We start from the raw sequence: 202899 nt of genomic DNA, 5'->3' as shown, positions 1-202899 counted from the left end.
CCAGCGTCGCGACCAGCGCGAGCAGTACCACCGCCGCCAACGCGAGCCACCAGGACGTGTCCATAGCGTAGAAGGTACCGGCGCGCATGTGCCCCCGCCCGCCCTGCGCGGACCCCAGGCGCCCCAAGGTCCATCCGAACCGGTGACACCACAGGTGAGTTCGCCCACAACAGCCCCTGGCGGAGGAGCGACCGGCCCTTTTGCGCCTTACGCTCGATGGACCGCACGACCCCCGTTCCCGTATCTGCAACCGAGTACCTGCACCCCGCATCTACTCTCTCTGCACGTCCTGCCAGCGCGGAGGTTCCAGCTCTTATGAAGCTCACCGTCGTCGGCTGCTCGGGGTCGTTCCCGTCCGCGGAATCGGCCTGCTCGAGCTACCTCGTAGAGGCCGACGACTTCCGGCTGCTTCTCGACATGGGCAACGGTGCCCTGGGCGAGCTGCAGCGCCACTGCGGTCTCTACGACCTCGACGCGATCTTCCTCAGTCATCTGCACGCCGACCACTGCATCGACATGTGCGCGTACTTCGTGGCGCGCTACTACCGCCACGACGGCGGCCGCTGCGACCCGATCCCCGTCTACGGACCCGAGGGAACGGAGCACCGCCTGACCACGGCCTACGCCGACACGCCGTCCGCGTCCTCGATGAGCGAGGTCTTCGACTTCCACACCGTCAAGCCGGGCACGTTCGAGGTCGGCCCGTTCACCGTGCACACGGAGCGGGTGAGCCACCCCGTCGAGGCGTACGGCATCCGGGTGGAGCACGGCGGAAGTTCACTGACGTACTCCGGGGACAGCGGGGTGACCGGGACGCTGGACGAACTCGCCCGCGACACGGACCTGTTCCTGTGCGAGGCCGCGTTCACCCACGGCAAGGAGAGCATCCCCGGCCTCCACCTCAACGGCCTCGAGGCCGGCCAGACCGCCGCCCGCGCCGGCGCCCGCCGCCTCGTCCTCACCCACATCCCCCCGTGGACGGACGCCCAGACCAACCTGACGGACGCCAGCTCGGCGTACACCGGTCCGGTGGAGCTGGCGGCGCCGGGGGCTGTGTACGAGATCTGACGCCGTCCGCGCACACGAAGGCCCCCGGAACCAGGCGGTTCCGGGGGCCTTCGTTCGTATGGATGGACGGCTCACGCCTTCGTGAGGTCCTCGATCTCCTCCTCGGGCTCACGGCCCGGGGTGGCGAGGTTGAACTTGACGATCGCGAAGCGGAAGACGAAGTAGTAGACCGCCGCGAAGACCAGGCCGATGGGGATGATCAGCCATGGCTTGGTCGCCAGGTTCCAGTTGAGCGCGTAGTCGATGGCTCCCGCGGAGAAGGTGAAGCCCGCGTGGACCCCGAGCGCCCAGGTGATCGCCATGGACAGCGCGGTCAGGATCGCGTGGATCGCGTAGAGCACCGGCGCGATGAACATGAACGAGAACTCGATCGGCTCGGTCACACCGGTCACGAAGGAGGTCAGCGCGAGCGAGACCATCATGCCCAGCACGGCCTTGCGGCGCTCGGGACGGGCGCAGTGCGCGATGGCGAGCGCGGCGGCCGGGAGGCCGAACATCATGATCGGGAAGAAGCCCGACATGAACTGGCCGGCGGTCGGGTCACCGGCGAAGAACCGGTTGAGATCGCCGTGGACGACCTGGCCGGCCGAGTTCTTGAAGTCGCCGATCTGGAACCAGGAGACGGTGTTCACGAACTGGTGCATACCGACCGGGATCAGTGCACGGTTGATGAGACCGAACAGGCCCGCTCCGACGGCGCCCAGACCCGTGATCCACTCGCCGAAGTTCGAGATTCCCTCGCCGATCGGCTTCCAGACCAGACCGAAGAAGACACCCATCGCGGTACCGACGAAGGCCATGACGATCGGCACCAGGCGGCGGCCGTTGAAGAAGCCGAGCCAGTCCACCAGTTGCTTGCGGTGGTAGCGCTTCCACAGCACGGCGGCCAGCAGGCCCATCACGATGCCGCCGAGGACGCCGGGGTTGTTGTAGGTCGCGGCTATGTCCGCGCCCTTCTGGATCTTCGCCTCGGTGACCGGGAACGCCTTCAGCACGTTGCTGTAGACCAGGAAGCCGACCAGCGCGGCGAGGGCCGTGGAGCCGTCCGCCTTCTTGGCGAAGCCGATCGCGACACCGATGCAGAACAGCATCGGGAGGTTGTCGAAGATCGCGCCACCGGCCGTGGCGAACACTGCCGTGACCTTGTCGGGCAGGTTCAGCTTGTCGTGCACGTCCTGCTGGCCGAGCCGGAGCAGGATGCCCGCCGCCGGCAGCACGGCGATCGGCAGCTGCAGGCTGCGGCCGACTTTCTGCAGGCCCTGGAACAGGCCGGATCCCCGCTTCTTTGCGGGTGCCGCCGATGCGGTGGCGGTGCTCATAGTTCCTCCATGTGCTGGCACTGCCGAGGGACGGGAAGGGCGAAACAGGGGTGGGCAGCACCGCGTGGTCTACACCACTCAGTGGTGTAGACCTGTTTCTAGCACGGTGAAGGCTGGATAAGGAACCCTCGAATTTTGTGGCCTCGGCCATAACGGGAACAACTGGTTCCGGTCATGACGAAGGGCCCCCGGACCGGCTGGTCCGGGGGCCCTTCGTGGAGCGGTCCAGGCCGAGGAGGCCTGCGACTTCATGCGGAGCTTGCAGAGGTCTACGCCTTGGTCGTGTCCTCCACGTCCTCCTCGGGCTCCCGCCCCGGGGTCTTCAGGTCGAACTTCGTGATCGCGAACCGGAAGATCGCGTAGTACACCGCGGCGAAGCCCAGCCCGATCGGCACGATCGCCCACGGTCTGGTCGCCAGGTTCCAGTTGATGATGTAGTCGATCAGACCGGCGGAGAAACTGAAGCCGTCGTGCACCCCGAGCCCCCATGTCACCGCCATCGAAACGCCGGTGAGCACCGCGTGCACAGCGAAGAGCAGCGGCGCGATGAACAGGAACGAGTACTCGATCGGCTCGGTGATGCCCGTGACGAACGACGTCAGGGCGACCGAGAGCATGAGGCCGCCGATCTCCTTGCGGCGATGCGGCTTCGCGCAGTGCGTCATCGCCAGCGCTGCCGCCGGCAGCGCGAACATCATGATCGGGAAGAAGCCCGTGAGGAACTGCCCCGCGTTCGGGTCGCCCGCCAGGAACATGTTGATGTCACCGTGCACGACCTGCCCGTCCGGCTTGGTGTAACTGCCGAACTGGAACCAGATGGGCACGTTCAGGAACTGGTGCAGACCGATCACCAGCAGCGCCCGGTTGGCCAGGCCGAACACACCCGCACCCCACGCCCCCAGCCCCACCAGCCAGTCACTGAAGTTCTCCAGTGCCGTACCGATCGGCGGCCAGACCCACACGCACAGCGAGGCGAACGCGGCGGCCACGAACGCCATGATGATCGGCACCAGGCGCCGCCCGTTGAAGAAGCCGAGCCAGTCCACCAGCTTCGTCCGGTGGTAGCGCTTCCAGAAGTACGCCGACAGCAGTCCGATGACGATCCCGCCGAAAACCCCTGGGTTCTGGTAGGTGAACTCCACGACGGAGTTGTCCTCCAGCTGGCAGCCCAGCTTGATCTTGAGGCTCCCGCCCGGACAGGTCTCCGGGAACGCGCGCAGCACGTTGTAGTAGACGAGAAAGCCCACGACCGCCGCGAGCGCCGTGGAGCCGTCCGCCTTCTTCGCCATGCCGATGGCCACGCCGACACAGAACAGCATCGGCAGCCCGAGCTGACCGTCCAGCAGCGCGCCGCCCGCCGCCCCCATCACCTTGGACAGGTTGTCCCAGCCCAGCCCGTCGGCGCCGAACACATCCGGCTGACCCAGCCGGTTGAGGATGCCGGCGGCGGGCAGCACGGCGATCGGCAGCTGCAGGCTGCGGCCCATCTTCTGCAGCCCCTGGAAAACCTTGTTCCAGCGGGCGCGCGCTGGTGAGACGGCGCTGACGGCACTCATGGGCGTCCTCCGGGCCAGGCCGGTTTGGCGACTGCCCGCTGACTGGTGTAGACCAGTTGACGACGCGTCGCTCTGTCGTGAACGCCATCCTTCGGCACCTACGACATGACCGCTCGCGAAGATGGGCCAACTGTGGGTTACTGCGACAAAGCGGTTCTGATCAGGGAGTAGGACATGGCCACCAAGGCTGAGAAGATCGTCGCCGGGCTCGGCGGCATCGACAACATCGAAGAGGTCGAAGGCTGCATCACCCGGCTCCGCACCGAGGTCGCCAACCCGGACCTGGTGGACGAAGCCGCCCTGAAGGCCGCCGGCGCGCACGGAGTCGTCCGGATGGGAACCGCCATCCAGGTCGTCATCGGCACGGACGCCGACCCCATCGCGGGCGAGATCGAAGACATGATGTGAGCGACGGGACCCACTGAAGCCGGCCCGGCCCCCCGCGAGCCGCACACCGCTTCAGAACTCCGGCTCACCCGTGAGGGGCTGTTTCCGCCACCGGCGGGCAGCCCCTCACGCCTGTGCGGATAGGCTCGACGCCATGTCTCGAATCGACGGCCGCACCCCCGAACAGCTGCGCCCCATCACCATCCAGCGTGGCTGGAGCAAGCATGCCGAGGGCTCCGTCCTCGTCTCCTTCGGCGACACCAAGGTCTTCTGCACGGCCTCCGTCACCGAAGGCGTCCCGCGCTGGCGCAAGGGCAGCGGCGAGGGCTGGGTCACCGCCGAATACTCCATGCTGCCCCGCGCCACCAACACCCGCGGCGACCGCGAATCGGTCCGCGGCAAGATCGGCGGCCGCACCCACGAGATCAGCCGCCTCATCGGCCGCTCGCTGCGCGCCGTCATCGACTACAAGGCGCTCGGCGAGAACACCATCGTCCTCGACTGCGACGTCCTCCAGGCCGACGGCGGCACCCGTACCGCGGCCATCACCGGCGCGTACGTCGCCCTGGCCGACGCCGTCACCTGGGCCCAGGGCAAGAAGCTGATCAGGGCCGGCCGCAAGCCGCTCATCGGCACCGTCTCGGCGGTCTCCGTCGGCATCGTCGGCGGCGTCCCCCTTCTCGACCTCTGCTACGAGGAGGACGTCAGGGCCGACACCGACATGAACGTCGTGTGCACCGGTGACGGCCGCTTCGTCGAGGTCCAGGGCACCGCCGAGGCCGAGCCCTTCGACCGCAAGGAACTCAACGCGCTGCTGGACCTGGCCGTCGCGGGCTGCGACGAACTCGCCGCCATCCAGCGCGCGGTACTTGAGTCGACCGGTGAGGCAACCGCGGGTTAAGCCTTCGCGTTCTTATGGGTACGGGCGTACGGTCCAGCCGTGCGCCCGCCGGCCCCTTCGGGCGGATCGGGCCGACCGCGCAGCGGGCCGGTGCGGTCCGCCGACGCGGCCGCACCACATCATGCCCACGGGGAGGGACCGTTCCATGGCCGCGCGCCACCGCAATCGCCGCCGTACCGCCGCACTCGCCGTCGTCGCCGCACTCGTCGCCCTGCCGGCGGCCGTCGGCTGCGACGCGGTCAGCAAGGCGCTCGACTGCGTGCAGACCGCCGACTCGATCGCCGACAGCGTCACCGCGCTCCAGCAGGCCGTCGAGAACGCGGCGGACGACCCGACGCAGACCGACGCGTCCCTCAATTCCATAGAGAACAACCTCGCCAAGATAGGCGACAAGACCGACAACGCCGACGTCAACAAGGCGGTCGACGACCTCAACAAGGCCGTCGACAACGTTCGTACGGCCGTGAAGAACGGCGACAGCACCCCCGACATCAGCCCCGTCACGGCCGCGGCGGGCGAACTGACGAAGGTGTGCACGCCGTAACGGGTGCGGGGTGGACCGGGCGGGGCCCGGCTCGGGACCGGACGGAGGGGCCGACCTGGGACCGGGCGGGGCCGGACTCGGGACCTGGCAGGGAGCCCGACTCGGGACCGGACCGGACTGAGGGCCTTGGCCGGAGGCCCGACGCGGGACGGGACAGGGGCCGGACGGAAGGACCTTGGCCAGGGCCGGACTCGGGACGGGACAGGGGCCGGACCCGGGCCCGGACTCGGAGATACTGGCGACCATGACCCGCCTGATCCTCGCCACCCGCAACGCCGGAAAGCTCACCGAGTTGACGGCGATCCTCGCCGACGCAGGGCTCGCCCATGAACTCGTCGGCGCGGACGCCTACCCCGACATCCCCGACGTCAAGGAAACCGGCGTCACCTTCGCCGAGAACGCCCTGCTGAAGGCCCACGCGCTGGCGCAGGCCACCGGCCTGCCCGCCGTCGCCGACGACTCGGGCCTGTGCGTCGACGTCCTGAACGGCGCGCCCGGCATCTTCTCCGCCCGCTGGGCCGGCCGCCACGGCGACGACCGGGCCAACCTGGACCTGCTCCTCGCCCAGCTCTCCGACATCGACGCCCCGCACCGGGGCGCCCACTTCGCCTGCGCGGCGGCCCTCGCCCTGCCGGACGGTACGGAACGCGTCGTCGAGGGCCAACTGCGCGGCACCCTCCGCCACACCCCCACCGGGACGAACGGCTTCGGCTACGACCCGATCCTCCAGCCCGACGGCGACACGCGTACCTGCGCGGAACTCACCCCCACGGAAAAGAACGCGATCAGCCACCGGGGGAAGGCGTTCCGGGCGCTGGCACCGGTGGTGCGGGAGTTGTTGGGCTGAGGGGTGCGCACCACTTACCGACAAGGTCCGGCTTGCGGAAGTCGCAAGCCGGACCTTGCAAGTGAAGGTGAGTGCGGCCTGAGGGATTCGAACCCTCACGGGATTTCTCCCATCGCGCCCTAAACGCGAGGCGTCTGCCGTTCCGCCAAGGCCGCTGGCCTGCCCGTCGTCGAGCGTGGCGGGCGGGTGCAAGTGTACGGCGATCCGTGGCTGTCCGGCGAGCGGCAGTCTTTCCTTCTGTCGGCACCACGTATCTGCCGGCGGGTGGCAGTTCGGGCACAGGTACCGCAAGTTTCCCGGCGGTTGCCGTGCCGGTCTCCGTTGATGTGGTCGAGTCGATCTGCAGGGTGATGCGGCGCCCCCGCCATTCACCAGTGTTGCCGCAACTCGCGCATGCGTACAGCACTCCGACTTCCGCCAGGGCTCTGTGCAGTTGGGTCCTGCTGGTTCGACCGGCGTGCTCGGGCAGGGCGACGAGCACGCGGTGAGCGGTCGGCGCGGGGGCCGATCTCTCCGGCTCTGCTGTGTTCCGCATGCCCATGTCCCCTGTCTCGACTGCACGTTCGCAGCCCCGTACGGAGTGGCGAAGGGGTTATCGGATGGTCACGTCCGCCTCTTGGTAACCTGTTGATCAGCAGTCAGGCCTTCCGGGCTCGGACCTCTGTCCGCGCGGGAGGCTTTTTTCATGTCTGCGACCAAGTTCGAGAGAGAAATTCTGCCCGGCGACGTCACCGTCCGTCGGGTGACCGATGGCGACCGGCCGGCAGTGGAGCGGCTCTGGCTGCTGTTCCGGCACGATCTGTCCGAGTTCGGTGGTCAACTGCCCCGACCGGACGGGACGTTCCGCGACGAGCGGCTCCATGCGGCCTTCACCGACCCCGACGACTGGTCCCCGTATCTCTTCACGGCCGGTCGGCATCCGGTCGGGTTCGCGTTCGTGCGGGCCCTGGCCGGTCCCACGCGGGTACTGAACAGCTTCTTCGTCGTGCGTGGGGTCCGGCGGACCGGTATCGGACTGCGGGCCGCCTGCGAGGTCGTCGCCCGGCATCCGGGGCCCTGGACGGTCGCCTTTCAGGACAGCAACCCGGGCGCCGTGCGTTTCTGGCGTCGGGTCGCCTCCGAGATCGCCGGTGACGCGTGGACGGAGGAGCGCAGGCCCGTCCACGGGCGGCCGGACCTGGCTCCTGACGTGTGGATCTCGTTCTGACGCGGGTGCTGCGGCCACGGCTGCGGCGGGCGGGTCAGTGGCCCGACGTCGCCTTCAAGCCCACCACCGACACCAGGAGCAGGCAGACGAAGAAGATGCGGGCGGCTGTTGCCGGTTCGCCGAGGATGGTCATGCCGAGGATCGCCGCGCCGGCCGCGCCGATGCCGACCCAGACGCCGTAGGCGGTGCCGATGGGGAGTGACTTGGCGGCGTACGACAGCAGGATCATGCTCGTGACGATGCCCGCGCCCGTGAGCACGCTCGGGACCAGGCGTGTGAAGCCCTCGGTGTACTTCATTCCGATCGACCAGCCCACTTCGAGCAGACCGGCGAGGATCAGTAGAACCCAGGCCATGGGGGCACCTCCGGGAGACAACGGCTTGACGGGGGTGCGTCGTCTTTGCGGTGCCCGGTACGGCGCGTCTCGTCGGGGGTCCTTCCACCGTAGCAAAAGAATGGCAAAGGGGCCGGTGACCATGGTCACCGGCCCCTTCGGGTGGCGTATGCCCTACAAATACAGGCCGGTGGAGTCCTCGGACCCCTCGAAGCGATCCGCGGCCACGGCGTGCAGATCCCGCTCGCGCATCAGCACGTAGGCGATCCCGCGCACCTCGACCTCGGCACGGTCCTCGGGGTCGTACAGGACCCGGTCTCCCGGCTCCACCGTACGGACGTTCTGCCCGACCGCGACGACGTCGGCCCAGGCGAGGCGACGGCCGACGGCCGCCGTCGCGGGGATCAGGATGCCGCCGCCGGAGCGCCGCTCGCCCTCGGCGGCGTCCTGCCGTACCAGCACACGGTCGTGCAGCATCCGGATGGGCAGCTTGTCGTCATGGGTGCTGTGCGTTTCACGATTGGCGCTCACGCCCCGAACCTACCTGTCCCGGCCTGTTTCGTACGCGGGCGGGTCAGCGCTTGCGGCGCCGCGTGCCCACCACGAGCAGTCCGACGAGTCCGACCGCGACCAGAGCCACCGGCACGATGCGCTCCAGCCGGGGCGCGCCCTCCTCGGTGACGAACTGCCCCTTCACATCGCCGACGACGCGGTTGACGCCGACGTAGGCACGTCCGAGTGTGTGATCGATGTTGGAGGCGACCTTCGCCTTGGCGTCTCCGACGATGGTCTTCGGGTGCACCCGTACGCCGATCTCGTCGAGCGTGTCGGCGAGTGTTGTGCGGCGGTGCTTGATGTCCGCCTCGATCTGCGCCGGAGTCCTGGTATCCGGCGTTCTCGACGTATCCGACACCGCGCTGCCTCCGTGGTCGTGTAGTGACTCCCTGATTCGGACAGTCTGTCAGTTCGGACCGGACCGCACCCCTCGGGACCCCCCATTACGCTCGTTCCGTATCCATTCCATCCACCCCGGCCACGTGAGGTTCAGATGAGCGAGCGACTCCAGCCCGGCGACACCGCCCCCGCCTTCACCCTGCCCGACGCCGACGGCAACGAGGTCTCCCTCGCCGACCACAAGGGCCGCAAGGTCATCGTCTACTTCTACCCGGCCGCCCTCACTCCCGGCTGCACGAAGCAGGCCTGCGACTTCACGGACAACCTCGACCTGCTGGCGGGCGCCGGTTACGACGTCATCGGCGTCTCCCCGGACAAGCCCGAGAAGCTCGCCAAGTTCCGTGAGAAGGAGTCCCTGAAGGTCACCCTGGTCGGCGACCCCGACAAGACGGTCCTGGAGGCGTACGGGGCGTTCGGCGAGAAGAAGCTGTACGGCAAGACGGTCGTCGGTGTCATCCGCTCCACGGTGGTCGTGGACGAGGAGGGCAAGGTCGAGCGGGCGCTGTACAACGTGAAGGCGACCGGGCACGTGGCGAAGATCATCAAGGACCTGGGGATCTGACCGCCGGAACGGCCTCCGGTCCGGCTGTCGGTACGGCGGTCGGATCGGCCTCTGGTCCGGCCGTCGGTCCGGCGGCCGGACCGACAGCCGCCCTTGCGGTCCTGAGCCCGGTCAGTGTTTCTGTTTCCTGGGTGCGAGGCCGCTCAGTGGTCCCTGGCCGGCTGTCGTGCCCATGATGCTGCCGTCAGTGGTGCCGCCATCGGTCGTGGTGCCGCCGGACGTCGTGGATCCGGTGGTACCGCCGTCCGTGGTGGTGCCACCGGTGGTGCCGGTCGTGGTTCCGCCGGAGGCGTTGGTGCCGCCGGTGGTCTGCCCCTGGGTCTGGCCCTGGGTCCGGCCGCTGGTCTGGCCCTGGGTGTGGCCCTGGCCCTGCGTCTGACCGTTCGTCGACGCCGGTGTGCTGCCGTTGGCCCCGCCCTGGGTGCCGTTCTCGTCCTGGCCGCCGTCCGTGGTGCCGCCGGCGTCCTGGCCGTCGGTGACGGCCGGATCACCGGGGTCGTACTCGGTGCCGTCCGGTTCCTCCGAGCCCGGCTGGAGCTGGAGGTCGAAGTCCGAGGCCTCGGTTCCGTCCAGGGCGTCCTGGGTGAACTGGGCCCAGATCTGCGCGGGGTAGCCGCCGCCGTTGATGCGGGACTGTCCGAGGGCGCCGTACAGGGACTTGTGGGCCCCGGTGTCGGGGTCCTGGCCCATCACGGAGACGACCGTGGCGAGGTCGGGGGTGTAGCCGGCGAACCAGGCGGCCGTGTCCTCCTCCGCCGTGCCGGTCTTGCCCGCGGCGGGCCGGCCGGCGTCCTGCGCCGCCTGCCCGGTGCCGCCGTCGACGACGCTCTGGAGCATGGAGGTCGTCGTGTCGGCGGCCTCGCGGCTCACCACCTGCCGGGCGCTCGGCCGGACGTCCCGGGCCGGCAGCTTCACGTCCTCCGAGCCGTCCTTGGTGATCTTCCCGACGAGCGTGTACGTGCCGTGTCTGCCGTGGTTGGCGAGCGTGGCGTACGCCTCCGCCATGTCGAGGACACTGGCGGTGGCCGGACCGAGCGCGATGGACGGGGAGGCAGTCAGGTCGGGGGTGCCGGCGGGGAGGCCGAGGGCCACGGCGGTCTTCTCCACCTCGGCGGGGCCGACGTCGACGGCCATCTGCGCGTACACCGAGTTGACGGACTTGTCGGTGGCGGTGCGGACGGAGATGCCACCGTACGAGACGCCGTCCTCGTTCTCCGGTGCGTAGGAGCCGCCGTTCCAGCCCTGCACGGGGCGCTGGTCGGTGCCGTCGTAGACGGTGTTCGGGGTGATGGCGCGGCCGTCCTGGGTCCCCGAGCCGTTCTGGACGGCCGAGGTGAAGACGAACGGCTTGAAGGTGGAGCCGACCTGGTAGTCGCGGCGGGTCGCGTTGTTGACGTACTGCTTGGTGTAGTCGATTCCGCCGTACATGGCGAGGACCTTGCCGCTGGAGGGGTCGATGGCGACGCCGCCGGCGCGGACGTAGGTGTCGGCCTTGCGGTTCTTCTTGTCGAGCTGGTCCATCACCTGGTCGTCGACGGCCCTCACGAAGGCGTCCTGCTTGGACTTCTGGAGTGTGGTCGTGATGCGGTAGCCGCCGCTGGTGAGAGTGTCCTCGTCGACGATCTTGTTCGAGGTCAGATAGTCGTTGACGGCCTGCACGAGGTAGCCGCGCTGGCCCGACAGGCCCGCCGAGCCCTTGGCCTGTCTGGGCGCCGGGAAGGCGACGCGGTCGCGCGCGGCCCGGGTCAGCCACTTCTGCTTGACCATGCCGTCGAGGACGTAGTTCCAGCGGGCGAGGGCCGCGGCCTTGTTCTCGGGGTGCGCGATCACGTCGTACTCGCTGGGCGCGTTGAGCAGGGCGGCGAGGTAGGCGCCCTGGCCGACGGTCAGGTCCCTGGCGTTCACGCCGTAGTAGGCCTGGGCCGCGGCCTGGATGCCGTAGGCGTTGCGGCCGTAGTAGCTGGTGTTGAGGTAGCCCTCGAGGATGTCGTCCTTGCTCTTCTCCCGGTCGAGCTTGATGGAGATGAAGAACTCCTTCACCTTCCGGGTGACGGTCTGTTCCTGGCCCAGGTAGTAGTTCTTGACGTACTGCTGGGTGATCGTCGAGCCGGACTGCCTGCCCTTGCCGGTGGCCGTGTTCCAGCCGGCGCGGAGCATCGCCTTGGGGTCGATCGCGGACTCGCTGTAGAAGTCGCGGTCCTCGGCGGCGAGCGTGGCGTGCTGGGCGTCCTTGGAGATCTGCGCGAGCGAGACGTTCTCGCGGTTGACGTCTCCGTCGCGGGCGAGCTGGCTGCCGTCGGCGTAGAGATAGACGTTGCTCTGCTTGATCGCGGCGGCGTTCGCGGACGGGATCCTGACGAGGAAGTAGCCGAGCGCGAAGAGGCCGGCCAGGAGCAGCACCGTGCCGAGGACCGTGCCGAGCAGCATGCGCCAGGTCGGGACGAGCCTGCGCAGACCGGTCCGCTTCGGCCTCTGTTTCCGCTTCGGATTCTTGCCGGGCTTGCCTGTCCGCGGTCCTGTCTGCGGTCCCGCCGCGGTGGCCGGGGCCGGGCGGGGGCCCGTTTCCGGTTCCCTGGGTGCCCAGCCCTGGCTGCGCTGCTGCGGCTCGTCGCTCATCTGTTCGCCGGACTCCTGTTTCGCGTCGTACGTTCCCATACGCCCTCGTACGCCTTGTACGTCCCCTCCTGAAGACTCTCGCACCATGCGTTCCGTTCCCCGATCCCGGCACGCGTCGCGCCGGAAAATGCCTGGCGGGCCTCGCCGGGCCGGGGCTAGGCTCCTGCGTTTTGGCTCAACGCTCAGGAAAGGGACGGGTTGTGGGCACAGCGCGGCTGTACGCGGCTGTCGTGGGAAGCGGGTTCCGGCGTTACGCCACCTATCGGACGGCCACCGCGGCGGGTGTCTTCACCAACACGGTCTTCGGGCTGATCCTGGCGTACCTGTTCATCGCTCTGTGGGACACCAAACCGCACCTCGGCGGCTACGACCAGGCGCAGGCACTGAGCTATGTGTGGGTCAGTCAGGCGCTGCTGATGGTGGTCGCGGTGTTGGGCGGCGGCTTCGAGGACGAGCTGATCGAGCGCATCCGTACGGGTGACATCGCGATCGACCTGTACCGGCCGGCCGACCTCCAGATGTGGTGGCTCGCGCAGGACGTCGGCCGGGCGCTGTTCCACCTGCTGGGCCGTGGAGTGGTTCCGCTCGTCTTCGGTGCGCTCGTCTTCGACCTGGCGCTGCCCTCGAATCCGCTGGCCTGGCTCGCCTTCCTGGTCGCGGTCGTGCTCGGGGTGGTCGTCGGGTTCGCGATCCGTTTTCTGGTGGCGCTGTCCGCGTTCTGGCTGCTCGACGGCGCGGGGGTGGCGCAGTTGACCTCCATCGCCGGGATCTTCTGCTCGGGGATGCTGCTGCCGCTGAACGTCTTCCCGGGCGCCCTCGGCGAGGTCGTACGGGCACTGCCCTGGTCGTCGCTGATCCAGGCGCCCGTGGACGTCCTGCTCGGCACGGCCGACCCGCTGGGCACGTACGCGGTTCAGGCCTCCTGGGCGGTGGGACTGCTCGCGGCCGGGCGGCTGGTCCAGTCGGTGGCCACACGGAGGGTGGTGGTGCAGGGTGGCTGACTCGGTGGAGCACGGGACGCGGGTCGTGGCCGGCCCCCTGGGCGAGACGGGCCGCGCGGCGGATTCTCACCCCTTCGAGCGGCAGGGGGCGTACGAGCGGCTGCGGGACGGGCTGCGTGCCTACCGGCTGATCACCGCGATGTGGATCCGTTCCACGATGGCCTACCGGGCCTCCTTCGCGATGACCGCCTTCGGGAACTTCGCGGCGACCGCCCTCGACTTCGTGGCGATCCTGCTGATGTTCTCGCAGGTCGACCGGATCGGCGGCTACAGCCTGCCCGAGGTCGCCCTGCTCTACGGGCTGTCCGGTACCGCCTTCGGGCTCGCGGACCTGGGGCTCGGCTCGATGGACCGGCTCGGGCGCCGGGTGCGCGACGGCACCCTCGACACGCTCCTGGTGCGTCCTGTGCCCGTGCTCGCGCAGGTCGCGGCGGACCGCTTCGCGCTGCGCCGCCTCGGCCGGATCACCCAGGGGCTGCTCGTCCTCGGATACGCCCTCGCCGTCCTCGACATCCACTGGACGCCGCTCAAGGTGCTGATGATCCCGATGACGCTGCTCAGCGGCGGAGCGATCTTCGCGGCGGTGTTCGTGGCGGGCGGGGCGTTCCAGTTCGTCGCACAGGACGCCTCCGAGGTGCAGAACTCCTTCACGTACGGGGGCAATACGCTCCTGCAGTACCCGCCGAGCGTCTTCTCCAAGGACCTGCTGCGCGGGGTGACCTTCGTCCTTCCGCTCGCCTTCGTCAACTGGCTGCCCGCGCTGTATGTGCTGGGGCGGCCCTATCCGCTCGACCTGCCGACGTGGGTCGCGTTCGCACCACCACTCGTGGCGGCGGGCTGCTGCGCGCTGGCCGGGGTCGCCTGGCGCGCGGGGCTGCGCGCGTACCGGAGTACGGGAAGTTAGGGGAATGGGCGTGGCCATCGCCGGAAACAGCGAATTCACCACTCCGGGCGGGGAAGCCGGCCCGGAGACAGGCGGGGAAACGGGCCCGGAGACAGGCGGTGCAGTGGGCCCGGGGACGGGCGGGGCAGCGGGCCCGGAGGCCGGTTTCATCGAGCTCGACGGCGTCGAGAAGGTCTTCGACGTGCGCAAGAAGACGGGCTTCCTGCGCAGTGAGCGCCGTCAGGTGCGGGCCGTCGACTCGATCTCCTTCACCGTGGCGCGCGGCGAGATGGTCGGCTACATCGGGCCGAACGGCGCCGGGAAGTCGACCACCATCAAGATGCTCACCGGCATCCTCACCCCGTCCGGCGGCCGGCTGCGGGTCGCCGGTCTCGACCCGTCCCGCGAGCGCACCCGTGTCGCCCGCCGGATCGGGGTCGTGTTCGGGCAGCGTACGACGCTGTGGTGGGACCTCCCGCTGATCGACTCCTACCGGCTGATGCATCGCATGTACCGCGTCCCGGACGCGCGTTTCCGGGAGAACCTCGACCGCTGTGTCGAACTCCTCGATCTGGGCGCCCTGTTGGACGTTCCCGTGCGGCAACTGTCGCTGGGGCAGCGGATGCGCGGCGACATCGCGGCGGCCCTGCTGCACGATCCCGAGGTGCTCTACCTCGACGAGCCGACGATCGGGCTCGACGTGGTCAGCAAGGTGCGGGTCCGGGAGTTCCTGCGGGACCTGAACGCCGAGCGCGGCACGACCGTCCTGCTCACCACGCACGATCTCACCGACATCGAGCAGCTGTGCCGGCGGGTGATGGTCATCGACCACGGGCGGCTGATGTACGACGGTGCGCTGAGCGGGCTGCACGAGGTGGGGGAGAGCGAGCGGACCCTGGTCGTGGACCTGGAGCGGGAACTGCCGCCGATCGAGGTGGAGTCGGCGCGGGTGGTGAAGGTGGAGGGGCCGCGGCAGTGGCTGGCCTTCCCCGCCGCCCGGTCGGCGGCTCCGCTGGTGGCGCGGATCGCGGCGGAGTACCCGCTGGTGGACCTCTCGGTGCGGGAGCCGGACATCGAGGCGGTCATCAGCCGTATGTACGCCGGGAAGACGGGCTCGTAGCCGGGAAGAGGGTCTCGTGGCGGAGGCTGCCGGAAGGGTGGGCCGGATGGCCCGCGGGCGGGGGAACTCGTAGGCTGCTGTCCATGACCGACGACGAACTCCCGGAGCTGCGCGCCTCCGACGCCGATCGTGAACGAGTCTCCGAACAGCTGAGGGACGCCCTCGCGGAGGGCCGTCTCGACATGGAGGAGTTCGAGGAGCGGCTGGAGGCGACGTACGCGGCCCGTACCTACGGGGAGTTGGCGCCGATCACCCGCGATCTCCCGGGCGCGGCCCCGACCGCTCGTGTCTCCATGGTCAAGCAGCCGGTGGACGATGGGAGTTGGGGCTCTCGTATCGTCGGTGGCGAGGGCTCGTCCTCGTGGGGCGTGGCGATCCTGTCCGGCTTCGAGCGCAAGGGCCGCTGGACGGTGCCGAAGCGCTTCAACACCTTCGCGTTCATGGGCGGAGGCGAGATCGACCTGCGCGAGGCGAACTTCGCGGACCGCGAGGTCGTCATCAACTGCGTCGCGGTCATGGGCGGGATGAACGTGATCGTGCCGCCCGGCGTCGAGGTCGTCGTCCGCGGCATCGGCATCATGGGCGGTTTCGACCACCGCGAGTCGGATCAGGCCGGCGACCCCGGGGCGCCCCGGGTGATCGTCACGGGCTTCGCGTTCTGGGGCGGTGTCGGCGTCGAGCGCAAACTCACCCGTGCCGAGCGCCAGCGCCTCAAGGAGGAGCGCCGCCAGGAGAAGCTGGAGCGCAGGGAGGCCCGCAAGGAGCTGCAGGGTTCGCAGGGCGGGGGCCTCGGCGACGCGTACGACGCGCTCGACGACGTCCGCGACCTGATCCGCGATCGCCACGAGGACCGCCGCCAACGCCATGAGGAGCGCAGGGAGCGGCACCGGGAACGCCGGGAGGACCGCCACCGGCGGCGCGACGGCAACTACTGAACTCCGGTACCGGGACGGCGACCGCTGAACTCCGTTGGCGCACAGGGCCGTTGGCTGCAGGCGGCATCCGGGTTCGCTGACGTCCGGGTATCTCCGGGGTCTCAGCCGTCCGGAGCCGGTACGGGGCCGCTGATCTTCCGTTGGTCGTGGGCCGTCGGCCTCCGGCGATCACAGCTCCGCCGGGGCCGACCGATCACAGCTCCGCCGGGGCCGACCCCTTCAGGTCCGACAGGTCGAACACGTCGGCCATCCGCCGGAACCCCTTGTCGCTGGGGTGCAGGTGATCGCCCGAGTCGTAGTCGGTCCGCAGCCGGCGCGGGTTGTACGGGTCCCGCAGCGCGAGGTCGAAGTCGACGACGGCGTCGTACACCTTCCCGGCCCGGATCTCCGCGTTCACGGCCTGGCGTACGGCCTCCCGCGCGTCCGTGTACCCGCGGTGCCCCTGGAAGGGCATCAAAGTGGCGCCGACCACCCGCAGTCCGTGGGCGTGCGCCCGGCGCACCAGGGTCCGGAGGCCGTCGGTGACGGTGCGTGGGTCGACCTGGTTCGGGTTGCGCAGGATGTCGTTGACACCGAGGTCGATGACGACGGCCCTGACGTTCGTCCGGTCGAGCACGTCGCGTCCGAACCGGCTCAGCCCGCTGGGGCTGTCGGCCCGCTGGCCGGAGCCCGCGGCGAGGACCCGGTTCCCGCTGATGCCCTGGTTGACGACGCTGTAGCGGGGCGTGGCGCCGGATCCGGCCGACGCGTGCAGCCGCTCCGAAAGGACGTCCGTCCAGCGGCGGTTGGCCCCCACGGTGGAGGTGACGCCGTCGGTGAGCGAGTCGCCGAGGACGACGACGGTGCCCGTGGCCTCGTCGCTGAGCACGTCGAGCGCGGTCAAGTAACGCCAGTACGGGCTCTGTTCGGTGTACGGGGCGGCGCTCACGTCCTCGGTGCGGTCGCCGGCGGCCACGTACGAGATCTGCCGTGCGCGCGGGTGGTAGGTGACCGGACCGGACGGGGTCGGCGAGTACGTCGTCACGAGGACGTCCACCCCGTGCGGGATACGGACGGGCACGGCGTCGCTCTTCACCTGTCCGCCGGACGGGACCACGACCGCCGTGGCTCCGCCGAAGGTGAGGCGGCGCATGGTGTCGGCCGTGGCGGCGGCGTTGTTCGCGGTCGCGGCGACGGCGATCGTGGCGTGCGTGATGACCAGCGGCTGCCGCCCGTAGAGATTGGACAGCGTGATGCGGGCACTCGTACCCCCGACGGCCGCGTGGACCACGTTGCGTACGGAGCGGCCCGCCAGTCCGCTCGACTCCGTGCCGGGCTCGGCTCCGACCGGGGAGGCCGCCCAGGCACCGACCCAGGTGCCGGTGGAGGCGGGGGCGGCGGCGTTGTGTGACGTGCGGCCACCGGCGACGTCTGTCCTCGCGGCACTGCCGTCGCCGGCCGCGACACCGAAGTAGATGGCCGCGGAAAGGACCACGACCACGGCGAGGACCGCGGCGAGCAGGCCATAGCCGTGACGCTTGGTCATGCGGTGCGTTTCTCCTCGAACGAGGGAGCCCCGGGCTCCGATGCGATCACCCCATGATGGGTCATGGGGTGGCAGAACTCCGACACGCCCCCTAGGGGACCCCCTGGTCGATTCCCCATCCGAACAGACGCCGGGAACTCCTGTGTCGTTCCAGGAGTCGGTCAGGAAGAGAGGGAGAAAGGGACAATGTGTACGGGGCGCGACGGGGCCTGCGAAACGGGTGGAGTGAATGGAACGCACGAATTCGGGTGAAGCGGACGACATGGAGCAGCATGCCCGTCCCGGCACCGCCACGAACGCCGTGAACGCGGGGCCGGCCGCCGGACCGCCGGGCAGGGCGATGAACACCTTCAGCCCCGCCGACGAGGAGAAGCGCCGCGGAGTGCGCCGGATGAAGGCGACCGCCACCGGCCTGCTGCTCTTCGTCGCCCTCGTCTACGTGCTGGCCAAATGGGCCTCGCACGAAGGCGCGGGCGCCTGGGCCGGCTATGTCGCGGCGGCCGCCGAGGCGGGCATGGTCGGCGCGCTGGCCGACTGGTTCGCGGTCACGGCCCTCTTCCGGCACCCGCTCGGCCTGCCCATTCCGCACACCGCGATCATCCCCAAGAAGAAGGATCAGCTGGGCGTCTCGCTGGGCGAGTTCGTCGGCGAGAACTTCCTCTCCGAGGAGGTCGTCCGGCAGCGGCTGCGCGCGGTGGGCATCGGCAGCAGGCTGGGAGCCTGGCTCGCCGATCCGGACCACGCGGACCGGGTCACGGCCGAACTGGCCGCCGCGCTCAGAGGCGCGCTGACCGTCCTCAGGGACTCCGACGTCCAGGCCGTGGTCGGGGAGGCGATCACCCGTCGCGCCGACGCCCAGGAGATCGCCCCCGGCATAGGGAAGATGCTGGAGAAGATCGTCGCGGACGGCGGGCACAGACGGTTCGTCGACCTGGTGGTCACCCGCGCCCACGACTGGCTGGTGTTCCACGACGAGCAGGTGATGGACGCGGTCCAGGGCGGCGCACCCGGCTGGACCCCCCGCTTCGTCGACAAGAAGGTCGGCGAGCGCGTCTACAAGGAACTGCTCCGCTTCGTCACCGAGATGCGCGACTCCCCGTCCCATCCGGCCCGCGGCGCACTCGACCGGTTCCTCACCGACTTCGCCTCCGATCTCCAGTCCGACACCGACACCCGCGCGCGCGTCGAGCGACTCAAGGGCGAGGTGCTGGGCCGCGGCGAGGTCCAGGACCTGATCGCCTCCGCGTGGACGGCCGTACGGTCGATGATCGTGTCCGCGGCCGAGGACGAGCGCAGTGAACTGCGGCTGCGCGTGCGCGCCTCCCTGCTGTCCCTCGGCGCCCGGATGGCCACCGAGCCCAAGCTCCAGGCCAAGGTCGACAGCTGGGTGGAGGGCGCCGCGGTGTACGTCGTGACGACGTACCGCAAGGAGATCACCTCGCTCATCACGGACACGGTCGCGGGCTGGGACGCCGAGCACACGACCCGGAAGATCGAGGCGAACATCGGCCGCGACCTGCAGTTCATCCGGATCAACGGCACGGTGGTCGGCTCACTGGCCGGACTGCTGATCTACGTGGTGTCGCGCGCGCTGGGGGCGTGACCGGCCGGTGGGCGGGAACCCGGGGCGGGTTCACCCGAAGGAACCTTTCCGTCCGGAGCCGGACGGTCTCCGTCCGGACCGGACGCGTTCCGTCGGGCGCGGGGCGTCTCCATCCGGAGCCGTACGCGATCTGTCGGGCGCCGGGCCCTTCCGGGTTCCAAGTGGTCCGTTCCGGGCGGGCCGTTCTGAGTACGCGTACTCTGTCGCGCCCCCGCCGGGCGCGGAATTCTCGTACGCATGACCGAGAAGCTGCTCCGCCCTCTGCGAACGCGCCCCTGGCCGGAACGCTGGCTGACGCGTGTGCTCGGCGCCGCCCTGTCCTGCGCGGCGTACCTCGTCTGCCTCCCCTGGGACCTGCGCAACCGCCCCGAGACGCCGGGATCGACTGTGGAGACCACCCCGGTGAACGGAACGGGCGTCCTCGCCCTCGCCGCGGTCCTGGTGCTCCTGGCCGTCCACTTCGGCCTCCGGGACGCGCTGGCCTGGCCGTTGCTCCTGGTCGCGGCGCCTCCGGCGGCCCTGCTCCACGTGTCGCTGCGGACCCATCCCGCCGCTCCGGACGGCTTCGCCGACGTGTGGCCGCTGACGTGGGCGGCCGTCACCCTGCTGGGGGCCGCCGCCGTGCTGGTCGTGGCCTCGGTGGCACGGCAGTTCAGGGCAGACTTGGCGGACGCCGTGGAAGAGGAATGGGCCCTGGCCGCCGACCGGGGCTGAGACGCCGGCTCACCGGTCGCGGCGGGTGCGGGCCCACTGTCGATGACGAGAACCGCCCCGTTCCGAAGCGAGAACCGGCTCACCGTCCGTGGGCCGCGAGGAGGCAGGCCCATGACCATCCGCAGGATCGTCCCCGACATCCGGATCGAGTCCGAGAAGGACATGGCGACGAACCGGGACTTCTACGGCCTCCTCGGCTTCGAGGAGGTCATGAACCAGGGCTGGGTCATGACCCTCGCGTCCCCGTCCAACCCCACCGCGCAGATCAGCTTCCTCACCGAGGAACGCACCGCCCCCGTCGTCCCCGACCTGAGCGTGGAGGTCGAGGACGTCGACGCCGTGTACGCGCGGGTGACCGCGTCGGGTGCGGAGGTCCTGCGGGAGCTGCGGGACGAGGAGTGGGGCGTACGACGGTTCTTCGTACGGGATCCGAACGGGCGGGTGGTGAATGTGCTGGGGCACCGGAGGTGAGGTGCGCCGGAAGCGAGGGCGCACCGGAGATGGCCGTGCGCCGGAGATGGCCGTGCGCCGGAGGTGGGGGCGCACTGGAGTTGAGGTGCGCCGGAGTTGAGGTGCGCCGGAAGTGAGGTGCGCCGGAAGTGAGGGCGCACCGCTCCCGCACTGGAGGTGAGGGTGCGCTGCCCCCCGCATCGGAGGTGACGGCGCACCGCCCGTGCCCTCACTGGCCGTAGAAGTACCGAGAGCCTTTCTCGTTGAAGTACGAGGCGTAGACGCGCCCGAGAACCGGCTTGCCGCGGTACATGCCCACGTACTGGCGCGAGCTGTCGACCACGACGGGCCGTGTCATGCAGGCGAACTTGACCCGCTGCTGCGCCTCCGCCCACTGCACGGCCGCCGGATCGACCCGGTCGCTGACCAGGAGCGGGAAGGCACCGATGCCGTTCTGCAGGCCGACCGGCAGACCGCCCTTGGTGTCCTTGGCGTAGCGCATCACCTGGTCGGTGAAGCCGGAGACGACCGGCACGGTTATCTCCGGGACGGCCGCGGCCACGGTGAACAGATGCAGCTTCGTCGCCATCCAGCGCATCCGGAACTCGGCCCGGCGCCCCACGAGTACGGGCACCCCGGCCCAGTCCTCCCACCGCACGGCACATCCGTCGGCGGTCAACTGCCGCTCCAGGAGGGTGAGATAGGCGCCCGGCGCCGACTGGTCCTGCTGTGAGTCCATGGGCGGGATTTTAGGTGGTCGACTCCTGCGTGTCGTCAGGCGACGCGGAGGACGCTCTTGCCCAGGGTCGTGCCCTCGGCGAGGCGCTGCACGGCCAGGGCCAGGTCCCCGAGGGCGTACTCGGCGGTGATGTCCACGCGGACCTTGCCGTCGGCGACGAGGCCGAGTGCGCGGCGGGCACTGTCGGCGAGCCGCTCGGGGTGGGTCCGGCTGAGCAGGTTGCTGTTGTAGGTCAGCAGAGACTTGCCGTGCATGAGGAGGTCGTTGGTGTCGGCGCGGACGGGTTCGTACGTGGCGAGGTTGCCGTATGCCACCAACCGGCCGTGCGCTGCGAGCTGTTCGAGCCCGGCGGTGCATGTCGGACCGCCGACCGGGTCGAGGATGACGTCGGGCTTCTCGTCGCCGAGCTTCGCCGGGAACTCCTCGCGAAGCAGGAGCCGGTCGTACCCGAACCGCGCGGCGTAGCCGGCCCTGTCGGCGGTGCCGACCACACCGACGATCCGGCCCGCACCGGCCAGTCGGGCGAACTGGGCCGCGAGCGTGCCCACCGAGCCGGCGGCAGCGTGGATCAGCACGGTCTCGCCGGGTCGCACACGCGCGGCGGTGTTGATCAGGTCGTAGGCGGTCGGTGCGCCCCACCCGAGACCTGCGGCCGTCCTCAGCGGCATGCCGCCGATGTCGAACGTGAGCGGGGCGGGTGCCAGGACCACCTCGGCGCAGGCGCCCGAGGCGGTCAGCGCGGTGACGGGCGCACCGACACGGCCCGCGTCGACACCCGCGCCGACCGCGACAACGTGTCCGGATGCCTCGAACCCGGGGACGAAGGGGCGCGGTACGGCGAAGTGACCGTCCCTGACCATCGTGTCGCCCCACTGGATCCCGGCGTAGGCCACACGGATCGCCACCTGGCCGGGGCCGGGGACGGGCTCGTCGAGTTCGGTGACCCGGTAGCGGTCATCGGTGTCGAGAACGACAGCCTTCATGGTTACAGCCTCCTGCGTTGACTCAGTATCCTTATAGTCGAGAACCTATGTATGTAAGGTTCCTGAGTCAACCCATGAAGCTGTCAATGAGATGAGGGTGCGCGGTGGAGATCCCGATCGAGAACGACCTCTGCGTCCGGATCAGGCGGTCGGAGCAGGCGTTGATGGCGCACCATGAGGCGGTACTGCGCGCCTATGGGCTGACCATGACGCAGTACACCGTGCTGTTGATCATCTCGCGCGAAGGCGGCATGTCCGGCGCCCAACTGGCCCGCTCCTGCGGGGTGACGCAGCAGAGCATGGGCAGCGTGCTGACCAATATGGAGAACAAGGAACTCATCCGTCGCGAGACGTCCCCCGTGCACGCCAAGGTGCAGATCGCCACCCTCACGGCCGAGGGTCAGACGCTGCTGGACCGTGCCTACCAGGAGGTGATCATCCTTGAACGCGCGCTCACCGACGCGTTCACGCCCTCCGAGCACACCGCACTCTGCGAACTCCTGGAACGCGCGACCACCGTCCTGATCCAGCAGACGCGCCACGCAACGGCCCCGCCCCCCGCCTGAGCCCGCCGCCACGTTGTTCCGTTGTTCCGTTGTTCCGAGTGCTGCGGGTGTTCCGGGTATTCCGGGTGTTCCGGGCGGGCGTACGGAACGCTCGCGGGCGGTCGTGCTAGGCCCCCGTGGTGGACCCCGGCCGGATGATCATCAGGACGGTGACGGTGGCCCACAGCAGGTTGAAGATCCCGGTGAACATCGCGAGCCGTACGGTCGCCGTACGGTCCACCGCCCTCTCCGGGGCCGCGCCTTCCTGGGCCGCGCCCATCTGGACGGCCCCCGCCTGGAGCGCACCTTCCAGGATCGCGCTCTGCCGGGGCAGTACCAGAGCGGCGAGGACCACGGCCGCGAGCGCGGTCAGCGCGATGGACGCGATCAGCCAGGTGTCGCCGAGCACGCCCATGTCGCTCGCCGTGGCGAACCCGAAGACGGGGACGACGACACCCGCCACGGCGTACACCTGACAGATGCGGTGCAGCAGCCGCGTGGTGGCGAGCGCGCCCGCGTCGTCCGGCGCTTCGAGCATCTTGCGCGCGGCCGGCGGGAACATGCTCGCGGCGACGGTGACGGGCCCGATGGCGACGATCGCGGCGATGACATGGACGGCGAGGAGGAACTTGGTCACGGGGTGACGCTAGAGGCCGGGGCGGATCTTGGAGAAGTGGCACTTCTGCCAGGGGCCAACGGATTCCGGCCAGCAGCCATCACCTCACTGCTGGTAACGCCAGGGGTCCGGATCCTGCCGACCACTGCCGGATGCCGGATCCTGTCGGCCACTGCGGAGCACTGTCGGCCGCATGACGGGAATCCTGTCGGCCACCGCGGAGCACCGCCGGCCGCATGACGGGAATCCGGCGTATGCCTAGGCTCTGGCCATGCACACCGTGGCCGTACTGGCACTCGACCAGGTCATCCCGTTCGATCTCGCCGCCCCGATCGACACCTTCGGCTGGGCCCGGCTGCCCGACGGCCGGCCGGCGTACCGGACCCGGGTGTGCTCGGTCGCGGCGGACACGGAGGTGAGCGCGGGCGCCTTCACACTGCGTGCCCCGTACGGCCTGGAGGCGCTGGCCGACGCGGACACGATCGTCCTGCCCGGCGTCGCCGACCCGTCCGCACCTCTCCCTCCGGGCGTCGCGGAGGCGCTGCGCGCGGCGGCCGGGAACGGCACCCGGATCGCCTCGATCTGCGTCGGCGCTTTCGTCCTCGCCGCCACCGGCCTGCTGGACGGACTGCGCGCGACCACGCACTGGGTCGCGGCCCGGGAACTGGCGGCCAGGTACCCGGCGGTGACCGTCGACCCGAACGTGCTCTACGTCGACAACGGCCAGTTCCTCACCTCGGCGGGCGCGGCGGCGGCCCTGGACATGTGCCTGCACATGATCCGCAAGGACCACGGTTCGGCGGTCGCCGCGCACGCCGCCCGGCTGTCCGTCATGCCGCTCGAACGGGAAGGAGGCCAGGCCCAGTTCATCGTCCACACCCAGCCGCCGGTACCGGCGGGCACGACCATGGAGCCGCTCCTCGACTGGCTGGAGGAGAACGCGGACCGGGAGCTGACCCTGGAGGACATCGCCGGCCATGCCGGTATGAGTACCCGCACCCTCAACCGCCGCTTCCGCGAACAGACCGGCACGTCACCCCTCCAGTGGCTGCACCGGGCCCGGGTGCGACGCGCCCAGTACCTCCTGGAGACGACCACGTACCCGGTCGAACGCATCGCCACCCAGGCGGGGTTCGGCTCACCGACGGCATTCCGGGAGCGCTTCAAGCGGGTGGTGGGGACGAGCCCGTACGCATACCGGCGGGCGTTTCGGGGAGTGGGGGAGGGGGTCCTCTGAGGGCCGGTTCTCCGAGGGCCGGTTCTCCGAGGGCTGCCGAGGTCTTGCGGACGCGCGAGGTCAGGGCGCGGCCGGGAGGGAGAGCCTCATGCGCAGACCCTGGTCCAGGGGTTCGGTGGCCACGGTGCCGCCGTGGGTCTCGGCGACCTGTTTGACGATCGCGAGCCCGAGGCCGGATCCGGGAAGGGCGCGGGCGGTCGGCGAACGGTAGAAGCGGTCGAAGACGAAGGGCAGGTCGGCCGCCGGGATGCCCGGGCCCTCGTCGGTGACCGTGACCGTGCCGTCGGGGAGCACCGCGACCAGGACCTGACCGCCCGCCGGGCTCCACTTGACGGCGTTGTCGACGAGGTTGCCCACGGCGCGCTCCAGGGCGTCGGGGTCGGCATGCACCATGCACGCGGAGAGATCGGTGCGCAGCGCCACCTGCGGGCTGCGGCGGGCGGTCCGGGCAACCACCCGCTCCGCGAGCAGATCGAGGCGGGTGTCCTCGGTGTGGGCGTCCTGCTGCCCGAACCGGGCCAGTTCCACCAGGTTGTTGACCAGGGACCGGAGCTCCTCGGCCTGGGTGCGGGCCTGTTCGACCAGCGCGGGGGCCTGCGGATCGGCCACACCGGGGCCTTCGCTCAGCAGCTCCAGATTGGTGGTGATGCTGGTCAGCGGGGTGCGCAGCTCGTGCGAGGCATCGGCGACCAGCTGCCGCTGCGCTCGTACCGACTCCTCCACGGCCGTCATCATCGCGGCGAAGGAGCCTGCCAGCCGGGCGATCTCGTCGCGTCCCCGTACGTCGATCCGGGCGGTGAGGTCCTGGGTGGCCGTGATGTGCTCGACCGTCTCGGTGAGCCGCCGTACGGGGCGGAGCACCCGGCCTGCCACGAGCCGCGCGCCGAGGACGGCCAGCAGGGTGCCGCAGGCGGTGATCACGATCAGCATGACGGCGAGCGGGCCGAGGGTGGAGTCGACCACGGACTGCGGTATCGACGCGCGGACGAGCGCGCCCTTCCAGCCGGACAACGGCGCTGTGTAGACCCGGTAGTTCACCCCCTTGAACGTGGCGTCCTGGAAGTAGGCAGGCGCCGCGCCCCGGGCGACCTGGACATCCTTCGCGGTGACGGGGATGAAGTCGCCTTCGGTACCGGAGACGACCGGCGGGACGATGAACTGGAGCTGTGTGGAGCCGACGGTGACCGGCGAGGTCGGCGCCGCCAGAGGCGTGCCTTCCCGCTCCAACGCCTGCATCTTGGTCTTGAACCCCGCCAGCAGCTTGGAGGCGTCCTTGTCCGCGGCGGTGATCAGCACGGAATCGTGTTGCTGGTGCAGGCCGGCGCTGAGCGACGGGTAGATGATCAGCGAGGCCAGCAGCAGCGCCGCGAAGACCACGGCGCCGCCGGCCAGCGCCACCCGGTTGCCCAGGGTCACGGCTCCTCCCGCAGTACGTATCCGAGCCCGCGCACGGTCTGGAGCAGCCGGGGCTCGCCGCCCGCCTCCAGCTTCGCGCGCAGGTAACTGACGTAGACCCAGAGCGCGTTGGAGGAGGGCCCGAAGTCGTAGCCCCACACCGCCTCGAAGATGAGCGAACGGCTGAGCACGCGCTGCGGGTTGCGCAGGAACAGTTCCAGGAGGGCGTACTCGGTGCGGGTGAGTTCCAGCGTCCGCCCGCCGCGCCGCGCCCGGCAGGCCGCCACGTCCAGTTCCAGGTCGGCGAAGCGGACGACTTCCTCCTGGGTGGCGCCGCTGCGCCGCAGCAGGGCGCGGATCCGAGCCCGCAACTCGTCCAGCGCGAACGGTTTGACCAGGTAGTCGTCGGCGCCCGCGTCCAGCCCGGCGACCCGGTCCTCGACCAGGTCCCGGGCGGTCAGCATGAGGATCGGCACGCGGTCGCCCCGGGCCCGGATCCGGCGGCACACCTCCAGGCCGTTGGGCTCGGGCATGAGCACGTCGAGGATGACGGCGTCGGGCCGACTGCCTCCGAGCGCCGTCAGAGCCGCTGTTCCGTCGCTCGCCTCCGCCACCTCGTGGCCGTCCCGGACCAGAGCCCGGGAGAGCGCGAGGCGCACCGCGTCGTCGTCGTCCACCACCAGCACACGCATGGGGGTAATCGTCCTGTTCGGGGGTCGGATCGGATAGGGGGAGAGGGGCAGGGGGTGAGGGCTGTCCGGGAGGCGGGGACGGACAGGGCGGGACGAATGGGTGAGAGAGGGTGACGTGGGCGGCAAGGGTGGTCGGCCCGGGGGCGCCGGACCGACCGTCACGCTGCTGGATGAGCTGGATCAGCCGTCACGCTGCTGGATCAGCCCTTCAGGGACTGCTCCTCGGCGATCGTGGCCTGCTTGGTCGCGGACAGTGCCTTCTCGAACTGTCCCGGGGTGACGCCGAGGCGCTTCGCGATGGCCGCGAACTCCGTGCTTCCCGCGTCGACACCGCCCGGCCGGTCGGAGAGCGCGAACAGCTCCTTGACCGCTCGCTCGGCGGCGGACGTGCTCACTCCCAGCCGATGGGCGACGCCCAGGGCGACACTCCGCATGTCGGCGGGGTCGTCGGGCCCTTGGTGCTTGATGACGGGTTTGTCGCGCCCGGGCTTGCCCTTGTCCCTGCCCTTCCCCTCCCCGGGCTTTCCGGGGCCCTGCTGCTTCCCGATGGCCTGCTTGGTCGCGGACAGCGCCTTCTCGAACTGTCCGGGGGTGACGCCGAGCCGCTTGGCGATGGCCGCGAACTCGGGGCTCCTCGGGTCGACGCCGTCGTGCCGGTCCGCCAGCGCGAACAGCTCCTTGACCGCCTGCCGTGCAGACGCCGGGCTCACCCCGAGCCGAGCGGCGATCCCTTTGGCGAAAGCCTCCACGAGCCGCGCCTGATCCTCCACCGGCTTGCCCTTGCCGTTGGCCTTGCCTGCCGCCTTGGCGGCCGCGACTGCCCTGGCCTTGGCGGACTTCGCCCCGTCGACCGACGCGGACGTGGTCGGCTTTCCACCGGGCGACGGGTTCGAGGACGCGGCTGCCGACCCGGTCAGACAGATCGCCGCGGTGGCCGCGGCCGCCACGGCGGTCCACCGTGCCCTGCTCTTCATACGTGACGTGCGTGGCATACGTGGCATACATGCTCTCCTTCGAGCTCGCGGGCGGTCGGCGGCTGCCGTCACCCACGGCCGAGAAGACCACGCGGAACTCAAGGAAACTCTCACGAAAGCTTAGGCGGACCTTAGAGCCCGCCTGCTCCGGCCGACGGGCCGCTGCCGGGTGCTCCCCGTGCGGCCCGTACTCCTCGTACCCGCCAGGCTGCCGTGCCGGCCGGCTGCTCCCCGGGCCGGCCGATCGTCGCTCAGGCGTGCCGGTCGGCGACGGCCCAGGAGGCGAGGGCGACGGCACCGGCGACGCCGAAGACGGCGGGCCAGGCGCCCACCTTCTTGGCCAGCGGATGCGACCCGGCGAAGGCGGCGATGTACGTGGCGGTCAGCGCCCCCGCGGCCTTCCCGCCGGCCTGCTGCTTCCACTGCCGCGCGGCGACAGCCCCGGCGCCGACCAGTACGACCCCGCCGAGCTGCCGCTTCCTCGTCCAACGGGCGACGCCGTACCCACCGACGAGCCCGCCGGCGGCGACCACTGCGCTGGGAACCTTCGCCATCACTGCCTCCTGCTCACGGGGTCGTTCCGAATGGATCGAGGCTAACGCGAGTACAGGATTGAGTGGACCAATGTCAACTTTTCCGGCCTGTGAGTGGCATCCGCTTGGACGCGCGGTGTGACCGTTCACGATGTCGCCCGGGCACTGCCCGACATCGAGTCCGTGAGGGACCTCTGCCGCTCGATCGCCGTGACGGAGACCGTGCTACATCGACGAGCCCGCCTTCACGGACAAGAACGACTGCCCGTGGTGACGGTGTGCCTGTGGCGCGACAAAAGAGCCCCGTCCTGGGAGACCGGCCCTTCGGGGAGGCGGCGTATGAAGGCCCGCCAAGTCGAGGGGCGCACTGTGAGGGTAGGGCTGTTGGGGGTCTTGGAGTCGCGAATCAGCGTGCCCTCGTCCGTGTGGGCGCACTCGACGCATTCGGTGCCGCTACCGCCGCTGTAGGAGGACTTGAACCAGAGGGGCGCCAGCGGTTCAGGCATTACGACTCCTTGCTTATGCGGCCGATGAGCGCTGCCGAGGACTCCAGATCGAGTGCCTGTGCGCTGAGGTACTGGAACGCCAACCTATAGCGCTCCAGTTCTTGCGGCTTCTCCATGAATAGGCCACCGCTCAGGACGTCCACGTACACCACGTCCAGCTCAAGGGTCGGGCCGCGCAGGATTGCGAAGCTGCCAACCGCGGCTGCATGAGCACCGGTTGAGAACGTCAGCACCTGGATGGTGATGTGGGGTTGTTCCGACATGGTCAGGAGGTGCTGAAGCTGCTCGTGCATGACCTTGCGTCCGCCGACGCTACGACGGATCGCCGCTTCGTCGATCACGCACCAGATGTGCGGGGGCTCGTCCCGGTGGAGGAGATCCTGACGCTTCATACGGATGTCGACCATGTGCTGCACCTCCTTCTCCGGACACTGCATCTCCGAGGCGCGGTGGACGGCTTCTGCGTAACCGCGCGTCTGGAGCAGACCGGGGATGTACATGCAGGCGTAGTGGTCCTCGCGCACCACCTCGTCCTCAAGCGTGAGCATTAGGTTCATGGACTCGGGAATGGGATCAGCGAGGGATCGCCACCAGCCTTGAATCTTGGCTCCCTTGGCGAGCTCCACGAGGGCGAGACGCTCCTCGTCGGTGGTGCCGTATTCCCGGCAAAGAGCATCTACGGCAGGCCACTTGACTGTGCCCTCTTTGGTTTCGTAGCGGCTGAGCGTTGCCTTGGAGATCCCGACGCGTGCACCTGCCTCCTCCAAGGTCAGTTTTTTACGTTCCCGTAGGCGCCGTAGATCGGCGCCGAGTTGGCGCCTGCGAGTGGTAGGTCCAACTGCCATGAGTGCGGCCCTCCGTATGGATCTCTCAGATCGTGATGGCTGCCCGACGGTGGTGGCAAGGTCGCGTACGCCGGGGCGTGCGACTGCAACCGTGCTCCCGTTTGCTGCCTGAATTCACAAGATGAGAGTTCCATTTTGAGAGTTCCACTGCAACTCTCAGTGATGAGCCAATCGCGGAAGGCGATACATCTAGCGAGCAGGGGCGAGGCATGGAGTGCACGAGGTGTGTGCCGAGGAAGCCATGGGACATCCCTTTCGTAGCGGAACCGAGAGAGGTGCCAGCTCTCCGCCGCATCATGCGGCTTCATCTGGGCCTGTGGGGTCTGTGCGAGGTCAGCGAGGCGGCCCAGCTGTGCGTCACCGAACTCGTATCCAACGTCATCACTCATGTGGGTTCGGGTACCCCGGCCACGCTTGCCGTTTCGATGAATGGCACGCACCTGCGCATCGAGGTCCATGACCCAGACGCTCGCGCCTTGCCAACTCTCGTGCAGGCGGCAGCCGATTCTGAAGGTGGGCGAGGTATGGCGCTCGTGGACGCCGTCGCGGACCGCTGGGGTGTACTGCTCCACCCGGATCGAAAAGTCACGTGGTGCGAGCTGTCTACTCAGTTGAGCTCATCCGACGGTCATAGCGGTGGCACTCGTGTGGCAAGAGCGGGAGCCATGCTCGGTTTCTACGGTATGGCGCAATCGTCCCGAGCGACGGCTCCGAGCATGTTAAGCGTCGCCGTAGCGGAAGAGGTGGCCATCGACGTCATCGCCGACCTCCTCCACTGGCTTCAAGCGCATGGTCGTGACGTGGACGAGGCGCTGGATCGCGCACAGATGCACTTCGAAACGGAGTTGGGTACGGGTGGGGAGTAAATCTCACCCTGAAGCAATGGCCGAGTACGTCCACACGTCGGCGGGGAGCTCATGCTGAAGACGCCATGTGATGGCCATCGGCTTACTGCCGGTGTGCTCCACGTACGTAGCTGGTCCTAGCAACATCCATGGCTGAGATTTTCCGATGTCGGTGTACTTGTAGCGGCGCATAAATAGGAGCATGTGGCTGCCCTGCTGTTCATGCTGCTGATAGCGAAGGCCAGTGGGGGAGGTCGCAGCAATCGCACTCTGTGACTCCCAGTGGAAGAGCGTGGGGCTCAGAGCGTAGTCCTTGTATCGAACGGTGGGAGAGAAGTCTTTCTCGTTCTTCTCCAAGGTGATCAACAAGGCGTCCGTCTTGACGTCCTCCACCCATTGGACGCCCTGCGCGAATGACCGGGGCATCTGGCCGCCGAACCGCGCAATACCCAGAGCAGCAAGGATCTCTGACCGGTTGTAGGAGCTGTGAACCTTGAGCGGGATGCCGCTGTGTGAGCCCGATAGTGGGACCGGAAAGTGGTCGTACTGCTCCATGGCATACGACAGCACCTGTCGGAGTTCGTCGCGGAGCACTCGCTGATCCTGCAGGGATTCGAGTCCCTCTCGGAAGCTGGTGAAGCCGCCGGCGTTATCCCAGAGGTTGAAGAAGAGCATGTGGGCATACGTTTGCTCGGTCTGGGTGAGTGATGCGTACGAGGGCGCATCGTCTGTGAGAAGGCGAAGGTACGTGCGGGCGCGGTCAGGGTCATCGACGTGCAGGAATGCGTGGACGCGCTTGAGTAGCTCCGCCTCTCCTGACGGAACTGCTTCGTCCAGCAATCCTGACCTACGGAGAATTGTCGTCCAGGAGTTGCCGCTCTTGTAGATCTCCTTGATCTCACGTCGGCTCTCGCGAAGGTAGTCAGCGAGGCGCGGCGTGTCGTAAGCCTTCGCTTCCTTCGCCAACGTCTTGACGGTGGCACCCAGCTGAGTGCGGATGTTGTCGAGGACGAGGTCCTTGGACTTGCCCTCCAAGAGGATCTGGCAACCGGAGGGCAGCTGCGGAAAGTCGTGCTCGATGTGTTCGACGAGTCGGTTGCGGGAGAGGTTCGTCATCGCCCGGAACTGTTCCTCGAAGCGGAACTCAGCGCGGTGCTGTCCGATGAAGTCCAAGACGGTGAGGACTGGCTTCGTCTCCGTGCGACGGAGACCTCTCCCCAACTGCTGGAGGAAGACCGTGGCGCTGTTCGTGGGGCGTAGGAGCAGCAGCGTGTCGACGTCTGGGATGTCTAGACCCTCGTTGAAAAGATCGACAGAGAAGATCACTTGGAGCTTCCCGCTCCGCAAGTCGGAGAGGGTTTGTGCGCGCACGCCAGCAGGTGAATCACTGTCGAGTGCTGCGGCCTGGAAGCCAGCCTCCTGGAAGAAGTCCGCCATGAAGTGTGCATGAGCCTTGCTTACGCAGAAGCCAAGCGCGCGCATCGCCCCGGGCTGGGAGACCTTGTCCTGAATCTGTTTGACCACGATGCGTGCGCGGGCATGGTTGCCGGTGTACAGGTTTCCAAGGTCTCGATCCGCGTATGCGCCTTGCTTCCATCCGATGCTCGTGAGGTCTGTGCCATCGGGAATGCCGAAGTAGTGGAAGGGGCAGAGTAGATCGTTCTCAAGAGCTTCCCACAGCCGCATTTCGGCTGCGATGCGCCCCTCGAAGAACTCGTCCTGGACATTGAGCCCGTCCATCCGCTCTGGTGTAGCGGTGAGGCCGAGTAGTTGCTTCGGCTTGAAGTGATCAATGACCCGCCGGTAGGTGGCCGCCGTCGCGTGGTGGAACTCGTCGATGACGATGATGTCAAAGTGATCGGGGTCAAGTCGCTCCAGCCGCTGGACGTTCAACGACTGGACGCTGGCAAACACATGCTGCCAGTTCTGAGGATCCTGACCGCTGTGAAGCAGCTCGCCAAAAGACGCGTCATCGAGGACTTCTTGGTACGTACGCAGGGACTGGTTGAGGATCTCCTTGCGGTGCGCCACGAACAGTAGCCGGGGGGTTTCAGTATCGTGCTTTTTGCGCAGTGCTCGATAATCCAGGGCTGCCATTACTGTCTTGCCCGTTCCGGTGGCGGCGACCAGCAGGTTGCGGTTGCGGCCATGGATTTCGCGCTCAACACGGAGACGCTCGAGCATGTCGCGTTGATGAGGGAAGGGGCGTACCTCAAGTCCTGACAGGTTGATCTTCAGATCACCTGGCCCGCTGGTGCCACCTGCTTGTGACAGGGCGCGATCGAGCCGGTCCCTGTCGTTGTCCGGGTCGTACGACTCGAAGGCGATGTCATTCCAGTACGCGTCGAAGGTTGCCTCGAACTTGTTGAGTACGGCGGGAGTTGCGACTGACGACAGTCGTACGTTCCACTCCAGACCATCGAGCAATGCGGCCTTGGATAGGTTCGAGCTGCCGACGTACGCTGTATCGAAGCCGCTATTACGCCGGAAAAGCCATGCCTTCGCATGCAGTCGGGTCGAGCGAATCTCGTAGTTGACCTTCACCTCGGCCCCGAAGTCGCGCACGAGGCGATCAAGGGCGTGCCGATCGGTTGCACCGATGTACGTGGTCGTTATCACCCGAATGGGAATGTTTCGCGCTCTTGCGGCGCGGAGTGCATCCTCCAGTACGCGCAGGCCGTACCACTTGACGAAGGCGCAGAGCAGGTCTACACGGTCTGCCGTGGCCAGTTCGGCGCGCAGCTCGCTCCCGAGACTGGGATCCTCCGACGAGTTGGTGATCAGCGCAGTCTCGGAGAGTGGGGTAAGCGGCCGCACGGCGTAGACGCCTGGGGCTTCCTGCTCTGCGAGAGCCAAGAGTTGACGAGGTCCGTCAGCGATGAGCTCGACGGTGTCGCCGGCGCTGAGCCCGCCGGGAGCGGTGGTGTCGAAAGCGAGCGATTGGATGACCTGGTTCGCGACAGCCACGCGTTGGTCGTGGGGTACTTGGGCGAGTCTGCGCCCTATGGCCTGACTGAGATGCCGAGCGATCACATGAGGGGAGGACTCCTCGCTGACATCGGCATCGATGGCTTTCCAGCCAGCCGAATCCAACTCATCCATCTGCGCCTGCATGCGCTGGGTGATGAGTTCCTCGTACACACCCGCGACAGGCTGCGACAGATCCCCTGGTTGAGTCACGCTGGTCCCCCTGATCACTGATGCGGCTATGACCAGTTGTAACAGGGGCCACTGACAGGCGGATGCTGATTCTCGTATGGCCGTGAGCAACGGCTAGGGGGTCTGACCCCAGCCGCGAGTAGGGCTGGGGTCGCTGCCGTCACAGATGGTGGGGCCTGGTTGGTTACTCCGTCCCGTGACACTCGCCGTAGGGGGCTTCTGACCCGCACCAGCACCCTGCCCCCCGCTGCGGCGGCCAAGCAACCGCCAACCCCCGCGCCGCCAGCGTCGTCGCGTACTGGGGGAGCAGGATCGTGTCCGACGGGGATGCGGCCTCCGAGGCGGCGAAGGCCTCGTAGGACGGGACCGTGGCGGTGACGATGCCGAGGTTCGGGGTGCCGGAGGCGGCCAGTTCGCGCAGGGACGCCTCTATCGTCGCGAGGTGCTCGTCGTGGGAGGGGTACTCGGTGGTGAGGTCCGGGTACGCGGCGGTCAGTTCCGCGAGTTCGGGGGCCGACCAGTGCAGGACCGCCACCGGGAACGGGCGGGAGAGCGCCTCGCGGTAGGCGCTCAGTTCGGCCTGGAGGCGGCTGATCTCGGCCTGGAGTTCCGCCGGGTTGTCCGAGCCCAGGGACCAGACCCGCTTCGGGTCGTGGAGCTCGTCCAGGGAGATCGGGGACGAGTGCAGGGTGTCGGCCAGGGCGTCCCACTCGTCGTGGGCCGCGCCCAGCATGCGGCGTACGCGGTGGCGGCCGACGAGGAGCGGGAGCGTGGAGTACGGGGGCTCCGGTACGTCCGTCAGGAGCAGCACCGTTCCCTCGGTGAACGTGTCCTGCGCCGCTTCCAGTTCGTCGTGCGACTCCAGGGCCTCCGCCACGATCACCCAGGGGGCCGGGTCACGGGGGGCCGCGGCCCTGACCCCGTCGATGATCGCGCGGGCCTCGGCCTCGTGGTCGTACTCCCACAGGTTCGACGCCTTGAGGGCGCGTACCAGATACGGCTTCTCCAGGGGAGCGTCCGAGGCGAGCAGGCGGTCGTAGAGAGTGGTGGCGCCGGGGCGGTCGCCGGACAGTTCGAGGTGGGCCGCGGCCTGCAGGAGCAGGTGCTCGGCGTCCTCCGGATACAGGCCGGCGGTCCGCTCCAGGCGAGCCGCTTCGGCGGTGTGGTCGACGTTCTCGGCAGGCGTGTCGGGGCGCATGGGGGACACCGTACTGCCGTCGGGCCGCCAAGGAGAGAGACCTGCAGGCCAGAGACGCGGGAGTCCCCGACGGCATATTCAGGGACGCGCGGTCGCGTCCGCCGAGCGCCCGGTCGGCCGACGGGCGCGGCGGCACGAGCCACCGCGCCCCCTCAGGGCCGTCTCACGCCACCACTCCGTCCACCTGCACCGTCTGCACCGCACCCGCCGCGAACGGCACCGCGAGGGACTTGCCGCTGAGGTGGGTGTCCGAGTGGGATGTGTAGAGGTCGCCGCCGCCGGAGGTCAGGGTGTTCCAGCGGGGGACCAGGCCGCCCGTGCCGCCGGTGACCGTGGTGAAGCGGGAGAGGTCGAAGGTCAGGGTCTGGGCGGACGTCGCCTTGTTCGCCGCGACGATCACCAGGCGCTTGGCCGTCGCGTCGTAGGCCGCCACCGCGTAGTCCACGCCCGTGTCCACGATCGTCATGCCCGGACGGATGTGGCGGCTGAACTGCGCCATCACATAGAGCTTCGTCTCGACCGCGCCGGCCGTCAGGGTGCTCGCGTCGTACTTGATCATGCCCCAGCCCGCCGTCGGGTCCATCACCTGCCAGTAGACCCATGCGGTCGGGTGCAGCCAGCGGAAGTCGAGGAGGAGGTTGCTCGCCAGGGTGAGGCCGGTGCCGTCGCCGTCGCCGTACTCGGAGTTCCAGAGCGCCTTGCCGGAGGACGTCACGGCGTCCGTGTAGAGGAGGTCCCGGCGGCCGCCCGAACCCTGGTAGCCGTGCACGTTGACCCGGTTGACCAGGCCCTTGGTCGTCGAGCTGAAGGAGCTCCACGTCGTACGGGCCAGGTCGTAGCTCGTCTCGTCCGACGCGGAGATCTTGGTGCCCGTCAGGCCCCGCTTGTCCAACTCGCTGCGCAGATAGGGGAGTACGGCGGACTGGACGGACGCGTCCACGTGGCAGCCCTCCTGGGAGCCGGTGGACGTCCACCAGCTGGAGGAGGGTTCGTTGAACGCGTCCACGGTGGCGAAGTTCACGCCCCAGTTCGCCTTCGCGTAGAGGGCGACCGCCGCGAGGTGGGAGGCGTGCTGGCGGTAGTTCCAGGACTGGAGGTTGTTGCCGCCGCCGGACGCACCCGAGGGGTTGTGGTTCGAGCACATCCACCACATCGGGGAGTTGGCGAACAGCTCGCTCGTCGCGCCGCGCGCCGTCGCCTTGGTGAGGGCGGCGCGCTGGGTGGCGTCCGCCGTCCACTTCCAGGCCGAGGACGTCGGGTCCTCGTTGTTCCAGTCCTGCCAGTAGCCCTCGATCTGCTTGAAGGAGGGGATGTTGGCGGACGCGGTCATGCTCTCGCCGCCCACGGTGTTCCAGCTGCACGCGCCGAGGTTGTAGCGGGCGATGGTCATACCCAGACCGGGGCGCGAAGCGCCGTTGTACGTCGTCGACCTGGTGGTGAAGAAGAGGTCGGCGAAGTCGTCGCGGGCGCCGAAGACGTTGGCCCACCACGCCAGGGAGGTTCCCCACCCCTCCCATTTCCCGTACGTCGTGGCCGGGTTGACGGCGATCGTCGCGTCCGCGCGGGCGGTGCCCGTCGCCAGGGCGCCGCCGAGGACCGTACCGCCCGCGGCGGTCAGAAGTGTTCTGCGTCGGATCATGGCTGGCTTCTCCGTCCGTCTCGGCGCAACTCCCGGTCTTACAAACGGAGTTGGCCGTCAATGTCGACTCGACTTCGAACTCGGTCGCCGGCTCGTCCCCACCGGCGCTTGCCCGTCCCGCTGATGCCATCAGGAAGCATCGGGTGTGGCGTGTGGGGTTGTCGAGAGTTGTGACAGCCCTTTCTAAAACCAGTGGAGGAAGCCCTCGGCCGGCGCGATGGGCGGTGACCCGGTGGGTGCGCTGTCGGTGAACTGTCGATGCGATGAGGGACCTTGGTGCGTACGGAAGCCGCGCGGGGCTGGCGAGTTGGCGGGGCGGCGCTTATCGTGCGCCCGGCGAAGGGGGCGTACGGATGCGGGCTCCGGGGGTCGTGCACCACGGCACGCGGCGACGGCGGGCCGCGTACCGGCGCGTGGTCTGGAGTGGTGCCGAGGTGCTCGTCACCGTCGGAGTGGTGCTGCTCCTCCTGGTCGTGCACCAGCTGTGGTGGACCAACCGGCAGGCGCAGCACGGCGCGGAACGCAAGGTGCAGGCGCTGGAGCGGGAGTGGGGGACCCCGGCCCCGGGGAGCGCCGCACCCGACGCGAGCACCGCCGACGGCGCGAGCGCCGGTACCGGCACCGGGAAGACCGGTGGCGGCAGGACCGGCGACGGCAAGACCGATGCCGGGGCCGCCGGACAGTCCTCCTCGTCCGGCGGCAACAGTGGTCAAGTGCGGCCCCGTTGGTCCCAGGCCTACGCCGTCCTCAGCATTCCCCGGCTCTCCCTCCGGGTGCCCGTCGCCGAGGGCGTCAGCAAAGCGGACGTCCTCAACAAGGGGTATGTCGGCCACTACAAGGGCACCCAACAGCCGGGACAGGCAGGCAACTTCGCGCTCGCCGGGCACCGGAACACGCACGGCGAGCCCTTCCGGTACCTTCCGAGGCTCCGGCGCGGCGACACGATCACCGTCGAGACGAGGACCGCCGTCTACACGTACACCGTCGACCGGACGCTTCCGCAGACGTCCCCGCGGGACGGCGGGGTGATCCGACCGGTGCCGCGCAGCACCGTCCGGCCGGCGTACGGGTACAGCCGACCCGGGTACTACATCACGCTCACCACGTGCACCCCCGATTACACCTCCCGGTACCGCATGGCGGTGTGGGGGAAGCTCACCGCCATGCGGCCCCGCTGACGATCAGGGTTCACGCCCGGTCCCGCAGGACCAGAACGCTCGCCGCGGCCAGTGCGGCGAGGCCCGCCGAGACGGCGATCGCGATGTCCGAGCCGTGTGCCGGTCCGCCGGTGGAGGTGACCAGGGCGATCGTTAGGGCGACCCCGGCGCACGAACCGATTTGACATGCTCCTCGCCCTGAAGGGCGAGGATTCCGGCCTTCCTTGACTGGTTGCAGTGCCGCTACACGGCACGGTTTCCGGTCGGGATTCCGTGGCTTCCTGTTTCTTCGCGCTGTGCCGGGATTGCTCCTGGTCTTACCGGCGCTCCGCAGGCCGATGCCGCCAGTCCGGCGGCCGTCTTCACGTTGATCGCGGCGTTGGTGTCCCGGTCGTGGTGGGTGCCGCAGGCGGTGCAGGTCCATTCCCGCACGTTCAGGGGTTTGGGTCCGTCCTTGACCCCGCACGTGGAGCAGACCTGGCTCGTCGGTTCGAACCGGCCGATCCTGACCAGGGTGCGCCCGTATCGGGCCGCCTTGTACTCCAGCATGCCGATGAACTGTGCCCAGCCCGCGTCATGCACGCTCTTGGCCAGCCTGGTGCGCGCCAGTCCCTTGACTGCCAGGTCCTCCACGCCGATCGCTTGGTTCTCGCGGATCAGCTTGGTGGAGAGCTGGTGGTGGAACTCGCGGCGCGCGTCGGCGACCTTGGCGTGGGCGCGGGCGATCTTCAGGCGGGCCTTGGCGCGGTTCTTGCTTCCCTTCTGTTTGCGGGACAGCTCCTTTTGGGTCTTCTTCAGTTTCTTCTCCGCCCGGCGCAGGAACCGCGGAGAGTCGATCTTCGTGCCGTCGGAGAGGACCGCGAAGTGGGTCAGGCCGAGGTCGATGCCGACCGTCTGATCGGTGTCGGACATCCGGGTGGCGTCGACAGCCGGGTCGGTGTCGATGACGAAGGAGGCGAAGTACCGTCCGGCCGCGTCTTTGACCACGGTGACCGAGGACGGCCGTGCGGGCAGGGTGCGGGACCACTTCACCTTTACCGCGCCGATCTTCGGCAGGTTCAGCCTCCCGGAACCGGTGATCGACCAGCGGGCATTGGCGGTGAACCGGATCGACTGACGGCGGTCCTTGCAGGACCTGAACCGCGGCGCCCCCATCTTCGAGCCTTTACGGGTGCCCTTGAGGGAGGCGAAAAAGTTGCGGTAGGCAGCCTCGGCATCCCGCAGGGACTGCTGGAGCACCACCGCGGAGACCTCGCCCAGCCAGGACCGCTCGGGTGTCCGCTTGGCCTGGGTGATCAGGCGCGTGGACAGCTGGCCGGCCGTCGGGAACGGCTGCTGGGCCTTGCGGGCGTCCTCACGGGCACGCACCGCGTCGTTGAACACAACACGTGCGCACCCGAACGCCTTCGCCAGCGCGGTGCGCTGACCGGCGTCCGGGTACAGCCTGAAGGCGTACCGGAGCTGCATGACGATCACCCTAGGCAAGTCGAACCCGCATCGTCACCGGGAACATGTGAGCGACCCGTCACCGTCGCGAAGCGGGGTCCGGCTCCGCCGGAACGCCACTGCGACGCGCCGCGTCGCGACCACAGGATTCGCTTCACCCCCGGTTTGAAGGCCGGAGCACTGCGAATGATTACCGGTAGCGGAAGGTCTGCTGGGCGCCCGAGTCCATCGCCGCACGGGTCGGTGGCACGGATTCGACGGCCAGCAGCGGCAGCGCGGCGTTGAGCAGGCCACTGCTCGCCCCACACCCCCGTCGTGCGTAGCCGCCCGCGCAGGGTCGAGAAGGTGTGCACGATCAGTCCCAGGCTGCTCGCGAGGATCGCCGCGTTCGCTGCTCCCTGCGCGACGCGGGTCAGACGGGCCCGCAGAAGCCGGTGGCCGCCGAATCCGGCGGGCTGGCCGGGGCGGACTTCCGAAGGTCCGCCGGGACGGACCGCGGTCCGCACGGTGTGGCGGACGCCGCGTCCGATCCCGGGCGATCCGCCGAGAATCATCCTGTATAACGAACGGAGGGACACGCGCACCGCGTACGAGACGCGCGCACCACGTACGAGAGGAGGAGCGGTCGATGACCCGGACCTGGGCCGACGCCCGCCCCGCCGCCGTACTGCTGCTCCTGCTCCTTCAGGTCGCCCTGCTCGACACGGGCACCCTCACCGCCACCGTCGCGGTCGCCGCGACGGCCGCGGCCGGGTCCGCCTTCGCGGCCTGCTCCCTCATCGTGGCGCGCTGCGCGCCCGTCGTGCCGCCCACCCGGGTCCGTACGGCCATCCGCGACCGCGACCGCCGCACGGCCTTCCTGCCGCAACGCGATCCCGACGCCAGCGGACGGCCGCGCCCCAGGGCGCCCGGACACGCCCTCCCGGCGACCGCGTAGGACACACCCCTCCACTCCACCCGGACGGCTTCCGTCCGGGTGGCCCCCGCTCCTGGTGACCCACCCCGAGACTTCCGGTGGTTCGCCCCGAGTGGTACTCCGTCACGGGTGACCCGCGCGGGTCGTCATGCCGCATTCCGTACTCCCGGCACGACGAGACCCCCGGAGGGCTCACCCATGTCCACGTTCATGTCCGCGTTCGCACACCTGGTCGAGCACATCGCCGACCTGCTCCAGCCGCTGTTCCACGGCTCGGCGGCCGCCGCGGCGATCGTCCTGTTCACCGCGCTCGTACGACTGCTCGTGCATCCCCTGTCGCGGGCGGCGGCGCGCGGACAGCGGGCGCAGGCGGCGCTCCGGCCGCGGATCGCCGAGCTGAAGAAGGAGCACGGGAAGGACCGCGAGAAGTTCCAGAAGGCGCTGATGGAGCTGCACGCCGAGGAGAAGGTGTCGCCGCTCTCCGGATGCCTGCCCAGCCTGTTGCAGATGCCGGCCTTCTTCCTGCTCTACCACCTGTTCTCCAGCTCGACGATCGGCGGTGGGGCCAACACCCTGCTCGGGCACAAGCTGTTCGCCGCGCCGCTCGGAGGCCGGTGGGCGGACGCGCTCGGCGACGGCGGGCTCTTCGGGCCGGCCGGCCTCGTCTACCTGGCCCTCTTCGCCGTCGTCGCGGTCGTGGCGAGTTTCAACTACGTGCGTACGAAGAAGATGACCGCCGCCGCGCCTCCGGTGGGCGAAGGCGAGCAGGCGGCCGCCCTCGCGTCGGTCGCCAAGCTCATGCCGTTCATGTCCTTCTTCACGCTGTTCACCGTGGCCGTGGTGCCGCTGGCGGCCGCGCTGTACGTGGTGACCAGTACGACCTGGAGCGCCGTGGAGCGGGCGGCGCTCTACCGGGACATGCCGGGGGCGGCGCCCGCGGCCGTGGCTCTCGCCTGACAGGCTTACGGCCACAGCTTGCGGTCGGTCCAGTCCGTGAACGGGGTCTTGCGGACTGGACGGCGAGCTTGGAGGATCGGCCGGTCCTCCGACGGCCGCACCCGTCGGTCGACGGCCCGCGATCGAGGGAGATGGTGACCATGAAGCTGCTGCGAGTCGGTACGGCGGGGTCGGAGCGGCCCGCGCTGCTCGACGCCGGGGGAACTCTGCGGGATCTGTCGGACGTCGTCGCGGACATCGACGGGGCACTGCTCGCCGACGACGCGGCGCTCGGCCGGATCCGGTCCGCGGCGGCGGCCGGTGAGCTGCCCGCGCTGGACGCGGCCGGACTGCGTGTCGGTCCGCCGCTGGCCCGGATCGGCAAGGTCGTGTGCATCGGGCTGAACTACCACGACCACGCCCGGGAGACCGGGGCCGAGCCGCCCGCCGAGCCGGTGATCTTCTTCAAGGCGGCTGACACCGTGGTCGGCCCGGACGACACGGTGCTCGTGCCGCGCGGGTCGGTGAAGACCGACTGGGAGGTCGAGCTGGCGGTCGTCATCGGCCGTACCGCCCGCTACCTGGAGTCCGAGGAGGAGGCGCTCGCGCATGTAGCCGGGTACGCGGTGGCGCACGACGTCTCCGAGCGCGCGTTCCAGATCGAGCGCGGCGGCACCTGGGACAAGGGCAAGAACTGCGAGACGTTCAACCCGCTGGGTCCGTGGCTGGTGACCGCGGACGAGGTCCCGGACCCGCAGGCGCTGTCGCTGAGGCTCTGGGTGAACGGGGAGCTCAAGCAGGACGGTACGACGGCCGAGCAGATCTTCCCGGTCGCCGAGGTCGTCCGGTACGTCAGCCAGTTCATGACGCTGTACCCCGGCGATGTCATCAACACCGGTACGCCGGCCGGGGTGGCACTCGGCCGGCCCGAGCCGAAGCCGTATCTGCGGGCGGGGGATGTCGTGGAGCTGGAGATCGAGGGGCTGGGGCGGCAGCGCCAGGAACTCAAGAACGCGTAGGCGCTCCGCTTCGTTTGCGGTTGGGGTCCGCTGGGGGCTGGGGTGACTTTTTTGCCGCGGGTGCGTCGTTGTTGCCCGCGCCGTTCCTCACGCCGTTCCTCGCGCCCCTGGCGGGGCTGTGCTGTCGTTGTTGGCCGCGGGTGCGTTGTGGTTGTTCGCGCGGTTCCCCGCGCCCCTGACGGGGCTCTCCTGTCCGTCGTTCACCGCGGGTGCGTCGTGGTTGCCCGCGCAGTTCCTCGCGCCCCTGATGGGGCTGTGCTGTGCGTCGTTGGCCGCGGGTGCGTCGTGGTTGTTCGCGCGGTTCCCCGCGCCCTTGACGGGGCGCGGGGAACCGATTCGCTAGGCGGCCAGGAACTTTTCCAGGGCCTCGACCACCATCTTGTGGTCCTCGACCTGGGGCAGGCCCGACACCACTACCGTGCCGATGACGCCCGCGTCCGTCACGGCGATCGGGAACGCGCCCCCGTGGGCCGCGTACGCGTCGGGGTCCAGGCGCGAGGACTCCTCGAAGGTCGTGCCCTTGGCGCGGAAGCGCGAGCCGACCAGCAGCGAGGAGCAGCCGTACCGCTCGACGACGCGGCGCTTGCGCTCGATCCAGGCGTCGTTGTCCGGGGTGGAACCCGGCAGCGCCGCGTGGAAGAGCTGCTGGCCACCGCGGCGGATGTCGACGGCGACCGGCGCGCCCCGCTCGCGGGCGAGCTCGACGAGGAGCGTGCCGAGGGCCCAGGCGTCGTCGTGGGTGAAGCGGGGGAGCGTCAGACGGCGCTCCTGTTCCTCCAGCTCGGCGATCTCCGGTGCGACGGGCGCGCTCACAGGGACACCACGACACCCTCGTGGGCGGAGCGGCGGGCCGCCTCCAGGACGTCGAGGGCGGCGGCGGCCTCGTGGGCGCTGACCGGGTTGGGGCCGCCGTCACGGATGGCGGCGGCGACGGCCGCGTAGTACGCGGGGTACGCGCCCGGGACCGTGGGCTCGGGGCGGCCCCCGCCGGTCAGCGGGGACTCGCCGGAACCGACGCGGCCCCACAGGGCCTCGGGCTCGATGCCCCACTCGGCCGTGGCGCCGGGCCGCTTGCCGTCGCGCAGCTCGGCCTCCTGCGGGTCGAGGCCGTACTTGACGTAACCCGCCTGCGAGCCGAGGACGCGGAAGCGCGGGCCGAGCTGGGCGGTCGTCGCGGAGACGAAGAGGTGGGAGCGGACCCCGCTCTCGTGCGTGATCGCGATGAACGTGTCGTCGTCCGTCAGCGCACCCGGACGGCGGATGTCCGACTCGGCGTACACCGAGGCCGCGGGGCCGAAGAGGACGAGCGCCTGGTCGACGAGGTGGCTGCCGAGGTCGTAGAGGAGACCCCCGATCTCCGCCGGGTCACCGGACTCGCGCCAGCCGCCCTTCGGCTGCGGGCGCCAGCGCTCGAAACGGGACTCGAAGCGGTAGACGTCGCCCAGCTCGCCCTCGGCGAACAGCTTGCGCAGGGTCAGGAAGTCGTTGTCCCAGCGGCGGTTCTGGAAGACGGAGAGCAGCAGGCCGTGCTCGTCGGCCAGGGCGGCCAGCTCGCGGGCGTCAGCCGCCGTACCGGCGATGGGCTTGTCCACGACCACGGGGAGGCCCGCCTTCAGGGCGGCGGTCGCGATCGGGACGTGGGTCTTGTTCGGGGACGCGATGACGATCAGGTCGAGTTCGTCGGCGCGTGCCAGCAGTTCGTCGGGCGTGGCGGCGAACCGGAGTCCGTCGCCGAACTCGGCGCGGGCCTGCGCCTGGCGCTCCGGATGGGTGGTGACGACCGTGTCGAGGGCTAGCCCCTCGGTCGTGGCGATCAGCGGGGCGTGGAAAACGGAACCCGCGAGGCCGTAGCCGACGAGACCCACGCGAAGGGGCGTACCTGTACCAGTCATGCCTGTCATGGGTCCTACTTTGGCAACGCTGTTGCCAAAGTGCAAGCGCGGGAGACAATGGGTGATGTGAACAGGACCGATGTGGGTGGGGGCGGGATGCCGGAGACCCCTGGGAATCCAGGTGTACCCGGGACCTCCGGCGTTTTCGCGAATCAGGGTGTACCCGGGGCTTCCGGCGTTTTCGCGAACCAGGGTGCGGCCGGGGCCGGGGCCTCCGGCGTCTTCGGGAACCACGGTGTGCCCGGGAGTACGGGAACCGGCGCGGGTGCCGGGGCGGCCGGGGTGAACCTGCCCGCCCTGCGCAGTCACAACGCCGCGCTGGTGCTCGATCTGCTGCGCACGGCGGGGGCCGCCGGCATCAGCCGCCTGGAGCTCGCCGAGCGGACCGGACTGACCCCGCAGGCCGTCAGCAAGATCACCGCGCGGCTGCGGGCGGACGGTCTCGCGACGGAGGCGGGGCGCCGCGCGTCCACCGGCGGCAAACCCCGTACGGTCCTGCGGCTCGTACCCGAGGCGGGGCACGCGGTCGGGCTGCACCTCGACCGGGACGAGCTGACCGTGGTGCTCTGCGATCTCACCGGGGCCGTGGTGGCCGAGCGGCGCGCGCCGCTGGACCTGGGGGCCGGGGCCGACGCGGTGGTCGAGGGGGCGGCAGGCGAGGTGTCGGCCCTGCTCGGCGGGGTGTCACCGCTGGGCGTGGGGGTCGCCCTGCCGGGGCCCCTCGATCACACCCTGGGGGTGCTGCACCGGGTCACGGGCTTCCCCGAGTGGGACGGGTTCGCTCTGCGGGAGGCGCTGGCCGCGAGGCTCGGGCTGCCGGTGGTCGTGGACAAGGACACCAACGCGGCGGCGCTCGGGGTCGCGGTGGGGACCGGCGCCGCGTCCGGCTCCGGCTCCGGCTTCGCGGGCGGCGGGTCTTTCGCATATCTGCATCTCGGTACGGGACTGGGAGCCGGGCTCGTGATCGGCGGGGTCGTGCACCGGGGGGCCCGCACCGGGGCCGGGGAGTTCGGACATCAGGTCATCCAGCTGGACGGGCCGTTGTGCGAGTGCGGGAACCGGGGCTGCATCGAGGTGCTGTGTCTGGACGCGGTGGGGCGGGGGGCCTTGGCCGAGGCGGCCCGGGTGCTCGGGGCCGGGGCGGGGAATCTGGTGGGGCTGCTCGACATCGACCTCGTGCTGCTGGGCGGTCGTACGGTCGCCGCTCACGAGGAGGTTTTCGTACGCGGCGTCGGGGCCGTCATGGAGGAACGGGCCCGACGCGAAGGGGGCGGCGCCCCGGTGCCGGTCCTGGTGGCCCCCGGCGGAGCACGAGGAGTGGCCGAGGGCGCGGCCCAACTGCTGCTGGCCCCGCTGTTCGGGCGGGGAGAGGGCTGAACGAAGGGGATGCGGGGCGGGGCAAGGGAACGCACCCTTGGCGACATGAGCGCCCGCCGGGCTTCGGGAGCCCGTGCCGGGCCAGGGAACTGCGGGCCCGGCGAGGGCATGCGGGCTTGGGGAAGGGGGCTCGCGCCGGGCCGAGGAACTGCGGGCCTGGCGGAGGGAGTGCCGGCCCGGTGAGGGAACTGCGGGCCGGATGAGGGAATTTCGCGGCCGAACGGGGGGCGCTTCACGGATGGCGGTCCGTCGGCGGGGGTGGTGCGTGGCAGGGTCACGAGGCCATTGCCCGGCACCGACTGACGCTTTCGATCCTCCCGATCCCCGCCCCCTCCCGATCGGCCAAAGGCTCCTCATGCGACTGCGTACGTCCCATCCGCTCGCTCCGACCGCCCTCGCCCCGACCGCTCTCGCCCTGTGCGTGACGCTCACGCCGACCCCGGCGCACGCGCAGGACCCCCGCCCCGCCTGCGTCTCGTCCGACACCCGTGACTTCCCGATCAAGACCCGTATCCACGGCGGCCCCGACGTCTACCGGGCCGGTGGCGACTCCGGGACCTGGTACATCGACCTCACCAACACCACGGCGCACATCTGCGGCGCGATCCACCCGGTCGTCGTCCTCGTGGACGAGAAGCGGACGCTGCGGCCGGAGCAGGCCCGGCTGGAGTTCTACGAGGGGGAGCGGGCCCACCCGGTGAAGTTCGAGAGGAGCGACGAGGCCGAGAACGCGGGGCCGTTCGACGACGGCTTTCCCGGGTTCACCGTGGCCCCCGGCCGCACCCTCACCGTGAAGGTGCGGCTGTCCCTGACCTCCGACGCGACCGCCCCGAACGCCGTCGTCGCGAACGCGGCCGTCGTGCAGAAGCACGACGGCGACGGCGACTGGGTGGGGGAGTCGAACGCCTACCGGTTCGGCGTCGAGGGCGACGGCAAGGGCACGTCCGCGGAGACGGGCAGGGAGGCGGGCCAGGGCGAGGAGCAGGGCGCCACCGTGGACAGCGGGACCGACGCCGGCGCGAGTCCCGGTGCGAGCGCAGGCCCCGGCGCCCGTACGGGCACGGCGAGCGGGACCACGGTCGGCGGCACCGCCGGGACCGGGACGACCGCGCCGTACGCGGACCAGCTGGCCAGTACAGGACCCGGCAGGCCGAACCGGCTGGGACTGGCCGCGCTCGCGCTCGCCCTGGGCACCGCCGGAGCCGGACTGCTCGTCCTGTCACGGCGGGTGCGCCCGCGCCGGCGCTGAGGCCTGGAGGGTTGCCGGGAACGCGGGTTGCGACGGTCGTTTCCGTGGGCTGCCCGAACGGCCGGGCGCCAGCTGCAGCTCGACAGGAAGACGCGGTGGCAGGGCCGTGGCAGCACGGAGTCCGCAACCGTTCCGGCCGGTCCGGGATCGTGCGGTCCTGACTAGGCTGGGGGCGTCGGCACAATGTCGTTCCGGCGTCCCCGGATCGAGTGCGTACGTACGCCAGGACGGCAGGAGACCCAGCACATGTCAGAGCGCAAGCCGATCGAGTCGTGGCTCACCGACATGGACGGTGTCCTCATTCACGAGGGGGTGCCGATCCCCGGCGCCGACGCCTTCATCAAGAAGCTGCGGGAGTCCGGCAAGCCGTTCCTGGTCCTGACGAACAACTCCATCTACACGGCCCGCGACCTGCACGCCCGGCTCAAGCGCATGGGCCTGGACGTGCCGGTCGAGAACATCTGGACCTCCGCCCTCGCCACCGCCAAGTTCCTCGACGACCAGCGGCCCGGCGGCACGGCGTACGTCATCGGCGAGGCGGGTCTGACCACCGCGCTGCACGACATCGGATACGTCCTGACCGACCACGAACCGGACTACGTGGTCCTCGGGGAGACCCGTACGTACTCCTTCGAGGCCATGACCAAGGCGGTCCGGCTGATCAAGGGCGGCGCCCGGTTCATCGCCACCAACCCGGACGAGACCGGCCCGTCCACCGAGGGTCCGCTGCCGGCCACCGGCGCGGTCGCCGCGCTGATCACCAAGGCCACCGGCAAGCAGCCGTACTTCGCGGGCAAGCCGAACCCGCTGATGATGCGGACCGGCCTGAACGCCATCGGCGCGCACTCCGAGTCCAGCGCGATGATCGGCGACCGCATGGACACCGACGTGCTGGCCGGTCTGGAGGCGGGGATGCAGACCTTCCTCGTTCTGACCGGGCTGACCACGCCGGAGGAGATCGAGCGCTACCCGTACCGGCCGTCGAAGATCGTCGACTCGATCGCGGATCTCGTCGACCGCGTCTGAAGCCCGGATCTCGTCGACCGCAGCGGAAGGCGCGGATCCCGCCGACCGCATTGACGGCGCGGATCTCGTCGACCGCAGCGGAGGGCTCTGGGGCGTGTCGACCGGATCGGAGGGCTCTGGGGCGCTTCGACCGCGTCCGAATCCCCGGCGCCGGCCGCGTTTCGGTCTGCGGGCGCGCCGAGAGCGTCGGAGCTCCGGGGCGTGCCGAGTGGACCCCAAACCCGAGGCGCCGCGCACAGACCCGTACGGAGCAGTGGCGGCCTCCTGAAGATGCGGGCCGCCGCCCCGAGGGGGAGTCTCCAGATATCTGGAGGTTTCACGATGCGCTCAATGCGACTCACTCTCTGCGCCGGGGCGGTGGTCGCTGCCGCGTTCACGCCCGCCGCGTACGCGGCCGACGCGGGACCGGCCGGTATCTCCGTGACCCCCGCGTTCCCCGCCGCCGGCAGCGACGTCCAGTTGCGGGCCATGGGCTGCGCGGGCCGGACGGGCACCGCGGCCTCGGACGCGTTCGTCTCGGACGCGCGGCTGACCGGCGGGGGCGGCGGCGGACTGGTCGGCGAGACCCGCGTCCGTACCGCACTGCGCCCCGGCAGCTACGACATCCGGGTGGACTGCGACGGCCACCGCGACCGGGTCAAGGGCACGGTCACCGTCCCGGTGCCGGACTCCGCTCAGAGTGTCTCCGCGCCCGCCTCGCCGATCGCGCCCGTGCGCGCGGGCGGCGGCGGAACCGCCCGCCTCGCCACGGTGGATGACGCCCGTGTGGCCGGACCCGGCACCAGACAGGCCGTGGTCGGCCTGGTCCTCGCGAGCGTCGCCGTGGTCGCCGTGGCGGTCCGCAGCGCGCGCCGGGGCCACGACGGCCGCGACTGACATGGCCGAACGGGAGCGTTCCCCGGGCACCGGCCGGCTGCTGACCGGTGTGGCCTGGATGGTGCTGCTGCTCGGGCTGTGGCTGTGGGGCCGTGAGGTGACGGATCTGCGGCTGGGCACATCGGCGCCGACCACGGGGGACATCGCGGCCGTCGGACGGCCGCCGGAGGTACGGCTGCCGCCCGCGCTCAAGCCCCTCGGGAACGCCAGGCCGCAGCGGGTCGACATTCCCTCGATGGGCGTGCAGGCCCCCGTCGTGGCCCGCGGGCTCGACGGCCGGGGCGCGATCGATCCGCCGCCGTTCGATCAGCCGGGTGTCGTCGGCTGGTACGCGGCCGGGGCGCAGCCGGGGGCGGTCGGGACCGCGCTGATGGTCGGCCACGTCGACACCCGGACCCGGCCCGCCGTCTTCTACAGACTCAGCTCCGTCAAGCCCGGCGACACGGTCCGGGTCATGCGCGACGACGGGACGGTCGCCGAGTTCACCGTGGACGATGTCCAGGTGCTGCCGCGCGACCATTTCGATGCCCAACAGGCCTACGGAGTACGGAAGTCGGGGCGGGCCGAGTTGCGGCTGATCACCTGCGGCGGGACCTTCGACCGGACGAGCGACAGCTACACGGCGAACGTGGTCGTCTCGGCGTATCTGACGGGAAGCGGTCTGTGAGGCGGGAAGCGGTCTGTGAGACGGGGCGCCGGTGTCGCGCCGGTGGCGGTGTGGGCGCCGGCGCGGTTACCGGGCCCGGTCGACGACCCGCTCCCCCCGGAGCCGCCGACCGGGCTGGTCCTCGACCGCGGGCGCACGGGTTGCGGGAGTAACCCGGCGCCGACGCGGGAGGCTTGGGGACCCGCTCGCCGGGGTGGGGCGATCGGGCCGGGACAATTGGCCTGGTACCGGGGCCACTTGAGGCCACCTTAGAACAGATGAGCGGTACGGTTCATAGACCCTTTGGCGCCAAGTCCACGACGGCCGCAGGTCCCCTCGCGGCGCGTGCGCCCGCGATGCCGGGGCTGCGACAGCTCTGCGGCAGGGGTCGCGCGGTGAAATGAGGGCACCTTGGCCCACTGGCCTTGCTCGGGGTGCCCTGGTCGTCCGTGGTGCGGGCATCGGTGAGCGGTTTCCCGGGCATGACGAAGGGCCTCCCCGTTCGTCACGAGGAGGCCCTCCGGTCGGTGCGCCGCCAGGGACTCGAACCCCGGACCCGCTGATTAAGAGTCAGCTGCTCTAACCAACTGAGCTAGCGGCGCCTGCTGACGCGAAAACTCTACCCGACCCGCGGGGGTGCTCCTGACCGGGCGGGAGGCTCCATGGCAGGTGGGGGCGGTCCCGTACATCATTCGGACCGTCAACGTGCGGCACCGGATGACAGTTGAGAAACTGACGAATGTGCAGAATTGCGGACATTTCCATCTGGAGTGTGAGGGGCATCGCATGAAGACTCCGGTATTCGAGGAACTCGATCCCGCGAGTGACTGTGATTGCCCCGGATGCGTTCACTCGCGGCGCGTCCTGCCCTTTTCCTCACGGCTCGGGCCGTCCGGCCTCCTGGGCCGTCCGGCTTCGTCCCTCTCCCACGTCCTCGGTCTCGCGGGGGTGGCGCGAACCCCCATGGCCCTCGCACTGGCCGCCACGGCGGGCACCGTCCTCGGCGCGGTGCCGGCGGTCGCCGCCGTGCACGGACCCGCCCGGCCCGGCCTTCCCCCGGCCGACGGGCACGACACCACTCCCCAGGGCCGCCGGGCACCGCTGCACGGCCCGGCGGGGAAACCGGCGCTGCCGGTCAGGCCGGGGGAGGCGGTCAGGGCACCCGCCACCACCCGGGCCGAGATCTACAAGCGGGTCATGACATGGATCAATGCGCAGGTGCCGTACAGCGTGGACGACTACTGGCGGGACGGGTACCGGCAGGACTGCTCGGGCTTCGTCTCGATGGCCTGGAACCTGCCGGGCAACGAATGGACGGGCAGCCTCGACAGCTTCGGGGTGAAGGTCACCCGGGACCGGCTCCAGCCGGGCGACATCCTGCTCTTCCACAATCCGGACAATCCCGAGAAGGGCTCGCACGTCGTCATCTTCGGAGGCTGGACGGACTACACGCACACCCAGTACATCGCCTACGAGCAGACTCCGCCGCACGCCAGAAAGCAGTCCACCCCGTACGCGTACTGGACGAACTCCGACCACTACGTGCCCTATCGCTACAAGGGGATCACGGAGGGCGCGGGCGGTCCGCTGCCGTCCACGTCGACCCGCTATCCGGGGGCCGCTTACTTCGGGACCGGCGCGAACAACGCGTACGTCACCCAGCTCGGCCGGCTCCTGGTGGACCGGGGCGCGCGCCGCTTCTACCCCAAGGGGCCGGGGCCGCGCTGGTCGGCCGCGGACCGGCGGGCGACCCAGGCGTTCCAGCGGGCGCAGGGCTGGAAGGGGGCGGACGCGGACGGGATGCCGGGGCCGAAGACCTGGTCGTACCTGGTCGGGAAGAAGGGCAGGAACATCCCCGCCGCGACGGCGGGCCCGGGTTCCTCGCACACCGTGCCCGGCTATCCGGGGCGCGCGGTGTTCCGGCCCGGGGCGAACGACGCCCATGTCACCCAGCTGGGCAGGCAGCTGGTCAAGAAGGGGTTCGGCACCTACTACAAAACCGGCCCGGGGCCGCGCTGGGGCGAGGCGGACCGGCGCAATGTCGAGGCGTTCCAGCGGTCCCAGGGCTGGCGCGGCGGGGCGGCGGACGGCTATCCGGGACCGGAGACCTGGCGGCGGCTCTTCTCCTGAGCGGGCCGGGTCCGGTACGGCGGGGCAGATCGGGTCCGGTACGGCTGGGCAGATCGGGTGCGGTACGGCTGGGCAGGCCGGGTCCGGTACGGCTGGGCAGATCGGGTGCGGTACGGCTGGGCAGGCCGGGTCCGGTACGGCTGGGCAGATCGGGTGCGGTACGGCTGGGCAGATCGGGTTCGGTACGGCTCGTGAACACACTTCCAGGCGCGGAGGCATGGAGGCAGCTATGAGTGCGACGACGTCAGACACCCCGGAGTCCGAGGGGGCGCCCTCGGCGGAACCCCGGTCCGACACGGCGGCCGAGTGCGGCGGTGGTCACCGGCCCGCCCGGCTCATCCGCAACGAGGTGACCACCGAGATCCCCGTCCACCTGCTCTTCCGCGACGACCCCGACCCGGTGTCCGTGCCGCTCGCGCCCGCCGTCGTGGGCCGCAGGCGCGGCACCGGCGAGCAGCCGAGGATCCGGCGGCCCACGCCCGGCAGACCTCCGCGCCCGGTGCCGGAGGTCGACCCCGATCTGGTGGAACGGCCCGCACGGGTGCTACCCGGAGCGGCCGGCGTGCTGGCCGGGGCCTGTGGTGTGGCCGGATGTGCTCTCACCACCTGGTGGGCGGGTTTGCTGCCGCCCGCCGTGGCGGCGGCGCTGGAGCTGCACGGGTCCGCGGGCGCCGGGCTCGGGCCCGCGCAATGGGCGGCGTACGCCGGGGCGGGCGCCCTCGGTCTGTTCGGCTTCGGCGGTCTCGCCCGCGGCCGGACCGGCCGGGCCTGGGTGCTCGGTCTGTTCGGGCGCTATCGCGGCACGGTCCGGCGCACCGGGCTGATGTGGATCAACCCGCTCGTGCTGCGCCGCCGGGTCGACGTACGGCTGCGGCACTGGCGCAGCGAGCCGATGTCCGTGGTCGACGCGAACGGGGTCGAGCTGCGCGTGGTCGTGCTCGTCGTGTGGCGGGTCAAGGACAGCGCGCGGGCCACGCTCGCGGTCGACGACCACCGGACGTACCTGGGCGAGTGCGTGGAGGCGGCGCTCTCGCGGGTGCTCTCCCAGCTGCCGGCCGAACTTCCGCCCGCCGTGATCAGGGACCTGACCCTGCGCAACACGGACGCGGTCGGCGAGGCGCTGACCCGGATGGTGGCCGCGGACACGGCCCCGGTCGGCCTGGAGGTGTTCTCCGCGCAGCCGACCCGGATCGAGTACGCGCCGGAGATCGCCGCCGTGATGCAGCGCCGCCGGATCGCGGCCCTGGACGCACAGCACCGCGACAGCGTGCTCGGCTCGGTCGTCGACTCGGTGGAGGACACGGTGACCCGGCTGACCCTGCGGGGGCTGGTCGAACTGGACGACTACGAGCGCAAGGCGTTGGTGAAGGACCTGACGGTGGCGTTCTGCACGGGGCGCGGGGAGGTGTCCTCGTAGGCCCCCGCCCGGGGCCCTGTATGCCCCCGGGCGGGGCGGACAGGTCCGCTATTGGTATGGACATGTTCAACTACCCGCAATAATCTGGGACTTGGTCTAGACCTGAACCTTGCGCGCACGGCTCACGGGAACATCCCCCACGTCCTCCAGGAGCGGCAGCATGCGCACACGGACGAACCAGTCCCGCACCAGCAGGAAAGCAAAGATGTACGCGGCGGCACTCGGCCTCGCCACGGCGGGCACCTTCGTGCTCTCCACCGGCGGAGCCAGCGCCCACGGCTACACCGACCAGCCTCTCAGCCGGCAGAAGATGTGCGCCGCGAACGGCGGCATCGTCGCCAACTGCGGTGACATCCAATGGGAGCCGCAGAGCGTCGAGGGCCTCAAGGGCTTCCCGGCGGCAGGCCCGGCCGACGGTCGGATCTGCTCCGCGAACCACACCAACTTCGGCCAGCTCGACCAGCCCAGGACCCCCGCGGGTACGGCCTGGCCGACGACCAAGGTGACCGCGGGACAGACCTACACCTTCCGCTGGCAGTTCACCGCGATGCACGCGACGACCGACTTCAAGTACTTCATCACCAAGACCGGCTGGAACCAGAACCACGCGCTGACCCGCGCGGATCTGGAGACCACACCGTTCCTGACGGTCCCCTACAACGGGCAGCGCCCCCCGTCCACGCTCTCGCACACCGGCATCCTGCCGAGCGGCAGGACCGGACACCACGTCATCCTCGGGGTGTGGACGGTCGCGGACACGACGAACGCGTTCTATTCCTGCGCGGACGTCACCTTCTGAGGGCCCTCGGTCCGGACCCGGGATTCCTGGGCCGGGAACTCTTGGGCCGGGAACTCCGAAGTCACGGGTTCTGAGCCTCACTTGAGGCGCTGACGCCACCGGCACGGGTATGTTCCCCGCACGTCGACATGACCACGTCGGCGTGCGGGGAGCAGTATCCGACCACCGGGGGACCGTCGTGAGTGTGTTCTTCTATGCCCTGCCCAGCCTGATCATCATCGTGGTGCTGCTCGCGGCGGCCAGGGTGGTGCGCCGCTCGCTGGAGCTGCGAAGCGCCTGGAACAGCGGACTGACCGCGGAGGCGCACTGTCTGCGCTCGTACACGACGGTCGGCGGGGGCGGCAACGACAGTCCCGTCACCACGACACTGCACCACGTCTACGAGTTCACGACGCGCGACGACCGCGCGATCCGCTTCGAGGAGGCGAACGGCCGCCCGACGACCGTCGAGGGCGACATCGTCACCGTGCACTACACCGCCCGACACCCCGAGAAGGCCACGGCACACGCGCCGAGCCCGGCCAGGGCGGCCGCGAGCACCATCGGCATGCTGGTGTTCTGCGGTGTGATCGTCACCTTCTGCGTCGGCTTCATGATCACCTACCACCAGGCCTTCGCGGGCGACGGGTTCTTCGACAGGCCCTAGAGGGCTGGTCCAGCCGGCGGGAGCGCGGGAGTCGGCGGCGGCCAGGGGAGCCTGCTGCGGGCCACGAACCGGTGGCCCGGCAGGAGCGCGGTGGCCAGGGAGGCGACGGCCGCCGTCGGGGGCCGACAGGAGCCGGGGCGCCGGGGGAGTCGGTGGGGTCGGCTGGAGTCCGAGCGCGCAGGGCCCTCCCTATCTGACGATCCGTCAATTAACGTACGCCCCCATGGGGTCCAGTAGGCACACCGTCGGGGAGCTCGTGCGGGAGCGGTGGGGTGACCACCGGCCGGGACTGTGGTTCGAGGGCCGGGTCGTCAGCCACCACCAGGTGGCGGCGGGCGCGGCGGCACGGGCGGCACTGCTCGCCGAACTGCTGCCGCCCGGCGCGGAGCCGCATGTGGGGGTGCTGCTCGACAACACCCCTGAATATCCACTGTGGTTGAGCGCGGCCGCCCTCGCCGGTGCCGCCGTCGCCGGCATCAACCCGACCCGGCGCGGTCCCGAACTGGCCCGCGACATCCTGCACACCGAGTGCCGTGTCCTGGTCACCGAGCGGACCCACCTGCCCCTCCTCGACGGACTCGAACTCCCCGGCGTACGCGTCCTGGTGACCGACACGGACGCCTACGCCGAGCTCCTGAAAACCTACGAGGGCGCTGAGCCGGACACCGGCGGGGTGAGCCCGGACAGCCGCTTCCTGCTGCTCTTCACGTCCGGTTCGACCGGCGCGCCCAAGGCCGCGATCTGCACCCAGGGCAGGATCTCCGCCGCCGGGCGCTCGCTCGTCGACCACTTCGGGGTGCGCGCGGACGACACCCACTACATCTGCATGCCGATGTTCCACGGCAACGCGCTGATCGCCGACTGGGCCCCCGCGTTGGCGGCGGGTGCGGGGATCGCGCTGCGGCGCCGCTTCTCGGCGTCCGGATTCCTTCCCGACGTACGGGCCTGCGGGGCAACGTACTTCACCTACGTCGGCCGTGCCGTGCAGTATCTGCTGGCCACGCCCGCCCGTCCCGACGACCGCGACAACCCCCTGCGCAGGGGATTCGGCACGGAGGCCGGCGCGGTGGACGCGGCCGCCTTCGAGAAGCGCTTCGGGGCGCGGCTGATCGAGGGGTACGGGTCCTCGGAGGGCGGCGCCGCCATCCAGCGCACACCGGGCACCCCGGCAGGGGCGATCGGACGGGCGGCTCCCGCCGACGACCTCGCGGTGATCGACCCGAGGACCCGGCGAGAGTGTCCGCCCGCCGTCTTCGCCGAGGACGGGCGACTGCTCAACGGCGCGGAGGCGATAGGGGAGTTGGTGAACCGCGGTGCCAGTCCTTTCGAGGGGTACTGGCGCAATCCCGACGCCGAGGCCGCCCGGCGCCGGGGCGCGTCCCCTCGGCCCGGAGAGGGCGGAGCGGGGGACGGTGAGGCAGGGGGTGCTGAGGCAGGGGGTGTTGAGGCGGGGAAACCCAAGGCGGGGAAACCCAAGGCGGGGAAAGGCGAGATGGGGAACGGTACGGCGGGGAGCAGTCCTGCCGGGAAGGGGAGGGCGGGGACAGGTCGGGCGGGAGAAGGTGAGGCGGGGCAGGGCTGGTACTGGACCGGGGATCTCTTCTACCGCGACGCCGACGGCTTCCTCTACTTCGCCGGACGCACCGACGACCGGCTCCGCGTCGACAGCGAGAACCTCGCGGCCGCGGTGATCGAGAACATCCTCGCCCGGTACGAGGACGCCGTCGCCGTCGCCGTGTACGCCGTGCCGGATCCGGTGGCGGGCGACCAGGTGATGGCGACGCTGGCCCTGAAGGAGGGGACCCGCTTCGGCCCGCAGTCCTTCGCGGAGTTCCTGCTCGCCCAGCCGGACCTGGGCACGAAGATGGCACCCCGGTTCCTGCGGATCGTGGAGCGGATGCCGGTCACCGCCACCAACAAGATCCACCGGGTGGGCCTCAGGCGCGAGGGCTTTCGTTGCCCGGACCCGGTGTGGTGGCGGCCGCCGGGCGAGTCGGCGTACCGGACGCTGACCGCGGCGGACGTGGACGGGCTGGTGGCGCAGTACCGGGCGCACGGCCGCGTGGAGTTGCTGACGCGATAGACGTCCGGACGGGCCGCGCACAGCACCCCCGCGCCCACCCGACGGGGTCCCCCCGCTCCACGCCGTGCCGCTTCTCGTCCCCCTGCGAGCTCGCCCCCTGCGGCCGCTCGACTCCGCGCGGGTCGCCGCGCCGCCGGCCCGGCGTCGGTCGTACCGGACTGTCCGTGTCGCTGGGCGACTCCCGTCGGCGTCTTTCGAACGACGGCGGAGGAGTGAGGCATCCCGGCCGCTTTCCGCGGGGAGGATATCCGGGCACGTGTGCCGAGAGGCCTGTGCGCCAGAGGCCCGAGCCGAGGGAAGAAGGGCGTTGCGTTGCCTGATCCGGGTCGCGGACACGGAAGCCGCGGGGCGGTGTCGCCCCGGCTCACGTTCGCGTCGGTGGCGTCGGGGTTTGGGCCCAGCTGGGAACTTGTCATGCCCCTGCGGTCCAGGTCGCCTCCCGGGCGGACCGTCCGGCCGCACCGTGCGCCCGGCCGGGCAGTCCGACGCCCCCCACCCCGACTCTCGACAGCACCCGAAAGGCACTCATGTCCCCCACGCATGACACGCTCGACCGCGGACACAATGACGACCTGCTCGGCTTCGTCAGAGCCAGCCCCTCGCCGTACCACGTGGTGGCGAGCGCGGCGCAGCGTCTGGAGAAGGCGGGTTTCGCGGAGTTGCGGGAGCGGGACGACTGGACGGCCGGAGCCGAGGGAGGCCGCTACGTCGTCCGCGGGGGAGCGCTGCTCGCCTGGTACGTTCCGCCGGGTGCCCCCGCCCGCACCCCGTTCCGGATCGTCGGCGCCCACACCGACTCACCGAACCTGCGGGTCAAGCCCAAGCCGGACACCGGCTCGGCCGGGTGGCGGCAGATCGCCGTGGAGGTCTACGGCGGTGTGCCGCTCAACACCTGGCTCGACCGCGATCTCGGCGTCTCGGGACGGCTGGCCCTGCGCGACGGTTCGACCCGGCTGGTCTGCGTCGACAAGCCGCTGCTGAGGGTGCCGCAGCTCGCCATCCACCTCGACCGCACCGTCAACGAGGGGCTCGCCCTGGACCGGCAGCGGCACATGGCCCCGCTGTGGGGGCTGGGCGGCACCCGGCCCGGCGCCCTGCTCGGCCGGATCGCGGACGAGGCGGGCGCCGACGCCGCCGAGATCCTCGGCTGGGACCTGATGCTGCACGACATCCAGCCGCCCGGTTACCTGGGCGCGGACGAGGAGTTCATCGTCGCGCCACGCCTCGACAACCAGATCTCGGTGCACGCGGGCGTCACCGCCCTGGTCGCCGCGGCCGGCGCCGCACGGCCGCCCGCGTCCATACCGGTGCTCGCCGCCTTCGACCACGAGGAGGTCGGCAGCGGGTCGGAGTCCGGCGCCCAGGGCCCCATCCTGGAACGGGTGCTGGGCCGCACCGTGACCGCCCGGGCCGGCGGGGCCGAGGACTTCAACCGTGCTCTCGCCGGCGCCCTGTGCGTCTCCTCCGACATGTCCCACGCCGTCCATCCCAACTACGCCGAACGTCACGATCCGGACCACCGGCCGCTGCCCAACGGCGGCCCCGTGATCAAGGTCAACGTCAATCAGCGGTACGCCACCGACGGCACCGGTGTCGCGGCCTTCGCCGCCGCGTGTGAACGGGCCGAGGTGCCGTGGCAGCCGTTCGTCTCCCACAACGCGATGCCGTGCGGGACGTCGATCGGCCCGATCACCGCGGCCCGCCTCGGCGTGACGACGGTCGATGTGGGCGTGGCCGGGCTGTCGATGCACTCGGCGCGCGAGTTGTGCGGGGCGCGGGATCCGGGGCTGCTGGCGAGGGTGCTCACCGAGTTCGTCACGTCGGAGTAGGTCTGGTTCCGGCGTCCCGGGTGGGCAGGAATCGCGCGCGACTCCCGGGACATGCGTGAAGGCCCCCCACATGCGTGGAGGGCCTTCACCAAGGTGCGCCGCCAGGGACTCGAACCCCGGACCCGCTGATTAAGAGTCAGCTGCTCTAACCAACTGAGCTAGCGGCGCATGACTCTCGCCTCCCGCTTCCGCGGGCGGCGACAAAAGAAATACTACCTGGTCCGCTGGGGTGCTTCCGACCACCCGCCCGACCACCTGCGCGGCCGTCCGTCCGACCGCGCGACCGGATCCCGTCCCGGCCGGCGGGCGGATCGGCCCGCCGGCCCCGTGCGGGCCCGGTATGCGCCCTGTGCGGGCCCGGTATGCGCCCTGTGCGGGCCCGGTGCGGCGGCTGTCAGATCGTGAGGGAGAGCAGTACCGGGGTCGCTCCGCGGTTCAGCGTGTCCGCGGCGCGGCGGAGCCGGTGGGCGTGCTCGACCGGGAGGGAGAGGGCGAGGCAGCCGACGGAGGAGCCGGCGGTGATCGGGACGGCCGCGCAGACCGTGCCGATCGCGTACTCCTGGAGGTCGAGCACGGGCACGGTGGCCGGCTGGGAGTCGAGGCGGGAGAGCAGAAGCCGCTCGCTGGTGATGGTCCGCGAGGTGAGGCGGGCCATCTTGTGGCGGGCGAGGTGGTCCCGGCGGCCGTTGTGGTCGAGCTGGCCGAGCAGGCTCTTGCCGACGGCGCTGGCGTGCGCCGAGGAGCGGAAGTCGACCCATTCGTTGACCGCGGGGGTCGACGGGCTCTCCGCGTACTGGGTGACGTGCACCTCGCCGTCGATGTAGCGGCTGATGTAGATCGCGGCGCCGACCGAGTCGCGGAGCCGGTCGATCGTCTGCTGGAGTTTGTCGCGCAGGGCCTGCTCACGGCCCTGCGCGGAACCGAGACGGCTGAGGGCGGCGCCGGTGACGTACGCGCCGTCCGTGACCTGCTCGACGTAACCCTCCCGGCGCAGCATGCGCAGCAGTGCGGTCAGCCGGTCGGCGCCGAGGCCGGCCTGGCGGGCGAGTTCGGCCTCGGTGACGCCGGTGGTGTGTTGCGACACCGTCTCCAGGACGCGCAGCGCGTCCTGGACCGAGTGGTACGGCGCGGTCGGCTCGTTCATCAGCGCCACGGTTTCCCCCTGCGCTTCATGGCCCGGCTCAAAAATGACGTCGGTCCGGACAGCTGGGCTCACTCCACGATAACCGTCAAGCAGCCATCTGTGGGCGTCTGTTGACGAGATTGGTGGCGCGCTCCATGCCTCTCAGCAGGAACGCACCACCCTGGCATATGCCAAGGGCATGGACCCTCGGGCATGCCCCAATGGCCGGACCTCACGCCTTCCCGTATGTGCTCCCCCTCCGCCCCTCGTTCACTCCCGGACTTCAGAGGACCGCGCCGAGGAATTCCCTGGTCCGTTCGTGCTCCGGATCGCTGAAGATCCTCTCCGGTGGGCCGGATTCGATGACATGGCCGGAATCGAACATCAGGACCTGGTCCGAGATGTCCCGGGCGAAATTCATCTCGTGGGTCACGCAGAGCATCGTGATGTCCGTGGTGTGGGCGATGTCACGCAGGACGTCGAGGACCCCCGCCACCAGTTCGGGGTCGAGCGCGGACGTCACCTCGTCCAGCAGCAGAATCTGCGGTCGCATCGCCAGGGCGCGGGCGATGGCCACGCGCTGCTGCTGACCGCCGGACAGCCGGCCGGGCCGCTCGTCGCACTTGTCCGCGAGCCCGACCAGGTCGAGCAGTTCCCGGGCCCGCTCCTCGGCCTCGTCCCTGGACAGGCCGAGGACGGTGACGGGCGCCTCGGTGACGTTCCTCAGCACGCTCATGTTCGGGAAGAGGTTGAACTGCTGGAAGACCATCCCGATCTTCTTGCGGACCTCACGGACCCGCTTCTCGTCGGCGGGGAAGAGCCGGTCCCCGGCGACCGTGATCGTGCCCTCGTCCGGCCGGGCCAGGGTCATCAGCAGCCGCAGGATCGTCGTCTTGCCGGAACCGGACGGACCGATGAGCGTGACGTGCTTTCCGGAGTCGACGCGGAAGTCGAGCCCGTCGAGGACGGTGTTGTCCCCGAAGCGCTTGGTGACCTTGTCGAAGCGGATCAGCTCGCTGCCGTCCACCGGGGGATTGGCGAGATCCTTCAGGGGGTCGGTCGCGGTATTCGGTTCAGTGTTCGGTTCAGTGTTCGGGGCAATGTTCGTGCCGGCGTTCGTGCCGTCGTTCGTGTCAGCGGACAAGGCGTCGCTCCAGGGCTCGCAGCAGCAGGGAAGCCGGGTAGGAAATGAGGATGAAGGCCACACCGATGACCGTGAGCGGCTCCGTGAACTGGAAGTGCTGCTGCGAGTACAGCCGCGCCTCGCCGAGCATCTCCAGCACGGTGATCGTCATCAGCATCGGCGTGTCCTTGAGCATCGCGATGACGTAGTTGCCGAGCGCCGGCACCACACGGCGGACCGCCTGCGGAAGGATCACCGCCGTCCAGGTGCGCCGCACGGGCAGGCCGAGCGCCGTGGCCGCTTCCCACTGGCCGGCGGGTACGCCCTCGATACCGGCCCGGTAGACCTGCATCGTGTACGTCGAGTAGTGCAGCCCGATCGCGATCACACCGGTGGTCAGCGCGGAGAACGTGATGTTCCACTCGGGCAGCACGTAGAAGAGGAAGAACAGCTGCACCAGCAGCGGGGTGTTGCGCACGAACTCGGTGGCCGCTCCGACCGGCCAGCGCACCCAGCGCGCCGGCGCCCGCATCGACAGCGCCCACACCAGACCGAGGGTGAACGAGATCACCGAGCCGAGGGCCAGCGCCTGCAGGGTGACCAGCAGGCCGTCCCAGAAGTGCGGCATGAAGTCGCCGACGGCGTTCCAGTCCCACGTCATGAGGCACCTCCGATCGTCGTCTCCATGGGATCCATGGCGTCCACGGCGCTCATGAGGCACCTCCGCCCGCGGCGGCGCCGGCACCGGCGCCCACACCCGTCGTTTCGGCCTGCTCCGGCTCACGCGCCGCCTTGCCGCGCGCCGGCTCCTTGCCGATCCCGGCCTTGAGCCGCCTCTCCAGGCCGCGCATCAGCCGCGTGAGGAGGAAGGCGATCACGAAGTAGATGAGCAGGACGTACGTGTAGACCTCCGCGCTCTGCTGGAGCGCGAGCCGCACCAGATTGGCGCTGAACGTCAGATCGCCCATGCCCATCACGGAGACCAGCGCCGTGCCCTTGAGGAGCTCGACCAGCAGGTTGGAGAAGGGCGGGATCATCTCCGGCACCGCCTGCGGCAGCAGGATCAGCCGCATCCGCTGCCAGGGTGTGAAGCTGAGCGCGATCCCGCCCTCGCGCTGCGCCGGATCGACCGCGTTCAGCGCGCCGCGCACGATCTCGGAGCCGTACGCCCCGTACGTCAGTCCCAGCGCCAGCGTGCCCGCCCACAACGGGACGAGCTGCCAGCCGAAGGCGAGCGGCAGCACGAAGTACACCCAGAAGATCATGATGAGCGCGGAGGTACCGCGGAACACCTCGGTGTAGAAGCCCGCGAGGAAGCGGACGGTCCACCGCCGCGAGGTGCGCGCGATTCCGGCAAGGAAGGACATGGCACCGGCCAACAGGGCGCTGAAGAACAGCAGTTGAACGGTGACCCAGATTCCTTCGAGTACGAGTTTCCAGAGTCCCGATGTCATCCGCGGCACAGCTCCTTCGCGGTCATGTCGGTCATCTCGGCCTTGGTGAAGCCGAACGGCCGCACGATGCGGAAGAGTTCGCCGCTCTCCTTCATCTTCCGCAGCTCGACGTTGAAGGCGTCCCGCAGCCTCGTCTCCGGCGAACGGAACGCGAAACCGCCGCCGTCGACGTGCGGCTTGCCCTTGACCAGCGGCGCGAAGGGCTTCGTGCTCTCCGCCTTGCTGGACTTCCTCACCACCTCGCGGGTGGTCAGAGCGGTCCCCGCGAAGACGTCGGCGCGCCCCGCCTCGACCGCGTTCAGCCCGGCCACCTGGTCGGGCACGATCAGGATGTCGCTCTCCTTGTAACCGGCCCCGACCGCGTACTCGATCTCCGCATAGCCGGTCCCCGTAGCGAACTTGGCCTTCTTCGCCACGACGTCCTTGTAGTCGTGCAGCCCCATCGGATTGCCCTTGCGCACGATGAACGCGTCGAGCATCCGATAGTCGGGGTCGGCGAAGATGACCTGCTCGCAGCGTTCCGCGTTGATGTACATCCCGGCGGACACGACATCGAACTGCTGGGAGTTGAGCCCGGGTATGAGCGAGCCGAACTCGGTCGGCACCGGCTGCACGCGGTCGACGCCCAGCCGTTTGAAGACGGCCTTCGCCAGTTCCGGTGCCTCGCCGGTGAGTTGGCCGTCCCGGTCGATGTAGCCGAAGGGGATCTCGCCCGCGATGCCGAGCCGTACGACGCCCTGCGCCTTCAGCCGGTCGAGGAGATCACCGCCGTCCGTCCCGGACGCCGTGGCCACGCGGCTGCAGCCGGCGGCGCCCAGCGCACCGAGCGCCGCGACCCCCGCGAGCAGCGACCGGCGGGTGGTCCCGGACGACTGTCTGCCCTTCCCGTGTTCGTTTCCCTGTTCGTTTCCACGTGCGTTCCCAAGAGGTGGAGCCATGGCCGCGCGGCTACCCGGGACCATGCGATGTATTCGGACCGGTTCCGGCCCCGTACGCGGCCGGTGCGCTCTTGACCGCCGCGGGACCATGGAGTGCATGGCTGATCGATTCATCGAAGTCTCGCTGGTCAAGCGTGGTGTGCACGGCACCGCGAAGCTCCTCGACGACCGCGCGCCGATCACCTGCGCGACGGTGTGGGACGCGCTCCCGCTGAGCGGCGACGTCTACCACGCGAAGTACGCGCGCAACGAGATCTACGCGCTCTTCCCTCCATTCGCGACATCAGAACCACCACTCGAGAACCCGACGGTCACCCCCATACCCGGAGATCTCTGCTATTTCGCCTTCGCGGGCACGGAGTTGGGCACCAAGGCCTACGGGTACGACGCCGACGTCCGCCCCGGCACCACCGTCGTCGACCTCGCGCTCTTCTACGAGCGCAACAACCTGCTCCTCAACGGAGACGTGGGCTGGGTACCGGGCATCGTCTGGGGCCGACTGGTCGACGGCCTCGACGCGATGGCCGAGGCCTGCAACGACCTGTGGCGTTCCGGCGCCGCGGGGGAGACGCTCAGCTTCCGGCGGCTCTAGGGCTCAGGACGAAGGCAAGGGCGAGGGCAAGGGCGAGGGCAAGGGCGAGGGCAAGGGCAGCGGCGATGGAGGTGCCACCCCCGCCACCCCCGCCTCGTACAGCGCGTGCGCCGTCCGCAGGACGAGGTCGTCCCGGTGCCGGGCGGCGACGATCTGCAGGCCGACCGGCAGTCCGTCGCCGTCCACACCGACCGGGACCGTCGCCGCGGGCTGCTGCGTCAGATTGAAGGGGTACGTGAACGGGGTCCAGCCCGTCCAGCGGCGCAGGCCCGACCGGTCCGGGACCTCGGCGCCCGCCCCGAAGGCCGTCAGCGGCAGGGTGGGCGTGACCAGCACGTCGTACGAGGTGTGGAACAGGCCCATCCGGCGGCCGAGCGCCATCCGGACATCCGTCGCGGCGAGATAGTCCAGCGCGCTGAAGCGGGCGCCCGTGCCGCAGATCTCCCGCAGTCCCGGATCGAGCAGGGCCCGCTGCTCCGGGCCGAGCCGCTGGGTCACCCGGGCCGCCCCGCTGAACCACAGGGTGTGGAAGGCGTCCACCGGATCGGCGAAGTCGGGGTCGGCCTCGGTGACATGGGCGCCGAGGTCCGCGAGGCGCTCCACCGCCCGCCGTATCGCCGCCGCGACGGCCGGGGCGATCGCGACCTGCCCGCCCAGGGAGGGCGAACAGGCGACCCGCAGACCGCGCACCCCACCGTCGAGGGCGTCCACGAAGGAGCCGCCGGCCGGCCCCAGAGCCGACCAGTCGCGGGCGTCCGGTGCGCCGATCACGTCCAGCATCAGTGCCGCGTCGGCGGCGTCCCGGGCCATCGGGCCCACGTGCGCGAGCGTCCCGAAGGCACTCGCCGGATACAGCGGGACCCTGCCGTACGTCGGCTTCAGCCCGAAGATCCCGCAGAAGGCGGCCGGAATACGGACGCTGCCGCCGCCGTCCGTGCCGAGCGACAACGGGCCCGCGCCCAGCGCCACGGCCGCCGCGCTGCCACCGCTGGAGCCGCCCGCGGTGCGCGTGACGTCGTACGGATTGCACGTCACCCCCGACAGCGGCGAGTCCGTGACGCCCTTCCAGCCGAACTCGGGCGTCGTCGTCTTGCCCAGGAACACCGCGCCGTGCTCGCGCAGCCGGGCCACGGAGGGCGCGTCCTCCTCCCAACGGCCCGCCGCGCTCGTGGTCCTGGAGCCGCGCAGCGTCGGATGGCCGCGCAGCAGCAGGATGTCCTTCACCGTGACGGGCACGCCGTCCAGCAGGCCCGCGGGTTCGCCCCGCCGCCAGCGGTCCGCCGACTCACGCGCCCGGGCCAGGGCTTCGTCCGCGAAGAGACCGACGAACGCGTTCACGGCCGGCTGCACGCGGCAGGCTCTCTCCAGGGCCGCGCGCGTCGCCTCCGCGGGGCTGAATTCGCCCTTGCGGTATCCGTCGACGAGTTGTACCGCCGTCAGCTCGGTGAGTTCCGGCATCGGTCCCTCCCAAGGCAGTTCAGTGTCCTGGTACGTACCCGCGCTTCTTGTCGACCACGTTCGGCAACGGCTTGCCCGCCGCCCAGCGCTCGTACAACTCCACGAACTGCGAGCCCAGTTCGTCCCGCCAGCCGACCGTGTCCCCGCTCATGTGCGGTGACACGATCAGCCCCGGGATCTCCCACAACGGGCTGTCACGAGCCAGCGGTTCGTGCTGGAAGACATCGAGGGCCGCACCCGCGATCCACCGCTTCGACAGTGCCTCGGCGAGCGCCTCCTCGACGACGAGCTGCCCGCGCCCGACGTTGATGAAGCGGGCCGAGGGCTGCATCATCCCGAAGCGCCGTGCGTCGAACATGCCGTGTGTCTCGGCGGTGAGCGGCGCCGCGGACACCACCCAGTCGGCGCGCGCCATCAGCCGGTCCAGCTCCTTCGGACCGTGGATCCCGGTGCGTGGGACGCGCCCCACCAGGGCCGTGATGACACCGAGCGCCTTGAGGGTGCGGACGATCGCCCGCCCGATCGGTCCGGAGCCCACCACGCAGGCGCGGGTCCCGGCCACCCGCTGCGACTCGCGGTGCCGCCACTCGTGGCGCCGCTGCAGGTCCCAGGTCCGCGGCAGGTCCTTCGCCATGGTGAGGACCAGGGCGGCGACGTACTCGGCGATCGGCCGGTCGAAGATGCCGCGCGCGTTGGTCACCACCGTGTCGGAGGCGGCGAGCTCGGGACACATCAGATGCTCCACGCCCGCGCTGGCGGTGTGCACCCAGCGCGGCCGCGGCCCCTCGCCCGGCCAGGCACGGCGCACCGCGTCCGAGGTGAAGTCCCACACGAGCAGCGCGTCCGCGTGCGGCAGCCGCTCCGCGAGCGTGGACTCGTCGGCGTGCTCGATCCGTACGCGACCGGTGAGCCGGCCGAGCCGGGGGAGCGGGTCGGCGTCCAGGACGAGGAGGGTGGCCGGGGCCGACGGGTGGGGCGCGCCGGTGGACATACGGGCGTTCATCGGTGGAAACCGTTTCGCAATGCGGGTCCGCTTCTCTGGGGAGATCCTGGGGCGACATGACCGGGGAGACGTGCGGGCGAACGGGGCCGAGCCGTCTGAGATGCGCGGATTGACCACGCTCGCACCCGAACCTACCTTCGTCAACACGGGCTCGCATACGGTCCGTTGCCCGCCTGTTTCCCTCTCCGAGGCCGGTGCCTGCCATGGACGTTTCCTTTCTCGGCGGTCCGCATCCACAGCGCGGGGTCGGCGTCGTGGCCCCCTTCGACTTCGCCCTCGACCGTGAACTGTGGCGGTGGGTCCCGGACGACGTCTCCCTGCATCTGACCCGCACCCCGTTCGTGCCGGTCGAAGTGAGCCTGGACCTGGCCCGCCTGGTCTCCGAGCACGAGACCCTCGGCGACGCGGTCCGCGCCCTGAACGCGGTCGCGCCCGAGGTCGTCGCGTACGCGTGCACGTCCGGCAGTTTTGTCGGCGGGGTCGCCGGGGAACGGGCGATGTGCGAGGCGATGACCCGGGCGGGCGGGCTGCCCTCGCTCACCACCTCCGGCGCCCTCCTCGCCGCACTGGAGGACCTCGGTGCCCGCCGGATCGCCCTGGTCACCCCGTATACGGTCTCGGTGACCCAGTCCCTGGAGGAGTACCTCGCGGAGGCCGGCATCACCGTCACCGAGCGCGCCTTCATGGGGCTGACCAGGCACATCTGGAAGGTCCCGTACCGCGATGTGGCCGACATGGCCCGCCGGGCGGCGCGGGGCGCGGCGGACGCCCTCTTCATCAGCTGCACGAATCTTCCGACGTACGACGTCATCCCCCAGCTGGAGGCGGAACTGCGGATCCCGGTGATCTCGGCCAACCAGGTGACGATGTGGGCGGCACTGCGCCAACTGGGTACCCGAGCGGTGGGCCCCTATCAGCGGCTGATCGACCGAGCCGCCCGCCGGGGACCCGTACTGCCCGAAGAACAGGAAGGTTGGGCATGACCGCACTCGGATTCCTCTACCCCGGCCACTCGGCCGAGGACGACTACCCGCGCATCGAGCAGCTGCTCGGCAGCGACATCCGCCTGACCGTCGTCCACACGGACATCGGGGAGGACGCACACCGCGTGGACGCGCTCATCGAAATGGGCTCGGCGCAGCGCCTCGCGGCGGGCGTCGAGGAGCTGCGCCTGTCCGGCGCGGAGGCCGTGGTCTGGGCGTGCACCAGCGGCAGCTTCGTGTACGGACTGCAGGGCGCCCACGAGCAGGTCCGCGGCCTCGCCAGGGCGGCAGGCCTGCCCGCGTCCTCGACGTCCTTCGCCTTCGCGCATGCCGCGCGGGAGATCGAGGCGCAGCGGGTCGCGATCGGGGCGACCTACCCGGACGACGTGGCCGCGCTCTTCGCCGCGTTCCTGAAGGAGGCCGGCACGGAGGTGGTGGCGGTGCGCGGCTCCGGTGTCGTCACCGCCGCCGAGGCCGCCGGCTGGGACTACGACCAGGTCCTCGCGCTCGCCCGCGAGGCGGACCGCCCGGACGCCGAGGCGATCCTCCTCCCCGACACGGCCCTCCACACCGCCTCCCACCTCGCGGCGCTGGAGAAGGACCTCGCCAAGCCGGTCCTCACCGCGAACCAGGTCACGGTCTGGGAAGCCCTGCGCCTGGCCGACCGCCGAGTGAACGCCCCGGAACTAGGCACCCTTTTCACGAGGGAACCGATCGTCCAGGCGTAGATCCAGAAGGGTTCAGCCCCTCCGGCAAATTCCAGCCCCTCCGGCAAATTCCGGCTCCTCGGCAAATTCCAGCTCCTCCGGGAAAGTCCAGCCCCTCCGGCGTTTGAGGAGCGGGGGTTCGGGGGCGGAGCCCCTGAGGACGGGAAGGGGCGGAGGGGGCGAAACAAGTCGCCCCCAGCCCCGGCCGGGGAAGCCTCGGCCGGAGAAGCCCCTGACGGGGAGAGTCCTGGCGGGGCGGGGCGCCGGCCCGGGTGAAGCCTTTTCACTCGGGCCGGCGCCCCGCCCCGGGGAATAACCGGAGCCACCCTCCTGTTCGTACTCGGCGGACACCAACGCGTACGCAACAGGAGGCACCCGGTGGACGAGACGGCCGAGACGGGCGAGATCCGAGGCACGGCACAGGGCACCGCCCCCGTACCCCTCTCCGTACTGGACCTGGTCACCGTGGGCGCGGGCCGCACCGCGACCGACGCGCTCCGCACCAGCGTCCAGATCGCCCGCCTCGCGGAATCCCGCGGCTTCCACCGCTACTGGGTGGCCGAACACCACTCGATGCCCGGCGTGGCCAGCTCCTCGCCCGCGGTGATCCTCGCCCACCTGGCCGCCCACACGGACCGTGTCCGGCTGGGCTCCGGCGGAGTGATGCTCCCCAACCACGCCCCGCTGGTCATCGCGGAGCAGTTCGGCACCCTTGAGGCGATGGCTCCGGGCCGTATCGACCTGGGCCTCGGCCGGGCCCCGGGCACGGACGGTGCGACGGCCGCAGCGCTGCGCCGTACCCAGCGCCTCAACGAGGGCGCCGACGACTTCCCCGAGCAGCTCGCGGAACTCACCCGCTTCCTGGACGACGACTTCCCCGACGGTCACCCCTACGCCCGTATCCACGCCGTTCCCGGGCCCGTCCAGTCGACCTCGCCGGGCGGGGTCCAGTCCCCGCACCGGCCCCCGGTCTGGCTGCTCGGCTCCTCCGGCTTCAGCGCCCGTCTCGCCGGAGCCCTCGGTCTCCCCTTCGCCTTCGCTCATCACTTCTCGGCGCAGAACACGATCCCGGCGCTCGACCTCTACCGCGAGTCCTTCCGGCCGAGCGTGGTCCTCGACGCCCCGTACGCCCTCATCGGTGTGTCCGCCCTCGCCGCGGACGAGGAGAAGGAGGCCCGCCGCCAGGTGCTGGCAGCCGCGCTGAGCATGGTCCGCCTGCGCACCGGGCGCCCCGGTCTCGTGCCGACGCCGGAGGAGGCGGAGGCCTACGAATTCAGCGCCATGGAGCGGGAGTTCGTCGGATCCTGGAACGCCAACGTCATTCACGGCACCGCCGACGAGGTGCGCGCAGGCCTCGACGACCTCCAGAAGCGCACCGGCGCCGACGAGTTGATGATCACCGGCAACGCGCACAGCGGTGACGTAAGGCTGCGCTCGTACGAACTGATCGCGGACGCCTACGGGTTGCCGAAGGAACAGATCGCTCAGGTCTGAGGACCAGGGCGATCGGGCCTGTGGACCGGAACGCTCAGGTCTGAGAGCCAGGGGACTCGGACCCGAGAACCAGGGCGCTCGGACCGAGAACCGGGTACTCGCCTCCGAGGGCCGGGCCCTCAGGTCCGAGGAAGTGAGAGGTGCTCAGGCCTGAGGACAGGTGGCCGACATGAGCAGCGCGGAGATGCGCTCCGGCGCCACCGGCCGGGAGTACAGCCAGCCCTGGCCGGTGTCGCAGCCGATACCGCGGAGCCGGGACGCCTGTGAGGCGGTCTCCACGCATTCGGCCGTGACGGTCAGGCCGAGCCGGTGGGCGAGTTGGATGAGTGCCTCGACGATGACCTCGTCGGCGGGGTTGGGGTGGGCGGACGAGCCGTCGGCGTTCTCGTACTGGAAGCCGCGGACGAAGGAGCCGTCCAGCTTCAGCACGGACACCGGGAGCCGGCTCAGGTAGGCGAGGTTCGAGTAGCCGGTGCCGAAGTCGTCGATGGCGATGCGGACCCCCATGTCGCTGAGGGCCTGCAGTGCCTGGAGCGGCCGGCCCGCCGAGCCCATCACCGCCGACTCCGTCAGCTCCAACTGGAGGAGATGCGGGGCCAGTCCGGTCTCCGCCAGGATCTCCGCCACGTCCGCCACCAGGTCCGAGTCCCAGACCTGACGCACGGCGACGTTGACGCTGACGAAGATCGGCGGGGCGTCCGGTCGGTCCGCCTGCCAACGGCGGGCCTGGCGGCAGGCGGTGGCCAGCACCCAGCGGCCGAGCTGGACGATGGAGCCGTTCTCCTCGGCCAGTCCGATGAACCGGTTCGGCGTGAGCATCCCGAACCGCGGGTGGTTCCACCGGACGAGCGCCTCCACCCCGTGCACACCGCCGTCCTCCATGCCCACCAACGGCTGGTACTCCAGGGCGAATTCACCCCGCTCGACGGCCGCGCGAAGGGTGGACGACAGGGCCTGGCGCGTCATGCGGTGCGCGTTGCGCTCCGGGTCGAAGAGCGTCCAGCGGCCCTTGCCGTCCGCCTTCGCCCAGTACAGCGTGGTGTCCGCGGCCTGCATCAGACCGGTCGCGGTCGTGCCGGTGGCGCGCCGCTCGACCACCCCGATGGACGCCGACAGGGACAGCCGCTGCCCCGACAGGTCGAACGGTGCCTGGAGCGCCTTCAGTACGGACTCGGCGAGGTCCGCCAACTGGTCGGTGCCCGTGGAGTCCTCGACGAGCAGCGCGAACTCGTCCCCTCCCAGCCGTGCCACCAGGGGAGTGGCAGCCCTGGTGAGACCGGCCTCCTCCGCGCAGCGCGTCAGGCGCTCCGCGACGGCCGCGAGCAGTCGGTCCCCCACCCGGTGGCCGAGTGTGTCGTTGACCGCCTTGAACCCGTCCAGGTCCAGATAGCAGAGGCCGATCCGGCCGGTGCCGACCTCGTCGTACGCCTCCGCCTCCAGAGCGGCCGACAGGCGCTCGAAGAACAGTGTGCGGTTGGGCAGCCGGGTCACCGGGTCGTGCATCTGCAAGTGGCGCAGCCGCGCCTGGAGTTCACGCCTCGCTCCGATGTCGGTGACCGAGATCAGGACCGCCCGCTCCTGCGGCGGCAGAGGCGTGACCGTGACCTGCGCCCAGATCGCATGGCCGTCGGGGTGCTTGAGCCGTCGGGTGCAGCGCAGCCGGCCCCGGCTGCCGGCCAGCACCTCGCGGTACGCGTGCCAGGTGCGGGCGTCGGAAGCCAGGTCCACCAGGTCGGCGGCGGCCCGCCCGACGAACGTCCGCGCCCCGGCGCCGAGCAGCGTGCCCAGCGACTCGTTGGCGGTGATGACGAGACCGTCGTGGTCGACGACGGCCATCGCGAGCGGAGCGGTGGCGAAGGCCGCGTGGAACGTCCGGGGTGACGTTCCGTCGGGAACCGCCATGGACGCGGGCGCCCCGGAAGACGAGCCCGGCGTTACGGGCGACACGGAGGGGACGGGTGGGCCGGGAGAGGTCCCGGCGGACATACGAGAAGACGTGTCGACGTGACGTTCTGTGACGGTCGGCCGGACGAGGTCTCCCGCGGGCGCCGGCCCTTCGGACGTTCCGCTCACCGCTCGCTCCCGCAGTGCACTCGTTCTTCGTATGGGTCTCTCGGGGCGGTCGGCCGGTGATGGACCGCCGCACAAGCCGTGTCCGTGCAGGAAAGTGTGCCGATCATAGTGGCTGGCCTCGAAACGGTGCGGCCACTGTCCAGTGTCCAGGAACAACCACCCGTTCTGACAGATCGTTTCTGCCTGTATCTGGACGGGTTCTCTTCCCCGTCGACCGCATGTGACGTTCCGTGAAGGTCCGGGGGTGTCGGCCCGTAGGCCCCCTCACTCTTCTGGTGCAGACAAACAGGGCGAAGTGTTACAAATTGAATCAGGCTGGGTGCGGTGTCCCGAAATCCGCATCCGGAGGTCGACGTGCCGCGTCCGCTCCCCCTGAGGGTTCTCGCTCGCGAGGCCCCGCGCGGCCTCGCCCGTGACGGTGTACCGCGCTGGCGCAGCACCGCGGCCGTGTTCACCTCGATGACCGCGCTCGCCGCGACCTCCCTGGTGCCGGGCCACGCGCTCGCCGAACCCCTCGCGTCCCCCTGCGCCCTGACGCGGACCACGGCGCACCACTCGGAGGGCGTCGACACCTGGAACTCCTCCTACGAGCGCCCCACCCGTCCCCTCGACGCCGTGATGGTCTTCCTGTCCTTCCCGGACTCCACCCCGACCACCACGCCCGCCGAGCTGACGGGCGACTACTTCCCCGCCACCAGCCGTTTCTTCGAGCGTGCCTCGTACGGCAGGTTCACGGTCCGCCCCCATCCGCAGCGCACCTGGATCCAGATGCCGCACGCCTCCACGTCGTACGCCATACAGCGGGACTGGAACGCCGCCGACCGCGCCGCCTATCTGCGCGACGCCCTCGCCGTGGCCGACCCGCGGGTCGACTTCTCGCGCTACGACGTCGTCTACTTCATCGCGGACCCGGACGCGCCGGGTGTCGACTCGGACGCCACGAAGGTCGTCAACCTGGACACCTCTCTGCGCGCGGACGGCAAGGCCATCCGACGCGTCGTCACGGTCTTCGAGAAGCATCCGCCGGACCGCCTCGTCCTCGCGCACGAGACCGGCCACGTCTTCGACCTGCCCGACCTCTACCACCGCCCTTCCGACGGCAAGGGCGACTGGGACACCTATGTCGGCGACTGGGACCTCATGGGCAGCCAGTTCGGTCTCGCCCCCGACCTCTTCGGCTGGCACAAATGGCGGCTGGGGTGGCTGGAACCGCACCAGGTGGCGTGCGTCCTGGGCACCGGCACCACCCGTCTGACGCTGGAGCCGCTGGAAGCCGGACCCGTCAACTCCGCGGTCGGTTCGGCCGGCGCGAGCGCCCGGGGGGCGGCCGGCTCCGGGGTGCTGGCGACCCGTTCGGCCGCGCCGAGCGGGCCGGGGGCGGCCCTGCAGGGGCCACGGGTGTCCGCGCGCCGCGCGGATGCCTCCGTCCTCGGGCCACGGGCCTCCTCCCGCGGGCCGCAGCCGTCCGCGCGCGGCTCGGGCAGGTCGGGCACATCCTCGGGTGCGGTGGGCGTGGCGGCACCCCCCGGCTCGCAGACCTTCGGGGTCGGCCGGGGTACCAAGCTGGTGGTGGTCCCCACGGGTCCGGACAGCGCGGTCGCCCTCGAGGCGCGCGGCTCGGCGGGCAACGACGGCTCGACGTGCGAGCAGGGCGTCCTCGTCTACCGGGTCCGCAGTGAGACCGAGTCGGGCAGCGGCCCCATCCAGGTGCTCGACGCCCACCCGCACACGGAGTCCTGCTGGGAGGACTCGGTGTACCCGCCGCTCGCGGACGCGCCGGTGAGTCTCGGCGAGAGCTTCAAGGCGCCGGGCGTGAAGGTTCGGGTCCAGGTGGAGGACCGGACGGCTTCGGGGGCCTGGACGGTGAAGATCACGACTGGCTGAGCCGCCTTGGGTGACACCGGGCGCTGCCGTACGGATTCCCGGGTGGGCGGGTGGCCGGTGACAGGGCAGGCGACGGGTGGTGGGCGACGGCCGACAGCCAGCGGGCGGCGGTCGATGGGGCGTCCGTGGTGCCGGAAACGACGAGAGCGGGATGCTCGCGTTTCCGCGAATCATCCCGCTCTCGTTGGCGTGCGCCGCCAGGGACTCGAACCCCGGACCCGCTGATTAAGAGTCAGCTGCTCTAACCAACTGAGCTAGCGGCGCCTGCTGACGTCGTAGACCTTAGCATCCTGATCGGCGCGAGGAAAAATCGATATCCGTACCGACGCCGACGCCGCGGCACGGGCCGCTCGTACGGCCGCCCAGAGCAGGATTTCGGGGCCGGGGAGCCAGGGCTGCCGCGTGTCGGGGGCGACCAGCCAGCGGGAATCGGACCGGACGGCCTCCGGCCCGCCACCGCCGCCGCTCAGCGCGGGCACGGTGACCGCGTCCCCCGTACCGTGGCAGAGGAGCGGCGGCACCTCCCGGCACCGGCCCACATGCCCGCCGTGCCCCACGGCCTCACGCCCGTCGTGCCCGCCGTGCCCGCCGTGCTTCGCGGCGGCCTCGGGTTCCACGACCTCCCGCCCCGCGCGGGCGCCCGAGCCCCACTCCTCCCACTCCATCAGCGAGGGGAGCCGCTGGGCGGTGCCGGGCGCAGCGAACAGCAGCATCCGCCCGCGGTGCGCCGCCACCGGGCCCGAGCCCGGTCCGTCGTCCCAGAGCCGGTCGAGCATCCGCCGTCCGAAGAGCGCCGGCGCGCTGACGACGTCGAAGGTGCTGCCGCAGGGCAGGACGACCGGTGCGTTCGGCCGTTCGCGCCAGAGGGCGAGCGTGCTTCGCGGATACGCTCCCGCCGAGGCGAGCCAGGCGGCTCCCTCGGACGTGACACCCGAGACGTCCAGCCGCTCGGCAGACGGCGCTCCGGGGCTGCGAGGGGTGCTGCTCGGCGGGTTCCGTGTGCTGCTCATGCCGGATACATCTACCGGTGGTGAGCGCTCCGTCCCGGAGGGTTGCCGGAAATCGGGACAGGAGCGGGTGAGGTGGAGTATCTTGCCCGGCTGGCATATGCCAGATGGGTCTGGGGCGGTGGCGGAACTTTCCCGGTGCAGGGTTCTCCACCGGTGCCTGTGTCGGTTCGTTCCGCCGGTCCGTCCGCCGGTCGCAGTACCGCCGCCGGTTCTGGTCTCCGGCCTCCGGTCCGGGTCTCCGGTCCTGGTTCTCCGGTTCGGCTCCGGTCCCGTCCCGGTTCCGGTCCGGCCCCGTCCCTCGGTTCGGCCCCGGTTCAGGCCCCCGGTTCCGGTCCGGCCCCGCCCCCGGTTCCGGTCCGTGGCGCGTGCGGCCGGGTGCGTGCGGCCGGGTGCGCGCGGCGGGTGCGGCGGAGCCGGTCAGAGTGGGTCGGTCACCCCGTGACCCTGTCCGTTGCCCTCCGTGCCCCGCAGCAGGTCCTGGCCGAACTCGACCATCTTCTTCGCGTAGTCCTCGGTCCACTCGGCCCGCTCGGCGATCGAGGCGGCGGTCAGCCGGTCGAAGCGGCGCGGATCGGCGAGCTGCGCGGCGGCGATGGCCTGGAACTCGACGGCCCGGTCGGCGGCGGCCCGAAACGCGTGCGCCAGCTCCGTGGACCGGTCAAGCAGCGCGCGCGGATCGTCGATCGACTCCAGGTCGAAGAAGTGCTCCGGATCCCCGGCGGCTTCCGCGGGCTCGAAGAGCAGGGGCGCGGGGCGTAGCCGCGGTTCGTTCCGACGCGGCGTGGGCTCCGCCATGTCTTCTCCTCCTCGTACGGTTCAGGGGCCCCTGTCGGTAAAGGGCCACCGTCCATTGTCTCGCGCCCGCGCAAGTGGGCCCGAAGGGTCGAGCGCGCCCAGCCCCGGGACGTCGCCGGGCCGGGTGCGCCCGGAGCGGGGCTCAGGGCCGCCACGTCACCCGATGTTCCGCCAGATGGGACAACACCGAATGATTGGCCTCCCAACCATCCGGAAACTTCACGGTCACTCCCAGCTGTACGGGCTCGGTCGACGGGTGGTCGTCCAGCAACTCCGTGATTCCTTCCCGGCAGATCACGATGCACGCGTGCCGGTGCCGGGAAGCGAGCACGCACAAGCGTCCGGTCTCCAGATGGAACGCCGTGGCGTCGGGCCGCCCCGACAGCGGATGCAGGACGACCGTGACGTCGAACTCCCGTCCCTGGAGCCGGTTCGCCGTGTCGACGGTGACGTCCGCGACGCCTAGGCCGGTCAGCGCCGCCCGCACGGCAGCGGCCTGGTCCCGGTGCGCCGTGCCGACGGCGATCCGGTCGGCCGTCAGCGGCACCGGATCCTCGGCCCGCTCCGACGTGGCCGCACCACCCCGGTCGAGCAGCCGCCGTACGACCCCGGCCACCGCGTGCACCGCCTCCGGGTCCGTGCGCGGTGTGTGCCGGGCGGGCAGCTCCAGCAGGCCCCAACCGGACTCGGCCGCCTCGTCGATGACCCGGTCGGTGCCCGAACCGTCCGACGGGACACCGAAGTTCAGCCGCCGGTCGTCGTGACCGGTGCCGCTGCGGAACGGCGTGTACGGATAGAAGGCGTGCGAGACCAGTGGCGCGGCCGACGCGGGCAGCCGCCAGGACACCGGCAGCCGGTGCTGCGGCAGATGCGGATTGTGCGCGAGCAGCGTGGTCACCGCGGACGCGGACGGGTCGTAGGACAGACCCGCCCACTGCTCCGAACCGACGATCGAGAACGGGTCCAACTGCCCGGGGTCGCCCACGAACAGCGCCCGCTCGAAGAGCCCGGCGACGGCGAGCAGCGCGTCCGAGCGCATCTGGTAGGCCTCGTCGACGATCGCGTGCCGCCAGGGCTCGACGCCCTTGACGTGCGCCCACTTCGCGGCGGTGGAGATGACGACGTCCAGGCCCGCGAGGTCGGCCGCCTTCGTCGACTTGCGCACTTGGCCGAGACCGTCGAGCGCCTTGTCGTACGGGTCGGAGTCGCTGCTGTGCAGCCGCCCCACGGGCAGCTCCGGGGCCTTCTCGGCGAGCCGCAGCACCAGGTCGTCGACCTGGGCGTTGGTCTGCGCGATGACCATCAACGGGCGTCCCGCGGCGGCCAGTTCGAGTGCGGCCCGGACGACGAGGGTCGACTTGCCGGCGCCCGGCGGGGAGTCGACCACGACACCGTGGTCGGTGCCGTGCAGGGTGTCGCGCAGGATCGCGTCGGTGGCGCGGGCGGCCTCGGCGCCCGGGTCGAAGACGGCGGTCACAGGGTTCCTCCGAGGTGGACTGCATGCCGTGCGGTGCGAGAACCAAGCGCGCACACCGTGCTGATCGAGAGCCAGGACAGCACATGCACCTCCAAGCTTTGCCGTATCAAACCGGGCTGGTTTCAACCCGGCTGGTGTTGATCGCAGAAGACCTGCCGGGTTGCTGACCCGCAGGCGGCGTGAGCCAGGAATCCCCCTTTGGCCGGGGGAGGATTCAAAGGACGTCCTCCTCGGTCACCGGGTCCGGCAGCGGCAGGGCGCCTGGCTCACCCGGCGGCCCTCCGTGCGTCCACGGTGTCTCCTCCGGCTCGGGCAGCTTGGCGCCGCCGCGCTGCTCGTGCTCGAAGAGGGTGAAGCAGACGAGGTCCCCCTTCTCCGGCAGGGACCCGGCCTCGGGTTCCCTGCCGCGCCCCATCTTGTCGACGATCCGCAGCACCACGGCGGCGCCCTCGTCGTCGAGCCCCACGAACTCCGCGGCCTGCGGCTTCCCGCCGAGCGAGCGGTACACCCTGGCCCGTTCCCCCAGGTGCGGGCGGTCGTCCGTGCGGACGGTCACCAGCGGGCGGGGGCTCGGCCGCTTGCCCTCGCTGTACGCCATCACGACATCGGTGACCTCTCCGGCGAACGCCTCCCCGGCCAGCCGCCGGCCGGCCATGACCAGCGGGTCGTCGAGGGCCTCCTGTGCTTCCAGGCGGGCCTGTTCGCGCTCGCGGGTGGCCAGCTTGTTCGCGGCGGTGACCGCGTCGTCGCGGCGCGGCTGCGGCGGCTCGCCCGCCACGACCCGGTCGCGGTGTCCGGTGAACGACCAGCGGTCGCGGGTCCACCGGTCGGTGGCGTGCGCCCCTTCCGGCAGCGTGCGCAGCAGGTCGAGTCCGCGCCAGACCGCGTCCCAGGTGGGCCGGGTGACGCGCTCGACGAGTCTCCGGATGTCCCGCTCCGCGGCGGTGAGTTCACCGAGCCGGTCGTCCGCCTCGATGCCGTCCTCGGCGGCGGCCAGCGCGGTGCGCGCGCGGTCGTAGCGCTCGATGGCGGGGGCCAGCAGCTGGTTGTCGAAGGCGGGGTCCGTGGCCGGTCCGGCGGGCGGGCAGACGAGCTGGCCCCGGGCGTCCCGCTGGAGCTCGGCCCGCACCGCGGCCTCGGCGCCCGGCTCGCCCTCGGGCGGATCGAGCCAGGCGAGCAGCGCGCCGAGATGCTGGTCCTCCAGGCTGCTCTGGCCGGTGGCCCAGTGCCGGGACAGCACGTCGGTGAGGGCCAGGAGCAGTGCGGAGCCGGGCACGCGGGCGCGCTCCCCGAAGTGGGTCAGCCAGCGCCCGAACAACGGCACCCGGGGCGGTGCCGGATGCGGTGTCTCGGGATCCTGTTCCGCGGTGCGGCGAAAACGGGTGGAGCGCCCGAGGAGGCGGACGAACTCGATGCCCGCGCGGCCCGGCACGATCAGCTGCGGCGCGTCCGCGCACAGCTCTACCTCGACCTTGACGCGCTTGCCGGTCTCCGGGTCGGTCTCGCTGCGCTCGGCGGCCTCGACCACGTCCGCGTACGAGTCGAGGTAGGGCAGGACGATGTCCGCCAGCTCCGCGAGGAAGGCGAAGCGCAGGTCGCGGTCGCGGGGCTGCGGTACGACCAGCAGCCGGGGCGCGTCCCGGTCCGTGCCGACGAGCGCGCCCAGCGGGGCACCGGCCTCGCCCGCGGTGGTGAGCGGCACGAACACCAGCGGCCGTTCGACGAGATGGCGGTGGAGCACGGTGGCGGCGGGCTGCGCCCGCCCGCTCTCCACGGCCTCCAGCCGCGCGAGGGTGGCGATCAGAGACATACGCCCGCCTCCCGGCCGTCCGAGGCGCCGGGCGCGGGCACAGGGTCTTCCGGAGCGGAGGCTCCGGGCACTGGGGTTCCGGGTGCGGATACTCCGGGTCCGGGAACCCCGGACGAGGGAATTCCGGGTTCGGAGGCTCCGGGCACCGGTGCTCCGGGTGCGTCGGTTTCCAGCACCGCGGCTCCGGGCAGCGGGGTTCCGGGCGCGTCGGCCTTCAATACCGCGGCTCCGGGTGCGGGCAGTCCGGGTGAGGGAACTTCGGGCCGGGCGGCTCCGGGCAGGGGCGTTTCGGGTGCGGCGCCTTCCGGAACCGGGGCTCCGGGCGTGGGCAGTCCGGGCGCCAGGTCTTCCGGCCCACGGGTCCGCGCCGCCGGAGCGACCGGCACTCGGGGCTGGTCGGCTCGGGCGCCGGCGGCCGTGCCGCGCAGGGCCTCCGCCCGCAGCAGGGTGGCTCTCCGGAGGGCCGCGACAGCCGGGTCCGCCGGATCGCCGGCCTCGCCATGCGCCGCCGCCAGGACGTCGGTGACCGTCGCCAGACCGCCCAGCTCGGCGCGCAGGGAGCGGCCCATGGACGTCACCGCGCCCCGCGCGCGTGAGCGGGCCCGGCAGTGGAAGGCCAGTTCGCAGGCGGACAGGCACTCGGGGGCGTAGGTCGCGGGGACCGCCTCGACGGCCGTGATCAGTTCCTCCGCCGGGAGAGCGGGGGAGAAGCAGCTGCCCTCGGGGAGGGCGGCCGCGATGTCCTCGACGCGGGTGAGCCGGGCGAGCTGGCGGCGGGTGACCGCGCGCTGCTTGCGGACGTCGACGGCCGAGGCGGTCGGGAGGTTGGAGAAGTCCTTCGGGCAGACCAGCAGGACACGGTGGCGGACCTCGGGGGCGGGATCGAGGCGGGCGGCGACCTCCTCCAGGGCCAGGACGTACACCGCGGACTGCCGGGCGGCGGCGCCCACCTTGGCCGGATCGGCCGAACCGTCCAGCATCGGGAAGGACTTGATCTCGACGACCGTCCAGCCGCCGTCGGGGTGCACGACCACGGCGTCCGGCTCCAGGAAGGCGGCCGAGCCCGCGACGTCGAGGGCGAGCATGGGGTGGTCGAGCAGGGTCCAGACGCCGGCCTCGGTGGCCTCGCGCAGCGCCAGCGCCGTACGCGCGGCGCGTCCCTCGGGGCCGATCGCGCTCAGGTCGGGCACGGCACCGGCGCCGGGCGGCTCGGCGCCGGGGTCCAGCTTCTCGTGCACCAGCCGCAGCAGCTCGGCACCGCCGTCGGCCTTGACCCGAGCCTCGAACGCGTTGCCCCGCATGAAGGCGAACTGCGACATCCCGAACGCGGAGGGCGCGCCGAGCGCGCTCGCCAGCTTCGCCTTGTCGACGCCCGCTCCGTCCAGCAGGGCGCGGCGGTCGCACCCGGGGTTGGCCGCGAGCGCCGCGAGGGCGCGCGCGTCGAGCGCCTTCGGCGCCACGTCCGGACCGCGCAGCTCAGCGAGCTGCTGTCGCAGCGCTGTCCCCCGCGTCCGTGGGAGAGGCACCCTGCTCGGCTCCCGGCCCGGTTCGGGACTCGCGCTGTCGGGGAATTCGTTCACCCGTGGAAGTCTGGCACCCCGCACTGACAATCGTGGAACCCTCGCCCCGCGAGGCACCCGGGACCCAGGGGACGCGGCCCTTGAGAAGGGTCCGCAGACGGTTCGCAGCCCGGATCACGAACGGGGTCAGCAGCAGGCCGGCCCCCATCACCGCGGCGCCCGCGACGGCGTCCAGGAAGTAGTGGTTGGCCGTGCCCATCACGACGATCGTGGTGAACAGCGGATAGACGACGGCGGCGACCTTGGCGGCCGGTGTACGGCCGTGGCGCCACAGCATCACTCCGCACCACAACGCCCAGCCCACGTGCAGGCTCGGCATCGCCGCGTACTGGTTGGTCATCCCGCCCATACCGCGCGGCGCACTCGCCTCGCCGCCCCACCAGCCGTAGGAGCTGTACTGGGCCATCGTGTCGACGAAGCCGTGACCGGGCGACAGCAGCCGGGGCGGGCAGGTCGGCAGCAGGGTGAAGCCGATCAGGCCTATGAAGGTGGAGGTCATCAGCCAGGTGCGGGCCGCGCGGTAGCGCACGGTCCGGGAGCGGAAGAGCCAGATCAGGATCGCGGGCGTCACCAGGTAGTGCAGCGACGCGTACCAGAAGTCGGCGGGCACGCCGAGCCAGGCCTCACGCGTGAACAGCCGGTTCAGCGGATGTTCGGCGTTGAGGTGGAGCGACTTCTCGATCCGCAGGATCGACAGGCCGTGGCCGACGGCGCCGTCGGTGTCGCCCCGGGCGAGCAGCCGGCCCGCCGTGTACGACGCGTAGACGAGCAGGATCAGCGGAACCTCGGTCCACCAGCGGAGCCGTGCCCGCTCCGCCGCGGACGTGTGCGGCTCGGTCCACCGGCGCGACCGGGCGCGCGGTGCCGCTTCGGTACGCGGTGCATCGGTCTGCGGCATCCGATCGCCCTCCCCCATCTGCTCGTGCCCATCTGCTCGTGATGACCCGACGGTCCGCTGTCCGTTGACGACGGTCCGTGGCCACCCCGGGATTTTACGGTGTGCGCGAATGCCCCGAAGGGGCGCCCCGGATCTCAAAGACGCGGAGATCGCCCCCCGGGTTGCCCGGAGTAGTGGTGAGCGATGATGGAATGACCCCCTCCTCAAGTCGTCATCGAGTGAGCCATCTCTCACTCGTGCCGCCCCGTTCCGGAAAGGCTCTTCTCCATGGCACCGCGCATCCTGCTGGCCCGGCACGGACAGACCGAATGGTCGCTGTCCGGAAAGCACACCGGCAGGACCGACATCCCACTCCTGGAAGAGGGGCGGCGCGGAGCCAAGCTGCTCGGCGAGCGGCTCCACCGGGCGCCCTTCGAGGGGCTCCCCGGTGTCGAGGTGCGCACCAGCCCGCTCGCGCGCGCGCACGAGACGTGCGACCTGGCCGGTTTCGGGGAGCGCGCGAGCACCTGGGACGCGCTCTTGGAGTGGGACTACGGCGCCTACGAGGGCATGACCCCGGCGGAGATCCAGGGCATCCGGCCCGGCTGGTTCATCTGGCGCGACGGCGTCCCCGAGGGGGAGACCCTGGAGCAGGTCACCGCGCGCGCGGACGAGGTCGTGTCATGGGCCCGCTCCGAGGACCGGGATCTGCTGATCTTCGCCCACGGCCACATCCTGCGTTCCATAGGCGCCCGCTGGCTGGGCCTTCCGCTGGACTTCGCGGCCCGCATCCGCCTCAACCCGACCTCGTTGTCGGTGCTCGGCTGGGCCTACGGGGAGCCCGCCGTCGAGGTGTGGAACGACTGCGGACACCTGAGCGCCTGACCGGCGGCACCTGAGCGGCCGACCGGGCCCGCGGTGACCCTCACGCCGTGCGCGGCAGGCTCGCGTGGCGGTCGAGGAACGCGGAGACGCCCGAGGCCCTGCGGTGCGGGAGCAGCACGCGGGCCGTTCCCGCCAGCATGGTCTGGATGCGGGAGGACTGCACCTCGTTCAGCAGGTCCAGGACGCGCAGACCGGCGAGGGCGGCCTCGTCGGGGCGACCGCCGCGGGCCAGGTCGTCGGCGAGTTCGGCGGTGTAGAGCGCGATGTTGCGGGTGAAGTGCGGGTCCTGGAGGTGGGCGGCGCGGCGTGCGTGGCGGGCCGCCCGGGGCCAGTCGCCCAGCGTCGACCAGCACTGCGCTTCGAGACCCTCCAGTTCGGCCTCTCCGTAGAAGGTCATCCACTCGGGGTCGGTCTCCGAAGGGCCCCGCTCGTAGAGGGCCTGTGCGCGCGCCATCGCCTGCTCGCATCCCCTGCGGTCGGCGAGCCCGGCCCAGCCGCCCGCCTCGCGCAGCGCGAGCAGGGAGAGCAGGCGGGGGGAGCCCAGGGGGCGTGCGGCGCGCTGGGCCGCCTGGGCCGCGCGCACGGCCTCGCGGGGGCGTCCGGCGTCGCGCGCGAGGAACGCCGTGTTGCAGAAGGCGTGTGCCTCAAGACCCGGGTCGCCCGCCATCCGGGCGGTCGCGATGGCCTCCGCGTAGTGCGAGCGCGCGTCGTCGAAGCGCCCGGAGTCGTGTGCCAGCCACCCCACCGAGATGGCCAGTTCGCCCGCGCCGGAGTACAGCCGGTCGGCGGTGGCCTGCCGGGTGGTGCCCGCGTCCAGCAGGGCGTACGCCGTGCGCAGGGGTGCCGCGGCGCGTCGGTAGAGGCCGTCGGCCCCGTGCCGGTCGTCGAGCAGCCGGATCTTGCGGACGGCCTCTTCGAGGGCGCCCGCCTCGGACGTACCCGCCCGGTGGACGTGTCGTCCGGCCGCTGCGGCGCTGCCGCCGAAGGCGCCCGCGAAGGGTCCCAGCGAGGCCGCCGCCATGGTGGCGGTGCCTCCGGTCATGAATGCGCGACGCTGCACGTCGCTCTCCTCGTGGTTCTGATCGTGTTTCTCGTACGGGTCGTACGGGTCGCACGAGTGGTGCGGGTCGTACGGATCATGGGGGCCGTACGGATCATGGGGGTCGTGCGGGTCGTGCGGGTCGTGCGGGTGGTGCGCAGTGTGCGGGGCCCGGGGGTGGTGTGGCCCCGGCGTCTCATACGTCTCGCGCGCCCCGTCCGTCTCATATGGGGCGTGCGAAGGGGTCGTGGGGTGCGCGAGGGGTGCTTCGTCCATGTCGCGCGCCCCACGTCCGCGTACCCATGAGCGGGGAGTGAAACCGAGGTCGGTCAGCGTGCGGCCGGGGAACATGTGCAGGAACACCCGCTCGTACGCGTAGTTGGGGCAGCGGATCTCGCCCGCCTCGACGCGCCCGATGTAGCGCGCGTCGCAGCTGACCCGCTCGCCGATCTCGCGCGCGGCCCTCCGCACCGCCGCGGCGAACTCGCCCGGGGAGCGCTGGCCGCGCAACCGCCGGAAGGCGAGATTCGGCCGGGGTGGCCGGGGGGACGGGGACGAGGTCACCGTTGACGACGCCATGGCCGGGCCCTCTCTTGCGAACCGTCGAACCATGCCGGAATTCGGGCCGAGTTGACCGGGTTGTGCCCAGTAGGTGCCCTGCTTCCGGCGGGGCAAGAACGTACCTGCTGTGACAACGCCGCCACGCTGGGTTTGGCTACAAACCGGATATCTCATCCACGATCTGCCATGAACTGCCATCCTTTGTGGCGGAGTTTCGCCGTAGCCGTTGACGTTCTGGCGCGTTGAACCGGGTGGACCGGGAGCCGCCCGAACTCCCGACCCACTCGTCATGAGGAGGGGTTCCGTTGGAGGCCGGGATGCAGATCACGCAGAGCACCGATTTCCGTACGCCGCCGTCGACCGCGCAGCACAGGCCGTCCCAGGAGTGCGGTGTTCCGCTGCGGCCGGCCACCGAGTGCGACCTGGTGACCGTCCCGGCACGCCAGGGGCTGGAGGCGGTCGACATCCTGCGCCGGGTCGCGGCCGACTTCGTGGGGTCCGTCCTGCACGACGGCGGCTGCGACACCCTCGGCTTCCTGGTGCCGCCCGGCACCGCCGCAGCCTGGGACGTGCCCGGCAGCACCTGTACGCAGACCGACGGCCGGGGTCTGCGGCCGGTGCCCGAGCCCCCGGTCGAGGGCTCGGACTGGCTGCTCCCGCCCGGCGATGCGGATCTCGCGACCGATCCGGCGGTGCTGCGGGCCGCGCTGGGCGAGGCCGCGCGGCTGATCGAGGCGGCGGACGGCTGCCGCTGACCCGGCCGGGCCGCGACCGGTGACCGCCGTTTCCCGAGGCGGGTGCGCGGCGGGGGAGCGGACCGGGACCGGCATCCGTGAGCCCTGCTGACGCCGGTCCGGGTACTCCGCGGGCCGCACTGGTGAGGCCTGCCGACCCTCGTCCGTGCACGACGGTGACGGCATCCGTGAGCGGTTCCCGGTGCCCGGCCGGGCACCCCGATGACCGGCCGCTGAGCCGACCCGTCGCCGCGCCCCGATAATGGCGGGATGGCAAGGGCGAGGAATCAGCGGGCGGACGAGGGCCGCGACACCGGGCGGGGCGGGCGGCGCGGGCAGACGGCGGCCGAGGCGGTCGTGGAGGCCGTCGACGGCGGGCTCGCCGAGCTGCTGCCCGACCGCGACCGGGCGCGCGCCTGGACCCTGCTCATCGACGGCGCCCCGCAGTCCCACGTCGACCTCGACGACCCCGCCTATCTGAGCTTCGAGTACCAGCGCCGCCTCGGCCATGTCATCGACCTCGTCGCCCCGCCCGGCAAGCCCGTGCAGGTCGTGCACCTCGGCGGGGGCGCCCTCAGCCTGGCCCGATACACCGCCGCGACCCGCCCCCGGTCCACCCAGCAGGTCGTCGAACGTGACGCGGCCCTCGTCCAACTGATACGCCGAGAGCTCCCGTTGGATCCGAACGCCCGGATCAGGGTGCGTTCCACGGACGCCCGGGAAGGCCTCGCCAAGGTGCCCGACGGCTGGGCGGACCTGGTCATCGCGGACGTGTTCAGCGGCGCGCGCACCCCGGCACACCTGACGTCCGTCGAATTCGTCTCGGAGGTCCGCCGGACGGTGAAGGACTCCGGGGTCTACGCCGCGAACCTCGCCGACGGGCCCCCGCTCGCCCACCTCCGCGGCCAGATCGCCACCGTGGCCTCCGTCTTCCCCGAACTCGCCCTGGTCGCCGACCCGACGGTGCTGCGCGGCAAACGCTTCGGGAACGCCGTCCTCGTCGCCTCGGGACGGCCGCTGCCGGTCACCGAACTGACCCGCCGCGCCGCCTCCGACCCGCATCCCGCCCGGGTCGAACACGGCAGGGAGCTCATGGACTTCACGGGTGGCGCTTCCCCGGTCACGGACGCGGTGGCGGTCGCCTCACCCGCGCCGCCGCCGTCCGTGTTCCGCTGACCCGGCCTCGCCGCACCCCGGTCCGCGGCTCCGGCACGCACACCCGCTCGTCCGCTCCGGCCGCGTGTGTACGCCCGCTCGCCGCGTCCGCCCGGTCAGTACGTCCCGATGTCCACATGCGGCGGCCCGTCGTGCCAGTCGCAGAACACCGACACCCGGTCGGCGCCCGAGGTGAACTCCACGCGGATATAGGTGTCCGTCTTCCACACCTGCATGGACCAGCCGGTGTTCGGTGTCGCGGACACCAGCGTCCCGTACGTGGCGGCGATGTCGAAGACGACCCGGCCGCCGTCGGAGTCGTAGCTCTTGACCTGCCCGGAGGGCGTCGGCGCGGAGGACGGGGCCGGGGAGGACGGCGTCGGACTGCTGCTCGCGGGCGCGGACTTCGAAGGTGCCGTGCTCGGCTTCGCGCTCGGGGAGGGCCTGTTCGGCGCGCTCCGGGACGGCTCGGGGCGCTGTGTGGAGGACGCCAACGGCCGCGTCTCCTGCGCCGTCGCACCGGCAACCGTGATGGGCAGGGCCCGCGGCGGGTCGTACGCCGTCCCCGTCATGACGGTGTGGACACCCCACCACGACAGCGTGACCGCCGCGCCCGTGGCGAGCAACCACGCGAGTACGTGTACGAGTCCTCTGCGCATCGCGGCCATACTGCACCACGAGCACCACGGGTGTCTCACGGCCCTGGCAAGATCCGGAATGTCCGCGGAGATCGGGCCGGGATTGTCCACAGGTGCCCAATCAGGGTTGTCCACAGGCACCGGACGGCCTCGCCCGGATGGCGTACGGTGCCGCCCATGGCAAGTGTGCTCGTTGTCGAGGACGATCAGTTCGTACGCTCGGCCCTCATCCGGCATCTGACCGAGGCCGCGCACATCGTGCGCAGCGTCGGCACCGCCCTGGAGGCGCTGCGCGAGGTCGCCCATTTCTCCTTCGACGTCGTGATTCTCGATCTCGGACTGCCCGATTTGGACGGGTCCGAGGCGCTGAAGATGCTGCGCGGAATCACCGACGTCCCGGTGATCATCGCCACCGCGCGGGACGACGAGACGGAGATCGTCCGACTGCTGAACGCCGGCGCGGACGACTATCTGACAAAGCCGTTCTCGGTCGAGCACCTTTCGGCGCGGATGGCGGCGGTGCTGCGCCGTTCGCGCACCACCGTGGGCGACGCGCCCGTGTCGACGGTCATCCGCGTCGGTGGGCTCGCCATCGACCCGCTGCGCCGCCAGGCGGAACTGGACGGCGTACGACTCGACCTCACCCGGCGCGAGTTCGACCTGCTCGCCTTCCTGGCCGGGCGCCCCGGCGTCGTCGTGCCGCGCAAGGAACTGCTCGCCGAGGTGTGGCAGCAGGCCTACGGCGACGACCAGACCATCGACGTCCATCTGTCTTGGCTGCGAAGGAAGTTGGGCGAGACGGCGGCGCGTCCGCGCTATCTGCACACCCTGCGGGGCGTCGGCGTGAAGCTGGAGCCGCCGAGAGTGGAGCGGCCGCTATGAGGTGGGCACTGGTCAAGGTGTGCGTGGCGGTGACGACGATGGTCGTGGTCGCCTTCGCGGTCCCGCTCGGCCTGGTGATCAAGGAGATGGCGCGCGACCGGGCGTTCTCGAACGCCGAGCGGCAGGCCGCCGCCATCGCGCCCGCGCTCTCCATCACCACCGAACGGGACGAGCTGGAGCGCGTCGTGGCCTCGGCCGGTTCGGACGCGGGGATAGGCGTGCACATCCCCGCCGCCGACGGCAAACCGGCGGTCGAGATCGGCAAGCAGCGCGCCGACGGCAGGGACATCGCCATGACCCGGCGGCTGGGCCGGGCCTCCACCGCGGAAGTGCCCGGCGGCTCCACGCTGCTCCAGCCCATCGCGCTCAGCTCCGGCGAGATCGCGGTCATCGAGGTGTACGTCCCCGAGGCCGAGGTCAGCAACGGTGTCGGTACGGCCTGGGCGGTCCTCGCCGCGGTCGGCGTCGCCCTCGTCATCGGCTCCGTCGCGGTCGCCGACCGGCTGGGCGTGCGGATGGTGCAGCCCGCGCAGCGCCTCGCCGAGAGCGCGCACGAGCTGGGCGAGGGGAAGCTGGGCTCCCGCGTGCCCGAGGAAGGGCCGACCGAACTGCGGCTGGCCGCCATCGCCTTCAACTCCATGGCCGACCAGGTCGTCCAACTGCTCGCCAACGAACGGGAGCTCGCCGCCGACCTTTCGCACCGGCTGCGTACACCGCTGACCGTGCTCCGCCTCAACACCGCCTCGCTCGGCGACGGTCCGGCCGCCGAGCAGACCCGGACCGCCGTCGCGCAGCTGGAGCGCGAGGTCGACACGATCATCCGGACAGCCCGGGAGGCCAAACCGCAGACCGCGGCGATCGGCGTCGGTGCCGGGTGCGACGCGTCCGAAGTCGTCCGGGAGCGCATGGACTTCTGGTCGGCGCTCGCCGAGGACGAGGGCCGCAAGGTGCGGGTGGCCGGCGTGGACCGGCCGGTCCGCATACCCGTGGCCCGCGCCGACCTCGCGGCCGCGCTCGACGCTCTCCTCGGCAATGTCTTCCGCCACACCCCCGAGGGCACGGCCTTCGCGGTCGACGTGCACAACGCCGAGGACGCTGTGATCGTGCTGGTGTCGGACGCGGGCGCGGGGATAGCGGATCCGGTCGCGGCGATGGCGCGCGGACGGGGTTCGGGCAACGACGGGTCGACGGGTCTCGGCCTCGACATCGTGCGGCGGCTCGCGGAGTCGACGGGCGGGGACGTGCGGGTCGGTTCCTCCGTGCTGGGTGGAACCGAGGTGCGCATCTGGATCCAGCTGGACGGAAGAGCACCGGTCCGGAGCGGGCACCGGGGCAGCGTACGGCGCCGCAGGCGTGGCGCGGGCGTGCGCTGAGCAACGGCTGTGCGACGCGCCAAACCGCCCACATTGGTCTCGACCTTTAACGGCTCCCGATGCCTTCCTTAAGCGCACCCTAAGATCCTCAACCTGCGCCCGGATCAAGCGGTTTGACCGATTCCGGATCGCTAGCGTGATGCCCGCACCCCCTGGGACGTCCCCAGCGAACCCCCCGTGAATCCGCGAAGGCAGGCACACGCGATGAGCAGTACGCACCGGCGCAAAGTCAGTGGCAGGAACAAGGCGATAGGCGGGATCGTCGCGGCGGCCGTGGCCGGCGGTGGCGCCCTCCTGTTCACCGGCATCGCGAACGCGTCGAGCGTCGGCGCCGCGTACACCAGGACCAGCGAGTGGTCCACGGGGTACACCGCGCAGTACGTCGTCTCCAACGACACGGGCCAGGCGAAGCCGGACTGGACGCTGGAGTTCGACCTGCCCTCGGGCTCCAAGCTCAGCTCGCTGTGGGACGCGACGTCGACGGTGAGCGGGCAGCACGTCACCGTGAAGCCGCCGTCCTGGGACAAGGACGGTCTGGCGGCCGGCGAGTCCGTCACCGTCGGCTTCGTCGTGAACGGCACCGCGAACCCCACCGGCTGTGTCATCGACGGCACCAAGTGCTCGGTGGACGACGGCGCGACGCCCGAGCCGAGCGGCCGTCCGACGCAGACCGCGACCCCGACGCCCACGCCCACCCCGACCGCGACGCAGAGCGCGACCCCGAAGCCGACGGCGACCGCCACTGCCACCGCCACCCCGTCCCCCACGCAGACCTCGGGCGGCGGCACCACGACCTCGGCGGGTTTCGCGCCCTACGTCGACACCTCCCTCTTCCCGGCCTTCGACCTGGTCAAGGCGGCCGACGCCACCGGCGTGAAGAACTACAACCTCGCCTTCATCACCGACGGCGGCGGCTGCACGCCGAAGTGGGGCGGCGTGAGCGACCTCGCCAGTGACGCGGTGGCGGCGCAGATCGGCGCGCTGCGCGCCAAGGGCGGCGACGTCCGGGTCTCCTTCGGCGGAGCCTCCGGTTCGGAGCTGGCCACCACCTGCTCCTCGGCCGACACGCTGGCGGCGGCGTACGGCAAGGCCGTGGACGCCTACAAGCTCACGAAGGTCGACTTCGACGTCGAGGGCGGCGCGCTTCCCAACACGACCGCGAACTCCAACCGCGCGAAGGCCATCGCCAAGCTCCAGCAGCAGCACCCGGGCCTGGACGTCTCCCTCACCCTGCCGGTCATGCCGCAGGGCCTCACCCAGGACGGCGTGAACCTGCTCTCCGACGCCAAGTCCAACGGCGTGAAGATCAGCGCCGTGAACATCATGGCGATGGACTACGGCCCCGCGTTCAGCGGCGACATGGGCGACCTCGCCCAGCAGGCCGCCACGGCCACGCAGGCGCAGATCAAGAGCGTCCTCGGCCTCTCCGACAGTGCCGCGTGGAAGACGGTCGCCATCACCCCGATGATCGGCGTCAACGACGTGTCCTCGGAGATCTTCAAGGTCGACGACGCCTCGCAGTTGGTGGCCTTCGCGCAGTCCAAGGGCATCGGCTGGCTCTCGATGTGGTCCGCCGCCCGTGACAAGCAGTGCGCCGGCGGTGCCAAGAACACCGCGGACGCGGTCTGCAGCTCCATCGTCCAGAGCGACGGCGCCTTCTCGAAGGCGTTCGCGGCTCTCAAGTAGCCGTATCGCCAAGTAGCCATTGTGAAACGGGGGTTGCGCGCCCCGGCCGGACTTCTCCACCCCCCACCCGGCCGGGGCGTCGTAGTCGGTTCGCGCAAAGGACCTGGGCCGCGTCCGGTGATCTTCCGGACGCGGCCCAGGCCCTTTCTCTTCCTCACTGTCTCCGGGGCGGCGCCCATGAGTCGTCCTTGAGCGCGCGGAGCAGACCGGCCAGCGCGTGGGGTGTGGAGGTGGCGACGTCGTAGGGCTGGTCGCTCTCACGGAGGTGGATGTGACCGGACACCGCCGCCGCCAGTTCCACGCAGTTGCCTTCGCCGCCCGTGCTGAACGATGACTTCTGCCAGACGAGTCGGGGCATGGGGGGTTCCTTTCACAGGGCGTACATGACGTGCTGGATCAGGCTCAGTGAGTCACGTGACGCGTGCGACTCCGGTGCCGACTCGGGGTCGACCGGCGCCAGCGCCAGCTCCGACAGCCGCTCGAACATTTTTGTGTACTCATCGAGATGGTTCGCATCCCGGAGAAAGAGGGAGTTCGTCGGGTGCTCCAGGTAGACCGTCTCCAGTTCGGGCGCGGCGCTTGCGTAGAGGACGAACGACTGGGTGTGGGCCGCGTAGATCCCCGCCTCGAACGGGTACACCTGGACGGCCACGTTGGGCAGCCTCGACATCTCCATGAGGCGCAGCAGTTGCCGCCGCATGACCGCCGCGCCCCCCACTCGGGTGTGCAGCGCGGCTTCGTGAACGACGGCCCGGTACGTCACGGGTGACGCGCCGGTGAGTACGCGTTGGCGGGCCAGGCGGAACTCCGCGTAGCGGTGGGCGCGTCGGCGGTCTCTCTCGGTGGCTTCCAGCACCGCGCGGGCGTATTCCTCGGTCTGGAGCATTCCGGGGATCACGAGCGGCTCGTGCGTCCGCAGCACCGTCGACCGGGATTCCAGTTCCGCCAGGTCCCGGGCCCCCGGTCCGATGGTGTCGTTGAACTCGTCCCACCAGCCCTTGCCGCTCTCCTGGGCCATCGCCATCAGCGCGTCGAAGTAGGGCCCGGCCGGGCAGCCGTACTCCTGGAGAACCTTGTGCAGGCGGTTGCGCGAGACATCGATGCGTCCGGTCTCGATGTTGCTGATGCGGGCACGGTCGGCGTCGAGGATGGCCGCCGCGCGCTCACCGGAGAGCCCGGCGCGGACGCGCAGTTTGCGCAACTCCGCACCGAGCCTGCGCTGGCGCTCGCTCGGGTTGCTTCTGGGTGCCATGGCCGACCTCCTCGCGGAGCAGTCTGCCGATCTCGGCGCCCGCGAGTCGGCGACCCGTCGGCACGTCACCCGCGTGGGTGACATAAGGGGGAGACGCTTGCGCCGGAGGAAAACATTTCCCTACCGTCGAGGCGATCCACCTCGCCTCCGCGCCCCGAGGAAGTACCCCCGATCTCAACGGAGTTGAGGACCCGGGACCTGGTCACCGCGGCCGCGCGCAACCCGAAGGAGCCCCCTCCGATGGAGGATCACCGACGCCCCACCGACGTCTCCCTCGTCTTTCCGCCCCACCCCGTCTGGGTGCGCACCGCACGGGAGACCGTCCGCACCCTCCTCGCCGCGTCCCACCGGCCCGAACTCACCGACATCGCGGTGCTCCTGACCTCCGAGGCGGTCACCAACGCCGTCAACGCCTGCACCGGCCGCGGCTGTTCGGCTCCGGTCACGCTGCGCGCCGGCTGGGCCGGCCCCCGTCGCCTCCGTGTCCTCGTCCACGACGAGGCTCCGGGCCTTCCCGACTGCCGCACCCCTGGCCCCGATGAAGAGGGAGGCCGGGGGATCCAGCTCATCTCCAAGGGGGCCGACGCCTGGGGCGTGTGCGGGCACGGGCCGGGGCGGGGCAAGGCGACCTGGTTCGAGCTGGGGCGGTCAGACCTGCGCGGGTGACCGTCCCGGGGAGGCGGCGTCCGTGTCCTCGGGAGACGAGACCTCGCTGAGGCCGAACCGGCCGTGCACCGCGCGCAGGGGTTTCGGCGCCCACCAGGCGGCGCGGCCCAGCAGCCGCATGGCGGCCGGGACGAGCACTCCCCGTACGGCCACCGCGTCGATCAGGATCGCCAGACCGCTGCCGAGGCCGAACATCTGGATGAAGCTGACGTGCGCCGTGCCGAAGGCGAAGAAGCTGACCGCGAGCAGCCCGGCCGCCATGGTCACGATCCGGCCGGTGTGCGAGAGCCCGCTGGTGACCGCGGTCTCGGTGTCGGCGCCCGCGTCGTGGAGCTCCTTGATACGGCTGGTCACGAACACCTCGTAGTCCATGGACAGACCGAAGGCGATGCAGAACATCAGCACGGTCATCGAGGTGTCCATCGGCTGCGGCGTGAAGCCGAACAGGGAGGACAGATGACCGTCCTGGAAGATCCACACCATGACGCCGATGGCCGCGGTGAGGCTGACGGCGTTCAGGACCAGGGCCCGCAGGGGCTGGACCACGCTGCCGGTGAAGAGGAACAGGATCAGGAAGGTGCTGCCCGCCACCAGGCCGATGGCCGCCGGGAGCCGGTCCGCGATCGAGGACTTGGAGTCGACCAGCCGGGCGTCCGTGCCGCCGACCAGCGCCTCGGTCCCGCCGGGCGCGTCGACGGCCCGTACGGCCTTGACCAGGTCCTGGGCCTGGTCCGACTTGGGGATGAGGCCCGTGACGACGGTGACCCGCTGGGCGTCGGGGCGGCCGAGCGCGGCGGCGGCCGGTCCGGGCGGACCTGACCGGCCGGCGGTGTAGGTGCCGGCGGAGGTCTCGACGCGGGTCGCGCCGTCGAGCCGCGAGAGAGTGGTCGCGTACGTACTCAGCTCGCCGGGTGACACCGGCCCCGTCGTCACGATCTGCACCGCCGACTCGTCGCTGCCGGTGAAGTCGTGCTGCACCGCGGTGGCGACCTGCCGGCTCTGCGCGCTCTCGGGCAGGACCCGTTCGTCGGGTGTGCCGAAGACGACGCCGAGCAGCGGGGAGGCCGCGAGCAGCAGAACGGCCAGGACCGGGAGCGCGGTCAGGGCGGGCCTGCGCATCACCGTGCGGGACAGCCTGGCCCAGAGCGGGGCCTCGGCGCTGCGCACGGTCTTCGCCCAGGGCAGCCGGCCCTTGTTGACGCGGTGGCCGAGCAGGGCGAGCAGGGCCGGCATGACCAGCAGCGCGCTCAGGGCGGCGATGATCACCACGCCGATGCCCGCGTAGGCGAAGGAGCGCAGGAAGAACTGCGGGAAGACCAGCAGCGCGGCGAGCGCGGCGGCGACGGTCGCGGCGGAGAAGGCGATGGTGCGTCCGGCGGTGCGGACCGTGTGCCGCAGGGCGTCCGGGACGTCGGCCCCCTCCGCGAGGTGTTCGCGGAACCGGCTGATCATGAGCAGTGCGTAGTCGATGCCGAGGCCCAGGCCCAGCGCGGTGGTGAGGTTGATCGAGAACACCGACACGCTGGTGAGGCTGCCCAGTACGTAGAGCTCGGCGAAGGTGCCGACGATCGCGATCAGCCCGATGGCCAGCGGCAGCAGCGCCGCGACGACACTGCCGAAGGCGATCACCAGCAGGACGAGGATCAGCGGTACGGCGATGGCTTCGGCCACCGCCAGGTCCTTGGCGACCTGGGTGGGCACCTCGTCGCCGACCGCGGCCTCGCCGCCGGCCCGCACGGTCAGCCCGTTCCGGTCGCCGGTGTAGCGGCCGATGACCGCCGAGGCGTTGTCGCCCCGCTCGGTGTCGTCGCCCTTGACGTGGGCCAGTACGAGCGCCTGTTCGCCGTCCCGGGAGGTCAGCGCGGAGGCACCGGTGTCCCAGTACGAGATCACGTTCGACAGGGCGGGCTCGGCCTTGAGCCGGGAGGTCAGGTCGCGCCCGGCGCGGTCGGCGGCCGGGGAGCCGATGGCCCCGCCGTCGTCGGACCGGGCGAGCAGGACGAGGTTGCTCTCGCCGCCGAACTTCTGGTCGATGAGGGTCTGAGCGCGGGCCGAGGGGGCGCTCGGATCCTCGAAGCCGCCGCTCTGGAGCTTGCCGAACGCCCCGAGCCCGACGGCCGCCATGGCGACCACGGCCACCGCGGCGAGGATGAGCAGAAGTCGGCTCCGATGGAGGGCCAGCTGTGCGATGCGGTCGAACACGGGGATCGCCTCCGAATGTTTACGCCGTTAACATCGACGATGGCATAGGATGTTAACGGCGTCAACTTCGAAGGGGTGGCACAGGGAGACAGGGTCGGACGGGGGTGCGGGTGGAACCACCGGTTCGGGCAGGATGGGGTCATGGAATCGATCACGGGCGGCAGAGCGGGCACCGGCGGTGACGCGAGGGCCGAGGGTGACCCCGGCTCCGGCGCGGGAGCCGGCGCCGGCTTCCGCGCGGGTGGGACGGGCGCCCCGGGCGCGGATGCCGGCTCGGGGGTGGAGCTCGGCTCTGGCGTGGGTGCCGGTGGTGGCGGTGTGGGCGCAGGCTTCCGCGCGGGTGGAGACGACGCCTCCGGTGCGGATGCGGATGCCGGTTCCGGACTGGATGCCGGTTCCGGCGGCGACAGTGGCTCCGGTGCCGACGACGGCTCGGACGACGGCTCCGGAGCGGACGGCCGGGGGAGAGCGGGTGCCCGTACACGGACCGGTGGCGGCAGATCGCGGTACCACCACGGCGATCTCCGCAACGCCCTGATCGAGGCCGCGGTCGAACTCGCGAAGGAGGGCGGCCCCGAGCGGGTCGTGCTGCGGGAGGCCGCCCGCAGTGTCGGCGTGTCGCCCACCGCCGCCTACCGCCACTTCGAGGGCCAGGGGGAACTGCTGGAAGAGGTGAAGAGCTACGGCCAGCAGGCGCTCGCCGCCTCGATGAAAGCGGCCGTACGCGCCCTGCCCGCGTCCGACGACCCTGGCGAGGCGGCGGTGCGCAGGACCAAGGCCGTCGGGCGCGGCTACGTCCGCTTCGCGATCGAGCACCCCGGCCTCTACCGCGCCGCCTTCTGCCGCACCGCGGCGGCGGCGGAGCACGACTTCACCGGACTCGAAGTGCCGGACACCGGGGCCGAGTTCGCCGCGTTCAGGGAACTCTGCGACACCCTCGACGTGCTGGTCGCGACGGGCCGGATGCGGCCGGAGAACCGTCCCGGCGCCGAGGCGGCCGCCTGGGCGACCGTGCACGGCCTGTCCCTGCTCATCCTCGACGGCCCACTGGCCCTCCTGCCCCCGGGCGAGCGCGACGCGGTGGTGGAGCGGACCCTGACCACGATCGTCGCGGGACTCGTCCGCTAGAACCTGTCCCCGGGAGTGACCGACAGCCGGGCGCCGCCATCGGCCGGGTGCGATGCGTGCTCGTAAGGACAGCGAGGCCGGGTGGTGCGACAGGCGATGCGGCAGGTCTGTGACTCAGCTCACCAGGAAAAGGTGACAGGACGTTGTCGCGGACGGCTGCGACTGTCGACAGCATGACGATCACAGACGAGGACTGCCTCGCCGAGACCCTGAAGTTCAACGAGTGCTTCGCCGCCGCCGCTGCGAGCCGCCCGGCGCGCGAAGGGGTGCCGGACGCAACCCTGCTGGCCGCCCTGCGGCGCAACCGGCTCGCCGGCGACACGCCACCGGTGAGACTGCCGCAGGGCCAGGACCGCGTCGTTGCGGGCGGGGTGAAAGTCCGCGTGTTCGTACCCGACCACGTCGACGGCGTGTACCTGCACATACACGGAGGCGGCTGGGCGTTCGGCTCCGCGGACGGGCAGGACGAGAGGCTGTGGCGGCTCGCCGAGCAGGCACGGCTGGCCGTGGTCGGCGTGGAGTACCGCCTCGCGCCGGAACACCCGTTCCCGGCCGGGCCCGACGACTGTGAAGCGGCCGCCCGATGGCTGGTGGACCACGCCGCAGCCGAGTTCGGCACTCGACGGCTCCTGATCGGTGGTGAGTCGGCCGGTGCCCACCTGAGTGTCGTGACGCTGCTGCGCCTTCGCGACCGGCACGGCATCACCGGCGCGTTCCGGGCGGCCCACCTGCTTTTCGGCCCCTACGACCTGTCGATGACGCCGAGCCAGCGATTGTTCGGATCGAAGCGGCTGCTGAGCAACACCGAAACACTGCGCGGCAGTTATGAGCTGTTCACACCGGAAATGGGGACGGAACAGCGCCGCGATCCCGAAGTCTCACCGTTGTTCGCCGATCTGGCAGGCTTGCCGCCCGCCCGAATCGTCGTCGGCACCGAGGATCCGCTCCTCGACGACTCGCTGTTCCTGGCCCAACGCTGGCAGGCGGCAGGTGCGCCTGTGCAGCTCGGTGTCGTCGCCGGCGCGATGCACGGCTTCACCCTGTTCCCACTGACCATCACCGAGCGGGAACTGCGGCGCGAGCGGGACTTCCTGTCCACCGCCGGAAGGTAGCGTCGGCCACGTGAACCGCACTACTCGGCTCTACGCGCTGGTGGAAGAGTTGCGCGCGGCTGCGCCGCGGCCGCTGACGGTCGCCGCGCTCGCCGCGCGATTCGAGGTGAACACCCGCACGGTGCAGCGTGACCTCCAGGCGCTGATGGAGGCCGGTGTCCCGGTGCGCGCCACACCCGGGCGGGGCGGTGGCTGGTCGATCGACCCGGAGATGACCCTGCCCCCGATCCGTTTCACCGCCGCCGAAGCCTCGGCACTGGCCGTCGCGCTCGCCGCGGCGGACGCCTCCGCCCCGTACGCCGGTGCGGCCCGCACTGCGGCCCAGAAGATCGCGGCTTCGATGACCGGTCCCGCCTCGATGGCGGCACAGCGACTCGCCGAACGGATCGTCACACTGCCCTCCCCGACCGACTCCACGGTCCGCGCCGCAGTGGAGCAGGCCCTCACCGCGAACTCGGTCCTGCGGCTGTCCTACATCGACGCGGCGGGACGCGAAAGCGACCGCGTGGTGGAGCCGGCCGGACTGCTGACCGCCGACGGCCGGTGGTACCTCATCGCCTGGTGTCGCACGCGACAGGCCGGCCGGGGCTTCCGGCTCGACCGCATCACAGCGGCGGCTCCAGCCGATGAGCGGGCGCAGCCCCATGATCTGACCCGGCTGCTGCTCGGCTCGGCCGCAGCCGGCGCGGTGCGGCCCACCGCGCTGGCCTCGCTCACGTACCCGCCCGGGAAACGGAAGGCACCGCCTCGGTGAACCTTCCCGTCACCGCACCAGGGGTGTCGTTCGGATCGCCCGGGGCCGTGAGAGGGACCGCGCGTGGGCGAGGTCCGTGCGGTGGGGGAACGCGGTCGAGCGCGGCGGGGCGCGGCACCCCCCTCGGGTGTCGCGCCCCGTCCCCCGTGTTCCCCCGGCCGGTGGCCTACTCGGCGGGCGTCACCGGCGCCAGTGTTCCGGTGCGGGCCGCCTGGCTGTACCAGTGGGCGCTCGACTTCGGGGTGCGGATCTGGGTCGCGTAGTCGACGTAGACCGCGCCGAAGCGCTTGCCGTAGCCGTAGGCCCACTCGAAGTTGTCCATGAGGGACCAGAGGTAGTAGCCGCGGACGTCCGCGCCGTCGGTGATCGCGCGGTGCACGGCGGACAGGTGGCCGTTGAGGTAGGCGATGCGCTCGGGGTCGTGGACGCGGCCGTCCGGGTCCGGCTTGTCGTCGTAGGCCGCGCCGTTCTCCGTCACGTACAGGGGCAGGCCCGGCGCCTCACGGGTGTACCGCATGATCAGGTCGTGCAGACCCGTCGGGTCGATCGTCCAGCCCATCTCCGTGCGCTCGCCCGGGGTCTGGTGGAACGCGACGTCGTCGGCGCCCGGCCAGGGGGAGTGCGAGCTGGCGCCGTGGCCGTCCGCGCGCGGACCGTCCGCGGGCGCGGCGGCGGCCGAAACCAGCGTCGGCGTGTAGTAGTTGAGGCCGAGGGCGTCCAACGGCTGGTGGATCGCCGCGAGATCGCCGTCCTGGACGTACGACCAGTCGGTGATCGACCGCGTCGCCGTGAACAGGGTCTGAGGGTAGGCGCCGTGCAGCATCGGGCCGTGGAAGACGCCGTTGGCCAGGTCGTCGATGCGCTGGGCCGCGTCCAGGTCCGCAGGGCCCTGCGAAACCGGCCTGACCACGGAGGAGTTGAGGCTCACCGCGACCGAGTTGCGGGACGGCATCACGGAACGGAGCGCCGAAGTGCCGAGCCCGTGCGCGAGGTTCAGATGGTGGGCCGCGCGCAGCGCGGCCGCCGGATCCGTCCGGCCGGGGGCGTGCACCCCGGAGCCGTACCCCAGGAAGGCGCTGCACCAGGGCTCGTTCAGCGTGATCCACTGCTCGACGCGGTCGCCCAGCGCCTCGCCGACGATCTGCGCGTACTCGGCGAAGCGCAGCGCCGTCTCGCGCTCGGGCCAGCCGCCCGCGTCCTCCAGCTCCTGCGGCAGGTCCCAGTGGTAGAGGGTGACGGCCGGCTTGATGCCGTGCGCCAGCAGCTCGTCGACCAGGCGCCGGTAGAAGTCGAGGCCGCGCTGGACCGCGGGGCCCCGGCCGGTCGGCTGCACCCGCGACCAGGAGACCGAGAAGCGGTACGCGCCCAGCCCGAGCCCGGCCATCAGGGCCACGTCGTCGCGGTAGCGGTGGTAGTGGTCGACAGCGATGTCACCGTGCTCGCCGCCGGCCGTCTTGCCGGGTGTATGGCTGAAGGTGTCCCAGATCGAGGGCGTGCGGCCGTCCTCCCGTACCGCCCCCTCGATCTGGTACGCGGAGGTCGCCGCGCCCCAGAGGAAGGCCGGAGGGAAAGTCACGGGCGTTACGGACTCAGGCATGGAAGCGCTCCCAAGGGGGTCGTGAAGACCGACGGGTTGGAGGAGGGGAGGAGAGGCGGGACAAGGGGGGCCGGGGCGGCGGTGACCCGGCCCCCTGGAGGGGAGGTCAGCCCTTGATCGCGCCCTGCATGATCCCGCCGACGATCTGCTTGCCGAACAGGAGGAAGGCGATGAGCAGCGGCAGGGTGCCGAGCAGCGCGCCCGCCATGATCACGGCCTGGTCGGGCACATAGCCGGTACCCAGCGCGTTGAGGGCGACCTGCACCGTCGGGTTCTGCTGGTTCAGGGCGATGATCGGCCACAGGAAGTCGTTCCAGGCCATCACGAACGTCAGCAGGCCGAGTACCGCCATCGCGGGGCGCGCCGCCGGGAAGACGACGTGCCACACCACCCGCAGACTGTTCGCGCCGTCCACCCGCGCCGCCTCGATCAGCTCCGAGGGCAGCGCCTGGACCAGGTACTGCCGCATGAAGAACGTGCCGAAGGCACTCACCAGGGTGGGCAGGATGACTGTCTGCAGCTGGTTCGACCAGCCCAGGTCGCTCATCCACAGATACAGCGGTACGACGGCCAGCTGCGGCGGGATCATCATCGTGCCGATGGTCAGCAGCAGAAGAAGACCGGAGAACTTGAACCGCAGTTTGGCGAAGGCGAATCCGGCGAGCGTGGAGAAGACGACCGTACCGACGGTGATGGTCCCGGCGACGATCGTGGAGTTGACCATCGCGGTGCCGAGCCCGGCCTGTTCCCACGCGGCCTGGAGGTTCTTGAACAGGTTCCCGCCGAACCACAGCGGCGGCGGTGTCTGCGCGAGCCGCACGTTGTTGCGTGAGGCCGCGATGGCCGTCCAGACCAGCGGAGCCAGGGAGACCAGCGCGAAGACGATCAGGACGACATAGGTGACCGGACCCGCGTGCAGCTGCTTGCCCGCGCCGAGCACCCGGCGGCGTCCGGGGCCCCGGCCGTCCGGGGTTCCCTTCGCCTCCGCCTGAGAGACAGTCAGTTCAGTGGTGGTCATTGGGATTTCCTCAGCCGTCGGGTGATCAGCAGGTTGATCGCGGCGACGATCAGCAGGATCAGGAACATCGTCCATGCGATCGCTGACGCCTTGCCGAGGTTGCCGATGCCCCAGCCCTGGTCGTACATGTACAGGCCGAGCGTCTGATACTGGTGCGCGGAACCGCCCTTCGAGCCGCTGACCCCGCCGAACAGGAGCGGCTCACCGAACAGCTGCGTCGCGCCGATCGTGGACACGACCACCGTGAACAGGATCGTCGGCCGCAGCATGGGGACCGTCACATGGCGGAACTGCTGCCAGCGGCCCGCGCCGTCGAGAGCCGCCGACTCGTACAGGTCGGTGGGGATCGCCTGCATCGCCGCGAGGTAGATCAGCGCGTTGTAGCCGGTCCACCGCCAGATCACGATCGAGGAGACGGCGAACTGACCGCCCCAGTCGGACTCGCGCCAGTTGATCGGGTGGACCCCGACGAAGTGCAGCAGCCAGTTGACCATGCCGCCGTCCCACGAGTACAGCAGCGTGAAGACCAGCGTCGCCGCCGCCACCGAGGTGGCGTACGGGGTGAGCATCACGACCCGCCACACGGTCGAGCCGCGCAGCCGGTAGTTGAGCAGGTGGGCGATGCCGAGCGCCATGAGCAACTGCGGCACCGTGGAGATCACGCCGATGGTGAAGGTGTTCCCCAGGGCGTTCCAGAAGAACTCCGAGGACAGCAGGTTCTTGTAGTTGTCCAGGCCGGCCCAGGTCTGGTGGTCCAGGCCGGACAACTGCACGTTGTGCAGCGAGTACCAGGCCGTGTAGAGCAGCGGCACCAGCCCGAAGGCCCCGAAGATGATGAAGAAGGGGGAGATGAACGCGTACGGCGACGCCTTCATGTCCCAGCGGTACAGCCGGCTGCGCCAGGAACCAGGGCCCGACGGCGGCGTACCGCGACCCTGAGCGCCCCGGGCCGCGCCCGGCTGTGAGCCGGGCGCGGCGTCGGCGCTCGTCGCGAGGTGCGCGAGAGCCTGCTTGGAGCTGGTCACTGGCCGAGCACGTCCTTGATCTCAGCCTTTGCCGCGTTCCAGCCCTGGTCGGGGGACTTGCCCTTCTGCTCGACCTGGAGGATGCCCACGTCGGAGATCGCGGTGTTGATCGGCTGGTCCTTGACGCCGAAGTACTGGACCGGGATGGTCTTCGCCGAGTCGCCGAAGATCTGCGTGATCGGCGCGTCGGAGAAGTACGCGGTGGTGTCGGCGGCCGGCTTCAGGTCCGCGTACGCCGCCGGGGTCGACGGGAAGCTGGCCTGCTTGGCGAAGACCTTCGCCTGCTGCTCGGGCGCGGTCAGCCACTTGGCCAGCGCGATGGCCTCCTTCTGGTGCTTGCCCGCCGTCGGGACACCGATGAACGAGCCGCCCCAGTTGGCCGCGGTCGGCGCCGCCGCCACGTCCCACTTGCCCTTGCCCGAGGCACCGGACTTCTCCTGGATGTAGCCCATCATCCAGGCGGGGCAGGCCACCGTCGCGAACGAACCCTTGGCGAAGCCCTGGTCCCACGTCGGGTCGAACTGCTTCAGCTTCGCCGACATGTTGCTGGTCGCCACCGTCATCGCGGCGTTCCAGGACTTCTTCACGCCCGAGGACTTGTCCCAGATGACGTTGCCGTCCTTGTCGTAGTACCGCTCGCTCTCGCCACCGAGCGCCGCGTTGTAGACCGAGGAGGCGGAGTCCACGAACTTGGTGCCGCTCGGCGCCTTCTTCATGTACTGCTTGCCGAGGTCGACGTACTTGGCCCAGTCGCCCTTCCACTGCGCGGCGAGCTTGGTGCGGTCCGTCTCCAGGCCGGCCTTCGCGAACAGGTCCTTGCGGTAGCAGATCGCCATCGGACCGATGTCGGTGCCGAGCCCGATCGTCTTGCCGTCCTTGGTGGTGGCCTGGGAGGTCTTCCACTCCAGCCACTGCGACTTGTCGACCTCCTTGCCGAGGTCGACGAACTTGTCGGCCTGGGTCTGGACGGCCTCGGCGATGTTGCCGATCTCGATCGCCTGGATGTCGTCGGTGCCGGCCCCGGCCTGCAGACGGGTGAGCGTCTTGGGCCAGTAGACGTCGGTACGGGTGGTGACGTTCTCCTTGATGGAGATCTCGGGGTGGAGCTTCGTGTACTCGTCGTAGAGGCCGGCCTGCTTGTAGCCGAAGACGCCGAAGGTGCCTATGGTCAGGGTCGTCTTGCCCTTGCCACTTCCACCGTTGTTCGTGTCCGACGAGCCGTTGTCCGGGTCGCTGGAACAGCCGGCCAGCAGTCCCGTAGCCAGCGCGGCGACGACCGCGATGGCCCCCAGCCTGCGGGACCGGCGGGTACTCGTGCGCATTGCGTCCTCCTGTTTCCTGACGTGCCGACCCCCCGGCCAACTGCATTGGTGGCGCCCGTTGTTTCTCGCTGCGGCTCGGGCGGGGAACGTGCGGGATGTGTATGTGTCAGGTACTGTGGGAGCGCTCCCACAGGTGATGTGTTGAAGGGTCGTCGGTTCGAGCGGGGGTGTCAAGGGTGGGAGAGCGGAGAGATGTGTTCAGTTATCGGCCTGTTAGCTGAAGATGTCATTCCGCCACATGGCCAGAAGAGTCTTATAGCCCGTGCGGCGCTCGAGGACGAGCGCCCCGTGCGACAAGGGCTCCCGGGGGTGGCGGCCCAGTGTCGCTCGGTTCCCCGGACGAGGCTGTTAGATTCCAGGCCAACTTGGTGTCGACGGGAGGCGGAGCCCATGGCAGTCCACGGAGCGCGGGGCCGCAGCGGTGGGCGGCCGACCCTCGAAGAGGTGGCAGCGCGCGCAGGAGTGGGCCGCGGCACGGTCTCCCGGGTGATCAACGGATCCCCGCGGGTCAGCGACGCGACCCGCGCCGCGGTCGAGGCGGCGGTCGCGGAGCTCGGATACGTTCCGAACACGGCGGCCCGCGCCCTCGCGGCCAACCGCACGGACGCGATCGCCCTGGTCGTACCCGAACCCGAGACCCGGTTCTTCGCGGAACCGTACTTCTCGGACATGCTGCGCGGTGTCGGTGCCGAACTCTCCGAGACCGAAATGCAGTTGCTGCTGATATTCGCGGGCAGCGACCGGGAGCGGCAGCGCCTGGCCCAGTACCTGGCGGCGCACCGGGTGGACGGTGTCCTGCTGGTCTCGGTGCACGCCGACGACCCGCTCCCCGACCTGCTCTCCCAGCTGGAGATCCCGGCGGTGATCAGCGGCCGGCGCTCGGCGGCGGAGACGCTTCCTTCGGTGGACTCCGACAACTACGGCGGCGGGCGCGCGGCCGTGGAGCACCTGATCGCCCGGGGGCGCAGCAGAATCGTCCACCTCGCCGGCCGTATGGACGTCTACGGCGCCCAGCGACGCGTCGACGGCTACCGCCAGGGCCTGCTCGACGGGGGTCACCCAGTGGTCGACGATCTGATCGTCCCCGGCGACTTCACCGAGGAAGGGGGCCGGCGCGCCATGTCCCTGCTGCTGGAGCGCTGCCCCGACCTCGACGCGGTCTTCGCCGGCTCCGACGTCATGGCGGCGGGCGCCCGGCAGGTGCTGCGCGAGAGCGGCCGCCGCATCCCGGACGACGTGGCGCTCATCGGCTACGACGACTCCGCCATCGCCCGGCACATGGATCCGCCCCTCACCAGCGTGCGCCAGCCCATCGAGGAGATGGGCCGCGCGATGATCGACCTCCTCCTCGGCGAGATCGCGGACCGCCGTCCTGCGGTCTCCCGGGGGCTGGAGAAGCGGCAGCTGGTGCTGCCGGCGGAGCTGGTGGTGCGGGCTTCCTCGTAGAGCCCGTCCGCCCGTCCGTCAGTCGGTTCGCGTCGGATCGGACCGCGGCGTCCGGTGCCGTGCGTCGCAAGGCGGACGGTCGCCCTCGTGCTGGGCGTACTCGGGTGTGCCCGACGACGCGGCGGGTGTGCCAGGCGTCGCGGCGGGGGTGCCAGGCGTCGCGGGCCCGGCGGGAACGGCCGGACGGGCCCTGTGCCGTCCGGCTTCGCCACGAACGTCCGGCCTGCGGCTTCTGTCTTCCGGAGGCGCCCGGGTAGGGCAGGCTGGCGTCCATGGTCCTGCATCCCTTGCTGGGAGTCGATGAAGTGCCCGCCGTGGAGTCCTATCTGGGCCGGGTGGGCGAGGTGTTCAAGGTGTTCGGGGAGCAGGACTCGGGGTGTGTGTCGTACGGAGTGCGGCTGCTCGACGGCGCCCGGTGGTTCGTCAAGGAGGCGGTCAACGAGCGCGGTCGCTGCTCACTCGAACGAGGGTGGGCATTTCACCGGGCCGTCCGGCACACGGCGATCGTCCCGCAGGTCCACCGGATCGCCGTGGGGGACGACTGGGCGGTGGTCATGCCCTGGCGCTCCGGCGAGGTGCTCTACCACCCCACCGCGGGCGGGTCCCGTGACCGTATGGGTCCGGGCAGTCCGATGTCCCGCTTCCGGTCCCTTCCCGCCGCCGATGTGCTGCGCGCCTTCGACCGGGTCCTCGACGCGCACCTCACCGTGGAGTCCGCCGGCCATGTCGCCGTCGACCTCTACGACGGCGCGCTGCTCTACGACTTCAGCGCCGGCGCCGTCCACCTGATCGACCTCGACGAGTACCGGCCGGGCCCCTTCGTCCTCGACGACGAACGGCTGCCGGGCTCACGCCGGTTCATGGCCCCCGAGGAGTTCGTCCGCGGCGCGGTCATCGACACCCGTACGACCGTGTTCACCCTCGGCCGCACCGCCCGCCTCCTGCTCGACGCGGGTGACGCCGAACGCGCCTGGCGCGGCACCGCGCAGCAGTTGGCGGTCGTCGAACGCGCCACCTTCCCCGACCCGGACGACCGCTACGCCGACGTGCACCGCTTCGCGGCCGCGTGGCACGCGGCCGGGGCGTCCCCGGAGCGGTGAGGTCACCGTCGTACCGTCAGCTCCCAGCGGACCTCGCCGTCCTGGAGGGTGCCGGTCGCGGTGAGCCCCGCCGCCGCGGCGACGGCGGCGGACGCGTGGTGAGCGGGGTGCACATGGGCCACGACCGTGCCGACGGGGAACGCGTGGACCACGTGCCGGACCAGCGACCGCGCCGCCTCGACCGCGTATCCCCGCCCCTGCCAGGGCGTGCCCACCACCCAGGCGACCTCCGCGGCCTCTCCCGAGACGGTCGCCTGGACCGTCCCCACCAGGCATCCCTGCGTACGCTCCCGCAGCACCCAGTTGCACCAGAGCACGGCGGGATCGGGTGAGCCCGCGACGAGCCGCTCGTACCGTGCCCGCAGCGCCCGCGGAGTGTGGGGCGCCCCGCCGATGAACTCGTGCAGCGCCGGATCCGACAACACCTCGGCCATCTCCTCGGCATGCTCGACACGCAGCGGGAGGAGATCGAGCCGGGCGGTGGCGACCGTGGGCCCGGTGGCCAGGCCGGCCACCGGCGCGGCGGGCTCCGGCGCGGCCGGGTGGCCCCGGCGGAGGGCTTCGGGGGCGGAGGGTTCTTCGGGATGGCGCACGAGGGGAGCGTACGGGTCCCGGGCTCGCGCCTGCTTCCGCGGAGTCCCGGCGGATCGGCGACGTAACGGCGGATCGGCTGCCGGGGTGCCCGGGAACGCAATCAGCCGGTGACCTGTTCAACAGGTCACCGGCTGATTACTCAGGGTGAGTGACGGGACTTGAACCCGCGGCCACCTGGACCACAACCAGGTGCTCTACCAACTGAGCTACACCCACCATGTCCGGTCTTCGTGCTTCTCCGACCGGCCGAGAAAAAGTGTACAGGGTCCGAAGGGGTGCTCGCGCACGGCTTTTTCCGGGGCCCATCAGGGCCCCGTCAAAGGCCTATTCGGCGGGCAGGACGTGCTTGGCCGCGATGGTGCGGGCGGTGTCCGAGTCGGGGCCGGGCTGCGGGACGAAGACCGCCTCGCGGTAGTAGCGGAGCTCGGCGATGGACTCGCGGATGTCGGCCAGGGCGCGGTGGTTGCCGTTCTTCTCCGGGCTGTTGAAGTACGCCCGGGGATACCAGCGGCGGGCCAGCTCCTTGACGGAGGACACGTCCACGATCCGGTAGTGGAGATAGCCCTCCAGCGTCCCCATGTCGCGCAGCAGGAAACCGCGGTCCGTGCCGACGGAGTTCCCGCAGAGCGGGGCCTTGCCCGGCTCCTTGACGTGCTCACGTACGTACGCCAGGACCTGCGCCTCGGCGTCCGCCAGGGTCGTGCCCCCGGCGAGCTCATCGAGCAGGCCGGAGGCCGTGTGCATCTGGCGCACCACGTCCGGCATCGTCTCCAGGGCCGCGTCCGGCGGGCGGATCACGATGTCCACACCTTCGCCGAGCACGTTCAGCTCAGAATCGGTGACCAGCGCGGCCACTTCGATGAGCGCGTCATCCGACAGCGAGAGTCCGGTCATCTCGCAGTCGATCCACACCATGCGATCGTTCATGTGTCTCACCCTACGGCCCGCCCCGGTCCGGTGGACCCGCCCCTGCGCCCCGCCGGAGCGGCGGATCGCGTCGGGGCCCGGCCCACGTGCGAAGAGGCCCGCACCCGAAGGTGCGGGCCCCGCGCGTCATCCTGCCACCGGACTACGGCGCGCTGCGCTGTCCGGGCAGGCTCGGCCTGCTCGCCGCGTACAGCTCCGCCCGCTCCCGCATCGCCTCCGCGGAGAGCGACGCGGTCGCGCCCAGGGAGCCGGCCGCCGCGGTGCGGCGCGTCTGCATCGGGACCGGGCCCGAGTGCTCCTGGTGGAGCGACGGTGGCGGTCCGACCGGACCTGCCGGGCCGTCCGGATCCGTGGACCGGTCGGCCTGCGGCCTGCGAGCGCGGTACGCCGCCCGGTACGCGGCCGGGGACGAACCCAGCTGACGCCGGAAGTGACCCCGCAGCGCGACCGGCGAACGGAAGCCGCAGCGGCCCGCCACCTCGTCGACCGAGTAGTCGGACGTCTCCAGGAGGCGCTGCGCCTGCAGCACGCGCTGAGTGATCAGCCACTGCAGGGGAGCACTTCCGGTGAGCGAGCGGAACCGGCGGTCGAAGGTGCGGCGGCTCATATAGGCGCGAGCCGCCAGGGTCTCGACGTCGAACTGCTCATGGAGATGCTCCAGCGCCCAGGCGACGACCTCCGCGAGGGGGTCGGCGCCGATCTCCTCCGGCAGCGACCGGTCGAGGTAGCGCTCCTGGCCGCCGCTGCGCCGTGGTGGGACCACCAGGCGCCGGGCGAGCGCGCCGGCCGCCTCGTTGCCGTGGTCCGTCCGCACGATGTGGAGACAGAGGTCGATTCCGGCCGCCGTACCCGCCGATGTCAGCACGTCGCCGTCGTCCACGAAGAGCTCGCGGGGATCGACGTGCACCGACGGATAGCGCTTGGCCAGGGTCGGTGCGTACATCCAGTGGGTGGTCGCCGGACGGCCGTCCAGTAAACCGGCCGCCGCGAGCACGAAGGCGCCGGTGCACAGCCCGACTATGCGGGCGCCTTCCTCATGAGCGCGGCGCAGTGCGTCGAGCGCCTCCTCCGGTGGTGGCGAGGTGATCGACCGCCAGGCGGGCACGACCACCGTGCCGGCCCTGGAGATCGCTTCCAGGCCATGTGGTGCGGTGAGTTCCAGGCCCCCTGTGGTCCGCAGCGGGCCTTCCTCGCCGGCACACACCAAAAGGCGGTAGCGCGGCACGCCGGCGTCCTGGCGGTCAATCCCGAACACCGACAGCGGTATGGAACTCTCGAAAATGGGGCCGCCGCTGAACAGCAGCACCGCGACGATCTCCTTGCGGCGTCGCCCGGACAGCTTCCGGGCCGCGGCTTCCGGCGCGGCAGTGGAGTCGTGGCTCATCCTGCTAAGCCCCCCTCGGTGGTCGCGGCTCCTCGGTTGTGTCGCTCCTGCACGTTTCCCCTCGGTCCTGCACGAGTCCCCCGCCGTAAGACAAGATCGAATCTACTGTGTCCGCTGACGCCAAGGTGACCAGTTCGGTACTCCGCAGAATGTCGACATGGCAACTTGGCGTGAAGCATTCGATCACGAAGCGTTGCACTCGTGGGCGCCACAGGGAAGTGCGCCTTGCGGCAGTGGCCAATCCACGTAGGGTGCGCGCGCCCTCCGTACCCCTTTAGGTGCAGGTCGAACGGGGGTTGGGGGGTCGTTCGAGCAAGGGATGGGCCACAGCCAGAAGTTGGCTGAAAAGAAGCGTAGCTGTACGCGCAAACCGGTCAGTCGACCGGCTTGTTTCCCCCACTGTGACGACCGCCTCGGTGAACTCCCGTGCCGCTTCCGCCACGCGGGTCGGCCCCCGGTCCCGCTCCTCTCCCGCGCCCCGCACCTCCCGTGCTCCCCGGGCCGGTCCTCCCGTGCCGTCCGCGCTGCCGCGGGGTTCGCCGACGCGCGCGAGAGCGTGACGCGCCCTGTTGCTCCTCGGCCAGGAGCGCCGCCCCCCGCTCGGACTGGCGCAGCAGGACCAGACAGGCCCCGGTCACGGCCGCGAGACCCAGGGCCGTGCCGGACGCGCCGGCGAGCGAGGTGCCGTACCAGAGGAGAACCACCGGGACCAGGACGCAGCTGAAGGCCGCCCAGCGGACCACATCGCTCACCGTGTCCGCCGCGGGGGGCGCCGAGGGGCGTGACCCGGAGCGCGATCCGGATCGTGTTCCCGATCGCGATCCGGACGGGGGTGCCGCGTGCGACGGGGAGGGGTCGGAGGGGGCGGACGGGTTGGAGGGGGCGGAGGAATGGGGGGCGGTGTCGGGTCCGGGCACGTGCTGCTCCCTGGTGCTCCGTTGTTCTCCGTGTTCTCCATGGGGTGTGGTTCTCCATGGCGGTGGCTGCGACCGGTTCAACGCGTGTTCGACCGGCCGGTCACTGCCCGGTCGGTGGTGTCCGTGTCCGGATGGGGGCCGCCCGGTCTCGTACGGCGACGGGAGTGCCCGGTACCGGGTGGCCTGAGCAAATTCCCGGGGGGCCTTGCGCAAACCGCCTGTACAGGGCAGCAACCATTGCGTTACGGGCGCCCTCTCGTGCATGCTCCCTGGAATGCCGCGTAAGGCGCGCGGGATCTGGGCAGAGGAGGCGTGCCGCCGTACCCTTGGGGGTATGGGGTTGGGAAGATGTTTCCCAGACACAGCTCTGCCGTTCGTTGTCGTCCCCACCACGAGGATCCAAACGCCGAGACACCCATGGCCGGTCACGAATTCTTCGATCCCGCGGACCGCAAGCGCCCGCTCGCCGATCCCACGGCGGCCGAGCCCCTGGCGGCGGAAGAACCCCGCCAGTCCTGCGATCCCGCTTTCAAGCACGGCGTCGTCGTCGGTTTCGACGGTTCGACGTCCAGCGAGCGTGCCCTCGCCTACGCGATCGGGATGGCGCACCGCTCGGGCTCCGGCCTGATCATCGTCCATGTGGCCAACCGGCTGCCCACCACGGTGTGGGCGGGCTGTGAGCCACCGGTCTTCGTCGACGTTCCCGACCACCGCACCGAGGTGCTGGGGCTGGAGCTCGCCTGCGCCGAATACCTCTCCGAGGTGCCCTGGATCCTGGTCGAGCGCGGCGGTGACATCTGCCACGAACTCGAAGAGGTGGGACGGGAGTACGAGGCGGACGCGATAGTCGTCGGCTCCACCCACGGCATCGTCGGGCGCATCTTCGGCTCGGTCGCGGGACGGCTCGCCAAACGCGCCAAGCGCCCTGTCATCGTCATTCCGTGACGCACCGTCATCCCAGGTGGGACGGCCCCGGGGGAAGTGTTCGGCGTTCTGTGTGCGGTGCGTAAACCTACTGGCGCGTAGAGGTGTTTGTGCCTTTGTGAAGGGCATATACCGGACGCCGGTCCTACGCGGCGACCGGTAAGGCGCAGCACAACCGCACTGGCATGAAGGGAGCCCGCCGTGGACAACGACGTCTCTGCGGGAAGCACCACCACGGTCGTAGGAAGACTCGCGCTCGGCGTCACCCTGCTGGCCTTCGGCCTCGGGTACACCGACTTGATCGACGGAGTGACGGCGGCTGACGCCGTGTCACTGGCCCACTACGTAGGCGGCGTTGCGCTCTTCGTCGCCGGCCTGCTCGCGTTCCGCGACCGTGACACGGCCAACGGCACGGCCTTCACGGGACTCGGTGCCCTCTGGTTCACCTGGGCCGTCTCGGCCGGTGGCCAGGTCTCCGACAACGCGGCGGGACTCTTCCTGCTGCTCTTCGCACTCGTCGTGCTGTCGCTCGCCCTCGCGGGCGGGGACGTGCTCGGCCAGGGCACCTACGGACTGTTCTTCGTCTCCCTGCTGCTTCTCGCCGTCGGCCGCTTCGCGGACAACGGCGACCTGGCCAAGGCCGGCGGCTGGTTCGCCGCCGCGGCCGGCGCTGTCGCCTGGTACGCGGCGACCGCGGCGCTCGCCCACTGGCCCACGGCACTTCCGCGACGCGCCGCCGGCCGGGGAGTGACGGCCACCGGCTGACCTCGGCGCGGGCCGGGGTATTGGGCGGCTCCGGCCCTTGAAGAACGATCCCCGTGCGCGGGTGGTTCGCACGGGGATCGTTCATGTCCGGCCGTCGGCAGGGGACATGCGCGACGGCGGATCATTCGGTGGTGGATCTTCAGTGGTGGATCTTCGGCGACGTACCGCCCGGCGGTCGGCTACTCGACGGTGACCGACTTGGCCAGGTTGCGCGGCTTGTCGATGTCCCGGCCGAGCGCCAACGCCGTGTGGTAGGCGAGGAGCTGGAGCGGGATGCCCATCAGGATCGGGTCCAGCTCGTCCTCGTTCTTCGGGACGAGGATCGTCTGGTCGGCCTTCTCCTGGTGCCGGTGCGCGACGGCGAGGATCTTGCCGCTGCGGGCCTTGATCTCCTCCAGGGCGGCGCGGTTCTTCTCGAGCAGGTCGTCGTCGGGGACGATCGCGACGGTGGGCAGCGCCGGCTCGATGAGGGCCAGCGGGCCGTGCTTGAGCTCGGAGGCCGGGTAGGCCTCGGCGTGGATGTACGAGACCTCCTTGAGCTTCAGCGAGGCCTCACGGGCCACGGGGTAGCCCCGGACGCGGCCGATGAAGAGCATCGAGTGGGCCTCTGCGTACTCCGCGGCCAGCTTCTTGATCTCGTCCTCCTGCTCCAGGATCTCCGAGATCTGCGCGGGCAGCTTGCGCAGGCCCTCGATGATCCGCTTGCCGTCGCGGACCGACAGGTCACGGGTGCGGCCGAGGTGCAGGGCGAGCAGCGCGAAGGCGACGGTGGTGTTGGTGAAGCACTTCGTCGAGACGACGCAGACCTCGGGGCCGGCGTGGACGTACATGCCGCCGTCCGCCTCGCGGGCGATCGCCGAGCCGACGACGTTGACCACGCCGAGGACCCGTGCGCCCTTGCGCTTCAGCTCCTGGACGGCGGCCAGTACGTCGTAGGTCTCACCGGACTGGGAGACCGCGATGTACAGGGTGTCGGGGTCGACGACCGCGTTGCGGTAGCGGAACTCGGAGGCCGGCTCGGCGTCCGCGGGGATACGGGCCAGCTCCTCGATCATCTGGGCGCCGATCATGCCCGCGTGGTACGAGGTGCCGCAGCCGAGGATCTTCACGCGGCGCACGGCGCGCGCGTCGCGGGCGTCCAGGTTCAGGCCGCCGAGGTGGACCGTCGAGAACCGGTCGTCGATGCGGCCGCGCAGCACGCGGTCCACGGCCTCGACCTGCTCGTGGATCTCCTTGTGCATGTACGTGTCGTGGCCGCCCATGTCGTACGAGGCGGCCTCCCACTCGACGGTGGTCGGCTCGGAGGTCGTCCGAGTGCCCTCGGTGGTGTACGTCCGGAAGTCGTCGGCCTTGAGCGTGGCCATCTCGCCGTCGTCCAGCGTGACGATCTGGCGGGTGTGGGTGACCAGGGCGGCGATGTCCGAGGCGACGAACATCTCCTTCTCGCCGATGCCGAGCACGACGGGGGAGCCGTTTCGCGCCACCACGATGCGGTCGGGGAAGTCGGCGTGCATCACCGCGATGCCGTAGGTGCCCTCGATGACCCGCAGCGCCTCGCGGACCTTGTCCTCCAGCTTCTCCTGCTGGGAGCGGGCGACGAGGTGCGTGAGGACCTCGGTGTCGGTCTCGGAGAGGAACTCGACGCCGTCGGCCTCGAGCTTCTTGCGCAGGTCGGAGGCGTTGTCGATGATGCCGTTGTGCACGACCGCGACCTTGCTGTCGCCGGACATGTGCGGGTGCGCGTTCACGTCGGAGGGGGCACCGTGCGTGGCCCAGCGGGTGTGGGCGATGCCGGTGGTGCCGGCGAAGCGCTTGGGGACCTTGGCCTCCAGATCGCGGACCCGGCCCTTGGCCTTGACCATCTTCAGGCCGGCCGACTTGGGGGAGGTCACGACTATGCCCGCCGAGTCGTAGCCGCGGTACTCCAGGCGCTGAAGGCCTTCGAGGAGCAGCGGGGTCACATCACGCCTGCCGATGTATCCGACGATTCCGCACATATACGTAGAGTCCCTCAGCCGTAAACGATGCGGCGCAGCTGCCTGAGCGTGAGCTCCGGCGGCGCGACCGCGCGATATTTCAGGTCCGCCTCGATCCGCTCGAAGATCGACGTGTTCACCAGGCCCTGGGCCTGGAGTTCGCGGTGGCGGCGACGGACGAAGTCCTGGGTCGTCTCGTCGAAGTAGGCGAGCACGTCCTGGATCACTCGCAGCGCCTCGCCCCGGTTCAGGGGGGTCGACCGCGTCAAATGATCAACGAGTTCGTCGTGCACCCGTTGATCCTGAGGTACCGGAAGACGATTCGCAAGAATCCTGCCCGATATCGGGCAAGCGGGTGTTGAATCTCTTATGGGCCGCTGTTTACAGGCTGTCCATCCAGCGTCTTGCGCCGCGTCGATTGCCAGGAGCAACTTCTGGTGCCATGGACACTCCACGCATGGGCGTACCCGAGCAGCTCGCCGAGAAGATGACCATGGCCGAGCAGCACGAGTACCTTCGCGCCAAGTTCTCGCGGCGCAACATGATCAGAGGCGGCGCCGTGACCCTCGGCGCCGTCGCCGGCGGAGCCTTCGTGCCCGGCGCCGCACAGGCCGCGGTCCCGACGCAGCGGACGGCCGCCCCGACCTCGACGCAGAAGGTGGACGGCGCGCTCGTCGCCCCCTTCGGCCGCCACCTCGCCTTCGGCAACGACCCGCGCACCGAGATGACCGTCTCCTGGCAGGTGCCGGCCGCGGTCAGCAAGCCCTACATCCGTATCGGCGCCCACCCCTGCGACCTCTCCCGCAAGATCGAGGCCGAGGTGCGCACCCTCTACACCCCGGCCGGCGTGGGCGCGAGCGGCGACCACACCCAGTACTACCTGCACGCCAAGCTCACCCACCTGCGCCCCGGCAGGACCTACTACTACGGCGTCGGCCACGCGGGCTTCGACCCGGCCGAGCCCCACCTCCTCGGCACGCTCGGCACCTTCACCACCGCGCCCTCGCACGCCGAGCCCTTCACCTTCACCGCCTTCGGCGACGAGGGCGTCGGCTACCACGGCCTCGCCAACGACGCCCTGCTGCTCGCCCAGAACCCCGCCTTCCACCTGCACGCCGGCGACATCGCCTACGCGGACCCGTCCGGCGCGGGCAAGAAGGAGGACACCGGCTTCGACTCGCGCATCTGGGACCAGTTCCTCGCCCAGACCGAGACGGTCGCCAAGCAGGTGCCGTGGATGCCGGCGTACGGCAACCACGACATGGAGGCCTGGTACTCGCCCAACGGCTACGGCGGCGAGGAGGCCCGCTGGACGCTGCCCGACAACGGCCCCGACAAGGCCAACCTGCCCGGCGTCTACTCCTTCGTCCACGGCAACACGGCGATCATCTCGCTGGACGCCAACGACATCTCCTTCGAGATCCCGGCCAACCTCGGCATCTCCGGCGGTACCCAGACCAAGTGGCTGGAGGCCCAGCTCAAGAAGTACCGCGCCTCGCGGGACATCGACTTCGTCGTGGTCTTCTTCCACCACTGCGCGTACTGCACCTCCACGGCGCACGCCTCGGAGGGGGGCGTGCGACAGGAGTGGGTGCCGCTGTTCGAGAAGTACACCGTCGACCTGGTGATCAACGGCCACAACCACCAGTACGAGCGCACGGACGTCATCAAGGCGAACACGGTCACCAAGAAGCTGCCGATCGGCGGCACGGCGTACCCGGAGACCGACGGTGTCGTGTACGTGACGGCGGGCGCGGCCGGCCGCAGCCTGTACGCCTTCACCGCCCCGGAGTCCTACGAGGGCAAGGAGAACGAGGTCGAGTCCGTCGCCTCCTTCATCAACCTCAAGGACGGCAAGCAGGCCGAGACGGTCGCCTGGTCGCGCGTGCGCTACCTCAACTACTCGTTCCTGCGCGTCGACGTGACCCCGGCCCCGAAGGGTCGCCTGGCCACCCTGACGGTCCGCGGCATCGCCGAGACCGGTGCGGAGGTCGACCACTTCACGGTCGCGCGCCGGGCCAAGTAGGCCCTGGGCGGACAGGCGGACAGGCGCGCAGGTGTCCAGGTACGCGGAAGGCGGGGTGTACCGCTTCCCTGGCCGGCGGCCGGTTCCCGCGAGCGGCGGTCCTCGAATGCCCGTTCCTACAGGCGCTTGAGGACCGCCTGCTTGGCCAGGGTGAACTCCTCGTCCGTCAGGACGCCTTCCCGGTGCAGCTCGCCGAGTTCGCGCAGCCTGCGCAGGAGGGCGTCGTGGTCGGCCTCGGGTCCGGGCTCGGGGGCAGCCTCCAGGACCGGCTGCTCCGCGAGCCGGTCCTCCACGGGCGCCGCCGGATGCGGCAGCCTCGCCTGCACCGCCGCCGCGACCAGCGCCATCAGCGGGTCCTTCTTGAAGCCCCACAGCTCCACGGAGTTGGGGTCGTACTTCGGCGGCGCCTTGGTGTCGGCGCCGCGCACGGTGAAGCGCAGACAGCCGTTCTCCAGCCCGGCCGCCGGACGCCACTCGACGGCCGTGATGTTGCCGAGGGCGAGGGTCCGGGCGCCCGACGCGGACTTCGCGTCCTCCGTCTTCCAGTTCCACTCCAGGCGTACGCGTTCGCCGTCGAAGCTCGCCGTGCCGTCACCGGCGGAGGCGGACAGCGGCACCGGCGGACCGGGCAGCAGATAGCCGTCGACCGGATCGGACGGAACCCGGTCGAGGAGCAGCGCGCCCCGGACCTCGTCCACGAAGTACTCGGCGACGCCGAAACGGTCGGCCTCCACCGTGAGCTGGTACGGGTCGTTCGGCTCCGCGAGCTTGCCGCCGGTCGCCTGGAGCAGCGGGTCCGCGCCGTCGCGCAGCCGGAGCCTGAGCCGCCCGGCCTTCCTGCCCTGCTCCAGCGAGACACCCGCCAACGCGTCGAGCGGCACGGTGAGTTCACCCAGCGTCCTGCGCAGCAGGCTGACGTTCTTGTCCCGCCCGGGGGTCAGCCGCAGAGCGTCCCCGTCGAAGATCCACGTGCCGTCCCGCTGGATGATTTCCGCCATGACGGGGATTGTTCCACCGCGTCTGCGGGAGAGTGGTCTCGACCAATTCGAAGGGCACGGTGAAGGGCGCGGCCGAGGACGGGCCGAGGGCCTTCGCCGGGCACCGAAGGGAGCGCATGTGAGACAGCACCACAGAACGCCCCGCCTTCTCGGTACGCTGCTGCTCGTGGCGGCGGCCGGTATCTCCCTCGTCGGCGCGGCACCGCACACCGAGGCCGCCGCTCCGCCGGTCCGCGTCGTCCCGGCCCCCGCCTCCGTCGAGCCGGGCGGATCCCCGTACCGCATCACCGGCGACACCCGCATCCGTGTCGACGACTCGCGCGAGGCCCGCACGGTCGGCGACTACCTCGCGGACATCCTGCGGCCCTCCACCGGCTACCGGCTGCCGGTCACCTCGCACGGCGCGGGAGCGATCCGGCTCCGGCTCGGCGGCAAGGGACTGGGCGCCGAGGGTTACCGCCTCGACAGCGGCAGGTCGGGCGTCACGATCACGGCCGGACGGCCCGCGGGCCTCTTCCACGGCGTGCAGACCCTGCGTCAGCTGCTCCCCGCAGCCGTCGAGAAGGACTCCGTCCAGCGCGGACCCTGGCTGATCGCCGGTGGCACCATCGAGGACACCCCGCGCTACGCCTACCGCGGCGCGATGCTCGACGTCTCCCGGCACTTCTTCACCGTCGCCCAGGTCAAGCACTACATCGACGAACTGGCGCTCTACAAGGTCAACAAGCTGCATCTGCACCTGAGCGACGACCAGGGCTGGCGCATCGCCGTCGACTCCTGGCCGCGGCTGGCGGCCCACGGCGGCTCCACCCAGGTCGGTGGCGGACAAGGCGGCTTCTACACCAAGGCCGACTACCGCGAGATCGTCCGGTACGCCTCCTCGCGCTATCTGGAGGTCGTCCCGGAGATCGACATGCCCGGACACACCAACGCCGCCCTCGCCTCGTACGCCGAACTGAACTGCGACGGCGTCGCGCCGCCGCTCTACACCGGCACGGACGTCGGTTTCTCCTCGTTGTGCGTGAACAAGCCGCTGACATACGACTTCGTGGACGACGTGATCCGCGAACTGGCCGCGATCACCCCCGGCGGGTACCTCCACATCGGCGGTGACGAGGCGCACTCCACCAGCCACGCCGACTACGTGACCTTCATGGACAAGGTGCAGCCCCTGGTCGCCAAGTACGGCAAGAAGGTGATCGGCTGGCACCAGCTCACCGGGGCCACCCCGGCGAAGGGCGCCATCGCGCAGTACTGGGGGCTCGACGACACCGGCGCCGAGGAGAAGGCGCAGGTCGCCCGGGCCGCCCAGAACGGGACCGGGCTCGTGCTGTCGCCCGCGGACCGGCTCTACCTCGACATGAAGTACACCGCCGACACCCCGCTCGGCCAGGACTGGGCCGGTCTGGTGGAGGTCCGGCGGGCGTACGACTGGGACCCGGGCGGCTACCTTCCCGGCGTGCCCGCCTCGGCCGTCAAGGGCGTCGAGGCGCCGCTGTGGACCGAGACGATCGTGACCTCCGCCGACATCGACGTCATGGCCTTCCCGAGGCTGCCGGGGGCCGCCGAACTCGGCTGGTCGCCCGCGTCGACGCACGACTGGGACACCTACAAGGTGCGGCTGGCCGCCCAGGGGCCGCGCTGGGACGCCCTCGGCATCGGCTACTACCGCTCGCCGCAGGTCCCCTGGCCTGCCCGCTAGCGGGCAGGCCGACGGGCGCCCCGGAGGACCGTCTCCGGGGCGCCCGCCCGTACGCAGGGGCTCCTGGAACGCGCCAGGAGCCCGGTGCTCAGAACCCGGCGATGGGGTTCTTCAGGGTGCCGACCAGTTGCAGCGCGCCCGACGGGTCCGCCAGGTCGACCATCTGCCGGTTGTCGCGCAGCTGGAGCCGGTTGAGGCAGGACAGCGCGAACTCGGGCGCGAACAGGTCGAACTGCCGGAACTTGTCGTCGAGTTCGGGCGTCGACTCCTGGTACGCGCGCACCGACTCGGCGACCGTACGCCAGAAGTCCTCCTCGCCGAGGACGCCCTCGTCCGCCAACTGGGCTGCCAGGAAGCGGAAGAAGCAGTCGAAGACGTCCGTGAAGATGGACAACAGCTTCGTGTCCTCGGGGACTTCGACCCGGATCCGCTCCACCGGCGGCGGCAGCACCGCCTGCGGGTCCATGACCGCGATCTCCTCGGCGATGTCCTTGTAGACCGCCCGCCGCACGACCCCGTCCTTCAGGACCAGGATGACGTTCTCGCCGTGCGGCATGTAGACCAGGTCGTACGCGTAGAAGCTGTGCAGGAGCGGGGTGAGGTAGGCGCGGAGATAGCGGCGCAACCACTCCACCGGCGTCAGGCCCGACCGCTCGATCAGCGCACCCGCGAACGAGGCGCCCTCGTGGTCGACATGGACGAGGGACGCCATCGTCGCCAGGCTCTCGCCCTCCTGGAGCGAGGGGACCGGGCTCTCGCGCCACAGCGCGGCGAGCATCTTGCGGTACGGGGAGTACCGGTCGGTGGCCGCCTCGTACTCCAGGTGCCGGTAGCCGACGGCCGCCCGCTCACGGATGATCGACAGACCCGTCGACTTCAGCACCGGGTCGTTCTCGACGAGCTGGGCCAGCCAGTCGTTGATGGCCGGGGTCGCCTCCATGTAGGCGGCGGACAGGCCCCGCATGAAGCCCATGTTCAGCACGCTCAGCGCCGTCTTCACATAGTGCTTCTCGGGGCTGGTCGTGTTGAAGAACGTCCGGATGGACTGCTGGGCCAGGTACTCGTCGTCGCCCTCGCCGAGACAGACCAGGCGCCGCTCGGCGACCTCGGCGGCGAACGTCACCGACAGTTTGTTCCACCACTGCCAGGGGTGCACGGGTATGAGCAGGTAGTCCTCCGGGTCGAGTCCCTGGCCGGTCAGCGTCCGGGCGAACCGCTCGACGGTCTCCGCGCCCAGTTCCTCGCGCACGAAGGACTCGTACTCGATGCCGACTCCCGCCGTGAACGCGGCCCGCGAGCGGTGCGCGGCCAGCCACACCAGCCGGACCGGGCTCGCGGTCTCGGGCGCGTAGGCCAGGTACTCGTGCACCCCGAAGCCCAGCCGCCCGTTGTTGGCGACGAAGCAGGGGTGCCCTTCGGTCATGCCGGTCTCGATGGCCTGGAAACCGGCGCCGGCCAGTTCACGGACCGGGATCCGCGGCTTGGTGAGTTTGAAGCAGGTGCCCGAGAGGGTGGAGGAGATCTCCTCCAGGTAGACGGGCAGAACCTCGTCGCTCAGCCCCAGCGCCTCCTTCAGCTCGATGAAGAAGTCCAGTGCGGACAGCGGGAGTTCGCTGCCGTCGCGGTGCCGGGTGATCGACTCGGCGTCCACCTGCCAGTGGTCGAGGGAGCGCAGCACGGCGGTGAAGCGGTAGCTCGTCAGCCCGTCGTCGCCGCGGACCTCGTACCGGCCGTCCGGCAGGCTCTGCGGGGTGATCAGCCGCTCGTGGGCGAACTCGGCGAGCGCCTTGCGCACGAGGAGGCGGTTGGCGAGGGCCCAGCGCTCGGGGGAGAGGTGGGCGACGCTCTCGGCGTGGCTCATGCCGCCACCGCCTTCGTGAACTGCTCCCGGGTGCAGAAGCTCAACAGCGCCTTCTTCTCCGGCTTCTGGATCTCCCGCTCGGGCACGAAGCCGACGGCCTCGTTGAGGGCGTGCACGGCCGTGTTGCCCACGTCGGGCTCGACGACGACCCGGCGGGTCGCCGGGTCGGCGAACAGGGTCTCCATCACCGCGGTGATCACGGCCCGGGTGAAGCCGTGCACGGGCGTGTCGCTCGGCGCGACCAGGAAGTGCATGCCGACATCGCCCGGCTCCGGCTCGTACAGCCCGACGAGTTCGACGTACCCGGGGTCGTAGCGCTCCATCAGGAAGACGGGCTCGCCGTCCAGCAGTCCGATGAACGCGTCGTGGTGCTCGCTCGCCGCGATGGCCATGTACTCGCGCTCCACGTCGTGCAGTCTCGCCTCCTGCATCATCCAGAAGGCGGACTTGGGGTGGGTCACCCACCCGTGCAGCAGTGGGGCGTCCTCGACGGGGTCGAGGGGGCGGACCGTGAAGGTGCCGATGGCGGTGGCGGTGGTCATATGGCGAACTCCTGGAACGCGATGGTCTTCTCGACCGGGTAGTACTCGGTGCCGAGCAGCTCACGGATGATGGACGCGTTGCGGTACGGGCCCATGCCGAGGTCCGGTGAGGTGATCGAGTGGGTGTGGACGCCCGCGTTCTGCAGGAAGATCCCGCTCCCCGTGGTGTCGATGGCGTAGTTGCGGGCCACGTCGAAGTTGCCCCGGCTGTCGTAGCGGAGCCGGTCGCGGACCGGTGCGAGGAACGCGGGCTCGGCGTAGCGGTAGCCCGTGGCCAGGATCAGGCCCGCCGAGCTCAGCTCGTAGTCCTTGCCCTGTTCCTGCTGGCGGAGGCCGAGCGTGTACGTGCCCTCGTCGTAACGCGCGCTTTCGAGCGAGGAGTTGGTGAGGAGCCGGGCGGGAACCGGGCCGCCGAGGTTCTTCTGGTAGAGCAGGTCGAAGATCTCGTTGATCAGTTCCCCGTCGATGCCCTTGAACAGGCCCTTCTGTTCCGACCGGAGGCGGTAGCGGGTCGCTTCGGGAAGCGCGTGGAAGTAGTCGATGTACTCCGGGGAGGTCATCTCCAGGGTCAGCTTGGTGTATTCGAGGGGGAAGAAGCGCGGCGAGCGGGTCACCCAGTTCAGCCGGTAGCCGTGGACGTCGATCTCGCTCAGCAGGTCGTAGAAGATCTCGGCGGCGGACTGGCCGCTGCCGACCAGGGTGATCGAGTCCTTGGCCTGGAGCTCCCGCTTGTGCTGCGTGTAGCGGGAGTTGTGGATGAAGTCGCCGCCGAGTTCCGAGCAGGCGTCCGGGACGTGGGGCGAGGTGCCGGTGCCGAGGACCAGGTGCCGGGCGCGGAACACCTCGCCGGCCTCGGTCCGTACGGAGTACACCTCGTCCTCGTAGGTCACCTCCGCGACCGTCGTGGAGAAGCGGACGCTGCTCAGCTTGTCCGCTGCCCAGCGGCAGTAGTCGTCGTACTCGACCCGCAGCGGGTAGAAGTTCTCACGGATGTAGAACGAGTAGAGACGGCCCGATTCCTTCAGGTAGTTGAGGAAGGAGTAGGGGGAGGTCGGGTCGGCGAGGGTGACCAGGTCCGACATGAAGGGAGTCTGGAGGTGCGCGCCCTCCAGGAACATGCCGGAGTGCCACTCGAAGTGGGGTTTCGACTCCAGGAACACGCCGTTCAGTTCGGCGATCGGCTCGGTCAGGCAGGCGAGGCCGAGATTGAAGGGCCCGAGCCCGATGCCCACGAAGTCGTAGGTCGTGTTCGTGGATTCAGCAAGCGCGGTCAAGGGACTCTCCCAGGTACTGCTCGGCGTGGCCGGCGATCAGATCGAGGACGGCGGCGATGTCGTCCGTCGTGGTCTCGGGGTTGAGCAACGTGAACTTCAGGTAGTGGCGTCCGCCGACCTTGGTGCCCGCGACGACGGCGTCGCCGGAGGCGAACAGGGCTTTGCGGGCGTACAGGTTGGCGCGGTCGATCTCGGCGGGGTCGGTGACGGCGGCCGGGATGTACCGGTAGACGAGGGTGGAGAGCGAGGGCTGCACGACGACGTCGAAGCGCGGGTCGGCGGCGAGCAGTTCCCAGCCCTCCGCGGCCAGGGCGCAGACCTCGTCGAAGAGTTCGCCGATGCCGTCGGCGCCCATCACGCGAAGCGTCATCCACAGCTTCAGCGCGTCGAAGCGGCGGGTGGTCTGGAGGGACTTGTCGACCTGGTTGGGGATGCGCTCCTGGACCATGCGGCGCGGGTTGAGGTACTCCGCGTGGTAGGTGGCATGGCGCAGTGTCGAGGCGTCCCGGACCAGCACGGCCGAGGAACTCACGGGCTGGAAGAAGGACTTGTGGTAGTCGACGGTGACGGAGTCGGCCCGCTCGATGCCGTCGATACGGTTCCGGTTCTTCAGCGAGGCGAGCAGCCCGCAGCCGTAGGCGGCGTCCACGTGCATCCAGGCGCCGAACTGGGAGCAGAGCTCCGCGATCTCGGGCAGCGGGTCGATGGAGCCGAAGTCGGTGGTGCCCGCGGTGGCGACGACGGCCATCGGGACGAGGCCGTCCTGCCTGCAGCGTTCCAGCTCGCGGGCGAGGGCGACGGTCTGCATGCGCTTGTCGTGGTCGACGGGGATCAAGACGACGGCGTCGGCGCCGAGTCCGAGGAGTTTGGCCGACTTCTTGACGCTGAAGTGGCTGACCTCGGAGGCGAAGATCCGCAGTTTGCCGAGGTCGGCCCCCGTTCCCTCACCCTCCCAGCCTTCGCCGCCGGGCTTGGCCTCCTCGCGGGCCAGCAGCAGGGCCTGGAGGTTGGACTGGCTGCCGCCGCTGGTGAACACACCGTCGGCGGCCGGGCCGAGGCCGATCCGCTCGTTGGTCCAGTCGATGAGCTTGCGCTCGATGAGGGTGCCGCCGGCCGACTGGTCCCAGGTGTCCAGTGAGGAGTTGACGGCGGAGAGGACAGCCTCGCCGAGCACGGCCGGGATGACGACCGGGCAGTTGAGGTGGGCGAGGTAGCGGGGGTGGTGGAAGTAGATCGCGTCCTGGAGGTAGACCTCTTCCAGCTCGTCGAGGACGGCCGTGGTGTCGTGCAGGGGCTTGTCGAGGTCGATCCGCTCGATGCGGGGAGCGAGGTCGTCGACCGTGACACCCGTGAACGGGCGGTCGGTGGTGGCGAGTCTGGCCGCCACCCGCTCGACGCCTTCGGTCACGGAGCGGCGGTACCGGTCCGCGGTGGTGTCATTGAGCAGGTGCGAGCGCATGTGGGGGTCCTCCGTGCGGGGGAGAGTCCGAGCGGGACAGGAGAAGGGGCGAAGTCGCGACGTTCAACTTAGGTTAGCCTAACCTAAGTCGATCGTGCGACCCCGCCCCACCTGGGTCTTCTTGACGCACGCCCCGGGACCGGCGCCGGACCGTTCCGGACTTCCGGCAGACCCTGCGGGGCCCGCGAACTACTCGCCGCGCTCCCGCAGTTGCTCCTCGTTCAGGCCCTGCCGCCAGTAGCCCACGAAGGTGACCCGCCCGCGGTCGATGCCGCGCTCGCGCACGAGATGGCGGCGCAGCTCCTTCACGCGGCCGGACTCGCCCGCGATCCAGGCGTACGGGGCCTGCGAGGGCGGGAGTTGGGCGGTCCGCAGGGCGTCGAGAGCCATGGAGGGACCCGGGGAGTCCGCATCGGAGCGCTCGTCCCGTACGAGCCAGGTGATCTCGGCGTCCGCCGAGGTCGCCAGATCCTGGATGTCGGCGGCGTGGTGAACCTCCAGCCAGGCGCGGACGCGCTGTCCCGCCGGGAGTGATTCGAGGATCGCGGAGACGGCGGGGACGGCCGTCTCGTCGCCCCACAGGACGACGAGGTCGGTGTCCGCGGGCGGCCGGAAGCGGATGGCCCGGTTGTCCTCGACGGCGGGACCGAGCAGGACGACGCGGTCACCGGCCCGTGCGCCGGACGCCCAGCGTGAGGCGGGCCCCGCCGGGGCGACCGCGCCCGGCTCCAGGCCGTGCAGCGCGAAGTCGATGTCGATCTCGTCGGGGCCGCGGCGCAGTTCGCGCAGGGTGTACGAGCGCATCACCGCCCGTACGCCGTCGGGCAGTTCACGCCAGCCCTGCCACCATCCGTCGCCGAGTTCGATAGGAACGGCCGGCTCGCTCTGGCCGGGGTGCGGCAGGAACAGGGACAGGGACTGGTCGCGCCCATGGGAGTGGAACGCCTGCAGATCGGGCCCCGTGAAGGTCACCCGGAGCAGCGACGGACCGAGCCGCCTCGTCCGTACGACCTGGAGGGAGAAGAAACGGAACGGGGCGGCTACGGCCGTCGTCATGAGTGCTCCTGAGTCAGCGTCAGGGGGTCGCGGACGGGGTCGCGAAGGGGGTCTCAGGCGACCTTCTTCGCGTTCTCGATGGCCTCGGCGAGCTTGTCGAGGATCGGGGTGCACTTGTCGTACGACAGGATCGGCTCGGGCGTCCGGGCGATGACCTGGCCGGCCTTGACGGCGGGCAGCTTCTTCCAGGTGGCCTCGGTGATGTCGGCCGGCTGGATGGTCGAGGTGCGGTCGTCCATGATGACGATGTCGGCCGGGTACTTGTCGACGTTCTCCCAGCTCAGGTTCTCGAACCAGCCGCCGCTGGCCTTCAGGGCCTTGGCGGAGGGCTCGACGATGTTCACGCCGAGCGCCTTGAAGTACTCCAGGTCGATGGAGAGGTTGGAGCCGGAGACGTAGAAGATGTCCTGGCTCGCGCTGCCGGCGAGCACCTTGATCTCGGGGCGGGCCTTGGCGGCCTTGCGCAGCCGTTCGGCGGCCGTCTCGAACTTCTTCTTCGCCTCGACGATCTTCGCGGACTTCACGTCGGCGCCGAGGGACTCTGCCAGCGCGAGCATGTGCTCCAGCGGCTGGGGCATCTGGACGTCGTAGACGGAGATTCCGACGCTCGGGGCGAGCTTGAGGATCTTGTCCTTGGACTCCTCGGGGACGTACCAGAGGGTGCCCGCGGTGTCGAACATCGTCGAGACCAGGACGTCGGGGGCGAGGCCCGCGTACTTCTCGATGTTGAACTGGCCCCACTCGTTGCCGAGGATCGTCAGCTTGCTGATGTCCATGTCGCCGGCCTGGACATCGGCCTTGCCGTCCTTGGTCTTCGTCGGGCCGAACACGCCCTTGACCTCGATGCCGTAGTCGAACAGGGCGGCGGCGACACCGGTGAAGGCGACGATGTTCGCCGGAGCCCTGTCCAGCTTCACCGTCGTGCCGCGGTCGTCCTTGAACGTCCACGGGCCGGACTTCTCGGCGGCCTTCGTCGAGTCCGAGCCACCGTTTTTCGAGGCGTTGTCGTCCCCGCAGGCGGCGAGGACGGCGCCGAGGCCGAGGGCGCCGCCCGCGGCGAGGATGCCGCGGCGGGTGAGGTGGGTGGCGCGGGCGTTGGGCATGAGTGTGGCTGCTTTCGGCACGGGGCGGGAGCGCCCGCCGGACGAGTTCGAAGATAGGTTAGCCTAACCTCAGTACTTGTCCAGGGGGTGGGTGTCGCGGCCGGGTCCGCGATCCGCCCGTGGGGTACGGCCGCTGACGCGACGACATCGCCGCTCCCGGTCCGGGGCCGGGTGTCGTGAGGGCTCAACTCGCTTGTGTCTCGGCCCGGTTGGCTGCCGCGCGGGCGTGCCGACCACGGTGCGGTCCCGCAGAGGTGGTGAACGCGGTGCGGGCGTCGGGGGCTCCCGGACCAGCCGCAGTCCCGCAGGTGGTGCCGAACGCGTCGCGGCCACCGGCGGGTGGGTGCCCGGCGGTGGCCGCGGTGTACTGGTGGTGCGCGAAGGGTCAGCCCGTGAGCCCCAGCTCACGGGCGATCAGCATCCGCTGGACCTCGCTCGTGCCCTCGCCGATCTCCAGGATCTTGGAGTCGCGCCACATACGGGCGACCGGGTACTCGTTCATGAAGCCGTAGCCGCCGTGGACCTGGGTGGCGTCACGGGCGTTGTCGACGGCGATCGTGGAGGAGTACAGCTTGGCGACCGCCGCCTCCTTCTTGAAGGGCTCCCCCGCCACGAGACGGGACGCGGCGTCGCGCCAGCCGACGCGGGCCATGTGTGCCTTCATCTCCATGTCGGCGATCTTGAACTGGATCGCCTGGTTGGCGCCGATCGGGCGCCCGAACGCGTGCCGCTCCTTGGCGTACTTGACCGACTCGTCGACACAGCCCTGCGCGAGGCCCGTGGCCAGCGCCGCGATGGCGATGCGGCCCTCGTCCAGGATGCGCAGGAACTGCGCGTAGCCGCGGCCCTGTTCGCCGAGCAGGTTGGCCGCCGGGACGCGCACGTCCGCGAAGGACAGCTCACGGGTGTCGGAGGCGTTCCAGCCGACCTTCGAGTACGGGGCCGCGACCGTGAAGCCCCGGGTGCCGGAGGGGACGATGATGGCCGAGATCAGCGGCTTGCCGTCGGGCTTGCGGCCGGTGACGGCGGTGACCGTGACCAGGCCCGTGATGTCCGTACCGGAGTTGGTGATGAAGCACTTGCTGCCGTTGATGACCCACTCGTTCGTCTCGGGGTCGAGGCGGGCCGTCGTACGGGTCGCGCCCGCGTCCGAGCCGCCGTCCGGCTCGGTCAGGCCGAAGGCGCCCAGGACCTCGCCGGAGCACAGACGGGGGAGCCACTCCCGCTTCTGCTCCTCCGTACCGAAGAGATGGATCGGCATGGCGCCCAGCGAGACGCCCGCCTCCAGGGTGATGGCCACGGACGAGTCGACCCGGGCCAGCTCCTCCAGGGCGATGCCGAGGGCGAGGTAGTCGCCGCCCATGCCGCCGTACTCCTCCGGGAACGGCAGCCCGAACAGGCCCATGCGGCCCATCTCCCGGACGATCTCGTACGGGAATTCGTGCCGCTCGTAGAAGTCGCCGATCTTCGGCGCCACGACGTCATGGGCGAACTCCTCCACCGTACGGCGGAGTTCTTCGAGTTCGGGGGAGAGGCGGTGGTCCAGGGACATGCGGATCACTCCTGGTGGGACTGAGTCGTTGTACCGAGTGCTTTGACGGTGCGGGAAGGGCTGGGTCGGCCCAGTTGTCCGGCCATCCACACGCTCGTGGCGGTGAGGCGGCCGAGGTCGACCCCGGTGTCGATACCGAGGCCCTGGAGCATCCATACGAGGTCTTCGGTGGCGAGGTTGCCGGTCGCGGACTTCGCGTACGGGCAGCCGCCGAGGCCGCCCGCGGAGGCGTCGACGGTGGTGATGCCGTGCTGGAGGGCGGCCAGGGTGTTGGAGAGCGCCTGGCCGTAGGTGTCGTGGAAGTGCACGCCGAGCGCGCTGGTGGGCACGCCCTCCTCGTTCAGTTCGGCGAGCAGGGCCTGCACATGGCCCGGCGTCGCCACGCCGATGGTGTCGCCGAGGCTCAGCTCGTCACAGCCCATGTCCATCAGCGCCTTGCTGACGCGGACGACCTGATGGACCGGCACCGGACCCTCCCAGGGGTCGCCGAAGCACATCGAGATGTAGCCGCGGACCGTGAGGTTCGCGGCCTTGGCGCGGTTCACCACCGGTTCGAACATGGCGAGCGCCTCGTCGACCGTCCGGTTGAGGTTGGCCTTGGCGAAGGACTCCGTCGCGCTGGCGAAGACGGCCACGTGCCGGGCGCCGAGCACCAGCGCCCGCTCCAGCCCGCGTTCGTTCGGGACCAGCACCGGAAGCGCCACCGGCAGGTCGGCCACCTGCGGGAACAGCTGCTCCGCGTCGGCGAGTTGGGGAACCCACTTGGGGTGGACGAAGCTGGTGGCCTCGATCGTGGCCAGCCCCGAGTCCGCGAGGCGCCGGATGAACTCCGCCTTGACCTCGGTCGGAACGGTCCCCTTCTCGTTCTGCAGCCCGTCACGCGCGCCGACCTCGTAGATCCGCACCCGGGCGGGTAGGTCCTGGGCCGGTACGGCCATCGGCAGGCCCAGTTCGGAAGTGCTCATGCCGTCTCCGCCTCCTCCACGGGGGTGATGACCGCCAGTACCTGATCCATGGCGACCGCCGTGCCCGGTTTGACGTCCAGCTCGCTGACGGTCCCGGCGTGCGGCGCGGAGATGACGTGCTCCATCTTCATCGCCTCGACCACCAACAGGCTCTGCCCGGCGCTCACTTCGTCGCCGACGGCGACCTTCACGACGGTCACCGTGCCCGGCATGGGGGCGGTCAGCGAATCGGCACCGGAGTGCGCGGCGCCGGTGAGCGACGCGGCCACCGGGTCGTGATCGCGCACATGCCAGGCGTCACCGTCGCGGCCGATCCAGTCGGCGGCGCGGTGGAAGGTGTGGCGCACCCCGTCGAGGGTCACCGCGACCCGGCCGGCGGTGACCGTGTGGGTGCCGCGCGGGGTGTACTCCACGGGGTCGAGGACCCGCAGGGAGAAGCCCACCGGTCGGGGGGTGCCGCCGAGCCTCCAGCCGCTCGGCACGGAGAACGGGTCGGTCCAGCCCTCGTCCGGCGGAGCCAGCTCGGCGAGCCGGACGGCCGCCGCCGCCTCGTACACCTCCTCCGGAACCTCCGCGGTGACCAGCCCCGCCGCCTCCCGCTCGACCAGACCGGTGTCCAGGTCGCCCGCCACCACGTCCGGGTGGGCCAGCAGACGGCGCAGGAATCCCGCGTTCGTCTGCACCCCGAGCGTGACCGTCTCGGCGAGGGCGGCCCGGAGTCTGCGCAGCGCCGTCGCGCGGTCGGGGCCGTACGCGATGACCTTGGAGAGCATCGGGTCGTAGAGGCTGCCGACCTCGGTGCCCTCCGAGAGGCCCGAGTCGGTGCGCACTCCGTCGCCCTGCGGCTCGTGCAGGGCGAGCACGGTGCCCCCGGAGGGGAGGAAGCCGCGCGCCGGGTCCTCGGCGCAGATGCGGGCCTCCACCGCGTGCCCGGTGAGGGTGATGTCCCGCTGCTCGTAGGGCAGGCGCTCGCCGGCGGCGACGCGCAGCTGCCACTCGACGAGGTCGAGGCCCGTGACGAGCTCGGTGACCGGGTGCTCCACCTGGAGGCGGGTGTTCATCTCCATGAAGTAGTACGAGGACGGGTCGCCGCCGGGGACGATGAACTCGACCGTGCCCGCGCCCCGGTAGCCGCAGGAGCGGGCCGCCTGGACGGCCGCCTCGCCCATCGCGGCCCGGGTGGCGGGGTCGAGGAGCACGCTGGGCGCCTCCTCGATGATCTTCTGGTGGCGGCGCTGGAGCGAGCACTCGCGCTCGCCCAGGTGTATGACGTGGCCGTGCCCGTCCGCCAGGACCTGGATCTCGATGTGCCGGGGCCGGTCGACCCAGCGCTCGACGAGAAGCGTGTCGTCGCCGAAGGAGGCCCGCGCCTCGCGCCGGGCGGCGGCGATCTCGTCGGCCAGGACCGCGGTGTCGCGCACCAGGCGCATGCCCTTGCCGCCGCCGCCCGCGCTCGGCTTCAGCAGCACCGGCACGCCGATCTCGCGGGCCGCCGCGATCAGCTCCGCGTCCGTCAGACCGCTGCCCGAGGAGCCGGGCACGACCGGGACCCCGGCCGCCTTCACCGTCTCCTTGGCGCGGATCTTGTCGCCCATCAGGGAGATCGCCTCGGGGGACGGCCCGATGAAGACCAGTCCGGCCCCCGCGCAGGCCCGCGCGAACGCGGCGTTCTCGGCGAGGAAGCCGTACCCGGGGTGCACCGCCTGGGCGCCGGTCCGGGCCGCAGCCTCCAGCAGCCGCTCCACCGACAGATAGCTCTCGGACGCGGGCGCCGGTCCGATCCGTACGGCCGTGTCGGCCTCCCGGACGTGCCGGGCGTCCGCGTCCGCGTCCGAGAAGACGGCCACCGAGCGCACGCCGAGCGCACGCAGGGTACGGATGACGCGGACGGCGATCTCGCCCCGGTTGGCCACAAGCACCGTGTCAAACATGGGTGGGTCCCCTCACATCCGGAAGACGCCGAACTGGGGGTCACCCAGGGGCGCGTTGGCGCAGGCGGTCAGGGCGAGTCCGAGGACCTGCCGGGTCTCCATCGGGTCGATCACGCCGTCGTCCCAGAGCCGGGCCGTCGCGTAGTAGGCGTTGCCCTGCCGCTCGTACTGCCGGCGGATCGGGTCCTTGAAGTCCTCTTCGTCCGAGGCCGGCCAGGATTCGCCCCGCGCCTCGATCTGGTCGCGCTTGACGGTCGCGAGGACCGAGGAGGCCTGCTCGCCGCCCATCACGGAGATCTTGGCGCCCGGCCACATCCACAGGAAGCGCGGCGAGTACGCCCGGCCGCACATCGAGTAGTTGCCCGCGCCGTACGAACCGCCGATCACGACGGTCAGCTTCGGCACGCGGGTGCAGGCGACGGCCGTCACCATCTTCGCGCCGTGCTTGGCGATGCCGCCGGCCTCGTACTGGCGCCCCACCATGAACCCGGAGATGTTCTGCAGGAACACCAGCGGGATGCCGCGCTGGTCGCACAGCTCGATGAAGTGGGCGCCCTTCTGGGCCGACTCGGAGAACAGGATGCCGTTGTTGGCGACGATCCCGACCGGGTGGCCGTGGATCCGCGCGAAGCCGGTGACCAGGGTCTGCCCGAACTCCGCCTTGAACTCGGCGAAGCGTGAACCGTCGACCACGCGTGCGATGACCTCGCGCACGTCATAGGGGGTGCGGGAGTCGACCGGCACCGCGCCGTACAGCCCGTACGGGTCGACCTTGGGCTCGGCCGACGGCTCCACGGACCAGGGGAGCGCCCCGCGCGCGGGCAGGGTGGCCGCGATGTTCCGGACGATCCGCAGCGCGTGCGCGTCGTCCTCCGCGAGATGGTCGGTGACGCCCGACACGCGTGCGTGCACCTCGCCGCCGCCCAGCTCCTCGGCCGTGACGACCTCGCCGGTGGCGGCCTTCACCAGCGGTGGCCCGCCGAGGAAGATCGTGCCCTGGCCGCGCACGATCACGGCCTCGTCGCTCATCGCCGGCACATAGGCGCCGCCCGCCGTGCAGGAGCCGAGGACGGCCGCGATCTGCGGGATGCCGGCGCCGGACATCCGCGCCTGGTTGTAGAAGATCCGCCCGAAGTGGTCGCGGTCGGGGAACACCTCGTCCTGCATGGGCAGGAAGGCGCCTCCGGAGTCGACGAGATAGACGCAGGGCAGGCGGTTCTCCAGCGCGACCTCCTGGGCGCGCAGGTGCTTCTTCACGGTCATCGGGTAGTACGTGCCGCCCTTGACGGTGGCGTCATTGGCGACGATCACGCACTCGCGCCCGCTGACCCGGCCGATCCCGGCGATGACGCCGGCGGCCGGGGCCGCTCCGTCGTACATCCCGTCCGCGGCGAGCGGCGCCAGCTCCAGGAACGGTGAGCCGGGGTCGAGGAGGGTGTCCACACGGTCGCGGGGCAGCAGTTTTCCGCGCGCGGTGTGCCGGGCGCGCGCCTTCTCGCCGCCGCCGAGCCGCGCCGCGGCCAGCTTGAGGCGCAGCTCCTCGCCCAGCGCGCGGTGTGCCGCCTCGTTGGCCCTCCAGGCCTCCGACGCGGGGTCTGCCGCGCTCGTCAGCTCCGGTGCCTCTTGCATCCTGCGGTCCCCTCACCAGGTGGTCGACCAGTTAATGAGCGTTAACGCAACTCCTTCAGGTTAACGACCGCTAACCCCCGTGTCTAGAATTGTTTTCATGGCCACCAGAACCGACGCCCCCACCCGGCGCGAGCAGATCCTCAGGGAAGCGGCCCGGCTCTTCGCCGAGCGCGGTTTCCACGGCGTGGGAGTGGATGAGATAGGAGCGGCGGTCGGCATCAGCGGCCCCGGTCTCTACCGGCACTTCGCCGGCAAGGACGCGATGCTCGCCGAGCTGCTGGTGGGGATCAGCGGGCAGCTGCTCACGGGCGGCAAGCGCCGGGTGGCGGAGGCCGACGGGAGCGCGGAGGCGCTCCTCGACTCGCTCATCGAGGGGCACATCGACTTCGCGCTCGACGACCGCCCCCTGATCACCCTGCACGACCGCGAGCTGGACCGCCTGCGGGACAGCGACCGCAAGCTCGTGCGGCAGCTCCAGCGCCAGTACGTCGAGCTGTGGGTGGAGGTGGTCCGCGAGGTGTACCCGGAACTGACCGAACCCGCCGCCCGTTCGGCCGTGCACTCGGTCTTCGGCCTGCTGAACTCGACCCCGCACCTGGGGCGCCCGGGCGCGCTCCCGGGGCGCACGGGGACGGCGGAGCTGCTGCACCGGATGGCACGGGGGGCCTTCGGAGCGGCTGCCGTGGCCCCCGGGACGCCCGTGGCCCCCGGGGTGGCAGCAGTGACCTCCGAGGCTCCCGTGGCTCCCGGGGCGTGACGAGCGTCTCGGGGGTTGACCTCTGGACGGCGCTCGTGACCGACGGGTAACCTCGTATCTGAGCAAGCGCTTAGAAATGACCCAGGTATCCAGGCGGAGGTGGCGGCGGTGCGCCGTACTGTGTTCAACGAGGACCACGAGGCGTTCCGGGAGACCCTGCGCGCCTTCATCGAGGCCGAGGTCGTCCCGGTCTACGACGAGTGGTTCGCCGCCGGCCAGGCGCCGCGCGACTTCTACTACAAGCTCGCCGAGCTCGGCGTCTTCGGCATCCGCGTGGACGAGGAGTTCGGCGGCGCCGGCATCGACTCGTACAAGTTCGAAGCCGTGATGTACGAGGAGACCTCGCGCGCCGGTGTCCAGTTCGGCGGCTCCGGTGTGCACGTGCTGCTGGGCCTGCCCTACATCAAGTCGCTCGCCACCGACGAGCAGAAGAAGCGCTTCCTGCCGAAGTTCGTCAGCGCCGAGGAGATGTGGGCCCTCGCGATGACCGAGCCGGGCACCGGCTCCGACCTCGCGGGCATGAAGACCACCGCCAAGCTCTCCGAGGACGGCACGCACTACGTCCTCAACGGCTCCAAGACCTTCATCACCGGTGGCGTCCACGCCGACCGCGTGATCGTCTGCGCCCGCACCTCCGCGCCCACCGCCGAGGACCGCCGCCACGGCATCTCCCTCTTCGCCGTGGACACCAAGTCCGAGGGCTACTCCATCGGCCGCAAGCTGGACAAGCTGGGCCTGAAGACCTCCGACACCGCCGAGCTGGCGTTCGTCGACGTGAAGGTGCCCGTCGAGGACCTGCTCGGCGAGGAGAACAAGGGCTTCTACTACCTCGGCCACAACCTCGCCTCCGAGCGCTGGGGCATCGCCTTCGGCGCCTACGCGCAGGCCAAGGCCGCCGTCCGGTTCGCCAAGGAGTACGTCCAGGAGCGGACCGTCTTCGGCAAGACCGTCGCCTCCTTCCAGAACACCAAGTTCGAGCTGGCCGCCTGCCAGGCCGAGGTGGACGCGGCCGAGGCCGTCGCCGACCGCGCCCTGGAGGCCCTCGACGCCGGTGAGCTGACCCCGGCCGAGGCCGCCAGCGCCAAGCTGTTCTGCACCGAGGTCGCGCACCGCGTCATCGACCGCTGCCTCCAGCTGCACGGCGGCTACGGCTTCATGAACGAGTACCCGATCGCCCGCCTGTACGCGGACAACCGTGTCAACCGCATCTACGGCGGGACCAGCGAGATCATGAAGACGATCATCGCCAAGGACATGGGCCTGTAAGGTCCGAGAAAAGACTGCGCGGTACAACTGCCTTATGAACGAGGCACTTCAGTCCCTCCTCGATCTCCTCGATCTCGAGCGGATCGAGGAGGACATCTTCCGCGGCCGTTCCCGGTCCGCCGTCGTCCCTCGGGTCTTCGGCGGACAGGTGGCTGCGCAGGCCCTCGTGGCCGCCGGGCGCACGGTCCCCGAGGACCGGCTCGCCCACTCCCTGCACGCGTACTTCCTGCGGATCGGTGACCCCGGGGCGCCCATCGTGTACTCGGTGGACCGCATCCGCGACGGCCGCTCCTTCACCACCCGCAGGGTGGTCGCGGTCCAGCACGGACAGCCGATCTTCCATCTCTCCGCGTCCTTCCAGGCGTACGAGGAGGGCATGGAGCACCAGGCGCCGATGCCGCCCGCGCCCGACCCGGAGACGCTGCCCACGGCCGCCGAACTGCTTCCCCTGTACGCCGACGTCTTCACCGACGCCGAGGTCGTGGAGCGCATCCTGGAGGCCCGGGAGTCCGTCGATCTGCGCTATGTCGACGCGCCGCCGTACGCCACCGTCGGCGAGGCCCGCGAGCCGCGCTCCCAGGTGTGGTTCCGCACCAACGGCAAGCTCGCCGACGACCCGCTGCTGCACGTCGTCCTCGCGACGTACGTCTCGGACATGACGCTCCTCGACTCCATCCTGCTCGCCCACGGGCGCGGCGGCTGGGTGACCGGCGATGTCGTCGGCGCCTCGCTGGACCACGCGATGTGGTTCCACCGCCCGTTCCGCGCCGACGAATGGCTGCTGTACGACCAGGAGTCACCGTCGGCATCCGGCGGCCGCGGCCTCGGCCAGGCCCGGATCTACACCCAGGACGGCCGGCTGGCCATCTCGGTGATCCAGGAAGGCGTGGTCCGCGTCCCGCGATAGCGACGTGTTCCGCGGCGACGACCCGTTCCTCGGTCAGACTGAGGCATGACCGAAGCAGCAGCACGGGACGAGGGCAGCGGCGACAGCGGCGGCGAGAGCGTCTTCACGGTGATCGTCGCCGCCGCCGCCAATCTCGGGATCGCCCTCGCCAAGGCGGTCGCCGGCGTCATCAGCGGCTCCAGCGCGATGCTGTCGGAGGCCGCCCACTCCGTCGCCGACACGGTTACGGAACTGCTGCTGCTCACGGCGCTCAAACGCAGCGAGAAACCGGCCGACGAGGACCATCCGCTGGGCTACGGCCCCGAGCGGTACATCTGGGCGCTGCTCGCCGCCGTCGCCACCTTCGTCGGCGGCGCGGTCTTCTCGATCTACGACGGCATCCACACCCTGGTCGCGGGGGAGGAGCTCGGCGACCCGCTCGTGTCGTACATCGTGCTGGCCCTCGCCTTCCTCCTGGAGGGCTTCTCCCTGCGGACGGGGCTGCGGCAGGCGCGCGGCGAGGCCGCCCGGGTCGACGCCTCCTTCAAGACCTACCTTCGGCGCACTCCCGACACCGCCGTGAAGGCCGTCGTCATGGAGGACTCGGCGGCACTGGTCGGACTGGTGTTCGCCGCGGGGGGCCTGCTGGGCGGCCAGCTGACCGGATCGGGTGTCTGGGACGGCATCGCCTCGCTGCTCATCGGGCTCCTGCTGCTCTACGTCGCCTGGGTGCTCGGCCGTTCCAACGCGGAGCTGCTGATCGGACGGCCGCTGCCCCGGCCGATGCGGGAGCGGATCCGGGCGGAGCTGCTCGCGGTGGAGCACGTGGAGGCCGTACTGGAACTGATCACGCTCATGCAGGGGCCGCGAGAGGCGCTCATCGCCGCCAAGGTCGACTTCCGGGACGCGTCGACAGCGGCCGAGATCGAGTGGGCCTGCGAACAGGCGGAGGACCGGCTCCGGGCGGTGTTCCCCTCGGTGAGCAGGGTGTACCTGGACCCGACACCGGGGTACGCCCAGCGGCGGGACGAGGGGTTGAACCCCTGGCCGTGAAAGGCAGTTGAGGCGGTTCGGGGGCGAGGGGTTGGATGGCGGCCATGACCTACGTGGAAGAGTCGTGGAACTGGCGCGGGGCACGTATCCGGGAAGTCTTCCTGGAAGCCGCGGACACGGTCGCCGCGCTGCTCGCCGAACCCGCCGTCGCCGTCGCCTGGGGAAAGCCCGGCGCGCTGCGGGACTTCAGCGTCGGCGGCCTCGCGGCGCACACCGTCTGGCCGGAACTCGCCCTGCCGGACCTGCTGGCACGGCCGCTGCCGGAGGAGCCGGTGGTGTCGCTGCGGGAGTACTACGTGGAGCGGGTGACCTGGCTCGACGCGGGTGTCGACGGCGCGGTCAACATCCGTATCCGGCGCGGCGGGGAGGCGACGGCGGCGGACGGGCACGAGGTGCTCGTGGGACGCGCCCGCGAGGCCCTCGAACGGCTGCGGACCGCGCTGCCCGAGGCCCCCGCCGTGCGGCCGGTCCGGATGCCGTCCTGGGGCGACTGGTCCCTCGGCCTCGACGACTTCCTGCTCACCCGGCTGATGGAACTCGTCGTCCACGCCGATGACTTGGCGTACGGCGTGGGCCTGCCGGCACCGGACTTCCCCGAGCGGGTGACCGCGCCGGTGGTCGATCTGCTCGCCCGCCTCGCGGTCCGGCGGCACGGGCCGGTGAACGTCGTCCGGGGGCTCGCCCGCGCCGAGCGCGCCCCCGGATCGATCGCCGGGATCTGACGGGACCCAACGGACCCAGAGGGTCCGAGGCGGAGCCGGGGCTCAGGCGAGGCCCGCTTCCTTGAGCAGGTACGCCGTCATCGGGTCGTAGTGGCGCGGGCTGAGGACGTGGTCGTCGAGCGGGACCACGGCCTGGAGCGTGCCCTCCGACTCGGCGAGGAAGAGCGCCGGGTCGTTGCTGTCGGCGTATCCGACGGAGTCCAGGCCCTGCTGGCCTGCGAAACCGGCCCAGCCGTGGTCGGCCACGACCAGGTCGGGCAGTGGGCGGCCCTCCCGCTGCAGACCGGTGAGGATCGCGCGCATCGGCTCGCCCGAGTGGGTGTGCCACAGCGTGGCGCCGTGCTCCAGGACCGCGACGTCCGCGAACTGCATGACGTAACCCTCGTCCGTCTGCAGGCCGTCGGGGATCACCACGATCTCGCAGCCGGCGGCGCGCAGGGCGGCGGCCGTGGCGCGGTGCACGTCCAGCAGCCCGCCCGGGTGGCCGGTCGCGAACAGCACCCGCTGCCGGTCCTCGGCCGCCTTGCGCAGCCGGGCCGCGAGACGGTCCAGCGCGTCCACGGTCAGCTCGGGGTCGATGGTGTCCTGGCCGTACCGGTACTCCGGGTCGTCGTTGACGCCGACCCGCTCCGCCATCACCGCGAGCACGTCCTGCTCGTCGCTCCAGCGGTCGCCGAGTTCCAGACCGAGCCACCAGTTGCGCTCGCCGTTCGCCAGTTTGCGGTAGTGGGAGAGGTTGTTCTCGCGGGGCGTGGCGACATCGCCCGCGATACGGGTCTTCACGAGATGGTCGACAAGTTCGGCGCGGCTGGGAGTCCCGGGTATCGGCATACCCCCATTGTGCCGGTGCCCTCCGGCCGGGAGCGCGGCTGTCCCGGTCGCTGGGATGTGCGTCACTCAGGTGTACGGGACCCGGGTCCGTCTTGTGTTCAGTCGTCCCGGAGGGCGAACCACAACTCCATCCGTACGTCCGGGTCGTCGAGGTCCGCCCCCAGCAAGGCCGAACAGCGGGCGATGCGTTGGCGCACGGTGTTGCGGTGGACGGAGAGGGCCACCGCGGTGCGGTCCCAACTGCCGTGCAGGGAAAGCCAGGTGCGCAGGGTCTCGGTCAGCGCGGGGGTTCCGGCGACAGGGGCGAGCAGGGCCTGGGCGTGGGCCTCGGCGTCCGCCGGGGGGACGAGGTCCGCGAGCGCGGGACGGTCGCCGTGGCGGATCAGGGGAGTCCGGGTGGCGCGGGCGCGGGCCAGCGCGCGGGCCGCCTGGGTGTCGGCCGCCGCCCACGCGTGCGGGCCCGCGGGCGCGCTGACCCCGCAGATCCAGCCGGGCTGCGCGGTGGGCTCGCGGTCCCCGGGGACGAGGACGCGGACGACGTCGTCGCCGACGTCCACCAGCGCCGAGCCCAGCGTGGCCGCCAGCGCGGACGCGGAGACGGCGTCCGGGGCGGGGCCGTCCCCCGCGGGGCGCGCGTGCACGACCACCCACCGCTCGCCGCCGAGAAGCGGCGCCACCGTCCGCGGCGCGGCCCCGAGCAGCAGCCGCACCAGCGCCGCCGACCGCGCGGCCCCGCTTCCGCTCTGGTGCTCCCCGGTGAGCAGGGAGAGCAGCACGGACGCGACGGAGGCGATCGTGTGGTCGCCGGGGTCGCGGCTCGGCGCGGCGACACCCAGGACGAAGCCCTGGCCGCTGCCGAGGGCGTAGGCCGCCAGATGGACGCCCCCCACGGTGTCGGTGGCGGAGGACGGGGCCGGCCCCTGGGCTCCCCGGGGCCGCACCACACCGGCAAGCTCGGCGAGCGCCTCCGCGGGAGACAGCGTGTCCGCCCGGTGGGCCGCGTCCGCCGGCCCGGCCCGGTTCGCCGACCGCGCCGCTTCCTGCGGGCCGGACGGCGGGAGTCGCCCGGCGTGGGCCAGTTCCGTGCCCTCCGGGCCGTACAGCACCGCCCGGCCGCCCACCCGCTGGGCCAGCTGCCGGAGCACCGCCGGTACCGGATCGGGGCGGGCGGCGGCCGCCGCCAGGCTCTGCTGGGCCTCGGTCACCCGGCGCAGTTCCGCCAGCCGGGCCTGCGCCATGAGCTGCCACACCGCGCGGGCGACCCCGGAGAACGTCGTCTGGGGCGGGACCTCCAACAGGGGCAGCCCAAAGGCGTCGCAGGCCGCGACGAGGGCGCGCGGGACCGTGTCGTGGACCGGCGCCAGGCCGAAACCGAGCGCCGCGCCGCCCGCCGCGACGATGCGGGAGACGTAGTCGTCGAAATAGGTGCCCGAGCCGGCCGCCTCGGGGATGTGGACCCCCGCCGACAGCAGCAGCTCCCCGCCCAGCAGGTACGGGTAGGGGTCGGCCATCTCCGAGGTGTGCGCCCAGTGGATCACCGTGTCGGGCTCCGCGGGACCGGCGATCAGGCGCAGGGCCAGGTCCTCGCGGGCGAGCAGTGCCGACAGCGGCACCGGAGGAGTCGGTGGTACGGCCGGGGCGGACGGTGACGGTGATTCCGGCATGGTGGACAGATCCTCCATCCCGTTCGGATCGAATGGATGAAACGTACACTTCGCAGCCGCTTTCCGGCCACCTAATGTCGGTCCCGACCGGCAGCCACGGGTACGGGCGGATGTCCCCGCGATCAGTTGCCGGCTCGTCCCCCACATCCCCGCACGACACGCCACAGAGCACCCCGAGGAGACCCATGGCCGTCGACTACGCAGTCATCGTCGTCTATCTGGCCGGCATGCTGGCCATGGGCTGGTGGGGCATGCGCCGCGCCAAGTCCAAGAGCGACTTCCTCGTCGCGGGGCGGCGGCTCGGGCCCGTCATGTACTCCGGCACCATGGCCGCCATCGTCCTGGGCGGCGCGTCCACCATCGGCGGTGTGGGCCTCGGCTACCAGTACGGACTCTCCGGAGCCTGGATGGTCTTCACCATCGGCCTCGGCCTGCTGGCGCTCAGCGTCTTCTTCTCGGCCCGCATAGCCCGCCTGAAGGTCTACACCGTCTCCGAGATGCTCGACCTGCGCTACGGCGGCAGGGCCGGCGTCATCTCCGGTGTCGTCATGTGGGCGTACACCCTGATGCTCGCGGTCACCTCGACCATCGCGTACGCCACGATCTTCGACGTCCTCTTCGACATGAACCGGACGCTCGCGATCGTCCTCGGCGGCTCGATCGTCGTCGCGTACTCGACGCTCGGCGGCATGTGGTCGATCACCCTCACCGACATGGTGCAGTTCGTGGTCAAGACCGTCGGCGTGCTGCTCCTGCTGCTGCCCATCGCGGTCGTCAAGGCCGGCGGGTTCAGCGCGATGAAGGCCAAGCTCCCCACCGAGTACTTCGACCCGCTGGGCATCGGCGGCGAGACGATCTTCACCTATGTGCTGATCTACACGTTCGGCATGCTGATCGGTCAGGACATCTGGCAGCGCGTGTTCACCGCGCGCGGTGACAGGACCGCCAAGTGGGGCGGCACCGTCGCCGGCACCTACTGCCTGGTGTACGCCCTCGCCGGCGCCGTCATCGGCACGGCCGCCAAGGTCCTCTACCCGAAGCTGCCCAGCGCCGACACCGCCTTCGCGACCATCGTCAAGGACGAACTCCCGGTCGGTGTGCGCGGACTGGTGCTCGCCGCGGCCCTCGCCGCTGTGATGTCCACCTCCTCCGGCGCCCTGATCGCCTGCGCCACCGTCGCCAACAACGACATCTGGTCGAGGCTGCGCGGCGCTGTGAAGCGCGACACCGAGGACCACGACGAGGTCAAGGGCAACCGCCTCTTCATCCTGGTCATGGGCATAGCCGTCATCTGCACGGCGATCGTGCTCAACAACGTCGTCGAGGCGCTGACCGTCGCGTACAACCTGCTCGTCGGCGGCCTGCTCGTCCCGATCCTCGGCGGTCTGCTGTGGAAGCGCGGCACGGTGCACGGCGCGCTCGCCTCCGTCGTCGTCGGCGGTGTCGCGGTCATCGGCCTGATGGCGACCTACGGCATCCTCGCGAACGAGCCCGTCTACTACGGACTGCTCCTCTCCCTGGCCGCGTACGTGATCGTCTCGCTGGCCACGCCGGCGACCGATGCCGCGGTGCTGGCCGCCTGGCGGGAGCGGCTCGCGGGCCGTGACGCCGAACCCCTGTCCGAACCGGTCCCGGTTCACCAGTAGAGTCGTAGTACTTGTACTTAGTTGTACATACGCGACGAAGCGTAGGAAAGAAGGCAATACCCCATGAGCAGCAACGAGACGCCCCGCGGTCCCGTCGACTCGTCCCGCATCCCGCGGTACGCCGGCCCCGCGACCTTCGCCCGGCTGCCCCGTCTCGACGAGGTCGGCACCGCCGATGTCGCCGTCGTCGGTGTGCCGTTCGACTCCGGCGTCTCGTACCGGCCGGGCGCCCGCTTCGGCGGCAACGCGATCCGCGAGGCGTCCCGGCTGCTGCGCCCCTACAACCCTGCGCAGGACGCCTCCCCGTTCGCCCTCGCGCAGGTGGCGGACGCCGGTGACATCGCGGCGAACCCGTTCAACATCAACGAGGCCGTGGAGACGGTGGAGGCCGCCGCCGACGAGCTGCTCGGCACCGGCGCGCGCCTGATGACCCTCGGCGGCGACCACACCATCGCGCTGCCCCTGCTGCGCTCGGTCGCCAAGAAGCACGGTCCGGTCGCGCTGCTCCACTTCGACGCCCACCTCGACACCTGGGACACGTACTTCGGCGCCGAGTACACCCACGGCACCCCGTTCCGCCGCGCCGTCGAGGAGGGCATCCTCGACACCTCGGCGCTCTCCCACGTCGGCATCCGCGGGCCGCTCTACGGCAAGCAGGACCTCACCGACGACGAGAAGATGGGCTTCGGCATCGTCACCTCGGCGGACGTCTACCGCCGCGGCGCCGACGAGGTCGCCGACCAGCTGCGCCAGCGCATCGGCGACCGCCCGCTCTACATCTCCATCGACATCGACTGCCTCGACCCGGCGCACGCGCCCGGCACCGGCACCCCGGAGGCGGGCGGCATGACCTCCCGCGAACTCCTGGAGATCCTGCGCGGCCTCTCGTCCTGCAACCTGGTCTCGGCCGATGTCGTCGAGGTCGCCCCGGCGTACGACCACGCCGAGATCACCGCGGTGGCGGCGTCCCACACCGCGTACGAACTGACCACCATCATGTCCCGCCAGATCGCGGAGGCCCGAAGCAAGTGACCCACGACCACGACCTGGTCCTCCGCCCGTCGGCGGCACAGACGGAGGCCGCGCTCAACCCGCCCCCGGGCCGCAACGGCGGAGACCTGGTCGTGGAGACCCTCTCCGGTCTCGGCGCGACGACCGTCTTCGGACTGCCGGGCCAGCACGCGCTCGGCATGTTCGACGCGCTGCGCCGCTCCTCGCTCCAGTACGTCGGGCTGCGCGTCGAGAACAACGCCGGGTTCGCGGCGGACGCCTACGGCCGGATCACCGGTGAGGCCGCCCCGCTGCTGCTCTCCACCGGTCCCGGGGCGCTGACCTCGCTCGCCGCGCTCCAGGAGGCGCGCGCCGCCTCGGCGCCCGTCCTCGCGATCAGCAGCCAGATCCCGACCGCGGGACTCGGCGGCGGACGCCACGGCTATCTGCACGAACTCCCCGACCAGCAGGCCTCGTTCCGTGGCGTGGTGAAGTCGGTCCACACGGTCCGTACGCAGTCCCAGATCCCCTCCGCCATCGCGGCGGCCTGGGAGTCGGCGCTGACCGCCCCGCACGGGCCGGTGTGGGTGGAGATCCCGCAGGACGTCCTCCTCGCCGAGACGAGCCTGCCGATGGTGACGGCGATGGACGCGACCCCCGAGGACGTCGTCCCGCGCCCCGAACTGACCGCGCTGGCAGCCCACTTGCTGTCCTCGGCGGCCCGCCCCGCGATCATCGCGGGCGGCGGTGTCGTACGGGCGGACGCGTCCGGCAAGCTCCGCGCGCTCGCCGAGAAGCTGAACGCGCCGGTCGTCACCACCTTCGGCGGCAAGGGCGCCTTCCCCTGGGAGCACCCGCTGTCCCTCCAGTCCTGGCTGGAGGACCGGTACACGACCGACTTCCTGGAGGACGCCGACGTCCTGCTGGTGGTCGGCTCGGGCCTCGGCGAACTCTCCTCGAACTACCACACGTTCAAGCCCCGCGGCCGGGTGATCCAGATCGAGGCCGACCTCGGCAAACTGGAGTCCAACCACCCGGCGCTGGGCATCCACGCGGACGCGCGCCTCGCGCTGTCCGCGCTCCTGGAGACGGTGCAGGAACGCCCGGACCCGGCGGCGCCGGAGCGCGTGGGCACGGTCCTCGCCCGGGTCGCGGAACGTATCGCCTCCCAGGAACTCACCCTGGAACAGGGCGTGCTGGCGTCCGTCCGCCGGGCCCTGCCGGCCAGCTCGCCGTCCTTCTGGGACATGACGATCCTGGCGTACTGGGCCTGGTCGGCCTTCGACCCGCGCGGGGCCAACACCATGCACTCCGCCCAGGGCGCCGGCGGTCTCGGCTACGGCTTCCCGGCGGCGCTGGGCGCGGCGGCGGCCGACCCCTCCCGCCCGGTGCTCGCGGTCTCCGGCGACGGCGGCGCGCTGTACTCCATCGCCGAGCTGGCCACGGCGAAGCAGTGCGGTCTCCCGGTCACCTGGCTCATCGTCGACGACGGCGGATACGGCATCCTGCGCGAGTACATGACCGGCGCCTTCGGCCAGGCGACCGCCACGGAGCTGTCCCGGCCGGACTACGTGGCCCTCGCCGAGTCCTTCGGGGTGCCGGGCGTGCGTACGACCCCCGAGACGCTGGAGGAGGACCTGGCCAAGGCCCTGGCCGCTCCCGGCCCCTCGGTGGTCGTACTCCCGGCGGTACTGCGGATGTTCGCGCCTACCCACCTGGGCTGAGCGCCCACGCCCGCCTGGGCTGAGCGCCCACGCCCGCCCGGGCTGTAGCGCCCACGCTCGCCCGGGCTGAGCGCCCACGCCCGCCCGGACCGGGAGCTCACGCCCGCCCGGACCGAGCGCCTGCCCCAGGACCCCTCCCGCAGGGGAGAGGTCCCGGGGCGCCCCGTCTACCAGATCGCCTCGACCCACTCCGGGTGGTCGATGAACGGGTTGCGGTTGTGCTGGTAGGTGTCGTAGATGACCTGGTTGCGCTTCTCCTCGAAGGCGCTCGGCGGGTCCGCCTCGCTCCACGCCTTGAGCACGGACAGCTTGCCGATGTACGGGGTGCTGCCGTTGTTGACCTTCTCGTCGGGCTCCAGGTTGGCGAAGCCGTCGTCGCCCTCGTAGCGGACCGCCATGTAGAGGATCATGCGGGCCACGTCGCCCTTGTCGGCGTCGCGCGGCTCGAAGGAGTCGGAGTCGACCTTGCTGCCGCCCCCGTTGGTGACCGCGCTGCCGCCGTTGTCGAAGTCCAGGTTGCCCCGGATGCTGTTGACCTGGACGTCCGCCGGGCGCAGATGGTGCAGGTCCGTGCCGGGGCCGGTCACCTCGCCGAAGTCGCCGTGCGACTTGGCCCAGGTGTGCTCGCGGTTCCAGTCGCCGACGTCGCCGCCGTTGAGGGACTTGGCGCGCGAGACGCCGCTGTACAGCAGGATCACGTTGCTGCTGTTGTTCGGGTCCTGGTCGGTGGCCATCAGCGCGTTCCAGACCGCGGAGTACGAGATCTTGGTCTGGCTGCTGATGATGGTGTGCAGCGAGGACTTCAGGCTCGTGCCGGACTTGCCGACCGCGTTCTTGTAGTACGTGGCGTCGTACGCGGTCGTCGTGGCGCTCGCGGGGGTCGCGGTCATCGTCGGCAGGGTGAGGCCGACGAGAACCGCGGACGTACTCAGCGCCAGGGTCTTCCAGCGGCGAATGTGCGTGGCGGGCATCGTGGGGTGTCCGTTCTACGCGGGTTGAATGGAGCGGATAACCGGGATCGTGACATGAACATGAGGTCTCTGGGGTTAAGGGGAGGTGTCAGTTCCGTGTCGGGATTCAACAACTCGGCTGCCGTGCGCGAGACATGACATAACGGGCGCCTCCGGCCGGGATCGGCGAGCGGCCCCTGACCGGGTGTGGTCAGGGGCCGCCGGGTGCCGGGAGCGGGGTCAGCCGAGGTCGGAGGGGTCCAGTCGATAGAGCGTCGAGGCCGACTGGCCGTTCTGGGCCTCGGAGCTCGAACCCGACTCTGACGTCGTGGTCTTGCTGTACTCGCTCTCCTTCACCGCCGTGGCGTTCTTCTGCACCCAGGCGGTGACCGCAGAGCTGGCGCTGTTGCCGCCGCCCATACCGCCGCCCATGCCGCCGCCGACCTGGATGTAGTGCAGCTCGCCCTTCTTCACCAGTTCCTTGAGCTTGGCGACCGTCATGCCGTTGTCGCTGCCGGTGAAGCCGAACATGGAGATGACGGGCTTGTGGGTACTCAGGATCAGCTGTCCGGCGCTCTGTGAATTGGACACCGCGAGCAGCCACTTGGCGCCGTCCTGGTGCTTCTCCAGGTACGAGATCAGCTCGCTGCTGGTGCCGCCGCCCATCCCGCCACCGCCGCCCATCCCGCCCCCGCCGCCGGGCTGACTGCCCGAGCCGTTCGGGGCCGTACCACCGGGGGCCGTACCGTTCTCGCCACCGGGGAAGCCGCCGGCCTGGCCGCCTTCGCCGCCGCCCGGGAACCCACCGTTCCCGCCGCCCTGCGGGGTACCGCCGGGCAGCTCGCCGTTCGCGCCGCCGCCGGGCATCGTCCCGCCGGCTTCCTGGTTGCCCTGCCCGGTGCCGCCGGGCAGTTCGCCGCCGCCAGGCCCGCCGCCGAAGCCGCCCCGGCCGCCACCGCCCCCGCCGCCGAATCCGTTGCCGGTCGAGGGGCCGGCGGTCGGGTTGGTGCCGCCCATGCCGCCGCCACCGGAGCTCGCGGGCACGGCGACCGCGTAAGCCGTCGGGCCCGCGAGGGCCGCGACGATCGCGGCGGTCACGGACGCGGCCAGCAGCCGGGCGCGTCGGCCGGTACGGAAGAGGACCAGGCCCACGATCGCCAGTGCCATGACCACCGCGACGGCGGGCCACAGCCAGGCGTTCCAGTCGGTGGCCCGGCGCAGCAGCACGACCGCCCAGACGCCGGTGACCGCGAACCCGGCGGGCAGTACCCACGACCAGCGCACGTCGCCGCCCCGGAAGGCGCGCAGCAGCATGGTGCCGCCGCCCCCGCACAGCACCGCGATGCCCGGGGCGACCGCGGTCGTGTAGTACGGGTGCATGGTGCCCTCGGCCATGGCGAACGTCAGGTAGTGCAGGAGCAGCCAGCCGCCCCACAGCACCAGCACGGCGCGCGTGAGATCAGTGCGCGGGGCGCGGCCGCACAGCACCAGACCGCCGATGAGGGCGATGGCCGCGAAGGGGATCAGCCAGGAGATCTGGCCGCCCAGGATGTCGTTGAACAGCCGGCCGAGACCCGCGGTACCGGAGAAGCCTCCGCCCCCGCCGCCTCCGCCCCCGCCGTTGCCCTCGCCGCCGAGGACCCGGCCGAGGCCGTTGTAGCCCATGATCAGGTCCCAGGCGCTGCCGTCCGTCGAACCGCCGATGTAGGGCCGGTCGTCGGCAGGCACGAGGGAGACGGCCGTCGCCCACCAGAAACTGGAGACGGCCAGGACCACGCCCGCGAGCAGCAGGTTCACGATCCGCTTCCTGAGCTTCGGCGTGGCCGCGTAGAGGTAGACCGCGAAGACGGCGGGCAGCGCGATGTAGCCCTGGAGCATCTTCGTGTTGAACGCGAGGCCGAAACAGGCGGCCGAGCCGAGCAGTGGCAGCAGCCTGCCGTTCGTGGTCGCCCGCAGGGCGAGCGCCGCACCCGACACCATCAGGAACACCAGCAGGGTGTCGGGGTTGTTGTCCCGGTTGATGGCGACCGTGATCGGGGTCAGCGCGAGCACCAGCGCGGCGACGGTCGCCGCTCCGTGGCCCCACACCCGTTTCACGGAGGTGTGCAGGATCCAGATCGTCGCCAGCGCGACGAGGATCATCGGCAGCATCATCTGCCAGGTGCCGAAACCGAGGATCCGGCAGGACAGGCCCATGACCATCAGCGCGAACGGCGGCTTGTCGACGGTCATGAAGTTGCCCGCGTCCAGCGAGCCGAAGAACCACGCCTTCCAGCTCTGCGTGCCGCTGAACACGGCGGAGCTGTAGAAGCTGTTCAGGCCGGAGGCCGACAGGTTCCAGGAGTACAGGACCGCGGCCAGTACGAGGATCGCCAGCAGCGCGGGCAGCGACCAGCGGGGTGCGGCCGGCGCCGTCTCCGTGGGCCAGGCCGGCGCGGGAACCGGCGGCGGGGCGGGGGGAGTCGTGGGGGCGTCGGGAGATGGGTCAGTGGCAGACGTCACCGTCGCACCCTGACGCGAGGTGATGGGTGCGCACTGTGCTCCACCTGGGGGTGAGCTGTGCATCCGGGCCTCCGCATCCGGGGCCTCCGCACTCCGGCCCTCCGCACTCCGGCCCTCCGCACCCGGTCTCCGTGCCCCGGGCCTCCGCACCCCGGGCCTCCGCACCCCGGGCTCCTGTGCCCCGGGCCTGCCTCGATCATCCGCGTCCCGGGCCCCGGGTCTCCGCCCCCCCCGAGGTCTCCGCGCTTCGCGCCCGCGGGTCTCCTCCCCGGGGTCTCCGCGTCCCGTGCCCGGGTTTCTGCGTTCCGGGGCTGTGCTCCGAGGCTTTGGGCTCGAACCCCCGTCCGCAGAACACCCGTACAACCATCGATCGCCCTTGTGAGTCATCAGAGAGCGCGCGCCCTTGGGCGCGTTCGTATCGCTTCAAGGGGATGGGAAGCCTCCATGATTCACCGGATATCCCGGGGTGCCCGTGTGCTCGCAGTGAGCCTCGGCGCCGGGGTCATCGTGCCGCTCGCGGTCGCCGCGACCCCCGCCGCCGCCGCGCCGGCGCCGACGGTCAGCTGTACGTCGGGGAAGGCCGGTCTGGCCGCCAAGCTGCAGAAGGACATCACCGCGGCGCTCGCGAACCGCAGGGGCACCGTCGCGGTCGGCCTCTACGACCGCACCACGAACACCACCTGCACACTCCGCGCCACCACCGCCTTCGACTCGGCCAGCACGGTGAAGGTCACCGTCCTCGCCACGCTGCTCTGGGACGCGAAGAAGCACAACCGCTACCTGACGAGCACCGAGACGTCGCTCGCCACCAAGATGATCACCCAGTCGGACAACGCCTCGACGACCAAGCTGTGGAACCAGCTCGGTCTGACGAAGATCAAGGGCTTCCTGACCGCGGCGGGGATGACGAAGACCACGCCGGGCACCGGCGGCTACTGGGGTCTGACGCAGATCAACGTCACCGACGAGCAGAAGCTGCTGAAGCTCATCACCGCCAAGAACGCGGTGCTGAGCGACAACTCCCGCGCGTACGTCCTGAAGCTCATGGGCCAGGTCATCTCCTCGCAGCGCTGGGGGACACCGGCCGGGGCGCCCTCGACGGTCGCCGTGCACGTCAAGAACGGCTGGCTCTCGCGCTCCTCGAACGCCTGGCGGGTGCACAGCCTCGGCACGTTCAACGGCGGCGGCCACGACTACATGATGTCGGTGCTCACCGTCGGCAGCAGCACGATGGACTACGGCGTCGCCACCATTCAGGGTGTCGCCAAGGCCATCCACAAGGACCTCGTGCCGGTCACCGCCAATGTCCAGCGGTTCACGCCGACGTCGACGCCGACGGAAGCGTTCCCGGCCGTCCCGGCGAGCTGACCGGGGCCGTAGTCCCTCACCTCATTCGTTCGGACACCGTCGTCCGCCCGCTCGGACACCCTCTCCGCACGCCCCTGCGCACTCATCCGCCCGCCCGGCCACCCGGCCCGGCGGGCGGATGATTGTTGCGGAGGGATGAAATCCGCTTCGCCCGGTGTTGGTGCCTTCCGGCGGAGTGAGATCTACGGAAGGTACCGGAGTGGCGACGGAACGGGGATGGGCGCGGCGGCTCGCCGGGTACGCGTGGCGGTACCCGAAGGACGTGGTGCTCGCGCTCGGCTCCTCGCTGGGCGGCATGGCCCTCATGGCGGTGGTCCCGCTGGTCACCAAGGTGATCATCGACGACGTCATCGGCGACCACAGCCGGGGCATGGCCCCCTGGGCGGGCGCACTGCTCGGCGCCGCCGTCCTCGTCTACGCCCTCACCTTCGTCCGCCGCTACTACGGCGGCCGGCTCGCACTCGACGTCCAGCACGATCTGCGTACCGACATGTACGGGACGATCACCCGGCTGGACGGGCGGCGCCAGGACGAACTGTCCACCGGGCAGGTCGTGGGCCGCGCGACCAGCGACCTCCAGCTGATCCAGGGCCTGCTCTTCATGCTCCCGATGACCATCGGGAACGTCCTGCTCTTCCTGATCTCCCTCGGGATCATGGCCGCGCTGTCCCTGCCGCTCACCCTGGTCGCGCTGGCCGTCGCCCCGGCCCTCTGGTTCGTCGCCAGGCGCAGCCGCTCCCGGCTGCACCCCGCCACCTGGTACGCGCAGGCCCAGGCCGCCGCCGTGGCCGGGGTGGTCGACGGCGCCGTCAGCGGCGTCCGCGTGGTGAAGGGCTTCGGCCAGGAGGACCAGGAGACCGGCAAGCTGCGCGAGGTCGGGCGGCGGCTCTTCGCGGGCCGGCTGCGGACCATCCGGCTCAACGCCAAGTACACCCCGGCCCTCCAGGCCGTGCCCGCCCTCGGCCAGGTCGCGATGCTCGCGCTCGGCGGCTGGCTGGCCGTGCGCGGCCAGATCACGCTGGGCACCTTCGTGGCGTTCTCCACCTACCTCGCGCAGCTCGTCGGGCCGGTGCGGATGCTGGCCGTCGTCCTCACGGTCGGACAGCAGGCCCGCGCCGGCGCCGAGCGGGTCCTCGAACTGATCGACACCGAGCCGTCGATCAAGGACGGCACCAAGACCCTGCCGGCCGACGCGCCCGCCACCGTCGAGTTCGACGACGTGTCCTTCGGGTATGTGGAGGGCCGGCCGGTCCTGGACGGGCTGAGCTTCGAGATCCGGCCCGGCGAGACCCTCGCCGTCGTCGGCTCGTCCGGCTCCGGCAAGTCGACGGTCTCGCTGCTGATGCCCCGCTTCTACGACGTGACGCACGGCGCCGTCCTCATCGGCGGCCACGACGTCCGCGAGCTGACCACCGAGTCGCTGCGCGCCGCGATCGGGCTCGTCCCCGAGGACTCCTTCCTCTTCTCCGACACCGTGCGCGCCAACATCGCCTACGGCCGCCCCGACGCCACCCAGGACGAGATAGAGACCGCGGCCCGCGCCGCCCAGGCGGACCGTTTCATCGCCGAGCTGCCCGGCGGCTACGACACCACGGTCGGCGAGCACGGCCTCACCCTCTCCGGAGGCCAGCGCCAGCGTGTCGCGCTCGCCCGCGCCATCCTCACCGACCCGCGGCTGCTCGTCCTCGACGACGCCACCTCCGCCGTGGACGCCCGGGTCGAGCACGAGATCCACGAAGCGCTGAAGCACGTCATGGAGGGCCGTACGACCCTGCTGATCGCGCACCGCCGCTCCACCCTCAATCTCGCCGACCGCATCGCCGTCCTCGACGGCGGCCGGCTCGCCGACATCGGCACCCACGAGGAGCTCCAGGCCCGCTCGGCGCTCTACCGGCGGCTGCTCACCGACCCCGACGAGCTGGGCGGTGTCTCCCCGGGACACGCCCTGCCGGCGGCGCCGCCGGAGGACACCTCCGTACGTGACGAGCTGGACGCCGAGTTCGACGCCGAGCGCGGCGTGACGCCGCACCTGTGGACCGGCGACCGTGAGCCCCGGGACAACGCGCTCGAAGGAATGCCGGCCACCCCCGGACTCCTCGCCCAGGTCGAGGCGCTGCCCCCGGCCACCGACGTCCCGGACGTCGACGAGGCCCGCGCGGTCGGGGCCGAGGACTCCTACGGACTGCGCAGGCTGCTGCGCGGCTTCGGGGCCCCACTGCTCATCAGCCTCGCGCTGGTCGCCGTCGACGCGGTGATGACGCTGCTGCTGCCCATCCTGATCCGGCACGGCATCGACCAGGGCGTCACCCGGCTCGCGCTCGGCGCGGTGTGGGCGGCGGCCGCGCTCGCGCTGGTCACCGTGCTCGTGCAGTGGGCGGCGCAGATCGGCGAGACCCGGATGACGGGCCGTACCGGCGAGCGGGTTCTGTACGCGCTGCGCCTGAAGATCTTCGCGCAGCTCCAGCGTCTCGGGCTCGACTACTACGAGCGGGAGCTCACGGGCCGGATCATGACCCGGATGACCACCGACGTCGACGCCCTGTCGACGTTCCTGCAGACCGGGCTCGTCACCGCGTTCGTCTCCGTCGTCACCTTCTTCGGCATCATGGTCGCCCTGCTGGTGATCGACGTGCAGCTGGCGCTGGTCGTCTTCGTGACGCTGCCGCCGCTGGTCATCGGCACGTTCTTCTTCCGCCGGGCGAGCGTCAAGGCGTACGAACTGGCCCGCGAGCGGGTGTCGCTGGTCAACGCCGATCTCCAGGAGTCGGTGTCCGGGCTGCGGATCCTCCAGGCGTTCAGGCGCGAGGAGGCGAGCGGGCGGCGGTTCGCGGAGGGCAGCGACAGCTACCGCAGGGCGCGCATCCGCGGGCAGTGGCTGATCTCCGTCTACTTCCCGTTCGTGCAGCTGCTGGCCTCGGGGGCCGCCGCGGCCGTGCTGGTCGTGGGCGCCCACCGGATCGACTCCGGCACGCTCACCACCGGCGCGCTGGTCGCCTACCTCCTCTACATCGACCTGTTCTTCGCGCCCGTGCAGCAGCTCTCGCAGGTCTTCGACGGCTATCAGCAGGCCACCGTCTCGCTGGGCCGCATCCAGGAACTGCTGCGCGAGCCGACCTCGACCAAGGCCGCCGCCGAGCCGCTGGAGGTGCCGTCGCTGCGGGGCGAGATCGCGTTCGAGGACGTCGACTTCGCGTACGGACCGGCGAGCGAGGCCGAAGAGGCGCTCAGCGCGGTGTCGTTGCGCATCCCCGCCGGGCAGACCGTCGCCTTCGTCGGGGAGACCGGCGCGGGCAAGTCGACGCTCGTGAAGCTGGTCGCGCGGTTCTACGACCCGACGGGCGGGCGGGTGACGGTCGACGGCAAGGATCTGCGCGACCTCGACATCACCTCCTACCGGCACCGGCTCGGGGTTGTCCCCCAGGAGGCCTACCTCTTCCAGGGGACCGTCCGCGACGCCATCGCCTACGGCCGTCCGGGCGCCACCGACGCCGAGGTGGAGGCCGCCGCCCGCGCGGTCGGCGCGCACGAGATGATCGCCACGCTGGAGGGCGGGTATCTCCACGAGGTCGCCGAGCGCGGCCGCAACCTCTCCGCGGGACAGCGCCAGTTGATCGCGCTGGCCCGCGCGGAGCTGGTCGATCCGGACGTGCTGCTGCTCGACGAGGCGACGGCCTCGCTGGACCTGGGGACGGAGGCCCTGGTCAACCAGGCCACCGACCGGCTGGCGGGCCGCCGTACGACACTGGTGGTCGCCCACCGGCTGACGACGGCCGCCCGCGCGGACCGGGTCGTGGTGATGGACCACGGTCGCGTCACCGAGGACGGCACCCACGACGAACTGCTCCGCCTCGACGGCCGTTACGCCGCGCTGTGGCGGACCTTCGTGGGTTCCCCGGAGCCCGAGGAGCCCGTCAGCTCCTCGGCTTGATGCCGGAGATCTTCTTCGTCGCCAGATCCGACTGCACCGTCAGATAGGTGTACGTCGGATGCTGAGCGGAGCCCCAGGTCAGCCGGACCGTCGACCAGGTGTGCCCGGCGCCGCTGTCACCCGGTGTCACCTTCCAGGCGCTCGGCACGTCCTGGGCGCGCAGCACCCCGTCGGCGTGCTGGCGGTGCTCCCACGTGGACAGGCTGCTGCGGAGCCCCGGGGTCAGATAGAACGAGCGCAGCTGGGTGCTGAGTCGGCCGGAACCCGTGTCGGTCACGGCGTCGATGTAGGCGCCGTAGAAGTCGGCCACGCGGTCGTATGCGGGACCGCTGCTCCCGCTGCGGGCGGGCGGTGGAGCGGTGGAACTCGCGACGGCCGGCACCGAGGCGCCGGCGGTGATCAGAAGGGCCGCGGCGACGAGTGCGCGGCTGGTCGTGCGGGATGACTTGATGCCGGACATGAACTACCGCCTTTCGTTTTCTGACCAGTTGGACCTCGGGTAAACGGGCACGGTTGCCCTGAAAAAGGAAAAAACCTCTCACGGGTGAAGCGGGGATGGACAGCGATGTCGTAGCGGTACGCAACCATCCGCCGCATGTCCTGCGTCCGTACACCAGTACGCTGATTGCTGCGGGAGGGACAACAGTGGACAGTGGTGCGATACGCCGACGGCTGGCGCTCGGCCTTGCCGTGCTGACCGCGGCCGGACTGCTCGCGTTCATGAGTCCGGGCAGCGCCCAGGCCGCCCCCTCCTCCTGTTCGGGCCGCAAGGTCCGCACGCTGCCTTTCACGACCGGCTCCGTGCAGGTGTACAAGCACAGCGGCTATGTCTGCGCCGTGACCTTCCCCGAGGGGCGGGGTTCTCGCAAGCGGATGTCCGTCAGCGTGCAGGCGCGCGGGGGCCGACCGGTGGTGGACTCCGGGCGCTTCGCGCATCACGCGGGCCCGGTGACCCTGTACGCGGGCCATCGCTGCGTCCGGATCAAGGGCTCGGTCGGTTCGGGATCGGTGAGTTCCGGCTGGATCCTCTGCTGAGCCGTACATGACCCAAGAACCCCTGGTGTCACGGGAGTTGCTCCGTTAGGTTCCGGCGGACATCCGCGTAATCCCAGGGGAGGGTGCATGCGCAAGGCGCTCAGATGGCTGATCGCGCTCACGGTGCTCATAGGCACGCTGAGTACGGCCGGGGCGGCCACCGCGGCCCAGCCGGAAGCCCACGGAACCACCACCGGCAGGACAGGAACGACCGACGGGGACATCCTGGACCGGCTTCTCGCGATCCCGGGCATGAGCCTGATCCAGGAGAAGCCGTACACCGGCTACCGGTTCTTCGTCCTGGACTACACCCAGCCGGTCGACCACCGGCACCCGTCCAAGGGCACGTTCCAGCAGCGCATCACCGTGCTGCACAAGGACACCGCGCGCCCGACGGTCTTCTACACCGGCGGCTACAACGTCTCCACCACCCCGAGCCGCCGCGAGCCGACCCAGATCGTGGACGGCAACCAGGTCTCGATGGAGTACCGCTTCTTCACTCCGTCCCGGCCCGACCCGGCCGACTGGTCCAAGCTCGACATCTGGCAGGCGGCCAGCGACCAGCACCGCATCTTCGAGGCCCTCAAGCCGGTCTACGGCCAGAAGTGGATCTCCACCGGCGGCTCCAAGGGCGGCATGACCGCCACCTACTACGAGCGCTTCTACCCGCACGACATGGACGGCGTCGTCGCCTACGTGGCGCCCAACGACGTCGTGAACGACGAGGACTCGGCGTACGACCGCTTCTTCACGCAGGTCGGCACCAAGGAGTGCCGCGACAGGCTGGACGCCGTGCAGCGCGAGGCCCTTGTACGCCGCGAGCCGCTGGAGAAGAAGTACGCGGCCTACGCCGCCGGCAACGGCTACACCTTCACCACCGTCGGCAGCCTCGACAAGGCGTACGAGGCGGTCGTGCTCGACTACGTGTGGGGCTTTTGGCAGTACAGCCTGCTGAAGGACTGCGACACGATCCCGGCGAACGCCACGTCCGCCACGGACGACGAGATCTGGGACTCCGTCGACACGATCTCCGGCTTCTCCTTCTACACCGACCAGGGACTGGAGCCGTACACCCCGTACTACTACCAGGCGGGCACCCAACTGGGCGCGCCCACCATCCACTTCCCGTACATCGAGAAGAAGTACGTCCGCTACGGCTACCAGCCGCCGCGGAACTTCGTGCCGCGCTCCGTCCCCATGAGGTTCCAGCCGTCGGCGATGCGTGACGTGGACGGCTGGGTCCGCCACCACGCGCACCACATGCTGTTCGTCTACGGCCAGAACGATCCCTGGGGCGCCGAGCGGTTCCGCCTCGGCTCGGGGGCGCGCGACGCCTACGTCTTCACGGCGCCGGGCCTGAACCACGGTGCCAACGTCGCGGGGCTGGCCGCCGACGAGAAGGCGCTGGCCACCGCCCGCATCCTGCAGTGGGCGGGCGTCGCCTCCGCGACGGTTCAGGCGGACCCCTCGGCGGCCAGGCCGCTCGCGCGGTTCGACGCGGGGCTGGACCGGCGTGACGTCGAACGCGACATGACGCTCCGTCCGTAGCATCCCGGTCCCGGCTGCGTCCGCCCCCGTGCACACCGGGCGGACGCAGCCCACCGGCCAGGTGCCGCCGGGATCGACGTGGAGCTCCGCGGCGGACGGCCCGGCGTGACCCGCCGAGGCGGGCACACGCCGGACATGCGGGGCTCTTCGGCTCACTCGGGGGTGGCGCGCCGGGTGGGCCGCGTACGGCTAGTACGTCAACCCGTACCCGATCGGATACAGCACCTGCGCCGGGTCGTCCGCCCGCTGCACCGCGACCGGCAGCCTGCCCCGCGGGTCCACCCGGCCGGCGATCGCCCGGGCGGCGGCGCGCACTTCGACATCGGTCCAGGAGTACGAGGCCAGGCAGGCGCCGACCCCGGGGAGCAGGGCGACGTCGTACGGGTTGCGGATGGCGACGGCGATCACCGGGACACCCGTGGCGAGCAGACGTTCCACCAGGGTCTTCTGGGACCCGGTCGCCGTCAGGTTGTACGTCAGGGCGACCACCGCGTCCGCGTCGGCCGCCGCCGTGACGGCCTTGGTGATCGTCGCCGCCGAGGGTGCCGTACCCGTGGACAGAGCCGTCGCCGTGAAGCCCAGCTCGGTCAGCGCGCCGGCGAGAACGGTGGTGGGCGGCCCGTCGGACAGCGAAGGCGAGGCGGGATCGGCGCCCACCACCAGCACCCTCGGGGTGCGCAGCCGGGACAGCGGCAGGAGCCCCTCCTTGTTGACCAGCAACGTGGTGGTGCGCTCGGCGATCCGGTCGGCCGCCCGGAGATGTGCCGGGATGCCGACCACCCGGTCGACGCACGCGTCACGGACGTACGGGTCGCTCAGCAGCCCGTGCTTCGCCTTGAGCCGCAGGACACGCAGGATCGATTCGTCGAGGCGGGCCTCGGTCAGTTCGCCGCCGCGCACGGCGTTCAGCACCGCGTTCCACGCGACGTTCAGGTCGGGCGGGTTGAGGAGCTGGTCGACACCGGCCTTGAGGGCGAGGACGGGGACGCGGTCGTCGCCGTACTTCGTCCGGACGCCCTCCATGCCCAGCGAGTCCGTCACCACGACGCCGTCGTAGCCCAGTTCGCCGCGCAGGATGCCGGTGAGGATCGGGTGGGAGAGGGTGGCGGGGTCACCGGCCGGGTCGAGCGCCGGGACCATGATGTGCGCGGTCATGATCGAGTCGATGCCGGCGCGGATCGCCGCCCGGAAGGGCACCGCGTCGAGGGCCGACCACAGCTCGCGGCTGTGGGTGATGACCGGGAAGCCGAAGTGGCTGTCGACGGCGGTGTCGCCGTGGCCGGGGAAGTGCTTGGCGGTGGCCGCGACGCCGGAGCTCTGGTACCCCTTCACCTCGGCGGCCACCAGGCCCGCCACCGCGTCCGGGTCGGCGCCGAAGGAGCGGACGCCGATCACCGGGTTGGCCGGGTTGACGTTCACGTCGGCGTCGGGGGAGTAGTCCTGGCTGATGCCGATCGCGCGCAGTTCGGCGCCGCTGATGCGGCCCACCGTCCGGGCGTCGGCCCGCGAGCCGCCCGCGCCCAGCGCCATGGCGCCCGGGAACAGCGTCGCGGGCTTGCCCACCCGAGCCACTATCCCGTGTTCCTGGTCGGTGGAGATCAGCAGCGGCAGTCCGCGCGGCTGCTCCAGCGAGGCCCGCTGGATCCCGTTCGACAGCTCGGCGATCTGGTGCGGATCGCGGGTGTTGTGCGCCCAGGCGAAGTAGATGATGCCGCCGACGCGGTACTTGGCGATCAGTTCGGCGGCCGTGCGGACACCGATCTCCTTGAGGTTGGCGTCGATGTCGGCCTGGTCGGGCGCGGTGGCCGAATGGCCGTACACCCGCATGACGAAGAGCTGGCCGACCTTCTCCTCCAGTGTCATACGGGAGATCAGGGCGCGCAGAGCCTTGTCGGTGCCCGGGCGGGCGTCGGCCGCGTGGGCGCGGGGGCCGGCGGCCAGCGCGGCGGTGATGCCCGCCGTGGCGGCGAGAACCGTACGCCGGGCGGGCCTTGACGGTCTGTCCGGCTCGGTCGGCCCGGACGGTCTTGCGGTGCTTCCCGTGCTGGAGTCGCGCACGAGCGCTCCTTCCCTCGTGAAGGAAACTTCCGAGGAGTCACGAATATCCGGGAAGTTTCTTCCAGTCAAGAGTGTGCACAGTATCCGGGAAGGGGCCGCCACCGGCGCAGTTGGAGGGGGCGCGCCGGTGACGGCGTGCGGTCGGCCGCAGCCGGCAGAGAGGGTCGGTCAGTGATCGCAGCCGGCGGCGAAGCCGGCACCGCCCCGCGCGGACTCGCCCGGCAGCACGCGGATGTGACGAAGCGGAGGGGGCCGGGGTTCCCGGGATCCGGGCGAACGCCGGAAGCCGGTGCGGGTGGGATGGACGAGCCCCCTGGACCCGCTCCGCTGCGTCCAGCGCCCCGCCCAGGGGCGTTCCTGGCTCGGCCCGCCCCGGCTCAACGGCGTTCCTGGTCCGGCTCGACCGCGCCCCTGGACCGGCTCGACCGCGCCCCGGACCCGTTCCGCCGCGCCCTTGGACCTGCTTCATCGTGCCTGGGGTGCGCCAGGGCCCGCGCAACGGCGCCCCTGGACCGGGTCGACCGCGCTCTCGGACCGGCTCCCTTGCGCTCTCGGACCCGCTTCATCGTGCCCGGGGCGCGCCCGGGCCCGCTCAATCGCGCACCGCCGCCGCCGGCCAGTGCGTCTGGAGGGTGCGGACCGTCTCGGCGATGGCAGGCCGGCGCGCCGCGCCCGAGCGCCACAGCGCGTACAGCCGGCGGACGGGCAGCGGGTCGAGCGGTACCTCCACCACGCCATCGGGAAGGGGGCCGCGGCCGAGGCGCGGTATGAGGGCGATGCCGAGGCCGGCGGCGACGAGAGCGACGAGGGTCGGGTTCTCCTCGGCCTGGTGGACGATGTCCGGCTCGCAGCCCGCCTCGCGCAGGGTGCGCACCAGCCAGTCGTGGCAGACCCGCCCCGGCGGCTGGCAGATCCAGCGCTGGCCGCCCAGGTCCTCCCGCCGTACCGAGGCCCGCCCGGCGAAGGGGTGCCCGGCGGGGACGAGCAGATCGCACAGGTCGTCCCCGATCACCGCCTGCTCCACCCCCGGCGGAGCGGGCAGCGGGGCGATGTCCCAGTCGTGAGCCACGGCCATGTCGACGGCGCCCTTGGCGACCAGGTCGACGGACAGATGCGGGTCGATCTCCGTCAGCCGGGTGTCCAGGGCCGGGTGCCGGGCGGCCAGATCGGCCAGTACGGCGGGCATCAGACCGCGGGCCGCCGAGGCGAACGCGGCCACCGTCAACCGCCCCGCCGGCCTTCCCCGGCGCTCCTCCAACTCGGTCTCCGCCCGCTCCACGATCGCCAGCAACTCCTGTGCGGTGGACGCGAGTTGTTCGGCCTGCTCGGTGAGCCGGACACCACGTCCACGCCGTTCCAGCAGGACGGTCCTGGTCTCCCGCTCCAGTTTCGCGATCTGCTGGGACACCGCGGACGGCGTGTAGCCGAGGGCGGCCGCGGCGGCACCGACCGTGCCGTGCACCGAGACGGCGTGCAGGGCGCGCAGGCGCTGGAGATCGAGCATGGGGCCTCCCGGGTCGCGGCTTCGCTCGCCTCCAGCTTACGTAAGCATCGCTTCATCCATCCCTGCAGATATTCGCGCTGGTGCTACACGGTGGCGGCATCCGATGCTCGACGCATGCGACCCACCCACATCAGCCTCGCCGTCCTCGTCGCCGCCGTCTGGGGCGTGAACTTCACCGTCATCGAGGTCGGGCTCGCCCACTTCCCGCCTCTCCTCTTCTCGGCCCTGCGCTTCCTGGTGGCGGCCCTGCCCGCCGTGTTCTTCGTGGGCCGCCCCAAGGTGGCCCGGAAGTGGATCGTGGCGGTGGGACTCACCCTCGGCGTCGCGAAGTTCGGGCTGCTGTTCATCGGCATGGACGCGGGGATGCCCGCCGGACTCTCGTCCCTCGTGCTCCAGATCCAGGCTGTCTTCACCGCGGTCATCGCCTTCGCCTTCCTCGGTGAACGCCCCACCCGCGTCCGGCTGGCGGGCATGGCGGTGGCCCTCGGTGGAGTGGTCCTGGCCGCCGTCGACGAGGGCACGGCCGGTCCCCTCGGCGCCTTCGCCCTGGTCATCGCGGCGGCGGCCTGCTGGGGCCTGTCCAACGTCCTCACCCGCAAGGCGTCCCCGCCCGACCCGCTCAACTTCATGGTGTGGGTGAGCACCGTCCCCGTCCTCCCGCTGCTCGGCCTGTCCCTGCTCACCGAGGGCCCGTCCCGCGACCTCGACGCCCTGCGCGCCCTGGACTGGCAGGGCGCGGCCGTGGTCGGCTACGTCGCCTGGGTCACGACCGTCTTCGGCTTCGGTGCCTGGGGCTGGCTGCTGCACCGGCACCCCGCGTCCACCGTCGCGCCCTTCTCGCTGCTCGTCCCGGTCTTCGGGATGTCGTCGGCGGCGCTGTTCCTGCACGAGTCGGTCAGCCCGTTGCGGTGGGCGGCGGCGGCCCTGCTGGTGGGCGGGGTGGCGCTCACCTCGCGGGCGCCACGGAAGGTCCAGCCGGCGGACGTTCCAGCGCCGGAGCGGGCCGGGGCGCCAGCATGACCCCATGGCCGTTGTCGACATTCCCGGTTCCAAGTCCATCACCGCCCGCGCGCTCTTCCTGGCCGCGGCGGCCGACGGGGTCACCCGCCTGGTCCGCCCGCTCCGCTCGGACGACACCGAGGGCTTCGCGGAGGGCCTGACCCGGCTCGGCTACCGCGTCGGCCGGACCCCGGACAGCTGGCACATCGACGGCCGTCCGGGGGGTCCGGCCGTGGCGCGCGCCGACGTGTACTGCCGGGACGGTGCCACCACGGCCCGCTTCCTGCCGACCCTCGCCGCGGCGGGCCACGGCACCTACCGCTTCGACGCCTCCGCCCAGATGCGCCGGCGCCCGCTGGGACCCCTGTCGCAGGCACTGCGCGACCTGGGCGTCGACCTGCGGCACGAGGGGGCGGAGGGCCACCATCCGCTGCGTATCGAGGCGTCCGGGGTGGAGGGCGGCACGGTCATCCTCGACGCCGGCCAGTCCTCCCAGTACCTCACCGCCCTGCTCCTGCTCGGCCCGCTGACCCGCAAGGGCCTGCGCGTCGAGGTCACCGACCTCGTCTCCGCCCCGTACGTCGGGATCACCCTCGCGATGATGCGCACGTTCGGAGCGGACGTACGGGTGGAGGGCGACGTCTTCGAGGTGGCGTCCGGCGGCTACCGGGCCACCACCTACCCCGTCGAGCCCGACGCCTCCACCGCGAGCTACTTCTTCGCGGCGGCCGCCCTGACCGGCCGCGAGGTCACCGTCCACGGCCTCGGCGCGCGGGCACTCCAGGGAGACCTCGGCTTCGTGGACGTCCTGCGCCGGATGGGCGCGCACGTGGAGACCGGGCCCGACCGCACGACCGTGCGGGGCACCGGTGAACTGCGCGGCCTCACCGTCAACATGCGGGACATCTCCGACACCATGCCGACGCTCGCCGCCATCGCGCCCTTCGCCACCGGCCCGGTCCGCATCGAGGACGTCGCCAACACCCGGGTCAAGGAGTGCGATCGGCTGGAGGCCTGCGCCGAGAACCTCCGGCGGCTCGGCGTCCGCGTGGAGACCGGCCCCGACTGGATCGAGATCCACCCGGGCGTCCCGTCCCCGGCCGAGATCAGGACGCACGGGGACCACCGCGTCGTCATGGCCTTCGCGGTGACCTCGCTGCGCACCCCGGGCATCGGCTTCGACGACCCGGGATGCGTGCGCAAGACGTTCCCGGCCTTCCACGAGGTGTTCGGGGCCTGGGCGGCCGCCGGAGCCGCCGGGGAGGACGGCTGAGCCGGACCGGTGAGCGCCGCGGGCGTCTTGTCGCGGAGATCCAGGGCGGCTAGCTTCGCGACGGACAGCGCCAACCGCGCCTGCGACCCGACTGGGAAAGCGGTCCACAGATGTCCTCCGTCGCCTCCGTTGTCACACTCGCCGTCGTCGGTGCCGGGGACCGGGGAACCGGTCACGCGCGCTGGGCCCTGGACCGTCCGGACCGGGCCGAGGTGGTGGCCGTGGCCGAACCTCGGGAGATCCGGCGGCGCCGGTTCGCCGCCGCCCACGGCCTGGAGCCGGACGCCGCGGTGGACGACTGGCGGGTGCTGGCCGCCCGCGGCCGGATCGCGGACGCCGTGCTGATCTGCACCATGGACCGCGAACACCTGGAGCCGGTCCTGGAGTTCGCGGCCCTCGGCTACCACATCCTGCTGGAGAAGCCGATGGCCCTGACCGAGGACGAGTGCCGGCGGATCGTCGACGCCGTGGAGAAGGCCGGGGTGATCCTCGCGGTCGGGCACGTCCTGCGCTACACCCGGTACACCCGCGCCGTGAAGGAGGTCGTGGACTCCGGCCGGATCGGGGACGTCGTCAATGTCCAGCACCTGGAACCCGTCGGCTTCTGGCACCAGGCCCACTCCTTCGTCCGCGGCAACTGGGGCCGCACGGACCGGGCGACATCCATGCTGATGGCCAAGTCCTGCCACGACCTGGACTGGTTGCAGTACGTCCTCGGGCAACCCCCCGTCCGCGTCTCCAGTTTCGGACGTCTCTCGCACTTCCGGCCCGAGAACAGGCCCGAGGGCGCCGCCGACCGCTGCCTGGACTGCGCGGTGGAGAACACCTGCCCCTACTCCGCCCGGCGCGAGTACGGAGACCGGCTCGCCCGCGGCGAACACCACTGGCCGCTGAGCGTGCTGGTCGACGACTTCACCCCCGAGGCACTGGAGACCGCCCTGCGCGAGGGCCCGTACGGGCGGTGCGTGTACGCCTGCGACAACGACGTGGTGGACCACCAGGTGGTGTCGATGGAGTTCGCCTCCGGGGCCACCGCCTCCTTCACCATGACCGCCTTCACCGAACAGGCCGACCGGCAGACCCGGATCTTCGGGACGCGGGGCGAACTGCGCGGCGACGGCGAGAGCTTGAGCGTCTACGACTTCCTGACCCGGACCGAGGAGGCCGTCGAGCTCACCGCCGTGGGCGCCATGGACGCGGCGGGCGGCCACGGGGGAGGCGACGCCGGTCTGATGGACGCGTTCGTCGCCGCCGTCGCCACCGGGAACCCCCACCTGGTGAAGTCCGGCCCACGGGAGTCCCTCACCAGCCATCTCACCGTCCTGGCCGCCGAACGCGCCCGCCGCGCGGGCACCGTCGAGGACGTATAACCGCTGGACACGCGCCGCCCCGGCCGCATAGGAATCGCAGCGGACACATACCGGGCGGCGAAGGGGTGCGGGGCAGTGGGTTTCCAGATGAAGGGGCCGGTTCTCGAAGGCGAGCTGGTACGGCTGGAGCCGCTCGGCCACCGGCACGCGGCCGACCTCGCCGAAGCCGCCGAGGAACACCGGGACACCTACGCGTTCACCTGGGTGCCCCGGGCCGACGAGGTCGGGGACTACGTCGACGCGCAGCTCGCCCGCGCCGCGACGGGCATGCTCGCCCCCTACGCCCAGGTGTCCCTGGCCTCCGGACGGGCGGTCGGCGCCACGTCGTACTGGGAGCCGCGGTGCTGGCGCACGGACGACCGACTCGACGCCGTCGAGGTCGGGTTCACCTGGCTCGGGTCCTCCGCGCAGGGCACGGGCCTGAACGCCGAGTCGAAGCTCCTGCTCTTCCGGCACGCCTTCGAGGAGTGGCGCGTCTCCCGCGTGGACCTCAAGACCGACGCCCGCAACTCCCGCTCCCGCGCCGCGATCGAGCGCACCGGCGCCCGCCTCGAAGGCGTCCTGCGCAACTGGTCCCGCTCCTGGGCGCCGGGCGAGGACGGACTGCTGCGCGACTCCGCGATCTATTCGGTGACGGCGGCGGAATGGCCCGAGTGCCGGGACCGGCTGGCCGCGAGGGTACGCAGAGCGACCTGCGCGGCCACGGAGACCGTGCGCTAGGGCCTGTCCGACCAGGCGCGTCGGGATCGGACTGCGGCGTCCGGTGCCGTGCGTCGCAAGGCGGAGGGCGGAGGGGCGCCCTCGTACCGGGCGTACTCGGGCGTGCCCGACAACGCGGCGTGGGGGTCCCCCTGCTCGAAGAGCTCGGGGGAGTGCGGTGCCGGACGCCGCGGGCCCGGCGGGCATGGTCTGACAGGCCCTGCGGCGACACCTCGCCACGGCGCCCACCCGGCCAGGCCGGCTGCCGTGGCGCGCGGTCCCGCTCACCCGGTCCACCAGGGGAGATCGACTGGACCGAAAGGCCGGCGATCGGAAACGATCGACTCATGACCTCGTACGACACCGAAGACATCGCCGGAGCCCCGCGCGCCTATCTGATCCTGCACGGCTGGCAGAACCACCGCCCGGAAGGCCACTGGCAGCACTGGCTGGCCGGACGGCTCGGCGAGCTGGGCCAGCACGTCGTCTATCCGCAGCTGCCGGACCCCGACGACCCGGACCTGGAGGTGTGGCTGGCGGAAGTGGCCCGCCATCTGGGCGCGTTGGACGGTGCCGAACGCGTGGTCGTCGCCCACAGCGCCTCGGCCGTGCTGTGGCTGCACGCCGCCGCGCGCGGACTGCCGGGCCTGGCCGGCGTCGACCGGGTGCTGCTCGTCGCCCCGCCGTCCGCCTCCGTCCTCGCGGGGCTGCCGGAGATCGCCGGGTTCGCCCTGGCCGAGCTGGACTTCACGCTTCCCGGGCACACCCGGCTGGTCGCCGGAGACGACGACCCGTACTGCCCCGAGGGCGCCGACACGGTCTACGGCGACCCCCTGGGCGTACCGACCCGGATCCTGCCCGGGGCCGCGCACCTCGATGTGGACGCGGGTTACGGCCCGTGGCCCGCCGTGCTGGAGTGGTGCCTCGACGGGACGGTGGAGCTCACCGCCCGCGCGGGGTAGTGTGCCGGCCCGCCTGCTGGCCCCGGGAGTCGAAGAGGGAGCCGGTGCGCGGGGAGTGCGTGGGGCGCTCGGGGACGGCGGCCGCGGCGCGGCGCCGACGCGGGGCGGTCCGGCTCCAGTCCCCGTCGCCGAGGACGAGCTGGGGGTCGAACATGACCACCACTCCGGCCAGGATCAGGAAGACGACCGGTCCGATGAGCATGGGGAGCAGGATCGAGGTCGGCGACGCGTCGCCGTACATCCCGGTGATGTACGACGCGTCGGTCGCGCCGTGCAGGTGTACTCCGAGGGCGGCCATGCCGGTGTAGTGCATGCCCGTCAGGGCGACGCCCATGGGGAGGCTTGCGCCGAGGGCGGCCAGGAAGCCCCGGTACGAGGCCGCGGCCCACAGGGCGGCGGTCGCCGCGACGACCGCGATCAGCACGGAGGCCCCGACCGTGAGCGAGTCGTACCGGAGGGACCCGTTCAGCTGGAGCGCCGCCATGCCCAGGTAGTGCATCGCGGCCACGCCGAGCCCGGTGAAGATCCCGGCGGCGGTCAGCGTGGTGGCGGTGGCTCCGCGATATCCCACGGCGAAGACACCGATGCCGACCACCGCGATCGCCACGACGAGGCTGAGCGCTGTCAGACGCGCGTCGTAGTCGATCTGGATCCCCTGGATCCGGAAGCCGACCATCGCGACGAAGTGCATGGTCCAGATGCCGCAGCCGATGGTCGCCGCCCCGAGCGCCAGCCAACCGGGCTTCCACGACTGCCGGTTGTTCAGGGAACGGACGACGCAGCGCAGCCCCAGAGCGCTGCCCAGACAGGCGATGAGGTAGGAGGCCACCGGAGTCACCACCCCGTATCCGAAGCCGTCCACGGTGCCTTGCATATATGCCAACTCCCCCTGAGAACGGGTCACTTGGGGAAGCACGGTCCCGCACTCAAGTTGCGTGAACGGTCACGTACGGTAGGTATTTGAGTTAACTCTGTGATGCGGTTTCGTTCAGCGGGCGGACGGGCCGCTCACCACTCGTGACCGGCGGACCTCTCCCCGAGCCCCGGCGGACGCCCGCCCGAGCCGTGGCGGACGCCCGCCCGAGCACGTCGGCGGGCGTCCGCTCCGTGTCACTCCGGGCCGGCGCGCAGGTCCAGCCGCCAGTCCTGGCCCACCAGATCCGCCCCGAAGGACCGGTGCGGTTTCTCGGCGACCAGGACGAAGCCGTGGCGCTGGTAGATGCGGCGGGCGGCGGCCAGGACGTCGTTGGTCCACAGGACGAGCTCGTGATAGCCGACACCGCGCGCGAAGTCGGTGACGGCCCCGACGAGACGGTCGCCGATGCCGAGCCCGCGCGTCTGTGGCTCGACGAGCAGCAGCCGGAGGCGGGCCGTGCCGGGAGCGTCGTCCCGTACGCACATCACGCATCCGACGGGCCGCCCGTCCAGCTCGGCGATCCACACCCGCTCCAGGTGGGGGTCGTGATCCTCGGCGAAGTCGGCGACGATCCTCGCGACCAGGCCCTCGTAGTCGGTGTTGAAGCCGTACTCGGCCGCGTACAGCGCCGCGTTGCGCTGCACGATCCAGCCGAGGTCGCCGGGGCCCGGTTCGCGCAGGACGACATCCTCGCGGCGGGGCGCGACCCGCCCGTCACCCAGAAGCGTCCGCACCGTGCGCATCGCCTCGGCGAGCCGGGGCCGGTCGGCGGGGGCCACGGTCGCCAGCAGTGAACCCACGGTCTCGCGCGCCCGCTCCTCGAGCAGACCGGCGGCCTCCCGGCCGCGCGCGGTGAGTGTGATCCGGCGACGCCGGGGGTCCTTCTCGGACGCGGCGCGCTCGACCAGCCCGTCCTGCTCGAACTTGTTCAGGATCCGGCTCAGGTAGCCGGAGTCCAGCGAGAGTTCGGACCGGAGATCGGCGGCGTCCGACTGGGGCATGTGTGCCAGCTCGTAGAGGACGCGGGACTCGGTCAGCGTGTACGGCGCGTAGAGATGGCGACCGTAGTCGAGCGCGTCGATGACGTTCGTGTAGAAGCGGTTGAAGGAGCGGATGTCCTGGACGGTCATGATCGGCCCCCGGAGGTCGGCTCTGGATGGGCACCGCGGCCTGCTCGGCCCGGATGACTGACTCAGTCAGAGAAGCAGCCATCCCGAGCATAGAACGCCCCAACGCGCCCTGCCTATCCCGCCACCCGGCCGGCCCCGCCCTCAGGACCCGCCTCCGGCCACCTCGCAGCCAGGTCGGGAGCGCACGCCGACCCCGGCAGCCCCGAAAGGGCGCCCGTCAGGTGCGTCGGCCCCGGGAAAGGGAGGTCGGCCCGAGGTGTCCGGGGTGCTCCGGCTGGGGACGTCAGCCCCGGGGTGTTCCAGGAAGGGAGGTCAGTCCCGGGGGTGTTCCGGGGAGGAGAGGTCAGTCCCGGGGAACCCCGGTGGACCCCCGTACCATCAGCTCCCCCCGAACCGTGGCGATCCCGCCCGGCGGCGGCTCCTCGCGGCCCATGGCGATCCGCCCGGCGCGGGCGCCCGCGTCGGAGAGCGGCAGCCGTACGGTGGTGAGGGCGGGCACGGCGTCGATGCTGAACGGCAGATCGTCGAAGCCCGCGACGGACACGTCGTCGGGGATGCGCAGCCCGGAGTCGCGCAGGGCGGCGCAGGCGCCCAGCGCCACGGTGTCGTTCGCGACGACGACGGCCGTCAACGACGGGTCGCGGCGCAGGAGTTCGAGCGTCGCCTCGTAACCGGAGCGGCGGTCGTAGCGGCCGTGCACGGTGCGCCTCGGGTCGTCCTCGATGCCGTGGGCGTCGAGCGCGGCGCGGTGGCCCTCCAGCCGGTGGCGGGTCGTCGTGCGTTCCTCGGGGCCCGCGATGTAACCGAGTCGCCGGTGGCCGAGGCCGATCAGATGCTCGGTGAGCTGCTTGCCGCCGCCGCGGTTGTCGAAGGTCAGCGCGATCGCCTCGGGCGCCTCGGGCGAGGGCGGCCGTCCGCACAGCACGACCCGGGTACCCGCCTCCGTCAGCCGGCGCAGTTTCGCGGCGACGGCGCCGGCGTGGGCGGTGTCCTCTATGGCGCCGCCGGTGAGCACGACCGCGGCGGCGCGTTGGCGCTGAAGGAGCGTGAGATAGGTGAGCTCACGCTCCGGGGAGCCGCCGGTGTTGCAGACGACCCCGAGCCGCTCCCCGCCCGCGCGCCCCCCGGGACCGCCGATCTCCGACTGGATCGCGGCAGCCATGATCCCGAAGAAGGGGTCGGCGATGTCGTTGACCAGGATGCCGACGAGGTCGGAGGTCGCCGCGGCCAGCGAGCTCGCGGGACCGTTCAGTACGTAGTCCAGCTCGTCCACCGCGCGCAGCACCCGCTCACGTGTGGAGGAGGCCACGGGATAGTTCCCGTTCAGTACGCGCGACACCGTCGCGGGAGAGACCTGCGCGCGGGCCGCCACGTCCGCAAGGGTCACCGTCATCTCGTCGTCCTCCGGTCGCGCGTCTCGTCGTACCACTTCGTACGTTTCGTCGTACCACTTCGTACGTCTCGTACGTCGTCGTGCCTGGTCATGCCTCGTCGTACGGCGTCGAACACGGAGCCGAAGGCCGGGTGCGCCGCTTCCTGTGGGCAGGGTCCGTGCAGACCATACGGCCAACGGCCCCCGTTGTTCGCCCCCTCGAACAACTCGACTTCACGGTGGTCTTGTCCGGACCGCTGCACAGAGGCTAGCTTCTCAAGAGATAGAAAGCGCTTGCTGTCGCGCTCACCTGTGAGCGTGCTCGGCGCCTGACGCGTACGAAGGGAATGACGTGACACGCAAGACGGTGCGGATCGCCATGAACGGCGTGACGGGACGCATGGGCTACCGCCAGCACCTGGTCCGCTCGATCCTCGCCCTGCGCGACCAGGGCGGCCTCGATCTCGGCGACGGCACCGTGCTGTGGCCCGAGCCCGTCCTCGTCGGCCGCCGCGAGCACGCCCTGAAGGCGCTCGCCGAGCGGCACGGCCTGGACCACTGGTCGACCGACCTGGACGCGGTCCTCGCCGATCCGTCCGTCGACCTCTACTTCGACGCCCAAGTGACGTCCGCCCGCGAGGAGTCCCTGCGCAAGGCCGTCGCCGCCGGCAAACACATCTACACCGAGAAGCCCACCGCCACGGGCCTCGACGGGGCGCTCGGACTGGCCCGCCTCGCGCACGCCGCCGGCATCAAGCACGGCGTCGTCCAGGACAAGCTCTTCCTCCCCGGCCTGCTCAAGCTGAAGCGGCTCGTCGACGGCGGCTTCTTCGGGCGGATCCTGTCCGTCCGCGGGGAGTTCGGCTACTGGGTCTTCGAGGGCGACTGGCAGCAGGCCCAGCGGCCCTCCTGGAACTACCGCGCCGAGGACGGCGGCGGCATCGTCGTCGACATGTTCCCGCACTGGGAGTACGTCCTGCACGAGCTGTTCGGCCGCGTCACCTCCGTGCAGGCACTCACCGCCACCCACATCCCGCAGCGCTGGGACGAGCGGGACAAGCCCTACGACGCCACGGCCGACGACGCCGCCTACGGCATCTTCGAGCTGGAGGGCGGCGCGGTCGCCCAGATCAACTCCTCCTGGGCCGTGCGGGTCAACCGCGACGAACTGGTCGAGTTCCAGGTCGACGGCACGGAAGGCTCGGCCGTCGCCGGTCTGCGCAACTGCCGTGTCCAGCACCGCAGTTCCACCCCCAAGCCGGTCTGGAACCCGGATATCCCGGCCACCTACTCCTTCCGTGACCAGTGGCAGGAGATCCCCGACAATGCCGAGTTCGACAACGGCTTCAAGGCCCAGTGGGAGCTGTTCCTGCGGCACGTCTACGCCGACGCCCCCTACCGCTGGGACCTCCTCGCCGGTGCCCGCGGCGTCCAACTCGCCGAGCTGGGCCTGAAGTCCTCGGCCGAGGGCCGCCGCCTCGACGTACCGGAGATTGCGCTGTGACCATCCGACTCCCGGGCGCCGACGGCCGGTTGTGTACCTACGAGCCGCGCACCGAGCCTCTCGCCATCGCCCCCGCGGGCGAACCCCTCGCCTCCCGTACGGTCTTCTCCGCCGCGCATGTCGTCGCCGACCCCCGCGCGGACGTCTCGCCCGACTCGGCCGCCGCCGTCGACTGGGACGCCACGCTCGCCTTCCGGCGCCATCTGTGGTCGCACGGCCTCGGTGTCGCCGAGGCGATGGACACCGCCCAGCGGGGGATGGGCCTGGACTGGGCCGGGGCGGCCGAACTCGTGAGGAGGTCCTCGGCCGAGGCCAGGGCCGTCGGCGGCAGGATCGCCTGCGGTGTCGGCACGGACCAGCTCACGGGCCCGGCCACGCTCCACGAGGTGCGGGCCGCCTACGAGGAACAGCTCACCCTCGTCGAGGAGTCGGGCGCGCAGGCGATCCTGATGGCCTCCCGCGCGCTCGCCGCGACCGCCGCCGGACCCGAGGACTACCTCGACGTCTACGGCCACCTCCTGCGCCAGGCCGCCGACCCGGTGATCCTGCACTGGCTGGGCCCGATGTTCGACCCGGCCCTGGAGGGCTACTGGGGATCGGACGACCTGGACGCGGCGACGGAGGTGTTCCTGCAGGTGATCGCCGCCCACCCGGACAAGGTGGACGGCGTCAAGGTCTCCCTGCTGGACGCCCGCCGGGAGGTCGAACTGCGCCGCCGCCTCCCGGACGGCGTCCGCTGCTACACCGGCGACGACTTCAACTACCCCGAGCTGATCGCGGGCGACGAACGGGGCTTCAGCCACGCGCTGCTCGGCATCTTCGACCCGCTAGGCCCCCTCGCCGCGCGGGCCGTACGGGTCCTGGACACCGGTGACGTCAAAGGCTTCCGCGAACTCCTCGACCCCACCGTCGAGTTGTCCCGACACCTCTTCCAGCCCCCGACCCGCTTCTACAAGACCGGTGTCGTCCTGCTGGCCTGGCTCGCGGGCCACCAGGAGCACTTCGCGATGGTGGGCGGCCTCCAGTCGGCGCGCTCGCTGCCGCACCTCGCGCGCGCCTATGAACTCGCCGACGGACTCGGCCTGTTCCCCAGCCCCGAACGCGCCGAGACCCGGATGAAGACCCTGCTCGCCCTGTACGGAGTGACCTCATGAGCGGCCTCGCCCGCTTCTCCGTCAACCAGATGACGGTCAAGCAGCTTTCGATGCCCGAACTCGTCGAAGCCTGCCTGGAGACGGGCGTCCCCGGCGTCGGCCTCTGGCGCGAACCCGTGCGGTCCTACGGCCTCGACGCCACCGCGAAACTCGTCCACGACGCCGGCCTGGCCGTCACCACCCTCTGCCGGGGCGGCTTCCTCACCGCGATCGACCCGGGGGAGAGACAGCGCGCCCTGGACGACAACCGGGCGGCCGTCGACGAGGCCGCGACCCTCGGAACCGACACCCTCGTCCTGGTCTCCGGCGGCCTGCCGTCCGGCTCGAAGGACCTGCACGGCGCCCGAGAGCGCATCGCCGAGGCGCTCGGCGAGCTGGGCCCGTACGCCGCCTCCCGCGGCGTACGGCTGGCCGTCGAACCGCTCCACCCCATGTACGCCGCCGACCGCTGCGTGGTCTCCACGCTCGCCCAGGCGCTGGACCTCGCGGAACGCTTCCCCGCGGACCAGGTGGGCGTCACCGTCGACACCTACCACCTCTGGTGGGACGACACGGCTCCCGCCCAGATCGCCCGCGCGGGGGCCGGGGGCCGCATCCACACCTTCCAGCTCGCCGACTGGACCACCCCGCTTCCCGAAGGCGTCCTCAACGGCCGCGGCCAGCTCGGTGACGGCTCGATCGACCTGCGCGCCTGGCGGGGTCATGTCGAGGCGGCGGGCTACACCGGACCCATCGAGGTCGAACTCTTCAACGACGCGCTGTGGGCCCGGGACGGACGCGAGGTGCTGGCCGAGACGGCGGCACGGTTCCTGGAGCACGCCGGGGACCGCACCGAAGCACCGCCGGACCAGCGGTGATTTCGTACGGCCGCGGTCGTCCGAAAAAATCTTTCGAAGTCCGTGCAACCCTTCCCCGACCTCGAGTGTCGTACGTGGCATCAGGACCTTTGGAGGGGGATCCGGGGGGATCGCGGGGGTTCTGATACGGAGGGGAAAGCCGAGGGGCCCGGTCGACTGACCGGGCCCCTCGAAATTTTTCGCGGGCCCCGGTCGGGTGAGTTGTCCACAGCGACGGAGCGCTGTCGGAGGCGGGCGGTACCGTCGGATCATGACCGATCAGGCGGGGGCCGCCCAGACGGGTGAGCGGCGACTGGCCACGCTGGAAGGCGTGCTCGAACGCATCACGTACGCCAACGAGGAGAACGGATACACGGTCGCCCGGGTCGACACCGGCCGCGGCGCCGGCGATCTGCTCACCGTCGTCGGCTCGCTGCTCGGCGCCCAGGTCGGCGAGTCCCTGCGCATGGAGGGCCGCTGGGGCTCCCACCCGCAGTACGGCAAACAGTTCACCGTCGAGAACTACACGACGATGCTCCCGGCCACCGTCCAGGGCATTCGCCGCTATCTCGGCTCCGGCCTGGTCAAGGGCATCGGCCCGGTCTTCGCCGACCGCATCACCCAGCACTTCGGCCTGGACACCCTGCGGATCATCGAGGAGGAGCCGAAGCGGCTCATCGAGGTCCCGGGACTCGGCCCCAAGCGCACGGGGAGGATCGCCGACGCCTGGGAGGAGCAGAAGGCGATCAAGGAGGTCATGCTCTTCCTCCAGACCGTCGAGGTGTCCACGTCCATCGCGGTCCGCATCTACAAGAAGTACGGCGACGCGTCGATCTCGGTCGTGAAGAACCAGCCCTACCGCCTGGCGTCCGACGTCTGGGGCATCGGCTTCCTCACCGCAGACAAGATCGCCCAGTCCGTCGGCATCCCGCACGACAGCCCGGAGCGCGTCAAGGCCGGCCTTCAGTACGCCCTGTCGCAGTCCACCGACCAGGGCCACTGCTACCTCCCCGAGGAGCGGCTGATCGCGGACGCCGTGAAGCTGCTCCAGGTCGACACCGGCCTGGTCATCGAGTGCCTGGCCGAGCTCGCGGCGCCCGCGGAAGAGGGCGAGGACCCCGGTGTCGTACGGGAGAGGGTTCCGGGCCCGGAAGGCGGTGACCCGGTGACGGCCGTCTACCTCGTCCCCTTCCACCGCGCCGAACTCTCGCTCTCCGCGCAGCTGCTGCGCCTGCTGCGCAGCGACCGGGACCGGATGCCCGGCTTCCACGACGTGGTCTGGGACAAGGCACTGGCCTGGCTGAGAGGGCGTACGGGCGCGGAGCTGGCCCCCGAGCAGGAGGCGGCGGTCCGGCTCGCGCTCACCGAGAAGGTCGCCGTGCTCACCGGAGGCCCGGGCTGCGGCAAGTCGTTCACGGTCCGCTCGATCGTGGAGCTGGCCCGCGCCAAGGGGGCCAAGGTGGTTCTCGCCGCGCCCACCGGCCGGGCCGCCAAGCGCCTTGCCGAGCTGACCGGAGCCGAGGCCTCCACCGTGCACCGGCTCCTGGAGCTCAAGCCGGGCGGCGACGCGGCCTATGACAAGGACCGGCCGCTGGACGCCGACCTGGTCGTCGTGGACGAGGCCTCCATGCTCGACCTGCTGCTCGCCAACAAGCTGGTCAAGGCGGTGCCCCCGGGCGCCCACCTGCTCTTCGTCGGCGATGTCGACCAGCTGCCGAGCGTCGGCGCGGGCGAGGTGCTGCGTGATCTGCTCGCCGACCGCGGCCCGGTCCCGGCGGTGCGCCTCACCAAGGTCTTCCGCCAGGCCCAGCAGTCCGGGGTGGTGAGCAACGCGCACCGGATCAACTCCGGGCAGCACCCGGTCACCGACGGCATGAAGGACTTCTTCCTGTTCGTCGAGGACGACACCGAGGAGGCCGGGCGGCTCACCGTCGACGTGGCGGCCCGGCGGATTCCGGCCAGATTCGGTCTGGACCCCCGCCGGGACATCCAGGTCCTCGCTCCCATGCACCGGGGCCCGGCCGGCGCGGGTCACCTGAACGGACTGCTCCAGCAGGCCATCACCCCGGGCCGCCCCGACCTCGCCGAGAAGCGGTTCGGCGGCCGGGTCTTCCGGGTCGGGGACAAGGTCACCCAGATCCGCAACAACTACGAGAAGGGCGAGAACGGCGTCTTCAACGGCACCGTGGGCGTCGTCACCTCGCTCGACGAGGTCGAACAGCGTCTGACGGTGCGCACGGACGAGGACGAGGAGGTGCCGTACGAGTTCGACGAACTCGACGAACTGGCCCACGCCTACGCGGTGACCATCCACCGCTCCCAGGGCAGCGAGTACCCGGCGGTGGTGATCCCGGTGACCACGGGCGCCTGGATGATGCTTCAGCGCAATCTGCTCTACACGGCGGTCACCCGGGCCAAGAAGCTGGTCGTCCTCGTCGGTTCGCGCAAGGCGATAGGCCAGGCGGTGCGTACGGTGTCCGCGGGACGCCGGTGCACGGCCCTGGACTTCCGGCTGTCCGGCTCGTGAACCACCGCCTCCTCGCGAGGCGAACCGGCCTGTTCGAGCGCTGAACGGGGCCTTTCGGGCGCGAGACGCGGTTCATCGCAAAAAATGATCGATCAAACGAGTCACGAAGGTCACAGAGCACTTCCAGTTGCGTGGCGAACGGGGCAGGATGAGCAGGTTGGCGGCACTCAGTGCCGCCAATAGGCCCAATGGTCGACCCCGAGTGCACTCTCCAGGGCCAAATGGGGGATGGTAGAGACAGTCAGGGCACCTCGAAGAAGAGGCACAACGTCGGTGAGGGATGACGTGAGCGACAACTCTGTAGTACTGCGGTACGGCGATGGCGAATACACCTACCCGGTGATCGACAGCACCGTCGGCGACAAGGGCTTCGACATCGGCAAGCTCCGCGCCCAGACCGGTCTGGTGACGCTGGACAGTGGGTACGGCAATACCGCCGCCTACAAATCCGCGATCACCTATCTCGACGGTGAGCAGGGCATCCTCCGCTACCGCGGCTACCCGATCGAGCAGCTGGCCGAGCGTTCCACCTTCCTGGAGGTGGCCTACCTGCTGATCAACGGCGAGCTCCCGAACGTCGACGAGCTCTCCACCTTCAAGAACGAAATCACGCAGCACACCCTGCTGCACGAGGACGTCAAGAATTTCTACAGGGGCTTCCCCCGTGACGCCCACCCGATGGCGATGCTGTCGTCGGTCGTCTCGGCGCTGTCGACCTTCTACCAGGACAGCCACAACCCGTTCGACGAGAAGCAGCGCAACCTCTCCACGATCCGGCTGCTCGCCAAGCTGCCGACGATCGCGGCGTACGCGTACAAGAAGTCGATCGGCCACCCCTTCGTCTACCCGCGCAACGACCTCGGGTACGTCGAGAACTTCCTGCGCATGACCTTCTCGGTCCCCGCGCAGGAGTACGAGCTCGACCCGGTGGTCGTCTCCGCGCTGGACAAGCTGCTGATCCTGCACGCCGACCACGAGCAGAACTGTTCGACCTCCACCGTGCGTCTGGTCGGCTCCTCGCAGGCGAACATGTTCGCCTCGATCTCCGCCGGCATCTCCGCGCTGTGGGGCCCGCTGCACGGCGGCGCCAACCAGTCCGTCCTGGAGATGCTCGAGGGCATCAAGGCCAACGGCGGCGACGTCGACTCCTTCATCCGCAAGGTGAAGAACAAGGAGGACGGCGTCCGCCTGATGGGCTTCGGCCACCGGGTGTACAAGTCGTTCGACCCGCGCGCGAAGATCATCAAGGCCGCGGCGCACGACGTCCTCTCCGCTCTCGGCAAGTCCGACGAGCTGCTGGACATCGCCCTCAAGCTGGAGGAGCACGCGCTCTCCGACGAGTACTTCGTCTCGCGCAACCTCTACCCGAACGTCGACTTCTACACGGGTCTGATCTACCGGGCCATGGGCTTCCCGACCGAGATGTTCACGGTCCTGTTCGCCCTCGGCCGGCTGCCGGGCTGGATCGCCCAGTGGCACGAGATGATCAAGGAGCCCGGCTCCCGCATCGGCCGCCCGCGCCAGATCTACACGGGTGTCGTCGAGCGCGACTTCGTGCCGGTCGAGGCCCGCTGAGGCTCGCACGCGATCACCGGGCTCCGTAGGCGGGGCCCGGTGAAACCCGTACCAACGCAAAAAACGGAAAGCGCCCTGCTACTGGTCCCCCCACGGGCCGGCAGTCAGGGCGCTTTCCTTGTCCCGGTGCGGATTCCCCCCACGGGATCCGGCCGGGCGTCTGTGGGACAGCGCCTGAATCGCTGTGTGCCGGCACGGGGCCGGCGGTGTAGCCGGGCGAGCGGAACTCGCCGTAGTGCGGTGGTGCGGTGCGATCTGCCGGGACGCGTACGGATCGGGAGGGCCGCTCAAAGCTCCCCGCTGTACGTGCCCCGGCGACGCAATTTCCGGGAACGTCCCCCAAGACATCCCCAGATGCCAGTCGCGCCCCCCAAGACGCTTCTGACATCGCCAACTTAGACTGACGAACCCCTTCGGTGGTTACGTTCACATCACTGTGATCTGAGTCTCTTGCATATGTCCTGAAGATAGGCAAGAGACCCGGTATGGGAATCGAGGACCAAGCGTAAGGAAGATGCGCGAGCCTTGTGAAGAGCTTATGTGAGGCTCGCGTTGGACTCTAGGGGGACTCATGGTCCGTCGTCACGCGAATGCTCTCAGTCGAAGGCTGTTCGTGACCACGAAGACGGACGAGAAGGCCATCGCCGCTCCCGCGATCATGGGGTTCAGCAGGCCGGTGGCGGCCAGCGGAAGCGCCGCCACGTTGTAGCCGAAGGCCCAGACCAGGTTTCCCTTGATCGTCGACAGGGTGCGGCGCGCCAGCCGGATCGCGTCGGCGGCCACCCGAAGGTCCCCCCGCACGAGCGTCAGATCGCTCGCCTCGATCGCCGCGTCCGTCCCCGTTCCCATCGCGAGGCCCAGATCCGCGGTGGCGAGCGCCGCCGCGTCGTTCACCCCGTCGCCGACCATCGCGACGGTCCGCCCCTCGCGCTGCAGCCGCTGGACCACGGCGACCTTGTCCTCGGGCAGCACCTCGGCGATCACGTCGGCGGAGCCGATGCCCACCGCCCGTGCCACGGCCTCGGCGACCGCCCGGTTGTCCCCGGTCAGCAGCATCGGTGTGAGCCCGAGGGCGCGCAGTTCGCGTACGGCCTCGGCGCTGGTCTCCTTGACCGTGTCGGCGACGGTCACGACACCCACCGGCGCGCCGTCCAGGGCGACCACGACGGCCGTGCGGCCCGCCGCCTCGGCCGCGTTCTTCGCGTCCGCAAGCGCTTCGGGGAGCGCGCCCGGGAACCGGCCGACGGTGACGTCGTGGCCGTCCACCCGTCCGTGTACGCCTCGGCCCGGCACGTTCTCGAAGTGTTCCGGCGCGGGAAGGCCGCCTGTGCGCTCCTGAGCGCCTGCCGCGATCGCTCGGGCAATCGGATGCTCCGAGGCGTGTTCCAGGGCTCCGGCGAGCCGCAGGACGTCCTTCTCGGCGGTGCCGTCGACGACGTACACCTCGTGCAGGCTCATGCGTCCCGTGGTCACCGTGCCGGTCTTGTCCAGCAGGACGGTGTCGACGCGGCGAGTGGACTCCAGGACCTCGGGTCCCTTGATGAGGATCCCCAGCTGGGCGCCGCGGCCCGTGCCGACCATCAGGGCGGTCGGGGTGGCCAGGCCGAGCGCGCACGGGCAGGCGATGATCAGCACCGCCACGGCGGCGGTGAAGGCCGCGACCGTGTCGCCGGTGACCGCGATCCAGGCCGCGAACGTGCCGAGTGCGACGATCAGCACGATGGGCACGAAGACCCCGGAGATGCGGTCGGCGAGACGCTGCACCTCGGCCTTGCCGTTCTGCGCGTCCTCGACGAGGCGGGCCATCCGCGCGAGCTGGGTGTCCGCGCCGATCCGGGTGGCCTCGACGACGAGCCGGCCCCCGGCGTTCACGGTCGCACCGGTGACGGTGTCCCCGACGGTCACGTCCACCGGCACCGACTCGCCGGTCAGCATGGACGCGTCCACGGCCGACACGCCCTCGACGACGGTCCCGTCCGTGGCGATCTTCTCGCCGGGCCGTACGACGAAGCGGTCGCCGACCGCCAGCTGTGCCACCGGGAGGCGGACCTCGCGGCCGTCCCGCAGGACCCGGACGTCCTTGGCGCCGAGCTCCATCAGCGCCCGCAGCGCCGCCCCCGCGCGCCGCTTGGAGCGGGCCTCCAGGAAGCGGCCGAGCAGGATGAACGCGATGACGCCCGCGGCGACCTCGAGGTAGAGCGTGGACGCCCCGTCCGTACGGGAGACGGTGAACTCGAAGCCGTGCCGCATGCCCGGCATCCCCGCGTCGCCGAAGAACAGCGCCCACAGGGACCAGCCGAACGCGGCGAGGGTGCCGACCGAGACCAGGGTGTCCATGGTGGCCGCGCCGTGCCGCGCGTTTGTCAGGGCGGCCCGGTGGAAGGGCAGCCCGCCCCAGACCACGACAGGCGCGGCGAGCGTCAGCGAGAGCCACTGCCAGTTGTCGAACTGGAGGGCCGGGACCATCGACATGAGGACGACGGGCAGGGCGAGCAGCGCGGAGACGGTCAGCCGCCGGCGCAGGGAGGCCGTTTCGGGGTCGTCGTCGGCAGGCGGTGCCGCCTCCTGGGGCGCCGCGGGCGGCGGGGGTTCCTCGGCGGTGTAGCCCGTCTTCACCACCGTGGCGATCAGATCGGCGACCTGTACCCCCTCGGGGTAGGAGACCTTGGCCTTCTCCGTCGCGAAGTTGACGGTGGCGGTGACGCCGTCCATGCGGTTGAGCTTCTTCTCGACGCGGGCCGCGCAGGAGGCGCAGGTCATCCCGCCGATGGAGAGTTCGACGTCCGAGGTCGTGCCTATGGGCGTCTCGGGTGCTGCGGTGGTCATGGTCCGGCTCCAGGAATGAGCCGGGCCGCGCGGAGCCGGTATCAGCCGGTCGGCACGGCCCGGTGCGAAGGAGAAGGGGTGCTGGTCCGCTCAGGCCAGGCCGACGAGCTCGAAGCCCGCCTCGTCCACCGCGGCGCGGACGGCGCTCTCGTCGAGCGCGGTCCCGGAGACGACGGTGACCTCGCCGGTCGAGGCGACGGCCTTCACTGAACTCACACCGGGGATCCGGGAGATCTCGCCGCTGATGGAGCCTTCACAGTGTCCGCAGCTCATGCCGCTCACCTGGTAGACGGTGGTGACGGAACCCGGGGTGCCGGTCTGGGCGGTCATGGCGTTACTCCTCGTCGAGGCGTCCGGTGCGTGCGTGTACGGGAGGGATCTCTGGGATCCCAGGGTTCCCCTCCATGTTCACCACACTATACCCCTAGGGGGTATTTCTCCAAGTGGCGTCGCGGCGCGCCAGCGAGCGCGCCCAGGCCACCCCCGCGAGCGCGACGAGGAACAGGCCGCCCACCGAGAGCAGCGTGAAGAGGTGGTCCTGTGCGCCGGTGGGCCGCGGCAGCCGGCCCGGACCGAACAGCGTCCGGTCGAGTCCCGCGCGGCTCAGCCGCGCCACCAGCCACAGAGCGATCCCGTCCGTGGAGTCCCGCAGCGCGTGCAGCAGGGAGACGCCGAGGCAGGTGCCGAGCACCGGAGCGGTGAGCCGGAAGCGCCCGTCCGGGCGGCGGTAGGCGAGCAGCACCGCACCCGTGACCGCGGTCCACAGGCCGTGCCCGAAGGGGGTGAGCACCCCGCGCAGGACCTCGGCCCCCAGGAGCGTGCGCAGATCGACGCCCTGCAGGGACACGGCCGCGTCGAAGGCGTGGCCCGCGCCCTCCAGGGCCGCGAAGCCGAACCCGAGCGTCGCGCCGAGCACCAGGCCGGCCCGCGGCCCGCGGATCCAGGGTTGGCGGCGCAGCACGTACACCAGCGCGCCGAGCTTCACCGCCTCCTCGATCAGGCCGGCACCGGCGTACATCCACAGCGAGGGGTGCGGCAGTTGGTACTCCGTCACGGACGCGCCGAGCGCTCCGAGGGTGCCACCGGTCAGGAAACAGCCGAGGATCAGGTTCACGCCCAGGTCGCGGCCGTGCCGCTCGTACGCCCGGAGCACGAAGGCCACGGGCACCGGAAAGCTGCCGAGCAGGATCAGGGCCGGCAGCGGTGCGGCGCTTGTCGCGGCGTACGTGACGATCGCGGCCAGAGCCCAGAGGGCCAGCCCGATGCCCAGGCAGCGCTTCCAGAGGCCGACGGGGATCCGAGGGTGGGACGGCGGGGGCTGCTGCGGCCCTGGAACGCGGGCCCGGGGTGTGCCCGGTGGCTGATTCTGGGTCACGGCCACCCCTTTGCCCCTCCGGGCGGACCCGCGGGCTCGGACGGGTGACCCGCGTTCCGACGCACCGGGGCGTCCCGTGGGTGCGTGACACGGGGACGCGTGGATGGATCGATCCGCGGATCACTGATCGATTTGTCCGAACCTTATGGCATATGTCTCCGATGTTGCAGGTCGGAGCGCTGGCGTCGCCCCCGCCCGGCGCGGCTCAGCGGCCGGCGGGCAGCCCACCTTCGAGGAGCGGCTCCAGATAGCGGTGCATGACCGTTTTCAGCTCCGCGACGTAGGCGTCCCGTTCGGCGCCCTCGTGGGACATGATCAGGGTGAGGCCGGCCTTGAAGAGGTGGAGCGCCATGTTCGCCGTGCGCGTGCGCTCGTCGGACGGCATGTCCGGCAGGCGGGTCGCGATCATCTCCTCGACGCGGGCGAGGAGGGTGCAGTGCACGGTCCCGATCTCCTCGATGATCGCTCCCGGGGTGTCCGGGCCGTGCATCAGGACGGCGAAGGCCGGGTTCTCGACGTTGAACGCGATCAGCGGGTCGAGGATCGCGTCGAGCATCCGGTCCAGCGGGAGGCCGATGTTCTCCGGGGCGAGCGCCTGTCCGTGCGACTGTGCCCAGTGCTCCAGCAACTGGTCGCTGAGGCCGACCGCGATGGCCTCCTTGTTCGGGAAGAACTGGTAGAGCGTGCCGGGCGATACGCCGGCCTCGCGGGCGATGGCGTTGGTGCTCGCCCCCGTGTAACCGGACCGGCAGAACACCGAGGCCGCCGCTTCCAGGAGCTGGGCGATGCGGCGCTCGCCGCGGGCCTGGCGGCGACGCGGCTTTTCTTCGGCGCGCTGCTGCAGCGTCGGCGACTCCTCGGTCTGCTGATTCTCGGGCACGGTTATCCCCAGCTTCTCGGGACGCGATTGACAAACACGAGTGGTCGCTCGCATTCTTGAAAAACGCGAGCGCCGACTCGTGTTTGCCAGTCTATGGCAATGGGCGATCCATGATGCCTGCACGGATGCGGGTCATCGGGTCACGGTGAAGGGGACACCGCATCATGTCCGAAGTCGACGACGCGGATGACGGGCCCGGGGCGAGGCCCGGCGAGGGCGTGGGTGAGGGCTCGGGCGGGGGTACGGGCGAAGGCCCGGGTCGAGGTGCGGGCGGGGGCTCGGGTCGAGATGCGGACGGGCGCGCGCGGCTCGGCGGATGGACCCGGTTCGTGACCGCGCGGCCACGGCTCTCCCTGCTCGTCGCCCTCCTGCTGACCGCGCTCGCCGTGGTCGCCGGCAGCGGGGTCGCGGACCGGCTGGGCAGCGGCGGCTGGGAGGACCCGACCGCGCAGTCGACCTACGCGACGAAGGCGCTGGAGCGGGAGTTCCCCGCCTCGCAGCCCAATCTGCTGCTCCTCCTCGACGCGGGCGGAGCCTCGGTCGACGACCCCTCGGTCGCCGCCGAGGCCAGGCGGATAGCGGCGCGCCTGGCCGCCGAGCACGGCGTCACCGGCGTCGGCTCCTACTGGCAGTCCGGTTCACCCGCGCTGAAGGCACGCGACGGTCACGAGGCGCTGATCGCCGCCCGGATCACCGGCGACGAGACGGCCGCGGCCGACACCCTGGACCGCCTCGCACCCTCCTACCGAGGGAAGAGCGGTCCCGTCGAGGTCGAGATCGGCGGACCGGTCGCCGTGCGGCACGAGATGCAGACGACCATCAAGGAGGACCTGACCCGGGCCGAGATGATCGCCCTTCCGGTGACCCTCCTGCTGCTGGTCATGGTCTTCGGGAGCGCCGTCGCGGCCCTGCTCCCGCTCGGGGTCGGGATCATCGCGATCCTCGGTACCAACGCCGTGCTGCGCGGACTCACCGAGGTCACGGACGTCTCGGTCTTCGCGATGAACCTGACGACGGCCCTCGGCCTGGGTCTCGCCATCGACTACGCCCTGTTCATCGTCCGCAGGTTCCGCGAGGAGCTGGCCACCGGCGCCCCACCGCGCACCGCGGTCGGCACCACCCTGCGCACCGCGGGCCGGACCGTTCTCTTCTCCTCCCTCACGGTCGCCGTGTCGCTGGCCGCGATGCTGGTCTTCCCGCAGTACTTCCTGCGTTCCTTCGCCTACGCGGGCATCGCCGTCGTACTGCTGGCCGCGGCCGCCGCCCTGATCCTGCTCCCCGCCGCGCTGGTGCTTCTCGGCGACCGGGTGAACTCCCTGGACCTGCGACGCCTGTTCCGGCGCGGAAGGCCGGATCCGGCCGACGGCGGGGCCCTCTGGGGACGCATGGCCTCCCTCGTGATGCGCAGGGCACCGCTCTTCGCGGTGGCCACCACAGCCGGCCTCATCGTCCTCGGACTGCCCTTCCTGGGCGTGAAGTTCGGGACGGCCGACGACCGGCAGCTGCCCTCCGGCGCGGAGTCGCACATCGTCCAGCAGCACATCCGCGACGGCTTCCCGGGCAGCCCCGGCGGCGCTCTGGAAGTCCTGGCCGAAGGTGCAGCCACCGACACCCAGTACGCCCGGTACAGGGAGCGGATCGCCGCGCTGCCCGAGGTGCTGCGCGTGGACGGGCCCCTGGTGAAGGGCGACACCGCGTACTTCTCGGTGCTGCCGAAGGGCGAGGCCGTGGACGAGGGCGCCCAGCAGCTGGTGGGCGCCCTCCGGGCGGCGGACGCTCCGTTCGACACCTCCGTGACCGGCACGGCGGCCGTCCTGGTCGACTCCAAGCACGCGATAGCCGACCGGCTCCCGTGGGCGGCCGCGTTCATCGCGATCGTCACGCTGTTCCTGGTGTTCCTGCTGACCGGGAGCGTGCTGATCCCGGTCCAGGCGGTGCTGCTCAACGCGCTCAGCCTGACCGCGATGTTCGGCGCTGTGGTCTGGGTCTTCCAGGACGGCCACCTCTCCGGCCTCCTCGACTTCACCAGTTCCGGTTCGATCGAGACGACCCTCCCGGTCCTGATGTTCTGCGTCGCCTTCGGCCTCTCCATGGACTACGGCGTCTTCCTTCTCTCCCGCATCAAGGAGGAGTACGACCACACAGGCGATCACCGCGAGGCGGTCCGGTTCGGGCTCCAGCGCACCGGCGGGCTGATCACCGCCGCCGCGGTCATCCTCGCGGTGGTGATGGTCGCCATCGGCACCTCCAGGGTGGCCAACACCAAGATGCTCGGACTGGGTGTCGCGCTCGCTGTGCTGATGGACGCCATGGTCGTGCGCAGCCTGCTGGTCCCGGCGGTCATGCGTCTGACCGGCAGGGCCACCTGGTGGGCGCCCGGACCGCTGCGGCGCTTCCACGACCGGTTCGGACTCAGCGAGGGGGAGACACGGGAGCCGGCCCCGGACGCGGCATCGGACGCGGAGCCGGCACCGGCGGCCGAGCCGGGACCGGACGCAGAGGCGGAGCGCGGCCGGGACAAGGCCGAGGCGCGCGGCTAGCGTTCCCCGCGGAAGCTGATCTCCGAGCGGAGGGCGGGAGCCGATGAGGGCAGTGGTGTTCGAGCGGTACGGGGAGCCGGCCGAGGTACGGGACGTGGTGGACCCGGCGCCCGCGGAGCACGGGGTCGTGGTGCGGGTCGAGGCCACCGGGCTGTGCCGGAGCGACTGGCACGGCTGGATGGGCCACGACCCGGACATCACACTGCCGCATGTGCCGGGGCACGAACTCGCCGGGGTGATCGAGGCGGTGGGCGCCCGGGTGACCGCCTGGCACCCCGACGACCGGGTCACCGTCCCGTTCGTCTGCGCCTGCGGAAGCTGTCCCGCGTGCGCGGCGGGCGACCAGCAGGTGTGCGAGCGGCAGACTCAGCCGGGATTCACGCACTGGGGCTCCTTCGCCCAGTACGTGGCGCTCGACCACGCCGAGGTGAACCTGATCGCGGTTCCGCCGGAGTTGTCCTTCGCGACGGCGGCCTCGCTGGGCTGCCGGTTCGCCACGGCGTTCCGTGCGGTGGTCGCGCAGGGGAGGGTGGCCCCGGGCGAGTGGGTCGCGGTGCACGGCTGCGGCGGCGTCGGCCTCTCGGCGGTGATGATCGCGGCGGCGTCCGGCGCGCGGGTGGTGGCGGTCGACGTGGCACCCGCGGCGCTCGACCTGGCACGGAAGTTCGGGGCGGCGGAGTGCGTGGACGCCTCGGGCGCGGCGGATCCGGCGCAGGCGGTCCGTGAACTCACCGGCGGTGGCGCGCATGTGTCGCTGGACGCCCTCGGTTCGCCCGCCACCTGCGCGGCCTCGGTCAACGGTCTGCGCCGTCGCGGCCGGCACGTCCAGGTCGGCCTGCTGCCCTCGCCGACCGGCGCCACCCCGGTCCCGATGGCCCGGGTGATCGGCCTCGAACTCGAACTCCTCGGCAGCCACGGAATGGCGGCCCACGCCTACCCGGCGATGCTGGAACTGGTCCGGGCCGGCGTCCTGCGCCCCGACCTTCTCGTGACGTCCACCATCACCCTGGACGCGACCCCCTCCGCCCTGGCCGCCATGGGATCGGCGCCGGGGCCGGGGGTGACGGTCATCGAGCCCTGGGGGTGAGGTCCGGTCGTCCGTGGCGGTGACGGGAATCAAGTCCGCGCGAGGACACGGTGGTTGGGCGGTGCCCCGCCCCGGGGTGGGGCACCGGTCGCCGGGACTCCGTCCTGGGGTGGGGCACCGGTCGTCGGTATCCGGTCAGGCGTCCCTGCGGCCCCGGTTCCCCGGGCGGGAGGCGACCCAGGAGCGGACGGTGTCGGCGTACCAGTAGGGCTTTCCGGCCTCGACATGATCGGGCGGCGGCAGCAGCCCGTGCTTGCGGTAGGACCGGACGGTGTCTGGCTGCACCTTGATGTGCGCGGCGATCTCCTTGTACGACCAGAGTCTGCGGTCGGTCATGGGTGGCACCTCCCTGCGCGCACCGCGGCGGCGGCCTGGGGTGGTCGTCGGGGGAGCCGGGCGCTGCGCTGGTGATCACAAAGCGTGTGCCCCGTGAACGACGCAGCGTGAGCGATGGGCTGTGGCTGTTGACCGGGTGTGACGCAAGACCCGCGTATACGCGACATGTGTGACACGGAGGGGTTTTTTGTGACACGAGTGACGCATTGGCCGCCCAGAGGCGGAGAGTTGCCGGTGCGGTTCCGGGCAGGACGGTTTCTGCGGCTGCCCGCGCAGGGCTCGCCGGACCCGCCGGGCCCCGAGTGCCCGGCGGGTCGTCGGGGTGCGGCCCTCACGCCCCGCAGGACCTCAGGAACGCCCGGGTGCGCCGGGCGATCGGGAGCGGCTTGTCCGGCGGGCACGGGTACATGTCCTGCTCGACGATCGCGAAGAGTTCGACACCGAGCTGCTGCGCGGCGGCGAGGACCGGCTCCAACGCCGGTACGCCGGACGGCGGTTCGCACATCACGCCGCGCGCGACGGCGGGCCCGAACGGCAGCTCCTCGGCCCGCACGCCGGCCAGCACCAGCGGGTCCACCTGCTTGAGGTGGAGGTAGCCGATGCGTTCGCCGTACGTCTCGATGAGCTTGACGCTGTCGCCGCCGCAGTAGGCGTAGTGGCCCGTGTCCAGGCACAGCGACACCAGTGAGGAGTCGGTCGCGTCGAGGAAACGCGTGACGTTCTCCTCGCTGTCGATGTGCGTGTCGGCGTGCGGATGGACCACGATCCGCAGCCCGTAGCGCTCCCGCACCTCATGGGCGAGCCGCTCGGTCTGGGCGGTCAGATGGCGCCACTGGGTCGGCGTCAGCCTGCTGTCCTCCAGTACCGCGCCGGTCTTGTCGTCCCGCCAGAAGGCCGGGATGACGACGAGATGCCCGGCGCCCGTCGCCTGCGCGAGCGCCGCGATGTCCGAGACGTGCGCCCAGGTGGACTCCCATACGTCGGGACCCCGGTGCAGCCCGGTGAAGACCGTGCCCGCCGAGACGCTGAGCCCGCGCCGCGCGGTCTCCTCCCGGAGGATGTCCGGATCGGTGGGCAGATAGCCGTAGGGGCCGAGCTCGATCCACTCGTAGCCGGATCCGGAGACCTCGTCGAGGAAGCGCTGCCAGGGGACCTGCCGAGGGTCGTCGGGGAACCAGACGCCCCAGGAGTCGGGAGCCGAACCGATCCGGATGCGCGACAGTGAGGACGGAGGCGACGAACGCGGTGACGACTTCGACGAGGGCTCGGGCCGTGACCGCGGCGATGACTGTGGTGGCAACGACGTCATGGGCGCCAGCTTCGGGCGGCTCCGGAGAGGTGTCAAGCGTCGTCCGAATGTCTGGACAAAACGTTGACAGGCTTCGCGCGCGGCACTAGACCTGGGGACAGCCGTAGAGACCGCAGGGAAGGGAACTCGATGGCGTACGAGCTGATCACCATGGGGCGGATCGGTGTGGACCTCTACCCGTTGCAGACGGGGGTCCCACTGTCCCGGGTGACCTCCTTCGGCAAGTTCCTCGGCGGCTCGGCGACCAATGTCGCGGTGGCCGCCGCGCGGCTCGGACGCCGTACGGCCGTCATCACCCGAACGGGTGCGGATCCCTTCGGAACCTATCTGCACGAGGCGCTGCGCGACTTCGGCGTCGACGACCGCTGGGTCACCGCGGTCCCCGGACTGCCGACCCCGGTCACCTTCTGCGAGATCTTCCCGCCGGACGACTTCCCGCTCTACTTCTACCGGCAGCCCAAGGCCCCCGACCTGGAGATCGAGGCGCGCGAACTCGACCTCGACGCCGTGCGCGACGCCCGCGTCTTCTGGATGACGGGCACGGGGCTCTGCGCGGAGCCCAGCCGCACGGCCACGCTCGCCGCACTGGCCCACCGGGCCCGGTCCGGCACGACGGTCTTCGACCTCGACTGGCGCCCCATGTTTTGGAACGACACGGCCTGGAACAACACTGCCTGGAACAACACGGCCCCGAACGGCACGACCCCGAACGGCACGGCCTCGTACAGCGCGGTCTCGCGCAACGCGGTCCGGGGTGATCCCGAGGCCGCGCGTCCCTTCTACGCGGAGGCCCTGCGCCACGCCACCGTCGCCGTCGGCAATGTCGACGAGGTCGAGATCGCCACCGGAGAGCGCGAACCGCACGCCGCTGCCGCCGCCCTCCTCGAAGCCGGTGTCGAACTCGCCGTGGTGAAGCAGGGACCCAAGGGCGTCCTCGCCGTCCATCGCGACGGCACCACCGCCGAGGTCCCGCCCCTCCCGGTCCAGGTCCTCAACGGCCTCGGCGCGGGCGACGCGTTCGGCGGCTCCCTCTGCCACGGACTGCTCGCCGGCTGGGACCTGGAACGGATCATGCGCCACGCGAACGCGGCGGGCGCCATCGTCGCCTCCCGCCTGGAGTGCTCCTCCGCGATGCCCACCCCGCACGAGGTCGAGCGGGCCCTCACCGCCGGAGCGGTGCGGTGAGGGCGGGCCACGTCGGGGGAGCCCACCACGAACAGGGCGGCGACACACCTGCGGCCGCCGAGACGGCCGATTCGGCCCGCACGACAGCTCCCGCGCACGAGGAGCCTTCCGGCACCCCCGCGCACAGCGCCTCACCCGCCACCCCCGCGCGGCGGACCGCCGCCGGTACCCCGCCCACCGAACCGCTCACCGCCACCGCCGTCACCCCCGTCACCTACGACCGTCTGCGCCCACCGTCCCCCCGCGTCGACGTCCTCGCTCTCGTCCAGGTCCGGGCCCGTCACCCCGAGGCGATCGCGGAGGCCGCCGTGCGCCGGGTGCGCCGGCCGCTGCTCGACGGCTCCGGGCGGCTGATGATCGTCGCCGCGGACCACCCGGCGCGCGGCATGCTGGCCGTCGGCGACCGGAAACTGGCCATGGCGGGGCGCGTCGATCTGCTGGAGCGGCTGTGTCTCGCGCTCTCCCGCCCCGGAGTCGACGGTGTGCTCGCCACCGCCGACATACTCGACGACCTGCTGTTGCTCGGCGCGCTCGACGGCAAGGTGGTCATCGGGTCGATGAACCGGGGCGGACTCGCGGGCTCCGCCTTCGAACTGGACGACCGCTTCACCGGGTACCGCCCGAAGGACATCGAGCGGCTCGGCTTCGACGCGGGCAAACTGCTGCTGCGCATCGACTACGACGACCCGGGCTCGCTGCGCACCCTGGAGTCCACCGCCCGGGTGATCGACGAGATGGCCGAGCGGCAACTCCCGGTCTTCGTCGAACCGTTCCTCTGCCGTCGCCGGGACGACGGCACCCTGCGCAACGATCTGAGCGCCGAGGCCGTCACCAAGTCCATCGCCATCGCCGGCGGCCTGGGCGGCAGTTCGGCGTACACCTGGCTGAAGGTCCCCGTCACCGAGAACCCCGACGACATGGCCCGCGTCATGGAGACCTCCACGCTGCCCGCCGTCCTGCTCGGCGGCGACGTCGGCGAGGACCAGGAGGGTGCGTACGAGAAATGGCGCGGAGCGCTCCAACTCCCCACCGTGCAGGGCCTGGTGGTGGGCCGTTCGCTGCTGTACCCCGCGGACGGCGATGTCGCCGCGGCCGTGGACACCGCCGTAGGACTTCTGTGAGGGCCGCATGAGTCGTCCGAGGAACGAGCTGTACGTGCCCAAGGGCACCACCGCCGACGCCTATTACGCCCTCGACATCGCCCCGGAACGGGCCGGCTGGACGTACAGCAGTCTGCGGATCGTGGAGCTGGCGCCCGGTGGCACCCACATGTTCACCACAGGGGACAGTGAGTGGATCGTGCTCCCGCTCGCCGGCGGCTGCACGGTGCGCACCAAAGACGGCATGGAAGAGGAAGAGTTCCAACTCCTGGGCAGACGGAGTGTGTTCGACGGAGTCTCCGACTTCGCGTACGTTCCCCGTGAGGCCCGGGCCCAGATCGCCTCCGGCGCGGGAGGCCGCTTCGCCCTGGCAGGAGCGAAGTGCGAGCGCCGACTCCCCGCTCGCTACGGCCCCGCGCCGGAGGTTCCCGTCGAAGACCGCGGCAGCGGCAACTGCGCACGCCAGGTGCGCAATTTCGCCGCCGCGGACGTCTTCGACTGCGACCGGCTCATCGCCGTCGAGGTGATCACCCCCGGCGGCAACTGGTCCTCGTATCCGCCCCACAAGCACGACGAACACCTGCCCGGCGTCGAGTCCCGGCTGGAGGAGATCTACTACTTCGAGATCGACGGCCCGAACGGTTTCGGCTATCAGCGCGTATTCCCTTCCCGTGAGGGCGGTTCGGACGTCCTCGCCGAGGTCCGCACCGGCGATGCCGTCCTCGTCCCCGACGGATGGCACGGCCCGTCCATCGCCCAGCCCGATCACGCCATGTACTACCTGAACGTCATGGCGGGACCTGGCGGGGACAGGGAGTGGCGGATCCGTTTCCACCCGGGACACGCAGAGAGCACAGGGGGATACCGATGACCTCGACGACGAGGCTGACGGTCGCACAGGCGCTGGTGCGGTTCCTGGCCGCGCAGTACACCGAACGGGACGGCGCGCGCCGCCGGCTGATCGGCGCCACCTGGGGCATCTTCGGCCACGGCAACGTCGCCGGGATGGGCCAGGCCCTCGTCGAGTACGCCGACGAGATGCCGTACCACCAGGGACGCAACGAACAGGCCATGGTGCACGCGGCGGTCGGCTACGCGCGTCAGTGCGGCCGGCTGTCGGCGCACGCCGTGACCACCTCCATCGGGCCCGGCGCCACCAACCTCGTCACCGGCGCCGCGCTCGCGACGATCAACCACCTCCCGGTACTGCTCCTGCCCGGCGACGTCTTCGCGACCCGCCCCGCCGACCCGGTGCTCCAGCAGCTCGAGGTCCCCTTCGCCGGGGACGTGTCGGTCAACGACTGTCTGCGCCCGGTGTCGAAGTACTTCGACCGGATCACCCGCCCCGAAGCCCTGATCCCGGCGGCCCTCCAGGCGATGCGCGTGCTCACCGACCCGGTCGACACCGGCGCCGTCACCCTCGCGCTGCCCCAGGACGTGCAGGCGGAGGCGTACGACTGGCCCGAGGAGTTCTTCGCCGAGCGGACCTGGGCCGTGCGGCGCCCGGCGGCCGACGCCGGCGAACTGGCCCGCGCCGTCGCGGCGGTCCGCGAGGCCCGGCGTCCGCTGATCGTCGCGGGCGGCGGCGTCCACCACAGCCGCGCCGAGGAGGCGCTCGCCGAACTCGCCTCCACCACCCGTATCCCCGTCGCCTCCACCCAGGCGGGCAAGGGCTCGCTGCGCTGGGACCATCCCCAGGACGTCGGCGGCGTCGGCCACACCGGCACGGCGACCGCCGACGAGCTCGCCCGCACCGCCGACCTGGTGATCGGAGTCGGCACCCGCTACACCGACTTCACCACCGCCTCCGGCACCCTGTTCGGCGCGTCGGGCGTCCGTTTCCTCAACCTCAACATCGCTCCGTACGACGGCCACAAGCTCGCCGGCATACCGCTGATCGCCGACGCGCGCGCCGGTCTCGAAGCCCTCACCGAGGCGCTGCTGCTGCACCGCCACCGGGCGGAGCCCGCGTACGTCACCGAGTACACGGACGACAAGGAGCGCTGGGAGTACCGCGTCGACGCGGCCTACGAGGCCGAGGACATCGACCTCCGGCCCACCCAGCCACAGGTCCTCGGCGTTCTGGACGAGCTGGTCACCGAGGACGACATCCTGATCAACGCGGCCGGTTCGCTCCCCGGCGACCTGCACAAACTGTGGCGGGCGCGGTCGCGGGACCAGTACCACGTCGAGTACGGCTACTCGTGCATGGGTTACGAGATCCCGGCCGCGATCGGCGTACGGATGGCGGCCCCGGACCGGCCCGTGTGGGCGCTGGTCGGCGACGGCACGTATCTGATGATGCCGACCGAGATCGTCACCGCCGTCCAGGAGGGCGTCGCGATCAAGGTGATCATCCTGCAGAACCACGGGTACGCCTCGATCGGCGGCCTCTCCGAATCCGTGGGCGGCGAGCGGTACGGCACGGCGTACCGCTACCGGGCCGAGGACCGTACGTACACGGGGGCGCCGCTGCCGGTGGATCTCGCGGCCAACGCGGCCAGCCTGGGCATGCGGGTCCTACGCGCGAAGACCGTGCGTGACCTGCGGGCGGCCCTGGCCGAGGCGCGCGGGGCGGACACTCCCACTTGTGTCTACGTGGAGACCGAAACGGCAGACACAGTGTCGGGCGCGCCTCCGGCCCAAGCCTGGTGGGATGTACCTGTGGCCGAGACCGCGACCCGATCGTCGGCGGTCAAGGCACGTGAGGAGTACGACCGGCACGTCGCCGCCCGACGCCGCCATCTGTGAAGGAGTGCATGGCCATGACGAAGACCGTCGACCACTGGATCGCCGGCAAGACCGTCGAGGGTGCGTCGGGTACGTACGGGCCGGTCACCGACCCGGCGACCGGCGCCGTGACCACGAAGGTCGCGTTCGCGAGTGTCGAGGAGGTCGACGCCGCGGTCGCCGCCGCGAAGGACGCCTACGCGACCTGGGGACAGTCCTCGCTGGCCAAGCGGTCCACGATCCTGTTCAAGTTCCGCGCGCTGCTCGACGCCAACCGGGACGCGATCGCCGAGCTGATCACCGCCGAGCACGGCAAGGTGCACTCGGACGCGCTGGGCGAGGTCGCCCGCGGTCTGGAGATCGTCGACCTGGCGTGCGGGATCACCGTGCAGCTGAAGGGCGAGCTGTCGACCGAGGTGGCCTCCAAGGTCGACGTGGCGTCGATCCGCCAGCCGCTCGGTGTCGTCGCGGGCATCACGCCGTTCAACTTCCCGGCCATGGTGCCGATGTGGATGTTCCCGCTCGCCATCGCGTGCGGCAACACCTTCGTCCTCAAGCCGTCCGAGAAGGACCCGTCGGCCGCCATGAAGCTCGCCGAGCTGCTGGCCGAGGCCGGTCTGCCCGACGGTGTCTTCAACGTCGTGCACGGCGACAAGGTGGCCGTCGACCGTCTCCTGGAGCACCCGGACGTCAAGGCGGTGTCCTTCGTGGGCTCGACGCCGATCGCCCGCTACATCCACACCACCGCCGCCGCGAACCACAAGCGGGTCCAGGCCCTGGGCGGTGCCAAGAACCACATGCTGGTCCTGCCGGACGCCGACCTGGACGCGGCAGCCGACGCCGCCGTCTCCGCCGCGTACGGCTCGGCGGGCGAGCGCTGCATGGCGATCTCCGCGGTCGTGGCGGTCGGCTCCATCGGCGACGAGCTGGTGGCCAAGATCCGTGAGCGCGCCGAGAAGATCAAGATCGGTCCCGGCAACGACCCGACGTCCGAGATGGGCCCGCTCATCACGGCCGCCCACCGCGACAAGGTGGCGTCGTACGTGAAGGGCGCCGCCGGTCAGGGCTCCGAGGTCGTCCTCGACGGCACGGGCTACACGGTCGAGGGGCACGAGGACGGCCACTGGATCGGCCTCTCGCTCCTGGACCGCGTTCCGGTGACGGCGGACGCGTACAAGGACGAGATCTTCGGCCCGGTGCTGTGCGTGCTGCGCGTGGACACCTACGACGAGGGCGTGGCGCTGATCAACGCGTCCCCCTTCGGCAACGGCACCGCGATCTTCACCCGGGACGGCGGCGCCGCCCGCCGCTTCCAGCTGGAGATCGAGGCGGGCATGGTCGGCGTGAACGTGCCGATCCCGGTGCCCGTCGGCTACCACTCCTTCGGTGGCTGGAAGGACTCCCTTTTTGGGGACCACCACATCTACGGAAACGACGGCACGCACTTCTACACCCGCGGCAAGGTCGTCACCACCCGCTGGCCGGACCCGTCGGAGGCACCGGCGGGCGTCGACCTGGGCTTCCCGCGCAACCACTGAGGCGTGACCCGGTGCCCCGCCCCTCGTCCGGAGCGGGGCACCGTCGCGTTTCGGCCCTGCCGCCGTCCTGGCCTACTGCTGCTGCTGCTGCGCGGCGGCCTTCTTCATCAGCTCGGTGACGTCACCGGTCTGCGCGGCCGGCGGGGCCTTCACATCGGCGGTGGCACCGAACTTCTCGAAGTCCATGGTGACCGTCATGGTGCCGATCACCTCCTTGAGGCGGACCGGCAGGTCCTTGGCCCCGACCCAGATGTCCATGGTGATGGAGTCGGCGCCGCCGGTCACCGAGTTGAAGAGGGTGTCCTCGTCCCCGGATGCGAAGGCGTCCTTGGCCCTGCCCATGTGGTCCTTGTCGATCACGGCCCGGTAGTGGGTCGCGCTCTTTCCGCCGACGGTCTCCTTGCCGAGGTCCTCGACGTCGTTCGCGTACTTCAGGCTCCTCATGGTGGCTGCCGGGCTGCCGCTGTTCGAGCTTCCGCTCAACGCCTGGGCGCCCTTCTCGCCGAAGACGGCCGACCCGTCGACCTTCATCCACTCCTTGCCCTTGAGCGGGCCGGAGGGCTGCGGGTCGGTGTCGTAGTAGTAGGCGCCGTCCACGAAGAGCGTGCGGATCGAGGGGGCGTCCGTCAGCGTCTGCATCTTCGCGGCCTTGGTGTCCATCTCGACGTCGTACGCGTAGCCGTCGCCCCAGGAGTAAGTGCCCTCCATGGATATGGGGGCGCCGCCGTTCACCTCGGTGGTCATCCTGACCTCGGCCGAACCCAGGGACTCCGTCCGGTCCGTCGCCCGCCCCAGTGCCGCCATGATCGCGTCGGCGTGGCTGACCACCTCGGCCGTCTTCTTCGTGGTCTCCGCACTGCACCCGGTCGTCCCGGCCAGTGCCGCCGCGGCCACCCCGGCCCAGACCACGCCTCGCAGATAACGCATGTTCCCCACCCCTGTCCGCGCTCCTTCTGTGGATCAGAACTCTATGGGCAGGCAGTGACACGGTTACGCGCCGGTAGCCGTCCGGAGTGCGGACCAATTCAGGCGAGTTTCAGCACCGTGACTGCTGTTCTCGTCATGTGGTGACGAAACGGGTGATGCAGGTTGTCTATCGATACAACCTGCGAAAGCAAGGTCGTGCTCCAGTAATTCTTGATGATTGCAACATGTAGGCGCCACGACCTGGGAAAGCGATGTGATGTGCGTCGCTCCGCTACTGCGGATTCCGTAGGTGAACGGCCATTGACGCAACGGTTTCCGTCAAGGTTCCATCAACGCGGGAGCGGACGGGAAAGAAGTACGACGCGAGCCGCCGGAGGCGATATCGCTCCCGCCCGAACACCTGACGCACGAGTCGATCGGAACCGCTTCATGACCGACACGCTCCGCCCTGTCGAGACCGCCGTCCTGGATTCCGCCCCCACGGAGACCGGGAACCCCCAAACGCTCAAGCGCTCCATCGGCGTGGTCGGCGGCACCCTGCTGACCCTCTCGTGCGTGACACCCGCCTCGACCCTGTTCGTCGTGGTGCCCGACCTGTTCTCCTCGCTCGGCACGGCGACCGCGCTGACCATCGCGATCGGCTCGCTCCTCTGCGTCGCCGTGGCGTTCTGCTACTCGGAGCTGGGCACCCTCATCCCCAGCGCGGGCGGCGAGTACGCCATGGTCTCCACGATGGCCGGACGCCTCGCGGGCTGGCTCGTCTTCGTGCTCTCCCTGCTGGTCGTCATGATCGTGCCGCCGGTGATCGCGATAGGCACGGCCGACTACCTGTCACCCATCGTCCATCTGAACCCGGCGATGGCCGGTGCCGGCGTGATGCTCCTGGCCACCCTCGCGGGCCTGCTCGACCTGCGCGCCAACGCCTGGATCACCGGTATCTTCCTGGTCCTCGAAGTCATCGCCGCGGCGCTCGTGGCGGTCCTCGGCTTCGCCCACAGCCACCGCGGCGCCGGCAGCCTGGTCTCGATGCGGGTCGCGGACTCCGGCGGCCACACGAACACCGTGACGGCCATGATGGTCGTCTCCGGGCTCGCCATCGCCCTCTTCATCACCCAGGGTTTCTCGACCGCGGTCTACCTCTCCGAGGAGCTGGAGAACCCGCGCCGCAACGTCGCCCGTACGGTCCTGGCCACCCTCGCCATCTCCACGGTCATCATCCTGGTCCCGGTCGTCGCGATCACCATGGGCGCCTCCGACCTGTCGGCGCTGAGCGGCGGCGACATCAGCAGCATGGTCACGGCCTGGTCCAACTCGGCCGTCAGCACCTTCGTCAGCCTCTGCGTGGCCCTCGCGATCATCAACGCGGGCATCGTCATGGTCATCCAGAACTCGCGCGTCCTGTTCGCCTCGGCCCGTGACAAGGCGTGGCCCGGACCGGTCAACAACGCCCTGTCCCGGCTCGGCCGGTTCGGTTCCCCGTGGGTCGCCACGCTGCTGGTGGGCGTCCCCGGCGCCGCCCTCTGCTTCGTCAACCTCGACACCCTGTACGGCGTGACGGGCGTGTCGGTGACGGCCATGTACCTGCTCGTCGCGGTCGCCGCCCTGCTCTCCCGGCGCGGCCACCACCGCCACACGCCCGCCTGGCGGATGCCGCTGTGGCCCGCGATGCCGATCCTGCTGATCGCGGTCCTCGCCTACGTCCTCAGCCAGCAGGAGACGGTCTACCTGGTGTGGACCGGCGGCATCACCGCCGTCGCCACCCTGTACTGGGCCTTCTACCTGCGACCGCGCCGCGACACCCGCTGGCTGGTGTCGATCCCGGAGGACGCGCAGACATAACCGCGCGGTCCGCCCTGCGGGGCGCGGTCCGGTCCGGCTCGGCAGCGCCGGGTCCGCGCCCGCGCCCGCGCCCGCACGAGAACCTCAGCCGAAGTCCCACGTCACCACCGTGCACGTCCCGTCGTCCTTGCCACCCGCGCTGCGGTAGGTGGCAAGGGCGACGTCGTTTCCGGTCTCCACCCCCACCCACATCCCGTAGCAGCCGCGTTCCCGGGCCAGCGCGGCGAGTTCGCCGATCAGTGCCCGCCCGGTGCCGCGCCGCCGGAACGGCTCGGCCACCGCCAGCTCGTACAGGAACATCTCGGTGCCCTTGTCGGGGTGGACCGTCTCGACGCCGCTGATGAAGCCGACCGGGAGTTCCCCCTCGTGGGCCAGGTACAGGTGATGGCCCTGGGCGTCCAGGAACCGCCGGGCCCACTCGGGGCGCACGGGATGGTCGAAGAGGTACTCGGCGGCGGTCAGTTCCCCGACGGTGGTGGCGCGGCGCAACTCCATGGGGCGTTCGTACCACGGACGCGGTACACGGGACCCGTGCCGTACTCCCGTGGGAGGGGTGCGGGTTCACCCCGGCGGCTGCCCCGGTTGTCGGTGGGCGCCCGTACCGTTGAGGCATGGATCTTCGACTGCCCCGGCCGCGCGAGCCGCGCCGGGGGCAACTCCCCGCTCGCACGACGGCGCGAGCCCGCGGGAGATGGGCGGCCGCCGCCACGGCCGTCGTGCTGCTCGCCGGCGCGGGCACCTGGACCGCCGCCGCCTCCGGCGGCGCTCCCGCGGTGCACCGCGCCGACCGCGTCATGGCCATGGACGGAGTGCGGCTCGACACCTCGTACTTCACCGCGGGCCCGTCCTCGCGCCGTCGGCCCGCCGTCCTCCTCGCGCACGGCTTCGGCGGCAGCAAGGCGGATGTACGCGACGAGGCGGAGAAACTCGCCCGCGACGGCTACGCGGTACTGACCTGGTCCGCCCGCGGCTTCGGCAGGTCCACCGGAAAGATCGGGCTGAACGACCCCAAGGCCGAGGTGGCCGACGTCTCCCGGCTCATCGACTGGCTCGCCCGGCGGCCCGAGGTCCGGCTCGACGGGAGCGGTGACCCGCGCGTGGGAGTGGCGGGCGCCTCGTACGGCGGCGCGGTCTCCCTGCTGGCCGCCGCGAACGACCCGCGCGTCGACGCCATCGCCCCGTCGATCACGTACTGGAACCTCGCGGACGCCCTGTTCCCGAACGGCGTGTTCAAGAAGCTCTGGGCGGGCATCTTCATCAACTCCGGCGGCGGCTGCGCCCGGTTCGAGCCCGAGCTGTGCGCGATGTACAACCGGGTCGCGGAGTCCGGGAAGCCGGACGCGGCGGCGACGAAGCTGCTCCAGGAGCGCAGCCCCTCCGCCGTGGGCGATCACGTCAAGGTGCCCACCCTCATCGTGCAGGGCCAGTCCGACTCCCTCTTCCCGCTCGGCCAGGCCGACGCGATGGCCGAGGCGATCAAGGCGAACGGCGCACCCGTGGACGTCGACTGGATCTCCGGCGGGCACGACGGCGGCGACCCGGAGACGGACCGCGTGACCTCCCGCGTCGACTCCTGGTTCGACCGCTACCTGAAGGACGACAAGAGCGCCGACACCGGTCCCGCCTTCCGCGTCACCCGCACCGGAGGCATCGACTCCACCGACGGCGCCGCCCTGCTGCGCGGCGCGAGCGCGGACACCTACCCCGGACTGGACAGCGGCCGGCACACCGTCGCGCTGTCCGGCCGCGAGCAGAGCTTCCAGAACCCGGCGGGCGCCAGCCCGCCCGCCATCTCGGCCCTGCCGGGACTCGGCGGCTCGGGCGGCCTCGCCCAGCTCTCCACCCTCGGCGTCGGAATCTCCCTCGACTTCCCCGGCCAGTACGCCCGCTTCGAGTCCGCGCCCTTCCGGGACGACCTGCGGATCACCGGCTCGCCGACCGTCACCGTGCACGTCCGGTCGAGCACTGACGACGCGGTCCTCTTCGGGAAGGTCTACGACGTCGGTCCGGGCGGCACCCAGCAGGTGCTGCCCTCGCAGCTCGTCACCCCGGTCCGTGTCGAGGGCGCGAAGAGCGGCAAGGACGTGTCCCTCACCCTTCCCGCCATCGACCACGAGGTCCAGAAGGGCCACCGGCTGCGCCTGGTCCTCGCCTCGACCGACCTCGGTTACGCCTCACCGGCGGCCCCGGCGACGTACACCGTGTCCCTCAGGAGCGCCCTCCAGGTGCCGACGGCCCCCGCGGTGAAGACCGCCGCCTCGTCGCTTCCCGCCTGGGTGTGGTGGCTGCCCCTCGCCGGCGCGCTCGCCGCCCTGGCGCTGCTGGTGACCGGCCGCCGCCGCACGAGCGCCCCGGCACCCGATCCCGTGCTCGCCGAAGTCCCGCTCCAGATCACCGGCCTGAGCAAGCGCTACGCCAGGTCCGCCGACCGGTACGCGGTACGGGAGCTGTCGTTCCGTGTGGAGAAGGGCCAGGTCCTCGGCCTGCTCGGGCCGAACGGCGCGGGCAAGACGACCACCCTGCGCATGCTCATGGGCCTCATCAAGCCCGACGAGGGCGAGATCCACGTCTTCGGGCACGCGATCCGCCCCGGCGCGCCGGTCCTCTCCCGGGTCGGAGCGTTCGTCGAGGGCGCGGGCTTTTTGCCGCACCTCTCCGGCCGCGAGAACCTGGAGCTGTACTGGCTGGCCACCGGCCGTCCCCCCGAGGACGCCCACCTGGAAGAGGCCCTGGAGATCGCCGGACTCGGCGACGCCCTGGCCCGCGCGGTGCGCACCTACTCCCAGGGCATGCGCCAGCGCCTCGCCATCGCCCAGGCCATGCTCGGCCTCCCGGACCTGCTGATCCTGGACGAACCGACCAACGGCCTCGACCCGCCACAGATCCGCGAGATGCGCGAGGTGATGATCCGGTACGCCGCCGCGGGCCGCACGGTCATCGTCTCCAGCCATCTCCTCGCCGAGGTCGAGCAGACCTGCACCCATCTCGTGGTCATGGACCGCGGCCGGCTCGTGCAGGCGGGCCCGGTGTCCGAGATCATCGGCTCCGGCGACACCCTGCTCGTCGGCACCGCCTCACCCGTCGACGAGCCGGTCGTCGAGAAGGTGGGCGCCCTGCCGGGCGTGCTCTCGGCCGTCGCGACCGAGGAAGGGCTGCTGGTCCGCCTCGACGCCGACGGCAGCGCACAACGCCTGGTCGTGGAGCTCGTACGCCTCGAAGTACCCGTAGCGGCGGTGGGCCCCCACCGACGTCTGGAAGACGCGTTCCTCACCCTGATCGGAGGCTCCGCATGAGCACGCTTGTCGAGCGGACCGGGACGGCGGACGGGTACCGGGCACGCCGTACCCTGCCGCTGCGCGTCGAGCTCGTCCGCCAGCTCAAGCGCCGCCGCACCCTCGTGATGGGGGCGGTCCTCGCGGCCCTGCCCTTCGTCCTGCTCGTCGCGTTCGCGATCGGCGGCCAGCCGGGCGCGCGGAACGGCCGGATCACCCTGCTGGACACGGCCACCGCCTCGGGCGCCAACTTCGCCGCGGTGAACCTGTTCGTGTCGGCGGGCTTCCTCCTGGTGATCCCGGTCGCGCTGTTCTGCGGCGACACCATCGCCTCCGAGGCGAGCTGGTCCTCGCTGCGCTATCTGCTGGCGGCTCCCGTGCCCAGAGCCCGGCTGCTGTGGTCCAAGCTCACCGTCGCGCTCGGTCTCAGTCTCGCGGCGATGGTCCTGCTGCCGGTCGTCGCGCTGGCCGTGGGCACCGCCGCATACGGCTGGGGCCCGTTGGAGATCCCCACCGGCGGCGCGCTCTCCGCGGGCACCGCCGCACAGCGGCTGCTCGTGGTGATCGTGTACATCTTCGTGTCCCAACTGGTCACCGCCGGGCTCGCGTTCTGGCTGTCGACGAAGACGGACGCCCCGCTCGGAGCGGTCGGCGGAGCGGTCGGTCTGACGATCGTGGGCAACGTGCTGGACGCGGTCACCGCCCTCGGCCACTGGCGCGACTTCCTGCCCGCCCACTGGCAGTTCGCCTGGGCCGACGCCGTCCAGCCGACGCTGGAGTGGGGAGGGATGATCCAAGGCGCGGCGATTTCGGTAACGTACGCGCTCGTCCTGTTCGCCCTGGCCTTCCGCGGTTTCGGGCGAAAGGACATCGTGTCGTAGGTCTCCGGAAGATCACCCACCGGTCTCGACGGGCCCCCGCCGTGGCCGCTTCGAAATCCTTCCGCAACGCATCCGAGCGCTCATCCCGGCCCCCTCGGCCGTCACAGTCACATATATCGGCCCGCACAAGGGCCGTACGCCGAGGGGGCACAGATGGGGATGAACCACATACGGACGGCGGCCGACACGGGCCGCCCATGCGACGGCGCACGGACGGCGGCCCGTCGACGGATCGGCGGCCCGCTGCTCGCCCTGACGTTGGCCGGCGCGGTACTGCTCACCGGATGCGGCGCGGGCGGCAGCAACAACTCCTCGGACGGCGCGGACAAGTCCGGCGGCCGCAACCTCCCGCTGCCCGCCCCCGTCCAGCCCACGGGCGGCACGGCCAAGGGCGACCAGCGGGGCGAGCAGTCGGACGCCCCCGATATCGCACCGTCGCCCGACTACCTCTCCACCTTCGCCCTCGACGTCGACACCGCGTCGTACGGATACGCCCGCCGCACCCTCGCGAGCGGCCGTACCCCCGACCCCGCGACGATCCGCCCCGAGGAGTTCGTCAACAGCTTCCGCCAGGACTACGAACGCCCCGAGGGCAACGGCTTCTCTGTCACCGTCGACGGCGCCCGCACCGATGACGGACGCTGGTCCCTCGTCCGGGTCGGCCTCGCCACCCGGGCCGCCGAGAGCGAGAGCGAACGCCCGCCCGCCGCCCTCACCTTCGTCATCGACATCTCGGGTTCCATGTCCGAGCCGGGCCGCCTCGACCTGGCCCGGGAATCCCTCGACGTGATGACGGACCGGCTGCGCGACGACGACTCGGTCGCCCTGGTCACCTTCAGCGACGAGGCCGAGACCGTGCTGCCGATGACCCGGCTCGGCGACCACCGCGCCCGCGTCCACCAGGCGATCGACCGGCTGGAGCCGACCGACTCGACCAACCTCGGCGCGGGCGTGAAGACCGGGTACGCGACCGCCGTCGAGGGTCTGCGCAAGGGCGCCACCAACCGGGTCGTCCTGATCTCCGACGCCCTCGCCAACACCGGCGACACGGACGCGGACAGCATCCTCGAACGGATCTCCTCCGCCCGCCGCGAGCACGGCATCACCCTCTTCGGCGTCGGCGTCGGCAGCGACTACGGCGACGCCCTCATGGAGCGCCTCGCCGACAAGGGCGACGGCCACACGACGTACGTCTCCAGCCGTGACGAGGCCTTCACCGTCTTCTGCGACCAGCTTCCGCAGAACATCGACCTCACGGCACGCGACGCCAAGGCGCAGGTCGCCTTCGACCCCGAGACGGTCGAACAGTTCCGGCTGATCGGCTATGACAACCGCAAGGTCGCCGACCAGGACTTCCGCAACGACCGGGTGGACGGCGGCGAAGTGGGCCCCGGCCACACGGTCACCGCGCTCTACGCCGTCCGCACCCGCCCCGGCGCCTCCGGTCATCTGGCCACCGCGACCGTCCGCTGGCTCGACCCCGACTCCCGTGCCCCGCACGAGGAGTCGGGCAGCCTGGAGACCGGCTCCCTGCGGTCCGGTGTCTGGACCGCGTCCGGTTCCTTCCAGGTCACCGCGGTGGCCGCCTACTTCGCCGACGTCCTGCGTTCGGGCGATGCCCGCTGGAGCTCGCTGCCCGGTGTCCCCCCGCTCGGTGAACTCGCCTCTCGCGCCCGCGGTCTGGCCAAGGACACCGAGGACAAGGATGTCGCGTCGCTCGCCACCGCCATCGGTCAGGCCGACGATCTGGACATCTGCTCCGGGGACTGCGCGCAGTAGCCGGCCGCCGCGCGCGGCGGCGCCCCGCGCGGCAGCTGCCCGTGCGACGTCAACCTGTCGTTCGGCAGGTTGACGTCGGCCGCCGCTCCGTACGCCGCCGGTCCGCCGGCCACCCGTCCGGCGCGGGACCGGCCCGCAGGGGACCGATCGTGTACGACCCATTGAAATTCTGTTACGCGCGAGTAAGTTAGCTCGGCGGTGAGGACCCTGCGACCGGGAGCCGTGATGGGCGTACGCAAGGATCTGAGACGGGCGAAGCGGCACGCGGACCTGGCGAGCCGCAGCCGGGTGGAGCTGGTCAGGGACGAGAGCGGTACGGTCCGCGAGGCCCGCACTGCCCTCCTGGCACCCACCCCCGTCTCCGGCAGCACGGCCGATCTGCCGTTCACCAACGCGGCCGAGGCACCCGACGCCGTCGTGTTGCGCCGGCCGCTGAACGGCGGCTGGACCCCGGTGACCGCGGCCGCCTTCGCCCGCGAAGTCACCGCCACGGCCAAGGGGTTGATGGCGGCGGGCCTCGAACCGGGCGGCCGGGTCGCGGTGATGTCCCGCACGCGCTACGAATGGACGGTCCTCGACTTCGCCGTCTGGGCGGCCGGCGGCCAGAGCGTCCCGGTCTACGCGACCTCCTCCGCCGAACAAGTGGATTGGATCGTCCGCGACTCGGGGGCGCGCTTCGTGATCGTCGAGACCCCCGGGAACGCGGAGACCGTGGCCACCGGCGTCACCCGCCACCCCGACCCCCCACGCGTCTGGCAGCTGGACGCGGACGCCCTCGCCGAACTCGCCGCCCTGGGAAGGGACATCACCGACGAGCAGGTCGCCGAGCGGCGTGCCGCGCTCACCCCCGAAACGGTCGCGACGGTCTGCTACACCTCCGGGACCACCGGCAGACCCAAGGGCTGCGTCCTCACCCACGCCAACCTGCACGCCGAGGCCGCCAACACGGTCGAGCTGCTGCACCCCGTCTTCCAGCAGGTCACCGGCCAGGCCGCTTCGACGATCCTCTTCCTCCCGCTCGCCCACATCATGGGCCGAACCCTCCAGATCGCCTGCCTGATGGCCCGCATCGAGCTGGGCCACTGCCCGAGCATCAAGCCGGACGAACTCCGGCCCGCACTGCGGGAGTTCCGGCCCACCTTCCTGGTCGGAGTCCCGTACCTCTTCGAGAAGATCCACGCCACCGGGCGCGCCACGGCCGAGAAGATGGGCCGCGCCGCCTCCTTCGATCGCGCCCATCGCGTCGGCGTGCGCTTCGGCGAGGCGTATCTGAACCGGTTCCTCGGCACGGGCAAGGGCCCCGGGCCCGGCCTGTACGCGGCCTGGGCACTGTACGACCTGCTGGTCTACCGCCGTATCCGCAGGGAACTCGGCGGCCGCGCCCACTACGCCATCAGCGGCGGCTCCCCGCTCGACCGCGACCTCAACCTCTTCTTCTACGCCGCCGGAATCATCGTCTACGAGGGCTACGGCCTGACCGAGACGACCGCCGCCGCCACCGTCGTCCCGCCTCTCTGTCCCCGCCCCGGAACGGTCGGTCTGCCGGTCCCGGGCACCGCCGTCCGTATCGCCGACGACGGAGAGGTGCTGATCAAGGGGGGTGTCGTCTTCGGTTCCTACTGGAACAACCCGGCGGCGACCGACGCCGTCCTGACCGAGGACTGGTTCGCCACCGGCGATCTCGGCGCCCTGGACCAGGACGGCTATCTCACGATCACCGGCCGCAAGAAGGACATCCTCATCACCACGGGCGGCAAGAACGTCTCGCCCGCCGTCCTGGAGGACCGGCTGCGCGGCCGCGCGCCCGTCGGACAGTGCCTCGTCGTCGGCGACAACCGCCCGTTCGTCGCGGCCCTGATCACCCTCGACGCCGAGGCGGTCGCCCACTGGCTCGCCGTCCGCGGACTTCCCGCGGACACTCCGCTGTCGGATGTCGTCCGCGACCCCAGGATGCGAGCCGATGTCCAGAAGGCCGTGGACCACGCCAACCAAGCGGTCTCCCGGGCCGAGTCCATTCGCGCGTTCGCCTTGGTGGAGGGGGAGTTCGCCGAGGACAACGGTCTGCTCACCCCGTCCCTGAAGGTGCGGCGGCACGCGGTGACGGCAGCGTACGCGGCCGAGATCGAGGCGCTGTACGGGAGTTGAGCCTGCCCCCGGCACCGGACGCTGAGAAGACCCTGGGACCGGACGTTGAGAAGACCCCGGCACCGGACGCCGAGAAATCCCCCGCGCCTGACGCCGAGCAGGACCGCACGTCGCGTTCGGACGGGCGGTCCGGCCCCGGGGTGTGTTCTCGTCGTACATATGAATTCTGTTTCTGCCGAGTCGACTTTCCCGTCCCCGGTGAAACGCTTCTTCTTCAGGAGGAGCGTTTCGCCTGTTGTGAAGCTTCCGTGCCGATTCCATGCAGGGCGATTCGAGTGAATTCCCAATTGGCGTACGTTCCGCAGTTTCTTCGGTCGTCCGTCCCTCGTTTACAGCCTGCAGGTCATGGTGCGAGCCGATCAAGTTGTGCTCGCTCGGTTTCGGCTGACAAATGGGCATGACCCAGAGAAGGGAAAGCACGTGAAGCACAAGAAGAGCGCTGCTGTCGTCGCCGGCGCGATCATGGCTCTGGGCCTGGGTGCCCCGGCCTTCGCGGACGCGGGTGCCGAGGGCGCTGCCGCCCACTCTCCCGGCGTCCTTTCCGGCAACGTGATCCAGGTTCCCGTCCACATCCCCGTGAACGTGTGCGGCAACTCGATCAACGTGATCGCCCTGCTGAACCCGGCGATCGGCAACTACTGCGCCAACCACTGACGTTTCGGCACTTCAGCCGCCTCCGGCTGTGCCACGGCCGGCTTTGGACCGCCTCGCGGACCCCAAGGTCGGCTTCCTCACTTCTACCAGCAGGAAGACAACAAGAGTGCGACAGAACCTGAGTAGGGGAGTGGTCCTGGCCGCGGCTGCGACGGGCATCATGTCCCTGTACGCCAGTCCGGCCTTCGCGGACTCGACCACGACCGCGACCGCTTCGGACTCACCCGGCGTGGCGTCGGGCAACAACGTCCAGGTTCCGGTGAACGTGCCGCTGAACGTCTGCGGCAACACGGTCGACGTCGTCGCCGCCCTCAACCCGGCCTTCGGCAACTCCTGTGCCAACGGCTCGGGTTCGCACGGCCGGCACGCCGCGCCGCACCACTCCGCCCGGCACGACACCGGCTCCGCGCAGGGCGCGGGCCCCGCCGTCGGCCACCGCGGCGCCGACCGCTCGGGCGGCGGCCACGGCAGCCACGGCGGTGAATACGGCGGCTACGGCAGCCACTCGGGCGGTGGTCGCGACGCAGAGCACGGTGGCTACGGAGACTCGGGATACGGCCATTCCGGATACGGAGGTTCAGGGTACGGCGACTCGGGTCACGGAGGTTCGAGGTACGGCGACTACGGTCACGGAGGCCGGGGGTACGGCGACTCGGGTGCTCACCACGGCGGTTGGAGCGGCTCCTCGTCGTACGGCGGGACGTACGGTTCGCCCGGCGTCCTGTCGGGCGACCAGACCGCGGCTCCGGTGGACGTTCCGGTCGAGCTCTGCGGCAACAGCGTGGACGTGATCGGTCTGCTGAACCCCGTGTTCGGCAACGAATGCGGCCATCACCACACGCCGGAGGGCCACGCGACGACCCCGCACCACTGCACTCCGCCGTCGACCCCTGTGCACACGCCCCCGCGGACTCCGCACACGCCTCTCGTGCACACCCCGCCCGTGAAGGTCCAGCCCCCCGGCATCGTGCACCAGCGGTACACCCCGCCCGCGACGATGGCGGAGACCGGCAGTGAGGGACTGCTCGCCACCACGGCGGCCAGTGCCGCACTGCTGGCCGGCGGCGCCCTGCTGTACCGGCGAAGCCGGCCCGCGTCCCGCCCGTGACGCTCCGCTCCGGGTGCCGGACGCGTCCCCGCGCCGGCGCCCGGAGCGATCCGCGCGCCCGTCCTGTGCGTCGCCGGAGTCAGCGCCCGGCGCCCAGCCCCTGGTCCGATCCCTGCCGACGGCGTTCCCCAGGTGCCGGAATCCGTCCGCTGCCCGGCCCCGTGCGCAGCCGCCGCCGTACACCGCGTACCAGCGTGTCGGCCGTGAAGCCGGCACCGTGCACGAAGCGCATGGCCGGACCGAAGCCGGAGGCGGTGATCAGACCCGCCATGAAGAGGCCCGGCACCGACGACTCGAAGTCCCGGCCGATCTCCGGGGAGCCGTCGGGCACCGCCGCGATATGGGCGCGCAGCTCGTCGGCGAGCAGGCCGAGCCGCTCGCGCCGGGCGCTGAACCCCGTGGCCGCGATGACGTGGTCGGTCTCCAGACAGGTCGGCGCGCCGTCCCGGTCCACCGTTTCCAGCCGTACGCCCATGCCGGAGGTGTAGGCCGACGTGACCTCGTGCCCCAGCATCGGCTCGACCACCCGTTCGACGCGGTCGCGTACCCACCAGGCACCCGCCGGGCCCAGCGCGGTGCCGCGATCCGAGTCCGGGTGGGTTCCGGGAGCCGGCGGAAGAGTCCGGGGCGCTCGGCGTAGAACCAGTTGCGCCAGCCGCAGCCCAGACCGCTGTGCGGGGCGCGGGCCGACCGCCACCACGGCCGCTCCCGGGCGGGCGGCAGGTCGTTCCAGTACAGCCGGTCGGCACGGGCCACGACCCCTGCCCGGGTGCCCTGTTCGGTGAGCAGGGCCGCCGTCTCCAGGGCGGCCTGGCCGCCGCCGATCACCGTGACGTCACGGCCCCGGAAGCGGGAGAGCTCACCGTGGTGGCTGCTGTGCGACACCTGCTCCGGTCCGAGTGACCTCAGCGCGGCCGGCACTTCGACGAAGGGCATCACGCCGAGGGCCAGGGCGACCTTGCGGGCACGCAGCACCCCGCCGTCGTCGACCAGCGCTTCGAAGCCCCCGGGGCACGCCCGCATGCGGACGACCATGCGTTCGTCGACCTCGGGCACGGCGTTGCGGGCGAACCACAGTCCGTAGGAGGCGAACCTCCCGACCGGGATCGGCTCGCCGTGCCGGGCCGCGACACCCCGGCCCGCGCAGTACGTCTCCAGGCGCCACCGGCCCCCGGGGCCGGAGAGGCTGGACGCCCACGGCTCCGACTTCAGGAACATGCCG

Annotated in this window: 168 protein-coding genes, 5 tRNA genes, 3 pseudogenes and 1 riboswitch (1 of these 177 only partly in view); of the genes and pseudogenes, 89 read left to right on the top strand and 87 right to left on the bottom strand. The window is 70.9% G+C overall.

What is annotated here, in order from left to right:
- Positions 1-315: 315 nt before the first annotated feature.
- Positions 316-1068 carry an MBL fold metallo-hydrolase gene (locus N4G66_RS10115; protein ID WP_261703665.1) on the top strand — a complete coding sequence of 251 codons (753 nt, stop codon included), beginning with the start codon at positions 316-318 and terminating at the stop codon, positions 1066-1068.
- 71 nt (positions 1069-1139) lie between these two features.
- Here N4G66_RS10115 and N4G66_RS10110 read toward each other — a convergent pair whose 3' ends face one another.
- Both N4G66_RS10110 and N4G66_RS10105 read right to left on the bottom strand, forming a co-directional pair.
- Positions 1140-2387 (bottom strand): PTS transporter subunit EIIC, encoded by a 1248-nt coding sequence (locus N4G66_RS10110; RefSeq protein ID WP_261703664.1) that lies wholly within the window; start codon positions 2385-2387, stop codon positions 1140-1142.
- Positions 2388-2656: 269 nt separating this feature from the next.
- On the bottom strand, positions 2657-3943 hold the full coding sequence (locus N4G66_RS10105; RefSeq protein ID WP_261703663.1) for a PTS transporter subunit EIIC: 1287 nt from the start codon (positions 3941-3943) through the stop codon (positions 2657-2659).
- A 174-nt stretch (positions 3944-4117) separates the two neighbouring features.
- Here N4G66_RS10105 and N4G66_RS10100 point away from each other — a divergent pair, with 174 nt between their 5' ends.
- The 4 genes from N4G66_RS10100 (at position 4118) to rdgB (ending at position 6622) form a co-directional block, all read left to right on the top strand.
- A complete protein-coding gene (locus tag N4G66_RS10100) occupies positions 4118-4351 on the top strand; it encodes a PTS glucose/sucrose transporter subunit IIB (protein WP_261703662.1) in 234 nt (77 codons plus the stop codon).
- Positions 4352-4484: 133 nt separating this feature from the next.
- Positions 4485-5231, top strand: a complete 747-nt coding sequence (gene rph / locus N4G66_RS10095; RefSeq protein WP_261703661.1) for a ribonuclease PH — start codon at positions 4485-4487, stop codon at positions 5229-5231.
- Positions 5232-5376: 145 nt separating this feature from the next.
- The gene (locus N4G66_RS10090) at positions 5377-5775 is read left to right on the top strand and encodes a hypothetical protein (RefSeq protein ID WP_261703660.1); all 399 of its coding nucleotides are present in this window, start codon (positions 5377-5379) and stop codon (positions 5773-5775) included.
- 244 nt (positions 5776-6019) lie between these two features.
- The gene (gene rdgB, locus N4G66_RS10085; RefSeq protein WP_261703659.1) at positions 6020-6622 is read left to right on the top strand and encodes an RdgB/HAM1 family non-canonical purine NTP pyrophosphatase; all 603 of its coding nucleotides are present in this window, start codon (positions 6020-6022) and stop codon (positions 6620-6622) included.
- Positions 6623-6694: 72 nt separating this feature from the next.
- On the opposite strand, the gene N4G66_RS10080 is transcribed toward rdgB, so the two are convergent.
- A tRNA-Leu gene (locus tag N4G66_RS10080) sits at positions 6695-6777 on the bottom strand.
- 530 nt (positions 6778-7307) lie between these two features.
- On the opposite strand from N4G66_RS10080, the gene N4G66_RS10070 reads away from it, so the two are divergent.
- Positions 7308-7829 carry a GNAT family N-acetyltransferase gene (locus tag N4G66_RS10070; RefSeq protein WP_391858785.1) on the top strand — a complete coding sequence of 174 codons (522 nt, stop codon included), beginning with the start codon at positions 7308-7310 and terminating at the stop codon, positions 7827-7829.
- Between the two features lie 34 nt (positions 7830-7863).
- Here the strand turns inward: N4G66_RS10070 and sugE are convergent, their stop codons facing one another.
- From sugE to N4G66_RS10055, 3 genes are all read right to left on the bottom strand, one after another.
- Positions 7864-8184, bottom strand: a complete 321-nt coding sequence (gene sugE, locus N4G66_RS10065; protein ID WP_261703658.1) for a quaternary ammonium compound efflux SMR transporter SugE — start codon at positions 8182-8184, stop codon at positions 7864-7866.
- A 33-nt stretch (positions 8185-8217) separates the two neighbouring features.
- Positions 8218-8288: riboswitch (guanidine-III (ykkC-III) riboswitch) on the bottom strand.
- Between the two features lie 49 nt (positions 8289-8337).
- Positions 8338-8640: a GroES family chaperonin gene (locus N4G66_RS10060; protein WP_103554526.1), complete on the bottom strand. Its 303-nt coding sequence runs from the start codon at positions 8638-8640 to the stop codon at positions 8338-8340.
- Between the two features lie 97 nt (positions 8641-8737).
- Complete coding sequence (locus N4G66_RS10055; protein WP_261703657.1) at positions 8738-9076, bottom strand: DUF3618 domain-containing protein; 339 nt, start codon at positions 9074-9076, stop codon at positions 8738-8740.
- A 135-nt stretch (positions 9077-9211) separates the two neighbouring features.
- On the opposite strand from N4G66_RS10055, the gene bcp reads away from it, so the two are divergent.
- Positions 9212-9679: a thioredoxin-dependent thiol peroxidase gene (gene bcp / locus N4G66_RS10050; RefSeq protein ID WP_037619171.1), complete on the top strand. Its 468-nt coding sequence runs from the start codon at positions 9212-9214 to the stop codon at positions 9677-9679.
- 111 nt (positions 9680-9790) lie between these two features.
- Here bcp and N4G66_RS10045 read toward each other — a convergent pair whose 3' ends face one another.
- On the bottom strand, positions 9791-12295 hold the full coding sequence (locus N4G66_RS10045) for a transglycosylase domain-containing protein (protein ID WP_261703681.1): 2505 nt from the start codon (positions 12293-12295) through the stop codon (positions 9791-9793).
- A 200-nt stretch (positions 12296-12495) separates the two neighbouring features.
- Here N4G66_RS10045 and N4G66_RS10040 point away from each other — a divergent pair, with 200 nt between their 5' ends.
- The 4 genes from N4G66_RS10040 to N4G66_RS10025 all read left to right on the top strand — a co-directional run bounded on the left by N4G66_RS10040 (position 12496) and on the right by N4G66_RS10025 (position 16234).
- Positions 12496-13296: an ABC transporter permease gene (locus N4G66_RS10040; protein ID WP_261703656.1), complete on the top strand. Its 801-nt coding sequence runs from the start codon at positions 12496-12498 to the stop codon at positions 13294-13296.
- Between the two features lie 37 nt (positions 13297-13333).
- A complete protein-coding gene (locus N4G66_RS10035; protein ID WP_391858788.1) occupies positions 13334-14200 on the top strand; it encodes an ABC transporter permease in 867 nt (288 codons plus the stop codon).
- A gap of 103 nt (positions 14201-14303) precedes the next feature.
- Positions 14304-15299 carry an ABC transporter ATP-binding protein gene (locus tag N4G66_RS10030; RefSeq protein WP_261703679.1) on the top strand — a complete coding sequence of 332 codons (996 nt, stop codon included), beginning with the start codon at positions 14304-14306 and terminating at the stop codon, positions 15297-15299.
- Positions 15300-15382: 83 nt separating this feature from the next.
- A complete protein-coding gene (locus N4G66_RS10025) occupies positions 15383-16234 on the top strand; it encodes a DUF1707 SHOCT-like domain-containing protein (protein ID WP_261703655.1) in 852 nt (283 codons plus the stop codon).
- 193 nt (positions 16235-16427) lie between these two features.
- Here the strand turns inward: N4G66_RS10025 and N4G66_RS10020 are convergent, their stop codons facing one another.
- The gene (locus tag N4G66_RS10020) at positions 16428-17759 is read right to left on the bottom strand and encodes an SGNH/GDSL hydrolase family protein (RefSeq protein WP_261703654.1); all 1332 of its coding nucleotides are present in this window, start codon (positions 17757-17759) and stop codon (positions 16428-16430) included.
- 229 nt (positions 17760-17988) lie between these two features.
- Between N4G66_RS10020 and N4G66_RS10015 the strand changes: the two genes are divergently transcribed.
- From N4G66_RS10015 to N4G66_RS10005, 3 genes are all read left to right on the top strand, one after another.
- Complete coding sequence (locus N4G66_RS10015) at positions 17989-19362, top strand: DUF445 domain-containing protein (protein ID WP_261703653.1); 1374 nt, start codon at positions 17989-17991, stop codon at positions 19360-19362.
- A gap of 237 nt (positions 19363-19599) precedes the next feature.
- Positions 19600-20076: a hypothetical protein gene (locus tag N4G66_RS10010; RefSeq protein ID WP_261703652.1), complete on the top strand. Its 477-nt coding sequence runs from the start codon at positions 19600-19602 to the stop codon at positions 20074-20076.
- Positions 20077-20187: 111 nt separating this feature from the next.
- Positions 20188-20547, top strand: coding sequence for a VOC family protein (locus N4G66_RS10005; protein WP_261703651.1), 360 nt, complete (start codon positions 20188-20190; stop codon positions 20545-20547).
- Positions 20548-20755: 208 nt separating this feature from the next.
- Here the strand turns inward: N4G66_RS10005 and N4G66_RS10000 are convergent, their stop codons facing one another.
- Together N4G66_RS10000 and N4G66_RS09995 are read right to left on the bottom strand one after the other, a co-directional pair.
- A complete protein-coding gene (locus tag N4G66_RS10000) occupies positions 20756-21265 on the bottom strand; it encodes a levansucrase (protein WP_261703650.1) in 510 nt (169 codons plus the stop codon).
- A gap of 35 nt (positions 21266-21300) precedes the next feature.
- Entirely contained in the window at positions 21301-22248 is a 948-nt protein-coding gene (locus N4G66_RS09995) for a quinone oxidoreductase family protein (protein ID WP_261703649.1), read from the bottom strand.
- A 104-nt stretch (positions 22249-22352) separates the two neighbouring features.
- On the opposite strand from N4G66_RS09995, the gene N4G66_RS09990 reads away from it, so the two are divergent.
- The gene (locus N4G66_RS09990) at positions 22353-22814 is read left to right on the top strand and encodes a MarR family winged helix-turn-helix transcriptional regulator (RefSeq protein ID WP_261703648.1); all 462 of its coding nucleotides are present in this window, start codon (positions 22353-22355) and stop codon (positions 22812-22814) included.
- 106 nt (positions 22815-22920) lie between these two features.
- Here the strand turns inward: N4G66_RS09990 and N4G66_RS09985 are convergent, their stop codons facing one another.
- Positions 22921-23430: a DUF2269 family protein gene (locus N4G66_RS09985; RefSeq protein WP_261703647.1), complete on the bottom strand. Its 510-nt coding sequence runs from the start codon at positions 23428-23430 to the stop codon at positions 22921-22923.
- 250 nt (positions 23431-23680) lie between these two features.
- Here N4G66_RS09985 and N4G66_RS09980 point away from each other — a divergent pair, with 250 nt between their 5' ends.
- Positions 23681-24646, top strand: a complete 966-nt coding sequence (locus tag N4G66_RS09980) for a GlxA family transcriptional regulator (protein WP_261703646.1) — start codon at positions 23681-23683, stop codon at positions 24644-24646.
- Positions 24647-24706: 60 nt separating this feature from the next.
- On the opposite strand, the gene N4G66_RS09975 is transcribed toward N4G66_RS09980, so the two are convergent.
- The 6 genes from N4G66_RS09975 to N4G66_RS09950 all read right to left on the bottom strand — a co-directional run bounded on the left by N4G66_RS09975 (position 24707) and on the right by N4G66_RS09950 (position 29591).
- Positions 24707-26062: a sensor histidine kinase gene (locus tag N4G66_RS09975; protein ID WP_261703645.1), complete on the bottom strand. Its 1356-nt coding sequence runs from the start codon at positions 26060-26062 to the stop codon at positions 24707-24709.
- Positions 26059-26763 carry a response regulator transcription factor gene (locus tag N4G66_RS09970; protein ID WP_449343311.1) on the bottom strand — a complete coding sequence of 235 codons (705 nt, stop codon included), beginning with the start codon at positions 26761-26763 and terminating at the stop codon, positions 26059-26061. The genes N4G66_RS09975 and N4G66_RS09970 overlap by 4 nt, the downstream gene beginning before the upstream one ends.
- 170 nt (positions 26764-26933) lie before the next feature.
- The gene (locus N4G66_RS09965) at positions 26934-27734 is read right to left on the bottom strand and encodes a hypothetical protein (protein WP_261703643.1); all 801 of its coding nucleotides are present in this window, start codon (positions 27732-27734) and stop codon (positions 26934-26936) included.
- Between the two features lie 224 nt (positions 27735-27958).
- Positions 27959-28261 carry a hypothetical protein gene (locus N4G66_RS09960; RefSeq protein WP_261703642.1) on the bottom strand — a complete coding sequence of 101 codons (303 nt, stop codon included), beginning with the start codon at positions 28259-28261 and terminating at the stop codon, positions 27959-27961.
- A gap of 224 nt (positions 28262-28485) precedes the next feature.
- Entirely contained in the window at positions 28486-28746 is a 261-nt protein-coding gene (locus tag N4G66_RS45860; RefSeq protein ID WP_391858784.1) for a DUF397 domain-containing protein, read from the bottom strand.
- Entirely contained in the window at positions 28746-29591 is an 846-nt protein-coding gene (locus N4G66_RS09950) for a helix-turn-helix domain-containing protein (protein WP_261703641.1), read from the bottom strand. The genes N4G66_RS45860 and N4G66_RS09950 overlap by 1 nt, the downstream gene beginning before the upstream one ends.
- A 209-nt stretch (positions 29592-29800) precedes the next feature.
- On the opposite strand from N4G66_RS09950, the gene N4G66_RS09945 reads away from it, so the two are divergent.
- Entirely contained in the window at positions 29801-30457 is a 657-nt protein-coding gene (locus N4G66_RS09945) for an ATP-binding protein (protein ID WP_261703640.1), read from the top strand.
- A 3-nt stretch (positions 30458-30460) separates the two neighbouring features.
- Here N4G66_RS09945 and N4G66_RS09940 read toward each other — a convergent pair whose 3' ends face one another.
- The 3 genes from N4G66_RS09940 to N4G66_RS09930 all read right to left on the bottom strand — a co-directional run bounded on the left by N4G66_RS09940 (position 30461) and on the right by N4G66_RS09930 (position 36432).
- A complete protein-coding gene (locus N4G66_RS09940) occupies positions 30461-33550 on the bottom strand; it encodes a DUF3427 domain-containing protein (RefSeq protein ID WP_261703678.1) in 3090 nt (1029 codons plus the stop codon).
- Positions 33551-33779: 229 nt separating this feature from the next.
- A complete protein-coding gene (locus N4G66_RS09935; protein WP_261703639.1) occupies positions 33780-34793 on the bottom strand; it encodes a hypothetical protein in 1014 nt (337 codons plus the stop codon).
- Positions 34794-34956: 163 nt separating this feature from the next.
- Positions 34957-36432, bottom strand: coding sequence for a glycoside hydrolase (locus tag N4G66_RS09930; RefSeq protein WP_261703638.1), 1476 nt, complete (start codon positions 36430-36432; stop codon positions 34957-34959).
- A gap of 353 nt (positions 36433-36785) precedes the next feature.
- On the opposite strand from N4G66_RS09930, the gene N4G66_RS09925 reads away from it, so the two are divergent.
- Complete coding sequence (locus N4G66_RS09925) at positions 36786-37610, top strand: class E sortase (RefSeq protein WP_261703637.1); 825 nt, start codon at positions 36786-36788, stop codon at positions 37608-37610.
- Positions 37611-37620: 10 nt separating this feature from the next.
- Here N4G66_RS09925 and N4G66_RS09920 read toward each other — a convergent pair.
- Both N4G66_RS09920 and N4G66_RS09915 read right to left on the bottom strand, forming a co-directional pair.
- Positions 37621-37788: pseudogene (locus N4G66_RS09920) on the bottom strand (MFS transporter); the annotation flags it as partial.
- A gap of 44 nt (positions 37789-37832) precedes the next feature.
- Positions 37833-39056, bottom strand: coding sequence for an RNA-guided endonuclease InsQ/TnpB family protein (locus N4G66_RS09915; protein WP_261703636.1), 1224 nt, complete (start codon positions 39054-39056; stop codon positions 37833-37835).
- A 607-nt stretch (positions 39057-39663) separates the two neighbouring features.
- Between N4G66_RS09915 and N4G66_RS09910 the strand changes: the two genes are divergently transcribed.
- The 3 genes from N4G66_RS09910 (at position 39664) to N4G66_RS09900 (ending at position 41906) form a co-directional block, all read left to right on the top strand.
- A complete protein-coding gene (locus N4G66_RS09910; protein WP_261703635.1) occupies positions 39664-39972 on the top strand; it encodes a DUF6412 domain-containing protein in 309 nt (102 codons plus the stop codon).
- 189 nt (positions 39973-40161) lie between these two features.
- Complete coding sequence (locus tag N4G66_RS09905) at positions 40162-40908, top strand: YidC/Oxa1 family membrane protein insertase (RefSeq protein WP_261703677.1); 747 nt, start codon at positions 40162-40164, stop codon at positions 40906-40908.
- Positions 40909-41048: 140 nt separating this feature from the next.
- Positions 41049-41906: a fumarylacetoacetate hydrolase family protein gene (locus N4G66_RS09900; RefSeq protein ID WP_261703634.1), complete on the top strand. Its 858-nt coding sequence runs from the start codon at positions 41049-41051 to the stop codon at positions 41904-41906.
- Positions 41907-42245: 339 nt separating this feature from the next.
- Here the strand turns inward: N4G66_RS09900 and N4G66_RS09895 are convergent, their stop codons facing one another.
- Together N4G66_RS09895 and N4G66_RS09890 are read right to left on the bottom strand one after the other, a co-directional pair.
- The gene (locus N4G66_RS09895; protein ID WP_261703633.1) at positions 42246-42719 is read right to left on the bottom strand and encodes a heme-degrading domain-containing protein; all 474 of its coding nucleotides are present in this window, start codon (positions 42717-42719) and stop codon (positions 42246-42248) included.
- Positions 42716-43807, bottom strand: coding sequence for a Gfo/Idh/MocA family oxidoreductase (locus tag N4G66_RS09890; protein WP_261703632.1), 1092 nt, complete (start codon positions 43805-43807; stop codon positions 42716-42718). Before N4G66_RS09890 ends, N4G66_RS09895 begins: the two co-directional genes overlap by 4 nt.
- Positions 43808-44035: 228 nt before the next feature.
- Here N4G66_RS09890 and N4G66_RS09885 point away from each other — a divergent pair, with 228 nt between their 5' ends.
- The 5 genes from N4G66_RS09885 to N4G66_RS09865 all read left to right on the top strand — a co-directional run bounded on the left by N4G66_RS09885 (position 44036) and on the right by N4G66_RS09865 (position 48993).
- On the top strand, positions 44036-45175 hold the full coding sequence (locus tag N4G66_RS09885) for an ROK family transcriptional regulator (protein WP_261703631.1): 1140 nt from the start codon (positions 44036-44038) through the stop codon (positions 45173-45175).
- 355 nt (positions 45176-45530) lie between these two features.
- Positions 45531-46424, top strand: a complete 894-nt coding sequence (locus N4G66_RS09880; protein WP_261703630.1) for a hypothetical protein — start codon at positions 45531-45533, stop codon at positions 46422-46424.
- A 246-nt stretch (positions 46425-46670) separates the two neighbouring features.
- Complete coding sequence (locus N4G66_RS09875) at positions 46671-47450, top strand: HAD-IIA family hydrolase (protein ID WP_261703629.1); 780 nt, start codon at positions 46671-46673, stop codon at positions 47448-47450.
- A 321-nt stretch (positions 47451-47771) separates the two neighbouring features.
- Positions 47772-48326 (top strand): hypothetical protein, encoded by a 555-nt coding sequence (locus tag N4G66_RS09870; protein WP_261703628.1) that lies wholly within the window; start codon positions 47772-47774, stop codon positions 48324-48326.
- A gap of 1 nt (position 48327) precedes the next feature.
- A complete protein-coding gene (locus tag N4G66_RS09865) occupies positions 48328-48993 on the top strand; it encodes a class F sortase (RefSeq protein WP_261703627.1) in 666 nt (221 codons plus the stop codon).
- 507 nt (positions 48994-49500) lie between these two features.
- On the opposite strand, the gene N4G66_RS09860 is transcribed toward N4G66_RS09865, so the two are convergent.
- Positions 49501-49574 (bottom strand) — tRNA-Lys (locus N4G66_RS09860).
- Positions 49575-49758: 184 nt separating this feature from the next.
- Here N4G66_RS09860 and N4G66_RS09855 point away from each other — a divergent pair.
- The 6 genes from N4G66_RS09855 to N4G66_RS09830 all read left to right on the top strand — a co-directional run bounded on the left by N4G66_RS09855 (position 49759) and on the right by N4G66_RS09830 (position 57876).
- Positions 49759-51102: a peptidoglycan-binding protein gene (locus tag N4G66_RS09855; RefSeq protein ID WP_261703626.1), complete on the top strand. Its 1344-nt coding sequence runs from the start codon at positions 49759-49761 to the stop codon at positions 51100-51102.
- 229 nt (positions 51103-51331) lie between these two features.
- Positions 51332-52519 (top strand): SPFH domain-containing protein, encoded by a 1188-nt coding sequence (locus tag N4G66_RS09850; protein WP_261703625.1) that lies wholly within the window; start codon positions 51332-51334, stop codon positions 52517-52519.
- 160 nt (positions 52520-52679) lie between these two features.
- Positions 52680-53318 (top strand): lytic polysaccharide monooxygenase auxiliary activity family 9 protein, encoded by a 639-nt coding sequence (locus N4G66_RS09845; RefSeq protein ID WP_261703624.1) that lies wholly within the window; start codon positions 52680-52682, stop codon positions 53316-53318.
- 178 nt (positions 53319-53496) lie between these two features.
- On the top strand, positions 53497-53964 hold the full coding sequence (locus tag N4G66_RS09840; RefSeq protein WP_261703623.1) for a DUF3592 domain-containing protein: 468 nt from the start codon (positions 53497-53499) through the stop codon (positions 53962-53964).
- Between the two features lie 223 nt (positions 53965-54187).
- A complete protein-coding gene (locus tag N4G66_RS09835) occupies positions 54188-56047 on the top strand; it encodes an AMP-binding protein (RefSeq protein ID WP_261703622.1) in 1860 nt (619 codons plus the stop codon).
- A 527-nt stretch (positions 56048-56574) separates the two neighbouring features.
- Positions 56575-57876 carry a M18 family aminopeptidase gene (locus tag N4G66_RS09830; RefSeq protein ID WP_261703621.1) on the top strand — a complete coding sequence of 434 codons (1302 nt, stop codon included), beginning with the start codon at positions 56575-56577 and terminating at the stop codon, positions 57874-57876.
- Between the two features lie 94 nt (positions 57877-57970).
- On the opposite strand, the gene N4G66_RS09825 is transcribed toward N4G66_RS09830, so the two are convergent.
- The 6 genes from N4G66_RS09825 to ehuB all read right to left on the bottom strand — a co-directional run bounded on the left by N4G66_RS09825 (position 57971) and on the right by ehuB (position 62514).
- A tRNA-Lys gene (locus tag N4G66_RS09825) sits at positions 57971-58044 on the bottom strand.
- A gap of 226 nt (positions 58045-58270) precedes the next feature.
- Positions 58271-59029 carry an IclR family transcriptional regulator gene (locus N4G66_RS09820; protein ID WP_261703620.1) on the bottom strand — a complete coding sequence of 253 codons (759 nt, stop codon included), beginning with the start codon at positions 59027-59029 and terminating at the stop codon, positions 58271-58273.
- Positions 59030-59282: 253 nt separating this feature from the next.
- Positions 59283-60050, bottom strand: a complete 768-nt coding sequence (ehuA, locus tag N4G66_RS09815; protein ID WP_261703676.1) for an ectoine/hydroxyectoine ABC transporter ATP-binding protein EhuA — start codon at positions 60048-60050, stop codon at positions 59283-59285.
- Between the two features lie 82 nt (positions 60051-60132).
- A complete protein-coding gene (gene ehuD / locus N4G66_RS09810) occupies positions 60133-60783 on the bottom strand; it encodes an ectoine/hydroxyectoine ABC transporter permease subunit EhuD (protein WP_261703619.1) in 651 nt (216 codons plus the stop codon).
- Positions 60784-60832: 49 nt separating this feature from the next.
- On the bottom strand, positions 60833-61576 hold the full coding sequence (gene ehuC, locus N4G66_RS09805) for an ectoine/hydroxyectoine ABC transporter permease subunit EhuC (RefSeq protein WP_261703618.1): 744 nt from the start codon (positions 61574-61576) through the stop codon (positions 60833-60835).
- The gene (gene ehuB, locus N4G66_RS09800; protein WP_261703617.1) at positions 61573-62514 is read right to left on the bottom strand and encodes an ectoine/hydroxyectoine ABC transporter substrate-binding protein EhuB; all 942 of its coding nucleotides are present in this window, start codon (positions 62512-62514) and stop codon (positions 61573-61575) included. The genes ehuC and ehuB overlap by 4 nt, the downstream gene beginning before the upstream one ends.
- A gap of 97 nt (positions 62515-62611) precedes the next feature.
- On the opposite strand from ehuB, the gene N4G66_RS09795 reads away from it, so the two are divergent.
- Positions 62612-63106 (top strand): DUF3830 family protein, encoded by a 495-nt coding sequence (locus N4G66_RS09795; RefSeq protein ID WP_261703616.1) that lies wholly within the window; start codon positions 62612-62614, stop codon positions 63104-63106.
- A gap of 3 nt (positions 63107-63109) precedes the next feature.
- On the opposite strand, the gene N4G66_RS09790 is transcribed toward N4G66_RS09795, so the two are convergent.
- Positions 63110-64564 (bottom strand): amidase, encoded by a 1455-nt coding sequence (locus N4G66_RS09790; protein WP_261703615.1) that lies wholly within the window; start codon positions 64562-64564, stop codon positions 63110-63112.
- 19 nt (positions 64565-64583) lie between these two features.
- Positions 64584-65567 (bottom strand): D-2-hydroxyacid dehydrogenase, encoded by a 984-nt coding sequence (locus tag N4G66_RS09785; protein ID WP_261703614.1) that lies wholly within the window; start codon positions 65565-65567, stop codon positions 64584-64586.
- 203 nt (positions 65568-65770) lie between these two features.
- On the opposite strand from N4G66_RS09785, the gene N4G66_RS09780 reads away from it, so the two are divergent.
- From N4G66_RS09780 to N4G66_RS09770, 3 genes are all read left to right on the top strand, one after another.
- Entirely contained in the window at positions 65771-66550 is a 780-nt protein-coding gene (locus N4G66_RS09780) for a maleate cis-trans isomerase family protein (RefSeq protein WP_261703613.1), read from the top strand.
- The gene (locus N4G66_RS09775; RefSeq protein ID WP_261703612.1) at positions 66547-67278 is read left to right on the top strand and encodes a maleate cis-trans isomerase family protein; all 732 of its coding nucleotides are present in this window, start codon (positions 66547-66549) and stop codon (positions 67276-67278) included. The genes N4G66_RS09780 and N4G66_RS09775 overlap by 4 nt, the downstream gene beginning before the upstream one ends.
- Before the next feature lie 357 nt (positions 67279-67635).
- Positions 67636-68751, top strand: coding sequence for an LLM class flavin-dependent oxidoreductase (locus N4G66_RS09770; protein ID WP_261703611.1), 1116 nt, complete (start codon positions 67636-67638; stop codon positions 68749-68751).
- A gap of 144 nt (positions 68752-68895) precedes the next feature.
- Here N4G66_RS09770 and N4G66_RS09765 read toward each other — a convergent pair whose 3' ends face one another.
- On the bottom strand, positions 68896-70824 hold the full coding sequence (locus tag N4G66_RS09765) for a putative bifunctional diguanylate cyclase/phosphodiesterase (RefSeq protein WP_261703610.1): 1929 nt from the start codon (positions 70822-70824) through the stop codon (positions 68896-68898).
- A gap of 354 nt (positions 70825-71178) precedes the next feature.
- On the opposite strand from N4G66_RS09765, the gene N4G66_RS09760 reads away from it, so the two are divergent.
- Positions 71179-72708, top strand: a complete 1530-nt coding sequence (locus N4G66_RS09760) for a M6 family metalloprotease domain-containing protein (protein WP_449343310.1) — start codon at positions 71179-71181, stop codon at positions 72706-72708.
- A gap of 190 nt (positions 72709-72898) precedes the next feature.
- Here N4G66_RS09760 and N4G66_RS09755 read toward each other — a convergent pair.
- The 7 genes and pseudogenes from N4G66_RS09755 to N4G66_RS09725 all read right to left on the bottom strand — a co-directional run bounded on the left by N4G66_RS09755 (position 72899) and on the right by N4G66_RS09725 (position 80278).
- Positions 72899-72972 (bottom strand) — tRNA-Lys (locus tag N4G66_RS09755).
- Positions 72963-73718 carry a bifunctional DNA primase/polymerase gene (locus N4G66_RS09750; protein WP_261703608.1) on the bottom strand — a complete coding sequence of 252 codons (756 nt, stop codon included), beginning with the start codon at positions 73716-73718 and terminating at the stop codon, positions 72963-72965. The genes N4G66_RS09755 and N4G66_RS09750 overlap by 10 nt, the downstream gene beginning before the upstream one ends.
- Before the next feature lie 417 nt (positions 73719-74135).
- On the bottom strand, positions 74136-74513 hold the full coding sequence (locus N4G66_RS09745) for a hypothetical protein (RefSeq protein ID WP_261703607.1): 378 nt from the start codon (positions 74511-74513) through the stop codon (positions 74136-74138).
- Between the two features lie 142 nt (positions 74514-74655).
- A complete protein-coding gene (locus tag N4G66_RS09740; protein ID WP_261703606.1) occupies positions 74656-75990 on the bottom strand; it encodes an AAA family ATPase in 1335 nt (444 codons plus the stop codon).
- 214 nt (positions 75991-76204) lie between these two features.
- Positions 76205-77800 (bottom strand): hypothetical protein, encoded by a 1596-nt coding sequence (locus N4G66_RS09735; RefSeq protein ID WP_261703605.1) that lies wholly within the window; start codon positions 77798-77800, stop codon positions 76205-76207.
- A 401-nt stretch (positions 77801-78201) separates the two neighbouring features.
- Positions 78202-79326 (bottom strand): annotated as a pseudogene (locus N4G66_RS09730) (hypothetical protein); the annotation flags it as partial.
- Positions 79277-80278 (bottom strand): phosphatase PAP2 family protein, encoded by a 1002-nt coding sequence (locus tag N4G66_RS09725; RefSeq protein ID WP_261703604.1) that lies wholly within the window; start codon positions 80276-80278, stop codon positions 79277-79279. The pseudogene N4G66_RS09730 and the gene N4G66_RS09725, both read right to left, overlap by 50 nt.
- A 267-nt stretch (positions 80279-80545) precedes the next feature.
- On the opposite strand from N4G66_RS09725, the gene N4G66_RS09720 reads away from it, so the two are divergent.
- Positions 80546-81142 carry a histidine phosphatase family protein gene (locus N4G66_RS09720; RefSeq protein WP_261703603.1) on the top strand — a complete coding sequence of 199 codons (597 nt, stop codon included), beginning with the start codon at positions 80546-80548 and terminating at the stop codon, positions 81140-81142.
- Positions 81143-81182: 40 nt separating this feature from the next.
- On the opposite strand, the gene N4G66_RS09715 is transcribed toward N4G66_RS09720, so the two are convergent.
- A complete protein-coding gene (locus N4G66_RS09715) occupies positions 81183-82760 on the bottom strand; it encodes a hypothetical protein (protein WP_261703602.1) in 1578 nt (525 codons plus the stop codon).
- A 299-nt stretch (positions 82761-83059) separates the two neighbouring features.
- Between N4G66_RS09715 and N4G66_RS09710 the strand changes: the two genes are divergently transcribed.
- Together N4G66_RS09710 and N4G66_RS09705 are read left to right on the top strand one after the other, a co-directional pair.
- The gene (locus tag N4G66_RS09710) at positions 83060-83497 is read left to right on the top strand and encodes a hypothetical protein (protein ID WP_261703601.1); all 438 of its coding nucleotides are present in this window, start codon (positions 83060-83062) and stop codon (positions 83495-83497) included.
- 249 nt (positions 83498-83746) lie between these two features.
- Positions 83747-84652 carry a spermidine synthase gene (locus N4G66_RS09705; protein ID WP_261703600.1) on the top strand — a complete coding sequence of 302 codons (906 nt, stop codon included), beginning with the start codon at positions 83747-83749 and terminating at the stop codon, positions 84650-84652.
- Positions 84653-84747: 95 nt separating this feature from the next.
- Here N4G66_RS09705 and N4G66_RS09700 read toward each other — a convergent pair whose 3' ends face one another.
- The gene (locus tag N4G66_RS09700) at positions 84748-85290 is read right to left on the bottom strand and encodes a hypothetical protein (RefSeq protein ID WP_261703599.1); all 543 of its coding nucleotides are present in this window, start codon (positions 85288-85290) and stop codon (positions 84748-84750) included.
- 156 nt (positions 85291-85446) lie between these two features.
- Between N4G66_RS09700 and N4G66_RS09695 the strand changes: the two genes are divergently transcribed.
- The 3 genes from N4G66_RS09695 (at position 85447) to N4G66_RS09685 (ending at position 89210) form a co-directional block, all read left to right on the top strand.
- Positions 85447-86151 (top strand): response regulator transcription factor, encoded by a 705-nt coding sequence (locus N4G66_RS09695; RefSeq protein ID WP_261703598.1) that lies wholly within the window; start codon positions 85447-85449, stop codon positions 86149-86151.
- Positions 86148-87524: a sensor histidine kinase gene (locus tag N4G66_RS09690; RefSeq protein WP_261703597.1), complete on the top strand. Its 1377-nt coding sequence runs from the start codon at positions 86148-86150 to the stop codon at positions 87522-87524. The genes N4G66_RS09695 and N4G66_RS09690 overlap by 4 nt, the downstream gene beginning before the upstream one ends.
- A gap of 204 nt (positions 87525-87728) precedes the next feature.
- Positions 87729-89210 (top strand): glycoside hydrolase family 18 protein, encoded by a 1482-nt coding sequence (locus tag N4G66_RS09685; protein WP_261703596.1) that lies wholly within the window; start codon positions 87729-87731, stop codon positions 89208-89210.
- A 154-nt stretch (positions 89211-89364) separates the two neighbouring features.
- On the opposite strand, the gene N4G66_RS09680 is transcribed toward N4G66_RS09685, so the two are convergent.
- Both N4G66_RS09680 and N4G66_RS09675 read right to left on the bottom strand, forming a co-directional pair.
- Positions 89365-89568 carry a DUF397 domain-containing protein gene (locus N4G66_RS09680; protein ID WP_261703595.1) on the bottom strand — a complete coding sequence of 68 codons (204 nt, stop codon included), beginning with the start codon at positions 89566-89568 and terminating at the stop codon, positions 89365-89367.
- Positions 89569-89580: 12 nt separating this feature from the next.
- Positions 89581-90462, bottom strand: coding sequence for a helix-turn-helix domain-containing protein (locus N4G66_RS09675; protein ID WP_261703594.1), 882 nt, complete (start codon positions 90460-90462; stop codon positions 89581-89583).
- A 240-nt stretch (positions 90463-90702) separates the two neighbouring features.
- On the opposite strand from N4G66_RS09675, the gene N4G66_RS09670 reads away from it, so the two are divergent.
- The gene (locus tag N4G66_RS09670) at positions 90703-91128 is read left to right on the top strand and encodes an ATP-binding protein (protein ID WP_261703593.1); all 426 of its coding nucleotides are present in this window, start codon (positions 90703-90705) and stop codon (positions 91126-91128) included.
- On the opposite strand, the gene N4G66_RS09665 is transcribed toward N4G66_RS09670, so the two are convergent.
- Positions 91111-93330: an MMPL family transporter gene (locus N4G66_RS09665; protein WP_261703592.1), complete on the bottom strand. Its 2220-nt coding sequence runs from the start codon at positions 93328-93330 to the stop codon at positions 91111-91113. The two genes, N4G66_RS09670 and N4G66_RS09665, sit on opposite strands and share 18 nt — an antisense overlap.
- A 141-nt stretch (positions 93331-93471) precedes the next feature.
- Here N4G66_RS09665 and N4G66_RS09660 point away from each other — a divergent pair, with 141 nt between their 5' ends.
- The 3 genes from N4G66_RS09660 (at position 93472) to N4G66_RS09650 (ending at position 96324) form a co-directional block, all read left to right on the top strand.
- Positions 93472-94458 (top strand): TetR/AcrR family transcriptional regulator, encoded by a 987-nt coding sequence (locus N4G66_RS09660; RefSeq protein WP_261703591.1) that lies wholly within the window; start codon positions 93472-93474, stop codon positions 94456-94458.
- A gap of 173 nt (positions 94459-94631) precedes the next feature.
- Positions 94632-95570: an alpha/beta hydrolase gene (locus N4G66_RS09655; protein ID WP_261703590.1), complete on the top strand. Its 939-nt coding sequence runs from the start codon at positions 94632-94634 to the stop codon at positions 95568-95570.
- Positions 95571-95580: 10 nt separating this feature from the next.
- On the top strand, positions 95581-96324 hold the full coding sequence (locus N4G66_RS09650; RefSeq protein ID WP_261703589.1) for a helix-turn-helix transcriptional regulator: 744 nt from the start codon (positions 95581-95583) through the stop codon (positions 96322-96324).
- 166 nt (positions 96325-96490) lie between these two features.
- Here the strand turns inward: N4G66_RS09650 and N4G66_RS09645 are convergent, their stop codons facing one another.
- The 4 genes from N4G66_RS09645 to N4G66_RS09630 form a co-directional block, all read right to left on the bottom strand.
- Positions 96491-97921: a GH1 family beta-glucosidase gene (locus N4G66_RS09645; RefSeq protein WP_261703588.1), complete on the bottom strand. Its 1431-nt coding sequence runs from the start codon at positions 97919-97921 to the stop codon at positions 96491-96493.
- Positions 97922-98027: 106 nt separating this feature from the next.
- The gene (locus N4G66_RS09640) at positions 98028-98939 is read right to left on the bottom strand and encodes a carbohydrate ABC transporter permease (RefSeq protein WP_261703587.1); all 912 of its coding nucleotides are present in this window, start codon (positions 98937-98939) and stop codon (positions 98028-98030) included.
- Positions 98936-99964 carry a carbohydrate ABC transporter permease gene (locus tag N4G66_RS09635; protein WP_261703586.1) on the bottom strand — a complete coding sequence of 343 codons (1029 nt, stop codon included), beginning with the start codon at positions 99962-99964 and terminating at the stop codon, positions 98936-98938. Before N4G66_RS09635 ends, N4G66_RS09640 begins: the two co-directional genes overlap by 4 nt.
- Positions 99961-101286 (bottom strand): ABC transporter substrate-binding protein, encoded by a 1326-nt coding sequence (locus N4G66_RS09630; RefSeq protein WP_261703585.1) that lies wholly within the window; start codon positions 101284-101286, stop codon positions 99961-99963. The genes N4G66_RS09635 and N4G66_RS09630 overlap by 4 nt, the downstream gene beginning before the upstream one ends.
- 390 nt (positions 101287-101676) lie before the next feature.
- On the opposite strand from N4G66_RS09630, the gene N4G66_RS09625 reads away from it, so the two are divergent.
- A complete protein-coding gene (locus N4G66_RS09625) occupies positions 101677-102732 on the top strand; it encodes a LacI family DNA-binding transcriptional regulator (protein ID WP_261703584.1) in 1056 nt (351 codons plus the stop codon).
- A gap of 272 nt (positions 102733-103004) precedes the next feature.
- The gene (locus tag N4G66_RS09620) at positions 103005-103832 is read left to right on the top strand and encodes a serine/threonine protein kinase (RefSeq protein WP_261703583.1); all 828 of its coding nucleotides are present in this window, start codon (positions 103005-103007) and stop codon (positions 103830-103832) included.
- Between the two features lie 2 nt (positions 103833-103834).
- Here the strand turns inward: N4G66_RS09620 and N4G66_RS09615 are convergent, their stop codons facing one another.
- The 5 genes from N4G66_RS09615 to N4G66_RS09595 form a co-directional block, all read right to left on the bottom strand.
- Positions 103835-104347, bottom strand: coding sequence for a GNAT family N-acetyltransferase (locus N4G66_RS09615; protein WP_391858787.1), 513 nt, complete (start codon positions 104345-104347; stop codon positions 103835-103837).
- A gap of 222 nt (positions 104348-104569) precedes the next feature.
- A tRNA-His gene (locus tag N4G66_RS09610) sits at positions 104570-104642 on the bottom strand.
- 108 nt (positions 104643-104750) lie between these two features.
- A complete protein-coding gene (gene orn, locus N4G66_RS09605; protein WP_261703582.1) occupies positions 104751-105353 on the bottom strand; it encodes an oligoribonuclease in 603 nt (200 codons plus the stop codon).
- A gap of 142 nt (positions 105354-105495) precedes the next feature.
- On the bottom strand, positions 105496-106737 hold the full coding sequence (locus tag N4G66_RS09600) for a helix-turn-helix domain-containing protein (RefSeq protein ID WP_261703581.1): 1242 nt from the start codon (positions 106735-106737) through the stop codon (positions 105496-105498).
- Positions 106738-107111: 374 nt separating this feature from the next.
- The gene (locus tag N4G66_RS09595) at positions 107112-107489 is read right to left on the bottom strand and encodes a hypothetical protein (RefSeq protein WP_261703580.1); all 378 of its coding nucleotides are present in this window, start codon (positions 107487-107489) and stop codon (positions 107112-107114) included.
- A 582-nt stretch (positions 107490-108071) separates the two neighbouring features.
- On the opposite strand from N4G66_RS09595, the gene N4G66_RS09590 reads away from it, so the two are divergent.
- Positions 108072-108599 (top strand): universal stress protein, encoded by a 528-nt coding sequence (locus tag N4G66_RS09590; RefSeq protein WP_261703579.1) that lies wholly within the window; start codon positions 108072-108074, stop codon positions 108597-108599.
- 180 nt (positions 108600-108779) lie between these two features.
- Positions 108780-109343 carry a GPR1/FUN34/YaaH family transporter gene (locus N4G66_RS09585; RefSeq protein WP_261703578.1) on the top strand — a complete coding sequence of 188 codons (564 nt, stop codon included), beginning with the start codon at positions 108780-108782 and terminating at the stop codon, positions 109341-109343.
- A 179-nt stretch (positions 109344-109522) separates the two neighbouring features.
- Here the strand turns inward: N4G66_RS09585 and glmS are convergent, their stop codons facing one another.
- Both glmS and N4G66_RS09575 read right to left on the bottom strand, forming a co-directional pair.
- Positions 109523-111340 carry a glutamine--fructose-6-phosphate transaminase (isomerizing) gene (gene glmS, locus N4G66_RS09580; protein WP_261703577.1) on the bottom strand — a complete coding sequence of 606 codons (1818 nt, stop codon included), beginning with the start codon at positions 111338-111340 and terminating at the stop codon, positions 109523-109525.
- Positions 111341-111354: 14 nt separating this feature from the next.
- Positions 111355-111612 (bottom strand): hypothetical protein, encoded by a 258-nt coding sequence (locus N4G66_RS09575; protein WP_261703576.1) that lies wholly within the window; start codon positions 111610-111612, stop codon positions 111355-111357.
- 149 nt (positions 111613-111761) lie between these two features.
- On the opposite strand from N4G66_RS09575, the gene N4G66_RS09570 reads away from it, so the two are divergent.
- Positions 111762-113345 (top strand): purple acid phosphatase family protein, encoded by a 1584-nt coding sequence (locus N4G66_RS09570; protein WP_261703575.1) that lies wholly within the window; start codon positions 111762-111764, stop codon positions 113343-113345.
- A 116-nt stretch (positions 113346-113461) separates the two neighbouring features.
- On the opposite strand, the gene N4G66_RS09565 is transcribed toward N4G66_RS09570, so the two are convergent.
- Positions 113462-114343, bottom strand: a complete 882-nt coding sequence (locus tag N4G66_RS09565; RefSeq protein ID WP_261703574.1) for a DUF4429 domain-containing protein — start codon at positions 114341-114343, stop codon at positions 113462-113464.
- 118 nt (positions 114344-114461) lie between these two features.
- Between N4G66_RS09565 and N4G66_RS09560 the strand changes: the two genes are divergently transcribed.
- On the top strand, positions 114462-116045 hold the full coding sequence (locus N4G66_RS09560; RefSeq protein WP_261703573.1) for a beta-N-acetylhexosaminidase: 1584 nt from the start codon (positions 114462-114464) through the stop codon (positions 116043-116045).
- 88 nt (positions 116046-116133) lie between these two features.
- Here the strand turns inward: N4G66_RS09560 and N4G66_RS09555 are convergent, their stop codons facing one another.
- The 10 genes from N4G66_RS09555 to N4G66_RS09510 form a co-directional block, all read right to left on the bottom strand.
- Positions 116134-117906, bottom strand: a complete 1773-nt coding sequence (locus N4G66_RS09555; RefSeq protein WP_261703572.1) for an IucA/IucC family protein — start codon at positions 117904-117906, stop codon at positions 116134-116136.
- Positions 117903-118448, bottom strand: coding sequence for a GNAT family N-acetyltransferase (locus tag N4G66_RS09550; RefSeq protein ID WP_261703571.1), 546 nt, complete (start codon positions 118446-118448; stop codon positions 117903-117905). The genes N4G66_RS09555 and N4G66_RS09550 overlap by 4 nt, the downstream gene beginning before the upstream one ends.
- A complete protein-coding gene (locus N4G66_RS09545; RefSeq protein ID WP_261703570.1) occupies positions 118445-119722 on the bottom strand; it encodes a lysine N(6)-hydroxylase/L-ornithine N(5)-oxygenase family protein in 1278 nt (425 codons plus the stop codon). The genes N4G66_RS09550 and N4G66_RS09545 overlap by 4 nt, the downstream gene beginning before the upstream one ends.
- Positions 119706-121181 (bottom strand): lysine decarboxylase DesA, encoded by a 1476-nt coding sequence (gene desA / locus N4G66_RS09540; protein WP_261703569.1) that lies wholly within the window; start codon positions 121179-121181, stop codon positions 119706-119708. Before desA ends, N4G66_RS09545 begins: the two co-directional genes overlap by 17 nt.
- Positions 121182-121370: 189 nt before the next feature.
- The gene (locus tag N4G66_RS09535) at positions 121371-122237 is read right to left on the bottom strand and encodes a siderophore-interacting protein (RefSeq protein ID WP_261703568.1); all 867 of its coding nucleotides are present in this window, start codon (positions 122235-122237) and stop codon (positions 121371-121373) included.
- 53 nt (positions 122238-122290) lie between these two features.
- Entirely contained in the window at positions 122291-123340 is a 1050-nt protein-coding gene (locus N4G66_RS09530) for an ABC transporter substrate-binding protein (RefSeq protein WP_261703567.1), read from the bottom strand.
- A 385-nt stretch (positions 123341-123725) separates the two neighbouring features.
- Positions 123726-124886 (bottom strand): acyl-CoA dehydrogenase family protein, encoded by a 1161-nt coding sequence (locus N4G66_RS09525; RefSeq protein WP_261703674.1) that lies wholly within the window; start codon positions 124884-124886, stop codon positions 123726-123728.
- 11 nt (positions 124887-124897) lie between these two features.
- Positions 124898-125857, bottom strand: a complete 960-nt coding sequence (locus N4G66_RS09520) for a hydroxymethylglutaryl-CoA lyase (protein WP_261703566.1) — start codon at positions 125855-125857, stop codon at positions 124898-124900.
- On the bottom strand, positions 125854-127788 hold the full coding sequence (locus N4G66_RS09515) for an acetyl/propionyl/methylcrotonyl-CoA carboxylase subunit alpha (RefSeq protein ID WP_261703565.1): 1935 nt from the start codon (positions 127786-127788) through the stop codon (positions 125854-125856). The genes N4G66_RS09520 and N4G66_RS09515 overlap by 4 nt, the downstream gene beginning before the upstream one ends.
- A 12-nt stretch (positions 127789-127800) precedes the next feature.
- Complete coding sequence (locus N4G66_RS09510) at positions 127801-129417, bottom strand: carboxyl transferase domain-containing protein (RefSeq protein WP_261703564.1); 1617 nt, start codon at positions 129415-129417, stop codon at positions 127801-127803.
- 97 nt (positions 129418-129514) lie between these two features.
- On the opposite strand from N4G66_RS09510, the gene N4G66_RS09505 reads away from it, so the two are divergent.
- The 5 genes from N4G66_RS09505 to N4G66_RS09485 all read left to right on the top strand — a co-directional run bounded on the left by N4G66_RS09505 (position 129515) and on the right by N4G66_RS09485 (position 134101).
- Positions 129515-130174 (top strand): SACE_7040 family transcriptional regulator, encoded by a 660-nt coding sequence (locus N4G66_RS09505; protein WP_261703563.1) that lies wholly within the window; start codon positions 129515-129517, stop codon positions 130172-130174.
- Positions 130175-130282: 108 nt separating this feature from the next.
- Positions 130283-131440: an acyl-CoA dehydrogenase family protein gene (locus tag N4G66_RS09500; protein ID WP_261703562.1), complete on the top strand. Its 1158-nt coding sequence runs from the start codon at positions 130283-130285 to the stop codon at positions 131438-131440.
- A 34-nt stretch (positions 131441-131474) separates the two neighbouring features.
- A complete protein-coding gene (gene tesB / locus N4G66_RS09495) occupies positions 131475-132347 on the top strand; it encodes an acyl-CoA thioesterase II (protein ID WP_261703561.1) in 873 nt (290 codons plus the stop codon).
- 45 nt (positions 132348-132392) lie between these two features.
- Positions 132393-133379: a cation diffusion facilitator family transporter gene (locus N4G66_RS09490; protein ID WP_261703560.1), complete on the top strand. Its 987-nt coding sequence runs from the start codon at positions 132393-132395 to the stop codon at positions 133377-133379.
- Positions 133380-133423: 44 nt separating this feature from the next.
- A complete protein-coding gene (locus N4G66_RS09485) occupies positions 133424-134101 on the top strand; it encodes a maleylpyruvate isomerase N-terminal domain-containing protein (protein WP_261703559.1) in 678 nt (225 codons plus the stop codon).
- Positions 134102-134143: 42 nt separating this feature from the next.
- Here the strand turns inward: N4G66_RS09485 and N4G66_RS09480 are convergent, their stop codons facing one another.
- Together N4G66_RS09480 and N4G66_RS09475 are read right to left on the bottom strand one after the other, a co-directional pair.
- Positions 134144-134932: a phosphatase gene (locus tag N4G66_RS09480; RefSeq protein WP_261703558.1), complete on the bottom strand. Its 789-nt coding sequence runs from the start codon at positions 134930-134932 to the stop codon at positions 134144-134146.
- A 98-nt stretch (positions 134933-135030) separates the two neighbouring features.
- Complete coding sequence (locus tag N4G66_RS09475; protein ID WP_261703557.1) at positions 135031-136614, bottom strand: PucR family transcriptional regulator; 1584 nt, start codon at positions 136612-136614, stop codon at positions 135031-135033.
- A 167-nt stretch (positions 136615-136781) separates the two neighbouring features.
- Between N4G66_RS09475 and N4G66_RS09470 the strand changes: the two genes are divergently transcribed.
- From N4G66_RS09470 to N4G66_RS09460, 3 genes are all read left to right on the top strand, one after another.
- Complete coding sequence (locus N4G66_RS09470) at positions 136782-138242, top strand: sodium:solute symporter (protein WP_261703556.1); 1461 nt, start codon at positions 136782-136784, stop codon at positions 138240-138242.
- 63 nt (positions 138243-138305) lie between these two features.
- Positions 138306-139274: an agmatinase gene (gene speB / locus N4G66_RS09465; protein WP_261703555.1), complete on the top strand. Its 969-nt coding sequence runs from the start codon at positions 138306-138308 to the stop codon at positions 139272-139274.
- Complete coding sequence (locus N4G66_RS09460) at positions 139271-140956, top strand: thiamine pyrophosphate-binding protein (protein WP_261703554.1); 1686 nt, start codon at positions 139271-139273, stop codon at positions 140954-140956. The genes speB and N4G66_RS09460 overlap by 4 nt, the downstream gene beginning before the upstream one ends.
- 167 nt (positions 140957-141123) lie before the next feature.
- Here the strand turns inward: N4G66_RS09460 and N4G66_RS09455 are convergent, their stop codons facing one another.
- Positions 141124-141927 (bottom strand): endonuclease I family protein, encoded by an 804-nt coding sequence (locus tag N4G66_RS09455; RefSeq protein WP_261703553.1) that lies wholly within the window; start codon positions 141925-141927, stop codon positions 141124-141126.
- 219 nt (positions 141928-142146) lie between these two features.
- Entirely contained in the window at positions 142147-144408 is a 2262-nt protein-coding gene (locus N4G66_RS09450) for a glycosyltransferase family 39 protein (protein ID WP_261703552.1), read from the bottom strand.
- 444 nt (positions 144409-144852) lie between these two features.
- Here N4G66_RS09450 and N4G66_RS09445 point away from each other — a divergent pair, with 444 nt between their 5' ends.
- Together N4G66_RS09445 and N4G66_RS09440 are read left to right on the top strand one after the other, a co-directional pair.
- Complete coding sequence (locus N4G66_RS09445; RefSeq protein ID WP_261703551.1) at positions 144853-145776, top strand: class A beta-lactamase-related serine hydrolase; 924 nt, start codon at positions 144853-144855, stop codon at positions 145774-145776.
- 199 nt (positions 145777-145975) lie between these two features.
- A complete protein-coding gene (locus N4G66_RS09440; protein WP_261703550.1) occupies positions 145976-149704 on the top strand; it encodes an ABC transporter ATP-binding protein in 3729 nt (1242 codons plus the stop codon).
- Here N4G66_RS09440 and N4G66_RS09435 read toward each other — a convergent pair.
- Positions 149688-150164 carry a hypothetical protein gene (locus N4G66_RS09435; RefSeq protein ID WP_261703549.1) on the bottom strand — a complete coding sequence of 159 codons (477 nt, stop codon included), beginning with the start codon at positions 150162-150164 and terminating at the stop codon, positions 149688-149690. The two genes, N4G66_RS09440 and N4G66_RS09435, sit on opposite strands and share 17 nt — an antisense overlap.
- Positions 150165-150349: 185 nt before the next feature.
- Between N4G66_RS09435 and N4G66_RS09430 the strand changes: the two genes are divergently transcribed.
- Both N4G66_RS09430 and N4G66_RS09425 read left to right on the top strand, forming a co-directional pair.
- Positions 150350-150739 (top strand): hypothetical protein, encoded by a 390-nt coding sequence (locus N4G66_RS09430; protein WP_261703673.1) that lies wholly within the window; start codon positions 150350-150352, stop codon positions 150737-150739.
- Positions 150740-150826: 87 nt separating this feature from the next.
- Entirely contained in the window at positions 150827-152287 is a 1461-nt protein-coding gene (locus tag N4G66_RS09425) for a S28 family serine protease (protein WP_261703548.1), read from the top strand.
- Between the two features lie 189 nt (positions 152288-152476).
- Here N4G66_RS09425 and N4G66_RS09420 read toward each other — a convergent pair whose 3' ends face one another.
- Both N4G66_RS09420 and N4G66_RS09415 read right to left on the bottom strand, forming a co-directional pair.
- Positions 152477-154345, bottom strand: coding sequence for a glycoside hydrolase family 3 protein (locus N4G66_RS09420; protein WP_261703547.1), 1869 nt, complete (start codon positions 154343-154345; stop codon positions 152477-152479).
- Between the two features lie 592 nt (positions 154346-154937).
- Complete coding sequence (locus N4G66_RS09415; protein ID WP_261703546.1) at positions 154938-155849, bottom strand: LysR family transcriptional regulator; 912 nt, start codon at positions 155847-155849, stop codon at positions 154938-154940.
- A gap of 114 nt (positions 155850-155963) precedes the next feature.
- Here N4G66_RS09415 and N4G66_RS09410 point away from each other — a divergent pair, with 114 nt between their 5' ends.
- The 5 genes from N4G66_RS09410 to N4G66_RS09390 all read left to right on the top strand — a co-directional run bounded on the left by N4G66_RS09410 (position 155964) and on the right by N4G66_RS09390 (position 161152).
- Positions 155964-156869: an EamA family transporter gene (locus N4G66_RS09410; protein WP_261703545.1), complete on the top strand. Its 906-nt coding sequence runs from the start codon at positions 155964-155966 to the stop codon at positions 156867-156869.
- A gap of 4 nt (positions 156870-156873) precedes the next feature.
- A complete protein-coding gene (gene aroA, locus N4G66_RS09405; RefSeq protein ID WP_261703544.1) occupies positions 156874-158121 on the top strand; it encodes a 3-phosphoshikimate 1-carboxyvinyltransferase in 1248 nt (415 codons plus the stop codon).
- Between the two features lie 110 nt (positions 158122-158231).
- Entirely contained in the window at positions 158232-159491 is a 1260-nt protein-coding gene (locus N4G66_RS09400; protein ID WP_261703543.1) for a Gfo/Idh/MocA family protein, read from the top strand.
- Positions 159492-159566: 75 nt separating this feature from the next.
- Positions 159567-160211, top strand: coding sequence for a GNAT family N-acetyltransferase (locus tag N4G66_RS09395; RefSeq protein ID WP_261703542.1), 645 nt, complete (start codon positions 159567-159569; stop codon positions 160209-160211).
- 326 nt (positions 160212-160537) lie between these two features.
- Complete coding sequence (locus N4G66_RS09390; RefSeq protein WP_261703541.1) at positions 160538-161152, top strand: RBBP9/YdeN family alpha/beta hydrolase; 615 nt, start codon at positions 160538-160540, stop codon at positions 161150-161152.
- Here the strand turns inward: N4G66_RS09390 and N4G66_RS09385 are convergent.
- The 3 genes from N4G66_RS09385 to N4G66_RS09375 all read right to left on the bottom strand — a co-directional run bounded on the left by N4G66_RS09385 (position 161133) and on the right by N4G66_RS09375 (position 164591).
- On the bottom strand, positions 161133-162026 hold the full coding sequence (locus N4G66_RS09385; protein WP_261703540.1) for an MHYT domain-containing protein: 894 nt from the start codon (positions 162024-162026) through the stop codon (positions 161133-161135). The two genes, N4G66_RS09390 and N4G66_RS09385, sit on opposite strands and share 20 nt — an antisense overlap.
- 236 nt (positions 162027-162262) lie before the next feature.
- The gene (locus tag N4G66_RS09380) at positions 162263-163198 is read right to left on the bottom strand and encodes a bifunctional helix-turn-helix transcriptional regulator/GNAT family N-acetyltransferase (protein WP_261703539.1); all 936 of its coding nucleotides are present in this window, start codon (positions 163196-163198) and stop codon (positions 162263-162265) included.
- A 343-nt stretch (positions 163199-163541) separates the two neighbouring features.
- Positions 163542-164591 (bottom strand): LacI family DNA-binding transcriptional regulator, encoded by a 1050-nt coding sequence (locus N4G66_RS09375; protein WP_261703538.1) that lies wholly within the window; start codon positions 164589-164591, stop codon positions 163542-163544.
- A 331-nt stretch (positions 164592-164922) separates the two neighbouring features.
- On the opposite strand from N4G66_RS09375, the gene N4G66_RS09370 reads away from it, so the two are divergent.
- From N4G66_RS09370 to N4G66_RS09350, 5 genes are all read left to right on the top strand, one after another.
- Positions 164923-166074 carry a Gfo/Idh/MocA family protein gene (locus N4G66_RS09370; RefSeq protein WP_261703537.1) on the top strand — a complete coding sequence of 384 codons (1152 nt, stop codon included), beginning with the start codon at positions 164923-164925 and terminating at the stop codon, positions 166072-166074.
- Positions 166071-167228, top strand: coding sequence for a dihydrodipicolinate synthase family protein (locus tag N4G66_RS09365; RefSeq protein ID WP_261703536.1), 1158 nt, complete (start codon positions 166071-166073; stop codon positions 167226-167228). The genes N4G66_RS09370 and N4G66_RS09365 overlap by 4 nt, the downstream gene beginning before the upstream one ends.
- A complete protein-coding gene (locus tag N4G66_RS09360) occupies positions 167225-168085 on the top strand; it encodes a sugar phosphate isomerase/epimerase family protein (protein WP_261703535.1) in 861 nt (286 codons plus the stop codon). The genes N4G66_RS09365 and N4G66_RS09360 overlap by 4 nt, the downstream gene beginning before the upstream one ends.
- 250 nt (positions 168086-168335) lie before the next feature.
- Positions 168336-170591 (top strand): SF1B family DNA helicase RecD2, encoded by a 2256-nt coding sequence (recD2, locus tag N4G66_RS09355; protein ID WP_261703534.1) that lies wholly within the window; start codon positions 168336-168338, stop codon positions 170589-170591.
- A gap of 285 nt (positions 170592-170876) precedes the next feature.
- Positions 170877-172166 carry a citrate synthase gene (locus N4G66_RS09350; RefSeq protein ID WP_261703533.1) on the top strand — a complete coding sequence of 430 codons (1290 nt, stop codon included), beginning with the start codon at positions 170877-170879 and terminating at the stop codon, positions 172164-172166.
- 582 nt (positions 172167-172748) lie between these two features.
- Here N4G66_RS09350 and N4G66_RS09345 read toward each other — a convergent pair.
- The 4 genes from N4G66_RS09345 to N4G66_RS09330 all read right to left on the bottom strand — a co-directional run bounded on the left by N4G66_RS09345 (position 172749) and on the right by N4G66_RS09330 (position 177247).
- A complete protein-coding gene (locus tag N4G66_RS09345; RefSeq protein ID WP_261703532.1) occupies positions 172749-174992 on the bottom strand; it encodes a heavy metal translocating P-type ATPase in 2244 nt (747 codons plus the stop codon).
- A 90-nt stretch (positions 174993-175082) separates the two neighbouring features.
- Positions 175083-175322 carry a heavy-metal-associated domain-containing protein gene (locus N4G66_RS09340; RefSeq protein ID WP_261703531.1) on the bottom strand — a complete coding sequence of 80 codons (240 nt, stop codon included), beginning with the start codon at positions 175320-175322 and terminating at the stop codon, positions 175083-175085.
- 94 nt (positions 175323-175416) lie between these two features.
- The gene (locus N4G66_RS09335; RefSeq protein WP_261703530.1) at positions 175417-176367 is read right to left on the bottom strand and encodes a PrsW family intramembrane metalloprotease; all 951 of its coding nucleotides are present in this window, start codon (positions 176365-176367) and stop codon (positions 175417-175419) included.
- Positions 176368-176572: 205 nt separating this feature from the next.
- A complete protein-coding gene (locus N4G66_RS09330) occupies positions 176573-177247 on the bottom strand; it encodes a TetR family transcriptional regulator (protein WP_261703529.1) in 675 nt (224 codons plus the stop codon).
- A gap of 164 nt (positions 177248-177411) precedes the next feature.
- On the opposite strand from N4G66_RS09330, the gene N4G66_RS09325 reads away from it, so the two are divergent.
- Together N4G66_RS09325 and N4G66_RS09320 are read left to right on the top strand one after the other, a co-directional pair.
- Positions 177412-179787 (top strand): MMPL family transporter, encoded by a 2376-nt coding sequence (locus tag N4G66_RS09325; RefSeq protein ID WP_391858783.1) that lies wholly within the window; start codon positions 177412-177414, stop codon positions 179785-179787.
- Between the two features lie 43 nt (positions 179788-179830).
- Complete coding sequence (locus tag N4G66_RS09320; protein ID WP_261703527.1) at positions 179831-180874, top strand: zinc-dependent alcohol dehydrogenase family protein; 1044 nt, start codon at positions 179831-179833, stop codon at positions 180872-180874.
- Positions 180875-181009: 135 nt separating this feature from the next.
- On the opposite strand, the gene N4G66_RS09315 is transcribed toward N4G66_RS09320, so the two are convergent.
- Together N4G66_RS09315 and N4G66_RS09310 are read right to left on the bottom strand one after the other, a co-directional pair.
- Entirely contained in the window at positions 181010-181210 is a 201-nt protein-coding gene (locus N4G66_RS09315) for a helix-turn-helix transcriptional regulator (RefSeq protein ID WP_261703526.1), read from the bottom strand.
- A gap of 331 nt (positions 181211-181541) precedes the next feature.
- Entirely contained in the window at positions 181542-182519 is a 978-nt protein-coding gene (locus N4G66_RS09310; protein WP_261703525.1) for a sugar phosphate isomerase/epimerase family protein, read from the bottom strand.
- 129 nt (positions 182520-182648) lie between these two features.
- Here N4G66_RS09310 and iolC point away from each other — a divergent pair, with 129 nt between their 5' ends.
- From iolC to mmsA, 5 genes are all read left to right on the top strand, one after another.
- Positions 182649-183704: a 5-dehydro-2-deoxygluconokinase gene (gene iolC, locus N4G66_RS09305; RefSeq protein WP_261703524.1), complete on the top strand. Its 1056-nt coding sequence runs from the start codon at positions 182649-182651 to the stop codon at positions 183702-183704.
- Between the two features lie 224 nt (positions 183705-183928).
- Positions 183929-184825, top strand: coding sequence for a Cgl0159 family (beta/alpha)8-fold protein (locus N4G66_RS09300; protein ID WP_261703672.1), 897 nt, complete (start codon positions 183929-183931; stop codon positions 184823-184825).
- 7 nt (positions 184826-184832) lie between these two features.
- On the top strand, positions 184833-185675 hold the full coding sequence (gene iolB / locus N4G66_RS09295; RefSeq protein WP_261703523.1) for a 5-deoxy-glucuronate isomerase: 843 nt from the start codon (positions 184833-184835) through the stop codon (positions 185673-185675).
- Complete coding sequence (iolD, locus tag N4G66_RS09290; RefSeq protein ID WP_261703522.1) at positions 185672-187555, top strand: 3D-(3,5/4)-trihydroxycyclohexane-1,2-dione acylhydrolase (decyclizing); 1884 nt, start codon at positions 185672-185674, stop codon at positions 187553-187555. The genes iolB and iolD overlap by 4 nt, the downstream gene beginning before the upstream one ends.
- Before the next feature lie 14 nt (positions 187556-187569).
- Positions 187570-189072, top strand: a complete 1503-nt coding sequence (gene mmsA, locus N4G66_RS09285; protein ID WP_261703521.1) for a CoA-acylating methylmalonate-semialdehyde dehydrogenase — start codon at positions 187570-187572, stop codon at positions 189070-189072.
- 72 nt (positions 189073-189144) lie between these two features.
- Here mmsA and N4G66_RS09280 read toward each other — a convergent pair whose 3' ends face one another.
- The gene (locus N4G66_RS09280; RefSeq protein ID WP_261703671.1) at positions 189145-189999 is read right to left on the bottom strand and encodes a hypothetical protein; all 855 of its coding nucleotides are present in this window, start codon (positions 189997-189999) and stop codon (positions 189145-189147) included.
- A 429-nt stretch (positions 190000-190428) separates the two neighbouring features.
- Here N4G66_RS09280 and N4G66_RS09275 point away from each other — a divergent pair, with 429 nt between their 5' ends.
- Positions 190429-191838 carry an APC family permease gene (locus N4G66_RS09275; RefSeq protein ID WP_261703520.1) on the top strand — a complete coding sequence of 470 codons (1410 nt, stop codon included), beginning with the start codon at positions 190429-190431 and terminating at the stop codon, positions 191836-191838.
- Between the two features lie 84 nt (positions 191839-191922).
- Here the strand turns inward: N4G66_RS09275 and N4G66_RS09270 are convergent, their stop codons facing one another.
- Positions 191923-192333, bottom strand: coding sequence for a GNAT family N-acetyltransferase (locus N4G66_RS09270; protein ID WP_261703519.1), 411 nt, complete (start codon positions 192331-192333; stop codon positions 191923-191925).
- A 116-nt stretch (positions 192334-192449) separates the two neighbouring features.
- Here N4G66_RS09270 and N4G66_RS09265 point away from each other — a divergent pair, with 116 nt between their 5' ends.
- The 6 genes from N4G66_RS09265 (at position 192450) to N4G66_RS45625 (ending at position 201677) form a co-directional block, all read left to right on the top strand.
- Positions 192450-195131, top strand: coding sequence for an alpha/beta fold hydrolase (locus tag N4G66_RS09265; protein ID WP_261703518.1), 2682 nt, complete (start codon positions 192450-192452; stop codon positions 195129-195131).
- A complete protein-coding gene (locus N4G66_RS09260) occupies positions 195128-195991 on the top strand; it encodes an ABC transporter permease (RefSeq protein WP_261703517.1) in 864 nt (287 codons plus the stop codon). Before N4G66_RS09265 ends, N4G66_RS09260 begins: the two co-directional genes overlap by 4 nt.
- Positions 195992-196150: 159 nt before the next feature.
- The gene (locus tag N4G66_RS09255; protein ID WP_261703516.1) at positions 196151-197770 is read left to right on the top strand and encodes a vWA domain-containing protein; all 1620 of its coding nucleotides are present in this window, start codon (positions 196151-196153) and stop codon (positions 197768-197770) included.
- Between the two features lie 225 nt (positions 197771-197995).
- Entirely contained in the window at positions 197996-199915 is a 1920-nt protein-coding gene (locus tag N4G66_RS09250) for an AMP-dependent synthetase/ligase (RefSeq protein WP_261703515.1), read from the top strand.
- A 462-nt stretch (positions 199916-200377) separates the two neighbouring features.
- Complete coding sequence (locus N4G66_RS09245) at positions 200378-200569, top strand: chaplin (protein ID WP_261703670.1); 192 nt, start codon at positions 200378-200380, stop codon at positions 200567-200569.
- Between the two features lie 106 nt (positions 200570-200675).
- Positions 200676-201677: a chaplin gene (locus N4G66_RS45625; RefSeq protein WP_315903624.1), complete on the top strand. Its 1002-nt coding sequence runs from the start codon at positions 200676-200678 to the stop codon at positions 201675-201677.
- A 79-nt stretch (positions 201678-201756) separates the two neighbouring features.
- Here the strand turns inward: N4G66_RS45625 and N4G66_RS09230 are convergent.
- Positions 201757-202899, bottom strand: a pseudogene (locus N4G66_RS09230) (SidA/IucD/PvdA family monooxygenase) (it continues 89 nt past the right edge of the window).

The sequence above is a fragment of the Streptomyces rhizosphaerihabitans genome (assembly GCF_025399795.1).
GTDB classification, from domain to species: Bacteria; Actinomycetota; Actinomycetes; order Streptomycetales; family Streptomycetaceae; genus Streptomyces; species Streptomyces rhizosphaerihabitans.
The sequence above is the reverse complement of the archived record's forward strand: the minus strand, read 5'-3'. Positions and strand labels throughout refer to the sequence as shown.

Excerpts from the sequence above, each read along its gene's own strand:
- N4G66_RS09870 (WP_261703628.1), top strand. The coding sequence starts at position 47,772 with ATGCGCTCAATGCGACTCACTCTCTGCGCCGGGGCGGTGGTCGCTGCC.
- N4G66_RS09320 (WP_261703527.1), top strand. The coding sequence starts at position 179,831 with ATGAGGGCAGTGGTGTTCGAGCGGTACGGGGAGCCGGCCGAGGTACGG.
- N4G66_RS09485 (WP_261703559.1), top strand. The coding sequence starts at position 133,424 with ATGACCTACGTGGAAGAGTCGTGGAACTGGCGCGGGGCACGTATCCGG.
- N4G66_RS09445 (WP_261703551.1), top strand. The coding sequence starts at position 144,853 with ATGATTCACCGGATATCCCGGGGTGCCCGTGTGCTCGCAGTGAGCCTC.
- N4G66_RS09855 (WP_261703626.1), top strand. The coding sequence starts at position 49,759 with ATGAAGACTCCGGTATTCGAGGAACTCGATCCCGCGAGTGACTGTGAT.
- N4G66_RS09480 (WP_261703558.1), bottom strand. The coding sequence starts at position 134,932 with ATGCCGATACCCGGGACTCCCAGCCGCGCCGAACTTGTCGACCATCTC.
- N4G66_RS09550 (WP_261703571.1), bottom strand. The coding sequence starts at position 118,448 with ATGACCACCGCCACCGCCATCGGCACCTTCACGGTCCGCCCCCTCGAC.
- N4G66_RS10115 (WP_261703665.1), top strand. The coding sequence starts at position 316 with ATGAAGCTCACCGTCGTCGGCTGCTCGGGGTCGTTCCCGTCCGCGGAA.
- N4G66_RS09255 (WP_261703516.1), top strand. The coding sequence starts at position 196,151 with ATGAACCACATACGGACGGCGGCCGACACGGGCCGCCCATGCGACGGC.
- N4G66_RS09640 (WP_261703587.1), bottom strand. The coding sequence starts at position 98,939 with ATGACCACCACTGAACTGACTGTCTCTCAGGCGGAGGCGAAGGGAACC.
- N4G66_RS09890 (WP_261703632.1), bottom strand. The coding sequence starts at position 43,807 with ATGACAGGCATGACTGGTACAGGTACGCCCCTTCGCGTGGGTCTCGTC.
- N4G66_RS09340 (WP_261703531.1), bottom strand. The coding sequence starts at position 175,322 with ATGACCGCCCAGACCGGCACCCCGGGTTCCGTCACCACCGTCTACCAG.
- N4G66_RS09660 (WP_261703591.1), top strand. The coding sequence starts at position 93,472 with ATGGAATCGATCACGGGCGGCAGAGCGGGCACCGGCGGTGACGCGAGG.
- N4G66_RS09910 (WP_261703635.1), top strand. The coding sequence starts at position 39,664 with ATGACCCGGACCTGGGCCGACGCCCGCCCCGCCGCCGTACTGCTGCTC.
- tesB (WP_261703561.1), top strand. The coding sequence starts at position 131,475 with ATGAACGAGGCACTTCAGTCCCTCCTCGATCTCCTCGATCTCGAGCGG.
- N4G66_RS09280 (WP_261703671.1), bottom strand. The coding sequence starts at position 189,999 with ATGCGTTATCTGCGAGGCGTGGTCTGGGCCGGGGTGGCCGCGGCGGCA.
- N4G66_RS10070 (WP_391858785.1), top strand. The coding sequence starts at position 7,308 with ATGTCTGCGACCAAGTTCGAGAGAGAAATTCTGCCCGGCGACGTCACC.
- N4G66_RS09275 (WP_261703520.1), top strand. The coding sequence starts at position 190,429 with ATGACCGACACGCTCCGCCCTGTCGAGACCGCCGTCCTGGATTCCGCC.
- N4G66_RS09940 (WP_261703678.1), bottom strand. The coding sequence starts at position 33,550 with ATGCAGGCGCAGATGGATGAGTTGGATTCGGCTGGCTGGAAAGCCATC.
- sugE (WP_261703658.1), bottom strand. The coding sequence starts at position 8,184 with ATGGCCTGGGTTCTACTGATCCTCGCCGGTCTGCTCGAAGTGGGCTGG.
- N4G66_RS09570 (WP_261703575.1), top strand. The coding sequence starts at position 111,762 with ATGGACACTCCACGCATGGGCGTACCCGAGCAGCTCGCCGAGAAGATG.
- N4G66_RS09785 (WP_261703614.1), bottom strand. The coding sequence starts at position 65,567 with ATGAACGCCCGTATGTCCACCGGCGCGCCCCACCCGTCGGCCCCGGCC.
- N4G66_RS09725 (WP_261703604.1), bottom strand. The coding sequence starts at position 80,278 with ATGCCGCAGACCGATGCACCGCGTACCGAAGCGGCACCGCGCGCCCGG.
- N4G66_RS09530 (WP_261703567.1), bottom strand. The coding sequence starts at position 123,340 with ATGCCCAACGCCCGCGCCACCCACCTCACCCGCCGCGGCATCCTCGCC.
- N4G66_RS10020 (WP_261703654.1), bottom strand. The coding sequence starts at position 17,759 with ATGACCAAGCGTCACGGCTATGGCCTGCTCGCCGCGGTCCTCGCCGTG.
- N4G66_RS09455 (WP_261703553.1), bottom strand. The coding sequence starts at position 141,927 with ATGCCCGCCACGCACATTCGCCGCTGGAAGACCCTGGCGCTGAGTACG.
- N4G66_RS09925 (WP_261703637.1), top strand. The coding sequence starts at position 36,786 with ATGCGGGCTCCGGGGGTCGTGCACCACGGCACGCGGCGACGGCGGGCC.
- N4G66_RS09830 (WP_261703621.1), top strand. The coding sequence starts at position 56,575 with ATGTCCCCCACGCATGACACGCTCGACCGCGGACACAATGACGACCTG.
- N4G66_RS09845 (WP_261703624.1), top strand. The coding sequence starts at position 52,680 with ATGCGCACACGGACGAACCAGTCCCGCACCAGCAGGAAAGCAAAGATG.
- N4G66_RS09865 (WP_261703627.1), top strand. The coding sequence starts at position 48,328 with ATGGCCGAACGGGAGCGTTCCCCGGGCACCGGCCGGCTGCTGACCGGT.
- N4G66_RS09245 (WP_261703670.1), top strand. The coding sequence starts at position 200,378 with ATGGCTCTGGGCCTGGGTGCCCCGGCCTTCGCGGACGCGGGTGCCGAG.
- N4G66_RS09935 (WP_261703639.1), bottom strand. The coding sequence starts at position 34,793 with ATGCGCCCCGACACGCCTGCCGAGAACGTCGACCACACCGCCGAAGCG.
- N4G66_RS09850 (WP_261703625.1), top strand. The coding sequence starts at position 51,332 with ATGAGTGCGACGACGTCAGACACCCCGGAGTCCGAGGGGGCGCCCTCG.
- N4G66_RS09400 (WP_261703543.1), top strand. The coding sequence starts at position 158,232 with ATGTCCTCCGTCGCCTCCGTTGTCACACTCGCCGTCGTCGGTGCCGGG.
- N4G66_RS10000 (WP_261703650.1), bottom strand. The coding sequence starts at position 21,265 with ATGGACTCACAGCAGGACCAGTCGGCGCCGGGCGCCTATCTCACCCTC.
- N4G66_RS10025 (WP_261703655.1), top strand. The coding sequence starts at position 15,383 with ATGACCGACGACGAACTCCCGGAGCTGCGCGCCTCCGACGCCGATCGT.
- speB (WP_261703555.1), top strand. The coding sequence starts at position 138,306 with ATGAGCAGCAACGAGACGCCCCGCGGTCCCGTCGACTCGTCCCGCATC.
- N4G66_RS09995 (WP_261703649.1), bottom strand. The coding sequence starts at position 22,248 with ATGAAGGCTGTCGTTCTCGACACCGATGACCGCTACCGGGTCACCGAA.
- N4G66_RS10010 (WP_261703652.1), top strand. The coding sequence starts at position 19,600 with ATGACCGAGAAGCTGCTCCGCCCTCTGCGAACGCGCCCCTGGCCGGAA.
- N4G66_RS09685 (WP_261703596.1), top strand. The coding sequence starts at position 87,729 with ATGAGCAGTACGCACCGGCGCAAAGTCAGTGGCAGGAACAAGGCGATA.
- N4G66_RS09645 (WP_261703588.1), bottom strand. The coding sequence starts at position 97,921 with ATGCCTGAGTCCGTAACGCCCGTGACTTTCCCTCCGGCCTTCCTCTGG.
- N4G66_RS09670 (WP_261703593.1), top strand. The coding sequence starts at position 90,703 with ATGGAGGATCACCGACGCCCCACCGACGTCTCCCTCGTCTTTCCGCCC.
- N4G66_RS09620 (WP_261703583.1), top strand. The coding sequence starts at position 103,005 with ATGGTCCTGCATCCCTTGCTGGGAGTCGATGAAGTGCCCGCCGTGGAG.
- N4G66_RS09695 (WP_261703598.1), top strand. The coding sequence starts at position 85,447 with ATGGCAAGTGTGCTCGTTGTCGAGGACGATCAGTTCGTACGCTCGGCC.
- N4G66_RS09425 (WP_261703548.1), top strand. The coding sequence starts at position 150,827 with ATGCGCAAGGCGCTCAGATGGCTGATCGCGCTCACGGTGCTCATAGGC.
- N4G66_RS09310 (WP_261703525.1), bottom strand. The coding sequence starts at position 182,519 with ATGACGTCGTTGCCACCACAGTCATCGCCGCGGTCACGGCCCGAGCCC.
- N4G66_RS09435 (WP_261703549.1), bottom strand. The coding sequence starts at position 150,164 with ATGTCCGGCATCAAGTCATCCCGCACGACCAGCCGCGCACTCGTCGCC.
- iolB (WP_261703523.1), top strand. The coding sequence starts at position 184,833 with ATGAGTCGTCCGAGGAACGAGCTGTACGTGCCCAAGGGCACCACCGCC.
- N4G66_RS09750 (WP_261703608.1), bottom strand. The coding sequence starts at position 73,718 with ATGAGCAGCACACGGAACCCGCCGAGCAGCACCCCTCGCAGCCCCGGA.
- N4G66_RS09900 (WP_261703634.1), top strand. The coding sequence starts at position 41,049 with ATGAAGCTGCTGCGAGTCGGTACGGCGGGGTCGGAGCGGCCCGCGCTG.
- N4G66_RS09520 (WP_261703566.1), bottom strand. The coding sequence starts at position 125,857 with ATGAGCACTTCCGAACTGGGCCTGCCGATGGCCGTACCGGCCCAGGAC.
- rdgB (WP_261703659.1), top strand. The coding sequence starts at position 6,020 with ATGACCCGCCTGATCCTCGCCACCCGCAACGCCGGAAAGCTCACCGAG.
- N4G66_RS09655 (WP_261703590.1), top strand. The coding sequence starts at position 94,632 with ATGACGATCACAGACGAGGACTGCCTCGCCGAGACCCTGAAGTTCAAC.
- ehuD (WP_261703619.1), bottom strand. The coding sequence starts at position 60,783 with ATGACGTGGGACTGGAACGCCGTCGGCGACTTCATGCCGCACTTCTGG.
- orn (WP_261703582.1), bottom strand. The coding sequence starts at position 105,353 with ATGAACGATCGCATGGTGTGGATCGACTGCGAGATGACCGGACTCTCG.
- N4G66_RS10060 (WP_103554526.1), bottom strand. The coding sequence starts at position 8,640 with ATGCTGCACGACCGTGTGCTGGTACGGCAGGACGCCGCCGAGGGCGAG.
- N4G66_RS09965 (WP_261703643.1), bottom strand. The coding sequence starts at position 27,734 with ATGCCACGTATGCCACGCACGTCACGTATGAAGAGCAGGGCACGGTGG.
- N4G66_RS09775 (WP_261703612.1), top strand. The coding sequence starts at position 66,547 with ATGACCGCACTCGGATTCCTCTACCCCGGCCACTCGGCCGAGGACGAC.
- N4G66_RS10105 (WP_261703663.1), bottom strand. The coding sequence starts at position 3,943 with ATGAGTGCCGTCAGCGCCGTCTCACCAGCGCGCGCCCGCTGGAACAAG.
- N4G66_RS09250 (WP_261703515.1), top strand. The coding sequence starts at position 197,996 with ATGGGCGTACGCAAGGATCTGAGACGGGCGAAGCGGCACGCGGACCTG.
- rph (WP_261703661.1), top strand. The coding sequence starts at position 4,485 with ATGTCTCGAATCGACGGCCGCACCCCCGAACAGCTGCGCCCCATCACC.
- N4G66_RS09735 (WP_261703605.1), bottom strand. The coding sequence starts at position 77,800 with ATGTCTCTGATCGCCACCCTCGCGCGGCTGGAGGCCGTGGAGAGCGGG.
- N4G66_RS09270 (WP_261703519.1), bottom strand. The coding sequence starts at position 192,333 with ATGGAGTTGCGCCGCGCCACCACCGTCGGGGAACTGACCGCCGCCGAG.
- N4G66_RS09700 (WP_261703599.1), bottom strand. The coding sequence starts at position 85,290 with ATGCGCAGAGGACTCGTACACGTACTCGCGTGGTTGCTCGCCACGGGC.
- N4G66_RS09415 (WP_261703546.1), bottom strand. The coding sequence starts at position 155,849 with ATGCTCGATCTCCAGCGCCTGCGCGCCCTGCACGCCGTCTCGGTGCAC.
- N4G66_RS09470 (WP_261703556.1), top strand. The coding sequence starts at position 136,782 with ATGGCCGTCGACTACGCAGTCATCGTCGTCTATCTGGCCGGCATGCTG.
- N4G66_RS09945 (WP_261703640.1), top strand. The coding sequence starts at position 29,801 with ATGGAGTGCACGAGGTGTGTGCCGAGGAAGCCATGGGACATCCCTTTC.
- N4G66_RS09315 (WP_261703526.1), bottom strand. The coding sequence starts at position 181,210 with ATGACCGACCGCAGACTCTGGTCGTACAAGGAGATCGCCGCGCACATC.
- N4G66_RS09510 (WP_261703564.1), bottom strand. The coding sequence starts at position 129,417 with ATGCAAGAGGCACCGGAGCTGACGAGCGCGGCAGACCCCGCGTCGGAG.
- N4G66_RS09475 (WP_261703557.1), bottom strand. The coding sequence starts at position 136,614 with ATGGAGGATCTGTCCACCATGCCGGAATCACCGTCACCGTCCGCCCCG.
- N4G66_RS09555 (WP_261703572.1), bottom strand. The coding sequence starts at position 117,906 with ATGAGCCACGCCGAGAGCGTCGCCCACCTCTCCCCCGAGCGCTGGGCC.
- N4G66_RS10110 (WP_261703664.1), bottom strand. The coding sequence starts at position 2,387 with ATGAGCACCGCCACCGCATCGGCGGCACCCGCAAAGAAGCGGGGATCC.
- N4G66_RS10005 (WP_261703651.1), top strand. The coding sequence starts at position 20,188 with ATGACCATCCGCAGGATCGTCCCCGACATCCGGATCGAGTCCGAGAAG.
- N4G66_RS09720 (WP_261703603.1), top strand. The coding sequence starts at position 80,546 with ATGGCACCGCGCATCCTGCTGGCCCGGCACGGACAGACCGAATGGTCG.
- N4G66_RS09675 (WP_261703594.1), bottom strand. The coding sequence starts at position 90,462 with ATGGCACCCAGAAGCAACCCGAGCGAGCGCCAGCGCAGGCTCGGTGCG.
- N4G66_RS45860 (WP_391858784.1), bottom strand. The coding sequence starts at position 28,746 with ATGCCTGAACCGCTGGCGCCCCTCTGGTTCAAGTCCTCCTACAGCGGC.
- N4G66_RS09875 (WP_261703629.1), top strand. The coding sequence starts at position 46,671 with ATGTCAGAGCGCAAGCCGATCGAGTCGTGGCTCACCGACATGGACGGT.
- N4G66_RS09780 (WP_261703613.1), top strand. The coding sequence starts at position 65,771 with ATGGACGTTTCCTTTCTCGGCGGTCCGCATCCACAGCGCGGGGTCGGC.
- N4G66_RS09795 (WP_261703616.1), top strand. The coding sequence starts at position 62,612 with ATGGCTGATCGATTCATCGAAGTCTCGCTGGTCAAGCGTGGTGTGCAC.
- N4G66_RS09490 (WP_261703560.1), top strand. The coding sequence starts at position 132,393 with ATGACCGAAGCAGCAGCACGGGACGAGGGCAGCGGCGACAGCGGCGGC.
- N4G66_RS09710 (WP_261703601.1), top strand. The coding sequence starts at position 83,060 with ATGCAGATCACGCAGAGCACCGATTTCCGTACGCCGCCGTCGACCGCG.
- N4G66_RS09590 (WP_261703579.1), top strand. The coding sequence starts at position 108,072 with ATGGCCGGTCACGAATTCTTCGATCCCGCGGACCGCAAGCGCCCGCTC.
- N4G66_RS09410 (WP_261703545.1), top strand. The coding sequence starts at position 155,964 with ATGCGACCCACCCACATCAGCCTCGCCGTCCTCGTCGCCGCCGTCTGG.
- mmsA (WP_261703521.1), top strand. The coding sequence starts at position 187,570 with ATGACGAAGACCGTCGACCACTGGATCGCCGGCAAGACCGTCGAGGGT.
- N4G66_RS09705 (WP_261703600.1), top strand. The coding sequence starts at position 83,747 with ATGGCAAGGGCGAGGAATCAGCGGGCGGACGAGGGCCGCGACACCGGG.
- N4G66_RS10045 (WP_261703681.1), bottom strand. The coding sequence starts at position 12,295 with ATGAGCGACGAGCCGCAGCAGCGCAGCCAGGGCTGGGCACCCAGGGAA.
- N4G66_RS09630 (WP_261703585.1), bottom strand. The coding sequence starts at position 101,286 with ATGCGCACGAGTACCCGCCGGTCCCGCAGGCTGGGGGCCATCGCGGTC.
- desA (WP_261703569.1), bottom strand. The coding sequence starts at position 121,181 with ATGCGCTCGCACCTGCTCAATGACACCACCGCGGACCGGTACCGCCGC.
- N4G66_RS09930 (WP_261703638.1), bottom strand. The coding sequence starts at position 36,432 with ATGATCCGACGCAGAACACTTCTGACCGCCGCGGGCGGTACGGTCCTC.
- ehuB (WP_261703617.1), bottom strand. The coding sequence starts at position 62,514 with ATGGCTCCACCTCTTGGGAACGCACGTGGAAACGAACAGGGAAACGAA.
- iolD (WP_261703522.1), top strand. The coding sequence starts at position 185,672 with ATGACCTCGACGACGAGGCTGACGGTCGCACAGGCGCTGGTGCGGTTC.
- ehuC (WP_261703618.1), bottom strand. The coding sequence starts at position 61,576 with ATGACATCGGGACTCTGGAAACTCGTACTCGAAGGAATCTGGGTCACC.
- N4G66_RS09880 (WP_261703630.1), top strand. The coding sequence starts at position 45,531 with ATGCGACTGCGTACGTCCCATCCGCTCGCTCCGACCGCCCTCGCCCCG.
- N4G66_RS09980 (WP_261703646.1), top strand. The coding sequence starts at position 23,681 with ATGCACACCGTGGCCGTACTGGCACTCGACCAGGTCATCCCGTTCGAT.
- N4G66_RS10015 (WP_261703653.1), top strand. The coding sequence starts at position 17,989 with ATGGAACGCACGAATTCGGGTGAAGCGGACGACATGGAGCAGCATGCC.
- N4G66_RS09265 (WP_261703518.1), top strand. The coding sequence starts at position 192,450 with ATGGATCTTCGACTGCCCCGGCCGCGCGAGCCGCGCCGGGGGCAACTC.
- N4G66_RS09625 (WP_261703584.1), top strand. The coding sequence starts at position 101,677 with ATGGCAGTCCACGGAGCGCGGGGCCGCAGCGGTGGGCGGCCGACCCTC.
- N4G66_RS09690 (WP_261703597.1), top strand. The coding sequence starts at position 86,148 with ATGAGGTGGGCACTGGTCAAGGTGTGCGTGGCGGTGACGACGATGGTC.
- N4G66_RS09260 (WP_261703517.1), top strand. The coding sequence starts at position 195,128 with ATGAGCACGCTTGTCGAGCGGACCGGGACGGCGGACGGGTACCGGGCA.
- N4G66_RS09360 (WP_261703535.1), top strand. The coding sequence starts at position 167,225 with ATGAGCGGCCTCGCCCGCTTCTCCGTCAACCAGATGACGGTCAAGCAG.
- N4G66_RS09375 (WP_261703538.1), bottom strand. The coding sequence starts at position 164,591 with ATGACGGTGACCCTTGCGGACGTGGCGGCCCGCGCGCAGGTCTCTCCC.
- recD2 (WP_261703534.1), top strand. The coding sequence starts at position 168,336 with ATGACCGATCAGGCGGGGGCCGCCCAGACGGGTGAGCGGCGACTGGCC.
- N4G66_RS09390 (WP_261703541.1), top strand. The coding sequence starts at position 160,538 with ATGACCTCGTACGACACCGAAGACATCGCCGGAGCCCCGCGCGCCTAT.
- N4G66_RS09715 (WP_261703602.1), bottom strand. The coding sequence starts at position 82,760 with ATGGCGTCGTCAACGGTGACCTCGTCCCCGTCCCCCCGGCCACCCCGG.
- N4G66_RS09535 (WP_261703568.1), bottom strand. The coding sequence starts at position 122,237 with ATGACGACGGCCGTAGCCGCCCCGTTCCGTTTCTTCTCCCTCCAGGTC.
- N4G66_RS09505 (WP_261703563.1), top strand. The coding sequence starts at position 129,515 with ATGGCCACCAGAACCGACGCCCCCACCCGGCGCGAGCAGATCCTCAGG.
- N4G66_RS09600 (WP_261703581.1), bottom strand. The coding sequence starts at position 106,737 with ATGAGCCACGACTCCACTGCCGCGCCGGAAGCCGCGGCCCGGAAGCTG.
- N4G66_RS09515 (WP_261703565.1), bottom strand. The coding sequence starts at position 127,788 with ATGTTTGACACGGTGCTTGTGGCCAACCGGGGCGAGATCGCCGTCCGC.
- N4G66_RS10090 (WP_261703660.1), top strand. The coding sequence starts at position 5,377 with ATGGCCGCGCGCCACCGCAATCGCCGCCGTACCGCCGCACTCGCCGTC.
- N4G66_RS09345 (WP_261703532.1), bottom strand. The coding sequence starts at position 174,992 with ATGACCACCGCAGCACCCGAGACGCCCATAGGCACGACCTCGGACGTC.
- N4G66_RS09680 (WP_261703595.1), bottom strand. The coding sequence starts at position 89,568 with ATGCCCCGACTCGTCTGGCAGAAGTCATCGTTCAGCACGGGCGGCGAA.
- N4G66_RS09565 (WP_261703574.1), bottom strand. The coding sequence starts at position 114,343 with ATGGCGGAAATCATCCAGCGGGACGGCACGTGGATCTTCGACGGGGAC.
- aroA (WP_261703544.1), top strand. The coding sequence starts at position 156,874 with ATGGCCGTTGTCGACATTCCCGGTTCCAAGTCCATCACCGCCCGCGCG.
- glmS (WP_261703577.1), bottom strand. The coding sequence starts at position 111,340 with ATGTGCGGAATCGTCGGATACATCGGCAGGCGTGATGTGACCCCGCTG.
- N4G66_RS09905 (WP_261703677.1), top strand. The coding sequence starts at position 40,162 with ATGTCCGCGTTCGCACACCTGGTCGAGCACATCGCCGACCTGCTCCAG.
- N4G66_RS09385 (WP_261703540.1), bottom strand. The coding sequence starts at position 162,026 with ATGCAAGGCACCGTGGACGGCTTCGGATACGGGGTGGTGACTCCGGTG.
- N4G66_RS09835 (WP_261703622.1), top strand. The coding sequence starts at position 54,188 with ATGGGGTCCAGTAGGCACACCGTCGGGGAGCTCGTGCGGGAGCGGTGG.
- N4G66_RS09325 (WP_391858783.1), top strand. The coding sequence starts at position 177,412 with ATGTCCGAAGTCGACGACGCGGATGACGGGCCCGGGGCGAGGCCCGGC.
- N4G66_RS09960 (WP_261703642.1), bottom strand. The coding sequence starts at position 28,261 with ATGGCGAAGGTTCCCAGCGCAGTGGTCGCCGCCGGCGGGCTCGTCGGT.
- N4G66_RS10100 (WP_261703662.1), top strand. The coding sequence starts at position 4,118 with ATGGCCACCAAGGCTGAGAAGATCGTCGCCGGGCTCGGCGGCATCGAC.
- N4G66_RS09950 (WP_261703641.1), bottom strand. The coding sequence starts at position 29,591 with ATGGCAGTTGGACCTACCACTCGCAGGCGCCAACTCGGCGCCGATCTA.
- N4G66_RS09745 (WP_261703607.1), bottom strand. The coding sequence starts at position 74,513 with ATGGCGGAGCCCACGCCGCGTCGGAACGAACCGCGGCTACGCCCCGCG.
- iolC (WP_261703524.1), top strand. The coding sequence starts at position 182,649 with ATGGCGTACGAGCTGATCACCATGGGGCGGATCGGTGTGGACCTCTAC.
- bcp (WP_037619171.1), top strand. The coding sequence starts at position 9,212 with ATGAGCGAGCGACTCCAGCCCGGCGACACCGCCCCCGCCTTCACCCTG.
- N4G66_RS09380 (WP_261703539.1), bottom strand. The coding sequence starts at position 163,198 with ATGACCGTCCAGGACATCCGCTCCTTCAACCGCTTCTACACGAACGTC.
- N4G66_RS09790 (WP_261703615.1), bottom strand. The coding sequence starts at position 64,564 with ATGCCGGAACTCACCGAGCTGACGGCGGTACAACTCGTCGACGGATAC.
- N4G66_RS09915 (WP_261703636.1), bottom strand. The coding sequence starts at position 39,056 with ATGCAGCTCCGGTACGCCTTCAGGCTGTACCCGGACGCCGGTCAGCGC.